The organism is Cupriavidus nantongensis, from assembly GCF_041726985.1.
In the GTDB taxonomy this organism is placed as follows: domain Bacteria; phylum Pseudomonadota; class Gammaproteobacteria; order Burkholderiales; family Burkholderiaceae; genus Cupriavidus; species Cupriavidus nantongensis_A.
The window spans coordinates 2105001-2330870 of sequence record NZ_CP168302.1 but is presented as its reverse complement, the minus strand read 5'-3'; the positions used below and the strand labels follow the sequence as shown (position 1 = coordinate 2330870).

198 protein-coding genes, 2 tRNA genes, 3 rRNA genes and 2 pseudogenes (2 of these 205 running past the window's edge) are annotated in these 225870 nt (G+C 68.8%); 102 read left to right on the top strand and 103 right to left on the bottom strand.

Annotated features, from left to right (window positions below):
• Together ACEI37_RS10240 and imuA are read right to left on the bottom strand one after the other, a co-directional pair.
• Nucleotides 1-1011 carry the 5' portion of a DNA polymerase Y family protein gene (locus tag ACEI37_RS10240; protein ID WP_373376601.1) on the bottom strand. The gene continues 558 nt to the left of window position 1, outside the view, so 1011 of the gene's 1569 nt are visible here — the first part of the coding sequence; the start codon lies at nt 1009-1011; its stop codon lies off the left edge, out of view.
• Nucleotides 944-1864 carry a translesion DNA synthesis-associated protein ImuA gene (gene imuA, locus ACEI37_RS10235; protein WP_373376600.1) on the bottom strand — a complete coding sequence of 307 codons (921 nt, stop codon included), beginning with the start codon at nt 1862-1864 and terminating at the stop codon, nt 944-946. The genes ACEI37_RS10240 and imuA overlap by 68 nt, the downstream gene beginning before the upstream one ends.
• A 301-nt stretch (nt 1865-2165) precedes the next feature.
• Between imuA and ACEI37_RS10230 the strand changes: the two genes are divergently transcribed.
• The 3 genes from ACEI37_RS10230 to ACEI37_RS10220 all read left to right on the top strand — a co-directional run bounded on the left by ACEI37_RS10230 (nt 2166) and on the right by ACEI37_RS10220 (nt 4753).
• Nucleotides 2166-2453 carry a helix-turn-helix transcriptional regulator gene (locus ACEI37_RS10230; protein ID WP_174549330.1) on the top strand — a complete coding sequence of 96 codons (288 nt, stop codon included), beginning with the start codon at nt 2166-2168 and terminating at the stop codon, nt 2451-2453.
• On the top strand, nt 2450-3769 hold the full coding sequence (locus tag ACEI37_RS10225) for a type II toxin-antitoxin system HipA family toxin (protein ID WP_373376599.1): 1320 nt from the start codon (nt 2450-2452) through the stop codon (nt 3767-3769). The genes ACEI37_RS10230 and ACEI37_RS10225 overlap by 4 nt, the downstream gene beginning before the upstream one ends.
• Nucleotides 3770-3844: 75 nt before the next feature.
• Entirely contained in the window at nt 3845-4753 is a 909-nt protein-coding gene (locus ACEI37_RS10220) for a DMT family transporter (protein ID WP_373376598.1), read from the top strand.
• A gap of 28 nt (nt 4754-4781) precedes the next feature.
• Here the strand turns inward: ACEI37_RS10220 and ACEI37_RS10215 are convergent, their stop codons facing one another.
• From ACEI37_RS10215 to ACEI37_RS10200, 4 genes are all read right to left on the bottom strand, one after another.
• Nucleotides 4782-7061 carry a xanthine dehydrogenase family protein molybdopterin-binding subunit gene (locus ACEI37_RS10215; protein WP_373376597.1) on the bottom strand — a complete coding sequence of 760 codons (2280 nt, stop codon included), beginning with the start codon at nt 7059-7061 and terminating at the stop codon, nt 4782-4784.
• Nucleotides 7058-8158: a xanthine dehydrogenase family protein subunit M gene (locus tag ACEI37_RS10210; RefSeq protein ID WP_373376596.1), complete on the bottom strand. Its 1101-nt coding sequence runs from the start codon at nt 8156-8158 to the stop codon at nt 7058-7060. The genes ACEI37_RS10215 and ACEI37_RS10210 overlap by 4 nt, the downstream gene beginning before the upstream one ends.
• On the bottom strand, nt 8155-8697 hold the full coding sequence (locus ACEI37_RS10205; RefSeq protein ID WP_373376595.1) for a (2Fe-2S)-binding protein: 543 nt from the start codon (nt 8695-8697) through the stop codon (nt 8155-8157). The genes ACEI37_RS10210 and ACEI37_RS10205 overlap by 4 nt, the downstream gene beginning before the upstream one ends.
• Nucleotides 8698-8873: 176 nt before the next feature.
• The gene (locus ACEI37_RS10200) at nt 8874-9842 is read right to left on the bottom strand and encodes an AraC family transcriptional regulator ligand-binding domain-containing protein (RefSeq protein ID WP_373377754.1); all 969 of its coding nucleotides are present in this window, start codon (nt 9840-9842) and stop codon (nt 8874-8876) included.
• A gap of 199 nt (nt 9843-10041) precedes the next feature.
• Here ACEI37_RS10200 and ACEI37_RS10195 point away from each other — a divergent pair, with 199 nt between their 5' ends.
• The 4 genes from ACEI37_RS10195 to ACEI37_RS10180 are packed head-to-tail and all read left to right on the top strand — an operon-like array spanning nt 10042 to nt 12935.
• Nucleotides 10042-10386 carry a hypothetical protein gene (locus ACEI37_RS10195; RefSeq protein ID WP_373377753.1) on the top strand — a complete coding sequence of 115 codons (345 nt, stop codon included), beginning with the start codon at nt 10042-10044 and terminating at the stop codon, nt 10384-10386.
• Nucleotides 10376-11056: a Dabb family protein gene (locus ACEI37_RS10190; RefSeq protein WP_373376594.1), complete on the top strand. Its 681-nt coding sequence runs from the start codon at nt 10376-10378 to the stop codon at nt 11054-11056. Before ACEI37_RS10195 ends, ACEI37_RS10190 begins: the two co-directional genes overlap by 11 nt.
• Complete coding sequence (locus tag ACEI37_RS10185; RefSeq protein ID WP_373376593.1) at nt 11053-11931, top strand: SDR family NAD(P)-dependent oxidoreductase; 879 nt, start codon at nt 11053-11055, stop codon at nt 11929-11931. The genes ACEI37_RS10190 and ACEI37_RS10185 overlap by 4 nt, the downstream gene beginning before the upstream one ends.
• A gap of 5 nt (nt 11932-11936) precedes the next feature.
• A complete protein-coding gene (locus tag ACEI37_RS10180) occupies nt 11937-12935 on the top strand; it encodes an NADP-dependent oxidoreductase (RefSeq protein ID WP_373376592.1) in 999 nt (332 codons plus the stop codon).
• Nucleotides 12936-12960: 25 nt separating this feature from the next.
• Here ACEI37_RS10180 and ACEI37_RS10175 read toward each other — a convergent pair whose 3' ends face one another.
• From ACEI37_RS10175 to ACEI37_RS10155, 5 genes are all read right to left on the bottom strand, one after another.
• Complete coding sequence (locus tag ACEI37_RS10175) at nt 12961-13584, bottom strand: 2-hydroxychromene-2-carboxylate isomerase (RefSeq protein WP_373376591.1); 624 nt, start codon at nt 13582-13584, stop codon at nt 12961-12963.
• Complete coding sequence (locus ACEI37_RS10170) at nt 13581-14885, bottom strand: MFS transporter (protein ID WP_373376590.1); 1305 nt, start codon at nt 14883-14885, stop codon at nt 13581-13583. The genes ACEI37_RS10175 and ACEI37_RS10170 overlap by 4 nt, the downstream gene beginning before the upstream one ends.
• A 60-nt stretch (nt 14886-14945) precedes the next feature.
• Nucleotides 14946-15725: an aldolase gene (locus tag ACEI37_RS10165; protein WP_373376589.1), complete on the bottom strand. Its 780-nt coding sequence runs from the start codon at nt 15723-15725 to the stop codon at nt 14946-14948.
• Nucleotides 15726-15840: 115 nt separating this feature from the next.
• Complete coding sequence (locus tag ACEI37_RS10160) at nt 15841-16737, bottom strand: LysR family transcriptional regulator (protein WP_373377752.1); 897 nt, start codon at nt 16735-16737, stop codon at nt 15841-15843.
• A gap of 148 nt (nt 16738-16885) precedes the next feature.
• On the bottom strand, nt 16886-20455 hold the full coding sequence (locus ACEI37_RS10155; RefSeq protein ID WP_373376588.1) for an indolepyruvate ferredoxin oxidoreductase family protein: 3570 nt from the start codon (nt 20453-20455) through the stop codon (nt 16886-16888).
• A gap of 131 nt (nt 20456-20586) precedes the next feature.
• Here ACEI37_RS10155 and ACEI37_RS10150 point away from each other — a divergent pair, with 131 nt between their 5' ends.
• On the top strand, nt 20587-21522 hold the full coding sequence (locus ACEI37_RS10150) for a LysR substrate-binding domain-containing protein (protein ID WP_018007449.1): 936 nt from the start codon (nt 20587-20589) through the stop codon (nt 21520-21522).
• 44 nt (nt 21523-21566) lie between these two features.
• Here ACEI37_RS10150 and ACEI37_RS10145 read toward each other — a convergent pair whose 3' ends face one another.
• Nucleotides 21567-22553 carry a Bug family tripartite tricarboxylate transporter substrate binding protein gene (locus ACEI37_RS10145; RefSeq protein ID WP_373376587.1) on the bottom strand — a complete coding sequence of 329 codons (987 nt, stop codon included), beginning with the start codon at nt 22551-22553 and terminating at the stop codon, nt 21567-21569.
• Nucleotides 22554-22657: 104 nt separating this feature from the next.
• The gene (locus ACEI37_RS10140) at nt 22658-23569 is read right to left on the bottom strand and encodes a LysR family transcriptional regulator (RefSeq protein ID WP_373376586.1); all 912 of its coding nucleotides are present in this window, start codon (nt 23567-23569) and stop codon (nt 22658-22660) included.
• A 331-nt stretch (nt 23570-23900) separates the two neighbouring features.
• Between ACEI37_RS10140 and ACEI37_RS10135 the strand changes: the two genes are divergently transcribed.
• Nucleotides 23901-25883 (top strand): aconitase family protein, encoded by a 1983-nt coding sequence (locus tag ACEI37_RS10135; protein WP_373376585.1) that lies wholly within the window; start codon nt 23901-23903, stop codon nt 25881-25883.
• Nucleotide 25884: 1 nt separating this feature from the next.
• On the opposite strand, the gene ACEI37_RS10130 is transcribed toward ACEI37_RS10135, so the two are convergent.
• The 10 genes from ACEI37_RS10130 to hisD all read right to left on the bottom strand — a co-directional run bounded on the left by ACEI37_RS10130 (nt 25885) and on the right by hisD (nt 36124).
• Entirely contained in the window at nt 25885-26625 is a 741-nt protein-coding gene (locus tag ACEI37_RS10130) for a GntR family transcriptional regulator (RefSeq protein ID WP_373376584.1), read from the bottom strand.
• 122 nt (nt 26626-26747) lie between these two features.
• Nucleotides 26748-27770 carry a Bug family tripartite tricarboxylate transporter substrate binding protein gene (locus ACEI37_RS10125; protein WP_373376583.1) on the bottom strand — a complete coding sequence of 341 codons (1023 nt, stop codon included), beginning with the start codon at nt 27768-27770 and terminating at the stop codon, nt 26748-26750.
• A gap of 57 nt (nt 27771-27827) precedes the next feature.
• Nucleotides 27828-28850: an Ldh family oxidoreductase gene (locus ACEI37_RS10120; protein WP_373376582.1), complete on the bottom strand. Its 1023-nt coding sequence runs from the start codon at nt 28848-28850 to the stop codon at nt 27828-27830.
• Entirely contained in the window at nt 28847-29782 is a 936-nt protein-coding gene (locus ACEI37_RS10115) for a hydroxyacid dehydrogenase (RefSeq protein ID WP_373377751.1), read from the bottom strand. Before ACEI37_RS10115 ends, ACEI37_RS10120 begins: the two co-directional genes overlap by 4 nt.
• Entirely contained in the window at nt 29782-30957 is a 1176-nt protein-coding gene (locus ACEI37_RS10110) for a UxaA family hydrolase (protein ID WP_227315921.1), read from the bottom strand. The genes ACEI37_RS10115 and ACEI37_RS10110 overlap by 1 nt, the downstream gene beginning before the upstream one ends.
• A 93-nt stretch (nt 30958-31050) precedes the next feature.
• A complete protein-coding gene (locus ACEI37_RS10105; RefSeq protein ID WP_373376581.1) occupies nt 31051-31332 on the bottom strand; it encodes a UxaA family hydrolase in 282 nt (93 codons plus the stop codon).
• 132 nt (nt 31333-31464) lie between these two features.
• Complete coding sequence (locus ACEI37_RS10100; protein WP_373376580.1) at nt 31465-32478, bottom strand: galactitol-1-phosphate 5-dehydrogenase; 1014 nt, start codon at nt 32476-32478, stop codon at nt 31465-31467.
• Nucleotides 32479-32550: 72 nt separating this feature from the next.
• The gene (locus ACEI37_RS10095) at nt 32551-33927 is read right to left on the bottom strand and encodes an MFS transporter (protein ID WP_373376579.1); all 1377 of its coding nucleotides are present in this window, start codon (nt 33925-33927) and stop codon (nt 32551-32553) included.
• Nucleotides 33928-34025: 98 nt separating this feature from the next.
• Nucleotides 34026-34802 carry a (S)-sulfopropanediol 2-dehydrogenase HpsO gene (gene hpsO, locus ACEI37_RS10090; protein ID WP_373377750.1) on the bottom strand — a complete coding sequence of 259 codons (777 nt, stop codon included), beginning with the start codon at nt 34800-34802 and terminating at the stop codon, nt 34026-34028.
• A gap of 11 nt (nt 34803-34813) precedes the next feature.
• Nucleotides 34814-36124 carry a histidinol dehydrogenase gene (gene hisD / locus ACEI37_RS10085; RefSeq protein ID WP_373376578.1) on the bottom strand — a complete coding sequence of 437 codons (1311 nt, stop codon included), beginning with the start codon at nt 36122-36124 and terminating at the stop codon, nt 34814-34816.
• A gap of 269 nt (nt 36125-36393) precedes the next feature.
• On the opposite strand from hisD, the gene ACEI37_RS10080 reads away from it, so the two are divergent.
• Entirely contained in the window at nt 36394-37380 is a 987-nt protein-coding gene (locus ACEI37_RS10080) for a LacI family DNA-binding transcriptional regulator (RefSeq protein ID WP_373376577.1), read from the top strand.
• Between the two features lie 52 nt (nt 37381-37432).
• Here the strand turns inward: ACEI37_RS10080 and ACEI37_RS10075 are convergent, their stop codons facing one another.
• Entirely contained in the window at nt 37433-38380 is a 948-nt protein-coding gene (locus ACEI37_RS10075; RefSeq protein ID WP_373376576.1) for a LysR family transcriptional regulator, read from the bottom strand.
• A gap of 90 nt (nt 38381-38470) precedes the next feature.
• Here ACEI37_RS10075 and ACEI37_RS10070 point away from each other — a divergent pair, with 90 nt between their 5' ends.
• From ACEI37_RS10070 to ACEI37_RS10060, 3 genes are read left to right on the top strand one after another with little or no spacing between them, the layout of a single operon-like run.
• On the top strand, nt 38471-39694 hold the full coding sequence (locus tag ACEI37_RS10070; protein WP_373376575.1) for a CaiB/BaiF CoA transferase family protein: 1224 nt from the start codon (nt 38471-38473) through the stop codon (nt 39692-39694).
• Nucleotides 39691-40701, top strand: coding sequence for an NADPH:quinone oxidoreductase family protein (locus tag ACEI37_RS10065; protein ID WP_373376574.1), 1011 nt, complete (start codon nt 39691-39693; stop codon nt 40699-40701). Before ACEI37_RS10070 ends, ACEI37_RS10065 begins: the two co-directional genes overlap by 4 nt.
• Nucleotides 40698-41702 (top strand): tripartite tricarboxylate transporter substrate binding protein, encoded by a 1005-nt coding sequence (locus ACEI37_RS10060; protein ID WP_373376573.1) that lies wholly within the window; start codon nt 40698-40700, stop codon nt 41700-41702. The genes ACEI37_RS10065 and ACEI37_RS10060 overlap by 4 nt, the downstream gene beginning before the upstream one ends.
• Nucleotides 41703-41754: 52 nt before the next feature.
• Here the strand turns inward: ACEI37_RS10060 and ACEI37_RS10055 are convergent, their stop codons facing one another.
• Nucleotides 41755-42816: a VWA domain-containing protein gene (locus tag ACEI37_RS10055; RefSeq protein ID WP_373376572.1), complete on the bottom strand. Its 1062-nt coding sequence runs from the start codon at nt 42814-42816 to the stop codon at nt 41755-41757.
• A gap of 74 nt (nt 42817-42890) precedes the next feature.
• Here ACEI37_RS10055 and ACEI37_RS10050 point away from each other — a divergent pair, with 74 nt between their 5' ends.
• Genes ACEI37_RS10050 through ACEI37_RS10035 form a run of 4 tightly spaced genes read left to right on the top strand, consistent with a single transcriptional unit; the run spans nt 42891 to nt 46894 of the window.
• Complete coding sequence (locus tag ACEI37_RS10050) at nt 42891-43811, top strand: S1C family serine protease (RefSeq protein ID WP_373376571.1); 921 nt, start codon at nt 42891-42893, stop codon at nt 43809-43811.
• A gap of 11 nt (nt 43812-43822) precedes the next feature.
• A complete protein-coding gene (locus ACEI37_RS10045; protein WP_111520438.1) occupies nt 43823-44833 on the top strand; it encodes a MoxR family ATPase in 1011 nt (336 codons plus the stop codon).
• Nucleotides 44814-45827, top strand: coding sequence for a DUF58 domain-containing protein (locus tag ACEI37_RS10040; protein ID WP_373376570.1), 1014 nt, complete (start codon nt 44814-44816; stop codon nt 45825-45827). The genes ACEI37_RS10045 and ACEI37_RS10040 overlap by 20 nt, the downstream gene beginning before the upstream one ends.
• Nucleotides 45824-46894, top strand: coding sequence for a VWA domain-containing protein (locus tag ACEI37_RS10035; protein ID WP_373376569.1), 1071 nt, complete (start codon nt 45824-45826; stop codon nt 46892-46894). Before ACEI37_RS10040 ends, ACEI37_RS10035 begins: the two co-directional genes overlap by 4 nt.
• 18 nt (nt 46895-46912) lie before the next feature.
• On the opposite strand, the gene ACEI37_RS10030 is transcribed toward ACEI37_RS10035, so the two are convergent.
• From ACEI37_RS10030 to ACEI37_RS10015, 4 genes and pseudogenes are all read right to left on the bottom strand, one after another.
• Entirely contained in the window at nt 46913-47509 is a 597-nt protein-coding gene (locus ACEI37_RS10030) for a hypothetical protein (RefSeq protein ID WP_373376568.1), read from the bottom strand.
• 141 nt (nt 47510-47650) lie between these two features.
• Nucleotides 47651-47974 (bottom strand): hypothetical protein, encoded by a 324-nt coding sequence (locus ACEI37_RS10025; RefSeq protein ID WP_373376567.1) that lies wholly within the window; start codon nt 47972-47974, stop codon nt 47651-47653.
• A gap of 190 nt (nt 47975-48164) precedes the next feature.
• Nucleotides 48165-49087 (bottom strand): annotated as a pseudogene (locus tag ACEI37_RS10020) (tripartite tricarboxylate transporter substrate binding protein).
• A gap of 232 nt (nt 49088-49319) precedes the next feature.
• Nucleotides 49320-50801, bottom strand: a complete 1482-nt coding sequence (locus ACEI37_RS10015; RefSeq protein WP_373376566.1) for a PLP-dependent aminotransferase family protein — start codon at nt 50799-50801, stop codon at nt 49320-49322.
• A gap of 82 nt (nt 50802-50883) precedes the next feature.
• Between ACEI37_RS10015 and ACEI37_RS10010 the strand changes: the two genes are divergently transcribed.
• Both ACEI37_RS10010 and ACEI37_RS10005 read left to right on the top strand, forming a co-directional pair.
• Nucleotides 50884-51507, top strand: a complete 624-nt coding sequence (locus ACEI37_RS10010) for an FMN-binding negative transcriptional regulator (RefSeq protein WP_373376565.1) — start codon at nt 50884-50886, stop codon at nt 51505-51507.
• A gap of 67 nt (nt 51508-51574) precedes the next feature.
• Nucleotides 51575-52192 (top strand): LysE family translocator, encoded by a 618-nt coding sequence (locus ACEI37_RS10005; protein WP_373376564.1) that lies wholly within the window; start codon nt 51575-51577, stop codon nt 52190-52192.
• A gap of 23 nt (nt 52193-52215) precedes the next feature.
• Here ACEI37_RS10005 and ACEI37_RS10000 read toward each other — a convergent pair whose 3' ends face one another.
• The gene (locus tag ACEI37_RS10000) at nt 52216-53715 is read right to left on the bottom strand and encodes a M81 family metallopeptidase (RefSeq protein WP_373376563.1); all 1500 of its coding nucleotides are present in this window, start codon (nt 53713-53715) and stop codon (nt 52216-52218) included.
• A 30-nt stretch (nt 53716-53745) separates the two neighbouring features.
• The gene (locus tag ACEI37_RS09995) at nt 53746-55065 is read right to left on the bottom strand and encodes an MFS transporter (protein ID WP_373376562.1); all 1320 of its coding nucleotides are present in this window, start codon (nt 55063-55065) and stop codon (nt 53746-53748) included.
• Nucleotides 55066-55238: 173 nt separating this feature from the next.
• Here ACEI37_RS09995 and ACEI37_RS09990 point away from each other — a divergent pair, with 173 nt between their 5' ends.
• Nucleotides 55239-56171 (top strand): LysR family transcriptional regulator, encoded by a 933-nt coding sequence (locus ACEI37_RS09990; RefSeq protein ID WP_373376561.1) that lies wholly within the window; start codon nt 55239-55241, stop codon nt 56169-56171.
• A 4-nt stretch (nt 56172-56175) separates the two neighbouring features.
• Here the strand turns inward: ACEI37_RS09990 and ACEI37_RS09985 are convergent, their stop codons facing one another.
• Nucleotides 56176-56592 (bottom strand): PaaI family thioesterase, encoded by a 417-nt coding sequence (locus ACEI37_RS09985; protein ID WP_373376560.1) that lies wholly within the window; start codon nt 56590-56592, stop codon nt 56176-56178.
• A 243-nt stretch (nt 56593-56835) separates the two neighbouring features.
• Between ACEI37_RS09985 and ACEI37_RS09980 the strand changes: the two genes are divergently transcribed.
• Nucleotides 56836-58242 (top strand): selenium-binding protein SBP56-related protein, encoded by a 1407-nt coding sequence (locus tag ACEI37_RS09980; protein ID WP_373376559.1) that lies wholly within the window; start codon nt 56836-56838, stop codon nt 58240-58242.
• Nucleotides 58239-58904: a hypothetical protein gene (locus ACEI37_RS09975; RefSeq protein ID WP_373376558.1), complete on the top strand. Its 666-nt coding sequence runs from the start codon at nt 58239-58241 to the stop codon at nt 58902-58904. The genes ACEI37_RS09980 and ACEI37_RS09975 overlap by 4 nt, the downstream gene beginning before the upstream one ends.
• Before the next feature lie 9 nt (nt 58905-58913).
• On the opposite strand, the gene uraD is transcribed toward ACEI37_RS09975, so the two are convergent.
• Together uraD and ACEI37_RS09965 are read right to left on the bottom strand one after the other, a co-directional pair.
• The gene (gene uraD / locus ACEI37_RS09970) at nt 58914-59432 is read right to left on the bottom strand and encodes a 2-oxo-4-hydroxy-4-carboxy-5-ureidoimidazoline decarboxylase (RefSeq protein ID WP_373376557.1); all 519 of its coding nucleotides are present in this window, start codon (nt 59430-59432) and stop codon (nt 58914-58916) included.
• A gap of 281 nt (nt 59433-59713) precedes the next feature.
• Nucleotides 59714-60658 (bottom strand): LysR family transcriptional regulator, encoded by a 945-nt coding sequence (locus ACEI37_RS09965; RefSeq protein ID WP_373376556.1) that lies wholly within the window; start codon nt 60656-60658, stop codon nt 59714-59716.
• Between the two features lie 394 nt (nt 60659-61052).
• Between ACEI37_RS09965 and ACEI37_RS09960 the strand changes: the two genes are divergently transcribed.
• Genes ACEI37_RS09960 through uraH form a run of 3 tightly spaced genes read left to right on the top strand, consistent with a single transcriptional unit; the run spans nt 61053 to nt 63279 of the window.
• Nucleotides 61053-62402: an MFS transporter gene (locus tag ACEI37_RS09960; protein ID WP_373376555.1), complete on the top strand. Its 1350-nt coding sequence runs from the start codon at nt 61053-61055 to the stop codon at nt 62400-62402.
• Between the two features lies 1 nt (nt 62403).
• Nucleotides 62404-62913, top strand: coding sequence for a hydroxyisourate hydrolase (locus ACEI37_RS09955; protein ID WP_373376554.1), 510 nt, complete (start codon nt 62404-62406; stop codon nt 62911-62913).
• Nucleotides 62914-62943: 30 nt separating this feature from the next.
• Complete coding sequence (gene uraH / locus ACEI37_RS09950; protein ID WP_373376553.1) at nt 62944-63279, top strand: hydroxyisourate hydrolase; 336 nt, start codon at nt 62944-62946, stop codon at nt 63277-63279.
• A 115-nt stretch (nt 63280-63394) separates the two neighbouring features.
• Here uraH and ACEI37_RS09945 read toward each other — a convergent pair whose 3' ends face one another.
• Nucleotides 63395-63841, bottom strand: a complete 447-nt coding sequence (locus tag ACEI37_RS09945) for a winged helix-turn-helix transcriptional regulator (RefSeq protein ID WP_373376552.1) — start codon at nt 63839-63841, stop codon at nt 63395-63397.
• A 106-nt stretch (nt 63842-63947) separates the two neighbouring features.
• On the opposite strand from ACEI37_RS09945, the gene ACEI37_RS09940 reads away from it, so the two are divergent.
• From ACEI37_RS09940 to ACEI37_RS09900, 9 genes are all read left to right on the top strand, one after another.
• A complete protein-coding gene (locus ACEI37_RS09940) occupies nt 63948-65192 on the top strand; it encodes an MFS transporter (RefSeq protein ID WP_373376551.1) in 1245 nt (414 codons plus the stop codon).
• A gap of 119 nt (nt 65193-65311) precedes the next feature.
• Nucleotides 65312-65881 carry a hypothetical protein gene (locus ACEI37_RS09935; RefSeq protein WP_373376550.1) on the top strand — a complete coding sequence of 190 codons (570 nt, stop codon included), beginning with the start codon at nt 65312-65314 and terminating at the stop codon, nt 65879-65881.
• A 340-nt stretch (nt 65882-66221) separates the two neighbouring features.
• The gene (locus tag ACEI37_RS09930) at nt 66222-67622 is read left to right on the top strand and encodes a hypothetical protein (protein WP_373376549.1); all 1401 of its coding nucleotides are present in this window, start codon (nt 66222-66224) and stop codon (nt 67620-67622) included.
• Nucleotides 67623-67743: 121 nt separating this feature from the next.
• On the top strand, nt 67744-68724 hold the full coding sequence (locus ACEI37_RS09925; RefSeq protein WP_373376548.1) for an ABC transporter substrate-binding protein: 981 nt from the start codon (nt 67744-67746) through the stop codon (nt 68722-68724).
• Between the two features lie 226 nt (nt 68725-68950).
• Nucleotides 68951-69958, top strand: a complete 1008-nt coding sequence (gene tauA / locus ACEI37_RS09920) for a taurine ABC transporter substrate-binding protein (RefSeq protein WP_373376547.1) — start codon at nt 68951-68953, stop codon at nt 69956-69958.
• An 80-nt stretch (nt 69959-70038) separates the two neighbouring features.
• On the top strand, nt 70039-70815 hold the full coding sequence (locus tag ACEI37_RS09915; RefSeq protein ID WP_373376546.1) for a taurine ABC transporter ATP-binding protein: 777 nt from the start codon (nt 70039-70041) through the stop codon (nt 70813-70815).
• Between the two features lie 10 nt (nt 70816-70825).
• The gene (locus ACEI37_RS09910; protein WP_373376545.1) at nt 70826-71701 is read left to right on the top strand and encodes an ABC transporter permease subunit; all 876 of its coding nucleotides are present in this window, start codon (nt 70826-70828) and stop codon (nt 71699-71701) included.
• Between the two features lie 95 nt (nt 71702-71796).
• Nucleotides 71797-72141, top strand: coding sequence for a hypothetical protein (locus tag ACEI37_RS09905; protein WP_373376544.1), 345 nt, complete (start codon nt 71797-71799; stop codon nt 72139-72141).
• Nucleotides 72142-72239: 98 nt separating this feature from the next.
• On the top strand, nt 72240-72980 hold the full coding sequence (locus tag ACEI37_RS09900; RefSeq protein ID WP_373376543.1) for a ProQ/FinO family protein: 741 nt from the start codon (nt 72240-72242) through the stop codon (nt 72978-72980).
• Nucleotides 72981-73007: 27 nt separating this feature from the next.
• On the opposite strand, the gene ACEI37_RS09895 is transcribed toward ACEI37_RS09900, so the two are convergent.
• Complete coding sequence (locus tag ACEI37_RS09895) at nt 73008-74147, bottom strand: acyl-CoA dehydrogenase family protein (RefSeq protein WP_373377749.1); 1140 nt, start codon at nt 74145-74147, stop codon at nt 73008-73010.
• Nucleotide 74148: 1 nt separating this feature from the next.
• Nucleotides 74149-75336 carry a CaiB/BaiF CoA transferase family protein gene (locus ACEI37_RS09890; protein ID WP_373376542.1) on the bottom strand — a complete coding sequence of 396 codons (1188 nt, stop codon included), beginning with the start codon at nt 75334-75336 and terminating at the stop codon, nt 74149-74151.
• A gap of 116 nt (nt 75337-75452) precedes the next feature.
• Between ACEI37_RS09890 and ACEI37_RS09885 the strand changes: the two genes are divergently transcribed.
• Both ACEI37_RS09885 and ACEI37_RS09880 read left to right on the top strand, forming a co-directional pair.
• Nucleotides 75453-76388 (top strand): LysR family transcriptional regulator, encoded by a 936-nt coding sequence (locus tag ACEI37_RS09885; protein WP_373376541.1) that lies wholly within the window; start codon nt 75453-75455, stop codon nt 76386-76388.
• A 58-nt stretch (nt 76389-76446) separates the two neighbouring features.
• Nucleotides 76447-76680, top strand: a complete 234-nt coding sequence (locus ACEI37_RS09880; protein WP_112775044.1) for a DUF3820 family protein — start codon at nt 76447-76449, stop codon at nt 76678-76680.
• A gap of 9 nt (nt 76681-76689) precedes the next feature.
• Here the strand turns inward: ACEI37_RS09880 and garD are convergent, their stop codons facing one another.
• On the bottom strand, nt 76690-78255 hold the full coding sequence (gene garD / locus ACEI37_RS09875) for a galactarate dehydratase (RefSeq protein WP_373376540.1): 1566 nt from the start codon (nt 78253-78255) through the stop codon (nt 76690-76692).
• A 374-nt stretch (nt 78256-78629) separates the two neighbouring features.
• On the opposite strand from garD, the gene ACEI37_RS09870 reads away from it, so the two are divergent.
• The gene (locus ACEI37_RS09870; protein WP_373376539.1) at nt 78630-79685 is read left to right on the top strand and encodes a cyclase family protein; all 1056 of its coding nucleotides are present in this window, start codon (nt 78630-78632) and stop codon (nt 79683-79685) included.
• 594 nt (nt 79686-80279) lie between these two features.
• Here the strand turns inward: ACEI37_RS09870 and ACEI37_RS09865 are convergent.
• The 4 genes from ACEI37_RS09865 to ACEI37_RS09850 all read right to left on the bottom strand — a co-directional run bounded on the left by ACEI37_RS09865 (nt 80280) and on the right by ACEI37_RS09850 (nt 82988).
• On the bottom strand, nt 80280-80468 hold the full coding sequence (locus ACEI37_RS09865; protein ID WP_373376538.1) for a hypothetical protein: 189 nt from the start codon (nt 80466-80468) through the stop codon (nt 80280-80282).
• An 869-nt stretch (nt 80469-81337) separates the two neighbouring features.
• Complete coding sequence (locus ACEI37_RS09860; protein WP_373376537.1) at nt 81338-82039, bottom strand: DUF899 family protein; 702 nt, start codon at nt 82037-82039, stop codon at nt 81338-81340.
• A gap of 205 nt (nt 82040-82244) precedes the next feature.
• Nucleotides 82245-82685 (bottom strand): YciI family protein, encoded by a 441-nt coding sequence (locus tag ACEI37_RS09855; protein ID WP_373376536.1) that lies wholly within the window; start codon nt 82683-82685, stop codon nt 82245-82247.
• A 114-nt stretch (nt 82686-82799) separates the two neighbouring features.
• Nucleotides 82800-82988 (bottom strand): hypothetical protein, encoded by a 189-nt coding sequence (locus ACEI37_RS09850; RefSeq protein WP_373376535.1) that lies wholly within the window; start codon nt 82986-82988, stop codon nt 82800-82802.
• A gap of 328 nt (nt 82989-83316) precedes the next feature.
• Here ACEI37_RS09850 and ACEI37_RS09845 point away from each other — a divergent pair, with 328 nt between their 5' ends.
• Nucleotides 83317-83775 carry a YqjD family protein gene (locus ACEI37_RS09845; protein ID WP_373376534.1) on the top strand — a complete coding sequence of 153 codons (459 nt, stop codon included), beginning with the start codon at nt 83317-83319 and terminating at the stop codon, nt 83773-83775.
• 42 nt (nt 83776-83817) lie between these two features.
• On the opposite strand, the gene ACEI37_RS09840 is transcribed toward ACEI37_RS09845, so the two are convergent.
• A complete protein-coding gene (locus ACEI37_RS09840; protein ID WP_373376533.1) occupies nt 83818-84789 on the bottom strand; it encodes a GlxA family transcriptional regulator in 972 nt (323 codons plus the stop codon).
• Nucleotides 84790-85008: 219 nt separating this feature from the next.
• On the opposite strand from ACEI37_RS09840, the gene ACEI37_RS09835 reads away from it, so the two are divergent.
• Entirely contained in the window at nt 85009-85617 is a 609-nt protein-coding gene (locus ACEI37_RS09835; protein ID WP_373376532.1) for a cysteine hydrolase family protein, read from the top strand.
• Nucleotides 85618-85664: 47 nt separating this feature from the next.
• Here the strand turns inward: ACEI37_RS09835 and ACEI37_RS09830 are convergent, their stop codons facing one another.
• From ACEI37_RS09830 to gtdA, 7 genes are all read right to left on the bottom strand, one after another.
• Nucleotides 85665-86765: a porin gene (locus ACEI37_RS09830; protein ID WP_373377748.1), complete on the bottom strand. Its 1101-nt coding sequence runs from the start codon at nt 86763-86765 to the stop codon at nt 85665-85667.
• A 198-nt stretch (nt 86766-86963) separates the two neighbouring features.
• Nucleotides 86964-88340, bottom strand: coding sequence for a serine hydrolase domain-containing protein (locus ACEI37_RS09825; RefSeq protein WP_373376531.1), 1377 nt, complete (start codon nt 88338-88340; stop codon nt 86964-86966).
• Between the two features lie 187 nt (nt 88341-88527).
• Nucleotides 88528-89868, bottom strand: coding sequence for an MFS transporter (locus ACEI37_RS09820; protein WP_373376530.1), 1341 nt, complete (start codon nt 89866-89868; stop codon nt 88528-88530).
• 110 nt (nt 89869-89978) lie between these two features.
• Complete coding sequence (locus ACEI37_RS09815) at nt 89979-91193, bottom strand: 3-hydroxybenzoate 6-monooxygenase (protein WP_373376529.1); 1215 nt, start codon at nt 91191-91193, stop codon at nt 89979-89981.
• Between the two features lie 39 nt (nt 91194-91232).
• A complete protein-coding gene (maiA, locus tag ACEI37_RS09810; protein ID WP_373376528.1) occupies nt 91233-91874 on the bottom strand; it encodes a maleylacetoacetate isomerase in 642 nt (213 codons plus the stop codon).
• 18 nt (nt 91875-91892) lie between these two features.
• On the bottom strand, nt 91893-92591 hold the full coding sequence (locus ACEI37_RS09805) for a fumarylacetoacetate hydrolase family protein (RefSeq protein ID WP_373376527.1): 699 nt from the start codon (nt 92589-92591) through the stop codon (nt 91893-91895).
• Between the two features lie 89 nt (nt 92592-92680).
• Nucleotides 92681-93727 (bottom strand): gentisate 1,2-dioxygenase, encoded by a 1047-nt coding sequence (gene gtdA, locus ACEI37_RS09800; protein ID WP_373376526.1) that lies wholly within the window; start codon nt 93725-93727, stop codon nt 92681-92683.
• Between the two features lie 157 nt (nt 93728-93884).
• Here gtdA and ACEI37_RS09795 point away from each other — a divergent pair, with 157 nt between their 5' ends.
• From ACEI37_RS09795 to ACEI37_RS09785, 3 genes are all read left to right on the top strand, one after another.
• On the top strand, nt 93885-94823 hold the full coding sequence (locus ACEI37_RS09795; protein WP_373376525.1) for a LysR family transcriptional regulator: 939 nt from the start codon (nt 93885-93887) through the stop codon (nt 94821-94823).
• Nucleotides 94824-94865: 42 nt separating this feature from the next.
• The gene (locus ACEI37_RS09790) at nt 94866-95771 is read left to right on the top strand and encodes a YihY/virulence factor BrkB family protein (protein ID WP_373376524.1); all 906 of its coding nucleotides are present in this window, start codon (nt 94866-94868) and stop codon (nt 95769-95771) included.
• A gap of 70 nt (nt 95772-95841) precedes the next feature.
• Entirely contained in the window at nt 95842-96879 is a 1038-nt protein-coding gene (locus ACEI37_RS09785; RefSeq protein ID WP_373376523.1) for a substrate-binding domain-containing protein, read from the top strand.
• A gap of 607 nt (nt 96880-97486) precedes the next feature.
• Here ACEI37_RS09785 and ACEI37_RS09780 read toward each other — a convergent pair.
• Genes ACEI37_RS09780 through ACEI37_RS09770 form a run of 3 tightly spaced genes read right to left on the bottom strand, consistent with a single transcriptional unit; the run spans nt 97487 to nt 101019 of the window.
• Entirely contained in the window at nt 97487-98194 is a 708-nt protein-coding gene (locus ACEI37_RS09780) for a sulfite exporter TauE/SafE family protein (RefSeq protein ID WP_373377747.1), read from the bottom strand.
• 2 nt (nt 98195-98196) lie between these two features.
• Entirely contained in the window at nt 98197-99645 is a 1449-nt protein-coding gene (locus ACEI37_RS09775; protein ID WP_373376522.1) for an amidohydrolase family protein, read from the bottom strand.
• A gap of 18 nt (nt 99646-99663) precedes the next feature.
• Nucleotides 99664-101019: a uracil-xanthine permease family protein gene (locus ACEI37_RS09770; protein ID WP_373376521.1), complete on the bottom strand. Its 1356-nt coding sequence runs from the start codon at nt 101017-101019 to the stop codon at nt 99664-99666.
• A gap of 303 nt (nt 101020-101322) precedes the next feature.
• Here ACEI37_RS09770 and ACEI37_RS09765 point away from each other — a divergent pair, with 303 nt between their 5' ends.
• From ACEI37_RS09765 to ACEI37_RS09750, 4 genes are all read left to right on the top strand, one after another.
• The gene (locus tag ACEI37_RS09765; protein WP_373376520.1) at nt 101323-102585 is read left to right on the top strand and encodes a molybdopterin-dependent oxidoreductase; all 1263 of its coding nucleotides are present in this window, start codon (nt 101323-101325) and stop codon (nt 102583-102585) included.
• A 10-nt stretch (nt 102586-102595) separates the two neighbouring features.
• Complete coding sequence (locus ACEI37_RS09760) at nt 102596-103252, top strand: c-type cytochrome (RefSeq protein ID WP_373376519.1); 657 nt, start codon at nt 102596-102598, stop codon at nt 103250-103252.
• Between the two features lie 99 nt (nt 103253-103351).
• The gene (locus ACEI37_RS09755) at nt 103352-103738 is read left to right on the top strand and encodes a helix-turn-helix transcriptional regulator (RefSeq protein ID WP_018004867.1); all 387 of its coding nucleotides are present in this window, start codon (nt 103352-103354) and stop codon (nt 103736-103738) included.
• On the top strand, nt 103728-104213 hold the full coding sequence (locus ACEI37_RS09750) for an SRPBCC family protein (RefSeq protein WP_373376518.1): 486 nt from the start codon (nt 103728-103730) through the stop codon (nt 104211-104213). Before ACEI37_RS09755 ends, ACEI37_RS09750 begins: the two co-directional genes overlap by 11 nt.
• 193 nt (nt 104214-104406) lie before the next feature.
• Here ACEI37_RS09750 and ACEI37_RS09745 read toward each other — a convergent pair whose 3' ends face one another.
• The 6 genes from ACEI37_RS09745 to ACEI37_RS09720 all read right to left on the bottom strand — a co-directional run bounded on the left by ACEI37_RS09745 (nt 104407) and on the right by ACEI37_RS09720 (nt 110913).
• The gene (locus ACEI37_RS09745) at nt 104407-105432 is read right to left on the bottom strand and encodes a porin (protein ID WP_373377746.1); all 1026 of its coding nucleotides are present in this window, start codon (nt 105430-105432) and stop codon (nt 104407-104409) included.
• Nucleotides 105433-105487: 55 nt separating this feature from the next.
• Nucleotides 105488-106492 (bottom strand): Bug family tripartite tricarboxylate transporter substrate binding protein, encoded by a 1005-nt coding sequence (locus tag ACEI37_RS09740; RefSeq protein WP_373376517.1) that lies wholly within the window; start codon nt 106490-106492, stop codon nt 105488-105490.
• A 102-nt stretch (nt 106493-106594) separates the two neighbouring features.
• Complete coding sequence (locus ACEI37_RS09735) at nt 106595-107740, bottom strand: acyl-CoA dehydrogenase family protein (protein WP_373376516.1); 1146 nt, start codon at nt 107738-107740, stop codon at nt 106595-106597.
• Between the two features lie 43 nt (nt 107741-107783).
• Nucleotides 107784-109007 (bottom strand): acyl-CoA dehydrogenase family protein, encoded by a 1224-nt coding sequence (locus ACEI37_RS09730; protein ID WP_373376515.1) that lies wholly within the window; start codon nt 109005-109007, stop codon nt 107784-107786.
• 11 nt (nt 109008-109018) lie between these two features.
• A complete protein-coding gene (locus ACEI37_RS09725; RefSeq protein WP_373376514.1) occupies nt 109019-109693 on the bottom strand; it encodes an enoyl-CoA hydratase/isomerase family protein in 675 nt (224 codons plus the stop codon).
• Nucleotides 109690-110913, bottom strand: coding sequence for a CaiB/BaiF CoA transferase family protein (locus ACEI37_RS09720; protein WP_373376513.1), 1224 nt, complete (start codon nt 110911-110913; stop codon nt 109690-109692). Before ACEI37_RS09720 ends, ACEI37_RS09725 begins: the two co-directional genes overlap by 4 nt.
• A gap of 197 nt (nt 110914-111110) precedes the next feature.
• Between ACEI37_RS09720 and ACEI37_RS09715 the strand changes: the two genes are divergently transcribed.
• The 4 genes from ACEI37_RS09715 to ACEI37_RS09700 all read left to right on the top strand — a co-directional run bounded on the left by ACEI37_RS09715 (nt 111111) and on the right by ACEI37_RS09700 (nt 117158).
• On the top strand, nt 111111-112043 hold the full coding sequence (locus tag ACEI37_RS09715; protein ID WP_252682099.1) for a LysR family transcriptional regulator: 933 nt from the start codon (nt 111111-111113) through the stop codon (nt 112041-112043).
• Between the two features lie 347 nt (nt 112044-112390).
• On the top strand, nt 112391-113644 hold the full coding sequence (locus tag ACEI37_RS09710) for an alkyl sulfatase dimerization domain-containing protein (RefSeq protein ID WP_373376512.1): 1254 nt from the start codon (nt 112391-112393) through the stop codon (nt 113642-113644).
• A gap of 51 nt (nt 113645-113695) precedes the next feature.
• Nucleotides 113696-114688 carry a Bug family tripartite tricarboxylate transporter substrate binding protein gene (locus tag ACEI37_RS09705; RefSeq protein WP_373376511.1) on the top strand — a complete coding sequence of 331 codons (993 nt, stop codon included), beginning with the start codon at nt 113696-113698 and terminating at the stop codon, nt 114686-114688.
• A gap of 451 nt (nt 114689-115139) precedes the next feature.
• Nucleotides 115140-117158, top strand: a complete 2019-nt coding sequence (locus ACEI37_RS09700; RefSeq protein WP_373376510.1) for an alkaline phosphatase — start codon at nt 115140-115142, stop codon at nt 117156-117158.
• Nucleotides 117159-117168: 10 nt separating this feature from the next.
• Here the strand turns inward: ACEI37_RS09700 and ACEI37_RS09695 are convergent, their stop codons facing one another.
• Nucleotides 117169-118098 (bottom strand): 2-hydroxyacid dehydrogenase, encoded by a 930-nt coding sequence (locus tag ACEI37_RS09695; RefSeq protein ID WP_373376509.1) that lies wholly within the window; start codon nt 118096-118098, stop codon nt 117169-117171.
• A gap of 2 nt (nt 118099-118100) precedes the next feature.
• Nucleotides 118101-118883, bottom strand: a complete 783-nt coding sequence (locus ACEI37_RS09690; protein ID WP_111521160.1) for a class II aldolase/adducin family protein — start codon at nt 118881-118883, stop codon at nt 118101-118103.
• Nucleotides 118884-119032: 149 nt separating this feature from the next.
• Between ACEI37_RS09690 and ACEI37_RS09685 the strand changes: the two genes are divergently transcribed.
• Both ACEI37_RS09685 and ACEI37_RS09680 read left to right on the top strand, forming a co-directional pair.
• Nucleotides 119033-119713 (top strand): Crp/Fnr family transcriptional regulator, encoded by a 681-nt coding sequence (locus tag ACEI37_RS09685; protein WP_373376508.1) that lies wholly within the window; start codon nt 119033-119035, stop codon nt 119711-119713.
• Nucleotides 119714-119866: 153 nt separating this feature from the next.
• Complete coding sequence (locus ACEI37_RS09680) at nt 119867-120268, top strand: hypothetical protein (RefSeq protein ID WP_373376507.1); 402 nt, start codon at nt 119867-119869, stop codon at nt 120266-120268.
• An 88-nt stretch (nt 120269-120356) separates the two neighbouring features.
• Here the strand turns inward: ACEI37_RS09680 and ACEI37_RS09675 are convergent, their stop codons facing one another.
• On the bottom strand, nt 120357-121253 hold the full coding sequence (locus tag ACEI37_RS09675; protein ID WP_373376506.1) for a LysR substrate-binding domain-containing protein: 897 nt from the start codon (nt 121251-121253) through the stop codon (nt 120357-120359).
• Nucleotides 121254-121364: 111 nt separating this feature from the next.
• Here ACEI37_RS09675 and phnA point away from each other — a divergent pair, with 111 nt between their 5' ends.
• Genes phnA through ald form a run of 3 tightly spaced genes read left to right on the top strand, consistent with a single transcriptional unit; the run spans nt 121365 to nt 125483 of the window.
• Nucleotides 121365-122585 (top strand): phosphonoacetate hydrolase, encoded by a 1221-nt coding sequence (gene phnA, locus ACEI37_RS09670; RefSeq protein ID WP_373376505.1) that lies wholly within the window; start codon nt 121365-121367, stop codon nt 122583-122585.
• 44 nt (nt 122586-122629) lie between these two features.
• Nucleotides 122630-124321: a Na/Pi cotransporter family protein gene (locus ACEI37_RS09665; protein WP_373376504.1), complete on the top strand. Its 1692-nt coding sequence runs from the start codon at nt 122630-122632 to the stop codon at nt 124319-124321.
• A 43-nt stretch (nt 124322-124364) separates the two neighbouring features.
• Nucleotides 124365-125483: an alanine dehydrogenase gene (gene ald / locus ACEI37_RS09660; RefSeq protein WP_373376503.1), complete on the top strand. Its 1119-nt coding sequence runs from the start codon at nt 124365-124367 to the stop codon at nt 125481-125483.
• A gap of 171 nt (nt 125484-125654) precedes the next feature.
• Here ald and phnY read toward each other — a convergent pair whose 3' ends face one another.
• The 3 genes from phnY to psrA form a co-directional block, all read right to left on the bottom strand.
• Nucleotides 125655-127100, bottom strand: coding sequence for a phosphonoacetaldehyde dehydrogenase (phnY, locus tag ACEI37_RS09655; RefSeq protein WP_373376502.1), 1446 nt, complete (start codon nt 127098-127100; stop codon nt 125655-125657).
• 83 nt (nt 127101-127183) lie between these two features.
• The gene (locus ACEI37_RS09650) at nt 127184-128500 is read right to left on the bottom strand and encodes an MFS transporter (RefSeq protein ID WP_373376501.1); all 1317 of its coding nucleotides are present in this window, start codon (nt 128498-128500) and stop codon (nt 127184-127186) included.
• A gap of 74 nt (nt 128501-128574) precedes the next feature.
• Nucleotides 128575-129666: an iron-containing alcohol dehydrogenase PsrA gene (psrA, locus tag ACEI37_RS09645; protein ID WP_373376500.1), complete on the bottom strand. Its 1092-nt coding sequence runs from the start codon at nt 129664-129666 to the stop codon at nt 128575-128577.
• Nucleotides 129667-129912: 246 nt separating this feature from the next.
• Between psrA and ACEI37_RS09640 the strand changes: the two genes are divergently transcribed.
• A complete protein-coding gene (locus ACEI37_RS09640; RefSeq protein ID WP_373376499.1) occupies nt 129913-130785 on the top strand; it encodes a LysR substrate-binding domain-containing protein in 873 nt (290 codons plus the stop codon).
• Here ACEI37_RS09640 and ACEI37_RS09635 read toward each other — a convergent pair.
• The 3 genes from ACEI37_RS09635 to pedF form a co-directional block, all read right to left on the bottom strand.
• A complete protein-coding gene (locus ACEI37_RS09635; protein ID WP_373376498.1) occupies nt 130704-131711 on the bottom strand; it encodes a YihY/virulence factor BrkB family protein in 1008 nt (335 codons plus the stop codon). The two genes, ACEI37_RS09640 and ACEI37_RS09635, sit on opposite strands and share 82 nt — an antisense overlap.
• Nucleotides 131712-131893: 182 nt before the next feature.
• Complete coding sequence (locus tag ACEI37_RS09630) at nt 131894-132802, bottom strand: substrate-binding periplasmic protein (RefSeq protein ID WP_373376497.1); 909 nt, start codon at nt 132800-132802, stop codon at nt 131894-131896.
• 57 nt (nt 132803-132859) lie between these two features.
• On the bottom strand, nt 132860-133339 hold the full coding sequence (gene pedF / locus ACEI37_RS09625; RefSeq protein ID WP_025581905.1) for a cytochrome c-550 PedF: 480 nt from the start codon (nt 133337-133339) through the stop codon (nt 132860-132862).
• Nucleotides 133340-133614: 275 nt separating this feature from the next.
• On the opposite strand from pedF, the gene ACEI37_RS09620 reads away from it, so the two are divergent.
• Entirely contained in the window at nt 133615-135609 is a 1995-nt protein-coding gene (locus ACEI37_RS09620; RefSeq protein WP_373376496.1) for a sigma-54-dependent Fis family transcriptional regulator, read from the top strand.
• Nucleotides 135610-135782: 173 nt separating this feature from the next.
• On the opposite strand, the gene ACEI37_RS09615 is transcribed toward ACEI37_RS09620, so the two are convergent.
• Together ACEI37_RS09615 and ACEI37_RS09610 are read right to left on the bottom strand one after the other, a co-directional pair.
• Complete coding sequence (locus ACEI37_RS09615) at nt 135783-136742, bottom strand: MBL fold metallo-hydrolase (protein ID WP_373376495.1); 960 nt, start codon at nt 136740-136742, stop codon at nt 135783-135785.
• Nucleotides 136742-137677, bottom strand: coding sequence for an alpha/beta fold hydrolase (locus tag ACEI37_RS09610; protein ID WP_373376494.1), 936 nt, complete (start codon nt 137675-137677; stop codon nt 136742-136744). The genes ACEI37_RS09615 and ACEI37_RS09610 overlap by 1 nt, the downstream gene beginning before the upstream one ends.
• Nucleotides 137678-137758: 81 nt before the next feature.
• On the opposite strand from ACEI37_RS09610, the gene pqqA reads away from it, so the two are divergent.
• The 5 genes from pqqA (at nt 137759) to pqqE (ending at nt 140945) form a co-directional block, all read left to right on the top strand.
• Complete coding sequence (gene pqqA / locus ACEI37_RS09605) at nt 137759-137833, top strand: pyrroloquinoline quinone precursor peptide PqqA (protein ID WP_012355514.1); 75 nt, start codon at nt 137759-137761, stop codon at nt 137831-137833.
• A gap of 92 nt (nt 137834-137925) precedes the next feature.
• Nucleotides 137926-138843: a pyrroloquinoline quinone biosynthesis protein PqqB gene (pqqB, locus tag ACEI37_RS09600; RefSeq protein ID WP_373376493.1), complete on the top strand. Its 918-nt coding sequence runs from the start codon at nt 137926-137928 to the stop codon at nt 138841-138843.
• Nucleotides 138840-139532 carry a pyrroloquinoline-quinone synthase PqqC gene (gene pqqC / locus ACEI37_RS09595; RefSeq protein ID WP_373376492.1) on the top strand — a complete coding sequence of 231 codons (693 nt, stop codon included), beginning with the start codon at nt 138840-138842 and terminating at the stop codon, nt 139530-139532. The genes pqqB and pqqC overlap by 4 nt, the downstream gene beginning before the upstream one ends.
• Nucleotides 139529-139801 carry a pyrroloquinoline quinone biosynthesis peptide chaperone PqqD gene (gene pqqD, locus ACEI37_RS09590; protein ID WP_373376491.1) on the top strand — a complete coding sequence of 91 codons (273 nt, stop codon included), beginning with the start codon at nt 139529-139531 and terminating at the stop codon, nt 139799-139801. The genes pqqC and pqqD overlap by 4 nt, the downstream gene beginning before the upstream one ends.
• Nucleotides 139773-140945: a pyrroloquinoline quinone biosynthesis protein PqqE gene (pqqE, locus tag ACEI37_RS09585; RefSeq protein WP_373377745.1), complete on the top strand. Its 1173-nt coding sequence runs from the start codon at nt 139773-139775 to the stop codon at nt 140943-140945. Before pqqD ends, pqqE begins: the two co-directional genes overlap by 29 nt.
• A gap of 779 nt (nt 140946-141724) precedes the next feature.
• Here the strand turns inward: pqqE and ACEI37_RS09580 are convergent.
• The 9 genes from ACEI37_RS09580 to ACEI37_RS09540 all read right to left on the bottom strand — a co-directional run bounded on the left by ACEI37_RS09580 (nt 141725) and on the right by ACEI37_RS09540 (nt 150718).
• Nucleotides 141725-142048: a c-type cytochrome gene (locus tag ACEI37_RS09580; protein ID WP_373376490.1), complete on the bottom strand. Its 324-nt coding sequence runs from the start codon at nt 142046-142048 to the stop codon at nt 141725-141727.
• A gap of 70 nt (nt 142049-142118) precedes the next feature.
• The gene (locus ACEI37_RS09575) at nt 142119-143870 is read right to left on the bottom strand and encodes a PQQ-dependent methanol/ethanol family dehydrogenase (RefSeq protein ID WP_373376489.1); all 1752 of its coding nucleotides are present in this window, start codon (nt 143868-143870) and stop codon (nt 142119-142121) included.
• Between the two features lie 307 nt (nt 143871-144177).
• Nucleotides 144178-145122 carry a quinoprotein relay system zinc metallohydrolase 1 gene (locus tag ACEI37_RS09570; protein WP_373376488.1) on the bottom strand — a complete coding sequence of 315 codons (945 nt, stop codon included), beginning with the start codon at nt 145120-145122 and terminating at the stop codon, nt 144178-144180.
• Nucleotides 145119-145931 (bottom strand): quinoprotein dehydrogenase-associated SoxYZ-like carrier, encoded by an 813-nt coding sequence (locus ACEI37_RS09565; protein ID WP_373376487.1) that lies wholly within the window; start codon nt 145929-145931, stop codon nt 145119-145121. The genes ACEI37_RS09570 and ACEI37_RS09565 overlap by 4 nt, the downstream gene beginning before the upstream one ends.
• On the bottom strand, nt 145928-146758 hold the full coding sequence (locus ACEI37_RS09560) for an ABC transporter permease (RefSeq protein ID WP_373376486.1): 831 nt from the start codon (nt 146756-146758) through the stop codon (nt 145928-145930). The genes ACEI37_RS09565 and ACEI37_RS09560 overlap by 4 nt, the downstream gene beginning before the upstream one ends.
• 4 nt (nt 146759-146762) lie before the next feature.
• A complete protein-coding gene (locus ACEI37_RS09555; RefSeq protein WP_373376485.1) occupies nt 146763-147941 on the bottom strand; it encodes an ABC transporter substrate-binding protein in 1179 nt (392 codons plus the stop codon).
• On the bottom strand, nt 147934-148962 hold the full coding sequence (locus ACEI37_RS09550) for a PQQ-dependent catabolism-associated beta-propeller protein (RefSeq protein ID WP_373376484.1): 1029 nt from the start codon (nt 148960-148962) through the stop codon (nt 147934-147936). The genes ACEI37_RS09555 and ACEI37_RS09550 overlap by 8 nt, the downstream gene beginning before the upstream one ends.
• The gene (locus ACEI37_RS09545) at nt 148959-149738 is read right to left on the bottom strand and encodes an ABC transporter ATP-binding protein (RefSeq protein ID WP_373376483.1); all 780 of its coding nucleotides are present in this window, start codon (nt 149736-149738) and stop codon (nt 148959-148961) included. Before ACEI37_RS09545 ends, ACEI37_RS09550 begins: the two co-directional genes overlap by 4 nt.
• Nucleotides 149735-150718, bottom strand: coding sequence for a tripartite tricarboxylate transporter substrate binding protein (locus ACEI37_RS09540; RefSeq protein ID WP_373376482.1), 984 nt, complete (start codon nt 150716-150718; stop codon nt 149735-149737). The genes ACEI37_RS09545 and ACEI37_RS09540 overlap by 4 nt, the downstream gene beginning before the upstream one ends.
• 326 nt (nt 150719-151044) lie before the next feature.
• Between ACEI37_RS09540 and ACEI37_RS09535 the strand changes: the two genes are divergently transcribed.
• The 5 genes from ACEI37_RS09535 to ACEI37_RS09515 all read left to right on the top strand — a co-directional run bounded on the left by ACEI37_RS09535 (nt 151045) and on the right by ACEI37_RS09515 (nt 156294).
• On the top strand, nt 151045-153486 hold the full coding sequence (locus ACEI37_RS09535) for a TonB-dependent receptor (protein WP_373376481.1): 2442 nt from the start codon (nt 151045-151047) through the stop codon (nt 153484-153486).
• A 115-nt stretch (nt 153487-153601) separates the two neighbouring features.
• On the top strand, nt 153602-153796 hold the full coding sequence (locus tag ACEI37_RS09530) for a hypothetical protein (RefSeq protein WP_062802722.1): 195 nt from the start codon (nt 153602-153604) through the stop codon (nt 153794-153796).
• A gap of 108 nt (nt 153797-153904) precedes the next feature.
• Nucleotides 153905-154429: a hypothetical protein gene (locus ACEI37_RS09525; protein ID WP_373377744.1), complete on the top strand. Its 525-nt coding sequence runs from the start codon at nt 153905-153907 to the stop codon at nt 154427-154429.
• Nucleotides 154430-154540: 111 nt separating this feature from the next.
• Entirely contained in the window at nt 154541-155767 is a 1227-nt protein-coding gene (gene serA / locus ACEI37_RS09520) for a phosphoglycerate dehydrogenase (protein ID WP_373376480.1), read from the top strand.
• Between the two features lie 182 nt (nt 155768-155949).
• The gene (locus ACEI37_RS09515) at nt 155950-156294 is read left to right on the top strand and encodes a hypothetical protein (protein WP_373376479.1); all 345 of its coding nucleotides are present in this window, start codon (nt 155950-155952) and stop codon (nt 156292-156294) included.
• 36 nt (nt 156295-156330) lie between these two features.
• Here ACEI37_RS09515 and ACEI37_RS09510 read toward each other — a convergent pair whose 3' ends face one another.
• Together ACEI37_RS09510 and kbl are read right to left on the bottom strand one after the other, a co-directional pair.
• Entirely contained in the window at nt 156331-157287 is a 957-nt protein-coding gene (locus ACEI37_RS09510) for an L-threonine 3-dehydrogenase (protein ID WP_373376478.1), read from the bottom strand.
• Entirely contained in the window at nt 157287-158486 is a 1200-nt protein-coding gene (gene kbl, locus ACEI37_RS09505; RefSeq protein ID WP_373376477.1) for a glycine C-acetyltransferase, read from the bottom strand. The genes ACEI37_RS09510 and kbl overlap by 1 nt, the downstream gene beginning before the upstream one ends.
• A 109-nt stretch (nt 158487-158595) precedes the next feature.
• Between kbl and ACEI37_RS09500 the strand changes: the two genes are divergently transcribed.
• Complete coding sequence (locus ACEI37_RS09500) at nt 158596-159192, top strand: helix-turn-helix domain-containing protein (protein WP_373376476.1); 597 nt, start codon at nt 158596-158598, stop codon at nt 159190-159192.
• A gap of 46 nt (nt 159193-159238) precedes the next feature.
• Here the strand turns inward: ACEI37_RS09500 and ACEI37_RS09495 are convergent, their stop codons facing one another.
• Entirely contained in the window at nt 159239-159910 is a 672-nt protein-coding gene (locus ACEI37_RS09495; protein WP_373376475.1) for an ankyrin repeat domain-containing protein, read from the bottom strand.
• A gap of 219 nt (nt 159911-160129) precedes the next feature.
• Between ACEI37_RS09495 and ACEI37_RS09490 the strand changes: the two genes are divergently transcribed.
• The 11 genes from ACEI37_RS09490 to ACEI37_RS09440 all read left to right on the top strand — a co-directional run bounded on the left by ACEI37_RS09490 (nt 160130) and on the right by ACEI37_RS09440 (nt 174565).
• On the top strand, nt 160130-160597 hold the full coding sequence (locus ACEI37_RS09490) for a nucleoside deaminase (protein WP_373376474.1): 468 nt from the start codon (nt 160130-160132) through the stop codon (nt 160595-160597).
• 355 nt (nt 160598-160952) lie between these two features.
• Nucleotides 160953-161162: a hypothetical protein gene (locus ACEI37_RS09485; RefSeq protein ID WP_373376473.1), complete on the top strand. Its 210-nt coding sequence runs from the start codon at nt 160953-160955 to the stop codon at nt 161160-161162.
• Between the two features lie 66 nt (nt 161163-161228).
• Nucleotides 161229-161924 (top strand): intradiol ring-cleavage dioxygenase, encoded by a 696-nt coding sequence (locus ACEI37_RS09480; protein ID WP_373376472.1) that lies wholly within the window; start codon nt 161229-161231, stop codon nt 161922-161924.
• Between the two features lie 259 nt (nt 161925-162183).
• Nucleotides 162184-163350, top strand: coding sequence for a TRAP transporter substrate-binding protein (locus ACEI37_RS09475; RefSeq protein ID WP_373376471.1), 1167 nt, complete (start codon nt 162184-162186; stop codon nt 163348-163350).
• An 18-nt stretch (nt 163351-163368) separates the two neighbouring features.
• Nucleotides 163369-163998: a TRAP transporter small permease subunit gene (locus ACEI37_RS09470; RefSeq protein ID WP_373376470.1), complete on the top strand. Its 630-nt coding sequence runs from the start codon at nt 163369-163371 to the stop codon at nt 163996-163998.
• Nucleotides 163995-165923, top strand: coding sequence for a TRAP transporter large permease subunit (locus ACEI37_RS09465; protein ID WP_373376469.1), 1929 nt, complete (start codon nt 163995-163997; stop codon nt 165921-165923). Before ACEI37_RS09470 ends, ACEI37_RS09465 begins: the two co-directional genes overlap by 4 nt.
• Nucleotides 165924-165957: 34 nt before the next feature.
• Nucleotides 165958-167424 (top strand): MFS transporter, encoded by a 1467-nt coding sequence (locus ACEI37_RS09460; protein ID WP_373376468.1) that lies wholly within the window; start codon nt 165958-165960, stop codon nt 167422-167424.
• Between the two features lie 482 nt (nt 167425-167906).
• A complete protein-coding gene (locus ACEI37_RS09455; RefSeq protein ID WP_373376467.1) occupies nt 167907-169307 on the top strand; it encodes an HlyD family secretion protein in 1401 nt (466 codons plus the stop codon).
• A 23-nt stretch (nt 169308-169330) separates the two neighbouring features.
• The gene (locus ACEI37_RS09450) at nt 169331-170665 is read left to right on the top strand and encodes a hypothetical protein (protein ID WP_373376466.1); all 1335 of its coding nucleotides are present in this window, start codon (nt 169331-169333) and stop codon (nt 170663-170665) included.
• A 2-nt stretch (nt 170666-170667) separates the two neighbouring features.
• Nucleotides 170668-172629, top strand: a complete 1962-nt coding sequence (locus ACEI37_RS09445) for a glycosyltransferase family 2 protein (RefSeq protein ID WP_373376465.1) — start codon at nt 170668-170670, stop codon at nt 172627-172629.
• Nucleotides 172630-172669: 40 nt separating this feature from the next.
• Nucleotides 172670-174565 carry an efflux transporter outer membrane subunit gene (locus tag ACEI37_RS09440; protein ID WP_373376464.1) on the top strand — a complete coding sequence of 632 codons (1896 nt, stop codon included), beginning with the start codon at nt 172670-172672 and terminating at the stop codon, nt 174563-174565.
• Between the two features lie 28 nt (nt 174566-174593).
• On the opposite strand, the gene ACEI37_RS09435 is transcribed toward ACEI37_RS09440, so the two are convergent.
• Complete coding sequence (locus ACEI37_RS09435; protein ID WP_373376463.1) at nt 174594-175769, bottom strand: DUF1624 domain-containing protein; 1176 nt, start codon at nt 175767-175769, stop codon at nt 174594-174596.
• Nucleotides 175770-175779: 10 nt separating this feature from the next.
• Entirely contained in the window at nt 175780-177951 is a 2172-nt protein-coding gene (locus ACEI37_RS09430) for a TonB-dependent siderophore receptor (RefSeq protein WP_373376462.1), read from the bottom strand.
• 98 nt (nt 177952-178049) lie between these two features.
• Between ACEI37_RS09430 and ACEI37_RS09425 the strand changes: the two genes are divergently transcribed.
• A complete protein-coding gene (locus ACEI37_RS09425) occupies nt 178050-178472 on the top strand; it encodes a Fur family transcriptional regulator (RefSeq protein ID WP_373376461.1) in 423 nt (140 codons plus the stop codon).
• A 207-nt stretch (nt 178473-178679) separates the two neighbouring features.
• Nucleotides 178680-179489 carry an EamA family transporter gene (locus ACEI37_RS09420; protein ID WP_373377743.1) on the top strand — a complete coding sequence of 270 codons (810 nt, stop codon included), beginning with the start codon at nt 178680-178682 and terminating at the stop codon, nt 179487-179489.
• A 20-nt stretch (nt 179490-179509) separates the two neighbouring features.
• Here the strand turns inward: ACEI37_RS09420 and ACEI37_RS09415 are convergent, their stop codons facing one another.
• Entirely contained in the window at nt 179510-180091 is a 582-nt protein-coding gene (locus ACEI37_RS09415) for an N-acetyltransferase family protein (RefSeq protein WP_373376460.1), read from the bottom strand.
• Nucleotides 180092-180169: 78 nt separating this feature from the next.
• On the opposite strand from ACEI37_RS09415, the gene ACEI37_RS09410 reads away from it, so the two are divergent.
• The 8 genes from ACEI37_RS09410 to ACEI37_RS09375 all read left to right on the top strand — a co-directional run bounded on the left by ACEI37_RS09410 (nt 180170) and on the right by ACEI37_RS09375 (nt 191935).
• Complete coding sequence (locus ACEI37_RS09410; protein WP_373376459.1) at nt 180170-180643, top strand: winged helix-turn-helix transcriptional regulator; 474 nt, start codon at nt 180170-180172, stop codon at nt 180641-180643.
• A 329-nt stretch (nt 180644-180972) separates the two neighbouring features.
• Entirely contained in the window at nt 180973-182295 is a 1323-nt protein-coding gene (locus ACEI37_RS09405; RefSeq protein WP_373376458.1) for an MFS transporter, read from the top strand.
• 71 nt (nt 182296-182366) lie between these two features.
• The gene (nirB, locus tag ACEI37_RS09400; RefSeq protein WP_373376457.1) at nt 182367-184928 is read left to right on the top strand and encodes a nitrite reductase large subunit NirB; all 2562 of its coding nucleotides are present in this window, start codon (nt 182367-182369) and stop codon (nt 184926-184928) included.
• 26 nt (nt 184929-184954) lie between these two features.
• On the top strand, nt 184955-185338 hold the full coding sequence (gene nirD / locus ACEI37_RS09395; RefSeq protein ID WP_373376456.1) for a nitrite reductase small subunit NirD: 384 nt from the start codon (nt 184955-184957) through the stop codon (nt 185336-185338).
• Between the two features lie 65 nt (nt 185339-185403).
• Nucleotides 185404-186645, top strand: coding sequence for an NAD(P)/FAD-dependent oxidoreductase (locus ACEI37_RS09390; protein ID WP_373376455.1), 1242 nt, complete (start codon nt 185404-185406; stop codon nt 186643-186645).
• 38 nt (nt 186646-186683) lie between these two features.
• On the top strand, nt 186684-189407 hold the full coding sequence (locus ACEI37_RS09385; RefSeq protein ID WP_373376454.1) for a molybdopterin-dependent oxidoreductase: 2724 nt from the start codon (nt 186684-186686) through the stop codon (nt 189405-189407).
• Between the two features lie 145 nt (nt 189408-189552).
• Nucleotides 189553-190560: a tripartite tricarboxylate transporter substrate-binding protein gene (locus ACEI37_RS09380; RefSeq protein ID WP_373376453.1), complete on the top strand. Its 1008-nt coding sequence runs from the start codon at nt 189553-189555 to the stop codon at nt 190558-190560.
• 226 nt (nt 190561-190786) lie between these two features.
• Nucleotides 190787-191935 carry an MFS transporter gene (locus ACEI37_RS09375; RefSeq protein ID WP_373376452.1) on the top strand — a complete coding sequence of 383 codons (1149 nt, stop codon included), beginning with the start codon at nt 190787-190789 and terminating at the stop codon, nt 191933-191935.
• Nucleotides 191936-192021: 86 nt separating this feature from the next.
• On the opposite strand, the gene rrf is transcribed toward ACEI37_RS09375, so the two are convergent.
• The 5 genes from rrf to ACEI37_RS09350 form a co-directional block, all read right to left on the bottom strand.
• Nucleotides 192022-192134, bottom strand: a 5S ribosomal RNA gene (gene rrf, locus ACEI37_RS09370).
• 115 nt (nt 192135-192249) lie between these two features.
• Nucleotides 192250-195131: ribosomal RNA gene (locus tag ACEI37_RS09365) — 23S ribosomal RNA — on the bottom strand.
• A gap of 299 nt (nt 195132-195430) precedes the next feature.
• Nucleotides 195431-195506: transfer RNA gene (locus ACEI37_RS09360), tRNA-Ala, on the bottom strand.
• A 10-nt stretch (nt 195507-195516) separates the two neighbouring features.
• Nucleotides 195517-195593: transfer RNA gene (locus ACEI37_RS09355), tRNA-Ile, on the bottom strand.
• Between the two features lie 62 nt (nt 195594-195655).
• Nucleotides 195656-197185, bottom strand: a 16S ribosomal RNA gene (locus ACEI37_RS09350).
• The 16S, 23S and 5S rRNA genes sit together here with 2 tRNA genes alongside, the layout of an rRNA operon.
• 486 nt (nt 197186-197671) lie before the next feature.
• Here ACEI37_RS09350 and ACEI37_RS09345 point away from each other — a divergent pair.
• Together ACEI37_RS09345 and ACEI37_RS09340 are read left to right on the top strand one after the other, a co-directional pair.
• The gene (locus tag ACEI37_RS09345; protein WP_373376451.1) at nt 197672-199267 is read left to right on the top strand and encodes an exonuclease domain-containing protein; all 1596 of its coding nucleotides are present in this window, start codon (nt 197672-197674) and stop codon (nt 199265-199267) included.
• 127 nt (nt 199268-199394) lie between these two features.
• Nucleotides 199395-199847 carry a hypothetical protein gene (locus ACEI37_RS09340; protein WP_373376450.1) on the top strand — a complete coding sequence of 151 codons (453 nt, stop codon included), beginning with the start codon at nt 199395-199397 and terminating at the stop codon, nt 199845-199847.
• A 34-nt stretch (nt 199848-199881) separates the two neighbouring features.
• Here ACEI37_RS09340 and ACEI37_RS09335 read toward each other — a convergent pair whose 3' ends face one another.
• Both ACEI37_RS09335 and ACEI37_RS09330 read right to left on the bottom strand, forming a co-directional pair.
• Nucleotides 199882-200856 carry a pyridoxamine 5'-phosphate oxidase family protein gene (locus tag ACEI37_RS09335; RefSeq protein WP_373376449.1) on the bottom strand — a complete coding sequence of 325 codons (975 nt, stop codon included), beginning with the start codon at nt 200854-200856 and terminating at the stop codon, nt 199882-199884.
• Between the two features lie 50 nt (nt 200857-200906).
• Nucleotides 200907-201557 carry a glutathione S-transferase family protein gene (locus ACEI37_RS09330; protein WP_373376448.1) on the bottom strand — a complete coding sequence of 217 codons (651 nt, stop codon included), beginning with the start codon at nt 201555-201557 and terminating at the stop codon, nt 200907-200909.
• Nucleotides 201558-201655: 98 nt separating this feature from the next.
• Here ACEI37_RS09330 and ACEI37_RS09325 point away from each other — a divergent pair, with 98 nt between their 5' ends.
• The 3 genes from ACEI37_RS09325 (at nt 201656) to ACEI37_RS09315 (ending at nt 204265) form a co-directional block, all read left to right on the top strand.
• A complete protein-coding gene (locus tag ACEI37_RS09325; protein WP_373376447.1) occupies nt 201656-202558 on the top strand; it encodes a LysR family transcriptional regulator in 903 nt (300 codons plus the stop codon).
• A gap of 198 nt (nt 202559-202756) precedes the next feature.
• The gene (locus tag ACEI37_RS09320) at nt 202757-203443 is read left to right on the top strand and encodes a TetR/AcrR family transcriptional regulator (protein ID WP_373376446.1); all 687 of its coding nucleotides are present in this window, start codon (nt 202757-202759) and stop codon (nt 203441-203443) included.
• Between the two features lie 147 nt (nt 203444-203590).
• A complete protein-coding gene (locus tag ACEI37_RS09315; RefSeq protein WP_373376445.1) occupies nt 203591-204265 on the top strand; it encodes a histidine phosphatase family protein in 675 nt (224 codons plus the stop codon).
• Nucleotides 204266-204448: 183 nt separating this feature from the next.
• Here the strand turns inward: ACEI37_RS09315 and ACEI37_RS09310 are convergent, their stop codons facing one another.
• From ACEI37_RS09310 to ACEI37_RS09300, 3 genes are all read right to left on the bottom strand, one after another.
• Entirely contained in the window at nt 204449-205624 is a 1176-nt protein-coding gene (locus ACEI37_RS09310) for an acetyl-CoA C-acetyltransferase (RefSeq protein ID WP_115712659.1), read from the bottom strand.
• A gap of 144 nt (nt 205625-205768) precedes the next feature.
• Nucleotides 205769-206236 (bottom strand): PaaI family thioesterase, encoded by a 468-nt coding sequence (locus ACEI37_RS09305; protein WP_373376444.1) that lies wholly within the window; start codon nt 206234-206236, stop codon nt 205769-205771.
• Nucleotides 206237-206240: 4 nt separating this feature from the next.
• On the bottom strand, nt 206241-207212 hold the full coding sequence (locus tag ACEI37_RS09300) for a nitronate monooxygenase family protein (protein ID WP_115712655.1): 972 nt from the start codon (nt 207210-207212) through the stop codon (nt 206241-206243).
• A 228-nt stretch (nt 207213-207440) separates the two neighbouring features.
• On the opposite strand from ACEI37_RS09300, the gene ACEI37_RS09295 reads away from it, so the two are divergent.
• Together ACEI37_RS09295 and ACEI37_RS09290 are read left to right on the top strand one after the other, a co-directional pair.
• Nucleotides 207441-208316: a crotonase/enoyl-CoA hydratase family protein gene (locus ACEI37_RS09295; protein ID WP_373376443.1), complete on the top strand. Its 876-nt coding sequence runs from the start codon at nt 207441-207443 to the stop codon at nt 208314-208316.
• Between the two features lie 34 nt (nt 208317-208350).
• Entirely contained in the window at nt 208351-209022 is a 672-nt protein-coding gene (locus ACEI37_RS09290; RefSeq protein ID WP_373376442.1) for a nitroreductase, read from the top strand.
• 21 nt (nt 209023-209043) lie between these two features.
• On the opposite strand, the gene ACEI37_RS09285 is transcribed toward ACEI37_RS09290, so the two are convergent.
• Both ACEI37_RS09285 and ACEI37_RS09280 read right to left on the bottom strand, forming a co-directional pair.
• Entirely contained in the window at nt 209044-211803 is a 2760-nt protein-coding gene (locus tag ACEI37_RS09285) for a LuxR C-terminal-related transcriptional regulator (RefSeq protein ID WP_373376441.1), read from the bottom strand.
• A 170-nt stretch (nt 211804-211973) separates the two neighbouring features.
• Nucleotides 211974-213521 (bottom strand): AMP-binding protein, encoded by a 1548-nt coding sequence (locus ACEI37_RS09280; protein WP_373376440.1) that lies wholly within the window; start codon nt 213519-213521, stop codon nt 211974-211976.
• Between the two features lie 280 nt (nt 213522-213801).
• Here ACEI37_RS09280 and ACEI37_RS09275 point away from each other — a divergent pair, with 280 nt between their 5' ends.
• The 4 genes from ACEI37_RS09275 (at nt 213802) to ACEI37_RS09260 (ending at nt 218508) form a co-directional block, all read left to right on the top strand.
• The gene (locus tag ACEI37_RS09275; RefSeq protein ID WP_373376439.1) at nt 213802-214953 is read left to right on the top strand and encodes an acyl-CoA dehydrogenase family protein; all 1152 of its coding nucleotides are present in this window, start codon (nt 213802-213804) and stop codon (nt 214951-214953) included.
• A 42-nt stretch (nt 214954-214995) separates the two neighbouring features.
• Complete coding sequence (locus ACEI37_RS09270) at nt 214996-216231, top strand: acyl-CoA dehydrogenase family protein (protein WP_373376438.1); 1236 nt, start codon at nt 214996-214998, stop codon at nt 216229-216231.
• 223 nt (nt 216232-216454) lie between these two features.
• Nucleotides 216455-217591 carry an FAD-dependent monooxygenase gene (locus tag ACEI37_RS09265; protein WP_373376437.1) on the top strand — a complete coding sequence of 379 codons (1137 nt, stop codon included), beginning with the start codon at nt 216455-216457 and terminating at the stop codon, nt 217589-217591.
• Nucleotides 217592-217662: 71 nt separating this feature from the next.
• Nucleotides 217663-218508, top strand: a complete 846-nt coding sequence (locus ACEI37_RS09260; protein WP_373376436.1) for an IclR family transcriptional regulator — start codon at nt 217663-217665, stop codon at nt 218506-218508.
• 21 nt (nt 218509-218529) lie between these two features.
• On the opposite strand, the gene ACEI37_RS09255 is transcribed toward ACEI37_RS09260, so the two are convergent.
• From ACEI37_RS09255 to ACEI37_RS09230, 6 genes are all read right to left on the bottom strand, one after another.
• Nucleotides 218530-219393 carry an IclR family transcriptional regulator gene (locus ACEI37_RS09255; RefSeq protein ID WP_373376435.1) on the bottom strand — a complete coding sequence of 288 codons (864 nt, stop codon included), beginning with the start codon at nt 219391-219393 and terminating at the stop codon, nt 218530-218532.
• Between the two features lie 112 nt (nt 219394-219505).
• Nucleotides 219506-220252 carry a CoxG family protein gene (locus ACEI37_RS09250; protein ID WP_373376434.1) on the bottom strand — a complete coding sequence of 249 codons (747 nt, stop codon included), beginning with the start codon at nt 220250-220252 and terminating at the stop codon, nt 219506-219508.
• On the bottom strand, nt 220242-220718 hold the full coding sequence (locus ACEI37_RS09245) for a (2Fe-2S)-binding protein (RefSeq protein WP_373376433.1): 477 nt from the start codon (nt 220716-220718) through the stop codon (nt 220242-220244). The genes ACEI37_RS09250 and ACEI37_RS09245 overlap by 11 nt, the downstream gene beginning before the upstream one ends.
• An 11-nt stretch (nt 220719-220729) precedes the next feature.
• Complete coding sequence (locus ACEI37_RS09240; protein ID WP_373376432.1) at nt 220730-221596, bottom strand: xanthine dehydrogenase family protein subunit M; 867 nt, start codon at nt 221594-221596, stop codon at nt 220730-220732.
• Nucleotides 221589-223880: a xanthine dehydrogenase family protein molybdopterin-binding subunit gene (locus ACEI37_RS09235; RefSeq protein ID WP_373376431.1), complete on the bottom strand. Its 2292-nt coding sequence runs from the start codon at nt 223878-223880 to the stop codon at nt 221589-221591. Before ACEI37_RS09235 ends, ACEI37_RS09240 begins: the two co-directional genes overlap by 8 nt.
• 73 nt (nt 223881-223953) lie before the next feature.
• Nucleotides 223954-224946, bottom strand: coding sequence for a Bug family tripartite tricarboxylate transporter substrate binding protein (locus tag ACEI37_RS09230; RefSeq protein WP_373376430.1), 993 nt, complete (start codon nt 224944-224946; stop codon nt 223954-223956).
• 322 nt (nt 224947-225268) lie between these two features.
• Between ACEI37_RS09230 and ACEI37_RS09225 the strand changes: the two genes are divergently transcribed.
• Together ACEI37_RS09225 and ACEI37_RS09220 are read left to right on the top strand one after the other, a co-directional pair.
• On the top strand, nt 225269-225796 hold the full coding sequence (locus tag ACEI37_RS09225) for a MarR family winged helix-turn-helix transcriptional regulator (protein WP_111521831.1): 528 nt from the start codon (nt 225269-225271) through the stop codon (nt 225794-225796).
• 15 nt (nt 225797-225811) lie between these two features.
• Nucleotides 225812-225870 (top strand): annotated as a pseudogene (locus ACEI37_RS09220) (ABC transporter substrate-binding protein) (its annotated part continues 411 nt past the right edge of the window); the annotation flags it as partial.

Genomic DNA, 225870 nt, shown 5'->3' with positions numbered 1-225870 from the left:
CGACAGGTGCGCGGGATCGCGGCTGGGCTGGGCCAGGCCCAGTGGCACCGGGGTGCCTTCGGTCGCCGCGCCGCGCCGGTAGCGCTCATGCTCCAGCACCAGCACGCAGCGCGTGACGCCGGCCTGCTGCACCGCCAGCCAGCCCGCCAGCGCCAGCAGCAGCCCCTGCGCGCCGGCCAGCACGGCTTCGGCGGATTCGATCCGGCCCGGCAGGTCCATGCGCTGCGCAAACGCGGGCGGCGCCACAAACCAGACAAAGCGCGCCGGCGCCTCGCCATAGGCCTGGTCCAGCCGCGCCAGCAGCGCCGGGCCCAGCCGGCGCGTCAGGCCCGCGCGCGGCAGGCGCCGCACCTCGCCCAGCGTGCGGCAGCCGACGCCATCCAGCCAGGCCGGATCGGCCAGCGTGTGCAGCGCCTCCACCGGCAGGCGGTCGAGCAGCCGGTGCAGGCGCGCCATGCCCACCGCCCGGCGGCCAGGCCGCACCACGCCGCGCCGCGTGCGCCGCAGCGGCTGGCGTGCCAGCCATGCGGCGCCGTGCGCGGTCGGGCCGCACCCCACCTGGGCCACGGTGCCCAGCTGGCGCACGCAGGCACGCACCGCGCGGCACAGCGCGCGATGGCCGCCGAACAGGCGCAGGCTGGCGCTGACATCGAGCATCAGCGTGGCCGACTCCGGCTCCTCGTCGACGGTCACGCCCGGTGTGAAACGCAGCAGCGCCAGCGCCACCGCTTCCATCAGCGCGGCTTCGGCGGCCGGGTCGCGCTCCAGCTGCACGATATCGGCCGACAGGGCCTGCACGCCGCCGCGGCGCATGCCATAGCGCACGCCCAGCTGCATCGCCGGGCCATTGGCCAGCACCACCTGCTCGCGCGCCATCACCGCCACCGGCAACGCATGGTGCAGGGTGGCGGCGGCGGCAGGCGGGCTCGCGGCGGGCGCCAGCTCAGGCCAGTTGGGCTGCAGGGCGTCCAGGGGCAGACGCGGCAGGTGCACCGCGATCCAGTACGGCATCGGAAGAAAGCTGAGAAGACTGCGCCAGCGGTTCGGGCCCGGCGGGCACCGCCGCAGTGGCCCCTGCCGGGACCGGCCAGGCGGCCGCGCGGGTGGCCGCCGCCATGCCGTCCAGGCGCAGCAGCAGCGGCGTGTCCCGCACCGGCCCGCGGCGCTTGTGGAAGGTGATCGACAGCATGTTGCCGGGCAGCGGGGCCAGCAGCAGCCGCAACACCGCGGGCGACGACTCGCGCAGCGCCGCGGCCGGGCGCAATGCCCAGGCCACCGCGTCGCCGGCCTGCGCCAGCACCTGCAGCCGCCGCAGCGCCTCCGGGCGCGCCGCCGGCAGCCACACCAGCACGCCGCCAAAGGCCTGGCTGCGCAGCACCTGTTCGGCGGCCCACAGCATGTCGGCCTGCTGCGCGGCCCTGGTCGCTTCGGCCGGAGCACGCACCCAGTAGCACTGCCGCGCCGGCAGCCCGGCCGCGGCCAGTCCCATCGCATTGGGCAGGTAAGGCGGCGCCACCAGCGCAATGCGCCGCCCCGCCCCGGCCAGCGTGCGCAGGGCCGGCAGCAGCAGGCGCATTTCCCCCGCGCCGCCCTGCGTGGTCAGCAGTTCGGTCAGGCCGCCGGTCGGCCAGCCGCCGCCGGGCAGTTCCGCCGACAGCGCGTCATACCCGGTCGGGCACACCGCGGCCCCGCCGGCGCGGCCCAGCTGGCCGGCCCGCCACAGCCCGGGATAGCGCTGCTCGAGCGCCGACAGCGCCTGCTGGCGCTCGGCCGCGGCCGGCCAGGCGGACCCTGAGGCCGCCGGCACAGGGCAAAGCAGACCCTCCGCCGCCCTTGGCGGGGCTGCGTGCAATAGCGCAGTCATGTGAAGTTAGCGTCGCTCGTCGGCAGGACGAGGATTAGGATATTTACGATGACTGTATATTTATACAGTATCGATGACAAGGCAAGAGGTAACGGCAGGAGGTAGAGGCAGCGGCACTGGCGAACGTCTCGCCGAGACGCCAGCCCTCTCGCGCACCCAGATCTTTTGGCCATCGAAGCCGCCATGCACTATCATTCGATAGAATGATTTCTCGTTAAAAAAGCTTCTATCAAATGATACGCGCGATAGCTGATAAGACAGGTATCATTCCAAAGAATGATTTTTATCATCGACTAATGCTATGTCATTAATCTCGCAATGCCGCCAGCTGCGCGAAGCCAGGGGCAAGAGTCTTGGCGAACTCGGCCGGATCCTCGGCATGGCGGCGCAAAACCTGTCGGCCATCCTGCTCGGCAAGAAGGACAGCCGCGCTTCCACGCTGGAAGCGCTGGCCGCCGCGCTCGACGCGCAATGGGTGCTGGTGCCCAACGAACGCCTCGCCGAAGTCCGCCAGGTGCTGGAAGGCAAGGGCAGCGGCCCTGACCGCGGCGCTCGTGCCGCGCTCGACATCTTCCTGGACCAGGAATGAGCTACGACCTGCATCCCCGCTTTCTGGAGGTCCAGCTATATGACCGGCTCTGCGGCTACTTGTGCGAGGCCGGCGGCAATGTCCGCTTCGTGCCCGCCGATGAATTCCGCGGCGACAACGACCGCCCCACGCTGAGCCTGTCGATCACCGTGCCGACCGAAGCCGGCCGCCGCGCCACCGCCGAGGTGCTGGACAACCCCTTCCATCCCGCGGTCTATAACACCGGCCATGAGTTGCCGCCCTACTTTGCCGGCCTGCTGCCCGAGGGCGAGCTGCGCAAGCGGCTGGAAGCCACCCGCAGCCACCCAGAAGACAAGGACGACTTCGGCATCCTGGCCTCGGCCGGCAACGACCTGCCCGGAGCCGTGGTAGTGCGGCCGGCGGACATCGGCGCCCTGCCCGCCTATGCCCGCGCCTATGGCGTGACCGGCGGCGCCGACAACCTGGAGATCGCCGTGGTCGAGGGCGCCACGCAAGGGGCCGCGTCGGTGTCCGGGGTGCAGAACAAGCTGGCGCTGTCGACGGTGCAGGACGGCAAGCGCTACACGCTGCCAAGCCACGGCAAGCTGTCCGACATCATCGCCAAGCTGCCGGCCAGGAACGACGACGCGCAGGTGTTCAACGAATCGGTCTCGATGCAGCTCGCGGCCGCCGCCGGCGTGCATGTCGCGGCCACGCGCGTGCTGCCCATGTCGACCATCGCGGTGGAGGGACTGGCCGAGGCCCTGGGCGAGGACCTGCACTACCTTGCCGTCGACCGCTTCGACCGCACCCCGGCCGGGCGCGTCCATGCCGAGGACGGCTGCCAGATGCTGGGCCGGATGCCGGCCCGCAAGTACGCCAGCATCGACGGCTACGTGCAGCTGGTCGCCACGCTGTACCGCCTGAGCCCGAGCGGGGTCGAGCATGTGCGGCAGTTCTTCCTGCGCCAGGCGGTCAATACGCTGATCGGCAACAGCGACGCGCACCTGAAGAATTTCTCGGTGATCTATCCCAACGGCGTGCTGCCGGTGCTGTCGCCGGCGTACGACATCGTCTGCGTGGCCGCGCTGCCCGGCTTTGCCTCGTACGGTCAGAACGTCGCCATCGACCGGCTGCAGCGCGAGGAAACCCTGGCCATGTACGAGGCCATCGCCGAGAAAGCCGGCGTGCCGCGCCGCATCGCCACCGCCGCGGTCAGGGAAGCGGTGGCGCTGGCGCAGGCCCGCTGGCCGCGCCTGCTGGACGAGCTCGACGCCCCGCCGGCCATCCGCGAGGTCGTCACCGGGCGCCTGGCGACGCTGCCGCTGGCGCGCGCCGCGCGCTCGGGCCGCTGACTGCCCGCGCCGCGTAGCGGCACCGAGAGTATCGCCATCGCGGATAATGCGCCATCCACCCATCGACCTCGCCCCATGTCCGCCAGCAGCCCCAGCCCCCGACGCATCGACTGGACCACCGTGTTCCTGCTGACCTTTCCCCCGCTGAGCTGGGCCGGCAACGCCATCGTGGGCCGGCTTGCCGCCGGCACGGTGCCGCCGGTCACGCTGAACTGGGCGCGCTGGGTGCTGGCCGGCATGCTGCTGGCACCGTTTGCCTGGCGCGGCGTGGTCGAGCACCGCGCGGTGCTGCGCCGGCACGCGGGCGTGATCACCGCCATGGGCATCCTGTCGATTGCCAGCTATAACGCGCTGCAGTACCTGGCGCTGACCAGCTCGACGCCGATCAACGTGACGCTGATCGGCGCCTCCACGCCGCTGTTTCTGATCGTGATCGGCGCGCTGTGCTTCGGCGAGCGGGTCCGGCCCTGGCATGTCGCCGGCGCGCTGCTGTGCATGGTCGGCGTGACCTTCGTGCTGGTGCGCGGCGAACTGGCGCGGCTGGCGCAACTCGACCTGGTGCCCGGCGACCTGTTCATGCTGGCGGCTACCATCGCCTGGAGCGCCTACACCTGGCTGCTGCGCAAGCAGCGTCCCGCGCTGCCCCTGCCAGTGCTGCTGTTCGCGCAGATCGTCACCGGCGTGCTGGCCAGCGCGCCGGTGACGGCATGGGAACTGCTGACGCTGGAGCAGCCGCTGCAATGGAGCGGCAAGGTCGCGGGCATCCTGCTCTATGTCGCGACCATCCCGTCGCTGCTGGCCTACTTTGCCTGGGACCGCGCCATCGCGCGCGCCGGCGCGCAGCTGCCAGTGTTCTTCATCACGCTGACGCCGGTCTTCGCCGCGCTGCTATCGACGGTGCTGCTGGGCGACTGGCCGCGCTGGTACCACGGCGTCGGGCTGGCCGCGATCGCGGCCGGCATCTGGCTGGCGCAGCGGCGCTGACGGCGGTCCGCCCGCTCGGCGCGCCCCCTCAGCGCGCCATGACCTTGTCCGGCGTCATCGGCGTGCTGCGCAGCCGCCTGCCGGTGGCGTGATAGATCGCATTGCTGATCGCGGCGGCGACCCCCACCAGCCCGATTTCACCCACGCCCTTGGCGCCCAGGCTGCTGACCACGCGGTCGTCCTCGTCGACGAAGATCACGTCGAGGTCCTGGATATCGGCATGCGAGGCGATGTGGTACTCGGCGATATTGCGGTTCATGAAGCGGCCGAGCGCATGGTCGCTGTGCGTTTCCTCGTGCAGCGCCTGGCCGATGCCCCACACCATGCCGCCCAGGATCTGGCTGCGCGCGGTCCTGGGGTTGATGATGCGGCCCGCCGCCACCGCGCTGACCACGCGGGTCACGCGCACAGTGCCCAGCGCCTCGTCGACGCGCACCTCGCAGAACACGGCCGAGTGCGCGGCGCGCGTGTACTGCTTCTGCTTGAACAGATTGGGCAATTGCAGGAACGATGCCTCGATCTGCTCGCGCCGGGCCGCGGCCAGGATGCCGGTCAGGGGCAACGACACGCCGGGGCTGGCGCGCAGGCTGACCCGGCCATCCTCGAACACCAGGTCCTCGTAGCGCGCCTGCTCGAAGCCTGAACCCTGCATGCGCCGCGCCATGTGCCACAGCATCCGGCGCAGCTTGTCGCACACGCCGTCGACCGCCGTGCCGACCGTGGCCACATGCGACGAGCCGCCTTCCACGGGCGCCACCGGCAGCTCCGAATCGCCCAGCACGAATGTCACCTGCTCAAGCGGCAGGCCCAGCGCCCCGGCGGCGATCTGGCTCATCACCGTCAGCGTGCCGGTGCCGATGTCGGTGGCGGCGCTGGCTACCTCGAGCCGGCCGTCGGCGCGGAACACCGCGCGAGCGCGGCTGAACATCTGCAGCGCGTCCCAGGTGCCGCTGGCCATGCCCCAGCCAATCAGCTCGTGGCCATCGCGCATCGAACGCGGCTGCGGCGGCCGGTCGGCCCAGCCGAATCGTTGCGCGCCCTGCGCGTAGCATTCCCGCAGTGCCTTGCTCGAGAACGGCAGGCCGCTGGCGCCGTCGCGCTCGGCGTAGTTTTTCAGCCGCAACGCCAGCGGATCCATCCCTACTGCATAGGACAACTCATCCATCGCCACCTCGATCGCATGCACGCCGTGCGCGGCGCCCGGCGCGCGCATGTCGGCCGGGGTTGGCTGGTCCAGGTCGACGAGTTGATAGTCCTGCCGGCTGGTCTCGGACGCATAGAGCTGCGTGGACCAGTTGACCACCACTTCGACGTAGTGCTCCATGCGCGAGGTCTCGGCCACGGCTTCATGGATCAGGCTCACCAGCCTGCCATCGGCGTCGGCACCCAGCCGCACGCGCTGCCAGGTCTCGGGCCGGTGGCAGAAGGTGAACATCTGCGGCCGCGTCAGCACCACGCGCACCGAGCGCTCCAGCGCCAGCGCCGCCATCACCGCCAGGATCAGCTGGTACTGCGGCCGCAGCCCCGAGCCGAAGGCGCCGCCCACGTATTCATTGCGTACCGTGACCTTGCGCTTGGGCAGCCCGAACACGCGCGACACCATCCAGCGCGAATTCTGCGAGCCCTGGGTCTTGTCGTAGATGGTCAGGTGGCCGTCGCCGCCGCGGATCACCGTGGTGGCGTGCATCTCCATCGGGTTGTGGTGTTCCACGCCGCTGTAGAACTCCGCATCGACTTGAAAAAGCGCGCGCGCGAAGGCGGCGTCGGCATCGCCGCGCGCCCTGGGCGGGCCGGAATAGCCCGCCTTGAAGCGCATCGGCTTGCCGGCGCGGCCCAGGTGGTCCAGCAGGCTGGTCTCGTGCTGCCACGCCTGGTAGCGCACGCGCACCAGCGTGGCGGCATGGCGCGCCGCCTCGAAGGTCTCGGCCACCACCAGCGCGACCGGCTGGCCGCTGTACCAGATGCGCGCGTCGTGCAGCGGCTTGAACGGCGAACCGGCGGGCGCCACCATGTCCTTGTAGAACAGGTCGAGCGAACGCACGCGCGGGCGGCGCTCATGGGTCAGCACCTCGAGCACGCCCGGCACCGCCAGCGCCGCGCTGCAATCGATCGACACGATGCGGCCGCGCGCAATGGTGCTGTTCACCACCACCCCGTGCGCAAGGTCGAAGGCCGGATGCTCGGCGGCATAGCGCGCGGTGCCGGTGACCTTGGCCACGCCATCGAGGCGCGGGACCGGCGTGCCGATGCCGACCGGGCCCGTGCCGGGCCGTGCGTGCGGCGTGCATTGCGGGATCGGATCGTTCATGGCTGCTCCTCCTCGCTGAAAGCGTCTTCGCCGGTATTGCTCAGCACGCCGGCGACCGCCATTTCCAGCGCTCGCACGATCGCGCGTTCAGCCAGCGCGATCTTGAAGCTGTTGCCGGGCAGGCTCTCGGGCACGGCCGGGCCGCCCCAGGCGCGCGCATCGCGCAGCAGGAAGCGGGCCGCGGAGGCAAAGAGCTCGGCCGTGGCGGGCCGGCCCTGCAGCTGCGCCTCGGCCTCCGGATCGCGCCATGGCTTGTGGGCCACGCCGCCCAGCGCCAGCCGCGCTGCGCGCACGGTGCCGTCGTCGGCGAGGTCCAGCGCGGCGGCCACCGACACCAGCGCGAACGCAAACGACGCGCGCTCGCGGATCTTCAGGTAGCAGGCATGGCGCGCGAACTCGGCGGCGGGCGGCAGCTCGATATGGGTGATCAGTTCGTCTGGGCGCAGCGTGGTGTCGATGTGCGGCCTGTCCTCCGGCAGCCGATGGAATTCATGAAACGGAATCTCGCGGCGGCCGCTGGCCGATGCCACGTGCACCACCGCGCCCAGCGCGGCCAGTGCCACGCACATATCCGACGGGTGCGTGGCGACGCAATGCTCGCTCGCGCCCAGGATGGCATGCTGGCGCGCCAGCCCGGTCGCCGCCGGGCAGCCGCTGCCGGGCTCGCGCTTGTTGCAGGGCACGCCTGGGTCGTAGAAGTAATAGCAGCGCGTGCGCTGCAGCAGGTTGCCGCCGTTGGTGGCCATATTGCGGATCTGCGCAGAGGCCCCGGCCAGGATTGCCGCGCGCAGCAGCGGATACTGCGCGCGCACCAGCGGGTGCTGCGCGGTATCGGCGTTGCTGGCCAGCGCACCGAGCCTGAGCCCGCCCTCCGCCGTGGCCTCGATCATCCGCAGCGGCAGTTGCCTGACATCGACCAGCGCGGCCGGATGCATCATGCCGCCCTTCACCAGGTCGATCAGGTTGGTACCGGAAGCCAGGAAGTGCGGCGCGTGGTCGTCGCCAAGGCTTTGCACGCCGGCGTCCCGCTGCGCGGCGGCGATCGACTGCAGCGCCGCTTCCACCGTGGCCGCGCGCTCATAGCGGAACGGGTTCATGATGGCTCCTGGTCGCGGTCAGTCAGCCCGGCGACTTCGGCGATCGCCTCGACGATCTGCGCATACGCGCCGCAGCGGCACAGGTTGCCGCTCATGCGCTCGCGGATCTCTTGCCGGCTTGCCGGCGGGTGCTCGTTCAGCAGGCCCAGCGCCGAGCACAGCTGTCCCGGCGTGCAATAGCCGCACTGGAACGCGTCGTGGTCGATAAAGGCCTGCTGCAGCGGATGCAGCGCGCCCGTGTCGCGATCGGCCAGCCCCTCCACGGTGGTGATGTCGGCGCCGTCATAGGACACGGCCAGGCACAGGCACGACTTGATGCGCCTGCCGCCGACCAGCACCGTGCAGGCGCCGCATTGGCCGTGGTCGCAGCCCTTCTTGGTGCCGGTGAGCTGCAGTTGCTCGCGCAGCAGGTCCAGCAGGATGACCCACGGGGCCAGCAGCAGTTCGTGCGTGATGCCGTTGATATGCAGCGTGGTGGGGATCTGTTGCAGTGTGCCGGCCTCGGATGCCGGGGGAGCAAGCGGGTCTTCCAGTGCCATGGGCGCCTCCGCTGGGTCATGTTCCTGGGGGAATGGAACGGAGGCAGCAAGCGTCATGCCATCGGCTTCGCCGGCTTCACCACGTTGCATCCGGCGAGCGGCGCGTGCCGCCGTGCCGGCCGGCTTTGCATATATTGCCGCCGGCGCCGTGCATGAATTACCGCAGTGCCGTGGGCTTACCCTGTTGGCATACCCTGGCTGGCGCGCCTGTACTGCGTTGGCGCGTGCCCGGTCCAGCGCTGGAAGGCGCGGCGAAAGGCTTCCTCGCTGGCAAAGCCAAGCTGCTCGGCGATCCTGCCAATGGTCCAGCGGGTGGTCCGCAGGCATTGCTCGGCGTATTCCTGCAGGCTGTGCTCGCGCAATTGCCGGTAGCTGCTGCCGTCCGCCGCGAGCCGGCGGCGCAGCGTCGGTTCGCTGACATCGAAGCGCACTGCCAGCTCGGCCAGCGTCGGCAGCCGCGCGCCATGCACCAGCGCCGCGTGCAGCGTGCCGCGCACTTGCTGGCTCAGCGACACGACCTCGACCGGCGCCCCGACCAGCCGGTACGGCAGGTCCTTCAGGAAAGCCTGAAGCTCCGCGGCCTGGCGCACCACCGGCCGGTCGAGCAAGGCCTGGTCGAACTCGAAGCCGTAGGCTGCGTTGCCCGACGTCACCGGCGCATGGAACAAGCCGAGGAATGGCAAGGCGTCCTCGCGCCGCGGATGCGCCAGGCTGACCCGGGTCGGGCGTATCGGCTGGCCCACCAGCCAGCCGAACAGCAGCAGATAGAAGAAGAGTCCCGTCAGGTCCACCAGGCAGGCGGCCGAAGATTTAACCCGCCGCAGCGAATCCATCCGAAAGACCGCCTGGCCCGCGCGCTCGCCCAGGCTGAGCGCGCCGGCGCGCGGATACAGCATCGCGCAGAAATCGGCCGCGCAGTGGATCGCCTCGCGCAGCGTCTGGCAACTCAACACGCAGCGGCACAGCAGATCCACTTCCTGCTTGCACATGGGCGGGTGGCCGTCGCCTTTGGCGACCAGCGCTTCCAGCCGCTCGATCGCGGCGCGATAGAGCGCGGTGAACTGTGCCGGCCGCGGCGGTTCCGTGCCGGCGCCCGGCACCTCGACGCCCTGCCGCTTCAGCTCATCCAGCAAGCGCTGCACCATGCCGTGCGGAACAGGGACGGGACCCGGGATGTGGGCGTTCATGGGCGCTGGTCGTGATTGCTTCGGTAGCGGTGATTGATCGTCCGGGTAGGGGTGCGTCGCCAACGGGCCTTCCATAATCGTCCCGGCGGCCATGGAGGTTGCCATGCGCGCAACGCCATGCCTATACGGGACAACCCATGAGAGGACCCACTCAGCCATGATCCACATACTCGATGAAATCGTGCTCGCGCCCGGCCAGCTGCCCGCCGTGCTGGACCTGCTGGAATCCCGCTACCTGCCCGGCAGCGCCGCCAGGGGCCTGACGCTGCTGCATCGCTGGGTGTCGCCGCCCGTGGCGCTGCAAGATGCGCCCAATACGTTGTGGTTGCTCTGGCAAGTGCCGGATGCGCCAGCCTATTACGCCATGCGCGCCGGCATTGACGGTCCCGCCCTCGCCTTCTGGTCGACGGTCGGCTCCCTGTGCCAATCCCGCCGCCGCCATGTGATGGCCGCCGCGACAAACGTGCTGCCGCAGCCGAAGGAGCATTGCGATGCGCCTTGAGACTGCGCAACTGCGCCTGCACACCGGAATTTGCGACGGGATGCCCGACCCCGAGCCAGCCCTGCTCGACCGCATTGAAAGGCTGCCGGGCCTGCAGCGGGTCGCGCTCGGCCGCAACCTGACCGGAAGCTGGGGCGCCGGCGACTACACGCTCGACCTGCAATTCAAAACTGACTCGTCCGGCGCGCAGGCCGATGCCGGCGGCCTCGCCGCGGCGCTGGACGGCATCGCAACGGCCGATCACGCCGCCTACCGCGCGATCGCGGGCGGCATGCGTGCGCCGCAACTGCACGACGGCGTCTGGCGCACGCTGATGTTCCGGGTCCGCCCTGAAGCGCAGCCCTGGCAGGTACACGCACTGGAGCAGGACCTGCTGCGGATGCCGGCGTACATGCCCAGCATCCGCAACTGGCGGCTGGCCCGCGTGTTGTCGCCGTTATCGCCGAATACATGGACCCATGTCTGGCAGCAGGAATTCGCCGGCGCGGACGACCTGCTGGGCGAATACCTGATGCACCCGTTCCATTGGGGACGGGTCGACCGCTGGTTCGACCCGGAGTTTCCGGAATGGACGGTCGAGGCGATCTCCCATGCCTTCTGCCCGCTCGCGACCAGCCTGATTGCCAGCCAGATTGCCAGCCACAGCCATAGGGAGGAAACCGCATCATGACCGCATACGGAACACTGACAGGAAAGATCGCACTGGTGACCGGCGCCAGCCGCGGCATCGGCCGTGCCATCGCGCAGCGCTTCGCGGCGGAAGGCGCGCTGGTAGTGGCCAGCGCACGGCGCGCCGGCAACTCCGGGGAAGATCCTGGCACGCTGGCCGAGACCGTGGCGCTGATCAGGCGGCAAGGCGGCCGCGCCATGGCGCTGGCGGCGGATCTGGAGGATCCCGCGCAGCGCGACCGTCTTGTGTTGCAGGCCGCCGAGGCCGCGGGTGGCCTGGACATCCTGGTCAACAATGCCGGCCTGGCCGAATACAGCCCCATCGACGCGATGCCGCTGGACACCTTCGACCGGACCGTCGACCACTACCTGCGCATCCCGTTCGTGCTGAGCCGCGCCGCGATCCCGCTGATGCGCGCCCGCGGCGCAGGCTGGATCCTGAACCTGGGCTCGGTCACGGCGCTGTCGCCGGCGCGTCCCTACCAGGACTTTGACCGCGCCGGCGGCGTCACCGCCTACGCTGCCGTCAAGGCGGCCATCAACCGGTTCACCGAAGGCCTGGCCGCGGAACTGGAGGGCGACGGCATCGCCGTCAACTCCGTGGCGCCAAGCACCGCGATCCTCACGCCGGGCAGCGAGCGCTACATCCCCGACGGCTATCCCACCGAGCCCGTGGAATACCTGGTGGAAACCGCGCTGGCGCTCTGCAGCGTGCCGGCACGACGGCACACCGGCCAGATCGCCCATAGCCTGCATTTTCCGCTTGCGCACGGACTGCAGGTTCGCACGCTCGACGGCCAAGGCGTGCTGCCGTCGCCCGTCATCCCGGCCTGGGCCCATCCGGCGCTGGCCCAGTCCGAACTGTCGACGAGGTAAGCCTTATGGAACAGAACATGCGCGCGGTCCTGATCGACCGTCACGGCGGGTCCGAGGTGATCCGGCTTGGCGAGGTCGCAAGGCCGGGGCCGGCTGCCGGCGAAGTGCTGATCCGCGTCGCCTGCGCCGGCGTGAATCCCGCCGACTGGAAATGCCGCGAGGGCTATCTGAGCGCCTTCATGCAAGCCAGCTTTCCCTTCGTGCTCGGCTTCGATGCCAGCGGCGTGGTGGCCGCGGTCGGCGCCGGCGTCACGGGCTTCGTGCGCGGACAGCGGGTGTTTGCGCAAACCGGGGTCGGCGCCGGCCAATGGGGATCGTATGCGGAATACGTAGCCGTCGGCCAGGATTGCGTGGTGCCGATTCCGGACAACGTCGGATTCGCCGAAGCCGCGGCGGTGCCGACCCCGGCGCTGGCCGCCTGGACCGGACTGTTCGACGAAGGCGGACTACGCCCGGGCCAGACCGTGCTGGTGCACGGCGGCGCGGGCGCGGTCGGCACGTTCGCCGTGCAACTGGCCAGGGCCGCCGGCGCCACCGTCGCCGTCACCTGCAGCGCGCCCCGCCGCGACGCGCTACTGGCGCTCGGCTGCGAGCTGGCCATCGACTACCGCGCAAGCGATATCGGTGGCGCCGTGCGGGCGTGGGCGCCGGCCGGCGTCGACCTGGTCCTCGACACGGTGGGATGCGGCACCTTGCCGATGGGGCTGGACCTGCTCAGGCCCGGCGGCATCCTCGTCGCCATCCTGACGCTGGTCAGCGGCGACCACGGCCCCGATCCCGCCGAGGCGGCTCGGCGCGGCGTGCGCAGCGCCGTCGCGTTCAGCAAGATGCCAAGCGGCGTGCGGCTCGCGGAAATCGCCGCGCTGATGAACGACGGGCGTTTGCGGCCGCCTCGCATCGAATGCCTGCCGCTGGAACAGGCCGGGCACGCGCTCGAGCTGGTACGGTCGGGCCAGGCGGCGAGCAAACTGGTGCTGCATGTCGCCGGGCCGTGGAACGCGTAAAGGATCGAGCGGGCGCGTGCTGCCGCTATCCGGTCCGGGCGGGGCTTCGCGCCCGGATTGCGTCCTCGAGCATGTCGAGCCGGTCCTGGCCCCAGAACAATTCGCCTTCGAACACATAGGTGGGCGATCCGAACACGCCGGCGCCGACGGCCTCATCGGTGTAGCGCCGGTACCGCATTCCCGCTTCGCTGGCGCGCGCCAGCTCCATGACACCGCTGCCGTCCAGGCCGAGGCGTTCGAGGATGGCTTGCAGCGTCGGCTCGGCCGAGATGTCCAGGTCCTCGCACCATTCGGCGCGAAGAATTGCCTTGTACAACGGAAGGACGGGCAAACCCAGCCCATCGGCAGCGATCACTATACGAGAGGCGAGCTCCGCGTCCGGACACATGTACCTGGGCGTGGGGTTCACGTGGATCCCCAGCTTCCTGCACCATCGCTCCAGCTCGACGATCCGATAGCGCTGTCGCTCCGCTGAACGCTGCCCCAGCAGCACCCCTCCCGTCCGTGCATACACCTCGGGAAGATCGACCGGCTTGTGCCGGATTTCCACCCCCGTGCGGCGTGCCAGGGCATCGAGCCTGTCTGCGCCCAGGTACGCCCAGTCGGAATTGAGCCAGAAGTAGTAGTCGATATGCCCACCGGCGTTCATACCCGCTCTCCCTTTGCCAGCGGGACCGCGTGCCTGGCCCCGTTCACATCCCGCATCAGTGCCGTACTGGCAAAGGCGATCACGCTGAGCGCACCCAGGTACCAGACGATGTATGAGGGGTCGCCGCCGCCATGATTCAACAGCGACGTGGCCACGATGGGCGCCAGGCCGCCGCCGATCGCACCTGACACCTGCACCGCGATCGAGATGCCGCTATAACGGACCTCCGGGGGAAACTGGGCAGAGAACAGGCTGCCTTCGGGTCCATAGAGGCATGCGTAGACGAGGCCGATCGCAATCGCCATGGCGATCGTGACGTTGCCCGCATCGAGCGTTTGCAGCAGCGCGAAGAACTGCGGCGCAAAGACCAGGATCCCGACGGTGCCGGCCATGAATACCCACTTGAAGCTGAAGCGGTCGCCCAGGATGCCGAACAGCGGCATGGTGAACATCGCGACCGCAGCGCCCCAGACCGTGGCATCCAGCATCACGGTCTTGGGTATGCCGAGCGTTCCCGTGGCGTAGGCCAGTGCAAACGTCACCACGGTGTAGAACCACGTAACTTCCGCCAGGCGGCCACCGACCACGGTCAGGACCTGGCGTGGATAGCGGCGCAGCACCACCAGGGCCGGCATCTCGACCTTGTCGCCAGACTTTTTCATCTGCTCGAAGTCCGGGGATTCGCTCACTTTCGCCCGGATGAACCAGCCTACCGCCAGCAGGACCACGCTCGCCAGGAACGGCACGCGCCACCCCCACGTCAGCATGTCCTGCTCCGGCAGGGTCGCGACCATGCCCATCGCCAGAGAGGACAAGATCAGGCCCGGTGCCACCCCGGCCTGCGGCAGGCTGCCAAAAAAGCCCTTCTTGCCTTCGGGTGCGTGCTCGACGGCCATCAGCACCGCACCGCCCCACTCGCCGCCGACCGCGACGCCCTGCAGGAAGCGCAGCAGCACGAGCGCGACCGCCGCCCAGTAGCCGATGCTGTCATAGGACGGGATCAGCCCGATGAGGATGGTCGGGATACCCATCATGAACAGCGTGATCAGCAGCATGGACTTGCGTCCGACCCGGTCGCCGAAATGGCCGAAGACGATGCCACCCAGCGGGCGCGCGAAGAAGCCGACCGAGTAGGTGGCGAAGGCCGCCAGGGTCCCGGTCAGCGGATCGAACGCGGGAAAGAAAATCTTGTTGAAGATCAGGGCCGCGGCGGTGCCGTAGAGGAAGAAGTCATACCATTCGATGGTCGTGCCCATCATGCTGGCGAGGCCCGCCGTGATGTAGTGGCGGCGCGAGCGCATGCCTTGTTGCGTAGTCATCGTCTTGTCTCCTTGTCTGTTCTGGTGCGTGCTGCCGGCCCGTCACGGCTTGACGTACGGCGCGATGCCGTGCGTCTGGCGCGCCCAGTACGCGAAGGTGGAGTTGACGATGGACGGCTTCAGCAGGTAGTCGTGAGCCTCCCTGGCCAGCTCGTCATCGACCGGCGTGAGCGGACCGAAAGCCTGGGCGCGGATCTGCATGCGGGCAGCGCGCTCGAGATAAACGGACAGGTAGGTCGCCTCTTCACAGCTCTTGCCTGCGGTCAGATAGCCGTGGTGCGCGAGGATGATCGCGCGCTTGTCTCCCAGCGCTTCCGAGATGATCACGCCCTCCTGGTCTGCGATCGGAACTCCCGGCCAGTCGCCGAGGAACGCGCAGTCGTTGTGCAGGGGGGTCATGTCCATCTGCGCGATGACCAGAGGCTGGCGCGCGGCAGCCAGCGCGCTGGCCCACGGCGAATGGGTATGGATGATGGCGTTGACGTCCGGCCGGGCGTCGTAGACCCACAGGTGGAAACGCGTCGCCGGGTTGGCCATGCCGCCGCCGCTCACCGTGTTGAGATCGCGATCGACCTCGATAAAGTCCGCCGGCGTCGCTTCGTCGAAGCCGAGCCCGAAACGCAGCGTCCAGTAAGCGCCCGGTCGTTCGGAGCGGACACTGATCTGGCCCGCCAGGCCGGCCTCCTGCTCCGTCATCGCCAGGATCCGGCAGGCATAGGCCATGGTTTCCTGCGTGCTGCGCGACTGGCTCGGCAGATGCTTCGCCATGTCGCTGGACGCACGCTGGTCGAAATACGACTTGTCTCTGAGGGGGGCGTTCATACTGGTTTTCTCCGGGTTTTCCCTGCGACAAGAGGTCGGAAGGATCGGGAACCAGTATCGGATCGGGGGTGCCGGCGAGCTACGGAGCCGGCTTCATAGCAGCTATGTCACGGCTTCACGTGTCCAGCGCCTTGGCAACCTGGAGCGCACAGGAGAGCAAGGCTGCTGCCAGCGGAAAGGGCTGGCGCTCGGGATGCGCCACCGCCACCATGCGCCGTTTCAACAGCGGTGTATGGATCTTCACCTTGCACAGGCCATACTCGGCCAGCAGCTTGTCAGGCACGCGGCTCGGCAGGATGCATGACCCTACCCCGGCGGAAACCAGCTTGAGCATGGCGTCCACCGTTTCCGCCTCCGCGACATAAGTGCCCTTCAGGCCGGCACTATCGAGCATCCGTCGCAATGCATAGCCATGCGGGAAGGCAACCAGGCGCAGGTCGCGCCCGGCCAGGTCGACGCCGGCGTCGTCCGCAGCAGCCGGGGCCATCGTACCCTGTTCCACCAGGCACATCGTATCGTCGAAGAGCGGATAAACCGCCAGTGAGGCAGTGTCCACCGCGGTATCGTAAGCCACGCCCAGGTCGGCCTTGCCGCTTTCCACCAGCGCCACCACTTCCGGCGAGCTACGCCCCATCATCGACAGGTTGACCCCGGGATGCGCACTGACGAAACTCGCCACCACATCGCCGATGAAGTAGTAGCTGACGGTGTGGACCAGGGCCAGCCTGACCGTCCCTTCGGTGCTGCCATGCGCGTCGCGGATCATGTCCACGGCATGATCGATGGCGCGATAGGGCCCTTCGATCGCTTGCTGCAGTTTTTGCCCGGCTTCCGTCAGGGCAACGCCGCGCCCCGTTCGCGTAAACAACGCCTTGCCAAGATGGGCTTCGAGCGCGGCCAGTTGCTTGCTGACACCGGACTGCGTCTGGTTCAGGTCATCCGCAGCCTTCGACAGCGACTTCAGCGAGGCAATGCGCAAAAAGCTGCGCAGCAGGCGGTCTGGCGTTTCCATGTCGGGGGCAGGTAGTTTTGCTGCCATTCTGCATGGGGCGTGGCCCTGGCCGCAACCACGCCGCGGCGGCAGTTGTGCGGCGCCCATGCAGGATTCCTGCCCCCGTTGACCTCACGTCGCGGCGAGGATCTCCGCGGGCGCTACCGCGTCAGGCCGCATCCCGCCGCGCCGCGCCACGATATTGCGCCAGCAGCGCCTCGCGCCGCGCCGCCGCCGCGGCCATGCTGGCCTCCTTCACATGACCGTAGCCACGGATATCGTCCGGCAGCGCGGCCAGGGCCAGTGCGGTGTCGAGGTTGTCCGCGCTCAGTGAACCCGCGAACTCTTCGACCATAGCCAGGTAGTCGCTCACCAGCGCGCGCTCGGCGCGGCGCTCGGCGGTCTTGCCGAACACGTCGAGCGCGGTGCCGCGCAGACCCTTCAGGCGCGCCAGCAGGCGGAATGCCGTCAGGGTGCGCGGACCGAAGCGACGCTTGACCAGATGGCCCTTGTCGTCGGTCTTGGCCAGCAACGGCGGCGCCAGCCAGAAATTGAGCTGGTAGTCGCGGCCGGGCTCGCCCTCGAACTGCGCGCGCAGCTTGTCGAGGAAGGCGGGGTCGGTGTACAGGCGCGCCACCTCGTACTCGTCCTTGTACGCCATCAGCTTGGCCAGGTTACGGGCCACGGCCTCGGTCAGCGGCAGTTTGCGGTCGATGCCCAGTTGCTGTTCGGCGGCACGGATGCGTTCGACGGCGCTGCGATAGCGCGCGGCGTAGGCGGCGTTCTGGTACTCGGTCAGCATCGCCTCGCGCTTGCGGATCAGCGAGTCGAGCGTCTGCGGCATCGACACGACCTGCGCGCTGGCGGCGGTCGGCGCAGCCGGCAGCAGCGCCCTGACCGCGGCCTCGCCGTGGTGGGCGAGATAACGGCCCCATTCGAAGGCGAGACGGTTCTTCTCGACCGAAACCCCATTGAGTTCGATCGCGCGCGCCAGGCTGGCGTGCTGCAGCGGGATCCAGCCCTTCTGCCAGGCATAGCCCAGCAGCAGCGGGTTGGAGTAGATCGCGTCGGCCAGCAGGGTCACCGCCCAGGCGCTGGCGTCGAAGAAGGCGCAGGCCTCGCCCACGCTGGCGCGCAGGTCCTGCTCGGCGCTGGCGCCCGGGAACTTCCACTTGGGGTTCTTGATGAACTCCGCGGTGGGGGTGTTGGCGCTGTTGACCACGGCGGCGGTCAGGCCGTGCCGGACCTTGGACAGCACTTCGGCCGAGGCCGAGACGATGGCGTCGCCGCCGATCACCAGGCGCGCCTCGCCGGTGGCGATGCGGGTCGCATGCAGGTGCTCGGGAGCGGACGCGATCTGCACGTGGCTGATCACCGCCCCGCCCTTCTGCGCCAGGCCGGCCATGTCGAGCACGGTCACGCCCTTGCGCTCCAGGTGCGAAGCCATGCCCAGCAGCCCGCCGATGGTGACCACGCCGGTGCCGCCGACGCCGGTGACCAGCACGCCGTAAGGCCGCTCCAGCGCGGGCAGTCGCGGCTGCGGCAGCGCCGCGAAGTCGGCGCCGCTGCCCTTGCCAGCCGCAGCTGCAGGCTTGCGCACCTGAGCGCCCTCGGCGGTGACAAAGCTCGGGCAGAAGCCGTTGACGCAGGAGAAGTCCTTGTTGCACGACGACTGGTTGATCCTGCGCTTGGTGCCAAGCTCGGTCTCGAGCGGCTCCACCGACAGGCAGTTGGACTTGGCCGAGCAATCGCCACAGCCTTCGCACACCGCGTCGTTGATAAAGGCGCGCCTGGCCGGATCCGGATAGGTGCCGCGCTTGCGGCGGCGGCGCTTCTCGGTGGCGCAGGTCTGGTCGTAGATCAGGATGGTGACGCCTTCGGTGTCGCGCAGCTCCAGCTGCACGGCATCGAGCTGGTCGCGATGGAGCACCGCCACGCCGGACGGCAGCATCGCGCCATCGCCATACTTGGCAGGCTCGTCGGTGACCACCACCAGCTTCTTCGCGCCTTCGGCCAGCACCTGGTGCGCGATCTGCGGCACCGTCAGCACGCCGTCGATGGGCTGACCGCCGGTCATCGCCACCGCATCGTTGAACAGGATTTTGTAGGTGATATTGGCCCGGGCCGCGATCGACGCGCGGATCGCCAGCAGCCCCGAATGGAAGTACGTGCCGTCGCCCAGGTTGGCGAACACGTGCTTGTCGTCGGTGAAGTGCATCTGGCCGGTCCACGCCACGCCCTCGCCGCCCATCTGGCTGAAGGTCTCGGTATTGCGGTCCATCCACAAGGTCATGTAGTGGCAGCCGATGCCGGCCAGCGCGCGCGAGCCTTCCGGCACGCGCGTCGAGGTGTTGTGCGGGCAGCCGGAGCAGAACCACGGCTTGCGCTCCACCGCGATGCGCGGCTGCGCCGCTTCGCGCTCCTTGGCCTCGATCAGCGCCACGCGCGCGGCAATGCGCGCGCGCACCTCGGCCGGCAGGTCGAAGCGTTCCAGCCTGCGCGCGATGGCCTTGGCGATCAGCGCCGGCGACAGCTCGTAGTGCGCCGGCAGCAGCCAGTCGCCGCGCGGCACCGACCATTCGCCGCCGTCGTTGCCGCGTTGGTCGAACTTGCCGAAGACCTTGGGCCGCACATCCTCGCGCCAGTTGTACAGCTCTTCCTTCAGCGCGTATTCGAGGATCTGGCGTTTTTCTTCGACCACCAGGATCTCTTCCAGGCCGGTGGCGAACTCGCGCGCGCCGTGCGCTTCCAGCGGCCACACGCAGCCGACCTTGTAGACGCGGATGCCGATGCGCGCGCAGGTGTCGTCATCCAGGCCCAGGTCCACCAGCGCCTGGCGCACATCCAGGTAGGCCTTGCCGGCGGTCATGATGCCGAAGCGCGCGTTGGGCGAATCGAGCACCACGCGGTTCAGGCGGTTGGCGCGCACGTAGGCCAGCGCCGCATACCACTTGTGGTCGAGCAGCCGCGCTTCCTGCTCCAGCGGGGAATCGGGCCAGCGGATATTGAGGCCGCCCGCCGGCATGGCAAAGTCCTGCGGCAGCGCGACCTGCACGCGGTTCGGGTCGATCTCGACCGAGGCGGTCGACTCGACCACGTCGGTGACGCACTTCATCGCCACCCACAGCCCCGAATAGCGGCTCATGGCCCAGCCGTGCAGGCCGTAGTCCAGGTATTCCTGCACGTTGGCGGGGTACAGCACCGGGATGCCGGCCGCCTGCAGCACGTGCTCGGACTGGTGCGCCACGGTGGAGGATTTGGCGGCATGGTCGTCGCCGGCCAGCAGCAGCACGCCGCCATGGCGCGACGAGCCGGCCGAGTTGGCGTGCTTGAGCACGTCGATGGAGCGGTCGACGCCGGGCCCCTTGCCATACCACATTGAGAACACGCCATCGCGCTTCGCGCCGGGGAACAGGTTGACCTGCTGGCTGCCCCACACCGCGGTGGCGGCCAGGTCTTCGTTGACGCCCGGCTGGAACACCACGTCGCTGGCCGCGAGATGCTGCTTGGCCTTCCACAGCGCCTGGTCGACGCCGCCCAGCGGCGAGCCGCGGTAGCCCGAGATAAAGCCGGCGGTATTGAGCCCGGCGGCGCGGTCGCGCGCCTTCTGCAGCATCGGCAGGCGCACCAGCGCCTGCACGCCGCTCATGTAGACGCGGCCTTTCTCCAAGGTGTATTTGTCGTCCAGGCTGGCGCTGGACAGGGCTTCCAGCAAGGCGGGGTTCAGCGGGGCATTCACGATGTGGGTCTCCGGGCTTTGTTCTGGCTGCTTTTATTTGCTGTCCGAAGGAGTGTAGAAACCGGCGCGCTCATCGTAAAATCATCAATTCCAACACCTGATATCCGCAAAACGGATACCTCGGAGACACCATGTTTAAAGCGCGCGAAGGCTCGGAAAGACTGGCCAAGGAAGTCACGCTGCGGCAGTTCCGCTATTTCGTCGCGGCGGCGGAAACCGGGCAGTTCTCGATGGCGGCGACCGCCGAGCACGTGTCGCAGTCGGCCGTGACCAATGCCGTGCTGGCGCTGGAGCAGCGCCTGGGCGTGCGCCTGTTCGAGCGCCGGCCGCACGGCGTGACGCTGACGGCCGAAGGCCACCTGTTTTTCCAGCATGCGCGCCAGATCCTGGATTCGGTCGAAGACGCGCTGCGCGAGCCGCGCTTCCAGGTGCACGGGCTGCAGGGCAGCGTGCGGCTGGCGGCGTCATATACGGTATTGGGATACTTCCTGCCGGGATTGCTGGCGCGCTTCCGCACCAACTATCCGGATATCGAACTGGACCTGCTCGACATGGACCGCCCCGACATCGAGCGCGCCGTGCTGGCGGGCGAGATCGAGTTCGGCATCGCGCTGCTGTCCAACCTGGAAAAGCCGCAGCGCTTCCAGCGCCATACGCTGATGCGGTCGCGGCGCCAGTTGTGGACCTCGGCCAGTCATCCGCTGCTGGAGGTGGAGCGGCCTTCGCTGCGCGATATCGCGGCGTATCCGTACCTGCTGATTACCGTCGACGAGGCCGAGGACTCGACGCTGCGCTACTGGCGCAGCCACCGGCTTGCGCCCAACATCGCCTTCCGCACCGGCTCGATGGAAGCGCTGCGCGGGCTGGTGGCGCATGGCTTCGGCGTCACCGTGCTGTCCGACATGGTGTATCGGCCCTGGTCGCTGGAAGGCAAGCAGATCGAAGCCCGGCCGATTGCCAATGCGGTGCCCGACATGGAGGTCGGCATGCTGTGGCAGCCCGGCCGCAAGCTGGGCAAGCCCGCCGATGCGCTGCGCGAATTCCTGATCCACGCCTGCGGCAGCTGACGCACACAAGCGTGTGGCGGACCGGCTTGCCCGGCCCGGAGCCCTTAGTTCAGCGTAGCGCCGGCCTGCTTGACGATGCGCGCATGCTTGTCCAGCTCGTTCCTGAAGAACGGCACCGCCGCGTCGGCGCCGGTGCCCGTCACCACCAGCCCTTGCGCCGACAGTTGCTCCTGCACTTCGCGCTCGCGCAGCGTGGCCTGGATCTTCGCCTGCAGGTCCTGCACGCCCGGCTTCGGCATGCCCGCGGGGCCGACGATCGCCAGCCACGCATCGAAGCTGTAGCGCGGCACACCCGATTCCGCCAGGGTTGGCACCTCGGGCAGCGCCGGCACCCGCTGCGCGGTGGACACGGCGATCGCCCGAAGCTTGCCCGCCTTGATCAGCGGCAGCACCGCCTGCACGGTCAGAAAGCCCATCTGCACCTGGCCGCCGACCAGGTCGGTGGTGTAGTTGCCGGCGCCTTTGTACGGCACGTGGCGGATATCCACCTTGGCCTCGCTGGCCAGCAGCTGGCCGGCCAGGTGCAGCACCGTGCCGTTGCCCGACGAGCCGTAGTTCAGTTCGCCCGGTTTCGACTTCAGCAGCGTGAGCAGTTCCCGGGTGTTGTGCGCGCTCACCGCGGGATTGACCACCAGCACCAGCGGCAGCGTGCCGATCACGGTGATCGGCGTGATGTCCTGCAGCGCGTCATACGGCAGGCTCTTGTAGATAAACGGGTTGATGACGTGGTTCGACGAGATCAGGCCCAGCGTCGAGCCGTCTTTCGGCGCGCGCACGATCTGCTGGGTGCCCGGCACGCCGCCGGCGCCGGCGATATTCTCGACCACCACCGACTGGCCCAGCTGCTTGCCCAGCGGCTGGCTCAGCGCGCGGGCCACGGCATCGGCCTGCGAGCCGGGCTGGGTCGGCACGATCAGCCTGAGCGGCTTGCCATCCTGCGCATGGGCTGGAACGGCCTGGCCGCCAAGCATTGCCAGCGTGGTCAGGGCCGCAAGCGCCTTGCACGCCTGTCGAAACAGCGAGGTCTGCATGGTTTGTCTCCGTGGGTCGAATCGCACCGTGGACGGTGGCTTTGGCACGGAGTGTAGGGTTGCGACGCCGCGTGGCCGAGTGCTAATCCGCTGGACCGGGTATCTCAGCCTGGCATAGCGTCGGCTCCCGCCTTTGGCTGCAGCGCCTCGATCATGGCGGCGATCGCACGCAGCCGCGGCTGCTTGTACGGGGCATAGATGCGCAACTGGCGCTGGCGCCACGGTTCATCCAGCGGCACGCGCACAAAGCGCCGCGTGCCCGCATAGGCCGCGCCGGCACTGGCCGGCAGCACGGCGATGCCGAGCCCCGCCTCCACCATACGGCAGGCGGCCTCGAAGCTGGAGACAGTCACGCCCTGGTTGAACGGCAGGCGCAGGTTGGCCGCCTGCTCGCGCAGGTCCTGGTCGAGCGCGCCGCCCGGCTGCACCACCACCAGCGGATGTTCCAGCACCTCGGCATAGCGCATGCGCTTGCGCCGGGCCAGCGCGTGCGACGACGGCACCACCACATTGAGCGGATCGCTGCCAAAGGCCCACGATTCCAGCCCGCCCGGCGTCTTGGCCGCGACGCCGATGCCGACGTCGGCCCGGTCATCGAGGCAGGCACGTAGCGTTTCCGCAGTGGAGCGCTCGTACAGCGCGATCTCGACTAGCGGATGCGCCGCCTTGAACGCATGCAGGCGCTCCGGCAGGAAGCCGATGATCGCCGACGGGCTGGCCGACACGCGCACCACACCGGCGACCCGGTCGCCAAGGTCCTGCACCTCGCGCGCAAAGCTGGCGATGTCCTCGTTCAGCTTGCGCCCCAATTCCAGCGCGCGGGCGCCGGCATCGGTCAGCACCACGCCGGCAGGAGAGCGCACGAACAGCACCACCCCCAGGCTGCGTTCCAGCTCCGCGATGCGCCGGCTCAGCGCCGACTGGGCGATATGCTCGGTTTCGGCCGCGCGCTTGATCGAGCCTTCGCGGGCCGCGGCCAGGAACAGCTGGATGTTGACGGGATCGATGCGGTGCATGGGTCAGAGCGCCCGGGTGGGCAAGCCGGAATGTCGCCCGATACTAACCTTGCGGCAAGCGTTGCGCATGACTCCTAATGCGTTCAGTTGAGGTATCAACCACTAATGTCATTCCCGCGAAGGCGGGAATCCAGTGTCTTTCACTCGCCTCGAGAAAAAGTCACTGGGTTCCCGCCTTCGGGGGAACGACGGTGTTGCCGAACGGCAGCTGCGGACGATTACCGGGTTTACCCTGATATGTCTGGCGCAGATAGCCGCGATGCCGCATCAGCGCTTCGTGCGCGCGCGCCAGGGCCGGTAGAGTTGCACCGAAATGCCTTCGGAGACCTGCATGAGCGCCATCGGGGCCACGGCCCGCATCCTGTTCCTAGCCGACTCGGCATCGGCCATGACGGCACAGCTGCAGGGGCAGCCGATGACGCTGGCCGGCGCCGGCGCGCTGCGCGACGACGTTTCGACCGACGAGATCACGCCGGTGCCGATCCTGACGCACTATGACGACGCGCTCGGCCGCTATCCCTATACCGGTTACAAGGTCGAAGGCGTGTGCCCGGTCCCGGCCGGCGCGATCCGCGAAGGCGGCTTCACCGTGACCGTTGCCGGCAACCGCTACGGCAAGGGCTCGTCGCGCGAGCATAGTCCGGCGGCGGAGAAGCTGGCCGGCATCCGCCTCGTCATCGCCCGCAGCTTCGAGCGCATCTACCGACAGAATGCCGACAACATCGGCCTGTTCACCTCGACCGACTTCAGTCTGCTCACCCGGCTGGAGCAAGGCGAGCCCATCGACGCGGACACGCTGGTAGCCGGGCGCGACGCCCTCGCCGCAGCCATCCTGCGGCATGGCGGCCTGCTCAGGTTCGGGCAGGCGTACCTGAGCGACGTGGAACCCGCGCCGTCCGGCCACCTCACCGGCCCGCAGACCCTGTTCGAGAAAATCGTGCAGCGGCATCTGCTGGCAACGCCGGTGACGCCGGAGCGCCCGGTTGCAGGGGACGGTATTTTCGTGCGGGCCGACTGGCGCTTTATCCACGAGTACTACACCGGCATGTGCGCCCACATGCTGCACGCGGCGTTCGGCAAGCCGCTGCAGCTCAGGGATGCGGACCGTATCGTGGTGTTCGAGGACCACACCTCCTATGTCGGTGAAAGCCCTGCCCACGTGCGCGGCGGGCTGGTCGACAACGTCGCCCGCATGTGCGCGGCGCAGCGTGACTTCGTGCGCGACTACCAGCTCCGGTGCCATCGCACGCTGACCGAGGACGAGTCGCGCGGCGCCGCGGTCGCGCGTGCGGCGGGCATCTCGCACGCCATGATGGCCGAGCGCTATGCCCTGCCCGGGCAGGTCGTGGTCGGCACCGATTCCCACACCCCGCACAGCGGCGCGCTGGGCTGCGTGGCGTTTGGCGTCGGCACCACCGACATGGCCAATGCCTTCGTGACCGGCGCGGTGCGCATGACGCTGCCGCAATGCATCCAGGTGCGCCTGCACGGCGTGCTAGCGCCGGGCGTCACGGCCAAGGACGTGGTGCTGCACCTGCTGGCCCGAGCCGACATAAAGGCCGGCGCCGGCGTCGGCAAGGTGTTCGAGTTCACCGGACCGGTGGTCAGCGCGATGTCGATCGACGAGCGCGCCACGCTGACCAATATGTGCGCCGAGCTGGGCGGCTTCACCGGCATCGTCGCGCCGGACGCCGAGACCGTGCGCTTCCTCAGGGAACGGCGCGGCATCGATTTCGAGATCGAGCCCTGGATGCGCAGCGATGACGGCGCCGCGTTCGCCGCCACCCTCGACATCGACTGCGGCACGCTCGAACCCATGGTGGCCCGCCCCGGCGATCCGGGCAACGGCATGCCGCTGGCCGCGTTGACGCAGCGAGTGCCCGTCGACATTGCCTACGGCGGCTCCTGCACGGCGGGCAAGCGCGAGGACTTCGACCGGTACCACGAGGTACTGCACTGGGCCGTGCAGCGCGGCTTGCGCCTTGCGCCGCAGGTCACGCTCTACTTGCAGTTCGGCACCACCGATGTGCGCGACTATTGCATCCGCCAGGGCTACATGGAAACGTTCCAGGCCATCGGCGCGCGCATTCTCCAGCCGTCCTGCGGCGCCTGCGCCAACTGCGGCCCGGGCTCGTCGGAGCGGCCGGAGCAGGTGACGGTCAGCTCGATCAACCGCAACTTTCCCGGGCGCTCCGGTCCGGGACAGGTCTGGCTGGCCAGCCCGCCAACGGTGGCCGCCAGTGCGATCTGCGGGGAACTGGTGTCGTTCGAGGAATTGCAGCGGCGCTACAGCGCAGGCGCCAGCGCCGCGTAATTCACGGCTGCGACAGCGCGAACTCGTAATCCGAAGTATCCAGCCTGGAGACGCGGTACTCGATGCGCTCGTTCTGGTACGACGACGCCACCCGCAGGATCTTCAGCATCGCAGTGCCGACGGGGATGCCCAGCAGTTCATGGTCTTCCTCGTCGGCCAGCGCGGCGCGCAGGCGCTCTTCGGTGCGGATGATGTTGATGCCGAAGACGTCCTGGTAGAAGTTGTAGAGCGTATTCGGCCGCTCGCGCAGCAGCTTCTCGGTGAGCGTCCGGAAGCGTTCCGCCGGGACGGTGATGGCGTCGATCATGACCGCGCGACCTTCCAGCGACAGCACGTTGGTGAAGCGGAACACGGCTTCGCCGAGCGGTAGCCCGAGCGCCGCGGCTTCTTCCTTGTCGGCTTTGGCGCGGCGGAACTTTGCCAGCTTTACCGTGGGGAACTCGCGGTACCCGTCCTGGCGCACGATGCGGAAGAAGCGGAAGAAGTGGTCTTCCTGCCGGTGCGTCGCCACGAAGGTTCCCCGTCCCTGGTGGCGGATCATGATGTTCTCGGCCACCAGTTCATCGATGGCCTTGCGCAGTGTGCCGATCGAGACGCCGAAGCGCTCGATCAGCTTGCGCTCCGACGGAATCGCCTCGCCCGGCTTCCACTCGCCCTCGGCCAGGGCCGCCAGGATGGCGTGCTTGACGTCCTTGTACAGCACGCCGCCGATGGCTGCGCCGGCATCGAATCTGGAACCCACGTTAGTGTCCTTTGCAATGCCGCCTGCGGGGCGGCCGGCCGATCCATGACTGACTCATATCGATATGGCGAATCATACTAAAGCCGGCCGCCCAAACTTTCCGCCCCCTGCCCGACGCGCCGCTATTCGACCCGTATTTGCTTCTCTTCGATCAGCCGGGCCCAGCGCGTCACCTCGCCGCTGAAGTAATCGGCGAACGGCGTGCCGCCGGCCGCGGGGGTAAAGCCCGCGGTGACGATGCGTCCGCGCACCGACTCGGCGGCCAGCATGCGTGCGACCGAGGCGGCCACCTTGTCGACGATCGGCCTGGGCGTGCCCGCCGGCATCATCAGGCCGGTCCAGTTCTCGACGATCAGCTCCGGATAGCCGGCCTCGGCCACCGTAGGCACCTCGGGCAGCAGCGGATGGCGCTCGCGCGTGGTCACGGCCAGCGCGCGCAGCTTGCCGCCTTTCACATAGGCGAGCGACTCGGGGAAGTTGGAGAAGACCACGTCGATCTGGCCGCCGATCAGGTCGGTCATCGACGGCGCGCCGCCCTTGTACGGCACATGGGTGAAGCTGGTCCGGGTCTGGCTTTCGAACAGCGCCAGCGTCAGGTGCGGCGGCGTGCCATTGCCGCTGGAGCCCGCGTTCAGCTTGGATTTCTGGGCCGCCGCGGCCAGGTCTTTCATCGACTTGATCGGCGAACTGGCAGGCACCACCACCATCATCGGCGACGAGGCGATCCGCGCCACCGGCACCAGGTCTTTCTGCATGCTGAACGGCAGCTTGGGAAACAAGGTCACGTTGGACGCATGCGTCAGCGTGACCGCCAGCCAGGTGTAGCCGTCCGGTGGCGCCTTGGCGACCTGCTCGGCGCCGATGTTGGCATTGCCGCCCGGCCGGTTGTCCACCACGATGGGCTTCTTCCACTCTTCGGAGAGCTGGTGGCCGACCATGCGCGCCATGATGTCGGTCAGGCCGCCGGCCGCAAACGGCACCACGTAGCGGATCGGCTTGCTCGGATAGTCCGCGGCGGCGGCATCGCTGCCGCCCTGCGCCACGGCGGTCCGAGGCGCCAGCGCAGCGAGGGCCGATACAACTGACAAGGCAAGCAGCACGCGGTTCAGTTGCCTGCGCGCGCCGCACATCAAGCGTCGATCCATGGTTTGTCTCCGGTAGTTATGGCCGGCCCATCTAAGCGTGGGTCCGTTGTGAGGAAATCAATGCGGCGCGCCAGCCTCCTCGCCCGCAAGCGATTGCAATTCGCGCCAGAGCGCGTCGGGCACGTCGACGCCGTCCGCTGCCGCCTGCGCCTGCGCGGTTTCGCGGCGGGCGCCCGGCACGCGCGTGCCTTCGTCGTCCAGCATCGCCGCCAGCAGCGCTTCCACGCGCGCGGCGTAGACCTGCGAGCCGGCGAAGGCGCCAGGGTCCAGCACGAAGAACAACTGGCCGATGCGCGGACGGTTGCCGGCATCGCTGAAGAAGGAATCGGCCTCGGCGCCGAACTGCGCCCCGGCCAGCGACGTCACCAGCAGCTCCACCAGCAACGCCAGCATCGCGCCCTTGACGCCACCCGCCGGCAACATCGAGCCGCGCAGCGCGGCCTGGGCGTCGGTGGTCGGCTGGCCGGCCTCATCCAGCGCCCATCCGAGCGGAATCGGCTTGCCCTGCTTGGCCGCCACCATGATCTTGCCGCGCGCGACTTCCGACAGCGACAGGTCGATTACCACCGGCGCATGGCCCTGCCGCGGGAATACCGCCGCAATCGGGTTGGTGCCGAACAGCGGCCGCTTGCCGCCCCACGCCGGCATGGCCGCGGGCGAATTGCCCATGGCGATGCCGACCATGCCGGCGCGCGCCACCGCCTCCAGCGGCAGCGCGGCGGCGCCGAAGTGGTGGCTGTTGGTAACCGCGGCCACGCCGACGCCGGTTGTGCGCGCGCGTGCCACGGCCTCGGCGATGGCCAGGTCGCACGCCGCGAAGGCAAAGCCGCAGCGCGCGTCGACCAGCACCGCGCTGGCGCGCGTGCCCTGTACCGTCGGCTCGGCATTGCCGTCGACCCGGTCATGGCGCAGGTGCGCCACGTACATCGGCACGCGCGAGACCCCGTGCGACGGCAGCCCCGCGGCATCGGCCCGCACCAGCGCCGCTGCCGTCGCCCGCGCCTGCAGGGCGCTGGCGCCGGCCCGGCGCAAGCCCGCGGCGGCCATGCGCTCCAGTTCCTGCAATGCGATCCGGCTCATGGCATCTGCTCCAGCGACTGCCGCACCTCGCGGGCAATCATCATCGATACGCGCGCATTGGCTTCACGCGTCACGCCGCCCACATGCGGTGTCAGGATCAGGTTAGGGACGCCCCGCAGCGCGCTGCCTGCGGGCAACGGCTCGCTGTCGAACACGTCCAGCGCCGCGCCGGCCAGGTGGCCGGCGCGCAGCGCGTCGGCAAGCGCCGACTCGTCGACCACGCCACCGCGCGCCGTATTGATCAGCACCGCGCCCGACTTCATCGCCGCCAGCCGGCCGACATCGATCAGGTTGCGCGTGGCCGCCACCAGCGGCACATGAAGGCTGACCGCGTCGGCCTGCGCCAGCAGCGCGTCGAGCTCCACGCAGGCCACACCGGTGGCGGCCCACACCGGATCGTCTGCGGGCAGCATCGGATCGCAGGCGATGACTTCCATGCCGAAGGCGCGTGCCAGCGCCGCGGTCTGCCGGCCGATGTCGCCAAAGCCGATCAGGCCCAGGGTCTTGCCCAGCGCCTCGCGCCCCTCCGACAGCCTGGGCCGCGGCCACTGGCCGTCCGCCACCTCGGCGCTGGACAGGTATGCGCCGCGCAGCAGCACGGCGGCCGTGGTCACCACGTACTCCGCCACCGAACGCGCATTGGCGCCCGCCGCGGGGATCACGCGGATGCCGCGCTCGCGGCAGGCGGCGACGTCGATATTGTCCAGCCCCACGCCGAGCCGTCCCACCACCCGCAAGGCCGGCGCGCTGGCGAGCAGCGCCGCGTCCACCTGGGTGCGGTTGCGCACCACCAGCGCGTGCGCCCCGTCCAGGACCTCGAGCAGCTCGCCGCGGCGATCGACCCAGCCCGGCTCGTAGCGCAGGTCGAAGCCGGCGCTCAGCGCCTGCACCGCGGCCGGGTCCATGAACTCGCTGATGCAGATGCGCTTCATCATGCCGACTCGTGGATGCGGGTCAGCACGAACTCGCGATGCCCGAGCGCCTCGGCCGCGGTCCAGCGGCCGTTGATGGTGGCCAGCATGCATTCCAGCAGCTTGTCGCCGGTCTGGTCCAGCGTCTGTTCGCGCTGCAGCAGGCCCGAGCAGTCGACGTCCATGTGCTCGCTCATCAGCCGCACGGTGCGCGGGTTGGCGCACAGCTTGATCACCGGCACGATCGGGTTGCCGATCACGTTGCCCTGCCCGGTCGGGAAGAAATGGACCACATAGCCGGCCGCCGCGCACAGCGTGACCATCTCGGCCGCGGCCGAAGACGAGTCCATGAACCACAGCCCCGGATGCGTCGGCGCCTCGGCCTTGTCGAGCACGCCGTCGACGGTGCACTTCTTGCCGATCTTCTGGATATTGCCCAGCGCCTTCTCTTCGATGGTGGTCAGGCCACCGGCGATATTGCCCTTGGTCGGCTGCGACTCGGACAGGTCGGAGGTCTTCCAGCGGTCGATCATGCCCTGGTAGCGCTCGAACATCGCCATGAACTGGTGGCGCACCTCGTCGTTGGCGCAGCGCGCCGCGACGATATGCTCGCCGCCGGTCAGCTCGGAGGTCTCGCCGAACACCAGCGTGGTGCCCAGTGGATGCAGCTTGTCGAAGGCGTTGCCGACGGTCGGGTTGGCGCCGCAGCCCGAGGTGGTATCCGATTCGCCGCACTTGGTCGACACCCACAGCTCGTTGATCGGGCACTCCACGCGGTGCAGCGCGGTGGCGTATTGCACGAATTCGCGGGCGGCCTTGGAGGCGCGCATGATGGTGTCATGGTCGCCGTGGCCCTCGATGCCGAAGCCGACCACCGGCTTGCCGGTCTGGGCGATGCCGTCGACCACTTTCTTGGTCCAGCCCTCCTCGATGCCGATTACCACCACGGCGGCGACGTTCGGGTTGCTGCCCGCGCCGATCAGCGTGCGGAAATGCAGGTCCAGGTCCGGCCCGAACTGCAGGCGGCCATACGGATGGGGAATCGCCATGGTGCCCTTGATCGCGGCGGCGACGGCCTCGGCGGCGGCGTTGGACAGGTCGTCCAGCGGCAGGATGATGACGTGGTTGCGCACGCCGACGCGGCCGTTGTCGCGGCGGTAGCCCCAGAAGGTGGTGTTTTGGTCGATCACGGACATGACGTGGATCCTTTGGATGCGCGATGGAAGCGGAATAGAAGCGGAATAGAAGCGGAATGAAGGCGAATGGAACGCAGGCGCGGCGCGCGCGGCTCACCAGCGCTTGGTCTTGATGTTGTGGACGTGGGCGTGCTCGCCGGCCTTGATCGGCGCCACCACCTTGCCGATGTCGATGCCGTACTTGTAGACCGTCTCGTTCACATCCATGTCGCGCAGCGCCACCTTGTGGCCGATGGGAATCGGCTGCAGCGCGGTCACCGTCACGATCTTGTCTTCATCCATGATCCAGGCATTGAGCTGGGTGCCGGGCTGGATCCCCTCTACCACGGCCACCGCGACGGTGTCCTTGGCGTCATGAAGCACTACGTGAATCATCGTTGTCTCCTCTCTGTGGGTCGTGCGTGAAAATCATGGTAGGCGCTACACTCATCCATGTCAACCAACTCATATATATGAATTTTGATTGAGATCGTGTTCAGCGTGCCCGGTCGCGCCCCCGCGGCGCATTCAGACGGTTTCGGGGATCAGCACCACCTTGCCGGCCGCCACGCGGCCCGCCGCCAAGTCGGCAAAGGCCGCCGGACCATCGCTCAGCGCGCGCGTCTCGACCCACTCCAGCGTGCCGAAGCTGCCGCGCTCCAGCGCCGCCACGGTGGCACGCAGGTCGGCCATGGTGTAGGTATAGGTGCCCAGCAGGGTCAGCTCGGCCAGCGTCAGCTTGCGCATGTCGATCTCGCTGGCCCAGTCCTGCAGGCCGATATGCATGACCACGCCGCCGGGCCGCGCGGCGGCGATGGCGAGCTTGCGCGTCGCGCCCGCGCCCACCGCATCGATCACCACGTCGAAGGCCGACTCCGGCAGCGGGGCCGCCAAAGGGTCGACCGCCTCGCAGCCGAGATGCCGCGTCACCGAAGCCCGGCGCAGCGCATTGGTCTCTGCCACCTGGACCTCGCCGCAGCCATATGACCGCACCAGCGCGGCGGCCAGCATGCCGATCGCGCCGCCGCCGATGACCAGCACGCGGGACTCGGGCAGCGGCCTGGCCAGCGCACGCATGGTCAGGTTCACCGCGTGCAGCGCGGTAGCCGCGGGCTCGGTCAGTGCCGCGCTGACGCTGGAGAGTGCGTCCGGAAGCGGGATCGCGCAGCGGATCGGAATCGCCAGGAACTCGGACAACGCGCCGGGCCGGCTCATGCCGACCATGCCCCGGTGCGCGCACAGGTTGTCGCGCCCTTGCAGGCAATAGTCGCAATGCCCGCAGGTCACCAGCGGGTTGGCGGTCACGCGCTGCCCGACGGCCAGCCGGGCCGGGTCGGAGGAGGCCACCACCGTGCCCGCGAACTCGTGGCCAAGCACCAGTCCTGGCTTGCGGCGCGGATCGTGGCCGTGGTACGCATGCAGGTCGGAGCCGCAGATGCCGCTGGCATCGATGCGCAGCAGGGCTTCGCCGGGGGCCAGGGCCGGCATGTCGCGATCGAGGACCGCGACGGCGTTGGGTTCGGTATAGACGATCGCTTTCATGGCCTTGCCAGTAGTCAACATGGGAGGGAAACGACATGGACGGGCGACGCAATTGCCGCCCGAAGGAAGGAATCAGGCGCCGGCTTCGGACGGTGCCAGCGCACGCGCGCCGGCCGGGCCCTGGCGCCGGCCGATCCACAGCGTGCAGGCCGCGCTGAGCACGCCGATCGCCAGCACGTAGCCGCACAGGTACCAGGGCTCGCCGCCGCCCTGTGCATTCAGCCAGGTGGCGATGATCGGCGTCAGGCCGCCGGCGAACACGCCCGCGAACTGGTAGACGAAGGAAATCCCGGTATAGCGCACGCGCGCGTCGAAGACCTCGGAGAACATCGACGACATGGTGCCGAACACGGCGGCATGGAAGATGCCGAAGGGAATGATGATCGCCGCCCATACCAGCAGCACGTTGCCGCCCGAATGCTGCATCAGCCAGAACGCCGGAAACGCCGACAGGCCCGCCAGCAGCGCCCCGGTGCCATAGACTAGCGGCCGGCCGAGGCGGTCGGACACGGCGCCCCAGAGCGGGATGAACAGCGTCATCACGCCGGCGCCGAGCAGCACGCCCAGCAACGCCTCGTTGCGCGACAGCTTCAGGGTCTGGGTCAGGTAGGCAAGCGAGAACACCCCGAACACGTTAAAGAAGACGCCGTCGATAAAGCGCGCGCCCATGCATGCCAGCACCACGCGGGGGTACTGGCGCAGCATGGCCAGGAACGGCAAGGCGCTGTCCTCCGGCTGCTGGCGTGGCGTGTGGCGCGGCGGCTGGCGTTGCGCCGCGGCAAACTCCGGCGACTCTTCGACATGCGTGCGCATGTACGAGCCGATGAACACCATCACCGCACTCAGCAGGAAGGCGATGCGCCAGCCCCATGCCAGGAAGTCCCGGTCCGACAGCAGCGCCGACAGCAACGCAATCACGCCGCTGGCCAGCACCAGGCCCAGCGACATGCCGGTCTGCGGCAGGCTGGCGAAGAAGCCGCGGCGGCCCGGCGGCGCGCTCTCGAACGTCATCAGCACGGCGCCGCCCCATTCGCCGCCGAGGCCGATGCCCTGCGCGATGCGGCACAACAGCAGCAGCACCGGTGCCCAGATGCCGATCTGGTCATAGGTCGGGATCAGGCCGATGGCCGTGGTGGCGATGCCCATGATCATCAGCGTCAGCACCAGCATGCGCTTGCGTCCCAGCGTATCGCCGAAATGGCCAAAGATCACGCCGCCCAGCGGGCGCGCGACAAACCCGGCGGCGAAGGTGGCGTAGGCCAGCAGCGTGCCGACCACCGGGTCGGTCGACGGGAAGTACAGCTTGTTGAACACCAGCCCGGCGACCACGCCGTACAGGAAAAAGTCGTACCACTCCACCATCGCGCCGATCGTGCTCGAGGTCACGATCTTCCTCAGCTTGCGTCCGGGGTCTTGTGCCGGCGGCTGCGCCGCTGCCTGTCTCGTCATGCTTGTCTCCTGTCGGGTCTGGTCCCGGGGCGGCGCGTATGGCGCTCTGGATATCGGTCAACGCGCGGGGGCGAATCGAAGCGCCCCGCGGCGGGGAATCATCTTGCCGTGTAGCCACCGTCGACCATGAAGGTCTGCCCGGTGATATACGCGGCCATGTCGCTGACCAGGAACGCGGCCAGCCCATGCAGGTCCGGCAACGCGCCGTTGCGGCCGATGCAGGTGCGCCCGGCATGGTGATCGGCCAGCGCGGCATCGGCGAACACGGGCCCGGTCAGCGCGGTGGGGAAAAAGCCCGGGCCGATCGCATTGCAGGTGATGCCGTGCCGCGACCACGCCTCGGCGATGGCGCGCGTCAGTTGCACGATGCCGCCCTTCGCCGCGCCGTAGGGCGCGCTGTTGGCGAAGGCGCGGTAAGACTGCAGCGACGCGAGGTTGAGCACCCTCCCCCATGCTTGCGCCTGCATCGCGGGCGCCAGCGCCTGCGTCAGGAAGAACGGCGCGCCCAGATGCGTGTCCAGCTGCAACCGCCATGACGCCGGCGTGACGCTGTCAAAGGGCTCGCGCAGGTTCATGCCCGCGGCATTCACCAGGATATCGATGGTGCCGCAGCGACGCTGCAAGGCCGCTGCGGCGGCGGGAATCGCATTGAGATCGGACAAGTCCAGCGCCTGCGTGTCGACCGCGATGCCCATCGCATCGAGCCGCGACGCTGCCGCATCGAGTTGCGGCTGGCGGCGCGCCGCCAGCACCACCCTGGCGCCGGCCCGGCCCAGGGCCTCGGCAAGGCTTTCGCCGATACCGGAACTGCCGCCCGTCACCAGCGCCTGCCTGCCGCGCAGGTCCGGTCCGGCAATGCCGGCCGCGTTGTGCATGGGCGCCATCGTCACACCTCCACCGGAGCGCCCATCTCGACGCGGGCGTTCGGAAAGTACTTTGCCATGCGGTCGTCCGCGGTGCGCGCGTGCGCCTCCATGCCCTCCAGGCGCGAAATGCGCGCGGTCACCTGCCCGATCTGCCGCGTCGCCTCGCGCGTCATCTTCTGCCAGGTCAGGGTCTTCATGAACTTGTGCACCGAGAGCCCGCCGGAATAGCGCGCCGCGCCCTTGGTCGGCAGCACATGGTTGGGGCCGCTGGTCTTGTCGCCAAAGGCCACCGTGGTCTCTTCGCCAAGGAACAGCGAGCCGTAGCAGGTCAGGTGGGCCAGCCACCAGTCGAGGTCGCGCGCATGCACCTCCAGGTGCTCGGAGGCATAGCGGTCCGACACCGCGGCCACTTCCTCGCGGCTGTCGCAGACGATGACCTCGCCATAGTCGCGCCATGCCGCCGTGGCCGCGTCGCGCGCGGTCGGCGGCAACGCGGCGATCAGTGCCGGCACCAACGCCATTACCTGTTCCGCCAGCGCGCGCGAAGTGGTGAAGAGCCAGGCCGGCGACTCGTGGCCGTGCTCGGCCTGCCCCACCAGGTCGCTGGCCACGATGGCCGGGTCGGCGCTGTCGTCGGCGATCACGGCGACTTCGGACGGCCCCGCGAACACGTCGATGCCCACCTGGCCGTACAGCGACCGCTTGGCCTCGGCGACAAACTTGTTGCCGGGCCCGACCACCACGTCGGCGGGCTTGCCGCTGAACAGGCCATAGGCCATCGCAGCGATCGCCTGCACGCCGCCGAGCGTCATGATCACGTCCGCGCCGGCCGCCTGGAAGGCATAGAGCACGTGCGGGTGGATGCCCTGGCCGCGGAACGGGCTGGAACACGCCACCACGGTGCCCACGCCCGCCGCCTTCGCCGTCGCCACCCCCATGTAGGCCGAGGCGATATGTGCATAGCGCCCGGCCGGTGCGTAGCAACCCACCACGTTGACCGGGATCACGCGCTGCCCCGCCGTCACGCCGGGGTGCAGTTCGACAGAGAACTCGCGCAGCGATTCACGCTGCGCCAGCGCGAACTCCCGCACCTGGCGGATCGCGAAATCGATATCGGCGCGCACCGACGCGGGCACGTCGCGGGTCTGCTGCCGGACCTGGTCCGGGGTCAGCACGATCTCGCCGCTCCAGCCGTCGAGCTTGCTGGCGTACTGGCGCACGGCGGCCTCGCCATGCGCCTGGATCTCGGCCAGCATGTCGGTCACCACTTTCTGCGCGGTGGCGGTCTCCGTCTGCGGGGTTTTCTCGGCTTGCTTCAGGTACGTGATCATCGGGGGTCCTCGGCTTGAACTCAAATGTAAGCGCTATCATTTTTATCGAAAACATAATTGGCAGGCTCGTTCTTCCTGCCAATCGATGAATGAAAGCGCTTTCATACAAGACTAGTCGGAGAACTGCGAAGTGCAAGCGAGGGTTTTCCCTCGGCCACCATGCAAGGCAACGCGCCGTTGTCGTTGTTGTCGTGTGTCGCGCACAGATCGGTGACAATGGCGCAACGGCAACCAGGACAGAAGACGTGCGGCGGACCAGACTTGAAGACGTGGCGAAGCTAGCGGGGGTATCGATGGCGACGGTGTCGCGCGCCCTGTCATCGCCCGCGCTGGTGCGGGAAGACACCCTGCAGCGGGTGCGCCAGGCGATCGACGCGCTCGGCTATGTCCCGGATGCGTCGGCGCGCACGCTGGCGTCCGGCCGCTCGCGCACCGTCGCCGCGGTGGTGCCTACGCTGGACAACGCCATCTTTTCCCATGCGATCCAGGGCATGCAGCAGGTACTGGCGGCCGGCGGCTACCAGTTGCTGCTGGGCTCGCACAACTACGACCCGGACACCGAGACCGATGTGGTGCGGGCCCTGTCCGAGCGCGCGGTCGATGCCATGGTCCTGGTCGGCGCCGACCATGCGCCGGAAACGCTGGCGCTGCTGCGGCAATCCGGCACGCGCACGATCCTCACCTGGTCCCTGTCCAGCCAGTACCCCTGCATTGGCTTCGACAATTTCGAGATTGGCGCGCAGGCCGCCCGCCATCTGTACGACCTGGGCCACCGCCGCTTCGGCATGATTTCCGGCATCGGCGCCCATAACGACCGCGCGCGGCTTCGAACCGAAGGCTTCCTCGGCACGCTGCGTGCGCTGCGCGCGCCGCTGCCACCCGGCGCCGTCTGCGAGCAACCCTACACCTTCGCCGGCGGCCGCGCCGGCCTGCGCGCGGTGCTCGCCCGTGCCCCGGCAACGCCGACGGCGATCTTCTGCGGCAACGACGTGCTCGCACTCGGCTGCCTGTTCGAGGCCACGGCCATGGGCCTGGAGGTGCCGCGGCAGTTGTCCATCGTCGGCTGCGACGACCTGCCGATCTCCGCCGAAGTCACGCCCGCGTTGACGACCATTGCGCTGGAAAGCAGCGAACTGGGTCGGCAGACCGCGCTCGCGCTGCTGCGCTGGCTGCAGGACGGGATCGAGCCGGGCCGGATGGAAATGCCGGTGGCACTGGTACAGCGCGGCACCACCGCGCCGCCGGCGCAGACGTAGGCGCTTGCCGTCCTGCGGCGCCCATCGGTAAAAAGCCCGGAGCGGCTTCGGCTCAACTGGCGGTCGCGGCAACTGCCTTGCGGCCCCAGGTCTCGGCCTGCCGCTCCAGGTGCTGGCGGATGAAGTCCATCAGCGTGCGCGTGGCCAGGGTCGGAAAGCGGTTGGGCGCGGTCAGCATGTAGACGCTGTCGCCCACGCCTTCGGCTTCGCATTCGGCCAGCACCTCGCGCATCTCCCCCGATTGCAGTTGCCGCCAGACCGCATAGCGCGGCAGCAGCGCCACGCCGAGTCCGCCCATCACCGATTCGAACAGGAACGGATAATCGCCTGACTGGATCCGCGGCGACACCCGCAAGGTCATCGGCGTGCCGGCCAGCCATACCTTCAACGTAAAGCGGCGCCCCAGCGAGGCCGGCGCAATCATGTCGCATCGTTCGAGGTCGGCCACGGTGCGCACGGGCCCGTGGCGGTCCAGAAACGATGCCGATGCGCACAGGCACCAGCCCACCTCGCAGATGCGCCGCGCCACATGGTCGTCGGGCGGCTGCGAGGTGATCTTCAGCGCCACGTCGACCTCGGCTGGAATCAGGTCGCCAATGTTGTCGTTGATCACCACGCGCAGCGAAATCTGCGGATAGCTGCGCGCGAATTCCAGCAGCAGCGGCGTCAGGTAGAGGTGGCCCAGTCCGGTCGGCAGGCGGATCCGCACATCGCCGCGGACCACCTTGCCAAGGCTGTCGATGGCGGTGTTGGCGGACTGCAGTTCATCCAGCATGCGCAAGCCATGCGCATACAGCAGCTGTCCCGCTTCGGTCAGTTCGACATGGCGCGTGGTGCGGCGCATCAGCTGCGCGCCGAGATGCTGCTCCAGCAGCTTCAGGCGCCGCGACACGTTCGAGCGCGTCATGCCGCTGCGCTGCGCGGCCGCCGTCAGCGTGCGCGACTCGACCATGGTGACGAAGAGCCGCACCAGGTTGAGATCGAAATCATTGTCAATCATCAGTCAACACCATTGGCACAAGTCGAGGGATTGTTTCGGCGGGAGGCCAACCCTAGCATAAAGCTCCTGTTTATCCCTGTCGACGAGCTCATGTCCCCACCCTCCACCACCAGCCCGGACGACGCCGACCTGCCCTTTGCCGGCCTGCGCGTGCTGGACATCAGCCAGGGCATTGCCGGCCCGTATTGCGCCCACATCCTGTGGCAGCAAGGCGCGGAAGTCATCAAGATCGAGCCGCCCGCGGGCGACTGGGGCCGCAAGGTCGGTGTCGTGCGCGGCGATACCAGCGCGCTGACGCTGGCCTATAACGGCGGCAAGCGCAGCGCCTGCATCGATGCCACCACCGACACCGGCAAGGCAGTGCTGCGGGACCTGGCGCTGCAGGCCGACGTGCTGGTGCAGAACTTCCGCCCGCAGGTGGCGGAACGGCTGGGCGTGGGCTATGCGACGCTGGCCGCGCAACGTCCCGAGCTGGTCTATGTGTCGATCAGCGGCTATGGCCCGGACGGTCCGTATGCCGACTATCCGGCTTCGGACTCTGTCATGCAGGCCGATTCCGGATTGATGTTCGCCAACCGGGACACCGATGGCAGCGCGCGCCGCATCGGCATGCTGCTGGCCGATGCCGCCACCGGCCTTTATGCCGCGCAGGCGTGCGCCGCGGCACTGTGCCGGCGCTATCGCAGCGGGCGCGGCGGCCATGTCGAGCTGAACCTGTTCGAGGCCTGCTGCGCGCTGCAGGCCAACAACCTGCTCGAGCATGCCATCGGCGGCCCGTCCGCCGCAGGTCCGGTCAGCGCGCCCAACGGCGTCTATGCCAGCCGCGACGGCAGCCTGACGCTGCTGGCGCTGAACGACGCGCAGTTTGGCAAGCTGTGCCGGGCGCTGGACCATGCCGACTGGCTCGAAGACCCGCGCTTTGCCGACAACGCCGCGCGCTTGGCCCATGCCGCGCTGCTCAACCAGTTGGTGGCGCGCTGCATCGCCACGCGAACCACCGCGCAATGGCAGGACATCCTCAGCCGGCATGACGTGCTGCATGCCCCGGTGCGCACCTATGACGAAGTGATAGCGCATCCGCAGGCCGTGCATCGGCAGACCTTCCAGGCCATTGCGCAGCCCGGGCTGGGGCCGCTGCCCTTTGCCGGCATCCCGGCGCACGGCTTGCGCCGGGATGCCGGCCCGGCGCCGGCCAACGGCGAACATACGGTCGAGATCCTGCGCGAGGCGGGATTCAGCCAGCTGGCCATCGACGACTGGCTGCGCCAGGGCGTGGCGCTGCAGGCCCCAGCGGCCAGGGCAGGTGTCCAATGAAGGCGCTGGTGTGCGAACAATTTGGCAGTGTGCACGACGTCGCCGTGCAATCCATTCCCGAGCCGGCGCTGGCTGACCCGCATGCGGTCACGATCGCGGTCGAGTATGCCAGCGTAAGCCACGCCACCGGCCTGATGATTGCCGGGCAGTACCAAAGGCGGCCCCCGCTGCCTTTCGTGCCGGGGACCGAGGCCATCGGCCGCGTGGTCGCCTGCGGCGATGCCGTCACGCGGCTGCGGCCGGGCGACCGCGTGGTGGCGATCGCGGACTGGGGCTGCTTTGCCGAACAGGTCACGGTGCCCGAATACACGGTCTATCGCGTGCCGGACGCGCTGCCCTCGACGGTCGCGCTGCCGGTTCCGATTTCGTACGGCACGGCGTATTGCGGGCTGGTGTGGCGCTGCGCACTGCGCGCCGGCGACACCGTGCTGGTGCTGGGCGCCGGCGCGGGCGTGGGGCTGGCCGCGGTGGAGATTGCGCGCGAGCTCGGCGCCACCGTGATCGCCTGCGCCAGCACCGAGGCCAAGCGTGCCGACGCACTGCGGCGCGGCGCGACGCACGCAGTGGCGCCGGCGGACCTGGCCGGCACGGTCAAGGCCCTGACCGGTGGCCGCGGTGCGGACGTGGTGGTGGACCCCGTCGGTGGCGAGCTGTTCCAGCAGGCGCTGCGCGCAGCGGCGGCCAACGCCCGCATCCTCAGCATCGGCTTTGCCAGCGGCACCATCCCGCAGGCACCGGTGAACCTGCTGCTGGTCAAGAACCTGACGCTGCACGGCTTCTTCTTTGGCCGCTATATCGGCTGGACGCCCGCCAACGAGCGCGCACAGCACGCCGCGGCGCTGCAGGACGTCATGACAACGCTGTTCGACTGGGCCGCGCAGGGCAAGCTGGCGCCGACCGTGTCCGCAACGTATCCGATCACCGGCCTGGGCGATGCCCTGGCCGCGCTGGAATCCCGCCAGGTGGTGGGCAAGGTAGCGATAAAAATCAAGGAGACAGAGACGTGAACACCCGATATCCGAAACCACATGCGATATGGACGCGGCTACGCGCGGCGCTGGTACTGTCGGCCGCCAGCGCGCTGCTGCCCGCTGCCGCCGGCGCGGAGGAATTTCCGCGACATCCTGTACGCATGGTGCTGCCCTACCCGGCCGGCGGGCCCACCGACCTGCTGGCGCGCGTAGTCGCGGTCAAGATGGGCGAAAGCCTGGGCCAGGGCGTGGTGGTCGACAACAAGCCCGGCGCCAGCGGCATGATCGGCGCCGAAGCCGTGGCGCGCGCGGCCCCGGACGGCTACACCATCCTCGCCAATGCCTCGCTGCACGTGATCAACCCCAGCATCCAGCCGAAGATGCGCTATGACGCGTTCAAGGATTTCGTGCCCATCACGCAGTTGGCTGACGTACCGCTGGTGCTGGTGGTCAACAACGCCTCGCCGGTGAAGACCGTGCAGGACCTGATTGCCTATGCCAGGCGCGAGGGCGGCGCGCTCAACTTCGGCTCTGCCGGCAATGCCTCGGCCCAGCACCTGGCCGGTGAATCGTTCAAGCTGGCGGCCAGGGTGCCGATGCAGCACGTTCCATACAAGGGCAGTGCGCCGGCACTGACTGATCTGATGGGCGGCCAGATCCAGCTGATGTTCGATTCCATGCCGTCGGCCATGCCCTTCATCAAGTCCGGCAAGCTGCGCGCCGTGGCCGTTACCACGCCGCGCCGTGCGAGTGCGCTCCCGGACATTCCGACTGTCGCCGAATCCGGCCTGCCTGGCTTCGACATCAGTACATGGTATGGGCTGTGGGCACCGCGCGGCACCCCGACGGCAGTGGTGGAAAAGCTCGCCTCGCACGCGGCGGCCGCGCTGAAACGCCCGGATGTGCGGCAGCAATATGCCGACATGGGCGCGGAGCCGGTCGGCTCTTCCCCGGCGGACTTTGCCCGCTACAACGCCGCCGAAGGCCGGAAATGGGCGGAAATCGTGCGTCGGTCGGGGGCAAAGGCGGACCAGTAGGGACACGGCATCCGCGCTCATCGCGGCGCGTCATGCCGCCATCAGCCCACCCTCACCGCCTGAACCACAACATCGACAACCCGCACGCCAAGGCCAGCAATACCACCGCCCCTGCGGCGAACAAGGCACCCAATTCGGTTTCCCTGCGCTCCAGCGCAAAGCGCGCGCTGAGCTGGCGGTAGACCTGGCTCAGGTCGGCCGCCGTGCCGGCGTGGAAGTACTCGCCGCCGGTGATGGCGGCGACCGCGCGCAGCGCCGGTTCATCCAGTTGCATGAAGTAGGCCAGGCTGGACTCCGGCGCGGACATGACCTGCTGCGAGCCGAAGCCGACGGTGTAGACGCGCACGCCACGCTGGGCGGCCATGCGCGCGGCGTCGAGCGGATCCGGGCCGGTGGTGCGCCGGCCGTCGCTGAGCAGGATCACCGCGCCGTGGGGGTACGAGCCGGGCTGCGCCGCCTGCTGGTTTTGTTCGCGCCGGCGCGCGGCGTCGGCCGCGGCGGCCTCGTCGAGCGAGGTGCCGCGCCCGGCGCGGTCCGAACGGCTGCCGAACAGGATCACTTCGAGGTCGATGCCGTCTTCGGGAAACAGCACCGCCAGCGCCTGGAACAGGCCGCTGCCGGTGGCGGTGCCGCGCTGCAACTGGAAGCGATCGATCGCGTCGAGCATGTCTTGCCGGTTGTCGGTGGGCGGCAGCACCACCGCCGCGGTGCCGGCGAAGGAGACGATGCCCAGCCGCACGCTGGCCGGCAGCCCCACCACGAGATCGCGGGCGGCCTGCTGGGCGGCGCTGATGCGGTTGGGCGGCACGTCGGCGGCCTCCATGCTGCGCGAGGTGTCCATCGCCAGCACCAGGGTCACGGTGTCGGCCGGCAGCGTGATGGTGGCGCTGGGGCGCGCGCAGGCCAGCAGCGCCACGGCCAGCGCGAAGAAGAACAGCAGCGGAGGAATGTGGCGGCGCAGGCGTTGGCGCGGGCCGAGCGCGGCGCGCGGCAATGCAAGGCTTGCATACAGCAGCGCGGCCTTCTTGCGCCGCGCGAGCAGGTACAGGTAAGCGGCTGCCAGCACCGGCAGCGCAAGCAGCAACCAGAGCATCTGCGGCCAGAGAAACTGCATGCCCTGCTCCTTGGCGCGTGGGTAAGAGGATGGTACTGTATTTTTTAAGGCGGGACGGGACCTCGGGGGCTGCGATGAAACGGGTGACGATCTACGGATGGGTCTCGGCGGCCGTCGCGCTGGTTCTTGCCGCCGGCGTGGGCTCGGCGTGGCTGTTGCAGCCCAAGCCGCGCGCGCTGACGCAGAAGGATATCGACGCGGCGGTGCTGCACACGCTCGAGACCAAGCCCCTGCCATCGCGTACCGCCATGGCGGCCGAGGCGGTGCGTGAATCGGTGGTCGAGATCCGCAACTTCCCCGCGCCCGCGAAAACCGCCGAAGCGGCTTCCGCGCCGCAGGCGGGGCGTGACGCCCCGGCCACGCCGCCCGAAGCCTCGCCCTCGACGCCCCCCGCCCCGACCGCCCCGCCCCTGCCCAACGAACGCCCGCCCGGCAACAGCGCGGAGAACAAGCCGGAATCCCGCCACATCGGCTCGGGCGTGGTGGTGACCGAGCGCGGCGTGATCCTTACCAGCCTCCACGTGATTGCCGGCGCCCGGCGCCTGGAGCTGACCTTCCACGACGGGCACACGTCCGAGGCCACCGTGCTGCAGACGATTCCCGAGAAGGACCTGGCGGTGATCCAGGCCAAGTCGATACCCGACGACCTGCCGGCGGCGACACTGGGTTCCAGCCGGGACCTGATGCCCGGATCCGAAGTGGTCGCGGTGGGCTTTCCGTTCGGCATCGGGCCGTCGGTATCCGCCGGCGTGGTGTCCGGGCTCGACCGCGAGTTCGTCGCGTCGGACAGCAAGCGGAACCTGGACAAGCTGATCCAGTTCGACGCCGCGGTCAATCCGGGCAACTCGGGCGGCCCGCTGGTGAACATGAATGGCGAGGTGGTGGGCATCGTCACCGCCATCCTCAACCCGGGCAACAGCGGCACCTTCATCGGCATCGGCTTCGCCACCACGATCGAAAGCGCCGGCGTATCCATCGGAACTTCTCCTTTCTGACGCGGGGACCTATGAACGACCAAGCCAGGGGCGCTGCTGACAGTGCCAACTTGATGGAACGCCTGCTGTACGAGGTGAAACGCGTGGTGGTCGGGCAGGACCACTTTCTCGAACGGGTGCTGGTGGCCATCCTGTCCGGCGGCCACCTGCTGGTGGAGGGCGTGCCGGGGCTGGCCAAGACCCTGACCGTCAACACGCTGGCGCGGACCATGAGCGGCACCTTCAAGCGCATCCAGTTCACGCCGGACCTGCTGCCGGCCGACCTGGTCGGCACGCGCATGTACAACCAGGGCACGGGCGAGTTCTCCACGGTGCGCGGCCCGGTCTTTGCCAACCTGCTGCTGGCCGACGAGATCAACCGCGCGCCGGCCAAGGTGCAGAGCGCGCTGCTGGAAGTGATGCAGGAAAAGCAGGTCACCATCGCCGGCGAGACCCATCGCGTGCCCGCCCCGTTCCTGGTCATGGCGACGCAGAACCCGATCGAGACCGAGGGCACCTACCCGCTGCCCGAGGCGCAGGTCGACCGCTTCATGATGAAGGTGCTGGTGGGCTATCCGTCGGAAGAGGAAGAAGTCGTCATCGTCAACCGCGTCACCGGCCCGCGCATCAGCGTCAGCCCGGTGGCCACGCCCGAGCACCTGACCGCGCTGCAGGAGGCCTGCCGCAAGGTGTATGTCGATCCCAGCCTGGTCCAGTACGCGGTGCGGGTGGTCGCGGCCACGCGCAAGCCGGGCGACTACGGCCTGGCCGACCTGGACCGCTACGTGTCGTTCGGCGCCAGCCCGCGTGCCACCATCGGCCTGGTCGAAGGCGCACGCGCGCTGGCCTACCTGCGCGGCCGCCACTACGCCCTGCCCGAGGATGTGGCCGACCTGGTTCCGGACGTGTTGCGCCATCGCCTGTCGCTCTCGTATGAGGCCATGTCCGACGGCGTGACCGCCGACCAGCTCATCTCCCGCATCACGCAGGCGCTGCCGGTTCCCGAGCGGCCCATGGAATCCCATGTTCGGGCGGCGGACTAGGCGGCGCGAGCCAGACAGCGGGCCCGGCGCCACACCTGGCGCTCCCGCTGTCGCGCTTGCCGGCGTCGGCGCAAACCAGACCGACGCCCTGCTGCGGCGCCTGGAATGGACCGTGGTGCGCCGCCTCGACGGGCTGCTGCAAGGCGACTACCGCACGCTGTTCCGCGGCTTCGGCCTGGACCTGGCCGACCTGCGCGAATACCACCCAGGCGATGACGTGCGCCATATCGACTGGAACGTGACCGCGCGGCTGCAGACGCCGCATGTGCGCGAGTACCAGGAAGACCGCGAGGTCGCGGCCTGGTTTTTGCTCGACCTGAGCGGATCGATCGACTTCGGCTCGGGCAGCGTGCGCAAGCGCGACCTGCTCAGCGACTTCACCACGGTGATGGCGCTGCTGCTGACGCGCTATGGCAACCGGGTGGGTGCCGTGCTCTATGGCGGGGCAGCAAGCGCGGACGCCACGGTGGTGCCGGCGCGCGCCGGGCGCCGCCAGCTGCTGCACCTGCTGCACCGCATGCGCGCCACGCCCGCCGCATCGCCGGGCGACACCCGCCTGCGCGACCTGCTCGAACGCGCCCGCGGGGTGGCAAGGCGGCGCTCCGTGGTGTTCGTGGTGTCGGATTTCATCAGCGCGCCGGGCTGGCAGGCGTCGCTGGGCATGCTGGCGCGGCGGCATGAAGTGGTCGCGGTGCGGCTGGTCGATCCGCTGGAAACCGCGTTGCCGGACCTGGGACTGGTAGTGCTGCAGGATGCGGAGACCGGGGAGCAGTTGTTCGTCGATACGCATGACCCGTCCTTCCGCAAGCGCTTCGCCGCCGCCGCCGAGGCGCGCGAGGCGGAACTGCGCCAGGCCTTCGCGCGCGCCGGGGTGGCGTGCCTGACGCTGTCGACCTACGCCCGGCTCGACCTGGCGCTGCTGAGCTTCGCGCGCCAGCGCCGGCGCCAGCAGGGCAGCGCCAGGGCCGCGAACATCGCCAGGGGGGCTGCATGATCGACGCGCTCAGCCGCCTGCCCGTATTCAGCTTCCTGTGGCCAGGCATGCTGTGGCTGTTCGCGCTGGTCGGGGGGCTGGCGGCGGGCTATGTCTGGCTCGACCGGCGCAGGCGGCACGCGGCCATGCATTACCCGGCGCTGAAGACAGCGGGCATTGCCACCCGTGGCGGCAGTGGCTGGCGCCGCCACGTGGCGCCGGTGCTGGTCCTGCTGGCGCTGGTCGCGCTGATCGCGGCGATCGCGCGGCCCCAGGCCGTGATGATGCTGCCTTCGCGCATCGAGACTGTGGTGCTGGTGATGGACCTGTCAGGCAGCATGCGGGCCCAGGATGTCAAGCCCAGCCGCCTGGGCGCCGCCCAGCAGGCCGCCACCACCCTGCTGGAGGCGCAACCCGCGGGCGTCAGCGTCGGCGTGGTTGCGATGGCCGGCACCGCCGCCGTGGCGCAGGCACCGACCCGCGCCAGGGAGGCCGTCGCCACCGCGATCGAGCGCCTGCAGCCGCAGGGCGGCACCGCGCTGGGCAACGGCATGCTGATCGCGCTGACCACGCTGCTACCGCAGCTCACGCCCGATGCCGAACGCCTGATGAACGACGACACTCCGCCGCCAAGACGACCGCGGGCCCTGGCCAATCCGCCCGGCGACAGCGAGCCGGTGCAGCCCGGCTCCTATACCGCGGGGGCAATCGTGCTGTTCTCCGATGGCGAAAGCAACGCCGGCCCGGCGGCGATGCGCGCCGCCCAGCTTGCCGCCGAGCACGGCGTGCGCATCTATACCGTGGGTGTGGGCACCCCCGAAGGCGTGGTGCTCTCGGTCGACGGCTGGTCCGCCCGCGTCAGGCTGGACGAGAAGGTGCTGAAGGAAGTCGCCGACGCCACCGGGGCCGAATACTTCCGGCTGGAGGATGCCACCGAACTGAAGCGGGTGTACCGGGCGCTCAACGCGCGGCTGGCGTTCGACAAGCGCAGCCAGGTCGAGATCACCGCGCTGTTCGCCGCGCTGGGCGCGCTGCTGGCGGCGTGCGCGGCGCTGTTGTCGCTGTGGTGGTTCGGGCGCGTGATGTAGCGGGCGGCCGCCGGCAAATCACCGCGCATTGCGCGGCGTGACCGAGATCGCGATCGCCTCGGTGTAGACCGCCTGCACCTGCTCGCCGGCGCGCACCGCCTTCAGCTGCTTGGGATCCGCGACATGCACATCCACCATCCGGCCCTGCGGGCCCTTCAGTGTCACCATGCCGGTCTTCGCGTCGACCGCCACCACGTCCGCGGTGACCGTGACCTCGCGCCCGACCATGCCGCCCGGCTTGGCGCCCGGCGCGGCGCGCTGCGTGATCTCGCGCTCGCTGCTGGAGCGGATGCCGCTCTGGCGGTTCAGGCTCACCGACAACGCTTGCGAGTATTCCGCCGTGACCGCATCGCCCACGCGCAGCTGCCCGAAGTTGCGCACATCGTCGCCGACCTGCACGTCGGTGAGCTTGCCCTGCTCGTCCTTGAGGGTAATGGTGCGTGTGGCCGCATCAATGGCTGCCACCGTGGCCGTGGCCTTGACCGTGCCGGTGGTGCGCGACGCGCCCACGCCGGAAACCGAGTCGACGCGGGTCTCGGGTTGCGCCATCGCCATGGCGGGCGCGAGGGACGCGGCGGCAAGCGCCGCCGCCACCATGAGCTTGCCGGGTTTCATGCCGTTCTCCCTGGTTCCAAGGTTGCCGTAGGTCGCCATGCCAGATGCCGGCCAGGGGCCGGCGCGCGTGACGGACAGGCCAGTTAACCATAGCAGAGGGAGAAGGAAGCCGTTGGCGGCGTGCAGGACGCCTCCCTATGTTCACAGCGGCCCGGGCAGCGTCTTCAGGCCCACCCACAGCACCCCGATGACAACATTGACCGGCACGCACAGCGCGCCGGGCACGTAGAACAGCGCCGACAGTGCGGGCGCGGACAACATCAGCTCCACAGCGCCGCCCAGCGCGTAGAAGAACACGCCGCACCAGAGCCAGCGCCGCATGTAGGTCAGCAGCCAATGCGCGCGCGCCTGGTTGAAGTGCCAGGCGCGCGTGCGTTCGGCGCGGTTGCCGCGGCTCGCGTCCCGGAACAGCCAGCCGAAGAAGAAATAGCGGTACAGCAGGGCGCTAAAAGTCAGCTCTTGCATGATCACTCCTTTGGCCGCTGCCAGCCGGGGGAGTGCAGAAATCAGGCGCACTTGGCGCGCAAGCAGCGATGGCAGCGGCAGGCATACCACCAGCGTATCAAAGAAGTTGCGCTAACCCGAGCCACGGATGTCCCGGCATGGCCGGCTGCACTGAGACAGTGCAGCGGGTCGCGCGATGATCGCACGCCGATCACTGCAGGCTGATATCGAGCTGCTGCACCACGCGCTTCTCGCGCTCGAACTGTTCCGCTGCGAACCTGGTGTAGTCCGCGCTGTTGAGGTGGACCGGCTCCAGGTCGATGGCCTCGAGCGAGCGCAGGTAGGCCGGGTCCTGCGCTGCGCGGAAGAACGCATCGTGCAGCTTCCTGACCACCGCCGGGTCCATGCCGCGCGGGCCGACGATGCCCACCAGCGAGCTGGCGGTGATGTCGTAGCCCGCTCCTTCAGGGTCGGCACATCCTTGAAGCGCGCAAAGCGCGTGTCGCCGACGATGGCCAGCGGCCGCACCTTGCCGGCGACGGCGTATTGTCCCCAGCCCGGGTCCAGCACCGCATCGATGTCGCCGCCCATCAGCGCCATCATTTCCTCGGCGCCGCCCTTGTAAGGCACGAAGGTGAATTTCGCACCGGCAGCCCTGCCGAGCTTTTCCATCGAGATATGCCCCGAGCTGCCGATGCCGACCGCACCGTAGGTCACTTTGCCCGGGTTCGCCTTCGCGTAGGCGAGGAATTCTTCCAGCGTCTTCCAGCGCGCGTCGGCGCGGACCACCAGGCCATAGCGGTAGTTGGTCAGGCCGATGATGTAGGTAAAGTCCTTGAGCGGGTCGTATGGCGTCTTTTGCAGGTGCGGCATGCGGAAGATATTGGCCGCGACCATCGACAGCGTGTACCCGTTCGGCGCCGCCGTCTGGGACATCACCTGTGCCGCCAGCGTGGCGCCCGCACCGGGCTTGTTGATCGGCACCACGCGCTGGTCCAGTTCCTTGCCGGCGGCTGCCAGCAGCGTGCGCAGCGAGCCGTCGGTGGGACCGCCGGGCGGGAACGGAATCCAGAACTCGATGGGCTTGGCCGGGAAATCGCCAGCGGCCGTCACGGCCGGCGCTGCCGCGCACATCGCCAGTGCCGCCATGGCCCTTACCACGACCGATAGCAAACGCCTGCCCCTTCCACACTTTGCGATAGCCATGCGCTGTCTCCTGGTTGTCGTTCTGGTGTTGCCGCCCGGTGTGCCGGCCGCGGTCGTTTTGGACAGACGTTAGAGCGTTGCGCCAGGCGGGCCAATTGCCGTTCTGCTCAATGTCATTGGCCGAAACGCCCGGCATGCGAGGCCGGAGGCGCCGGCCGCTTCACGGGCCCATCGCCGCGACCACCGTGCCCAGCACGCGCACGCCCTGCTCGATCTGTGCCGTTGTCAGGCTGGCATAGCCCAGCACCAGGCCCGCCGCGCGAGGCCGGCCTGCCCCGTGCGGCCGGGCATACAGCGCCGAGACCGGGTAGACGCCCACGCCGGCGCCGCGCGCGGCGGCCACCAGTGCCGGCTCGTCCCGCGGCCGCAGCGACGGCAGCCACAGCACCACGTGCAGCCCGGCGGCGGTGCCGCTGACCTCGGCATCGCCAGGCAGGTGGCGCGCAATGCCATCGAGCAGGGCCGCGCGGCGGCGCTCGTTCTCGCGGCGCATGCGGCGCACGTGGCGCTCGTAGGCGCCGCTGTCGATCAGCGCGGCCAGCACGCGCTGCTCCAGCACGGGCGCATGGCGGTCGGCCAGCCGCTTGGCCTGCCGGAACACCGGCACCAGCTCCGGCGGCAGCACCAGGTAGCCGAGCCGCAGCTGTGGCGACAGCGCCTTGGAGAAGGTGCCGACATAGATCACGCGGCCATCGGTGTCGATCGCGCGCAGGGTGTCGATCGGTCGCTGGCCGTAGCGGAATTCGCCGTCGTAGTCGTCCTCGACGATCCACGCGTCATGGCGCCGCGCCCATTGCAGCAACGCCTGCCGGCGCCCGATCGGCAGCACCCCGCCCAACGGGAACTGGTGCGACGGCGTCACGTAGGCCAGCCGGACCCGGTCTGCCGCGGGCAGGCTGGCGGTATCCATGCCATGCCCGTCCACCGGGACTGGCAGGCACGTCGCGCCGGTGGCCTCGAAGCAGCGCCTGGCCATCAGGTAGCCGGGGTCTTCGAAGGCAAAGGTATCGCCGTCGTCCAGCAACAGCCGCGCGCACAGGTCGATGGCCTGCTGCGAGCCATGCACCACCACGATCTGCCCGGCATCGCAGGCCAGCCCGCGCGCGCGGCGCAGGTAGCCCTGCAGCGCGCGCCGCAGCGATGCCTCGCCTTCGGGGGCGGCATAGGACAGGCTGTCGTGCTGGCGCAGCAGTTCGGCCTGCCAGGCGCGACGCCACGCCAGCGCCGGGAAGTCGCGCCAGGCCACCGCGCCGTACAGGAAATCGAAGCGCACCGGCTCGGCCGGCGGCGGTGCCGGCAGCCCCAGTGCCGCCACGCGGCGGCCGAACTGCGACAGCGCCGGTACCCTGGCGCGCCGCGCGGCATTCGGCCGCGCCGGCGGGGATGCCGCCAGCGGGCTGGCAATGCGGGCCGCCCGTCCCCTCGCCGTGACCAGGAAGCCCTCGGCCGCCAGCTGTTCATAGGCAGCGGTCACGGTGGTGCGCGATACCCCCAGCTCGGCCGCCAGGCCGCGCGTGGACGGCGCCGGCGCGCCCGGCGGCAGCGTGCCGTCGGCGATCTGGGCGCGCAGCAGGTCATAGATGCGGCGTCCCGCGCCCGTGGCGCCGGCCCGGGTGCCGGCGGACTGGTCGAACTGGCCCATTCAAATTCCTGGAAACTGGACCTTCCGATTGTGCCAGTTGTCGGCGACAGTATCGAGCATCCGATCGTCCCGAGCCCCAACGATGTACCTCCCCGACCATTTCGCCGAGACCCGCCCCGACGCCCTTGCCCGCATCATCCATGCGCATCCGCTGGGCATGCTGGTCACGCACGGCCAGCACGGCCTGGATGCCGACCATCTGCCCTTCGAATTCGACCCCGGCGCCGGCGTACACGGCGTGCTCACCGCGCACGTGGCGCGGGCCAACCCGGTCTGGCAGCGGTGCCCGACCGGCACGCCGGTGATGGTGGTGTTCCGCGGCGCCGAGGCCTATGTCTCGCCGAACTGGTACCCGAGCAAGCATGAGGCGCATCGCCAAGTACCGACCTGGAACTACGAGGTAGTGCACGCGCACGGCATCCTCACCGTGCGCGACGACGAGCGCTTCGTGCGCGGCCTGGTCGCGCGGCTGACGCGGCGGCACGAGGCCGCCGAGGCCCGGCCGTGGAAGATGGGCGACGCCCCGCCCGACTACCTCGACGCCATGCTGCGCGGCATCGTCGGCATCGAGATCGCCGTGACGTCGCTGGTGAGCAAGCGCAAGCTCAGCCAGAACAAGGAGGCTCGCGACCGCCTTGGCGTGGTCGACGCGCTGGAGGCGCGCGGCTGCACGGAACTAGCGCAGTCGATGCGCAACGCGGTCTGATCCGGCATCGCCGCAATCCACGCGGGCGCAGCCGCAACCCTGCCTCATCAACAAGGAACCCCGAACCATGTCGCTGATCCCCTTCCTGATCGCCGCAGTCGTGCTCGCCATCACCCCCGGCCCGGCCATCGCCTATGTCGTCGCGCGAACGGTGTCCGGCGGACGGTCGGAGGGCCTCGCCTCATGCCTGGGCACCGGCCTTGGCGGATTGCTGCACGTGCTGGCCGCGGCCGCGGGCCTGTCGCTGGTCATCGCCCAGTCCGCGGTGGCGTTCAGCGTGCTCAAGTACCTTGGGGCGGCCTACCTGGTGTACCTGGGCGTACGCATGCTGGTGCGCAAGGACCCGCCCGCCACGGTCGCGGCCGTGCCGTCGCGCGGCGCGCGCCGCGCGCTGATGGAAGGCGTGGTGGTCGAGGTGCTGAACGTCAAGACCGCGCTGTTCTTCCTGGCGTTCCTGCCGCAGTTCGTCGCGCCCGGCGCAGCGGCCGTGTCGCAGCTGGTGCTGCTGGGCTGCATCTGCGTCGCGCTCAACACGCTGGTCGACGTGGTCGTGGTCTTTGCCGCGCATCGCCTGCTCAGGTCCGGGGCCGCCAGCGCGGCTCGCGCGCGGCTGATGACCCGTGCCTCGGGTGTCACGATGGTGGGCCTGGGTACCTTCCTGGCGCTGGCGCGGCGCGAGGCATAGCGGACCTCGCGCCCCTGCCGCCCTCATCCGGGCTGGAAAGGCCTGCCCATCGGCTTGAGCCGGATGCCCGGGGCCAGCCTGGTCCAGGGCAAGTCCGCGGGATCGGCCGTCATCGGGCCCGGTGCCTTGGCCACCAGCACGGCATGCGCGATGCCCTGGAAATCGGCGCGGAAGTGCACCGAGCTCTTGTTGACCAGGATCTTCATCGCCTCGGGCTCGACCCCGCCCACGCGGAACAGGTTGCGGTCGAGCATCTGGGCCTTGCCGGCACTGACCACCACCTGCACATCGTCGATGCGCAACAGTGCGACCGGGCCGACATCGGCCAGCATGCCGTGCATCATCGGCCCGCCGTAGCGGCATACGCCATCGGACAGCTTCAGCACCTCGAAGCGGCCCTGCAGCGGCGCATCGCCGGGCACCCCCGATACGCCGCCGAGCGCCACCTCGATGGTCGCGCCCACGCCCGCACGGTGCGCCTCGGCCGCCGCGGCCGGGTCCCAGATCAACCCGATCGCCGCCTGCCGTGCGCCATGGCGCAACAGCGCGCGCAGCATGCCCATGGTGTTCGAATCGCCGCCCGCGCCGGGGTTGTCCTGCGTGTCGGCGATGACCACCGGGCGCGTGGCCCCCGCGGCCAGCCGCATGGCTTCGAGCACGGCCTCGTCGGGCGAGAGGAACGGCACCTCCCAGGCGGGCTCGTCGGCCAGCATCCGGTCGTACAGCGCCTGCACCGCCGCGTCGGCCGCGCCGGCATCCTCGCCATAGCCCCAGATCACCGGCCCGCACTCCGGGAAATCCGCGGCCGGAAAGCCCGGCGCGAACGACAGCGACACCACCTCGCCGCGCTCGCGCTGCTGCAACAGCGCGTACATGGCGCGCGCCGGCTCCAGCAGCGTGCACATGCCGTTGATCGGGATCAGGAACGGCAGCCGGCGCACCGCGCGGTGCAGTGTTCCCTTGCGCTCCAGCAGGCGCTGCAGCAGCGCCGCGGCGCGCGCGCCGGTCTCCGCCATGTCGACATGCGGGTAGGTGCGGTAGGCCACCAGCGCGTCGGCCGACTGCAGCATGGCCTGCGTGACGTTGGCATGCAGGTCGAGCGAGGCGACCACCGGCACGCCCGGGCCCACCGCCGCGCGGATGCGCGCGAGCAGCGTGCCCTCGCCGTCATCGGTGTGCTCGGCCACCATGGCGCCGTGCAGGTCGAGATAAACCGCGTCGAAGCCGCCCGCGCGGGCAGCGCCGACGATCTCGCCGGCGATGCGCTCGTACGCGTCCTCGGTCACGTGCGCGGACGGGCTGGCGCCGGCCCAGACCACCGGCAGCAGCGTCCAGCCGTGCCGCTCGGCGGCGGCCATGAAACCGCCGGCCGGGATATTGACGTCGCGCAGCGCGCGCATGTCATCGCCGCGCACCATCGCGGGAAAGCCTTCGCCGCGCTCGAAGCTGGCGTAAGTCGCCTTTGACGGGGCAAAGGTATTGGTCTCGTGCTGGAAGCCGGCGACCAGGATCCGTGTTGCCAAGGTTCTTCTCCGTGAAACAAAAATCCGGCGTCAGGCCGGCGATACCGCGCCCTGCGGCGACGGCATCCGGTTGGCCACCAGCACCGCCGCGCCGGCCATCAGCAGTACCACCATCACCAGCAGCCCGGCCTGCATGCTGCCGGTGGCAGTGCGCACCGCGCCGATGATGGTCGGGCTGAGGAAGCCGCCGATCAGGCCGATGGTATTGATCAGCGCAATGCCGCCGGCCGCGGCATCGCCCTTCAGGTATTGCGACGGAATCGCCCAGAACACGGTATAGGCAGCCCACATCATCGCCGTGGCGATGGTCATGCACAACAGCGACACCGGCAGGTTGCCGCTGGACTGCGTGGCCACCGCCAGCGCCACCGCGCCGGTAAAGGCCGGCACCGCGCTATGCCAGCGGCGCTCGCCGCGGCGGTCCGAGCTGCGGCCGATCACCAGCATGGCAATCGCCGCGGCAATATAGGGAATCATCGAATACAGGCCGATCTGCATGGTGTCGGTGACGCCGTCCGCCTTCAGGATCGACGGCAGCCAGAAGCTGACCGCGTAGATGCCGCAGATCATGGTGAAGTAGGCAAAGGCCAACAGGTACACGCGCGGATCGCGCGCGACCTGGCCGAACGAGTGATGCCCGCCGGCCGGTGCATTCAACTCGGCGGCCAGCATGCGCTTTTCCGCGTCGCTGAGCCAGCTTGCCTCGGCCGGCCGGTCCGCCAGCACGCGCAGCGCCAGCGCGCCGAGCAGCACGCATGGCAGCCCTTCCACCAGGAACATCCATTGCCATCCCGCCAGCCCGTGCGCGCCGGACAGCGCCGTCATCAGCCAGGTCGACAGCGGCGAGCCGAAGATGCCGCCGATCGGCCCGGCCAGCATCACCACCGCCATCACCCGGGCCATGCGTTGCTGCCCGTACCAGTAGGTCAGGTAGAAGATCATCCCGGGCGCGAAGCCGGCCTCGAACACGCCAAGCAGGAAACGCAGCACGTAGAACGTGGTTTCGTCGCGCACGAACATCATGCCCGCCGAGGTCAGGCCCCACAGCACCAGGATGCGGCTGATGGTCTTGCGTGCACCGATCCGGGGCAGCAGCAGGTTGCTCGGGATCTCGAACAGCACGTAGCCGAAGAAAAAGATGCCGGCGCCGAGCCCATACACCGCGTCGGAAAAACCCAGGTCGCTCTGCATCTGCAGCTTGGCGAAGCCGATGTTGACGCGATCCAGGTAGGCGAAGGTGTAGCACAGCAGCAGGAACGGCAACAGGCGCCAGTTCAGCTTGCGGTACAGCGCCTGCTGCGCAGCGCGGGCGGCTTCCGTGAGATGGGGTGGGGGCAGGGTTGCTGACATGTCGATCTCTCCCGTGGTGGTCGGCTCTTGTGGACGCGATGTCTTTTGGTGGCAGGCGTTGATCGTCTGGCATCTGAAAAAACAGAGCAAGAGCAACTTAAGTCGGCTATCGTTGCCCTGCCGGCAACACCACGACACGCCGGCGCCTTCCACGCCAGACAACGAGGTCCGACATGCGCGAACTGAACCAGCGCAGGCTGCGCTATTTCCATGAAGTCCTGACCCACGGCTCGATCCGCGGCGCGGCCGACAGCATCAACACCTCGCCGTCGGTGATCACGCGCCAGATCCGCCTGCTGGAAGAAGAAGTGGGTGCGCCGCTGTTCGACCGCCATGCGCGCGGCGTGCAGCCGACCGAAGCGGCGGTGCACCTGCTGGAATACTGGCGCGGCTGCCGCGCCCAACAGGAACTGTTCGAAGACCGCCTGCAGGCCTTGCGCGGGCTGCAGCATGGCCAGGTGCGCATCGCCACCAGCGAAGGCTATGTCGACGGCCTGATGGATGAAGTGCTGACGGATTTCTGCGCGCGCTATCCGCGGCTCGACGTGACCGTCGACATCCTGCCGGTCAACAACGTGCTGCAGGAGGTGGCCGAAAGCCGTGCCCATATCGGCCTGGCCTACAACCCGCCGGGCCATGCCGACATCGCCTGGGTGGCCACGTCGTCGCAGCCGGTGGTGCTGCTGGTGCATGCCGGGCATCCGCTGGCGCGCCGCGGCGGCAAGGTGCAGGTGCAGGAACTGGCGGACTATCCGCTGGCCATGATGCCGCCGGCATTCGGCCTGGGCCAGGTGGTGCAGATGCTGGCCTACGCCGAGAACATCCAGATCCGCCCGACGCTGACCACCAACTCGCTGGCGGTGCTGCGGCACTTCGTCAAGCGCCATGACGGCATCACGCTGATCGGCGGCTTCGCGGCCTACCGGGAATTGCAGTCGGGCGAACTGGTGACATTGCCGATCGCCCATCCGCTGTTCGAAGCCGCCAAGGCGCGCCTGCTGGTCAAGGCGGGCCGGCCCATGGGGGTGGCCGCCAATACGCTGCTGGACTGCATCCTGCGCGACATGTCGATGTTTGCGGCGCCGCGCCGGCGCCGCCGCAAGTAGCGCGCTACTTCAGGTATTTCATGGTGGCCACGCCGGTTGCCACCAGCAGTTCCCCATCCAGCCACACCTCGGCGCGCGAAAAGAAGATCGAGCGGCCGCGGCGGTCCACCATGCCCCTGGCCGTCAGCAGCTTGCCGGTCCCGTTGCTGAGGAAGTTGGACGTCAGCGACAGCGTGACCGCGTGCCGCGGGGTCTCGCCCGGCGCCGAGTAGAGGCCGGCATAGCCGGTGGCGGCATCGAGCAAGGTGCAGAGGGTGCCGCCATGCACGACGCGGCTGCGGTTGAGCATATTGGGCGCGAGCGGCAGTTCCAGCTCGACGTAGTCATCGCGCCAATGGGTGATCCTGACCCCGATGCTTTCCAGTGCCGGATTGTCGAGGCTGTATGCCTCGCCCTTGCCTTCAACGATTGCCGCGTCCATCGCCCGGATGTTCCTTTGCTTGATCAAGCCTCCTTTGTGCGCGATCCACGTGTTTCCGACAATCTGTATTTCGCAAACCGGACCTTCCGCCTGCATGAATCCGCGCAAGCCCCGCGGCGCGCGCGGCTTTGACTCGGCATGCAGAACGACCTAGGCTAGGTAGGCTTACCGCGCACTCGGCCACGCGCCAGGTGACGTACCGGCGATGTCGCAAGGTCCGCCAGGACCAGGGAGGGGCTCACCATGAACATGCGGCCAGATCCGACGTTTCACGCCTCGCCGGAGCTTGCGATCCACGCGCCAGCGGAATCCTTTGCCTACACGGTATTGCTGAGCCCCGACGGCGCGCAGCCCGATGCGCTCGCGGTGATCGACGTCAAGCCCGGATCGCCGACCTACAGCCAGGTGGTGCATACCGTGCCGATGACGCACAAGGGCGACGAGCTCCATCACTTCGGCTGGAATGCCTGTTCGTCGGCGCTGTCGCCGCTGACCGGCCATGCGTTCCTGGAGCGGCGCTACCTGATCATTCCGGGGATGCGCTCGTCGCGCCTGTATATCGTCGATACCAGGCCGCATCCGACCCAGGCTCGCATCCACAAGATCGTCGAGCCGGACGAGATCTTCCGCAAGACCGGCTATTCGCGGCCGCATACCGTGCACTGCGGCCCCGAGGGCATCTATGTCAGCACGCTGGGCGGCAGCGGGCCGGATGGCACCGACGGCACGCCTGGCATCTTCATCATGGACTGCGAGACCTTCGAGGTGCTGGGCCGCTGGGAGATCGACCGCGGCGAGCAGCAGAAGCACTACGACTTCTGGTGGAACCTGCCGCGCGACTACATGGTGTCGAGCGAATGGGCCCTGCCGCCGCAGTTCGAGAACGGGCTGGTACCCGAGGATCTGCTCGGCAACCGCTACGGCCACAAGCTGCATTTCTGGGACCTGCGCGCACGGCGCAACGTGCAGACCATCGACCTCGGCGCCAATCACCAGATGGCGCTGGAAGTCCGGCCCGCGCATGATCCGGTGCGCGAGTACGGCTTCGTCGGCGTGGTGGTCGACACCACCAACCTGGAAGGCTCGATCTGGACCTGGTGGCGCGAAGACGGCAAGTTCCACGCCGAAAAGACCGCAACCATCCCGCCGGAAGCCGCCGACGCGAGCCAGTTGCCGCCGCTGCTGCAAGGCTTCGGCGCGGTGCCGCCGCTGGTGACCGATATCGACCTGTCGCTGGACGACAAATTCCTCTATGTGTCGTGCTGGGGCACGGGCGAGATGCGCCAGTACGACGTCACCGATCCGCGCAAGCCCCGGCTGGCGGGCTCGGTCCATCTCGGCGGCATTGTCCGCCGCACCGCGCATCCCAACGGCAAGGCCTTCGCCGGCGGCCCGCAGATGGTGGAAATCAGCCGCGACGGCGAGCGCGTCTACTGGACCAACTCGCTGTATTCCACCTGGGACCAGCAGTTCTACCCCGACGGCATTCCCGGCGCGCAGGTCATGGCGCGGGCCGGAGCGGACGGCGGCCTGACGCTGGCCGACGATTACTGGGTCGAGTTTCCCGAAGGCTACCGCGCGCACCAGATCCGGCTGGAAGGCGGCGACTGCTCGACCGATTCGTTTTGCTATCCCTCGGCCAGGGCTTGAGCGGGCACGACTGGGAACAGCTTGGCCTGTGGTCGGCGGTGCTGGCCAGCGGGCTCTATCACGGCGTCAACCCGGCGATGGGATGGCCGCTGGCGGTCTCGAACGGTCTGCTGGCGCACAGCGGCCGCGCGCTCGTTGCCGCGCTGGGGTATCTGGCGGCCGGGCACGCGCTGGCGGTCCTGGCGGTGACGCTGCCATTCGGCATGCTGGCCGCGCTGGTCGCCTGGCAGGCGCAGATCCGCATCGGCGCCAGCGTGCTGCTGATCGCCGGGGGCATCGCGCTGCTGTTCAGGCGCGGCCATCCGCGCGCACTGGTGCGCATCGCGCCGTCGCGCCTCGCCCTGTGGTCGTTCGCGGTGGCGATCGCGCATGGCGCCGGGCTGATGCTGGTGCCGATCTATCTTGGCCTGTGCCGCACCGATAGCGAGCCGGGGCACCAGGCGGCCGCCACGCTCGCCGGCGCCAACCTGGGGATGGCGCTGGCGGTCGCGCTGCTGCATACGCTGGCCATGTTTGCCATGGGCGGCGGCATGGCATGGCTGGTCTACCGCTACCTGGGGCTGCAGTTCGTCTCGCGCAGCTGGTTCAACCTGGAGGCGGTCTGGGCCCTCAGCCTGATGCTGGTGGGGATGCTGGCGCTGGGGCTTGAAGCCTTTGGCTAGGCGCCAGGCTCAGCCGGCCAGCCGCGCCGCCAGCCGCCCGCGCGTGATGGCCGCGATCTGGGCCAGCGCCTCGTCCAGTTCCTGCTGCGTGCTGCGCCCGATGCGGCGCTCGAACGCGGCAAAGATGCCTTCGCGGGTGTAGTGGCGCACGCAGATGATGAAGGGGAAGCCGTGGCGCGCCTGGTAGTCGGCGTTTAGCTGGTCCAGCGTGGCCTCCTGCTGCACCGACATCGCATCCAGTCCGGCGCTCTTCTGCTCGGCATTGGAATCCGCCGTCATGGTGCCCGCGCGGATATTGCGCGCCGACAGCTGCGGGTGCAGGTTCAGGAAATCGCACTGGCGCGGCGCATCGAGCTTGCGCACCACGTCCATCATCGCGCCATGCAGCGCCGCCACCGAGGCGAACGGCCGCTGCGCCCAGGCGCCTGCCGCTGCCTGCGGAAAGTGCTCGAACACGCTGCCGAAGGCCTCGGCAAAGGCCGCTTCGTCCAGGGCGTTGACCGACGCCAGGTCGAGGGGGTGAGACATGGAAGCTTCTCCCGTAGGGATTCCCGCAAGGGCAATCGTTGAATACGGGGCCGAGTATAGGAACGCCCCGCCGCAGCGGCGAGAGCCCGCGCCCTATAGATCGCATAACAGAAACCGATACCATGCCGGCGCCACCGCGACCGCTAGCGGCAATGCGATTTAGTTATGGCATCAAACACTACTGTCATTCCCGCGCAGGCGGGAATCCAGCGTCGTTTAAAGTCGCTGGGTTCCCGCCTGCGCGGGAACGACAGTGGATTTAACTAAACCGCATTACGCCTCTAACGGTGCATGTCGCGCAGGTCGCGCAGTTCCTGCGAGGCCGTGCTCAGCATGCCGCGCAGCCAGACATGGGCGGCCGAGCGGTGGCGCGACGGGTGCCACAGCTGGTAGAAGCGCATGAAGGGGAACTCGATCGGCGGCTCCAGCACCGCCAGCGGCACATGCTGCGCGTGGTAGTTGGCGAAGTGGCGCGCGGTGGTCAGGATCAGGTCGGTGCCCGGGATCAGGCTGGGCGCGAGGTTGAAGTAAGGACAGCTGACCCGGTTGTCGCGGTGCACGCGCATGGTGCTCAGGCCCGCATCCACCAGCCCGCGCTGGTCGCGCGAATACGGCGTCGGCACGATATGCGATGCACCCAGGTAGGCCTGCGCCGTGAACTTGCCAGGCTGCGCGTGCACGCTGTCCTGCGCCACCACGCACACCACCTCGTCCTCCAGCAGCACCGACAGGTGCAGGTGCTCGGGCGGATTGGGCCAGTTGCCGATCACGATATCGACCGCGCCCGCCGACAGCGCCTGCTCATAGTCGAAGCTGGTCCCCAGCGGCAGCGCCGACAGCCGCGCATGCGGCGCGGCGCGGCGCACGGCGCGCACCACATGCGCAAAGAACGGCGGCGCCAGGTAGTCCGGCATCGCCACCACGAAACTCTGCTCGGTGGTGGCCGGGTCGAAGCGGTCGTCCGAGACCAGCAGGTTGTCGAGCGCGCTGAGCGCGGCCTGCGCGTTACGCGCCAGCTGCAGCGCGCGCTCGGTCGGCACCATCACGTTTTTCTCGCGCGTCAGCAGCGGGTCATTGAAGATCGCGCGCAGGCGCTTGAGCGCGGCGCTGATGGCCGGCTGCGACTGGTTCAGGCGGATCGCCGTGCGCGACACGCTCTGCTCGGCGATCAGGATGCACAGCACGCGCAGCAGGTAGGTGTCGAACGGGTCGTCGGCGCGAATCATGGTGGGTCCGTGGCAGGGGTCATAAAGGAAGCATGGCGGGTGCGGCTGCCGCCGCTCGCGGCGGGTGCCGGTATGCCAGGCCATGGCGACTTTGTAGCGTGTCGCGCACCGCACGGCAACCGGTGGAACCCGGACAGGCGCCGCCGCGCCGCGCGCGCGGCATCCCCGCAGCGGGCCGATCAGGGTAATCCATAGGTCCGCAGGCGGCTGCCGAGGATGCCCGCAAACCCACGCCAGGCAAGGGATAGCGGCCCATATCGACGCTGCTATGGGGCCTATACCAGCCCCCTCGTTTCGCATCGGCGGGCCATTCATATACTTGCTCCCAACCCGGCGGACCGCATCCACCGCCACCAGGCCCGGCCTGGCAGAACACCACAAGACAGGAGACATCATGTCGATCACGAAACAAGGCGTACCGGTCTTCGCCGGCACCGCCGAAGACGCCGAGGACAGCGTCTACCGCAAGGTAACCTGGCGCCTGCTGCCCTTCCTCGGGGTGCTGTGGGTGCTGGCGTGGCTGGACCGCGTCAACATCGGCTTCGCCAAGCTGCAGATGCTGGACGCGCTGCGCTTCAGCGAAGCCGTGTACGGGCTGGGCGCCGGCATCTTCTTCCTGGGCTACTTCTTCTTTGAAGTGCCGTCCAACATGTTGCTGCAGAAGATCGGCGCCAAGAAGACGATCATGCGCATCACCATCTGCTGGGGCGTGATCTGCATGCTGCAGAGCTACGTCACCACGCCCACGCAGTTCTACATCCTGCGCTTCCTGCTGGGCGCGTTCGAGGCCGGCTTCTACCCCGGCGTGATCCTGTACCTGACCTACTGGTACCCGTCGCAGCGGCGCGCGCGCGCCTTCGGCACCTTCATGTCGGCGTCGGCCATTGCCGGCGTGCTGGGCGGCCCGCTGGCCGGCTGGATCATGACCGGCATGGCCGGCGTCAACGGCATGCACGGCTGGCAGTGGTTGTTCATCCTGGAGGGCATCCCGTCGGTGCTGGCCGGCATCTTTGCCTGGTTCTACATGACCGACAAGCCCGAGCAGGCGCGCTGGCTGTCCGACGCCGAGAAGCGCGTGGTGCAGGACGCGCTCAAGCGCGACCACGCTGCGATGGGCGAGCGCGGCCACGACTGGCGCACGCTCTTCACCAACCCCAAGGTCTGGCTGCTGATCGCGATCTTCTTCTGCCTGCTGTGTGCCAACTCGACGCTGACCTTCTGGATCCCGACCATCATCAAGGACGTGGGCTTCACCACGCCGATGGCGGTGGGCTGGATCGCCGCGGTCGCCTATCTGTGCGGCGCCGCCGGCATGATCCTCAACGGCGCGCATTCCGACCGCCGCAACGAAGTGCGCTGGCACTTCAGCGGCGCGGCGCTGGTAGGCGGCGGTGCCATGGCCGTGCTGGCGGTGCTGCTGGGCGCGCAGGTGCTGTCGCCGGTGATCGCGCTGCTGGCGATGACCGCAGCGCTGGTCGGCACCATGAGCGCGATCCCGGTGTTCTGGCAGCTGCCCAACCGCTACCTGGCCGGCAGCGCCGCCGCGGTGGGCGTGGCGCTGATCAACTCGGTGGCCAACCTGGCGGGCTTCGGCGCCCCGTATGTGATGGGCCTGGTCAAGAACACCACCGGCAAGCTCACTTCCGGCCTGTACCTGGTGGCGGTGATCGAAGTGCTGGCCGCGGTGCTGGTGCTGGTGGGCATCCGCCAGCTGCGCGGCAAGACCGCACATCAAGGAGCCTGAGATGGACAACCACAGCTTCGATCCCGCGCGCCGGCGCTTCGCGCTGCAATCGATGACGCTGGGCGGCGGCGCGCTGCTGGCCGGCGCCAGTTGGGGCGCCACGCCGGACGCATCCGCGCCCAACCAGACCGCCGCGCCGGTGCAGCAAGGCGGCGTGAGCCCGCGCCTGACGCTGCATGCGCTGGACACCTACCACGGCACCCCGGCGGCCGGCATGCGCGTGGAGATGTTCCGCATCGACAATGGCCAGCGCGTGCCGCTGCAGACCGTCACCCTGGCCGCCAACGGCCGCAGTGAGCCGCCGCTGCTGATCGGCGACAGCTACCGCACCGGCACCTACGAGCTGATCCTGCACGCCGACGAGTACTTCGCCGCGCGCAAGGCGAGCCTGCCGCAACCGTCGTTCCTGTCGAAGATCCCGCTGCGCGTGCGCGTCACCGACGCTGGCCAGCGCATCCATCTGCCCGTGCTGTTCGGGCCGTGGAGCTACAACTACTACCGCGGCAGCTGAGCGCGCGGCCCAACCCGGAGAGATCGCATCATGGCAGGTATCAGCACGCACGTGCTCGACGTATCGCTGGGCCGCCCGGTGGCCGGCATGCAGGTCGAGCTGTTCGACGTCGCGGTGCAGCCGCCCCGGCTGCTCGCGCGCACCCGCACCAACCACGACGGCCGCACCGCTGCGCCGATGCTGCCGCCGGCGCAGGCGCGCACCGGCGAGTTCGAGCTGCGCTTCTGGGTGGCGGATTATTTCCGCACCCCAGACGTGTTCGCCGACATCGTGCCGGTGCGCTTCACCATCGCGGATGCCGCGCAGCACTACCATGTGCCGCTGCTGTGTTCGCCGTGGAGCTTCGGCACGTATCGGGGCAGTTGAACGCGAGGGCGCAAGATCTTCGCTACCGGTAGTTCCGTTCAGTTAACCACCGTCGTTCCCGCCTTCGCGGGAATGACAGTAGTGGTTGATAGCTTAACTGCACGTCATTGCCCCACTACCGCGGCTTGCGCACCTCCGCCTGGCCGTGCGACAGCACCTTGCCGTCGCCGGCGCGCGGCATCATCGGCGGCACCGGCTTGCCGGTGCGCTTTTCCACCAGTTGCGAGCGGCGCTCGCCGCGCGCGAACAGGTGGTGCTCTCCCCACTGGCGCAACGCCACCACGATGGGGAACAGGCTCTCCCCCATTTCCGTCAGCACGTATTCCTGGTAGGCACTGCCGTCCGAGGCCGGCCGCGTCGCCAGGATGCCGGCTTCCACCAGCCGGCGCAGGCGATCGGCCAGGATATTGCGTGCCACCGACAGGCTGCGCTGGAAGTCGCTGAAGCGGTGCATGCCGTCGAAGGCATCGCGCACGATCATCAGCGACCAGCGGTCGCCGACCAGCGCCAGCGCGCGCGCCACGGGGCAGGTGTCTTCGCTCGGGTCCTTGCGGGTGACCATGTCTGGCTTGCCTTGGGCGCATCGCCCGCTGTCAAAGTAGTTGCATTTTAAAACTAGCCGGCTTAGGCTTCAACTGGTTTTGATTTGCAACTACCATGGAAGCGATATGGAAACCTGCTCGCGCGCGCCGGACCCGGCATCGCCCACACCTCGCCCCGCGGCCTTGCCCGCAACGCTGCCGCGCGCCGCGGTGCTGCTGTTCGCCGGCGCCAGCGGGCTGAGCGTGGCCAACGTCTATTACGCGCAGCCGCTGCTGGACGCGCTGATGGCGGACTTCGACATCGGCGCCGCCGCCATCGGCGGCGTGGTCACCGCCACCCAGGCCGGCTGCGCGCTGGCGCTGCTGTTGCTGGTGCCGCTCGGCGACCTGCTGCCGCGCCGCCGCCTGATGCTGGCCCAGGTGCTGGCGCTGGCCGGCGCGCTGGCCGTGGTGGCGCTGGCGCCATCGGTGACGATGCTGCTGGCGGGGATGCTGCTGACCGGCCTGCTCGGCACCGCCATGACGCAGGGACTGATCGCGTATGCGGCCGCCGCAGCGGCGCCACGGGAACGCGGGCACGTGGTCGGCACCGCGCAGGGCGGCGTGTTTGCCGGCTTGCTGCTGGCGCGTGTGGTGGCCGGCGGCGTCAGCGACCTGGCCGGATGGCGCAGCGTCTATGTCTGCGCCGCCGTGATCATGCTGGTGCTGGCCCTGCTGCTGTGGCGCTCGCTGCCGGCAGTGCCCGGCCCCGCGCAGCGGATGCGCTATGCCAGCCTGGTGTGGTCGATGTTCGCGCTGCTGCGCAGCGACCGGGTCCTGCAGATCCGCGGCATGATCGCGCTGCTGATGTTCGCCGCGTTCAATGTCTTCTGGAGCGCGCTGGTGCTGCCGCTGAGCGCCCCGCCCTACCAGCTGTCGCACACGGCCATCGGCGCCTTCGGGCTGGTCGGCGCGGCCGGTGCCCTGGCCGCCGCGCGCGCGGGACGCTGGGCGGACCAGGGCTTCGGCCAGCGCACCACGTTCGCGGCGCTGGTGCTGCTGGTGGCCGCCTGGTTGCCGCTGTCATGGCTGGGCAGCTCGCTGTGGCCGCTCGCGCTCGGCATCGTGCTGCTCGACCTGGGCGGGCAGGCCATCCACGTCACCAACCAGAGCATGATCTTCCGGGCGGACGCCACCGCGCACAGCCGGCTGGTCGGTGCCTACATGCTGTTCTACGCGACCGGCAGCGGCCTGGGCGCGCTTGCCACCACGGCGACCTATGACGCCGCCGGCTGGCGCGGTGTGTGCATGCTTGGCGCGGGCGTCAGCCTGCTGGCGCTGGCGTTCTGGGCCGGCACGCGTCGGTGGATGCCGGCGCAGGCTGCGTCATAGCCTGGTCTCACCCGTTCAGGCGAAAACCGTGCGAAAGCGCAGGAAAATCCGGGCAAGGAAGCTTTAGAATCTCGCATCCAACCTGATTCGATCACGTGAAAGCCCTTACCCGCCTCAACATGAAGCAGTTCTCCCTGCTCTGCGCCGCACTGCTGGCCTCCGTTTCCGTCCACGCCGCAAGCAGCGCGGCCCAGCCTGAGCCTGCCGGCAACACTGCGGCACCGCTGGGACTCGAACTTGGCAAAGCCAAATGCTCGCGCCTGTCACCGCCGCAGAACCATGCCAGAACCGGCACCTCCGAATGGGCCGGGGGCGATACGGTCGAGCTGAAGCACCTGGATCGCTTCCATCTGCCCGGCCTGTCGCGCGTGGTACTGAACTGCGATGCGCAGGACGCGGTGGCGCTGGTCACCATGACCTTCGAGCGCCCCGCCATGGAGGAGGTGCGCAGGAAGCTGGACGAGCACTATGCCACCGTGCGCAAGACCGAAGGCGGGGCCGAGAACGGCTATGCCGAATGGAGCGCCGCCAATGGCAGCCTGGAACTGCTCTACGGGCGCGACAGCAAGCACTTCACCGTGGCCTACTGGGCCAGGGGTGCCAAGGCCAGGTACTTCTCCTACAGCGGCGGCGGCAAGAAGCCCGCCGCGACCGCCACCGCGGCACCGCCCCAACCTGCGCCACTATAGGCGGCGTGCCGGCGACGCCGACTTGCGCGGCCGTGTCGCCAGCGGCTTCCGGGCGCCGAGATCATCACTGCAAGCGCTGGATCCGTAGCGCGGAGCATTGCGCAATGCTTCTCGATTCCCCTGTATCGAAGCCGCCGTGTCGCCTATGCTTTCCAAGGCGACGGATAAAAATCCGCGCAGCATTCGCATGAACTGAATAACAAGAAGGGGCAAGTCCCCCAAACGCGGGGAAGCGCTGCCGGCTGGGGCCTTCCGCGCAATGTCTTGGCCTGGTCACGGGGTGAGTCGATCGCACATGAGCACGTGAGGCTCGTGGGCGCGATACGCCGTTGACGACAACATGACAGACCAATTCCTGTTCAGTAAGCCGTTCACGTTTCTCGCCTGCGCCGGCATGACAGAAGTCAGGGACGGCATCGAGGCACTGGAAGCGCTTCCGGGCCACCTGTTCTGGCTGGAGAACGAGGACTACATCCGCCGGGTCTACGTGCCCGATTTCCTTGAGCAAAGCCGCGCCGCGCTCGAGGCTGCGATGCCGGGCGGGCCGGAGCTGGTCGACACCCTCGCCCCCGAGATCCGCCGCAGCCAGGCCGTGCTGCCGGCACTGCGGCAGCTGTCCGCGGACCAGGCTGCGCTGGCCCACTCGTACTGCTACTGGGGCTATTGCGCCGATGTGGTCGGTCGCGCCCAGGGCATCCCGCGCAGCGCGATCGCGCGCCAGTTCGAGCGCGCCGTCGCCGCGCGCGACGGCGCGCACAAGCTGCAATGGCTGTGCCCTTGCTGCGGTGGCCGGGCGCAATATCAGGTCGATGGCTTGCTGGCATCGCAGCGGCCGGTGCGCCAGGGCGGCTTTACGCTCGAATGCGCGCATTGCGGACACCAGGAGCGGCTCTATGCCGGCTTCCTGCATGCGGGCCGGCTCGAATGCCGCTGCGCGCTGTGCACCGGTTTTGTCCAGTCGCTGGCCGGCCAGCTGGCGCGGGCCGCGCGCAAGCTGTGCGCCAGCCTGGAAGACTATGCGTGGATGCACGCGGTGGACACCGCCGCGGAAATCGGCGAGCTCAAGGATGCCTCGCTGCAACGGATTGCACACGGGGACAAGCCTTCCGCCAACGCGATGGCGTTCGCGGCAGCGGTCCAGTCCGGCGAGGCGCGCACCATGCCGGAACTGCTCGCGCGCATCGACCCCACGCTGGAAAGCCGGCTCGACAAGAACCCCAGGGCGTGGGCGCTGCTGTGCGAGCTGCTGAGCGAAGGCGTGGTCGACAGCGAATGCACCATCTACGACCACGACGGCCGCAAGCACGTGGCGCTTGAGATTACCTTGCTCGACGACGAGCCGGCGCTCGACGGCGGCACGGCGCAGGACGATCTATCGACCCTGCTGCGCGGCTACCAGCCGGCCGAGCCCGAGGCCTTCGTCGGCTGGCTGAAAGCGCTGAAGCGGCTGCGCCTTTGCAGCGGCCGCTTCAATGCGGCCGTCGACGTGTCGTGGAAGCCCAACCTGGAGCACTGCCGCATCCTGACCACGCGCTGGCTGCAGGAGTCGGCGCCACGGGACGCGCATGGCAGTGCCCCGTGGCCGCTGCCAGCGCAGCGCGCGCGCAGCCCGGAACGGCCGGTGTATCTCGACGCCGAGCTGGAGGCCGTGCAGCTGCTCAAGTCGCTCGGCTATATCCTGCTCAGTCCTGAAGACATCCGTTCGCAACGGGATCCCGCCGAGTCCGCCGGACCCGACTGAGCGCATCCGCGGCGGCCCCTGCCCGCCGCGTACCACGCATATCGAAGCGCGGATTTATTCGTTGGTGCGCGGGCGCGGCCCGCGTACGTTCGGGGATTCCGATACTGAACACCCGAACGCCATGACCGCTTCCCGACGCCAGTTCCTGCGCCGCGGCGCCGCCGCCACGGCCGCGCTTGCCTCCGGCCCCCTCCTCACCTTCACCACCTTCGCCCCCGGCGATGCGCAGGCACAGGGCCGCCCGGTGCTGAAGGCCGGCGACCAGAAGGGCGGCCTGCGCGCGCTGCTCGAATCCGCCAACGCGCTCGAGGGCCTGGCCTATGACATCCAGTGGACCGAGTTCCCGGCCGCGGCACCGCTGGCCGAGGCGCTCAACGCGGGCGCGGTCGACAGCGGTCCGATCGGCGATGCGCCGGCCATCTTCGCGCTGGCCGCCGGCACGCGCATCCGCCTGATCGGCGCAAACCGCTCTGACCCCTACGGTACCGCGGTGCTGGTGCGGCCCGACTCGCCGCTGCGGCAGGCAGTCGACCTGAAAGGCAAAAGCATTGGCACCAACCGCGGCTCGATCGGGCACCTGATCGCGCTCAAGGCGCTGGAATCGGCCGGGATGAAGCCGGACGATGCCAACCTGCGCTTCCTGCCGCCCGCGGATGCCAAGCTGGCGCTGAGCAGCGGCTCGATCGATGCCTGGGCCACGTGGGAGCCCTATACCGCGATGGCGGAGACCAGCCAGCACGCGCGCGTGCTGGTCAATGGCCGCGGGCTGTGGTCCGGCCTCAGTTACCTGGCCGCGACCGACGCCGCACTGGCAAGCAAGCGCGCGGTGCTGCAGGACTTCCTGCACCGCGTGGTGCGTGCGCAGCAGTGGTCCTACCAGCATGTGCCGGAGTTCTCGGCGACGCTGGCCCGCATCATCGGCATCTCGCCGCAGGCGGCGCGGCTGCAGTTCGAGCGGCGCCGCACACAGTGGCGCAGCATCGACGCGGCGCTGATCGCCGAGCAGCAGCGCACCGCGGACTTTTACCTGAAATCCGGGCTGCTCAGGCAGCGGCTCGATGTGCGGCAGACCTTCGACTCCGGGTTCTCCCTGAGCGCCTGAGCGCCCGAGCGCCTCTGGCGAGACTCTCGCCCCCGCCGCGGCCGGTACAGGAATTCCATGATTGACGCAGCCCCGCGCCACCGCTCCCCGCGGCCCGGCGCGGCCTGCGCGCGCGCGGCCGGTTCTGGCCCTACCGAATCCCGGCAACTGGTCCTATAGGCCGGGAATCGGGCTCACCTATAAAGCCGTGACCCCCAAACCCATTTCTCATCCGAGGAGCACAACCATGCGGTGGATCAAGCAGATCGCGATGTATTTCGCCCTGGCGGCGGCGCTGGTGCCGGCCGCACAGACCGTGCACGCGCAAGGCAAGAATGTAGTGATTGCTTACCAGGACATGGTCGTGCCCTGGCGCTACGCGCAGGACATGAAGGAACTGGAAAAGCAGACCGGCTACACGGTCTCGTTCCGGCAGTTCGGCGGCGGCGGCGATGTGATCCGCGCCATGGCCTCGGGCCAGATTGCCATCGGCGAAGCCGGCACCTCGCCGATCGCCTCGGCGCTGTCGCAAGGACTGGATGTCGAGCTGTTCTGGATCCTGGACGACATCAACGCGGCCGAAGCCATGGTCGCGCGCAACGGCAGCAAGATCGCCAGCGTTGCCGACCTGAAGGGCAAGCGCATCGGCGTGCCGTTCGTATCGACCACGCACTACCACACGCTGGTCGCACTGGAACGCGCGAAGATCAGTCCGAAGGACGTGCGCATCGTCAATATGCGCCCGCCTGAGGTGGCCGCGGCATGGGAGCGCGGCGATATCGACGCCACCTTTATCTGGGATCCGGTGCTGGCCAAGCTCAAGCAGTCGGGCACGGTGCTGACCACGTCGGGACAGATCGCCGCCGACACCGGCAAGGCGACCTTCGACGGGATGATCGCCAACAAGAAGTTCGCGCGCGAGAACCCGGAATTCATGGTCAAGCTGGTGCGCGTGCTGGCCGCGGCGGACGAGAACTACCGCAAGAACAAGGCGTCGTGGACCGCGGATTCGCCCATGGTGAAGGCCGTGGCCAAGGTCTCCGGCGCCAAGCCCGAGACCGTTCCCGCCAGCATGGCGCTGTACAGCTTCCCCACGCTGCAGGAGCAGGTCTCCGAGCGCTGGCTCGGCGGCGGCGCGGCGCGCGCGCTGCAGTCGGCGGCGCAGTTCCTCAAGGAGCAGGGCACCATCCAGACCGTGCTGCCGGACTATGGCCCGGGCGTCAACGCGGAATGGGCGAAACGGGCGCTGCACTGAGCGCGCACCCCAGTCGCTGAAGCTGGCCGCCGCTCCCCCTTCATGCGGCGGTCCCGGAGATCCTGTTGCGGAAGCCCATCATGTACCAACTCGAAATCGATAATGTCAGTGTCAACTACGGCACGGCCGGCGGCGCGAAGACGCTGGCACTGTCGCAGGTCAACCTCACCATGGAGCGCGGCGATTTCGTGGTCGCGCTGGGTGCCTCGGGCTGCGGCAAGACCACCCTGCTGTCATGCATTGCAGGCTTCATGGAGCCGTCGGAAGGCGAGATCCGGCTGAGCGGCAAGCCCGTGCACGGCCCCGGCGCCGAGCGCGGCGTGGTGTTCCAGAAGCATGCGCTGATGCCGTGGCTCAGCGTCGAGGACAACGTTGCGCTGGGCCTGCGCCTGCGCGGCATCAACCGCGCCGAGCGGCTGCGCATCGCCCATGAAAAGCTGGCCGCGGTCGGGCTGGAAAGCGTCGCCGCCAAGCCGGTCTACCAGCTCTCGGGCGGCATGCAGCAGCGCGTGGGGATTGCCCGCGCGCTCGCCTGCGATCCGGCGGTGATGCTGATGGACGAGCCGCTGGGCGCGCTCGACGCGCTCACGCGCGAGTCGATCCAGGCGCTGATCCTGAAGCTGTGGGCGCGCGAGCAGAAGATCGTCTTCTTCATTACGCACAGCGTGGAAGAGGCGCTGTTCCTGGCCACGCGCCTGATCGTGATGACGCCCTCGCCCGGGCGCATCGCGCACACCTATGAACTGCCGTTCGCGCGCCGCTTCATCGAATGCGGCGACGCCCGCGCGGTCAAGTCCGACCCGGAGTTCATCCGCTACCGCGAAGAGATCGTCGACCTGATCCATGCCACCGCCTGAGGAGACGCAGATGTCCGCTACCGTCCAACGCATCGAGCCGCCGCCGCATGCCGGCGCGGCGCCCGCGGCCGCGCCCAGCCGCCCCATGAAGACCGTGTCGGGCTACCGCCTGCCCGGCGAAGGGTCCAGCTCGCGCATTTCCACCATCACCGTGGTGCTGCTGCTGGCGCTATGGTGGCTGGCCAGCCACCTGCGCTGGCTGCCGCCGCTGTTCCTGCCCACGCCCGAGTCGATCTTCACCGCCTTTATCGATGCCTGGCAGGGCAACTTGCAAGGCGGCCAGCCGCTGACCGAGCATTTCGCCGCCAGCATGCTGCGCGTCTTCGGCGCCTTCGCGCTGGCGGTGGCCACCGCGGTGCCGATCGGCGTGATGATGGGCGTGTCGCGCATCGCCCGCGGCATCTTCGATCCGCCGATCGAGTTCTACCGCCCGCTGCCGCCGCTGGCCTACCTGCCGCTGATCGTGATCTGGTTCGGCATCGACGAGACCTCGAAGGTGCTGCTGATCTTCCTGGCCTGCTTCGCGCCGCTGGCGATGTCGGCGCAGGCGGGGGTGCGCTCGGTCACCATCGAGCAGATCAACGCCGCCTATTCGATGGGCGCAAGCCCGTGGCAGGTGGTGCGCCACGTGGTGATCCCGGCCGCGCTGCCCGATATCCTGACCGGCATGCGCATCGCCATCGGCTTCGGCTGGACCACGCTGGTCGCCGCGGAGATGGTGGCGGCCACGGCCGGGCTGGGCCAGATGGTGCTCAACGCGTCCAACTTCCTGCGCACCGACGTGGTGATCATGGGCATCGTGCTGATCGGGCTGATCGCCTATGTGTTCGACCTGCTGATGCGCAAGCTGGCCAAGTGGCTGGTGCCCTGGAAGGGCAGGATGTGATCCCGGCGGCCCCGCGGCGAGCCTGCGGGGCCGGTTGCGCTGTAACATGGCGGGCACCTCGCCGGGCCGGACCCGGCGACTCCTGCAAGCCCGCCATGAACCGCCGCCTTTCCCTCTCTCCCCTCGCCCGCCTTTGCCTGGCCGCGGCCGGCCTGCTCTGCCTGTCCACCGCCCGCGCCACCGATATCGACTGCGACCCGTCGGCCAGACCGGCCGTCGCCACCCAGGCGCAGCGGCTGGTCTGCGAATCCGCGCTGTTTTCCATGGGTTACCAGCGCATTTACGCCGACCAGCAACGGCTGCTCAAGGCGGGCGCCATCACCGAGGCAGACATCGCCGCGTTCCGGAACAAGCGTGACCGTTGCGACACGGCCGCCTGCCTGGACGCCGTGTTCCGGGAGTGGCGGACCTTCGCGGCCCAGGGCCGTGCCAGACCGTAGGCGCCGTGTGCTGCGCCCGCCGCGGAAGCCCCCCATGCCGCCGGGTATGCCCGCCGCCCGGCCTTGATACAATCCCGGTTCACACAACGGCAGACATCATGGGCTTCGAACAACTGGCAGCACTCAGGGACCAACTCGCCAAGAAGGCGGCCGCCGAATCCAGCAAGGGCGAGCGCAAGGGCCCGCGCCAAGGCGCGACCGGCGGCGCCACCGGCGACGCATCGAAGGGCACGTCCAAGGGCGCATCCAAGGGCGCGCCGAAGCGCCCCCGTGACGGCGAGCGTACCGGCGCGGGGGCAGACACGCCCGCCGGCGCCAAGGGCCGCCGCGCGGCGCCCGCCGCGGCGCCGGGCAAGCAGGTCGATCCGGTGGTGCATTCCATTGCCCGGCTGCAGAAGCACTTTCCCAAGGCCTTCCCCAAGAACCCGGCCCCCAAGGTGCCGCTGAAGATCGGCACCTTCGAAGACCTGACCCAGCATGCGGCAAAGCTCGGCCTGGACGAAGCCGAGCTGCGCGAAGCGATCCGCACCTGGTGCAGCGGCGCGCGCTACTGGTCATGCATGGTGGAAGGCGCCAAGCGGCTGGACCTGGACGGCAACGAGGCCGGCGTGGTCACGCTGGCGGATGCCAAGCGTGCCCAGCAACTAAAGGCGCGCCGCGCCGGCGCCGCGCGCCAGAAGGCCAAGGCTGCAGCGCCTGCAGCCGCTGCAGCACCCGCCGCTGCGGCCGCGGCAGAGCCGGCCGAGGCGCCTGCCGAAGCACAGACACAGGCACAGGCACAGGCTCAGGCACAGGAACCGGCAACGCCGGCGACGCCTGACACCCCGCAAACGCCCTGACCCGCGCCGCCGGCCGTCCGGCGGCGCCTATCCCAGCACCGCGCGCGCGATCACCGTCCGCTGGATTTCCGACGAGCCCTCGTAGATGCGCAGGATCCGCGCATCGCGCACCAGCCGCTCCAGCGGCATGTCGCGCGTGAAGCCGTAGCCGCCGTGGATCTGCAGCGCGGCATCGGTGACAAAGCCCACCATCTCCGACGCATAGAGCTTGGCCATCGATGCCTGCTCGGTAAAGGGCTCGCCGTCCCGGCGCCGCGCCGCGGCCTGCAGCGTCAGCAGCCACGCCGCTTCCAGCCGCGTGCGCATATCCGCGAACATCCATTGCAGGCCCTGCTTGCGCGCCAGCGGCTCGCCGCCCACCTGGCGCTGCCGGGCCCAGTCCACCGCGCAGGCCAGCGCCGCCTCGGCAATGCCAAGGCTGGTGGCGGCGACGTCGAGCCGGCTGTTGTCGAGCACCTTCATCGCGGTGCGGAATCCCGTGCCCTCCGGCCCGAGCCGGTTGGCCGCGGGCACGAAGCAGTCGAGCGCCACCTCATGGGCCGGCGCGCCGTGGATGCCCATCAGCTTCTCCGCCGGCGCCACCTGCACGCCGTCGCTGCGGCGGTCGACCACGAAGGCGCTGATGCCGCGCGTGCCCGCAGCCGGGTCGGTCTTGGCATAGACCACGATAAAGTCCGCCGCCTCGGCGTTGGAGATGAAGTGCTTGACCCCGCGCAGCCGGTAGCCGTCGCGTTCCGGCGTGGCGCGCGTGGCCATGTCGGCCGGGTTGGAACCGGCGCGCGGCTCGGTCAGCGCGAACGCGCCCAGCCGCGTGCCGGCCGCCGCGTCGGGCAGGTAGCGCGCGCGCTGGCTGTCATCGCCGCCGATCAGGATGGAATCGGTGGCCAGGTAATGCGCGCCGAGCATCGATGAAGTCGATGCGCAGGCTTTGGCGACCTCCACCAAAGACAGGATCAGGGCCACCGGCGAAGTCTCCGTGCCGCCCCAGCGTTCCGGCAGGTTCATCCCCATCAGGCCAAGTTCGGCCAGTGGCGGCACATAGCGCGTGGTGGATGTTTCCGCGCGGTCCACTTCGGCTGCCTTCGGCGCCAGCTCGCCCTGCGCGAAGCGGCCGATGGCATCGGCGATTTCGAGGTCGCCCGGCTCGACGCCCAGTCGCTTGAGCATATTAGGCATGTTGTGTCTCCTTGCTGAAATCGTGCGCGGCCAGGATGGCCGCGGTGTGCTGCCCCAACTCAGGCGCTGACGTGACACGGTTGGGGCCATACCCCGAGAACTTCACCGGCTGCGACGGCAGCCGCAGCGTGCTTCCATCCGGCCCGGCCACTTCGGTCAGCAGGCCGCGATGGACGGCATGTTCGCTCTCCAGCGCCTGCCTGACATTGCGGATCGGCGCTACCGGGATGCCCGCCGCGCCCAGCAGGCGGTTCACCTCGGCGACGGTCAGGCCTGACGACCACGCTTCCAGCCCGGCGCGCAGCGCGGGCTCGAAGCGGCAGCGCGATTCGTCGTCGGCAAAGCGCGGGTCGTGCGCCATCTCCGGACAGCCGATGGTCTGAGCCAGCGCGTGGAACAGCTTGTTGTTGAGCACCGCCACCACGTAGAACCCGTCCGCGGCGCGGTACACGCCGAACGGCGCGGACGACGGATGGCGGTTGCCGACCCGTTGCGGCGCCCGCCCGGTGGCGGCATAGCGCGCCACCAGCGTCGCGCTCAGGCTCAGCGTGGCGTCGAACATCGACACATCAACATGCGTGCCGCGCCCGTTCTTCTCGCGCGCCAGCAGCGCGGCCAGCACGCCCCATGAGGCGAAGAGCCCGCTGACCGCATCGGAGACCGCCTCGCCGAGCATGGTCGGCGCGCCGTCGGGCGCGCCGGTGGCGTCCATCAGCCCGCACATCGCCTGCAGGATGATGTCGTAGGCGGGCCGGTGCGATTCCGGCCCGGTCTGGCCGAAGCCCGACACGCTCGCATAGACCAGCGACGGATTCAGCGCCCGCAGCGCCTCATAACCGATGCCGAGCTTGTCGGCCACGCCCGGGCGGAAGTTCTCCACCACCACGTCGGCGCGCGCACACATCGCGCGGGCCAGCTCCAGCCCCGCCGCCGTCTTCAGATCGATGACGATGCTCTGCTTGTTGCGGTTCATCGCCGCAAAGAGCCCGCTCCTCCCGTCGACGAAGGGGCCGACGGCACGGTAGTCGTCGCCGCCCGGCGGCTCGACCTTGATCACCTCGGCGCCCAGGTCGCCCAGCAGCGCCGTGCAATAGGGGCCTGCCAGCACCCGGGAAAAATCGATCACGCGGATGCCGGCCAGCGGCAGGTCGGATTGGCTGGAATCGGCGGAATGGTCCAAGGCTTGCTCCTCGATGGCTTGCAAGCGCACGGGCTTGCGTTTCAGTGGCTCGATTCTGCGCAGCGCAAGCTATCAAGTAAAATATGGAATTCGACTAGCACCTATAGGTTTTCCTGATGCCTGTCTCGCGTATCTCGCTGCGGCTATTGCGCTACTTCGCCGCGACCGCGGAAACCGGCAGCACCACGGCGGCGGCGCGGCTGCTGAACGTGTCGCAGCCGTCGATCTCCGTCGCCATCCGCGAGCTGGAGACGCTGTTCGAGGAAGCCCTGTTTGCCCGCGACGCCGGCGCGCGCATGACCCTGACCCGCTTCGGCGTGCGCAAGCTGGCCGAAGCCCGCCACATCCTGGGCGCGGCGACGGCGTTCGAAGTCGACAAGAGCGGCGACGGCGCGGCCGGCGAAGTGCAGATCGGGGTGTTCCGCACGCTCGCGCCGGTCTACCTGCCGGTGCTGCTGCGCCTGGCGCGCGAGCGCTATCCGAACCTGGCGGTGCGTTTTGTCGAGGGTGACCTGGCCCAGCTGGAAGACTGGCTGCATGGCGGGCAGATCGAGCTGGCGCTGAGCTACGACGTCGGCATGCCCGACGACCTCGAGCGCGAATTGCTTGCCGAACTGCGGCCCTACGGCCTGGTGCCCGCCGGCTCGCGGCTGGCCCGGCGCCGTGGCAGCATCTCGCTGCACGACCTGGCGCAGGAACCGCTGATCCTGATCGACCTGCCGCACAGCCGCGAATTCCTGATGGCGCCGTTCTGGCAATACGGGCTGCAGCCCGAGGTGCGCTACCGTGCCACCTCGCTGGAGCTGGCGCGCGGCATGGTGGCCAACGGCCTGGGGGTGGCGCTGCTGATCACGCAGGCGCCGGCATCGTCGCAGATCACCGCCGTGGTCGAGAAACCGATACGGGAAGACACCGTGTGCCAGCCGCTGGTGATCGCCCGCGCGGCGCGCGCCACGCGGTCCCGTGCCTCGGAATTGCTGGCCGAATGCGTGCGCGCCGCCGTGGCGGAGGCAACCCCCGCCTCAGCCCGTGCGCGCCCGCGCGCTTCGTGAGCCCAGCTATTGCCAGCGCCACTGTGGTAGCGTGGCGCTTTCCGACTGGCTTGCTTCCATGACCGATTTCGATGCCGACGCCCTGAAACGCCTGGTCACCGTGACCATGCCCTTTGGCAAGCACAAGGGCACGCTGATCGCCGACCTGCCGGGCAACTACCTGAACTGGTTTGCGCGCGAAGGCTTTCCGCCGGGACAGATCGGCGCGCTGCTGGCGCTGATGCATGAACTGGATCACAACGGGCTGGCGTATTTGCTGAAGCCGTTGCGTGGCCACGCATCGCCTCAATAAGCCCGCCCCTCAGGTCACCGGCGCCGGATTGAACAACACCAGCGCATTGCGGATCTTCCAATGCTCCGCCCATGACTTCTTGCCGCTGGCCACGGCCAGCAGCGTGTGGAACAGCTCCCAGCCCACTTCCTCGATGGTGGCTTCGCCGGTGGCGATGCGGCCGGCGTTGACGTCCATCAGGTCGTGCCAGCGCCGCGCCAGGTCATTGCGAGTGGAGACCTTGACCACCGGCACTTCTGCCAGCCCGTACGGCGTGCCGCGCCCGGTGGTAAATACGTGCAGGTTCATGCCGGCGGCGAGTTGCAGCGTGCCGCAGACAAAGTCGCCGGCGGGCGTGGCGGCGTAGATCAGGCCTTTCTGCGTGACCTTTTCTCCCGGGCCGCTGACGCCGTGGATCGGGCCGGTGCCGGACTTGACGATCGAGCCCATCGCCTTTTCGACGATATTGGACAAGCCGCCCTTCTTGTTGCCCGGCGTGGTGTTGGCGCTGCGGTCGACCTGGCCCTGCTCCAGGTAGCGGTCATACCAGGCCATCTGGCGCACCAGCGCCTCTGCCACCTCGCGCGTGGCGGCGCGTGCGGTGAGCTGGTCGATGCCGTCGCGCACCTCGGTCACCTCGGAGAACATCACCGTGGCGCCGGCGCGCACCAGCAGGTCCGTGGCAAAGCCCACCGCCGGGTTGGCGGTAACGCCGGAGAACGCATCGCTGCCGCCGCACTGGACGCCCACCACCAGGTCCGACGCGGGGCAGGTCTCGCGCCGGCGCGCATTCAGGCGCGCGAGATGTTTGTCCGCAGTGGTCATGATCGATTCGATCATCGAGGCAAAGCCTACGTGCTGCTCGTCCTGCAGGCACACCACATCGGGCTCGCCCGCCTTCTGGATCGGGATGGTGCCGGCGCCGATCAGGCGCGCCGGCTGCAGCTTCTCGCAGCCCAGGCTGACGATCATCACCTCGCCGCCGAAGTTGGGGTTAAGCGCGATATTGCGGATGGTGCGGATCGGGATGCCGGCATCGGGCGCGTCGATGGCCACGCCGCAGCCATAGGTGTGCTCAAGCCCAACCACGTCGTCGACGTTGGGGTACTTCGGCAGCAGTTCTTCCTTGATGCGGCGCACCGCGAACTCGACCACGCCCTCGACGCATTGCACCGTGGTGGTAATGCCCAGGATGTTGCGCGTGCCGACCGAGCCGTCGGCATTGCGATAGCCCTCGAAGGTATAGCCGTCCAGCGGCGGCAGCGGCGTCACGCGCGTGCCGACCGGCAGGTTGTCCAGCCCCGGTGCGGCCGGCATGCGGATCACGCGCTCGTTGACCCAGCTGCCGCGCGGCAGGTCCTTGAGCGCGTAGCCGATCACGACGTTGTAGCGGATCACCGCGTCGCCTTCGCGCAGGTCGGCCAGCGCAACCTTGTGGCCTTGCGGGACGGCTTCGGCCAGCACCAGGCCGCACGGGAAAATGGTGCCTGCGGGCAGCCCACCGTCATTGGCCACGATGGCGACGCTGTCGTCCGCGTGCATCGTGATGTAGAGGGGGCGCACTGCCTGCGCGGCCGCTGTAGGGGTCACTGCCATGTCTTCTCCAGCCCGGACAGCCAATCGAGCATGTGTTACGTTGTCTGACAACATTTTACCGACTTCGTCGCTTCTGGGGCTGCGGGTAATCCCTCAGATCGGGTAAATTCGGGAGGTTTACGTCGCACATTCCTCTCTTGTTGTACGACAACATATAAAACCGACGCAGCACCACGATCAAATAAAAGCGACCTTTGCTGCGCCGCAAAATGACCGTTCCCTGCGACATGGCCTATAAGAGTGCAACCGGTTTCATGCCAGATGGCACCGGCCGATCTATGCGCCGGCCCTGCGCAACACCCTGCCCGGCTTCGAATTCCATTCCGCATCGCTGGCCGTTCTCGCGGCCAGCCACACGACAGGAGGCATGACTCATGCGCTGGAAGCAACGTCCGCAAGGTTCCAACTGGGGCGACTTCGGCCCCGACGACCAGCTCGGCCGCGTCAACCTGATCGGGCCCGAACAGGTCGTCAAGGGCGCGCGCGAGGTGCAGGCCGGGCTCAGCTTCTGCCTGTCGCTGCCGCTGGACTACCCCGGCGGCAACAAGCTCAATCCGCGCCGCCATCCGCCGGTGCTGCGGCCGACCTTCCGCGACGACTCGCCGTACACCAACTTCCCGCTGGCGAAGGTGGATCCTGCGGCGACCGATGTCATCAGCGACGACCAGGTGCTGATGTGCCTGCAGTACAGCACGCAATGGGACGCGCTGGCGCATGTGGGCGCGCTCTTCGATGCCGACGGCGATGGCCGCGCCAAGCGGGTCTACTACAACGGCTATCGCGCCAACGAGCATATCGTCGGCCCGGTCGACTATGCCGACGACGACAACTTCGCGGCGCACCCGTGCGGCCACGACCACAGCGCGGCGCACGCGCTCGGTATCGAGAACTTCGCGGTCAAGGGGATGCAGGGACGCGGCGTGCTGGTGGACCTGGCGCATGTCTTCGGCATGGACTTCCGCAACGTCGGCTACGACGACCTGATGCGCGCGATGGAAGCCGGCAAGGCGGAAGTCGAACGCGGCGACATGCTGCTGCTGCGCACCGGCTTTGCCGAAGTGGTGCTGTCGATGCAGCGCGAGCCCGATGAGGGCGTGCTGCATCACAGTTGCTGCGCGCTCGACGGGCGTGATGACAAGCTGCTGAACTGGATCACCGATGCGGGGATTGCGGCGCTGATCGCGGACAACTATGCGGTGGAGCGCTACCCTGCCCGCCCGGCGCCCGATGGCGATTCAAGCCATCCTTTGCTGCCGCTGCATCACCATTGCTTGTTCAAGCTGGGGTTGCCGCTGGGGGAGCTGTGGTATTTGCGGGAGCTGGCGGATTGGCTGCGGGGGAATGGGCGGACGCGGTTTCAGTTGACGGCGCCGCCGTTGAGGTTGCCTGGCGCCGTGGGGTCGCCGGTTACGCCGGTTGCAACGGTTTGAGGGTTCGCCATCTTCGGCATTTTGGTCGGGGATCGTGCTTGACTGGCGTGGCTGTTTCGCCGGCGTAGCCGGCGACCTCCTTTCTGTCCGAGCGACAGAAAGGAGGCAAAGAGCGCGTCGCCTGGGCGGCTGGCCAAGGCGGTGTTAGTGGTTCGAACGGTGGTGACTTACGGTGAGGCGGTTGGTGGTTCCACCCTGCTGACGCTACCTGGAGGTGCCTGGCGTTCGGGGTCGGATGGACGAACCCGACTTTAGGTCGGTGGCCGCCTACTAACTGCGTTGTCGGTGGGACGCCTTCGGCTGCGCTGCGCGCGCTCACTATCTCAGGCCTTGGGCTCAGGCACGGAGTGCGTCGCTGCGCTCGCACGCGCTATCGCGGGCGATCCTTCCGGCTTTTCTTGTCCGCTTGTTTTCTCCCCTCTCCCGCTTGCGGGAGAGGGGCGGGGGAGAGGGCCGGAGCATCGACGAAGTCGGGCGTCCAAATCCGGGCAGGTCTTTCAACGTTTGCTGTCCGCATTTTTGTGTGCAAGGCGTTTTGAATTCAAAGCACAGCACTCCCGCCATGCCAATGCCAACAAGTGAGAACGGCCAGCCTCAGGAAACAGGCAACTCTTCTTCCAACACCCGTTCCAACTGCGCCTTCACCAACCCCAATAGGCAAAACGCCCCAAAAGCCTCCTCCGACCATTCACTCTGCTGCTCTAGCAGTGCAAGCACGGCGTCTATTCCCGCTGCCACTGCCAAAAGACTGTACCGCGCCGTTGATAGATCGATTTCCGACATAGGACCCTCCAATCGTTACCTGAAGGTCCACCGCACAACGCTAGCGGAGGGCGGCGGGCCTGACGACGAGGGTGGAAGACCGATGCAAACACCAAGCCGGCCAGCCTTGCGGCTGCCTCGTGTCGGCCCGCCATGGATGACAAGCGCGTATGCGGAGACAGGCGGCGTCGAAGACGCCGACCTGTGGTGCTTGCAGTTCGGGCTTCCACGCCCGGCCACCGTTGTGTGCGATGACCGTGTCAGTCTCCCGCATCAGAGTCAGGAACTCGATAAGACAGTTCCCATTCCTGAGCGAACGCAGCATCGTGCCGTCGCTGCGCCCGTTCGCAAATAGCCGATCTCCGAAACGAATCCTCAAGACATGCCTTGGCCGGTGAAGTGGCAGATTTGCGGTCGTGACTTCGTTGAAGCTCCGGCCCTCTCCCCCGCCCCTCTCCCGCAAGCGGGAGAGGGGAGCAAACAAGAGAGAGAGAAAGACCCTTGGGCTCGCACGCGACAACGCCATGCGAGCGCAGCGATGCACTCCGTGCCCGAGCAGCAGACCTAAGATTGGGCGTGCGCGCAGCGCAGCCGAAGGCGTCCCACCAATAACGTGCTTAGTAGGCGGCCACCGACCTAAAGTCGGGTTCGTCCATCCGACCTCGAACGCCAGGCACATCCAGGTAGCGTCAGCAGGGTCGAACCACCAACCGCCTCACCGTAAGTCACCACCGTTCGAACCACTAACACCGCCTTGGCCAGCCGCCCAGGCGACGCGCTCTTTGCCTCCTTTCTGTCGCTCGGACAGAAAGGAGGTCGCCGGCTACGCCGGCGAAACAGCCACGCCAGTCAAGCACGACAGCCAACCGCCCACCACAATCACAATCGACCTACCTCCCATACTCCAACTCCGGATACCAATCCCCCCTCCCCTCCGGCGTCGTATCCAGCAGCGTCCACAACGCATCCAGATCCGGCGCCCCGCGCGGATCCTGTCCCGGATCGCACGTCAACGCATACATCTCGCTACTCCAGAAATGCCGGACCTTGCCATCGCGCCGCGAAAAGACGGTATATCCGGGCACGTCCGCATCCTCCGCACTCACGTAGTCGCGAGTGAAATCGCCGTCCACATCCGCATACACCTTTAGCTGTGTCCACCCCCGGGCCCGCTTGGCCGCGACCAGTCGATCGATCGGCGAGCGCGCCACCATCGCCAGTGCCGTGCGCTGCTCGATATCCGCAACCTTGTGGTCCCAGCCGGCCATGATGGACGTGCACATCGGACAAGGCCGCTCCCGCTGCGGCCCGAACATGTAGCTGTAGACCACCAGCGTATCCTTGCCCGCGAACAGGTCTTCGAGCGTCACCGGCCCGTGCTCGCCCTGGAACGTATAGCGCTTCGTCACTTCGCCGCCGGGCGGCAACGCGCGGCGCTGTGCGGCCACGCGTTCGATGTGCCGCCGCAATTCGATTTCTTCCGCCAGCAAGGCGTTGCGCGCCTCGCGATACGCCGCGCTTTCATTCGGAAAGTGGACGGGATTCTGCCGCGCCAGTTCGGTCGACGGAACCAGCTTTGCCGTGGTGTTCATGTCAGTCCTCCTGGAAGATCGCGTGCCGGGCGCGGCTTTCGCCATGCGGCGATGGCCGCTTCACACGCCTGTCCTGTTTCGGTCCCGCGCGGCGCGAATCGTTCCGGCGGATGGCTGCATGTTCGCCTCGCTCCGCGCCCCATCCAGCACAAACGGCGGTTCACACACAGGTGTGAACCGCCGTCTCTCGCTGCGTTACGCCGACTTAGCCTTGCTGGGACCTGGCCGTGCGCGCGGCCTGCTCGCGTAGCCGTTCCTCTTGCTCGCGGAGTTCCGGCGTCAGCTCCGCGCCAAAGTCCTCGAGCTCGAACAATGGCCGGATCTCGATGTCGGATTCGCCTTCCATGGGATTAGGACAGCGCTTAACCCATTCCACTGCCTCATCCATGGACTTGACCTGCCACAGCCAGAAGCCGGCGACGAGTTCTTCCGGCCGCTCAAAGGGTCCATCGGTCACGGTGCGCTGGGTACCCGCGAAGCGCACGCGCTTGCCCTTGGCGCTGGGCTGCAGGCCCTCGCCCGCCAGCATGATGCCGGCCTTGACCAGTTCTTCGTTGAAGTTGCCCATCGCTGCCAGCAGCTCCGTGCCGGGCATCTTGCCGGCTTCCGAGTCGCTGGTTGCCTTGACGATCACCATGACACGCATCGATATGCCTCCTCAGGTACGTGTGTGGCGATTTGCGCGCCGGGTGGCGCGCTCCACGCACCCGCGATGGGGCGTGTCGCACACCGGTCCAGCATAGACGTTATTGCGTGGAAGCTATTGCCATTGCTGCATCGACCAGGTCGAGCGCCGGCGCAGGTCTTCCTGTCCCGGCTGCCGCGGCGGCTTGCCCAGGTCATCGTCGTGCCGGGGCGGAAGCTGCTCTTCGCTCTTGCGCGAAGGATCGGCGGGCGGCACCTCGGGTACGTGCGGCCCTTCCTCTGGCCGTGGAATTTGATGTGCCATGATGCCCTCCTGCTTGCAGAGTACGACACCCTTGACGATGCAACCGCCATGCCAAGCCGGGCAGCGCGGTTTTGTGCGCCCCGACGATCCCGTGCGCGGCGCCGTGCGGCGCTGGCGGGTCCGCCGCGCAATCTCGGCACGCAAATCTGGCTGACTTTGTAATGCGGCATGCGGGTGTGCTGTCGATGCGCCGCGGTATCGCCACGTCCGGCATGGCGCAGAGGCGTTCACGCCGACAGCCATCGCCCGGCACGAAAGGTGCACTGCCCTCCCGTGGCGCGCCGGGTTCGCCCGGTGCGCCATGGATACTTCAATGCGGAGGCGCACTATGGAACAGACGGAAACGACAAGCACGCCCACCAGCACATCGGGCCTGCGCCAGCAGGAGACGCGCATGTCTTCGGTATCGGGTTCGGAGACGCGCAGCGGCGCGCCGTGGAGAGATACATCGGCACGATCGTCGGCATCGCAGGACCTCTCGCGCGAGCTCGACCGGCTGATCGATCGCTTGCCGACCTTGTCCGGCGATAGCCTCGAACAGGCCAAGGCGGAGTTCGTCGAACTTGCGGCCAGGTCGGGCAGCGCGGCGACGGAGATCGCGGCGAAATCGGCCGACGTGGCCCGGCGCGTGAAAGGACGCGTCCGCAGCGAGTGGGAAACCGGCCTCGAGCGGACCGAATCGTTCGTCCATGCCAACCCCGTGCGCGCGCTCGGAATGGCGCTGGGGATCGGCGTGGTGCTGGGCGCGCGGCTGTTCGGCTCGCACCGGCATCACCGCGACATGTGAGCCGGCGTTGGCCGGCACCGGCGCGCCGGCGAGCGCAACGGCTCAGCCGGCGCGCTCGCGCGGCAGCGCGGTGCCGAACTGCTTGCGGTAGGCCGACGGTGACACCGCCAGCGCCTGGGTGAAGTGCTGGCGCAGCGAAACGGCCGAGCCGAAGCCGACCAGCTCGGCCACCAGGTCGACGCCCTTGTCGGTGGTCTCCAGCAGGCGCCGCGCCGCGGTCAGCCGGTGGTTCAGCAGCCACTGCGTCACGGTGGTACCGGTCTTCTCCTTGAAGCGCCGCGTGAAATTGCGCCGGCTCATGCCGGCCTTCTCGGCCAGCGTATCGAGCGTCAGCGGCTCGGCCAGGTGCGCGATGGCCCAGTCCAGCGTCAGGCTGAGCCGGTCGGCGCCGTCCGCCTGCGGCAGCGGGTGCTCGATGTATTGCGCCTGGCCGCCGTGCCGGTGCGGCGCCACCACCATGCGGCGCGCCACCCGGTTGGCTACCTCGGCGCCATGGTCGCGCCGCACCAGATGCAGGCAGCAGTCCAGCGCGGCGGCGGTGCCGGCCGAGGTCAGGATCGCGCCATCGTCGATATAGAGCGAATCGCGGTCGAGCCGCACCCGCGGATAGCGCTGCGCGAAGTCGTCGGCCCAGGCCCAGTGCGTGGCCGCGGTGCGGCCGTCCAGCAGGCCAGCCTCGGCCACCACGAAGGTGCCCAGGCACAGGCCGGCGATGCGCGCGCCGCGTGCCTTGGCGGCCCGCAGCGCATCGAGCAGCGCTTGCGGCGCGCGCTCGCCCGGATCCCGCCACGCCGGCATGATCACGGTATCGGCCTGCTCCAGCACCGACAGGTCGTGCTCCACCTCGATGCGGAAGCCTGACATGGTGGCAATCAAACCCGGCGTCTCCCCGCAGATCAGCAAGCGGTAGCGCGGCACGCCGAGGCGGTCGAGGTCGTCGCCAAAGACGATGCAGGGCACGGACAGGTGGAAGGGGCTGATGCCTTCGAAGGCAATCACCGCGACGGTGTGCATCGCAATCTCGCTGGGTTGGGGGCTTGGTTAGGGCGGCTCGGAAGAAGGAACCGCATGGCCACGGCGGCATGGTTTGGCCCGATTCTATCGGATGTTGTCCATCGGGCCACTTCCGGTGCCCCCGGCGCCGCCGGAAACTACGTTCCATGCCGCGCCTGCGGCGAACGCAGCGGCCGCCACTGGCGCCGCCCACCTACTTCCCTGTCGACGAGGACCATCATGCAACACCCGACCCTACGCACCATCGCCGGCGCACCGGCCCGCACGGCCATCGACGCAGCCAGCACCGCCGTGCTGGTCATCGATTTCCAGAACGAGTATTTCAGCGGCAAGCTGCCGATCCCCGACGGCCCGGCCGCCCTTGGCAACGCGCGGCGCCTGGTCGACCACGCCGATGCCGCCGGCATGCCCGTGTTCCACATCCAGCATGTCACGCCGGCGGGCAGCCCGGTCTTCGCCGAACACGGCGCCACCGTGGCGTTCCACGGCGACCTGCAGCCGGCGCCGCACCATACCGTGGTGCAGAAGACCTCGGTCAGCGCCTTCCCGACCACTGACCTGGACCAACGCCTCAAGGCGGCCGGCATCAAGACCCTGATCATCACCGGGCTGATGACCCACGCCTGCGTCACCGGCGCGGCGCGCGACGCGGTGCCGCTGGGATACGGCGTGATCGTGGCGGCCGATGCCTGCGCCACGCGCGACCTGGATACCGCGGCCGGCACGATCGCGCACCAGGACCTGCACCGCGCCGCGCTGGCCGCGCTCGACGACACCTTCGGCGATATCCTGACCACTGAGCAGGTGCTGAAGCTGCCGCTGGCCTGAACGACCGCGGCCGGCCCGGCGATACCGGCCGGCCGCGCAGTCCCCGTTCAGAACCGGTGCCGCATTCCTACCGCCACCGCAGTCATGCTGCGATGGCCGCTGCCAAGGAAATAGCCGTTGGCAAAGCTCACCGCGGAGGTATCGAAGTTGATGCCGGCATGCTGCACATAGGCGGTGGTCAGGTAGACGTCGGTGCGCCGGGACAGGCTGTAGTCGGCGATAAGGCTGACCTGCCAGGGGTTCTTCACATTGCGGCCGGCAAGCGCCTTGACGTCGTCGTAGTAGAACGCCAGCGTCAGGTCCAGCGCCGACGTGGCGCGGTAGTTAACGCCGGCCCAGTAGTAATCGTCCCGCACGATGGTCGCGCCGTTGGCCGCCTTGTTGAGGCCCCAGCGATAACCGCCCATCAGCTTGACCGGCCCGGCGCGATAGCTGAGCGCGGCGCCGGCCTTGCGGAAGTTGCCGACCGCGCCGCCGGTCCCCAGCGTGGGGTTGAAGCGGTTGAACGCCAGCGCCGCGCCGAAGCCGCCGGCGAAGTAGTTCAGGCCGGCACCATAGCCGGTATCCCGGCGAGATTGCCCGGCGTTCTCGCCGGCGCCGAGCACGCCATTACCGAACGAATAATTGCCGACGGCGGTCACCGCGCCGAAGGTGCCCGTGTACTTGACGGTGTTGTCCGAGCGGAAGTCCAGGCCCAGTTGTGCCGCGATCGGCTCGTACTGGGTCGAATAGCCGCTGGGCGAGAAGTTGGAAAACGCGTCGAAGATGGCCGTGTACTGGCGCCCGAAGGTAAGCCGGCCGGCGCGCTCGCTCAGCAGTCCGACAAAGGCCTGGCGCCCGAACAACCGGCCGGATTGCGTCTGCCGGCCGTCGTCGATACCGAAGCCGTTCTCCAGCACGAACACCGCCTTCAGCGCGCCGCCCAGGTCCTCGGTACCGCGCAAGCCCCAGCGCGAGCCCGACAGGCCGCCGGAGCCCAGCGCCACGCGGCTCTGGCCTGGCCCGGGAAAGCCCGCCTGCGTCGGCAACGTGGCCGACAGGTGGTTGACGTACTCGATATTGGCATCGGCCACGCCGTACAGCGTGACGCTGGCATGCGCGCCCGCCCATGGCATGGCCAGCATCGCCAGCGCCGTGGGCAGCCTCATCCGGTGAAGCCTCGTCTTCATGTCTCGCTCCTTGGTTCTGTTTGGTCATCGCCGCGGCAGAGGCGCCGCGGCTGGATTGCGGACGGCAACCAGCGTGCGTAGCCGGCCGCGCCGCGAGCGCGCAGGTCCCCGCGCACGGCCTGGCGGCGTGCGGGAGAACTTGGTGCGGGGGGATTGGCCGGGCGCGCCCGGCGTGGTTCAGCGGCTGGCCGCGCCGACGATGGCGTGCGCCGCGGCCACCATGGCCTCTGACGATTCCAGCGCGCGTGCCGGGTCGTCGCGCTTGCGCACGGCGGCGGCGCTGGTCGCCCGCGCGGCGCCGTCGGGGCTGGCGGAGAACTTCACCACGGTCAGGCCCCTGGCGGGATTGATGTAGATCTTCTGGCCGAAGCGGCCGCTGGCCTCGATGCTGCCGTCGCCGTCGTTACGCTGGAACCAGTAGTTGCGGTAGCCGTAGCCGTCGCGGCCCGCGGTAGTGTTGCCGCGCGCGAAGCGGGCCTGGTTGCTGGCGGGCTGCAGCGCGATCCGCACCGCCTTCGGTGAAATGCCGAGCGTGGTATCGCCGGCCGCGGCGCGGCGCACGGTCTCGGCAAAGCGGGCGGCATCGCGCAGCGTCGAGTTCATGCCGCCGCTGGCCATTTCGGTGCCCTGGCGGTCGACCTGGGTGTAGGCGTCGTCATCGGCGAAGCGCGACCACAGCCGCTCGGTGACGAGGTCCGCCCAGCGCTTGCCGGTGATGCGGCGCAGTGCCCACGCCACCGCTTCGGGCGAGCCATTCTGGTAGTACCAGACGCCGCCGTCCGGGCCCTCGCCGGCGGTGCCGGTGGCGTGCACGACCTTGAGGAAGTCATAGATGGTATCGGGCGCGTCGGCCTTGCGCGGCACGATCCCGACGGCGCCGAACAGCCCCAGGTCAGGCGGCAGCGCCTGCGGATAGCCGACCGGCACCTCCATGTCCAGGTTCTGCTGTACCGTCGCCTCGCCGAACGGATTGCCGGCCAGCTCGGGCACGTACTGCGCCAGCCGCGCCTGCGGATCGAGCTTGCCCTCTTCGACCAGCATCGCCGCCAGCAGCCCGGTCACCGACTTGGTCATCGAGGCCCAGATGTGCGGCTGGTGCGGGCCAAAGCCGGCAAGGTAGCGCTCGTACACGATCCGGCCCTGATGCAGCACGATAAAGCCATCGGTGTGCGTGTCGCGCAGGTAGTCCCCCACCTGCACCTTCTGGCCGGCAACGCTAAAACTGACCGCGTCCAGCTCAGCCGCCGACTGGCCCGGCAGCGGCAGCGGCTGGCTCGCATGGCGGATGCCCACGGTGGGCGACATCTCGCGCGCATGCCGGAACGCCCAACGCATATAAGGCGGGCGCAGGCCGGTGCCGCGACTGACCTGCTTGTCCGGCGGTGGCGGAAAACCCTGCATGACTTCGCTCTCGGCCACCGCCGCGGGCTGGCCCGCGCCCTGCGCCAGCGCCACGCCGGCCGGCGCCGCCATCGATGCCACCAGCGGCACCACCGTCCACCACGCCCGACTGCGCCGGAACCCCGTCCCGCACGACTTCGCTTGCGCCTGCATACTGTCTCCATGGCTGTCGAGGCGGCTGCACGCGCGGTGCGCCGCCTTCTGTGATCAGATGCCAGCCTGCCGGGGGCAGGCCGCGGGCGCCATGTTGCAGGCCCGCGGCCATGGCCACAATCCTCTGTTCGGAATAGAGCCATAACCCTTGGGAATGTCGGCGGGAGCGTCGGCGCAGGCGCCGCCTTCAGACCGCCAGGCGCGCTTGCGGCCGCTCCCGCCTGACCACGCCCAGCGAGAACATCGACAGCCCTGCAATCAGTGCCGGCACGCCGATCCACGCGAACAACGCGGGCATGCCCAGGCCCATCGACAGCATGGTGGCGCCGCCGACCGAGCCCACCACCGAGCCCATCCGGCCCACGCCGTTGGCCCAGCTGACGCCGGTGGCGCGGCAGTCGGTCGGATAGAAGCTGGCCGACAGCGCATTGGCGCCGACCTGCGAGCCCGAGATGCAGAAGCCCGCGACAAAAACCGCCACGCCCGCGGCCACCGGCTCGGCGGCAACGCTGCCCACCGCGGCGATGCCCAGCGCCGCCAGCGCATAGCTGGTAGCCAGCACATGGTGCGGGTTGAACCGGTCCATCAGCCATCCCAGCGCGATCGCGCCGACCGTGCCGCCCACCTGGAACATGGTCGTCACCAGCGCCGCGGTGCGCAGCGAATGGCCGGTGCCGCGCAGCAGCGTCGGCAGCCAGCTCGACAGCAGGTAGATCACCAGCAGGCTCATGAAGAACGTCAGCCAGAACAGCAGCGTGCCGCGCAGCAGCGCCGGCCGGAACAGGTGCCGCACCGGCGAGCTGGTGTCGCGCTGCTCGCTGACGGCGAAGGTCGCGCCGCGCAGGTCTTCCTGCGGCGCGATCTTGCGCAGCGTGGCGACGATGCGCTCGCGCGACTTGCCCGTCATCACCAGGTAGCGCACCGATTCCGGCAGCAGCCACACCAGCGCCACCGCCAGCACCAGCGGCAGCACGCCGCCGGCGACCAGCACCGAGCGCCAGCCGAAGGCATCGATCAGCCCGGCCGACGCCAGTCCGCCCAGCGCGGAGCCCAGCGTGAAGCCGCAGAACATGGTGGTGACCAGGAACGAGCGCCGCTTCTCCGGGCAGAACTCCGAGGTCAGCGTGATCGCGTTGGGCATGGCCCCGCCCAGCCCGAGGCCGGTGATAAAGCGCAGCAGCACCAGCGTCCACAGGTCCGGCGACCACGCCGACGCCAGGCTGGCGGCGCCGAAGCACAGCACCGACAGCACCAGCACCACCTTGCGGCCGAACCGGTCCGCCAGCGGGCCGAACAGGAAGGCGCCGGCCATCAGGCCGCCCAGCCCGGCGCCGAACAGCGGCGCCAGCTGGGCCGGCGTCAGTTGCCATTCGGCGCGGATGGCGGGCGCGATAAAGCCGATCGCGGCGGTATCGAAGCCGTCGACGGCGACGATCAGGAAGCACAGTACGACGATGGTCACCTGGAACGCCGACAGCGGCTGGCGGTCGATGAACGCGGTGACGTTGAGCGGTTGGCTGGCAGGCATGGTGTCTCCTCCTGGTTGCCAGGTTTAGGGCGAGAGCGGACCGGCGGCTTCGTCGGCCGCCAGCTCGATGCAAGGGTTTTCAGCGCGGAAAGAACACCGCGCTCAGCGGCTTACAGCCAGGGCGTGGCGCTCAGGCACTTGTCGGCGCGCCAGCCGTGCAGCCATTGCAGCGCGTCGTAGAACTGCGCCTGTGTGCGGCCGGTCCACAGGCTGTTGCGCACCAGACGGTCGACGCCCTTGGCGTGGTAGACGCGGCCCATGTCGCGCGCGGCATAGAGCACGCGCGCGGTGCGCGGGATGCGGGCCTGCTCGTACAGCCTGAAGGCCGCGGCGTAGTCCCCATCGGCGGCCTGCACCGCCGCGCCCAGCGTGACCGCATCCTCCAGCGCCTGGCAGGCGCCCTGCGCCACGTACTGCGTCATCGGATGCGCGGCATCGCCGAGGATGGTGGCGCGGCCGAAGCTCCAGCGCTCGACCGGGTCGCGGTCGGCGGTGGCCCAGCGCTTCCATGAGGTCGGACGGTCCAGCATCTGGTGCGGCAGCGGGTGGATGCCCTCGAAGTACGACAGCACTTCTTCCTTGCTGCCCTCGCGCACGCCCCAGGTTTCGGTCTCGCGGCTGTGGAAGGTCACCACCAGGTTGTACTGCTGGCCGCCGCGCAGCGGGTAGTGCACCAGGTGGCAATGCGGGCCGGCCCAGACCACCGGCGCGTTGACCTGCAGGTCCTGCGGCATGTCGGCCACGTCGACCACGGCGCGGTAGACCACGTGCCCGGTCACGCGCGCTTCATCGCCGATCAGCGCCTGGCGGATCGCGGACTTGACGCCGTCGCAGCCAATCACTGCATCGCCGCGGTGGTGCTCGCCGTGCTGGTCGATCACGGTCACGCCGTGCTCGTCCTGCAGCAGCTGCTCCACGCGCGTGCTGGTGCGCATCGTGATCAGCGGATGGTCCTGCACCGCCTCGAGGATCGACAGGTGGATATCGGCGCGATGGATCACCGCATACGGATTGCCGAAGCGCTCACGGTATGCCTGCCCGACATCGACCTGCGCGATTACGCTGGTGTCGATGGCGTCGCGCAGGCTCAGGTAGTCGGTAAAGACCGCGCGGCCACGCGCGGCCTCGCCCACGCCCAGCGCGTCGAGCGCGGCGAAGGCATTGGCGGCCAGCTGGATGCCGGCGCCGATCTCGCCGATCTGCTCGGCCTGCTCCAGCAGTTCGATGCGGATGCCCTGGCGTGCCAGCGCCAGCGCCGCGGCCAGGCCGCCGATGCCACCGCCGATGATCAGGACCTTGCCGGTCGCGTTATGGGTATTGCTCATTTCTGTCTCCTGGCCTGCGCCGCTGGCGTCAGGCAGTGCTTAGGCGGTGTAATCCGGCTGGCGCGCGGGCGCGGCCTCGGCGAAGGCGGGATGGGCGCTGGCGTGGGCGAAGACGGCCATCGCGCGCTGGTAGCGATCCAGCTCGCAACCCATGCGCAGCGCGTTGGCGACCTGCGGCACCAGTGCCACATCGGCCAGCGTGGGCGCATTGCCGAAGCACCATTTGCCGTGGCCGTGGCGCGCCAGCAATCGCTCGACGCCGGCCATGCCTTCGTCGATCCAGTGGCGGTACCAGGCGTCCTTCTGCTCGGGCGTGACCTTGAGCGTGTCCTGCAGGTAGCGCAGCACGCGCAGGTTGTTGACCGGATGGATGTCGCAGCCGACCAGCATCGACAGCTCCAGCACGCGCGCGCGCTGCTCGGGATCCTGCGGCAGCAGGCGCGGCTCGGGATGGCGCGCGTCCAGGTAGTCGATGATTGCGAACGACTGGCCCAGCGTGAAATCGCCATCGACCAGCGCGGGCACGGAAGCGGACGGGTTGATGCCATCGACATACTCCGCGTGGCGATGCTGGCCGGTGCGGATATTGACGGCCAGGTAGTCGTACGGCAGGCCTTTGAGGGCCAGCGCGATGCGCACACGGTACGAGGTCGAGCTGTTGAAGAAGCTGTAGAGCTGCATGATTCGGCTTGCCTGGGTTCAGACCACGCGCACGGTCAGTTCGCCCAGCCCGTCGACACCAGTGACCATGGTGTCACCGGCCTTGACCGGGCCCACGCCTTCGGGCGTGCCGGTGAAGATGACATCGCCCGGCTCCAGCCGGAAGAACTGCGACAGGTACGCCACGGTCTCGGCCACCGACCAGATCAGGTGCGACACATCGCTGCGCTGCTTCGTTTCGCCATTGACCGTCAGCCAGATGCCGGCCTGCTGCGGATGGCCGATTTCACTGGCGCGGTGGATCGGGCCGACCGGCGCCGAGGCGTCGAAGGCCTTGCCGATTTCCCACGGGCGGCCCATCTCGCGCATCTTCATCTGCAGGTCGCGGCGGGTCATGTCGAGGCCGACGGCGTAGCCCCACACGTGCTCGAGCGCCTGCCCGACGGGGATATCCGAGCCGGCCTTGCCGATCACGGCGACCAGCTCGGCCTCGTAGTGGTAGTTCTGCGTCTGCGCGGGATAGGGCAGGTCGAGCGTGGTGCCGGCCTGCACCGGGACGATGGCGTCGGCCGGCTTGCAGAAGAAGAACGGCGGCTCGCGCTCGGGATCGAAGCCCATTTCGCGGGCGTGGGCGGCGTAGTTGCGGCCGACGCAGTAGACGCGGCGCACGGCGAACCGGTCATCGCTGCCGACAACAGGGATGGCAACGGTGGCGGGAGGCGTGAAGACGTAGGACATGGTGAGGCTTCCGGTGATGGGGTCAGGTAAGCGTGGCCCGACGGTGCCGGCTGGCATCGCCGGGCCGCGGCCTTGGTCGGGTTGCCGGCTCAGGTGCGCGCTTCGCGCAGCAGGTTCAGCGCGGACAGCACCGGCCGGTCGGAATAGCTGAACAGCACGGCGTCTTCGAGCGCGCCGAGCTGCACCGGCGCCCACGACGGCGCCACGAACACGTCGCGCGGCTCGAACTGGAACTGCGCATCGCCGATGCGCACGGTGCCGCGCCCTTCCACCACGCTGTACACGGTGGCGTCGGTGCTGCGGTAGGTCTTGCCCTGGAACCCCGCCGGCAGGTACTGCATGAACGTGGCGATGGTCGGCATCGGCCAGCCGCCGGTGGCCGGGTTGACGTAGCGCAGCTTGACACCGTCCCAGGGATCGAGCTCGCCGTTGCGGTAGAGCTGGTCCAGCGCCTCGCGCGAGCGCGCATACGGGTAGCTGAAGATCGGCGAGGTGGGATCGGTCACGCGGTGCCGCACCGGCACCATGTTGTGGCCGAAGCGGGCAAAGCTGTCGCCTTCGGCGCGGGTCACCGGCTGCTGCGACTCGGGGTAGTTCTCGGCAAAGCCGGCGTCGAACTGCTGCACCAGCGGAATGTCGAGGCCGTCCAGCCACACTACCGGCTCGCCGCCGTCCTCGACCGACGGATTGCCATGGTCATGCCAGGTCCACGACGGCGTGATGATGAAATCGCCGGGGTGCATGGTGGTGCGTTCGCCATTGACCGCGGTCCACGCGCCCTGGCCTTCGACGATAAAGCGCAGCGCCGACTGCGTATGGCGGTGGCTGGGCGCGATCTCGCCCGGCAGGATCAGCTGCAGGCCGGCGTACAGCGTGGAGGTGATGCTGGACTTGCCGGGGATGCCGGGGTTCTCCAGCACCAGCACGCGGCGCACCGCTTCCTCGGCGCTGATAACGCCGCCGGCCTGCATCACGAGCGGGCGGATTTGCGCGTATTTCCAGATGGCGGGAACGATCTGCGGCCGCGGCTGCGGCGGCACCAGGGCGTGCAGCGACTCCCACAACGGGGTCATGTGGCTGCGGCCGATTTCTTCGTAGTAGGCCACGCGGGCCGGGTCTGGGGTGTGCTCGGACATGCTGTCTCCGTAACTTCGTAGCGGGCGTTGCGAGAGCGCTTTGGGTGGGTGCCTGTGTCACTGCGCACCGTCTGTGTTGTCGTTATACGCCCCGCCCTATAAGATCTGAAATGAAGTTTTCATCTTATCGATACGATTTACCGTATAGGTCACCCCCATGGATTGGACCCAGAGACTACGCCTGCGCAACCTGCAGATGCTGCTGAGCCTGGCCGAGACCGGCAACATGAGCCAGTCCGCCGCCATGCTGAACACCACCCAGCCCGGGCTTTCCAAGTGGCTGAAGGACCTCGAGGACGATATCGGCCTGCCGCTGTTCGAGCGCCAGGCGCGCGGGCTGCGGCCCACGCCCTACGGCGAGTCGCTCATCGAGCACGCGCGCCGGATCGAGGCCCAGCTCGATACCGCCCGCGACGACCTCCAGGCCATGCGCGATGGCGGCAGCGGCATCGTGGTGGTGGGCACCTCGGGCGCATCGGCGGCGGACACCGTGCCGCTGGCCGCGCTGCAACTGATGCAGCGCATGCCCCGCGCCAGTGTGCGGCTGCTGGAAACCACCATGGACCGGCTCATGACCCAGCTCGCGCGCAGCGAGCTGGATATCGTGGTGGGCCGCTCGGCGCCGGAGCTGCAGGACGCGCAGCTGCACACCGAATCGCTGTACATGGAGCCGATCCACTTCGTCGCGCGGCCGCGGCACCCGCTGCTGCAGGGCGGCAAGGTGGCGTGGGACGACCTGTACCGCCACCGCTGGGTGGTATGGCCGCGCGGCACGCCGATCCGCAATGCGCTGGAAGGCGCGCTCGCCAGCGCCGGGCGCGCGCTGCCCGCGGATTGCGTGGAAAGCAATTCCACGGTGCTCAACCTGACCCTGTTCAACAACAGCGACATGGTCGGGCTGGCCTCGCACCGCACCGCGCGCCGGCTGGAGGAGCTGGGCGCGCTGCGCATCGTGCCGCTGCGGCTGGCGGGGTTCGGCTCGGTGTCGATGTACTGGCGCGCCGACGGCGAGTCGCGCGCGGCGGTGGCGGCGATGCTCGATTGCCTGCGCCAGGCGGCCGGCGTGGCCCAGGCGCCCGCTGCCAACCACGCCTAGCGCACCGCATAATCTCGTCAACCGCCACTTCCGGTGCCTGCCATGCACCTTGCCCACGCCCGCCTCAGCGACCTGCTGCGCCATCCGCTGCGCTTTGCCTGGCACACGCTGCGCCAGTTCCGCGCCAACCAGGGCCTGCTGCTGGCCGGCGCGGTGGCCTATTACGCGCTGCTGTCGATCGTGCCGCTGCTGATCCTGATGGTGATCGCGCTGTCGCACGTGATCGAACCCGAACTGCTGCTGTCGACGCTGGCGCGCTATCTCGAGTGGATCGTGCCCGGGCAATCGCGCGCCCTGGTCACCGAGCTGGCCGGCTTCCTGCGCAACCGCGGCACCCTCGGCTGGGTGCTGCTGGGCACCATGCTGTTCTTCAGCTCGCTCGCCTTCACCGTGCTGGAAAACGCCATGTCGGTGATCTTCGAGCACCGCGTGGCGATCCGGCGCCGCCATTACCTGGTCTCGGCGCTGCTGCCCTATTGCTATATCGCCGTGCTCAGCATCGGCCTGTTGCTGGTCACCGTGGTCTCGGGCGCGCTGCTGGCGATCGGCGAACGGCACGTCGAGGTACTGGGCCGCGACTGGTCGCTGGACCGCCTCTCCACCGGCCTGCTCTACCTGCTCGGCTTTATCGGCGAGGTGCTGATGCTGACCTCGATCTACCTGGTGATGCCGGTCGGCCGGCTATCCCTGCGCCACGCGCTTACCGGCGCGGTGATCGCCGCGGTGCTGTGGGAGATCTCGCGCCACGTGCTGGTGTGGTACTTCACCACGCTGTCGCAGGTCGGGCGGGTCTATGGCTCGCTGACCACCGCGATCGTGGTGCTGCTCAGCCTGGAAATCGCCGCGACGCTGCTGCTGCTCGGCGCACAGGTGATCGCGGAATTCGAGCGCGGCGCCTGGCACAAGCTGCCGGGGGGTGGTGGCCGGGCGGAGGAATTTCATACCTGAGGGCCGCAGCCGCTGCGGTATGCTCCCCCTGATCCATCGCCAGCCATCGCCCCCATAGCCCTTGCCCCGCATGACCGAAGCCACGCCCGACCGCCCCCGCCGCATCACCATCCACGACGTCGCCCGCGCCGCCGGGGTCTCGCTGACCACGGTGTCGCACGCGCTCAATGACCGCGGCGTGCTGGACCCGGCCACGCGCGCGCGCGTCAAGCGCGTGGCCGCGGAACTGGGCTACCGGCCCAGCGTGCGGGCGCAGCGGCTGCAGTCGGGCCGCGCCAACTGCATCGCGCTGCTGTCGTCGATGCCGTTCGCGGTGGCGGGCGGCACCTCGCGGCTGGGCTTCATGATGGAGGTGGCGGCGATCGCGGCCGAGGCGGCAATGGGGCGGGGGCTGGGCGTGGTGCTGGTGCCGCCGCTGGAAGGCGCCGGCGGGCTGCTCGATACGCTCGATATCGACGGCGCCATCGTGATCGAGCCGATCGCCGGCGACCCGCATATCGCGCGGCTGCGCGAGCGCGGCGTCAGCATCGTCTCGATCGGGCGCGAGCCGCTGACCGAAACCCCGGTGCCTTGCGTCGACCTGCAATCGGCCGAGACCGCGCGGCTGCTGCTGGCGCACCTGCACGGTCACGGGCGCCGGCAGATCGGCCTGATGATCGGCGCCGCGCCGCGGCATTCGTATGGGGAAACGGAACGCGCCTACCGCGAATTCACGCAGGCGCTGGGGCTGCCCTGCCATGTCGTCAAGGCGGCGGAGGAACACGGCGAGGCCGCCGGCGCGGACGCCTGCGCGCGGCTGCTGGAGATGGTGCCGGGACTGGATGCGCTGTGCGCGCCGGTCGATGCCTTCGCGGTCGGCGCGATGGCGCACCTGCAAGGGCTGGGCAGGCGCGTGCCCGACGACGTGCTGGTGGTGACGCGCTACGACGGCATCCGCGCGCGCAGCGCGCAGCCGCCGCTGACCGCGGTCAACCTGCACCTGGAGCGAGTGGCGTCGCTGGCGGTGGAACTGCTGTTCGCGCACCTGTCGGGCGAGCGCAGCCGCACGGTCATCACCGGGCCAAAGCCCGAACTGGTGGTGAGGGCGTCGTCGATGCCGGGGGCTTGACGGACTCTCGGGAAGCGATGTGCCGGACTTCGTAGATGCGCCGGCCCTCTCCCCCGCCCCTCTCCCGCAAGCGGGAGAGGGGAGCAAACAAGCGAGAGAGAAAGACCCTTGGGCTCGCACGTGACAACTTCGTTGACGCGCCGGCCCTCACCCCCGCCCCTCTCCCGCACGCGGGAGAGGGGAGCAAACAAGCGGGATGCGAGAATCCTTTGGGCTCGCCCGCGGTAGCGCGTGCGAGCGCAGCGACGCACTCCGTGCCCGAGCCCAAGACCTGAGATAGGAAGCGCGCGCAGCGCAGCCGAAGGCGTCCCACCGATAGCGCGAGCAGCAGGCTGCCTACACCCTGTTGGGATCGTTCAAAAGTGGGTGATCGAAGGCACCGCCCCTGACTCACATAGCGTTAGCAGGTTCGAACGGGCACCCACGCCAAACGGAAATCACCCCCCCCGAACCACTAACGCCGCGGAATTGATTGCCAGCCGCATAGGCGACGCGTTTCTTGCCTACTTCTTGGCGCTCGGCCAAGAAGTAGGTCGCCGGCTGCGCCGGCGAAACAGCCACGCCCGCCAAGCACGACACCTCACTCAACACCCCCACCCCTCAACCCTCACCCCCTAACCAACACCACCACCCCCGACACCAACGCAAACCCCAACACCCCCACCCTCAACATCCTTTGATTAATCCGCCGATGCACCAGATGGCTGGCCAGCATGCCGACGCCCAGCACCGGCAGCAACCCCGCGGCATAGAACACCTGCTCCATGCCGAGCTTGCCGCTCAACGCCAGCACCACCAGCGAGATCACCTCCCCTACCAGGAAGCACAGCGCCACGGTCGCGCGCAGCGTTGCCACCGGCGCGTGCTGGTAGGCCAGCGCCAGCGGCGGGCCGCCGACGCCGGTGGCGGTCTCCGTCACGCCGGTGATCAGGCCGGTGGAGGCAAAGGTCAGCCGCCCCGGCGTGAACGCCGGCGCCAGCAGCGACACCACCGCCGCGGCGATGGTGCTGCCGCCAACCAGCGCGTTGAGCCACGCCATCGGCATCGCCACCAGCACCCACAGGCCGCCGAAGGTGCCGGCCACGCGTCCGGCGCTGATCCAGCCGGCTCCGCGCATGTCGATGGCGTGGCGCTCGCGCCAGGCCACGTAGGCATTGAGCGGCAGCATCGCCAGCAACAGCGCGCCCGGCAGCATCGCCGGCGCGGCCAGCGCCAGCACCGGCACCACGATCAGGGCGAAGCCCATGCCGGTAGCGCCCTGGATCAGCGCGCCGGTAAAGACCGCCACGCCGACGCTGAACAAGGTCATGTCCATGCTCATGCCGCCTCCGTGCCGGCATGGCGCGCGCGGTGCACGTCGGCGGCGTCATGCAGCTTGCGGATCGGCGCCCCGGCAACGGTGTGCTCGGCCATCGCATGGATGTCGCGCATCAGCGCGCGCGCGTCCCAGTCGGTGGGCCAGCCCTGCCACAGGCGCAGGCTGCCGTCGACAAAGACCGCGCGGATCTGGTCGCGGTTGGCCAGGCGCACCAGCTCCCAGGTCAGGTCCCACGACGGCGTCAGCTCCGGCACGTCCAGGTCGACCAGCAGGAAGTCGGCGCGCTTGCCGGCCGCGATCTCGCCGGTGAGCGCGCCCAACCCGGCCACGTCGGCCGCATCGTGCGTGGCCATGTCGACCCAGCGCCAGCCCGCGCCGCAAGACGAATCGCCCACGCCGATGCCGAAGGCGAAGCGCTGCGCGGCCTCGGCATAGTCGAGCAGGCGGAAGCCGTCGCTGCGGGTGCCGTCGGTGCCCAGGCCCAGGCGCACACCGAAGGTAGCCATGGTCTCGGCCGGCGCCACCGCATTGCCCTTCCAGGCGCTGGCCACGGGGTTGTAGGCGACGGCGGCGCCGCTGTCGGCCAGCAGCCGGATCTCCTGCGGCGTCACCAGCGTGGCATGCGCCAGCAAGGCCGCCGGGCCGAGTGCGCCGATCGCGGCGAGGTGCTCGATCGGCCGGCGCCCGCACGCGTTGAGCGAGCGCTCCACCGCCACCAGGTGCTCGTTGGCATGGGTCTGGAAGATGCGGCCGGACTCGGCGCACAGCTGGTAGACGTGATGCAGCATCGCGTCCGAGGCCACCTCGGGGATCGAGATCGCCAGCGACGGTGCCACCAGCGCATCGCCGGCATAGCGGTCCAGGTGCGCGGCGGCGCGGCGCAGGATGGGCGCGGCATCGAGCGTTTCGGCGCCGGGCTTGTCGTTGCAGATCAGGCCCAGCACGCAGCGCACGCCGGCATCGGTGACCGCGCGCGCCACCGCGTCCAGCCCGGCCTCGCTGCGCGTGCCGGCATCGACCACGGTGGTAAAGCCGCCACGCAGCGCTTCCAGCGCCGCCAGCTTGGACGACAGGTACAGGTGCTCCGCCTTCAGGCTGCCCTCCAGCGGCACCCACACGCGCCGGAAGATCTCCGACGGCTCGCCGAAGACCAGCGACTTGCCGAACGACTGCGTCAGATGGTGGTGGGTGTCGATCATGCCCGGCATCAGCAGCATGCGCGGCAGCGGCAGGGTCTCCAGTTCCGGGAAGCGCGCGGCGACGTCTTCGGCGGTGCCGACCGCGGTGAATCGGCCGCCCTCCACCACCACCGCGTGGCCGCGTACCGCGCCCTGGCGCAGCAGGGTCCATTCCGGCAGCAGGATGCGCGGGCGCTGGAAGCTGTCCGGCGCCAGCGGGGGGTTGATATCGCCGGGCCAGGCCGGCGTCGAGGCATAAGCTTGAGTCATTGCAATGCAGGTTCGGGGTCAGTGCGTGGCGGCGGCATCGTCGCGCGCGACCGCGCCCGTGTCAGCCGTCGCGGTCCGCAGACCCGTATGGAAAAACAGGAAGTTGAGCAGCGCCGCGGTGATGGCGCCCATCGCCACGCCATTGCCCACCAGGATGCGCAGGTTTGCCGGCAGGCCGCCATAGATGCCCGGCACCAGGATCGGCAGCAGGCCCACGGCCAGCGCCACCGCCACCACGTACATGTTGGCGTGGTCGCGCAGGTCCACCTTGCGCAGCATGTCGATGCCCATGGTGCCGACGATGCAGAACACCACCAGCCCGGTGCCGCCGACCACCGCTTCGGGAATCGCGCTGATCAGCGCCGACACCGGCACCAGCAGCCCGAACGCCACCAGGATCACGCCAGACATCGCCGTGACAAAGCGCGAGCGCACGCCGGTGGCACGCACGATGCCGATGTTCTCGCCGCTGGTGATGATCAGCGAGGTGCCGAACATCCCGCCCAGCAGCGAGGTCAGCGCGTCGGCGCGGATGGTGCGCGGCACGTCGCGCTGCTGGTCCACCGGCCGGCCCACGGCATCGCTGATCGCCAGGGTCTGGCCGGTGGCTTCCACCATCGAGATCACGGCGAACACCATCAGCGGAATCGCGGCCACCACGTCGAAGGTGGGCCAGCCGAACGGGAACGGCGTCGGCAACGCCAGCACCGGCGACATCGACACCTGGCCGAAGTGGAACGCACCGGCGAGCCCGGCCACCAGCGCACCGCCCAGCAGCCCGAGCAGGATCGCCAGCTGTGCCAGCATGCCGCTGAGCCAGCGCGACGCCGCCACGGTGCAGGCGATGGTGGCGAAGGCCAGCAGCAGGTTGAGCGGGTCGACCGCGCTGCCTGCGGCCGGATGGCCGGCGACCAGCTTGCCCGACACCTGCGCCAGGTTGATCGCCACCAGCAGCAGCATGGTGCCCACCACCACCGGCGGGAAATACCGCAGGCAGCGGCGGAACACCGGCAGCACCAGGAAGTAGAACACCCCGGTCAGGATCACCGCGCCGGCCGCGGTCTGCACGTCGGTCTGCTGGGCGATCAGGATAAACAGCACGATCGGCGCGCCGCCGGGCAGCATCACGAACGGCAGGCGCGCGCCGATGCCGCGCTTGCCCAGCGACTGCAGCAGTGTGCCCAGGCCGCAGATGACGAAGGTGGCGCTGAGCAGCTGCACCGCCAGCGCGGGCGGGAAGTTCAGCGCCTTGCTCATCAGGAAGACCGACGCGATCGGCGACGCCGCCATGACCAGTACGTGTTGAAGGCCGAAGACGAACAGGCGCCGCCATGGCAGCCGTTCATCCACCGGCGCGGGGGCGGGGTGGGACATTGCTTTGCTCCTCGTTTGGTGTGTCGGGCGTTGTGCCGGTGGCGCATCGGCCACTGGCTGCGTCTGTGCGCAATTCGCCGCAGATATTATCGGTTTCCGCTAACAAAAACGTTTTGGTAAGTGTAGGGAAACCCAATTTGCGATGCAAGCGGTTTTGTCGGCGAGGCAGCCGTGGTCTTCCCCTATATCGAATAAATCGATAACGATTAGCAGCAAAACCCGTTTCACAAGTTGATGAGGCGGCGTCAAAGTACCCGCCACAGCGCCTTGCGCGCCACAACACGCCCCCGAAGGAGACGCCCCATGCAGGCCAAGAACCGTCCGCCGCAATCTGCCGACCACGACCGGCCGCTATCCAGAAGACGCCGTTTGGTGCAGGGCGCAGGCCTGCTGGCGCTGGGCGCGTCGCCGCTGGGCGCGCTGGCCGCGCGCGCCACCGATGGCGTGACGCTGGCCGACGGACCGCGCCCGCTGGTGCGCTATCCGGGCAAGCGCGCGCTGGTGCGCGTCAGCACCCGGCCGCCGCACCTGGAGACGCCCTTCTCCGCCTTCAACGAGGGGCCGATCACCGCCAACGACGCCTTTTTCGTGCGCTACCACCTGGCCAACCTGCCGCTGTCGGTGGATCTGGCTACCTACCGCCTCAGCATCAGGGGCCACGTCGGCAAGCCACTGCAGCTGTCGCTCGAAGAACTGAAGCGGCTGGCGGAGCCGGTGCATGTCGTCGCCGTGAACCAGTGCTCGGGCAACAGCCGCGGCTTCTCCGAGCCGCGCGTGTTCGGCGCGCAACTGGCCAACGGCGCGATGGGCAATGCGCGCTGGACCGGCGTGCCGCTGCGCAAGGTGCTGGAGCATGCGGGCGTCAAGGCCGGCGCCAGGGTGGTGACCTTCAACGGCATGGACACGCCGGTGTTGCCGGGCACGCCGGACTTCCGCAAGTCGCTCGATATCGCCCATGCGATGAACGGCGAGCCGCTGCTGGCGTGGGGCATGAATGGCGAAGACCTGCCGCTGCTCAACGGCTATCCGCTCAAGCTGGTGGTGCCGGGCTACTTCGGCACCTACTGGATCAAGCACCTGCACGAGATCGAGGTGCTGGACCACCCGTTCGAAGGCCATGATGCGTTCTTCATGACCAAGGGCTACCGCGTGCCGGACAACGATTGCCAGTGCGTGGCCCCCGGCACGCCGGCGGCCAAGACGCGGCCGATCTCGACGCTGGCCGTGCGCAGCTTCATCACCAGTGTCGAAAGTGGCGGCAGGCTGCCGGCCGGCCGCGCCGTCGAACTGAAGGGCATTGCCTTCGACGGCGGCTCCGGCATTCGCACGGTCGAGGTTTCGGTCGATGGCGGGCAGAACTGGCAGGCCGCGAAGCTGGGCGAAGACCTGGGCCGGTTCTCGTTCCGCGCCTGGCACTTGCCGGTCCGGTTCGCGCGCAAGGGCCCGGCGGTGCTGATGGTGCGCGCCACCAGCAACAACGGCGAAACCCAGCCGGCCAAGGCCAACTGGAACCCCGCCGGCTATCGCCGCAATGTCATCGAAGCCACGCCGGTCACCATCGCCTGAGGAACGCGCCATGAAAGCAACCATCGCCCCCGCGCTGCTGGCGCTCGCCCTGCTCGGTGCCGGCCATGCCGGTGCCGCGCCGCAGGACATCAAGCTGCCGGCGGAGAACGTCAAGCTCAAGCCGGCAAAACTCCCCGGCTATGGCATCGCCACGCAGAAATGCGCGATCTGCCATTCGGCCGACTACGTCTCGTACCAGCCGCCCGGGCTGACGCTGGCGCAGTGGACCGCCGAGATGAAGAAGATGCAGCAGGCCTACGGCGCGCCGATCGACGACGCCGAGGTCGAGCAGCTCGGCGCTTATCTGGCGGTGGCCTACGGCTCCGCAAAAATCAAGGATCCGGAGATCGTGGCGATCGCGCAGAAAGCCGGCAAGCCGGCGGCTTCGGAGGCCCCGCCCGTGGCGACCGCCACGGCCGTGGACGTGCAGGGCCTGCTGGCGAAAAACGCCTGCCTGAGCTGCCACGGCGTGACGCAGAAAATCGTCGGCCCCGCCTATCATGAGGTCGCGGTCCGCTACAAGGGCGACACGCAGGCCCAGGCCAAGCTGGAAGCCAGCATCCGCGGCGGCAGCAGCGGCAAGTGGGGCGCGGTGCCGATGCCGCCGTTCGCCAGCCTGAAGCCGGAGGAAGTGAAGGCCCTGGCGGCCTACGTCCGCCAGCAATAGCCTCAACCGCGCCGCCCTGGCTGCAAGGCGCCCCGGCTGGTCCGGGGCGCCTTGCATTTTGGCCTTGCAAGTTCCGGCTGCCTCCTTATACTTAGCCGCATGGCTAACCATTGTGCCGAGTTTGCAGACGTGTCCCAGGCTGTCGATCTTTCTCCGCTGTCCGGCGTGTTCTACGCGCTGGCGGACCCGACCCGCCGCGCCATCGTCAGCACCCTCGGGCGCGGGCCCGAAACGGTGTCCGCGCTGGCGGCACCGTTCGCGATGGCGCTGCCCTCGTTCATGAAGCACCTGCAGGTGCTGGAGCGAAGCGGCCTGATCCGCTCGCGCAAGACGGGGCGCGTGCGCACCTGCGAACTGGTGCCGCAACCGCTGTCCGACGCGCAGCAATGGCTGGCCGACCAGCGCGCCTTATGGGAGGCCCGTACCGACCGCCTGGCGGCTTTTGTCGAAGCCCTTCACCAAGAGGAACAGTCCCATGACGAATGAAAACGCCGCCGGCCCGGAAAGCCATGACCTGGTCATCTCACGCCTGCTCAAGGCCCCGCGCGCCAAGGTCTGGCGCGCGTGGAGCGATCCGCAGCTGCTCAAGCAATGGTGGTGCCCGAAGCCGTGGACCACCGAGGTCCGGGCCTTCGACATGCGCCCCGGCGGCGCCTTCCATACCTTCATGCAAGGCCCCGATGGCGGCACCAGCGACAACCCCGGCTGCTTCCTCGAGATCGTGCCGATGGAGAAGATCGTTTCGACCTCGGCACTGGTCGCCGGGTACCGGCCCGGCACGCCATGGCTGTCGATGACCGCGGTCATCACCATGGCCGACGAGGGCGACGGCACCCGCTATATCGCGCGCGTGATGCATCCCGATGAGGCCACCCGCAAGCAGCATGAGGAGCTGGGGTTTTATGAGGGGTGGGGGATTTGCATTACGCAGCTGGAGGAGTTTGCGCAGCAGTTGAAGTAACTCGCGGTTTGCTCCCCTCTCCCGCTTGCGGGAGAGGGGCCGGGGGAGAGGGCAGGCGCTGGCATACCGACGGGCTCCACTTCGTTGATGCTCCGGCCCTCTCCCCCACCCCTCTCCCACTTCGCGGGAGAGGGGAGCGTATGCAAGCGGCGGCGCCTTTCGCTGACTCTCCCGGTTGCTACGCGCCCGCCCTTCAAAACCGGTGCCGCAACCCCACGCTCACCGATTTCGCATCATCCCCACTCCCCGGATCGATCACGATGCTGTTGTTGCTGACGCTGCCGCCGGCGCTGTTGTGCACCAGCACTGCGCGCACATAGGCCGTGGTGCGCTTGCTCAGGTCGTGGTCCCAGCCCAGCGTCACTGCCAGCGGCCGCTGGCCGCCGCCGAGGATCTGGCGCTTGAGCGCGGCGGCCTTGAAGGTGTCGCGCTGGGTCACGGCCCAACTGAAGGTCACGCCGTAGTGGCGCGCCGAGCGGGTCTCGGGCCGGTCGCTGCTGGCCGCGCTGAACAGCAGGCCGATCTCCACCGGCTTGAAGCGGTACGAGCCGCCCACAAAATGGTTCGACGTCAGCGTCGGCTCCGCCGGCACGCTGGCGCCCGAATACATCCCCTGGTAGCTGTAGAACGCATAGGCGTTGCCGGCCTCCCAGGTCGCGTTCATGCCGAAGTTCAGGCCGGAGCGCGCCGACCCCGGCACCTCGCCCGGCGCCACCGCGGCGCCGAAGCCAAAGCCGCCCCACTTGGGCGAGAAGTACTGCACCGCGTTGTCGAAGCGCGCGCCGTAGGCCACGTGCCCGGTGCCTTGCGATGCTGTCGCGCTGAGCAGGTTGAACGGCGATACCGCGCCATTCAGCAGGAACGGGTCCAGCCGCAGCAGCGCATAGAACGACGGCGTGTACTGCCGCCCCAGCCGGACTTCGCCCCAGCCGCCTGACAGGCCCAGGTAGGCCTGCCGCCCGAACAGCCGGTTGTTGCCGAAGAACTCCGTGCCGGTGTCGATATTGAAGCCCGACTCGACCAGGAAGTTGGCCTTGAGCCCGCCGCCGAGGTCTTCGATGCCGCGGATGCCCCAGCGCGATGCGGCCTGCTGGCCTTCGCGCATGCGCACCACGCTGTCCGAGCCCTTGGCGTATTCGATCGACGCGTCGACCACGCCAAACAACTGCATGGTGCCGGCCGCGGCATTGCCCGCGGCCAGGGCCACGCCCATCGCCATCCACTGTGTTGCCTTCACGCTCTCTGTCTCCCGTCCTCGTTGTTGTGTGTCTGCCCTACTTCGCCTGCAGCCCCGCCACCTTCACCACTTCGCCCCAGGCGGCCAGGTCGGCGCTGAGCAGCTTGCCGAGGTCGGCCGGGCTCGACGGCGCGGCCGGCTGCAGGTTCATCGCGGCAAACTTGGCGCGGTCGGCCGGGGTCTGCAGGATGCGGTTGACCTCGGCGTTGAGCCGCTCGACGATCGGCGCGGGCAGGCCCTTCGGTCCGAAGATGGCGACCCAGCTTGCCTGCTGGAATGGCACGCCCTGCTGCGACATGGTCGGCACGTCGGGCGCGGTCAGCAGGCGCTCCGGGCCGGACACCGCAATGCCACGGATGCGGCCGGACTTCAGGTGCGGCACCGAAGAGATGGCATCGGTAATGCCGATGGTGACGTGGCCCGCGGCCAGGTCGTTGCTGCACTGGGTCGCGGTCTTGTACGGGATGTGGCGCAGGTGGATGCCGGCCTTGGCCTTCAGGTATTCCATCGCCAGGTGGCCGCCGGAGCCGACGCCCCATGAGCAATAGGCCAGTTCCGTCTTGCTGCCTTTGGCATAGGCGATCAGCTCCTGCAGGTTGCGCACCGGCACCTCGGCGCTGACCGCCAGCAGGTTGCCGCCGGGCTGGCTGGGCCGCGCGATCGGCGTGAAATCCCTGACCGGGTCGTACGGCAGCGACGGCGTGGTCCACGGGTTCACCGTCATGGTCGCGGCATAGGTGAACAGCAGCGTGTAGCCATCGGGCGCGGCGCGCGCCACGGTCTCGCTGGCGATGATGCCGTTGGCGCCGGGGCGGTTGTCGACCACCACCGGCTGCTTCAGCCCCGCGGTCAGGCGCTCGGCCACCAGCCGCGCGGTCTGGTCGGTCACGGTGCCCGCGCCCGAAGGCAGCACCATGCGGATCGGCTTGCTGGGGTAGCTGGCCTCGGCGTGCGCGCTGGCGGCGCCCGCCAGGCTCAGCGCCGCGGCCAGGGCCGCGCGCGTGGCGCGCGCCCGGCGGGCGCCATTGTGCTGGCTGCTCATATTGCTGTCTCCGTTGCGGCGCATTGGCCGCGCATGCCGGTACGTTGCCGGCGTGTCGTTTGCGGGCGCGCCGGCTGGCCCGGGCGCCCGCGCTGAACCGGCTCAGGCCTGCGCCTGCGCCGCGTGATCGAGTGCCGCCAGCCGCTCGTAGTGCCAGTCGGCATCGCCGAACAGGTTGGCGTGTGCCGCCAGGCGCTTGTAGCAATGGCCGACTTCCACCTCGTCGGTCATGCCGACGGCGCCGTGCAGCTGCACCGCGTCCTCGCCCAGCGCGCGCCCGGCCTCCGAGACAAAGGCCTTGGCATGCGAGACCGCGCGCATGCGCGCCAGCGCATCGCCCTGCAGCGCGTCGGCCGCGGCCTCGGTGATGGCGCGCGCCTGCTCGACGCTGACGTACAGGTCCACCAGCCGGTGCCGGATCACCTGGCTCGCTGTCAACGGCCGGCCGAACTGCTCGCGCGTCGCCAGGTAGTCGCGGGTCAGCTCGAAGGCGCGCGACATGGTGCCGACGGCCTCGGCGCAGGCCATCACGGTGGCGCGGTCGATGGCGGCCTCCACCAGCGGCCAGGCGCCGTCGCGCGCGCCGATGCGCGCGCTGTCGGGCACCACGGTGCGGCGCAGCGTCACGCTGGCGGTCTGGCGGCCGTCGTAGGTGGGCAGCGCCTCGACGCTGACGCCGCGCGTATCCGCCGGCACGGCGAACAGGGTCAGGCCATGGCGCTCGCGGCGCTGGCCGCCGGTGCGCGCCAGCACCAGCAGCAGGCTGGCGCTGCCGCCGCCCAGCACGAGCGTCTTGCGGCCGTCCAGCGTCCATTGCCCGGGGGCGTGGGCGTGCGCGGTGGTGCTGATATCGAAGGCGTCATAACGCCCCTGCGTTTCCCAGGCGGCCAGCGCCAGCATCGCGCCGCCCTCTGCCATTGCCGCCGCGGCGGCAGCATGCGCGGGATCGCCGCAGGCGGCCAGCAGCGGCGCGCACAGCGCGGCATTGGCCAGCCACGGCTCCGCGGGCTGGGCCCGGCCCAGTTCTTCCGCCAGCAGCGCCTGGTCGGTGGCGTCGCCCAGGCCGCCGCAGGCTTCCGGCAAACCCAGCGCCAGCCAGCCCATGTCGGCAAACGCCCGCCAATGCGTGCGCGAAAAGCCATCAGGCTCGGCCAGCGCGGCGCGGCGCTGCTCGAAGCCGTAGCCGCGTTCGACATAGCGCCGCACGCTGTCGCGCAGCATGCGGCGATCGTCCGTTGCATCGCTCATCTGTTCGTTTCCTTGTGCAGAGATTGCAGCCACCGTGGCCGCGCTACAGGCCCAGCACCTGCTTGGCCAGCAGCTCGTGCTGGATCTCGCTGGAGCCGCCGGCGATGGTGTAGCCGCGCGTGACAAAGCGGCGCGCCGAGGCTGCCGCGGCGTAGGCGGACTGGCCCGGTGGCGGCACCGCCGGCTCGAAATGCGCGGCACGGTCATAGGCCAGCGTGTCCGGACCGAGCGCGTCGACCGCCAGGTTCTCGATGTCCTGGATCAGCCGGCTGCCCAGCAGCTTGAGCATGCCGGTCTCGGGCCCCAGCGCCTGGCCTGCGCGCGCCTGCCGGCGAAAGCGCAGCACGGTGGCCGCCAACGCTTCCAGACGCACCTCCAGCGCGCGCAGCCGGCGCGCAAACCACGGCCGCTGCAGCAGCGGCTGGCCGCCCTCCTCCAGCTCCGCGCCGATGGCGCGCACCTTGGCCAGGCGGCGGCGGTTCTCGGCCACGCGCGCCAGGTTCAGCCGCTCGTGCTCGAGCAGCGACTTGGCGATGGACCAGCCGGCGTTCTCGTCGCCGACGCGGTTTTCCACCGGCACCTCCACCTCGTCGAAGAACACCTGGTTGAACAGGTGCCAGCCATGGATGCCGACCAGCGGCCGCACGCTCACGCCGGGGCTGCGCATGTCGATCAGCAGGAAGCTGATGCCCTGCTGCGCGCGCGCCTCGGTATCGGTGCGCACCAGGCAGAAGATCCAGTCGGCGTACTGCGCGTACGAGGTCCAGATCTTGCTGCCGCTGACCACGTAGACCTCGCTGCCGTCGGGCCGGGTCTTGCGCACCGCGCGCGTCTTCAGCGAAGCCAGGTCCGAGCCGGCGTTGGGCTCGGAATAGCCCTGGCACCACCAGTGCTCCTGGTTCAGCATGCGCGGCAGGAAATACTGCTGCTGCGCCGGCGTGCCGTAGCGGATCAGGATCGGCCCGATCATCTCGAGGGTGATGCCGCCGCTCTCCGGCGCGTGCGCCAGCACCAGTTCTTCCTGGAACACGGCGCGGCGCTCGGCGCTCCAGTCGCAGCCCTGCCAGGCCGCCGGCCAGTGCGGCACCAGCCAGCCGCGCTCGGCCAGCCGGTGCTGCCAGTCGACCAGCTCCTGCTTGCTGACTTCCAGCCCGAGGCGGACCTTCTCGCGCACGGCATGCGGCAGCGCGCGCGCGACGAACGCGCGCACCTCGCCGCGGAAGGCCTGCAGCGAGGCCTCGTCGTCGTGGATAAGGGAATCGGTCATGGTGTCTGCCTTCATGCGTTACTGGCGCGCGCAACGGAGGCCGCGCGCATGCCGCCCTTGATCGCCGCCACGCCTTCGGCCGGAAAGCCGCCGATAGTGGCAGCCAGCCCGCGCGCGCGGTCCAGCACCTGCGCGTCGTCGACCATCTCGGTGGCGATGCCCAGGCGCAGCAGCTCGGGCGCGGGCACGCGGTCGCCCAGCAGGCACAGGCGCGCGGCCACGGCTTCCGCATGGCGCAGCGCCAGCCACTCGGCATTTCGCGGCGCGGCCATGCCCAGGCGGATCTCGCCGATCTGCAGGAACGCGCCGGCGCCGCACACCAGCAAGTCGCCGGCCAGCGCCAGCGCCGCGCCGCCGTTGATGGCATGGCGCTCGAGCGCCACCACCCAGGCCTTGCGGCTGTGCCGCAGGCCCTGGTGCACGCGCTCCCACACCGGCGCGAACGCCGCCAGCCCGCCCGCTTCGGCCTGCAGCGCCTGCAGGTCCAGGCCGGAACAGAAGCCGCCGTCGGCGCCGCGCAGCAGCACCGCGCGCACGCTGTCGTCGGCGGCCAGGGTCTCGATCGCGTCGCCGAGCGCGCGCGCCAGCGCCATGTCGATGGCGTTGCGGCGCTCGGGGCGGTTCAGCACCAACTCGGCCCAGCCGGCGTGGCGCTGCAGCAGGACGGCAGGTTGCGGTGCGTTCATGCCGCCTCCTGCGCGACGTGTTCCATGCCGATGTGGCCGGCACGCGCCATGGCGTCGATCTCCGCGACGCCGTAGCCCAGTTCTGCCAGCACCTCGGCGGTATGCTGGCCCAGCCGCGGCACCGCGGGCACGCCGCCGGCGGGCAGGCCGGCCATGGTGAACGGCAGTCCGGGCAATTCCAGCCGGCCGCCCTCGCCGTCGTCGACAGGCCGCAGGATGCCGCTGGCGCGCACATCGGCGCTGGCGCTGACCTGGTGGTAGTCGCGCACCACGCCCACCACCACCTGGTGGCGTTCGAGCAGCGCGCGTGCGGCATCGCCGCTCAGGTGGCGCATGGCGTCGTGCAAGATCGACAGCAGCGCCGCACGGTTCTGCACCCGCAGTGCGTTGCTGGCAAAGCGCGCGTCGTGCGCCAGCGCCGGCTGGCCGATGGCTTCGCACAGGCGCGCCCAGTGTTCGTCGAGATAGGCCGATAGCACGATATGCCCGTCGGCCACCGCGATCACGTCGGCTGCGGGCGCCGCCTTGGGCTGACTGTTGCCGCTGCGCACCGGCAGCGCGCCGGAGCACTGGTACTCGGCCCACAGCTGCGCCTGCAGCTGCACGCCCACCGACAGCAGCGAGGTCTCGATGGTCTCGCCGGCGCCGGTGCGCTCGCGCCGGAACAGCGCCGCCAGGATGGCGTTTCCGGCGGCCAACGCCGTGGCCGCGTCGATCAGCGCAAAGCCAGCCTTGAGCGGCTGCCCGCCGGCCTCGCCGGTGACCGACATCATGCCGCTCTCCGCCTGCGCGGCGATATCCAGCCCGGGACGCGTGCGCGACGGCCCGCGCGTGCCGAAGCCGCTGATCGAGGCGTGGATCAGGCCGGGACGCGCGGCGCGCAGCGTGGCGGCGTCCAGCCCCAGCGCTTCCATCACGCCAGCGCGGGTGTTGTGCAGCACCACGTCGCTGGCCAGCGCCAGCCGCCGCGCCGCATCCAGCCCGCCGGGCGTGCGCAGGTCCAGCGCGATGCCGCGCTTGCCGCGGTTGTAGGCCAGGAACATCGGGCTTTGCGGGCTGGTGCCGTCAAAGCGCCGCGCACTGTCGCCGCGCAGCGCTTCCACCTTGACCACGTCCGCGCCCAGGTCGGCCAGCATCATGGCCGCGCCCGGCGCCGCGATGAACTGCCCGAACTCCGCTACGCGTATGCCTGCCAGCGGCAGGTCTTGCCGGATTGCCATGCGGTTTCACTCCCCGAAGAAGCCGGCGCGGCCGGCGGTTGGCGTCGATGTGCAGCGATCATGCGTTAGCACCGCGCCTCACGGCAGATGCCAAAACGGCTGCGGTGCAAACCATGGGTTAGCACCCCGGGTTATCCCGAACGCGGCGGATTGCCGCTATGCTGGGCGCCCTGGCCATCGCCTGAACGGGACCCTCCATGCGCCTGAACCAACTGCAGGACTTCATCGCCGTGGCCGAGCACGGCAGCATCCGCGCCGGCGCGCGCGCCCGCGACGTGTCGGCGCCGGCACTCACCAAAAGCATCCGCCAGCTCGAGGAAGAGCTGCATGTGCCGCTGCTGACCCGCACCACCCGCGGCGTGGTGCTGTCGCGCTATGGCGAGGCCTTCCTGCGGCGTGCGCGCCTGATCGCCACTGAGGCGCGCAAGGCCAGCGACGAGATGCGCCAGATGCTGGGCGCGCGCAACGGCGTGGTGCGCGTGGGCGCCACCGGCGGCCCGGCGCACCTGCTGCTGCCGGCGGTGCTGACGCGCTTCCGGGCCCAGCATCCGGACGTGCTGGTCTGCATCGACAGCGGCGTCTACCCGATGCACCTGGACGACCTGCGCGCGGGCGTGATGGACATGGCGGTCAGCCCGGTGCCGGACGAGGGCATCGAGCGCGAGTTCACCTGCGAGCCGCTCTACAACAACGATTCGGTGGTGGTGGCGCACCGCGAGCACCCGCTTAGGCATGCGCGCCGCCTGCACGAGCTGGTGGGCTCGGACTGGGTGCTGACCGGCCAGCGCATGCAGGGCCCGGGCGCGGCCATCCTCGATGCCTTTCGCGAGCACGACCTGCCGCTGCCGCGCGTGGCGGTGCGCTGCGACACCATCGGCATGATCCAGTCGCTGCTGCAGGACCGCCACCTGCTGTGCATGCTGCCGCGCCAGCTGGTGCCGGGCCAGCTCGCCGCCGCCGGGCTGGTGCCCTTGCCGATCGAAGACCGGCTGCCCAGCCACCGCGTCAGCCTGATCTACCGCGCCGATTCGCCGATGACGCCGGTCGCCGCGCAATTTGCCACGCAGCTGCGGCGCGAAGTGCACTACCTGACTCATCTGCCCGACAGCCCGCTGCGCCGTCCCGCCTGAGCGCTAATGCTTAACGACCGTCGTTCCCGCGCAGGCGGGAACCCGGTGACTTTCAAAGACGCTGGATTCCCGCCTGCGCGGGAATGACGGTAGTGATTGGTCCCTTAACTGAACGGCATTTCCCGCCTGGCGCGCGTTACCGCAGCGCGCGGCTGCCGGGAACTGCCAGTAGCGGCGTGGTGCTAACCAGCGGTTTACACCTGAAATTCCCGAACCGCCTGCGCGCCGCGCCGGCGTTGGCTTTGCGGCCGGTGCGCCGGGGCGCGGCGGGATTTTCCCCAATCCCTGCGCGGCGCCTTCTTGCCCGACAGTGGCGCTGGAGAACAACGGACCGCAGGGAGGCAAGCATGCAGGACATCGAAGACCGGCCGTCGGCGCTGGTCACGGGCACGGGGATCGACAGCGCCGGCGACGGCGTCTGGCTGCTGCACGGGCAGGGCCAGAGCTTCGTTGCCGATATCGGCGACGGCCTGCTGGTGGTCGACAGCGGCCCCGGCGGGCGCGTCACGCGGGGCATGATCGAGGCGCTGCGCACGCAGACCAGCCTGCCGGTGCTGGCGATCTGCTACAGCCACGGCCACCTGGGCTACAACGCCGGCCTGCAGCAATGGCTGGACCACGCCGCCGCGCGCGGCGAGCCCGCGCCGCGCGTTTTGGCCCACGTCAACGTGCTGGCGCGCCAGGCGCGCTACCGCGAGACCGAGCGCATGCAGCAGCGCATGGCCGAGATCCAGTTCCGCCAGCCGGCCGGCGCGCTGGCGGGCAAGCTGGCCCACTTCGCCCCCACGGAGACCTTTGCCGATGGCCTGACGCTGGGCTACGGCGAGCGCCGCGCGGAAATCCTGTGGGCGCCGTCCGAGACCGACGACGCCGTGGCGGTCTGGCTGCCCGGTCGGCGCGTGCTCTACGGCGGCCCGGCAGTAATCGACTCGATCCCCAACATCGGCACGCCGTTCCGCACCATGCGCGACACCGTGCGCTGGGCCGATACGCTGGAACGCCTGGCGGCGCTGCAGCCGCTGGCAGTCGTGCGCGAGTTCGGCGCCACCGTGCAGGGCGAGGCGGAATGCCAGCGCGTGCTGGGCGAAACCGCGCGCGCCCTGCGCTGGCTGCGCGCCGAGGTGGTGCGGCTGATGAACGCGGGCTGCAACGAGCGCCAGATGCTGGCCGCGCTGCAGCCGCCGGATGCGTTGTTCGACCAGCCCTGGATGCGGCCCACGTACGGCGACCCCAGCTATATCGCGCGCGACATCTACCGCTCCGAGAACGGCTGGTGGGACCGCAACGCGACCACGCTGCACCCGGCGCCGCCGCAGCAGGCCGCAGCGGAGATCGCCGCCGCCGTGGCCGACCACGGCGCGCTGCTGCGCCACGCGCAGGCGCTGGCCGAGCGTGGCGAGACGCAACTGGCCCTGCATGTGGTCGACGTGCTGGCGCTGGCGCCGGACGAAACCCCGAGCGTGCGCGAGGCGCGCCGGCTCAAGGCGGCGTGGCTGCGCCAGCGCGCCACGCAGGTGCGCAGCTATGTGTCGCGCAGCCTGTACGGCGCGGCCGCCGACGCGCTGGAGAGCGAGGCGGCGGACAACTTCGGCCTGCACTAGGGAGACATCATGAAGGACACCGTGCCTCGCACAAGCCTTGCAGCCCCGGCCATGCTGCAGCCCGATCCACGCCGGCGCGCGCTGCTGCGCGGGGTCGCAGCCCTCGGCCTGGGCGCCACGGCAGGCCCCCTTTACGCCGGCAACGGCTGGCCGGCGCGGCCGATCCGGCTGGTGGTGCCGACACCGCCGGGCGGCGGCACCGACCTGTTCGCGCGCACGCTGGCGGCATCGCTGGGCCAGGCGCTGGGCCAGACCATCGTGGTCGACAACAAGCCGGGCGCGAACGGCATCATCGGCAACGATGCCGTGGCCAAGGCCAGCCCCGACGGCTACACGCTGCTGTTCACCTACGCCGCCACCGTGGTGATCAACCAGACCTTGCAGCCCAAATTGCCGTATGACGGCCTGCGCGACCTGGTGCCGGTGGCCCAGATCGGCGCGGGCGGCAATTTCCTGGTGGTGACGCCGGATGTCCCCGCGCGCACGCTCAAGGAATTCGTCGCCTATGTGCTCAAGCGCGCGGATGGCTGCGACTACGGCTCATGGGGCATCGGTTCGGGCGGGCATCTGACCATGGAAGCGCTGCGGATGCAGACTGGCATGAAGCTGCGCCACGTGCCGTACAAGGGCGTGGCGCCGATCCTGGCCGACCTGCAGGGCGGCGTGATCAAGGCGGCCTTCGTCGATACCTCGTCGTCGCTGCCGCTGATCCGCGCCGGCAAGCTGCGCGCGCTGGCGGTCAGCGGCACGCGCCGCGCCCCGGCGACGCCGGAGGTGCCGACCATGACCGAGCAGGGCTATCCGTTCGACACCGACAGCTGGTATGGCCTGTTCGCGCCCGCCGGCACCAGCGCCGCGATCGTGCAGCGGCTCAATGCCGAGGTAAGCCGGCTGCTGGCGAACGCGGCCATGCGGGAGCGCTTCCTGCAGCTGAACATGGGCATGGCCCCGCCGAAAACTCCGGAACAGTTCGCGCAGACCGTGCGCGCGGATGTGGGGGTGTGGGGCAAGGTGATACGGGCCAACAATATCAGCGTCGACTGAAGCCGGGGACAAGCACGAAGGCCGGCGCGCTGTGGAAGCGCGTGCCCTCTCCCCCAGCCCCTCTCCCGCAAGCGGGCGAGGGGAGCAAACCCGCAGCGTCATCAACTGCCTCGGGCTTTTCAACTCCTGCTTGTGTACTCCCTCTCCCGCTTGCGGGAGAGGGTTGGGGAGAGGGCCGGAGTCTCGACGAAGTCCCAGGCCTGCGGTATGCCACCGCCTGCCCCCTCACCCGTCCCCGCTGGCGCGCCGCGCTGCCGTGAGGCGCCGCCGCCGCCAGCCAGTCGACTTCTTCCTATACCCATGTCGGAACTTCACCGACAGCGCGCGCCCTACCCAGCCACTAGTATCGATTCAGAAAAACAGCACGCCCCACGAAGACCCGGTGCCGCAAGCGGCATCCGGGCATGGCTGCGCGCTGCATGGAGACCGCAACAACAGAAGGAGGAGCGCCATGGACCGCCGCCAGTTTCTCAAGTGGGGGAGTTTCCTGACCGTTACCGTTGCCACCGGCGGGCTCAGCGCCTGCGGCGGTGGCGATGACGACCCGGCGCCGGAACCGGATGCCGGCAATCCCGAGAACTTCAACTTCGTGCACGGCGTGGCCTCGGGCGACCCGCGTCCCGACAGCGTGATCGTGTGGACGCGCGTGGAAGGCAGCAACGGCAGGCGCCCGGTGGTGGTGCGGCTGCAGGTGTCGACCCAGCAGGATTTCGCGCCGCCTACGCTGCTGGTCAACCAGCCGCTGATGGCGCTGCCGGACTGGGACTACACCATCCGCAACAAGGTCACGGGCCTGAGCCCGGGCACGCGCTACTTCTACCGCTTCCTGCTGGGCAACCGCCCCAGCACCACCGGCCGCACGCGCACTGCGGCCGCGGCGGGCACCCCGCTGGCGCAGCTGCGCTTCGCCTTTGTCAGCTGCCAGGACTGGAATGCCAACCACTGGGCCGGCATGGAAGAGCTGGTGCAGCAGGATCTGGACTTTATCGTCCATGTCGGCGACTACATCTACGAGGCCGTGCCGGGCGGCTCGCGCACCGGCAACGTCGAGGACCGCCACACCGTGCTGCAGCTGCCCAACGGTACCGTGCTGCCGGATGGCAGCGTCTACGCCACCACGCTCGACGACTACCGCTACCTGTACCGCAGCTACCGCAGCGACGCGCGCCTGCAGGCGCTGCATGCGGCCTTCCCGATGATCGCGATCTGGGACGACCACGAGTTCTCGGACAACTGCTGGCAGGACCGCCAGACCTACAACATCACCGACGACCAGACCCCGCGCACCGCGCGCCGGCGCGCGGCCAGCCAGGCCTGGTTCGAGTTCATGCCGGCCGACGTGACGCTGGACCAGAACAACCCGTCGTTCCAGAACATACAGATCTACCGCGCCTTCACCTTCGGCAATCTCGCCACGCTGCTGATGACCGACGAGCGCCTGTACCGCGCGGACCATATCATTCCCGAGGCCTCGGTCGGCCGCTCGATCGGCAGCCTGTATTTCGTGCCGACGGCAACGCTGGCCGCGGCCGAGGCGCAGAAGATCGCGGCCGCCGGCAACGCGCTGACACCGGTGTCGATGCTGGGCGACACCCAGCGCGCCTGGTGGCAGGACCGCATCGGCGCCGACGCCACCACCTGGAAGCTGTGGGGCAACCAGCTGTCGCTTCTGCGCATGCAGATCGACGTGCCGCTGGCGGTGGCGCGGCTGATCGCGCGGGCGCTGGTGGCGGCCAACAACGCACTGGCTGCGCTCGAGACCGCGATCGCCAACGCGCTCGCCGACGACCTGCGCGCCGCGCGCACCGCGGGAACCTATGTCAACCTGGCCTATACCGCGCTGCGCAACGTGCTGGTGCAGGCCGGCATCGACAGCGCCGCGTTCGACGCCAACATCAAGCCGGTGATCGAAGCGCGGCTGCCGGCGGTGACGCTGCTCGAGCGCTTTATCCTCAATGCCGACCAGTGGGACGGCTTCAATGCCGAACGCAAGAACCTGATGGCGTTCCTGAAGACCAACGGCATCCGCAACGTGGTGGCGCTGAGCGGCGATATCCACGCCTTCTTCGGCGGACAGGTGATGGACGACTACGATGCCGCGGCCCCGGCGCCGGTGATGGTGGACCTGGTCACGGCCGGGCTGTCAAGCAACACGCTGCTCAGCTCCTTCCGCACCGTGGTCGATACCGACGCGGCCTTTGCCGCGCTGCGCGAGCTGATCTACAGCAACGTCGGCGGCACGATCGTCAATACCTTCGATGCCACGCTGCGCGCCTTCAACCCGTGGCTGCGCCATGCCGACACCAATGCCGAGGGCTATGCGCTGGTCACGCTGACGCCGCAGAAGCTGAGCTGCACCTTCCACACCATGAAGCCGCTCGCGGGCGGCACGGCGCCGGCGCAGCCGGCAACCGCCGGCACGCGCTTGCTTGAAGTAGCGGCAGGCACGGCCGACGTGACTGTGACCTAGGGACCGTGACCTAGTACCCGGCCTGCCGGTCCACCAGGTTCCGCAGCGCGCGCCCCTCGCGCGCGCGCCGCAGGTTGTCGAGGCATTGGCGGGCCACCAGCGGGTACGACGGATCGGCCGCGATATGCGGCGTGGCCTCGATGCGCGGATGGTTCCAGACCGGGTCGTCAGCTGCCGGCGGTTCCTTGGCGAACACGTCCAGCGCGGCGCCCGCCAGGTGGCCTTCGTCAATCAGCGCGACCAGGTCGGGCTCGACCACGTGTTCGCCGCGGCCGACGTTGATCAGGTAGGCGCCCCGTGGCAGCCGCGACAAGGTGCGCCGGTCGAGCAGCCCCTCGGTGCGCGGCGTCAGCGGCAGCGTGCAGACCAGGATATCGCTCTGCGCCAGCATGGCGTCGAGGCCGTCGTCGCCGGTGAAATCCGTGACGCCCGGCAGGTGCTTGGCGGCACGGCTCCAGCCGCTGACGGGGTAACCGATGGCGGCGAACATGCGCGCCACTTCGCTGCCGATTTCGCCCAGCCCCAGCACGCCGACGCGGCACTGCGCCGCATCGCGCCCCGCGTGGCGCTTCCATTCGCCGCGGCGCTGCTGCTCGGCGTAGAGGCCCAGCGCGCGGGTATGGCGCAGCGCCATCGCCAGCACGAAGCGGGCGATGCCGGCCTGCTGGCCGGGATCGACGATGCGCGTCACCGGGATGTGCGCGGGCAGGTCGGGCGCGGCCAGCAGCTTGTCGACGCCGGCGGTGGCGGCGCATACCAGCCGCAGGTTGGGATAGGCCGGCACCACGCCGGGCTTCAGGCCCCACGCGATGATAGCCTCGACCTGTTCCGCGACGGCGGCCTCGCGGCCGTTCCACACGGTGATGTCGGGCGCCGCCTCGCGCAGCAGCGCGGTGATGGGAACCGCCATGAACGACGGCAGGTGGACGAGGATGGCCATGGTCAGTTGCGGTAGTCGGGGTTGATGCGGTCGAGGCGGCGCAGCAGCCCCGGCCAGGCCAGGTTGGAGCCCTTGCCCTTGGTGGCCTGGCGCGCCTGCTGGCCCATGTTGGCGCTGGCGGCCTCCGGCACCCGCGTCAGCGCCGTGCCGCCGCTTTGCGCCAGGATCTGGATGCGGCACGCCGACTCCAGCGTGTACATCGTCAGGAACGCATCCGCCACCGTGCGCCCGCACGTGAGCAGGCCGTGGTTGCGCAGGATCATCTGCTTGCAGCGGCCCAGGTCGGCCACCAGCCGCGCCTTCTCGTCCTCGCGCAGCGCTACGCCTTCATAGTCGTGGTAGGCCAGTCCGGTCAGCGCGAACATCGCTTGCTGCGAGATCGGCAGCAGCCCGTCCTGCTGCGCGGACACGGCGACGCCGTGCGCGGTATGCGTGTGCATCACGCAGCCGACTTCGGGGCGCGCCTCGTGCACGGCGCTGTGAATGATGAAGCCGGCCGGGTTGACGTCATACGGCGTGTCCAGCACGGGCTCGCCGTGGTGGTCCACCTTGACCAGGCTGGAGGCCGTGATCTCGTCGAACATCATGCCGTACGGGTTGATCAGGAACTGGTCCGGCGCATCCGGCACGCGCGCCGAGATATGGGTGAAGATCAGGTCGTCCCAGCCGAAGTGGGCCACCAGCCGGTACGCGGCCGCCAGATCGACGCGCATCTGCCATTCGGCGTCGGAGACGCGTTCTTTTACGGATTCGTTTGCGGCTTCGACGAGCTGGACTTGCGCCATGTGCGGCCTCCCGGGGGCATGTGAGTGAGTCATTGAACCGCTGCATTGTCCCGGCGCCCCGGGCTAAAGTCTGTTAAGTGTTAGACAATCTCGGCTCAGGCATGGAGGGCGATGTGGGACGTCAGGTGAAGGCCAGGGTGAAGCATCCGTTGAAAGCGGATGAACCGGTGCGCGCGCTGCCGCGCAGCGTGCTGGCCAGCGGCTGGCTGCGCAACGCACCGCCGCGCGTGCTGGATGCCGTGGCGCATGCCGCACGCCGCCAGCGCTTCGGCGACGGCGCGATGATCTTTGCGCGCGGCGACCCGCCCACGTATTTCTGCATGGTGGTGTCCGGGCGCGTGCGCATGAGCCGGGTCAGCAGCGGCGGGCGCGAGTCGGTGTACTCGGTGATCGGGCGCGGACGCTGGTTCGGCGAGATCTCGCTGCTCGACGGCAAGCCGCGCACGCATGACGCCTTCGCCGTCGGCAGCACCGAGCTGCTGGTGCTGGGCCAGCGCGATTTCCACCGCATCCTGGCCACGCATCCGGAAGGCATGCACCTGATCGTGCAGCAGATCTGCGCGCGCCTGCGGGTGGCCTTCGACCATGCGCAAAGCGCGGCGCAGGCCCCGGTCGACGCGCGCATGGCGGCGCGCCTGCTGGAGCTGGCCGACCGCACCGACCACGTCGTGCGCATCAGCGCGGAAGACCTGGGCGACATGGTCAGCCGCTCGCGCCAGACCGTCGCCAAGACGCTGCAGGCGTGGCAGGACGCCGGGCTGATCCGCCGCGCCTACCGCCAGATCGAACTGCTGGACCCGGCCGCGCTGAAGCGGCTTGCCCGGCGATGACGTTGCGCACGGCCAGCCCCGCGTGCGAATAACCTGCCTAGGCCGCGATAGCAAGACTGGTTAACGACCGTTGCAAAAACAAACAGAATGTCAGGTGCCCCGGCGCTACAGTGGCCATTCCCTTGCCTGTAGGCGTTTCTAGGAGGTACACGAATGAAGCAACATCTGGCGAAATCCCTGGTCATGGCCGGCGCGATGATCGCGTCCTATCCGCTGTTCGCGCAGCAGGCCCAGCCGCTGCAGCCAGGCCAGCCGATGCCGATGACCCAGCCGATGCAGCCGATGCCGTCCACCCCGCCGACGCAATCCGCGCAGGCGATGCCTGCGGCCCCGTCGGCACAGATGGCTCCAGTTGGCCAGGCTGCCCCGGCCACCGCTGGCAGCTATGCGCAGGCGCCCATGCCGCCGGCCCAGCCCGGCATGGCACCGGCGCCCGTCGATCCGTCGCTGCCAGGCGGCACGGTGTCGGCAGTGGACCCCGCCAGCATGAGCCTGGCTCCCGATGCGCTCGGCACGCGCCTGGGCCAGCGCAGCATGTTCCTCGACGGCGCCTGAGCGCCGGCCGGCGTGGGCCCGCAGCGCGCGGGCCGCGCGCCACGCATCCTCTCATCACGACACACGTAACACGCGGGCGCGCCCCGCCTCACCCTTCCCCGGCAGCCGCGCCCTGCTGCTGCAGCCATTCCAGGAAGGCGCGCAGGTGCAGCGGCTTGTCGGCATCGCGCGGCACCAGCGCATGGTAGGTGTTGCCAGGCGCGCGGATCGCGCCGAACGGCGTGGCGATGCGCCCGCCGGCGCGGTCCGCCTCCAGCGTGGGAAAGGTGCCGATGGCAAAGCCCAGGCTGTCCGCCACGGCCTGCAGCGTGACAAAGAAATGGTCGAAGCGCAGCGTGCGCACCGGCAGCAGCGACGCATGTCCGGCCTGCTGCAGCCATGACTCCCAACTGCCCGGCCGCGTTTCCGTATAGAGGAACACGCCCTCCACCAGGTCTTCCACCCCTTGCAGCGGCAACTGCCGCAGCAGCGCCGGACTGGCGATCACGGTCTGGTATTCGGCAAACACCGGCACCGATTCGAACTGCTCGCCGCGCTCCAGCGTGCGCCGTATCGCCACGTCGAAGGTGCCGTTGAAGCCCGCTTCATTGCTGAAGGCGGTAGAGACCCGCACGTCGACCTCCGGCTGCAGGCGCCGGAAATCATCCAGCCGCGGAATCAGCCAGCGCATGGCAAAGGTGGCCGGCGCGTTGACGCGCACCACCTTGCGCGTGGCGATGCGGCCATAGCGCTCGGACGCGGCGCTGATCTGGTCGAACGCCGTGCTGATCTCGCGCGCGAACGCCTGCGCGTGCACGGTCGGCACCATGCGCTGGCCCTGGCGGATAAACAGCGGCTGCCCCAGCCATTGCTCCAGGATCTCGATCTGCCGGCTGACTGCGCCATGGGTCAGGTGCAGCTCGCGCGCAGCAGCGGAATAGCTGCCGGCGCGGGCGGCTACCTCGAAGATGCGCAAGGCGTTGAGCGGGGGCAGCTTGTGCGGCATTGTGAGGTTTCCTGACGGAACCTGGAAAATAAACTCGATTGTGAGAGTTTATCGCTTAACTTAGCATCGGTCTCAGGCAAATCCCTTCACAAAACTGCGTCAAGAGATCCCATGAGCACCCAGATCCAGGCCAACGGCCATACCTACCAGCTTCCCGCCCGTCCCACCGTCATCGTCTGCATCGACGGCTGCGAGCAGGAATACATCAACCTTGCCGTGCAGGCGGGCGTCACGCCGTTCTTCGCCAGCCTGGCCAAACGAGGCACCGTACTGACCGGCGACTGCGTGGTGCCGTCCTTCACCAATCCCAATAACCTGTCCATCGTGACCGGCGTGCCGCCGTCGGTGCATGGCATCTGCGGCAACTTCTTCTACGACACCGAAGCCGGCGCAGAGGTGCTGATGAACGATGCCCGCTACCTGCGCGCGCCCACCGTGCTGGCCGCGGCGGCACAAGCCGGCGCAAAGGTCGCCGTGGTCACCGCCAAGGACAAGCTGCGCGCGTTGCTGGGCCACGGCCTCAAGGGCATCTGCTTCTCGGCGGAGAAGGCCGACCAGGCCACCCTCGAGGAAAACGGCATCGACGACGTGCTGCGCAAGGTCGGCATGCCCTTGCCGTCGGTCTACAGCGCGGACCTGTCCGAGTTCGTGTTTGCCGCCGGGGTTGGGCTGCTCGAAACCGAGCGGCCGGACCTGATGTACCTGTCCACCACCGACTACATCCAGCACAAGCATGCCCCCGGCACGGCCGGCGCCAATGCCTTCTACGCGATGATGGACAGCTACCTGCAGCGCCTCGACGCGTTGGGCGCGGTCATCGGCGTGACCGCCGACCATGGCATGAACGCCAAGACCGATTCGCTCGGCAAGGCCAACATCCTGTTCCTGCAGCAGGTGCTGGACCAGCGCTTCGGCATCGATGCCACCCGCGTGCTGCTGCCGATCACCGATCCCTATGTCGCCCACCACGGCGCACTGGGTTCCTATGCGACTGTGTACCTGCCTGCCGGCACCGACCAGCGCGCCGTGCATGAGGCCATCGCCGCACTGCCCGGCATCGAACTCGTGCTGGACAAGCGCGCCGCCAGCGAGCGCTTCGAGCTGCCGCCCGACCGCATCGGCGACCTGGTGGTGGTCAGCGAGCGGCTGACCGTGCTGGGCACCACGCCGGCGCGCCACGACCTGAGCGGCCTCGATGCACCGCTGCGCTCGCACGGCGGCCTGTCCGAGCAGAAGGTGCCGCTGCTGTTCAACCGCAAGGTCAGCGTGCCGGCCGGGCAGCGCCTGCGCAACTTCGACATCCTGCGGCTGGCGCTGAACCACGCCGACTGAAGCACAGCCAGGCCGGCCGCGGCCGGCCACACAGGCGAGGCGCCATGCAGATCCTGCTATCCCTGATGTCCGGTGTCGCCCTGCTGATCTGGGGCACGCACGTCACCCGCCACGGCATGCTCGAGGTGCTGGGCCCGCGCCTGCGTCTGGTGCTGGCCGCCGGCACCGCCAGCCCGCTGCGCGGCTTTATGGCGGGCCTGGGCGTGACCGCGCTGATCCAGAGCAGCAGCGCCACCGCGCTGATGACCAGCGCCTTCGTCGCCGGAGGGCTGGTATCGCTGCCGGCGGCGCTGCCGATCGTGCTGGGCGCCGATGTCGGCACCAGCGTGATGGCGCGCCTGCTGGCGGTCGATATCGCATGGCTGTCGCCGCTGCTGCTGGTCGTCGGCATCGCGCTGCGCCTGTCGGGAAAGGCCAGCGTGCGCGGGCAGGCCGGCGAGGTCGTGGTCGGACTCGGGCTGATCACGCTGGCGCTGCAGTTGATCCGGCTCTATACCGCGCCGCTGCTGCATGCCGAGATCGTCCGGGCCATGTTCAGCGCCCTCGGCAGCGACACCTTGCTGGCGGTGGTGGTCGGCGCGCTGGTGACACTGCTCGCCTACTCCAGCCTGGCAGCGGTGCTGCTGACCGCCACCCTCGCCATGGCCGGCGTGATCGCCCCCGCCACCGCGCTGCCGCTGGTACTCGGCGCCAATCTCGGCAGTGGCCTGATTGCGTGCCTGGCCAATGCCGGCGGCGCACCGGCCGCGCGACGCGTGTCGCTGGCCAACCTGCTGTTCCGCATTATCGGCATGCTGGCCTGCCTGCCGCTGCTCGACGCCGTGCCACCGTTGCTGGCGCGTCTCGGCAGCCAGGCCGGCACCATGGCAATCGATTTCCACATGGCCTTCAACCTGACGCTGGCCGCCACGCTGATCTGGTTCGTCAAGCCGGTGGCGGCGCTGTGCACGCGCTGGCTGCCCGATGCCCAGCGCGAGGCCGCCAGCGGTGGGGCCCGTTACCTGAGCCAGGGCGACCTGCAGCACCCGTCGGTGGCGCTCGGCAATGCCGCGCGCGAGGTCGTGCGCATCGGCGACGTGATCGAAGAGATGATCAGTGGCATGAAGCTCTCGGTGGTCGGCAACGACCGCGCCATGAATGCCCGCTGCCGTGCGTTGGATGACCGTATCGATGACCTGTATTCGTCGGTCAAGATGTACCTGACCGACGTCGACGCCAGCCGCCTCGACCATGACGATACCGCGCGCTGGGACGAGATCATGCTGGTCAATATCAACCTGGAGTATGTGGGGGATATTGTGGAGCGGATCCTGGCTGACCTGGACCAGCGCAAGCTGAGCCGCAGCTACCGGTTCTCGGACGAGGGCAGCGCGGAACTGCTCGAGTTGTGCGACATGCTGGTCGGGAACTTGCGGACCAGGCTGTCGCTGTTCGTCGCTGGCGACCGTACCGCTCCGGCATTGCTGCACGACTGTGCCGCCGTATTCCAGGCCCGTGCCGAGCGCTTCACCGCGCGCCACATCGCGCGTGTGGCACAGCGGCGCACGGCAAGCGTGGAGACCAGTGCCTTGCACCTGGATATCTTGCGCGAGCTTTCGCAGATGAACTCGCTACTGTGCGCGGCGCCCGCAGGCATGCCCAGCGCCCAGCGCAGTGCCCTCGCCGAGGACCCTCCGTTCCTGCCTGCCGAACACCCCGGCGCGCTGCACGCACCGGAACGCCTGCTTAGTCCGTGACGCCGCCTCCAAAGGAGACTTTCATGCAAGCAAAGGAGACAACATGAAAATCGGAGTACCCAAGGAAATCAAGAACCACGAATACCGGGTGGGCCTGACACCCTCTTCAGTTCGAGAAATCGCGGCACACGGCCACATGGTGTTGGTGGAAAGCGGCGCCGGGGCCGGCATCGGTGCCGGCGACGCCGATTACCGCAAGGCGGGCGCGACCATCGTGGGGTCGGCGGCAGACGTGTTTGCCAAGGCGGACATGATCGTCAAGGTCAAGGAGCCGCAGGCAGCAGAACGCGCCATGCTGCGCGAGGGCCAGATCCTCTTCACCTACCTGCACCTCGCGCCCGACCCCGACCAATGCGCCGGGCTGGTCAACAGCGGCGCCATCTGCATCGCCTACGAGACCGTGACGCAGGCTGGCGGCGGACTGCCACTGCTGGCGCCGATGTCGGAGGTGGCGGGCCGCATGTCGGTGCAGGCTGGTGCGCATTGCCTCGAGAAGGCACGCGGAGGCATGGGCATCCTGCTCGGTGGCGTGGCGGGCGTGGAGCCGGCCAGGATCGTGATCCTGGGTGGCGGCGTGGTCGGCTCCAACGCCGCCCAGATCGCAGTGGGCACGGCCGCGCAAGTGGTGGTCATCGACCGAAACCTGGACGTGCTGCGCCGCGTGGACCGGCTGCTGGGTGCGCGGGCTATGACGGTGTATTCCAACCAGGACAATGTGGAGCGCCATGTGCTGTCCGCTGACCTGGTGATCGGCGCGGTGTTGATCCCGGGCGCTGCCGCGCCCAGGCTGGTAACCAGTACCATGGTCGACGCCATGAAGCCGGGCGCCGTCATCGTCGACGTCGCCATCGACCAGGGCGGCTGTTGTGAAACCGCGCACGCCACCACGCACGCGGACCCGACCTACACCGTTGGCAATGTGTTGCACTACTGCGTGGCCAACATGCCCGGCGCCGTGCCCCGCACGTCTACCTATGCCTTGAACAATGCCACGCTTCCCTTTGCGTTGCAGCTCGCCGACAAGGGATGGAAAGCGGCGCTGTCGGAGAACACCCACCTGGCGAACGGACTGAACGTGGCATACGGCAAAGTGACTTGCCGGGAAGTCGCGCAGGATCTTGGCTACGAGTACGTGGATCCTGCCACCGTACTGGCCGCCTGAAACCGCTGGCGGCGCAATAGCAGGGCAGCGGCGCAGCACGGATGGTGCCCGCCGCAGCTTCCGCGTGCCTGGACAGTTGCTCCAGGATCGCCGGGTCAAGCGACTGCGCGCCGGGGCCGGCAGTGCAGGGACGAACTGGCCTGCCGGCCCCGGCGCGCAGGCCATCGCTGCTTACCACGGCAGCGAGTAGGTCTTGGTATTGCAGAAGCTCTTCATCGCCTCCAGCACGCCCTCTTTGTAGCCCAGGCCAGAGTCCTTGATCCCCCCGAACGGCGTCAGCTCAAGCCGGTACCCCGGCACCTCCCGCACATTGACACTACCAACCTTAAGCTCACGCACGAAGCGCGTGATGTAGTCGAGCCGGTTGGTGCAGACCGACGACGACAGCCCGTAGGCGGTGCCGTTGGAGATGCGGATCGCATCGTCAATGTCCTTGAAGCGAATTACCGGCGACACCGGCCCGAAGGTCTCATGCTTTGCCACCGTCATCTCGGGATCGACGTGATCGAGCACCGTTGGCGAGTACAGCGCCCCGCGACGGATATTGCCGTAGCGCAGCGTGGCCCCGGCGGCAATTGCATCATTGACCACCGCCTCGAACTGGATCGCCGCGGCTTCGTCGATGACAGTGCCCATGTCGACCTTCGGATCCATCGGGTCGCCATAGTTGACGGCTTCGGTCTTCTGCACCAGCAGTTGGACAAAGCGCTCCGCCACCGACTCATGCACCAGCATGCGCTTGATCGCCGTGCAGCGCTGGCCGGAGTTCTTGTAGGATCCGCTGGCTGCCAGCGTGGCGGCTTCTTCCAGGTCGGCGTCTTCCATCACGATGATGGGATCGTTGCCGCCCAGCTCCAGCACCTGGCGCTTGTAGGTGGCGGTAGCGGCAATGTACTTGCCGATCGGCACGCCGCCGGTAAAGGTCACCAGGTCGACGTCGGGGTGCGTCAGCATCTCGTCGGCGATCACGCGCGGGTCGCCGGTGATGACCGACAGCATCTGCGGCGGCAGTCCCGCTTCATACAGGATATCGGCCAGCAGATAGGCAGCCAGCGGCGTCTTCTCGCTGGGCTTGAGCACCATGCGGTTGTTGGTGGCCACCGACGGCGCGACCTTGTGGATCACCTGGTTGAGCGGGTGGTTGAACGGCGTGATCGCGGTGATCACGCCCAGCAGCGGCTCGCGCAGGGTATAGACCTTGCGGCTCTTGCCGTGATGGGTCAGGTCGCACGAGAACACCTGGCCGTCGTCGACCAGCGCCTGGTTGGCGGCAAACAGCAGCACGTCCGAGGCGCGGCCGACTTCGTACAGCGAATCCTTGCGGCACAGGCCGGATTCCAGCGTGATGGTGCGCGAGATTTCATCCAGGCGCGAGGCGATAATCTCGCCCGCGCGCATCAGGATCTTGTAGCGCTCGTAGCGTGTCAGCGTGGGCTGGTAGTCGCGCGCGATGCGGTAGGCACGGCGAACGTCGTCGAGCGTGGCCTTGGGCACGGTGGCGATGACTTCGCCGGTGTAGGGATAGGTCACCTCGATCACGTCTTCGCGGTAGATCTTCTCGCCGACGATGCGCAGCGCTTCGTGGCGGATCTCGGTGGTGGCGTGCAATGCGGTCATGGTCATGCCCTGGCGGGCCTCATTTAATAAAGGGAAATCGATGCGGATGCGCGTGCGGGCCGGCGCCGGGCCGGCCCGCGTGCTCAACGGCGGATGAAGGCCGCGATTACGGCGCTGATCATGCAGCTGGCTGCCACGATCGGGAACACCAGCGAAGTATTGCCGGACTGGTCCAGGATGCGGCCGATCAGCGGCTCGCCCAGTCCGGCGAGCAGATAGGAGAAGAAATTGAGGATGCCGGTGGCGGTGCCCGCCCGCTTCGCGCCGACCAGGTCCGGACACAGCGCCCAGAACGACGAGGCCGGACCATAGACGAAGAAGCCAGCCAGGAACAGCGCGACGATCGCGCCCATGCCGGTCGGCAGCTGGTACATGACCATCGACGCGATCGCGCCCAGCACCATGTAGAGCATGATCGCCTTGCTGCGGCTGGAGCCGAACAGCCGGTCCGAAATCCAGCCGTTGGACAGCGCGCCGAACGCCATGCCCACCGGCAGCGCGACCGAGATCCAGGCCGGGTCGATCAGCGTCTCGGCGGTCTTCCAGTTCTTGCCCAGGAAGTGCACCGGCACCCACACGATCAGGCCATAGCGCGCCGCGTTCTGGAAGCCGATCGACAGCCCCGCGATGATCAGGCGCGGATTGCGCAGCACCGCCTTGTAGCGCGACCAGGAGCTTTCCTCGGCATCGCTTTCGGCCGTTGTGCGGGCCGGCGCGTGCGGGTCGGCATCCTCGCCCTTGGCTACACCGGTATCGGGCGACCTGTAGCCCAGGTCTTCCGGCCGCTCGCGCACGATCAGGTAGAAGGTGATGCCGCCCAGCAGCATCAGCAGCACCGGCAGGCGGAAGATCCAGCGCCAGTCCAGGTGCAGGATGTTCACCACCACGATCGAGGTCACGAACGACAGCACCGAGGCGCAGCCGGCCGCGAACACATAGAAGCCGTAGACTTTGCCGCGTTCTTCGGCGCCCCACCAGTTCGACAGCAAGCGGCTGCCGGGGGCCCACCCCAGTGCCTGGAAATAGCCGTTGATGCCCCACGGAATCGCCAGGCTCTTGAAGCCGACCGCGAAGCTCACCACCCAGTTGGCCGCGCACGACAGGATCGCACCGGCGGTCATCACGCGGCGCCCGCCGAACTTGTCGCCGAGGTTGCCGTTGATGGCCTGGCCGATGGCGTAGCACCACAGCAGGCAGGTCGAGGCCCAGCCCAGCGCCGCCTTGGACAGGCCGAACTCTTCCTGGATGCCGGGAATGGCAAAGCCAAAGGTCTGCCGCCCGGTGTAGAAAAAGAAATAGCAGAACATCGCCGCCAGCAGCATGCGCCACTGTGCGCGCCGGAACGATTGCTCGGCCGGGGCGACGTATGCCCCCACCTGGATGCGATCGGCAGTTTCCATGGTTGTCTCCTTTTGTATTGTCGGCCCGTATGCCGGGCTCGTGTGGCCGGGTAAACACCGGCCGGTGGGAACGGCTAGGCAGGCACGGCGCCGATGAAGTTCTTGCCGCGGGCGCCGTCCAGCGCACGCGCGATCATGGCGCCGGCCTCGTCGTCGCTGACGCCGTAGTCGGCAAATTCGGTCTTCACGCCCAGTCCTTGCAGCAAGGCGCGCAGGCGCTGCTGCCCGCCGGCGAGCGACGGCCCGAACAGCCGCTGCAGCGTGCGGTCGCGGTCAGGGCGGCGCGCCCAGGCTTTTTCCAGCACCAGCGGCAGCGTGAACGAGCAGGCAATGCCGTGCGGCAGGCCGTGGCGCAGCGTCATCTCGTAGGAAATCGAATGCGCCAGCGCGGTCTTGGTGTTGGAGAACGCCAGTCCGGCCTTGAGTGCGGCCAGGGCCATGCGCTCGCGCAGCGGCAGGTCGTCCAGTTGCTGGACCAGTTGCGGCAGGGTCTCGAAGATGTCCTCGACCGCCGACACCGCAAAGGTGTCGGAGACCGGGTTGGCATTGACGTTCCAGATCGATTCGAGCGCATGCGACAGCGCATCGAGGCCGGTGGCAATGGTGGTGCCGCGCGGCACCGACAGCATCAGTTGCGCATCGACGATGGCGGCCTCGGGCCAGGTCTGCGGCAGGTGCAGCGAGTATTTCTTCTGGTTCGCCGCGTCCCAGATGGTGGCCCACGGCGTGACTTCGCTGCCGGTGCCAGCGGTGGTCGGCACCGCGATCAGCGGCTTGACCTGCGCCGGCGTGAACGACTTGCCGGTCGCCAGCAGGCTGATCAGCGAGTCGAAGCGGCCCGATCGGGTGCCGACCATCAGCGCCTTGGCGGTATCGATGGCGCTGCCGCCGCCGACTGCGACGATGGCGTCGCAGCGATCGGCGTGTTCCCAGAAGCGGTTGTACAGGCCGGACAGCTGCGCGACATCGGGGTTGGGCTGCACGTCTTCGATCAGCCCGGCCAGGTCCGCGCCCAGCAATGCTTCCAGCCGCGCCACCAGGCCCAGCGCGCGCGCTTCCGGGAAGGTCACGACCACGGCGCGCCGGCCGTGCAGCAAGGCCGGCAACTGGTCGAGCGCGCCGGGCCCGCAATGGATCGACACGGGGTTGTGGTAGGCATGGGTCATGGGGAGTCTCCTCGGTTCTGGCTCTGGGTTGCGTTGGCCGCGGTCGGCACCGCGCGCCTGGTTGCCAGAAGTGTGGGAGACGCCAAAACCCCGGTCCAATCGCATCTTTGACGCGCGGGTGCGCCAAAACCGATGGATCGCCGCTGCGCCCTGCCGGCCTCGGGGAAACCCTGTACGCATCGGCGCGCGGCTGTGGGAGACTCGCCGGACACGCCGCCGCAGCGGCGGCCAGCCCCCATCCATCCCATGTTCCACCAGTACTACAAGTCGATCCGCTGCTTCCACGCGGTGGCGCGCACCGGCGGCTTCACCGCCGCGGCGCATTACCTGCATATCGGGCAACCTACCGTGACCGACCAGGTCAAGGCGCTGGAGACGCGCTTCGGCGTCGAGCTGTTCCTGCGCAGCGGGCGCAGCGTGCGCCTGACCGAGACCGGCGAGCGGCTCTATGCAATCACGCAGGGGCTGTTCGGGCAGGAAGAGGAGGCCATGCAGTTCCTGCACAGCGCGCACAAGCTCAAGACCGGGCTGGTGCGGGTGGGCGCGGTGTCACCGCCGATCGCGCTCGGGCTGGCGCGCAGCTTCCGCAGCGCGCACCCGGCGCTGGAGCTGACCGTCACCATCGGCTCGGAGGCCTCGGTGCTGCGCGGCCTGCAGGACTTCGACATCGACGCCGGCATCCTTGCCGAGCCCGACCCGGTGGCGGGGCTGCATGTCGTGCCCTATCGCAAGGAACGCATCGTCGCGGTAATGCCGGCGGGCCACGCGCTGGCCGCGCGCACGGCGGTCACGCTGCAGGATCTCGCCGGCGAACCCGTGATCCTGCGCGAAGCGGGCTCGAAGACGCGTGACCGCGTCGAGCGCGCCTGCGCGCAGCATGGCGTGGCATTGCACTGCGCGATGGAGATCAACAGCCGCGAGGCCATCCTGCATGCGGTGGCCAGCGGCATGGGGCTGAGCTTCGTTACCGAGATCGAATGCATCCCGCTGCCGGGGCTGCAGGTGGTGCCGGTGGACGAGCCGCTGCTGTCGATCGACTATTCCCTATGCTGCCTGGGGGTGCGCAAGGAGCGGCCGTTGATCTCGACGCTGTTCGCGGTAGCGCTCGGCGGCGGCTGAGGCTGAGCGAGCTCGCGCTCACGCTCACGCTCGGCCTCGGCCGCGGCCTCGTGCCGGCGCGAGCCGTAGCGGCGCGCGTACTGCCAGGTGAACTCCGCGCCCAGCAGGAAGATCTGCGCGGAGTAGTACACCCACAGCAGCAACACCACCAGCGAGCCGGCCGCGCCATAGCCGTTGGCCACGCCGCTCTTGCCGATATACAGGCCGATCAGGAACTTGCCCAGCGTGAACAGCAGCGCCGTCACCGCCGCGCCCAGCCAGACGTCGGGCCAGCGCACCTTGGCGCGCGGCATGATCTTGTAGATCATGGCGAAGACCACCGTGATCAGCACCAGGCTGACCACGGTGTCGAGCACATGGGCGATCAGTTCCTCGGCCCCGAACAGCGGCCCCCACAGGCGGTTGAGCGCGGAGATGGCCGCGCTCAGCAGCAGCGACACCACCAGCAAAAAGCCGATCCCCAGGATCATGCCGAACGACAGCAGCCGCGCGCGCAGCAGCGAGAACAGGCCGGAGCTCTTGTGCCGCTCGGGCACCTCCCAGATCCGGTCCAGCGCCGACTGCAGCTCGGCAAAGACCGTGGTCGCGCCGATCAGCAGCACCACCACGCCGACCACCGCCGTCAGCGCGCTGGCCGCGGGCTTGCTGACCGCCAGCAGCATGGCCTCGACGGTCTTGGCGCCTTCCGGGCCGAGCAGCCCCTGCAGCTGCGCCACCACTTCGCCGCGCGCAGCCTCGTGGCCGAACACCACGCCCGCCACCGAGATCACGATCAGCAGCAGGGGCGCGATCGAGAACACGGTGTAGTAGGCCAGCGCCGCGCCCATGCTGGGGTCGTAGTCTTCCACCCAGGCGTTGACGGTATCCCGCAGCAGCCCGTAGAGCGCGCGGGGCGAGGACAGCAGAACCGACGAGATGGAAGGCATCGCCCGATCCCCAGTCACGATACTGCCCTGCCCCCGCAATTCCCGTTCCTGCCCGCGGCCATGTGCTGCGGCGATGGCAGGCGTGGCGCCAGGGCGCTACCGGCGCGGCACCGGGCTGCCGCGGGTGTACCAGTTGCCCGACCTGGGATGCCAGATCGCATGCATTCTTTACAACGCCTGACTCACGGCGCCTGCATCGACACCCCGTAGCCGCCAAAGATGCGCGCCAGCTCGCCGTTGCCGCGCAGCGTATCCAGAGCCGACTGCAGCGCCTCGGCCAGCTCGCGTTCGCCGGCCTTGACCGCCATGCCGACGGCCCAGCCGCGCGCCGGCAGCAGCGGCGCGCTGATGTCGCTGGCGACATAGCGGCTGGCGGCGTGGCCGCCGGCCTTGAGCGCGCTTTCATACTGGGCGCGCGTCACCAGCGCCGCGGCGATCTCGCCGGCGAACAGCGCGTGCAGTGCCAGGGCGGGCTCGGGGTAGATCCTGACCCGGTCGCGCAGCGTGCCGCCGCCGGCGGACAATAGCGCGTTGGCCCCGGCCGAGCCCGCGGCCGCGCCGGTGGGCTGGCCGGCCAGGTCTTCCAGGCCGCGCACGTCCGGCACGCGCTCGCGGTCCCGCACCAGCACGAAGGTCTCGCGATAGTAGGGGGCGACGATCAGCGCCTTGTCGTTGGCGCGCATGAAGGCGCGGTCGACCGGCACGTGCAGCATCACGTCGGCCGGTCCGTAGCCCAGGTAATGGCCGCGCCAGACCATCGCGCGCAGGTCGTCGGCCATGTTCTCGTCGGCATCGAACGGCAACAGCGCCACTGACAGGCCCAGCGCCTTGCCAAGCGCCTGCGCCAGCGCCACGTCGATGCCGGCGTACTGGCTGCCGGCCAGCGACGAGAACGGCGGCAGGCCCTTGTACACCGCCACCTTCAGCGTGCCGGCCTGGCGGATGCGGGCCAGGTCGGCATGCGCCGGCGACACGCCGAGCAAGGCGGCGGCAGAGAGCAGCATGCAGCCGAGCCAGCGCAGCATCCGGGCCGGCGGTGCGGGCAGGACGGAAATGGTAAGCCGTGGGCCGCGGACGGGGCTGTCAGGCATGGCATTGCTCCAGTTGGATGAAGGGGACCGGCGGCATCGATAGCGTTGGCGCGGCGCTTACTCGTGGCGCGATTCCAGGTAGGTCTTGATGGCCCAGACCGCCTCCTGGCTCAGCACGCCGTCGAACGGCGGCATGTAGACGCGGCCGTCGCGGGTGCGGCCCTTGCGCACGGTGGTGGCGTAGAACTGCGAGATCTCGCTCTGGCAGGCCTGCTTCTTTTTGGCGTCGGCCAGGGCGACGCAGTCGCCGTCCAGCTTGCGCAGGTCGGGGGCAATGCCGCCCGACACGGCTTCGAGCCCGTGGCAGCGCGCGCAGTTCTGGTTGTACGCCGACGAGCCGATGCGCAGCGCCTCTTTGTGCGCATCGCCGCTGCGGTAGGGATTGTCCGGACGCCATTCGTCGCCCAGCTGTGGTAACGCTTTGGTATCGACTGCCTGGGGCGTGACATCGCCGTGGGCCAGCACCGGGCCGGCGGAAAAAGCGGTCAGGGACGCGCAAAGCGAAAGCAAGGCGAGCAGGCGGCGCTGCGTTTTCATGGATGTCTCCTACAGTGATGGGGCTGGCTTTGTTTGATGCTTGTGTTTGCCCCGTTTCCGCAAGAGCCATACCAACGCGGCGACGCGCTGAAAATGCCGGATTTGCCGGGAAAAAGCGCCCGGGCAACGCCGCGGCGCCGCAGCGGTGTCCCGGAATGCCACACCCTGGCAAGTGTTTTGCTTCACCACGCAACACTGTCGAGCCCGCGCCTGGCGCGACCGGCAGCGACCCGCGCAAAGATCGCGGGCGGAATTTTCCACAAGGAGACCGAGACATGACCATCCAGCCGGATCCGCATCCGCGCGCGGACGCCCCCGGTGATACCGGGCAGCACGAGCGTGCCGAGCTGATTGCCCAGGCCCACCAGCGCTCGGAGTCTTACGGCCTGCGCCCCTACGAGTCGCCCGACTTCTGCCCGGTGCTGCAAAGCGAGCTGAAGACCCGCATCGAACGCAGCCAGTCGCTGTTCACCTATGCCCTGCCGGTGATGGAGACGCTGCACGACCAGATCGTCGACACCCAAAGCATGATCGTGCTGACCGACGCCGACGGGCTGATCCTGCACGCCATAGGCGATGACGACTTCCTCGCCCGCGCCGACAAGATCTCGCTGCGCCCCGGCTCGGAGTGGTCGGAGGCGCGCCGCGGCACCAACGCCATCGGCACGGCGCTGGCCGAGAACCGCGCCACGCTGGTCCACGGCGCCGACCATTACCTGGAGGCCAACCAGTTCCTGACCTGCTCGTGCATGCCGATCCTGGACCCTTACGGCAAGACCGTGGGCGCGCTCGACGTGACCGGCGACCAGCGCGGCTTCCACAAGCACACCATGGCGCTGGTGCGGATGTCGGCGCAGATGATCGAGAACCAGCTGTTCGGCAACGCCTTCCGCGACATGGTGTGCATCCGCTTCCATTCGCGCGCCGAGTTCCTGGGCACGCTGGTGGAGGGCATCGTCTCGTTCACGCCCGGCGGGCGCTTCCTGTCGGCCAACCGCAGCGGGCAGTTCCAGCTGGGCCTGTCCATCGGCGCGCTGCAGGCGCATACCTTCTCGTCGCTGTTCGGGTTGTCGATGTCGCAGCTGTTCGACGCGGCACGCGCGGCGCATGCGGGCATCGTCCCGTTGCACCTGCCCAGCGGCGTCAAGGTCAGCGCGCGCGTGGAATGGAAAACCCCGGCCGCGGCGCTGCCCGGCGGCACCGAGGCGCGCCAGGCCGGCACGAGCGGCGCCACCGGCGTGCCGCGCAGCCTGGCGCTGGGCCCGGCACCCTCGCCGGGGCTCGAGGAGCTGGACACCGGCGACGCGCAGATCCGCGCCGTGATCGGAAAGCTGCGCAAGGTCATCGGCAAGGACATCCCGGTGATGGTGCTGGGCGAGACCGGCACCGGCAAGGAGCTGATGGCGCGCGCCATCCATGCCGACAGCGCGCGCCGCGCCGGCCCCTTCATCGCCGTCAACTGCGCCTCGATCCCGGAAAACCTGATCGAGTCGGAGCTGTTCGGCTACGAGGAAGGCGCCTTCACCGGCGCGCGCAAGAAGGGCGGCATCGGCAAGATGCTGCTGGCCAACGGCGGCACGCTGTTTCTGGACGAGATCGGCGACATGCCGCTGCACCTGCAGGGCCGCCTGCTGCGCGCGCTGCAGGAGCGCGCGGTGTCGCCGCTGGGCAGCAGCAAGGTGATCCACATCGACGTCTCGGTGGTGTGCGCGACCAACCGCAACCTGCGCGACCTGGTCGCCAGCGGCCAGTTCCGCGAAGACCTGTACTACCGCCTGAACGGGCTGGTGGTGCGGCTGCCGGCGCTGCGCGAGCGCAGCGACCTCGACGTGGTGGCCGGCAAGCTGCTGCGCCAGGACCACGGCGGGGGCGCGGCCGGTGCGGACAACAACGCGCCCCGCATCAGCGAAGCGGTGATGGCGCTGTTCCGCCGCTACCACTGGCCGGGCAATATCCGCCAGCTCGGCAACCTGCTGCGCACCGCGCGGCTGATGGCCGAAGGCGAAGCCGAGATCACCGAGGAGCACCTGCCCGACGACTTCCTCGACGACCTGCGCGAGGCGCCCGCGCCCATGGCCGCGCCGGCCGTGGCGATGGCGCAGGGCATGCAGCCCACGCGGCTGGCCGAGGTCGAGGCGATGGCGATCGTGGCCACGGTCAAGGCGCACAACGGCAATATCTCGGCGGCGGCCAAGGCGCTGGGAATCTCGCGCAACACCGTCTACCGCAAGATGGAGGAAGCGCGCGGGCTGCCGCAGCAGGGCGGCTGACATCGGGCGCGCATGCCGGCTTCGGCCGTCAATGCAGTTCAGTTGACCACCGTCGTTCCCGCGCAGGCGGGAACCCAGTGACTTTTCCCCGAAGGGGACGTGAAAGACGCTGGATTCCCGCCTGCGCGGGAATGACAGTAGTGTTTGATGCCTTAACTGAACGGCATTCGGCTTCAAGCCGGCAGTTCTCCCTGCATCCACGCGTCTTCCAGCTGGCGCCAGGCGCGCTGCAGGTTCAGCGGATGGCGCGTCTGGAAATGGCGCCAGTGGCGGAACGGCGCCGCCGCCACGGCATCGACCGCCTGGGTCGCATCGCGGCCAGCGCCCAGCGCGGCGCCGATGCCGTCGGCGAGCGCATCGAGATAGGCCAGCGTCGGCACCAGCGTCTGCGCAGGCGTGCCGGTCGCGGTGGCGACGACGGTGTCCGCCGGCAACGCGATCAGTTGCCGCAGCGCCTGGCGCCACCGCTGCAGCGACGCTTCCTGCATCTCCGGCACACGTTGGCGATACGCCAGGCCGCCGGCGCACAGCAGCCGCAGCTGCGGCGCGTACAGCACGGTATCCGACGCGCTGTGGGCCGGCGCATGCACCTGCACCTGCCACGCCGTATCGCCGGTGTGCAGCCAGGCGCCATCCTGCAGCGCCAGCTCCGGCAACACGATCTCGGTGCCGCGCATGGCCGCGCGCCCGAGCTGCGCGGTCAGGCTGGCCAGACAGGCCTCGCATCGTTGCCGCATCAACGCGGCGGTGGCGACCGACGCCAGGAACCGCGGCCGCGGCCGCAGCCCGGCAAACGCGGCATTGGCCAGCACGTTCTCCGGATGGGCGTGAGTGTTGACCACCCAGCGCACCGGCCGCGTCGTCAGCGCACGGATCGCGCCGAGCAGCGCCCTGCCCCACGCCGCGTGCGGCCCGGGATCGACCACCAGCACGCCCGCGCGCGTGACATGAACCAGGCTGGGCACCACCGCGCCGGCGTTGGCGCGCATGGCTTCGGCGTTGGCGGCGCGGGCGACGCAGACGCCCGGCTGCAGCGGGTCCAGCGCGACCCGCGTGCCGGCCGCCGTGGCGGGCCCCCAGGCGTCGAACGCCAGCGCCAGCGTGGTTCCGAGAAAGGCGCGACGCGTAGCCATCAGCGCTGCCACGCGCTGGCGCGGATCGCGTCCGCGAGTGCGTCGCGCATGGCGCCGTCGGCCAGGTGCCCGCCGTCCACCCAGGCCAGCCGCGCGGCCGGCATGGCGTGTCGCAGCCGCAGGGCATTGGCGGGCCGGCATACCGCGTCGGCGCGGCCATGCAGCAGCGTCACCGGCAGGCCCTGCGCGGTAATGTCCCGCGCCGCGCGCAGCAAGGCGGGCTTGCCCAGGCCGGCGCGGTGGCGCAGGTAATGCGCCTGGATGCGGTACTTGCGTATCGTGGCGAACCGCTTGCGCGCGGACTGCCGGCGTTCTTGCGCAAGGCCCCGCAGCGCGAGACGGTCCAGCTCGAGCCGGCGCCACGCGGCCGCGGTGTCTCGTTTTTGAACAGCTGTCCCACTTTGCAACAGTCGAGACACCGTCAGCAGCCGGGCGCGCGCCTCGGGCAGCCGCTCGCCCGCCGGCGCGACGCGGCGGAGCAGGCCGTCGCCGGCACGCGGCGCAAACAGGCCCAGCACGTCGTCGCGCCCGGTCAGGAAGGCGCCGCGCAATACCAGCGCTGCGACCGCATGCGGATAGCGCGCGGCGTAGGCCAGTGCCAGCGCCGCGCCCCACGATCCCCCGACCACGCCCCAGCGCGCGATGCCGAGCGCCGCGCGCAGCTGCTCCAGGTCGGCCAGCAGCGCGCCGACGTTGTTGCGCCGCATGCCGCCGGCCGGGGTCGAGCGGCCGGCGCCGCGCTGGTCGGGCATCACCACGCGGTGCCGTTGCGGGTCGAACCATGCCGCCATCGACGCGGCGCAGCCGCTGCCCGGCCCGCCATGCAAGACCAGCCAGGGCTCGCCGTGCGGCGGGCCGCCCAGCCGCACGTGCAGGCGCTGCGCGTCGGGCGTGCGCAGGTGGAAAACGGTGTGGTCCAAGGTGGTGTCGGGCATGGTTGTTGCCTTTCCGGGCATTGCGGCAGCCACGCTGCCATGCCGCAACGCTAATCACTAACCATGCCAAAGGAGACCGACATGACCTGGACCACGCCCGCCTACACCGAGCTGCGGCTCGGCTTTGAAATCACGATGTATATCGCCAACCGCTGAGCGGCCTCGGCGTTCCGCAGCCAGGCGCCGCCGGTGGTTACCGGTATGGCGCCTGCGCGGCGACGCCGCGATCCACATCGAGCGCTCGCGCCATGACCACCATCCGGGTACTGGGATCGGCCGCCGGTGGCGGCTTCCCGCAATGGAACTGCAATTGCCGCAACTGCGACGGCGTGCGCCGCGGCACCGTGCGCGCCACGCCGCGCACGCAATCGTCGATCGCGCTGTGCGGCGACGGCCCGGAAGCCGTCCTGGTCAACGCCTCGCCCGACATCCTGCAGCAGCTGCGCCAGACCCCCGCGCTGCAACCCGCCCGCGCCGGGCGCGACACCGCGATTGCCGCGGTGCTGCTGATGGACGCGCAGATCGACCACGTCACCGGCCTGTTGATGCTGCGCGAACACCGCCAGGCGCTGCCGCTCTACGCCACCGCCAGCGTGCTCGACGACCTGGCGGGGGCGTTCCCGCTGACCCGCATCCTGTCGCACTACTGCGGGCTGCGGCAACATGCGTTGCCCTGCGATGGCACGGCGTTCTCGGTGCCGCCGCTGGATAACGTAGCGCTGACCGCGGTCCCGCTGCAAAGCAAGGCGCCGCCCTACTCGCCCAGGCGCCACGCGCCGCAACCCGGCGACAACATCGGCCTGCGCATCGAAGACCGCCGCAGTGGGCGCAGCGCCTTCTATGCGCCCGGGCTGGGCCAGGTTGACGACCACGTGTTCGCGCAGCTGCGCCGCGCCGACGTGGTGCTGGTCGACGGCACCTTCTGGCGCGACGACGAAATGCAGGCGCTGGGCTACTCCACGCGCAGCGCCGCCGACATGGGCCACCTGGCCCTGTCCGGGCCGGGCGGGATGATCGAGGTGCTGGACCGCCTGCCCGCCCGCCGCAAGATCCTTATCCACATCAACAACACCAATCCGGTGCTGGCGGAAGACTCGCCCGAGCGTGCCGAGCTGGCCCGGCACGGCATCGAGCTCGCCTGCGACGGCATGGAAATCGCGCTATGACAGCCACCGTTGCCTGGACCCCTGCCGAATTCGAGGCGCGCCTGCGCGCCCGCGAAAGCGGCTACCACATCCACCATCCGTTCAACCAGCGCATGGCGGCAGGCCAATGCACGCCAGCGCAGATCCGCACCTGGGTGGCCAACCGCTTCTACTACCAGGCCAGCATCCCGCTCAAGGATGCCGCGATCCTGTCCAACTGCCCCGACCGCGCCACGCGCCGCGAGTGGGTGGTGCGCATCCTCGACCATGACGGCACCGACGCCGAGCCCGGCGGCATCGAGGCCTGGCTGCGGCTGGGCCAGGCCGTCGGCCTGGAGCGCGACGCGCTGCTGGATCACCGGCAGGTGCTGCCCGGGGTGCGCTTCGCCGTCGACGCCTATGTCAACTTCGCGCGCCGCGCGCCGTGGCAGGAGGCGGTGTGCTCGTCGCTGACCGAGATGTTCGCGCCGAAGATCCACCAGGAGCGGCTGGCGGGATGGCCCACGCACTATCCTTGGATCGAGGCCGGCGGCCTCGACTACTTCCGCTCGCGCATCCCGCTGGCGCAACGCGACGTCGACCACGGCCTGCGCGTGACGCTGGACCATTTCCGCAGCGCCGCGCAACAGCAGCGCGCCCTTGACATCCTGCAGTTCAAGCTCGACGTGCTGTGGTCGATGCTCGACGCCATCCAGCAGGCCCACGCATGACCTCCGGCACGCAAGACCTCGCCACCCCGACCCTGCACCGCACCTTCCGGCTGCAGTGGGAGGACTCGCAGCAAAGCTGGGTGCTGCTGTATCCCGAAGGGATGGTCACGCTCAACGACAGCGCCGCCGCGATCCTGCAGCGCTGCGATGGCAACCATACGCTCGACATGCTGATCGACGACCTGCAGGCCGCTTTCGGCGTGCAGGGCATCGCGCCGGAGGTCCATGCCTTTGTCAAACATGCCACCGAACGCGGCTGGCTGGTCTGAGCCGGCGCCGCCCGGCCCGCCGTTGTGGCTGCTGGCCGAGCTGACCTACCGCTGCCCGCTGCACTGCGCGTTCTGCTCCAATCCGGTCGACTATGCCCGCCATGCAGAGGAACTGGATACCGCGCAGTGGTGCGAGGTGTTCACCCAGGCGCGCGCGCTGGGCGCGGTGCAGCTGGGCCTGTCCGGCGGCGAGCCGCTGCTGCGCAAGGACCTGGAGACGCTGGTGCGCCATGCGCGCGGCCTCGGTTTCTACACCAACCTGATCACCTCCGGCGTGGGCCTGACCGACGCCCGCCTGGCGGCGCTGCACGAGGCGGGCCTGGACCATATCCAGCTGTCATTCCAGGACTCCACGCGCGAGCTCAATGACTTCCTCTCGAGCACCCGCACGTTCGAGCTAAAGCAGCGCGTTGCCAGGCTGATCAAGGCGCACGGCTATCCGATGGTGATGAACTGCGTGCTGCACCGTCACAACCTGCCGCACGTCGGCACCATCATCGAGCTGGCCTTGCAGCTGGGCGCCGAATACCTGGAGCTGGCCAATACGCAGTACTACGGCTGGGCCTGGGAGAACCGGCTGGCACTGATGCCGACGCGGGAACAGCTGCGCGAGGCCGAGGCCGTAGTGCGGCAGTACCGCGCGCGCATCGGCCGGCAATGCCAGATCCTGTTCGTGGTGCCGGACTATTTCGAGGAACGGCCGAAGAAGTGCATGAACGGCTGGGGCACCACCTTCCTGGGCGTGGCGCCGGACGGCACCGCGCTGCCGTGCCACGCGGCCCGCATGCTGCCGGACCTGGCCCTGCCCAACGTCAGGACCGACACGCTGCGCGAGATCTGGCAGCACAGCGACGCCTTCCGCCGCTTTCGCGGCACGCAGTGGATGCCGCAACCGTGCCGCTCGTGCGAGCACAGCGAAGCGGATCTTGGCGGCTGCCGCTGCCAGGCCTTCCTGGTCACCGGCGATGCCGCAGCAACCGACCCCGCCTGCGCGCAGGCCCCCGGGCACGGGCGTCTGCGCGAGATCGTGTTGGAGGGCCGGCTTGCGGCGGCGCAAACGGCGGCGCAAACGCGCGAGTATCCGATGGTGTTTCGCAGCGATGCCAACTCGTTGAGATTGGGTTCGCGGAATTCCGGGGGATAAGGTCGGGCCGCGCGGACAGATGCGGTTGACTTCGTGGATGCGCCGGCCCTCACCCCCGGCCCCTCTCCCGCAAGCGGGAGAGGGGAGCAAACCCGCAGCGTCATAAACGGACTCGAGCTTTCCAAATCCCGATTGTGTACTCCCTCTCCCGCTTGCGGGAGAGGGTTGGGGTGAGGGCAGGAGCATCAACGAAGTGAAGGCCATCGCTATTGCCACCGCCGGCCCTCACCCCCGGCCCCTCTCCCGCAAGCGGGAGAGGGGAGAAAACAAGCGGACAAGAAAAGCCCGAAGGATCGCCCACGATAACGCGTGCGAGCGCAGCGACGCACTCCGTGCCCGAGCAGCAGACCTGAGATTGGGAGCGCGCGCAGCGCAGCCGAAGGCGTCCCACCAATAACGCCGTTAGCAGGCGGCCACCGACCTAAAGTCGGGTTCGTCCATCCGACCTCGAACGCCAGGCACCTCCAGGTAGCGTCAGCAGGGTCGAACCACCAACCGCCTCACCGCAAGTCACCACCGTTCGAACCACCAACGCCGCCTTAGCCAGCCGCTCAGGCGACGCGCTCTTTGCCTCCTTTCTGTCGCTCGGACAGAAAGGAGGTCGCCGGCTACGCCGGCGAAACAGCCACGCCCGCCAAGCACGACAAACCAAGAACCGACGGATGCGGCGAGCGCTGAATCAACGCCGGCGCCGGCGCCGCCGCAAGTAGGTCTTGCGCCGGCCGCCCACGACGGCCCCGCGTCCGACGCAGCGCGCGCCGCCCACGCACCGCCCCGGCTCAACCAACCCCCAGCACCCACTCCGCCAGCTTCTTCGCATCGTCTTCTCCCAGGTTGCCATGCGGCGGCATGGGAATCCTGCCCCAGGCCCCCTTGCCGCCCTCCCGTATCTTCTTCGCCAGCGACGCGGCGGCCTGGCTGTCGCCCTTGTAGCGCGCCGCCACCTCGGCAAACCCAGGGCCCACCACCTTCGACTGCATGCCGTGGCAGGAAAAGCAGCCGCTCTTGTCGGCCAGCGCCTGCATCTCCGCCGTCGTGGCGGCCAGCGCCGCGCCCGGCAACATCGCGCCAACCGCCGCCAGCGCCATCCATTCTTTCTTCATACCTGTATCCCGATCCGATGCTGTGGCGATCGTGCCCCGCGCGCGCGGGGCCGTGCCGCCGTTGTTTCGCTCAGCTCTTATGCAGCTTGAACACCCACACTGAGCCGCCCTGCTCCAGGAAATTCACGCGCTTGGCGACCTCGCCGCCCCACAGCGGCACCGCGCCGCCCCAGCCCGAGACCACCGCGACGAACTGCTCGCCGTTCTCTTCCCACGTGACCGGCGGCGCGACCACGCCGCTGCCGGTCTGGAACTGCCACAGTTCCTTGCCGGTCCTGGCGTCGGCGGCCTTCAGATAGCCTTCCGGCGTGCCCCAGAACACCAGCCCGCCGGCGGTGGTCATGGCGCCGCCCCACAGCGGCGCGCCGTTCTTGACCTCCCAGACGATCTTGCCGGTCTTGGGATTGATCGCGCGCAACGAGCCGATGTAGTCCTCGTTGAGCGGCTGGATGGTGAAGCCCGCGCCCAGGAACGCGGCGCCCTTCTTGTAGCTGATGGGCTCGTTCCAGATGTCCATGCCCCACTCGTTGGCGGGCACGTAGAACAGGCCAGTCTGCGGGCTGTAGGCCATCGGCTGCTGGTTCTTACCGCCCAGGAAACCGGGCGCCGCAAACACCGACTTACCCTTCTTCTCGCCGTTGGCGGCGGCCGGGTCGCCGGGGCGGCCCTCGGCGACGTAGTTCGGGCGGCCACTCTTCAGGTCGATGCCGGTGGCCCAGGTGATCTTCCTGACGAAGGGGAAGGCGTTGACCAGCTTGCCGCTGCTGGCATCGTTGACGTAGAAGAAGCCGTTGCGGTCGGCCTTGCCGCCCATGCGTTTGCCGTCCAGGTCGAAGGTGACGAACTCGTTCACGCCGTCGAAGTCCCAGCCGTCGTTCGGCGTGTTCTGGTAGTGCCAGACGATCTTGCCGGTGGCGGGATCGAGCGCGACGGTCGACGCGGAGTAGAGATTGTCGCCCTTGCGGATATGGCTGTTCCACGGGCCGGGATTGCCGGTGCCGAAGTAGGCCAGGCCGGTCGCCGGGTCATAGGTGCCGCCCAGCCACGTGGCCGCGCCGCCGGTCTTCCACGTCTCGCCGGGCCAGCTGGCGTTCTGGGTGCCGGTCATGCCGATCTCGGTCTTGTTGCCGTCCTTGTCGTACTTGTAGCCCATATGGCCTTCGACCACCGGCCGCGACCACACCAGCTGCCCGGTCCTGGCATCGCGCGCGTCGACGCGGCCGACCACGCCGAACTCGCCACCCGAGATGCCGGTCAGCACCAGGCCCTTTACGACCAGCGGCGCAGCCGTGTACGAATAGCCGGCCGCGTAGTCCTCCAGCTTTTCCTTCCACACCACCTTGCCGCTGTTCTGGTCCAGCGCTACCAATTGCGCGTCGAGCGTGCCGAAGATCACCAGGTTGTCGTACAGCGCCGCGCCGCGGTTGACCACGTCGCAGCACGGCATGATGCCTTCGGGCAGGCGGTGCTCGTACTTCCACAGCTTGCGCCCGGTCTTCACATCGAGCGCATAGATGCGCGAATACGAGGCGGTGACGAACATCTTGCCGTCGTGGATCAGCGGCTGCGATTCCTGCCCACGCTGCTTCTCGCCGCCGAACGAGAACGACCACGCCGGCACCAGCCGGCCCACGTTCTTCGTATTGATGCGCGCCAGCGTGGAATAGCGCTGGCCCTGCGGGCCCATGCCCCACGACAGCACGTCGCCGGGGCTCTTCGCATCGTTCTCGATCATGGCGTCGCTGACCGCCGCCTGCGCGGCAACGCTCGCCGCGGCGGCCGCGATTGCCACGACCGCCAGCCCTACTCGTAACGTCCTCATTGCCATCTCCTCTCTTGTTTTCGATTTCGCTGGTGCGCCACTGCGCCACACACCAGCACGCAAATGGCAAATCCCATGCCAGTGGGACGGGGCCCGATCACGCGGCCTGCAGGCCCGCCGCACGCTAGCGGCCCGCGCCAGCGTGCAACACTGCGTTGCAGCTGCGCCAGAATTGAACAGAGCCATCGTCGTTCCCGCGCAGGCGGGAACCCAGTGACTTTTAAAGACGCTGGATTCCCGCCTGCGCGGGAATGACAGTAGTGTTTGATACCTTAGCTGGAAGGCATTGCAGCCGATGCCGGCGCCTTCACCGCGCCAGCGCGGCTTCCTCGTGCGCCGGGTAGAGATGGATCACGTTGCGCAGATATTCGGCGGGCATCGCGCCCCAGCGCGCATAGGGCTCGGGCACCGGCATGGCCATCACCTCGGCCAGGTCGCGCCCCTGCGCCGCGGCCTCGCGCAGGCGCGTGTCGAGCCATTGCAGGTAGGCGCGCGTCTGCGCGATGGCCTCCGTACCGCCCAGCGCGGGGCCGTGGCTCGGCACCAGCAGGCGCGCCCCGCTCTGCGCCATCAGCGCCTCAAGCCGCGCCAGGCTGTCCAGCCAGCGACCGATATGCGCGTGCGGCGTGGTCGGGATGCGCTCGCGGAACACAAGCCCACCGGCGAAGACAATGCCGGCGTCGCGGTCCAGCAGCACCAGGTCGGCATCGGTATGGCCTTCCAGGCGGATCAGTTCCAGCGTGCGGCGGCCAATCGTGCGGACGCCGGGTGCCAGCGTGTGGACAGGCGGCGCGGGCTCGGTGCCGCGCATCCAGTCGCCGCACAGGCGGTAGAGGTTGTCGGCATAGGCGGCGCCCTCGCGGCGTGCGCCGTCGATGGTGGCGGGCAGCGCGCTGGCGCCCACGTCGGCATAGGCCTGGTTGCCGAAGAAGTAATCGGGATGCAGGTTCAGGTTCAGCACCAGCCGTACCGGCGCGCCGGTCAGCGCGGCGATGGCGCGGCGCTGCTGCTCGCCGTACTCGCGCGACGGGCCGGTATTGATCACCACCACGCCGTCGCCGGTGTCGATGAAGGAGGTATTGATGATGTTGCAGCCATTGGCCGGCGCGAAGTCGGCATTGGCGCCTTCCAGCAGCCACACGCCGGCGGCGATCTCGCGCGGGGCCAGGCGGTAGTCGGGCGGCTGCGGGGGCGCCGCGAAGACCGCAGCAGTAGCCAGCCAAAGCAACAACGACGGCAATACGCGCTTCATGGCGACACCCGCGCCGCGATGCGGTTACCGTTGTTGTCGTGGCCGGCCACGGTCATGCCCGGCATCACCGCCTCGCGCAGGTCGAACGAGAAAATCGGATTCTCGGCGACGGGCTCGTGCGGGGTCAGCCGCAACAGCGGCTGCCGCGCCGCGTCGGCCAGCACCAGGGTCTCGAGATGGAACGCCGGGATGCCGGCGACCAGGCCGGTGTCCATCGGGTGCATCACGCGCAGCCGCACGCGCGCGCCGGCCTGGCCGGGGCCCTGACCCAGGCCAGGGAACACGCGCGCCTCGACCCGGTTGAGGGTGCGGCTCCAGCTGCCGTCGCGGCGGGTCGCACCCGGCACGGTGCAGCCACCGCCGCCGGCGTCGACCCACGTGCTGCCGACATGCCAGATGCCGTCGCGCGTGCGCGCCGCCACCCGCACCGGCGAGGCCTGCTCCAGCTTGAAGCGGAACGACAGCGACGGCCGCACCCGCAGCGGCTCGAACGCCAGCACCGGGCGGATCGGGTTGCGGTCCACCGCCACCACGATGCGCTCGACCTCGCCCAGCGCCGACGCGTCGAAGGCGATCGGCACGCGCATCGGGTCCTCCGCAAAGGCCGGCCCGGTGACGCGCACGCGGCTGTCGAACACCACCGGGCCCTGCTGCAGCAGCTCCTTGTGGATCCAGGCCCATTGCGGCGACTGCATCGGATCGCTGTGCGCGATCGCGGCACCGGTGCCGGGCGCGGCTGACACCGTGGCGCCGGCCAGCCCCAGCCATGCCAGCGCCAGCAGCGCCATGCCCTGCCGGCGGCCGGTCATGCCGGCGCCCCGCGGCGCGCCATGCCGCGCTGCGGGTCGTAGCCGCGCAGCGCCAGCGCGAAGCACACCACCGCGCTGGCCGCGACGATGGCCAGGCTTTGCGGCGCCAGCTGCCCGTACAGCGCGAAGCGGATCGCCTCGACCGCATGCGTGAACGGGTTCAGCCGCGCCAGCTGGTACACCGCCTCGGCGCCCGACTCCTGCAGGCGCCACAGCGGATACAGCGCCGAGCTGATGAAGAACATCGGGAAGATGACGAAGTTCATGGTGCCGGCAAAGTTCTCCAGCTGGCGCACATGGACCGACAGCAGCAGGCCAAGCGCGCCCAGCATCAGCGCCGCCAGCGTCATCGCGCCCAGGCCGGCCAGCAAGTGCAGCGGCGCGAAGCGGATGCCGAAGCCCGCCGCCACCAGCAGGAACGCCGCCATCTGCAGCAGCGACAGCAGCGTGCCCGCCGCCAGCTTGCAGCCCAGCAGCCAGCCGCGCGGCAGCGGCGCGGTCAGCAGCAGCCGCATCACGCCCATCTCGCGGTCGTACACCATCGCCAGCGACGACTGCATGCCGTTGAACAGCGCGATCATGCCCAGCAGCCCGGGCGCGACATAGACCTGGTATTCGATGTAGCTGTCGTACGGCGGCGCGATCGCGACGCCCAGCGCATTCTGGAAGCCCGCGGCGAACACCAGCAGCCACAGCAGCGGGCGCACCAGCGACGACAGCAGCCGCCCGGGCTGGCCCAGGTACTTGCGCAGCTCGCGGCCGCAGACCGCGCGCAGCGCGCGCCAGCGATGGCGCATCAACGGTGGCAGGGAGGCGGGCGTGGTCATGGAGTCAGGTCGGGGCGCGGCACGCGGTGTCGGCTTCGTCGGCGCCCAGCGTGTCGAGGTTGTTCTTCGGATGCAGCACGCCTTCGACCGGCGCGGTGCCGATCACGCCGTCGGGGTGCGCCAGCATCAGCGGCTGGCGCAGCTGGCGGTCCCAGCGCCGGAACGACAGCGGCGGGCCCTTGAAGCCGTCCACCACCACTTGCCCCGCGGCCAGCGCCTGCGCCTGCGCGGAAAAGCCAGCGGGCTGCCTCACCACGCTCTCGGCAATGGCCTTGACCGCGACCCACGCGGCCCAGTCGTAACCGGTCATCGGCCGGCCCGCGGCGCGCGCGAAGCGCCGGTTGAGCTGCGGCCCGCCGTTGCGCTCCCAGGCCCAGTGCCAGGCCTGCGCGCCCAGCCCGCTGGCGCCCACCACCGGGCGCGGCAACTGCGTGGCGTAGGGCAGGCCGCGCGCGAATTCGCCGTCGGCGTCGGCCACCACCACCACGTCGTAGTCCGCGCCACTGGTGAGCAGCCTGACATTGGCCTGGTCGCGCTCGCGCGGATCGTTGGACAGCCGGAACGCGCGCTGCGCCGTCCACGCGATGCCGAAGCGCCGCGCGGCGCCCAGCAACGCCTCGCGCTGCGCGGCGTCGGCCGCGGACTGGCCGCTCAGCAGCAGCGCGCGGCGCCACTTGCGCGCGGCCAGGTACTGCATCAGCGCGTCGGCGCGCATGCGCTGGCTGGGCAGCGTATGCAGCAGCACCGGCGCGCAGCCGGCGCCGCGCAGCGCATCGTCGTCGGCGGAGACATTGAACAGCAGCGCCTCGCCCGGCCTGACCGCGCCCGCGGCGGCCCTGACCGAAGCCGGCGGCAGGTCGAGCAGGATAAAGCGCGTGCCCTGGCGCGCCAGCGCCGCGACCAGCGTGGCCACCTCGGCTTCGTTGCGGGCCTGCTGCGCCTCGACCCGGAGCGACTGGCCCGCGGCCTCCAGCGCAAAGCGCGCTTCCGCCGCCGCCACCTGCGCGCCGTCGAGCGCGCTGCCCTGCGGCTGGTCGGGATAGCGCTGCGCCAGGCGCCGCGGCGCGTGGCGGGCATCGTCGGCCAGCGACACCACCGCCACGCGCACCTCGGCGGCGTGCAGCGGGCCCGACAGCGCTACCGCAAGCGTGAAGGCCAGCACCGCCAGCGCCCGCTCAGTCATCGATCGCCACCGAATGCGGTACGCGGCCCGCCTTGAGCGTGGCCACCGCCTTGCGGCTGGCGGTGTCGACCACGCTGACATCGTCGGACAGCCCGTTGGCGACGTAGAGCCGGGCGTTGTCGCGGCTCAGCGCCAGCCCCCAGGCGCGCCGCCCCACCAGCACGTAGTCCTGCACGCGGCGCGACGCCACCTCCACCACTGCGACATGGTTGGCGCGGCCCAGCCCGATATAGGCGTGGCTGCCGTCGCTGCGCACCGCCATCCCGACCGGCGTCACGTCCTCGGCGCGCATGCCGCGCGGCGCGAAGGCGATGGTCTGGACCACCTCCAGCGTATCGGTGCGGATCACGCTGACGCTGGCCGACAATTCGTTTGAGACCCAGAGCTCCTTGCCGCCGCGCACCAGCAGCAGCCGGCGCGGCCGGTTGCCGACGCGGATATTGCGCACCACCTTGCGCGTGGCGACGTCGACCACATGGACCAGGTTGGCCACTTCGGAAGCCACGTACACCTGCCGTCCGTCCGCGCTGACCCTGACGCCCTCCGGTTCTTCGCCCACGCCGACCGCGAACACGCGCTTGCCGGAGCCGGTGTCGTAGGCCGACAGCAGCGCGTCCTCTTCATTCGACACGTAGAGCGTGCGGCCGTCCTGGCTGAGGTCGAACAATTCGGGGTCGTCTCCGACCGGCAGCGACGCCACGGTCTTGCGCGTGCCGACGTCGACCACGTCGACGCGGTGGTCGTCGCTGCAGGCCACGTACAGCCGCGCGCGGTCCGGCGACAGCTGCAGGTGGCGCGGCCGCCGGCACTGGCGCCACGACGCCAGCTGCTGGCCGCTGCCGGAGGCGTAGGCGGTCAGCGCGTCGTCCTTTTCGCTGGAGACAAAGACCTGGCCGGTGGCGACGCGCGCGGGGCTGCCCTGGCTACCCTGCGCGCCTTCGGCCAGGCCGGCGGCAACCAGCAACGCGGTGGCGATCAGCCAGGCGCCGGCGAGCCAGGCGGGGGATGGCATCGGCTTCATGCGGTGAGCTCCGTTTGCGCCGCGCGGATGACCGACGGCGTCATGGCAAGAAATGCGTCTTCCAGCGTCGCGGCCGCGGTGACGCCCAGCAGCGCGGCCGGGGTGCCGTCGAAACGCACCGCGCCGCGGTCGAGCACGATCACGCGGTCGGCCTGCTCCACCTCCTGCACCAGGTGGGTGGCCCACAGCACGCCGGCGCCGGCGTGCCGCGCCAGCCGCCGGGTCTCCGCCAGCAGCTGCACGCGCGAGGCCGGGTCCAGCCCCACCGTCGGCTCGTCCAGCAGCAGCATGGCCGGTTCATGCAGCAGCGCGCGCGCCAGCTCGACCTTGCGCCGGCTGCCGCCCGACAGCTCGCGCACCGGCGCTTGCGCGCGCGGCGCCAGGCCGAAGGCCTGCAGCAGGCGCGCGATCCGCTGCGCCGCCTCGCGCCGCGGCAGGCCATGCAGGTCGGCATGGAAGCGCAGGTTGGCCAGCACCGGCAGGTCCAGGTCGATGGCGGGCTGCTGGAACACGATGCCCAGCTGCGCCAGCGCGCGCACGGGCTCGCGCCGCATGTCGCAGCCCATCACCATGACCTGTCCGGCATCGGCGACGAACAGGCCGCTGAGGATCTGGAACATCGTGGTCTTGCCCGCGCCGTTAGGCCCCAGCAGCGCCACGAACTCGCCGCGCCGCACGCACAGCGAGACCCCGTCGAGCGCGACGCGCCCGCCGAACGCCTTGCGCACGGCGTCGCAAGCGAGCACCGGCGCTTCCTGCATTGGCAGCGCGTTCATAGCTGCTCCTTCGCCCGTGCCGTGCCCGCACGCCGGGCAAAGCTGCGTTCCGTGTCCCAGGCCTGGCGCAGGAAGGCTTCGTATTGCGCGGTGCCGAGGTAGGTCAGCTCCTGGTCGTAGCGGGCCAGCTCGGCAAGATGGCGCGGCTGATGCATGGCGACGCGGAACGCGTCGTGCAGCCGCCGGACGATGGCCGCATCGGTGCCGCGCGGCACGCCGATGCCGTAGGGCGAGTTGTGGACCGCGTCAGCGAAGCCCAGCTCGGCCACGGTCGGCACTTCGGGCCAGCGCGCCGAACGCTGCGCGCTGAACACCGCCAAGAGGCGCAGCTTGCCGGCCTCGACGAAGGGCGCGAAGCCGGTGGAATTGACCCCCGCCATCAGCGAGCCGTTGGCCACCGCCAGCATCTGGTCGGCGGTGCCGTGGTACGGCACGTGCAGGTAGCGCACGCCGCTGCGGCCCAGCACATCCTCCATCGCCAGGTGCGCGGTGGTGCCGATGCCGGTCGAGCCCACGGTCAGCTGGCCCGGATGCGCGCGGCCCCAGGCGATCAGCTCGCGCAGCGAGCGCCACGGACTGTCGGCGGGCACCACGATGCCGAAGGTATAGCCCGAGATCATCAGCACCGGCTGGATATCGCGCAGCGGCTGCCACGCGGTCTTCTGCTGGTGCGGGAACCGGTACACCGTCAGCGGCAGCTGGCCGATGGTGTAGCCGTCCGGGCGCGCTGCGGCGAGCAGCCCGCCCACCAGCGTGCCGCCGGCGCCGGGCCGGTTCTCCACCACGATCGGCTGCCCCAGCTCACGCCCGGCGAGCTCGGCCAGGATGCGCATCGAGATATCGGTGGCGCCGCCGGCCGGCCACGGCACCACCAGCGTGACCGGACGCGACGGATAAGCGGCTGCGCCCTCGGCCCGCGCGCAGCCAGCCGGCAACAGGCCGAGGCATATCGACAGCAGGCAGGCAAGGCAACGGAACATGGCAAAGCACCGGACCGGATTGGGATGCGGTGTGACAGAGCAAGGCCGATACCATGTGCGATGCAACACGGCATGCCGCATCCCCGCGCACCTTGCCGGGCCGGCGCTGCACGACTGCCGGCCGCCGCCTCGCAGCGACGCGTGCTGCGAGGCGGCGCGCGGCATTGTGCCGTGATGGAACACTGGCCCGCAGGCGGCAACGCCCCATTGTCCTGTTTTGTGACAGGGCGCAGGCCCACGCTGCTGCCCGGTACGAAAACTGCTGAAGCCCCGCCCACAGGCGCGGTCCGATGCAGGCATGCGCCGCTATCCCGAGGAGACCGACCATGCCAGCCATCCCGCGCCCTGCACCGCCAGGCCAGCGGCCATCCCGACTTCCACGCGCCGTCGCAGCCCGCCCGTGCCGCCGCGCCGCGGTGCTGTCCGCGCTGATCACGCTGCTGTGCCAGCGCGCCGCTGTGGCGCAACAGGACACTATTGCGCCAAACCAGGACAGTACGCTGTTGCCCGAAGTGCTGGTGGTGGCCGCCGCGCCGCTGCCCGGCATCGGCGTCGCCAGCGACCTGGTGCCCTACACCGTGCAGACCGTGCGCGGCAGCGAGCTCGGCGGCGCGCGCGCCGGCAACCTGGCCGACTACCTGAACCGTCATCTCGCCGGCGTCAACGTCAACGACATCCAGGGCAGCCCGTTCCAGACCGACATCACCTACCGCGGCTTCCGCGCGTCGTCGATCCCTGGCGTGCCGCAGGGGCTGTCGGTGTACCTGGACGGCATCCGCGTCAACGAGCCCTTTGGCGACGTGGTGAGCTGGGACATGATCCCGGAGGCGGCGCTGGCGAGCGCGTCGCTGATATCCAGCGCCAACCCCGCCTACGGCCTCAACACGCTCGGCGGGGCGCTCGCCATGACCACGCGTTCCGGGCTGGACTCGCCCGGCTTCACCGCCGACCTGTCCTACGGCAGCCAGGCGCGCAAGCGCGCCGACCTGTCCGGCGGCGTGCGCAGCGACAGCGGCTGGCATGCGTTCGCCGCCGGCACGCTGTTCCAGGAGCATGGCTGGCGTGACCATTCCGACGGTCGGCTCGGCAACATCTTTGCCAAGGGGGGCTACGCCGGTGACAGCAGCAGCTGGGACGTCTCGCTGCTGCATGGACGCAGCACGCTGACCGGTAATGGTCTGGTGCCCAGCTATAGCGCCGGCGACGGTGGCACGGTGCCCGAGCTGTACCAGTCCAACCGGCGCGCGGTCTACACCTATCCCGACCAGACCCGCAACCTGGTCACGCAGGCCGCGCTCAACGGCCGCCACTGGTTCGACGACAAGACCAGCGCCGCAGCGCTGGTTTATGTGCGCAACAGCCGCCGCGACACCGCCAACGGCGACGTCAACCCGGACTACGAGGCCTATGCCGAAAACTGCGAGGACGGTTTCGACGCCGACGGCAGCCCGCGCGGCGACGACTGCCGCATGACCCGCGCCGAAGGCGCGGCGCTGCACCCGGCGGTCCTCAACACCAGCCATATGCGGCAGCAGACCGTCGGCATGGCGCTGAGCCTGGCGCGCGAGACCGAACGCCACGTCATCAATGCCGGCGTGACGCTCGACCGCAGCCGCCTCACCTATTCGCAATACGCACAGCCCGGCAGCTTCACCGGCGACCGCGGCGTGGTTGCCGATCCCGCCGCGGCCAACGCCCTGTTCTCCGGCGTCAGCGGCAACGCGCGCACGCTGGGGCTGTACCTGTCCGATACCTGGTCGCTGACGCCCACCACCTTCCTGACCGCGTCGGCGCGCTGGAACCACGTCTCCGTCAGCAATACGCTGCGCAACAGCGACGGCAGCGAGCAGCCGCGCGAGAGTTTTACCTATCGCCGCCTGAACCCGGCGCTGGGGCTGGCGCAGAAGCTGGGCGGCGGGGTTACGGTGTTCGGCGGCTATGCGCAGAACAACCGCGTACCGACCGTGCTCGAGCTCGGCTGCGCCGACCCGGAGCGGCCCTGCCGGCTGCCAGCGGGCCTGCAGGCCGATCCCTACCTGAAGCAGGTGGTGTCGCATTCGTTCGAGGCCGGCCTGCGCTGGCAGCCGCGCCAGCACACCGAGGTCACGGCGTCGCTCTATCGCATCGACAACCACGACGACATCCTGTTCGTGCGCGCACCGAATACGCAGCTCGGCTACTTCGCCAACTTCGACCGCACCCGCAACCAGGGGCTCGACCTCGCCGCGCGCCATCGCCTCGGCCCCGTCACGCTGCGGCTGGCCTACAGCTACCTGCAGGCCACCTACCAGTCCGCCGGCGCGCTGGCCGCCGGCGAACGCACTATCGACATCCGCCCGGGCATGCGCATGGCAGGACTGCCGCGCCATACGCTCAAGCTGGGCGCGGACTGGCAGGCGCTGGCCGGGCTGGTGCTGGGCGCCGACCTGGTGGCGGTGTCGGGCTCGGTCTCCAGCGGCAACGAGGACGGGCTGCGCAGCGACCCGCAGGCAGGGGAAGCGCCGCAGGCCGCCGACTGGCGCACGCCCGGCTACGCCACCATCAACCTGCGCGCGGCGTATCAGGTCAGCAAGCGCGTCGAAATCTATGCGCGCGTGGCCAACCTGCTGGACCGGCGCTACGAGACCTACGGTCAGATTGCCAACGACGTGTTTCCCGGCGGCAGCCTGGTGCGCCCCCACGTCGCCCCGGGCGATGCCGCCAGCGCGCTGTTCGTGGCGCCGGGAGCGCCGCGCAGTGTCTGGCTGGGTGTGGTGTTCCGGATGTAGCGCCCGTAGCTTGCCATCCCGGCGCCGCCGTCCTCACGATTCCTTACAGACAACGGCGCTGGCACAATCTATTCTCCTGTCGCAAACGGAATCCCCCACAACAAGGAGAATTGCAATGAAATCCGTCCTGGCCCTTCTGGTTGCGTGCAGCGCGCTGCTCGGCGGCTGCGTGGTCGCCCCCTATGACACCTACGGCGGCGGCCCGCAGGGCTGCCCGCCGGGGCAGGCCAAGAAAGGCAACTGCCGCGTCGACGCGTACGGCAACGAGTCGTTCTGCCCGCCGGGCCAGGCCAAGAAGGGCCGCTGCTAAGCCGGTGCGGGGCCGGCGCCGGCGTGCCGGCATCCCGACCGGTTGCGCCGGGCGGGCTGGCAGCCGGACAATGGCGGCTGCGGACATTCCCTCTTGCAGGAGCGCGCCATGCCATCCCGGTCCCTGCCCCGCCGTCACCTCGTCCTCTTTTGCATAGCCGCCCTGCTCGGCGCCTGTGCCATGCTGCAGCCGGAGCAGACCGGCCAGCAGATGATAGGCAGCCCTGAAAGTGCAGTGCGCCAGACTTTCGGGCCACCCACCGAAACCCACCGCCTGGCCGACGGTACCACCCGCTGGCTGTGGTCGACGCAGCCCTTCGGCCATGCGGTTTACGCCGCCGATTTCGATACCGCGGGCAGGCTGACCCGCTACCGCCAGATGCTGACCGAGGCCGAGATCTATCGCGCCCGGATCGGGGTCTGGACCAAGCAGGACGTGCAGCAGCATTTCGGCTTGCCGCGCGAGCCGGTGCAGTATTACCCGCTGATGCAGCGCGAAGCCTGGTCCTGGCGCATGTACAAGGACGGCCTGCAGACGGCGCACTTCAGCTGCTACTTCGACAACGCCGGCGTGCTGCGCCAGACCATGATCATCGTCGATCCGCTCGGCGGCGACGCGCGCCGCGCGCGCTGACGCTGGCGCCGAGCGCGCCGCCGGTGCCAATGCCGGCAGCAGGGGCTCCCCGGCCCGTTCACCGTTTTGCGCGCAGAATGGAGGCGATGCGGCAATGCCCGCCAACCCTCCATGCGGAAAACCAACGTGACCACAGCCATCCTGCTCGAGAACATCCACCAGAGCGCCAACGCCCGGCTGGCCGAAGCCGGCCTGCAGGTCGAGCGCCGCACCGGTGCGCTGGCCGGTGCCGAACTGCGCCAGGTGCTGGCCGATCATGACGTGATCGGCATCCGCTCCGCCACCCACCTGCGCGCGGACGATATCCGTAGCGCGCCGGGGCTGCTTTCGATCGGCTGCTTCTGCATCGGCACCTCGCAGGTCGACCTCGATGCCGCCACCGCCGCCGGCATCCCGGTCTTCAATGCGCCCTTTTCCAACACCCGTTCGGTGGCCGAGCTGGTGGTCGCCGAGGCGGTGATGCTGCTGCGCCGGATCCCCGAGAAGAACACGCTGGCGCATGCCGGCAAATGGGCCAAGGGCGCCGCCGGCGCGTTCGAGACGCGCGGCAAGACCATCGCCATCGTCGGCTACGGCAATATCGGTTCGCAGGTGGGCGTGCTGGCCGAATCGATGGGCATGCGCGTGGTCTACTACGATGTGCTCGCGCGGCTCTCGCACGGTTCGGCCCGCGCCGCCGGCTCGCTCGAAGAAGCGGTATCGCAGGCCGAGGTGGTGACGCTGCACGTGCCCGCCACGCCGCGCACGCGCAACATGATCGATGCCAACATCCTGGCGGCGTTCAAGCCCGGCGCGATCCTGATCAATGCCTCGCGCGGCAGCGTGGTCGACATCGCCGCGCTGGCCGCGGCGCTGCGCGAGAAGCGGCTGGGCGGCGCGGCCATCGACGTGTTCCCGGAAGAGCCCAAGACCAACCAGGACCCGTTCACCAGCGAACTGCAGAACCTGCCCAACGTGCTGCTGACCCCGCACGTCGGCGGCAGCACCGAAGAAGCCCAGGAGAACATCGGCACCGAGGTCGCGGCCAAGCTCGCGCACTTCCTCGCGACCGGCGGCACCATCGGCGCGGTCAACTTCCCCGAGGTCGACCCCGGCCCGCTGCATGCGCCGGCACGGCTGCTCAACGTGCACGGCAACGCCCCCGGCGCGCTGGCGGCGCTGAACACGCTGCTGGCGCAAGAAGGCGTGAACATCACCGGCCAGCATCTGCAGACGCGCGGCCACACCGGCTACGTAGTGACTGACCTGGATCGCACGCCGTCCGAGCAGCTGATGCAGGCGCTGCAGACCCATGCCGGCTTCGCGCGCTCGCGGCTGATCCTGCGCGGCGCGGCGTAGCCACGCGTCCATCGTTGCCGGATCCCTTCCGGCAATGTCCGCCGAACTGTCTTAAATGCTAAGAATGCTCTGAATGAGAGCCTATGCTGAAGGCAGCCCACACGCGCATTGGTGGGCCTGCACGCTAGCGATGACAATGGCGGCCCGCGTCGGCGCCGCACTAACTATCGTGAGGTTCAGATATGTCGCTTGAACGGAGCAGGAAGGCCGCCGCCCTGGTCGCGCGGCTGGCCGCAGCCACGCTGCTGGCAACCGCTGCAATCGGCAGCGCGGCAGCACAGACCGGCACCATTACGTTCCTCGGTGCGATCACCAACCCCTCATGCGGATTCCGCCCGTCCGCGGGCCTGGTACAGGCCAGTTGCCAGCAACCCTCGGGCCACATCGTCTCGGCGCCCTTCGCCGTGGCCCCGCACCAGCTGGCAGGCACCACCCGCATCGGCACGGCCAGGCTGGAAGTACAACCCGCCCTCGCCGGCAAGCGCAGTAGGGCACCCGCCTACCTGGTCGTGGTGACCTATCACTAGATGACAGTCTGACCGGTCGCGCGACGCCGTAGCGGCTCAGGCCGGCAGCGTCGCGCGCAGGTTGGCCAGCATGTCGGCGACCATCTCGCGCAGCCCGTACTGCGCCCGCCAGCCCCAGTCGGCGCGCGCGACCGCGTCGTCGATCGAATCGGGCCAGCCCTGCGCGATCGCCTGGCGATAGTCCGGTTCGTAGCGGATCTGGAAGCCCGGCACCTGCTCGCGGATGGCCGCGGCGATCTGCGCCGGCGTAAAGCTCATGCCGGCGATGTTGTAGCTGCCGCGCTCGCTGAGCCCGGCCGCTGGCGCTTCCATCAGTTCGATGGTGGCGCGGATGGCATCGGGCATATACATCATCGGCAGGGCCTCGTCCTCGCGCAGGAAGCAGGTGTAGGGCTCGCCCTTCACCGCCGCATGGAAGATGTCGACGGCATAGTCGGTGGTGCCGCCGCCGGGCGGGGTCTTGTGCGAGATCAGGCCGGGATAGCGCACGCTGCGCACATCGACGCCATGGTTGGCGTGGTACCAGCGGCACCAGCCCTCGCCCGCCTGCTTGGAGATGCCGTAGACCGTGGTCGGCTCCATCACGGTCTGCTGCGGCGTGTTCGCGGCCGGCGTGGTCGGGCCGAAGGCGGCGATCGAGCTGGGCCAGAACACCCGTTCCAGCCCGGTCTGCCGCGCCAGCTCCAGCACGTTGAGCAGGCTGGTCATGTTGAGGTTCCAGGCCCACTGCGGCGCCTTCTCGCCGGTGGCGGACAGCGCCGCGGCCAGCAGGTAGACCTGGGTGATGCCATGGCGCTCGACCACCGTGGCCAGCTCGCCGCGGTCCGTGGCGTTGAGCATTTCGTGGGTCAGGTGCACGTGGCGGCCGGTGGGCACCACGTCGGAGGTGACCACATTGGCGCGACCGTAGCGCTCGGCCAGTGCCAGCGCCAGCTCGGACCCGATCTGGCCATTGGCGCCGACGATCAGGATTTTCGGTTTGGCATCAGCCATCAGATCAGCCCCAGTTCGCGGCCGGCTTCATCGAAGGCGTCCAGCGCGGCCTGCAGCGTGGCCTCGTCATGCAGCGCGCTCATCTGCACGCGGATGCGCGCCTGGCCCCTGGGCACCACCGGATAGAAGAACCCCACCACGTACACGCCCAGTTCCAGCAGCCGCTGCGCCAGCCGCTGCGCCTTGTCGGCGTCGTAGACCATGATCGGGATGATGGGGTGGTCGCCGGCCTTGACGTCGAAGCCGAGCCGGTCCAGGCCGGCGCGGAAGAACTTCGTGTTGCGCTCGAGCCGGTCGCGCAGCTCGGTGCTGCCTTCAAGGATATCGAGCACCGCGATCGACGCACCCACGATCGCCGGCGCCACCGTGTTCGAGAACAGATACGGCCGCGAGCGCTGGCGCAGCAGCGCCACCACTTCCTTGCGCGCGCTGGTGAAGCCGCCCGACGCGCCGCCCAGCGCCTTGCCGAGCGTGCCGGTGATGATGTCGATCTTGCCGAACACCCCGCGCGCCTCGTGCGTGCCGCGGCCGCGCTGGCCCATGAAGCCGGTGGCATGACATTCGTCGATGCCCAGCAGCGCACCGTACTCGTCGCACAGCGCGCGCATCTGGTCCAGGCGCGCCACGGTGCCGTCCATCGAGAACACGCCGTCGGAGAACACCAGCGTGTAGCGCGCGCCGTCGGCCCGCGCCTGTTCCAGCTGCGCGCGCAGGTCGTCCATGTCGTTGTGCTGGTAGCGGTAGCGCCGCGCCCTGGACAGGCGGATGCCGTCGATGATCGAGGCGTGGTTGAGCGCATCGCTGATGACCGCGTCTTCCGCCCCCAGCAGTGTTTCGAACAACCCGCCGTTGGCGTCGAAGGCCGAGCCGTAGAGGATGGTGTCCTCGGTGCCGAGGAAGGCCGACAGCCGCGCCTCGAGCGTCTTGTGCAGGTCCTGCGTGCCGCAGATGAAGCGCACCGAGCTCAGGCCGAAGCCGTGCGTGCGCAGCGCCTCGTGCGCGGCCTCGATCACGCGCGGATGCGACGACAGGCCCAGGTAGTTGTTGGCGCACAGGTTGATGACCTCGCGGCCGTCGCTGGTGCGCACGCGCGCGCCCTGCGGCGTGGCGATCACGCGCTCGTTCTTGTACAGCCCGGCGTCGCGGATGGACTGCAGCTCGTCGCGGATGGACGCATAGAACGCCTGGGCATTCGGCATGACTTGGCTCCGTTGGATTCGAGGGTGGACAGGTGTGCTACGATCCGATCGATAAATCGAACGCGTTCTGTATATCGAACATTTTGCGCAATATAACGAACATCATTCCATGACGCAAGCCCTGCTCCAGACCTCGCCGGCCGACGGGCCGCCCGCCGTCGGCATGGCGCTGCAAGCGCTGCGCCAGCAGCAGCGGCTGTCGCTCGACGAACTGTCGCGCCGCGCCGGCGTATCCAAATCGATGCTGTCGCAGATCGAACGCAACCTCGCCAACCCCACCGTGGCGGTGCTGTGGCGTCTGGCCAATGCGCTCGGCGTAAGCCTGACCGACTTCCTCGCCGGCGGCGCCGCGGAGCGTACCGGGGGCGGCATCACCGTGGTGCAGCCGCACGCGATCCCGTCGCTGAAGAGCCCGGACACGCGCTGCGACCTGCGCATCCTGGGCCCGATCGACCTGGCCGGGCGCTTCGAGTGGTATGAGCTGACGATCCAGGCCGGCGGCGTGCTGTCCTCCGAGCCGCACGAGGCCGGCACCCAGGAACACCTGTCGGTGCTGAGCGGATCGATGACGGTGCGCGCGGGCGCCGATGAAAAGAAGCTGCGGCACGGCGAGACCGCGCGCTATGCGGCCGATGTCGCACATGCGATCTCCAATGGTGGCAAGACCACGGCCACCGCACTACTGGTTGTAGTGCATCCAGGCTGACACGCAAAGGCAGGCGGCCGCGCGCCCGCGCTGCGGCCCGGGCCGCTCAGCGTGCGCCGGCGGCGACGAGGATCTGCTCGATCTGGCGGTAGCCGCGCTGGCGCGCGTGCTGCAGCGGCGTGACGCCGTCGCCGTCGGCCAGGCTCACGTTGGCCCCGGCCTGGACCAGCAGGCGCACGATCTCGGTATGGGCGGCACCGCCGTTGCCGAGGATGATGGCCTCGAGCAAGGCCGTCCACTTGAGCCGGTTCACATGGTCCACCGCCACGCCGGCGCCGATCAGCATACGCACGGTCTCGACATGCCCGCGCTCGGCAGCAGGGATCAGTGCGGTGCCGCCGTAGCGGTTGGTGCTGCGCAGGTCAGCGCCGTGCGCCAGCGTCAGGCGCAGGATCTCGTTGTGGCCGCGCGCGCCGGCATACAGGTAGGGACTGTCGTGGATCGCATCCTGCGCGTTCACATCGGCGCCGGCATCGATCAGCACCCGCGCCGCCTGCACGCGGTTGTGGTGCGTGGCCAGCAGCAGCGCGGTGCGTCCCTGCGCATCGCGCGCGTCGATGCTGGCGCCCTGGGCCAGCAGCGCGCTGACCTGCGCGGCGTCGCCGCGCGCCGCGGCTTCGCGCAGTTGTTGCTCGGGCGTTGCGCTCGCGGCGGCGGGAACGGATGTCAGCATGGCAATGAACAGGGACAGGGAAATGAACAGGCGTGCCACCAGCATGTGGAATCCTTCAGGGAGACATCGGCCGCATTCTGGCACGCCGCCCGCGGCACGCGAAGTTAAGGATTCGAATGCGCGCCAGTGCCAACCGCAATAGTCGGCGGGCGCCCGAATACGCTCTATAACAACCCGCGCCACCCTGCCCGCGCACGCTGTCCTATAGTCGCGAGGCCCGCATCATGTCCGCCTGCGCGGGCCAGGCCTGACCGGAGACAACGCGTGTCGACAACCGAAGCCTATCTGCTGGATTCCATCCGCCTCGCCATGGAGAACGTGCGCGAGCGCAATACCTGGCCCTTCGGTGCCGTGGTGGTCAGAGACGGCACGGTGCTGGCGCGTGCGGTCAACGAGGTTGATGCCACCTGCGATCCCAGCGCGCATGCCGAGATGCAGGCGGTGCGCGCCGCCAGCCGTGCGCTGGGCAAGCCCGACTTGAGCGGCTGCACCGTGTACGCCAGCGGCTATCCCTGCCCGATGTGCCTGACCGCGATGTACCTGGCCGGGGTCGAGGCGGTCTACTACGCGTATTCCAACGAGGACGGCGCCCCTTACGACCTGTCCGCCGAGCGCGGCTACGTCGAGCTGGCCCGTCCGCTGGAGCAGCGCGAGATGAAGCTGGCCTACGTGCCGGCCCGCGACCAGGGCGTGGACCTGTACGAGGCCTGGCGCGCGCGGCAGCGCCAGTAACGGCGGCGGCATCACCGGGAGCGGATGGCTGCCGCTCCCTTTGCCCACGATGCCGGCATGGCCATCGCCTTGTCACCTGGGCCGGCTAGTATGGGGATGACGGCGCTGCGACAGTGGGTCACATGTAACGGCCGGCGGCAGCACGGAACCGCGCGCGGGGCCTTTCGTCAAACCAGTGGATTGCGCGAGACACCGGCTGGTCCGGTGGCCGCGTTGCGCATTGCGACGCAACATGCGCAGCGCCTGGCGCGTCGTCTTCGCGATCCGTGTTACGCCCGTATGGCCCCTTTCCCGCCGGCGCGATGTCGCCGCGCAGACTCCCAGCAAACGCCCCCCTCTAGCCAAGGAGACGAACGTGCTGAGCCCGCATGAACTTGCCACGCTGCTGTTGCTGAGCGACGGCCCCGATTCCCTCGATTCCACCGATTCCCGCCAGATCGACCCCACCGACCTCAAGGCCCTGGTCGACAAGCAATTCGTTCACCTGGAAGTCCTGCACGGCCGCCGCCAGGCACCGCGCATCACCAGCCACGGCTATTCCATGCTCAAGGCCATGGGACGCTGAGGCCGAGGCCCGGGCCGACTCACGGCAAGCGCCGTCCGGCCCACTCGCAACACCACGGAGGCCACCATGACCACGGGCCCGGCGCCTGATGCCGGCGTCCCCGCAGACCCCGACGCGGCGCGCCGCCGCTTCCTGCGTGACCTCGGCCTGCTGGCCGCGGCCGGCATTGCGCCGGGCACGGCCGCGGCGGCAACGCCCGCGGCGTGCCTGCTGACCCCGGCCGCCACCGAAGGCCCGTTCTACCTGGACGACGCCCTGGTGCGCGCCGATATCCGCGATGGCCGCCCCGGCCAGCCTCTGCGTTTGCGCATCCGGGTGGTCGACGCCGGACGCGGCTGCGCGCCGGTGCCGGGCGCCCTGGTCAGCATCTGGCACTGCGATGCGCAAGGCCACTACAGCGGCGAAGGCCGCACCGACCGGCAGGCGCGCTTCCTGCGCGGGGTCCAGCCGGCGGACAGCGACGGCGTCGCCAGCTTCACCTCGATCTATCCCGGCTGGTACGCGCCGCGCGCCATCCATATCCACTTCAAGGTGCTGCTCGGGCGCGCCGAGGCCCTGACCAGCCAGCTGTATTTCAGCGACGCGCTCAACCGCGAAGTGCTGGGCAGCCACCCGGCCTACCGTGCGCACGGCGTGCCGGCGCGCGCCACCGTGCAGGATCCCATCGCCGGTGCGCGCCCAAACCTGATGGAAGTGCGCCAGGCCGCCGATGCAGCAGGGATGCTCGAAGGCCGCTTCACGGTCGGCATCGCGCGCGCCTGAACCCGCTGCAAAGTGCGCCGGCGCACACCGCGCGGGTAATCCCTAGATTGTGGTTGCCTGTGCCTTTCCTACCATGAAGGGAATCACGGGCCACCTGCCCGGCACCCCTGCCTGTCCGCAGGCGTGCCGCGCGTCCGCTGGCCTTGCATGCTCCAGTTTTTCCCGACTTTTCCGGTGTTCGCGTCAGTGGCGAGCGGCCTCGGTCCTCCATGGCCGGCACGCTCGCGGGTAGTCCCACACTCATCAGAGGGAGACGGTCATGGCATCCAGGGCGAGGAAATCAGAGGGGCGGAGCGGCGGTCAGGTTAGCGGCCAGGGCAGCAGCGTGTCCCGGCGCGGCTTCCTGGGCGGCGCCGCCGGCGCTGCCGCGGGGGCGGCTGCCATGGGCTTCCCGGCCATCGTCAAGGCGCAGGGGCCGGTCACGATGCGCTGGCAGAGCACCTGGCCGACCAAGGATATTTTCCACGAGTTCGCCGGCGACTTCGTCACCAAGGTGAACGACATGTCGGGCGGCGACCTCAAGATCGAGCTGCTGCCGGCGGGCGCGGTGGTCAAGGCCTTCGACCTGATCGACGCGGTCAGCAAGGGTACGCTCGACGGCGGCCATGGCGTGATCGCGTACTGGTACGGCAAGAACTCGGCGCTGGCGCTGTGGGGCTCGGGCCCGGCCTGGGGCATGGACCCGAACATGCTGCTGGCCTGGCACAAGTACGGCGGCGGCAAGGAACTGCAGCAGGAGATCTACCGCAGCCTGAACCTGGACGTGGTGTCGTTCCTGTACGGGCCGATGCCGACGCAGCCGCTGGGCTGGTTCAAGAAGCCCATCACCAAGCCGGAAGACTTCAAGGGGCTGAAGTTCCGCACCGTCGGGCTGTCGATCGATATCTTCACCGGCCTGGGCGCCGCGGTGAACGCGCTGCCGGGCGCCGAGATCGTGCCGGCGCTGGACCGCGGCCTGCTCGACGCGGCGGAGTTCAACAATGCCAGCTCGGACCGTGCGCTGGGCTTCCAGGACGTGTCCAAGGTCTGCATGCTGCGCAGCTTCCACCAGTGCTCGGAGCAGTTCGAGATCCTGTTCAACAAGAAACGCTACGACGCGTTGCCGGCCAAGCTCAAGGCGCTGATCGCCAACGCGGTGGACGCGGCCTCGGCTGACATGTCGATGAAGGCGATCGACCGCTATTCCAAGGACTACCAGGCGCTGCAGCAGCAGGGCGTGAAGTTCTACGCCACCCCCAACTCGGTGCTGCAGGCGCAGCTGAAGATCTGGGACGAGATCGTGGCGCGCAAGGAAAAAGAGAATCCCATGTTCAAGAAGGTCAATGACTCGATGAAGGCCTTCGCGCAGCGCTCCACGCGCTGGCAGAACGATACCAACGTCGACTACCGGCTGGCCTCCAGCCATTACTTCTCCAAGCGCGGCTGAGCCCCCGGGACGCGCGCCGTGCAACGCCTGCTGCTGCGGATCGACTGGCTCAGCACCTTCGTCGGCCAGGCCGCCTCGTGGCTGATCATCGCGCTCACGCTGATGATCAGCTACGAGGTGTTCTCGCGCTATGCGCTGGGCGCCCCGCACGCCTGGGTATTCGATGCCAGCAACATGTTGTACGGCACACTGTTCATGCTGGCGGGCGCCTACACGCTGGCCAAGCGCGGCCACGTGCGCGGCGATATCCTCTACGGCTTCCTGTCGCCGCGGATGCAGGCCGGCATCGACCTGGTGCTGTACCTGGCGTTCTTCTTTCCCGGCGTGATCGCGCTGGCCTGGGCCGGCATCGACTTCTTCGAGGTCTCGCTGGCGCAGAACGAACACTCCTCCATCGCCGCCGACGGCCCGCCGATCTATCCGTTCAAGGCGGTGATCCCGGTGGCCGGCGCGCTGCTGCTGCTGCAGGGCGTGGCCGAGACCATCCGCTGCGTCATGTGCCTGCGCACGGGCAACTGGCCGCTGCGCGAAGGCGATGTCGAAGAGGTCGACGTCGACAAGCTCAAGGAGATGGTGCAGGGCACGCCCACGGCCGAGCTGGTCGAGGCCCCGCCACCGCGCGACAACCCGCCGGGAGCCGGCCGATGAGGAAGGAACTGTGGTTCGGCGTGGCCCTGATGGCGCTGATCATCGGCGGCGTGGTGTGGTTCATGCCCGCTCCGGGAGACTGGACCAACGGCCACCTGGGCCTGCTGATGCTTGCGCTGATCGTGGTGGCGATCATGCTGGGCTTTCCCACCGCGTTCACGCTGATGGGCATGGGCGTGCTGTTTGCCTGGCTGGCTTACCGCCACGCCAACCCGGAGATCGCGGTGCAGCAGACGCTGGACCTGATGGTGCAGCGGGCCTATGCGGTAATGACCAACGATGTGCTGATCTCGGTCCCGCTGTTCGTGTTCATGGGCTACCTGGTCGAGCGCTCGAACCTGATCGAGAAGCTGTTCCGCAGCCTGCACCTGGCGCTGGCGTGGATACCGGGCTCGCTGGCGGTGGCGACGCTGGTAACGTGCGCGATCTTCGCCACCGCCACCGGCATCGTCGGCGCGGTGGTCACGCTGATGGGCCTGCTGGCCTTCCCCGCCATGCTGCGCGCGGGCTACAGCACCTCGCTGTCGGCCGGCGCGGTGACCGCCGGCGGCTGCCTGGGCATCCTGATCCCGCCTTCCGTGCTGCTGATCGTCTACGGTGCCACCGCGGGCGTCTCGGTGGTGCAGCTCTATGCCGGCGCCTTCTTTCCCGGGCTGATGCTGACCGGGCTCTATGTGCTCTACATCGTGCTGCTGGCCAAGCTCAAGCCCAGGCTGGCGCCGCCGCTGCCGGAAGCCGAACGCGTGGTGCCGCTGCCACCGGTGGCGCGCACGCTGCAGGCGCGCGGTGCCACCCATGCACTGCCGGCGCTGGGCGCGGGCCTGATGCGCGCGCTCAAGGGCCCGCGCAACGCCGAGGTGCCGAGTGCCGTGTTCGCGCGCCAGCTCGGCATCGTGCTGCTGCCGGCGCTGGCAACGGCGCTGGTGATGGGAACGATCTACAGCGTGGTCACGGCGCCGGCCGCGAGCATCGCGGTCGAATCGCCATTGTCGCTGGGCGGCGCGGAGGAAAGCAGCGCGTCGGTGGACGACCTGGCCGCGCCGCCGTCGGAAGAACCGGCAGCGCCGGCCGCCGCGGCACCGGCCACGCCTGCCGCACCGGCCACGTCCGCCACGCCCTCAGCCACCGAGGCGGAGGCACGGCCGCCCTCGATGCCTGCCGCCGCGGCCGTCGCGGCGCCGCGCTGGTTCTGGATCACGCTGGCGGTGGTGGGGCTGCTGCTGGTGTACTTCTACTGGCGCTTCAGCTTTGCGCGGGTCGAAATCTTCAAGATGCTGCTGACGTCGTTCTTCCCGCTGGCGCTGCTGATCCTGGCGGTGCTGGGCTCGATCGTGTTCGGGCTGGCCACGCCCACCGAGGCCGCCGCGGTCGGCTCGCTCGGCGGCGCGCTGCTGGCCGCCGCCTACCGCCAGCTTAACTTCCGCGTGCTCAAGGAATCGGTGCTGCTGACCGCCAAGACCAGCGCCATGGTGTGCTGGCTGTTCGTGGGCTCGTCGATCTTCTCGGCCGCGTTCGCGCTGCTGGGCGGGCAGGCGCTGGTCGAACAGTGGGTGCTGTCGATGAACCTGTCGCCGGTGCAGTTCATGATCCTGGCGCAGCTGATCATCTTCCTGCTGGGCTGGCCGCTGGAGTGGACCGAGATCATCATCATCTTCATGCCGATCTTTATCCCGCTGCTGAACAACTTCGGCATCGATCCGCTGTTCTTCGGGCTGCTGGTGGCGCTGAACCTGCAGACCGCGTTCCTGTCGCCGCCGGTGGCCATGGCCGCGTTCTACCTGAAGGGCGTGGCGCCGCCCCATGTCACGCTGAACCAGATCTTCCTCGGCATGCTGCCGTTCATGGGCATCCAGCTGATTGCGCTGGTGCTGCTCTACGTCTTCCCTGAAATCGGCCTCTGGCTGCCGACCGTGCTGTACCGCTGAGCAGCGCTGCGCTCGTTTCCTATACTGGTTGGCAATGCCAACCGATACCGCCCTCGCCAGCCCGCCTGCCGACACCAGCTTCCGCACCGACATTCCCGGGCGGCTCGACCGCCTGCCGTGGTCGCGCTGGCACTGGCGCGTGGCGATCGCGCTGGGCGTCGCGTGGGTGCTCGATGGCCTGGAGGTGACGCTGGTCGGCTCGGTCGGCGCGGTGCTGGAGCGGCCCGATACGCTGGGGCTGAGCGCGACCGAGGTGGGCTGGTCGGGCTCGCTCTACATCGCCGGCGCGGTGCTGGGGGCGCTGGTGTTCGGGCGCATGGCCGACCGGCTCGGGCGCAAGCGGCTGTTCCTGGCCACGCTCGCGGTCTACATGGTGGCCACGCTGGCGACCGCGTTCGCGCCCGACTTTGCCTTCTTTGCCGCCTGCCGCTTCTGCACCGGCCTGGGCATCGGCGGCGAGTATGCCGCCATCAATTCGGCCATCGACGAACTGATTCCCGCGCGCGTGCGCGGCCGCGTGAACCTGGCCATCAACGGCAGCTTCTGGCTCGGCGCGGCGCTGGGCGCCGGGCTCAGCCTGGTGCTGCTGGATGCGCGCGTCTTCGGTCCGGTGTGGGGCTGGCGCGCCTGCTTCGCGCTCGGCGCGGTGCTGGCGGTGGCGATCGTGCTGGTGCGCCGGCATGTGCCGGAGAGTCCGCGCTGGCTTGCCACGCATGGGCGGCTGGACGAGGCCGAGCGCATCATCGCCGCGATCGAGGCCGAAGTGCGCGCCAGCCATGGGCCGCTGCCGCCGGTGTCGCCCGATTGCGCGGCGGTGGCGATGCGCCGGCGCGCCGCCCCGGGCGTGGGCGAGGTCATGCGCCTGCTGCTGCGGCGCTTTCGCCAGCGCAGCCTGATCACGCTGGCGCTGATGGTGGCGCAGGCCTTCTTCTACAACGCGATCTTCTTCACCTATGCGCTGGTGCTGTCGCGCTTCTACGGCGTGCCCGAAGCGCGCGTGGCGCTGTATATCTTTCCGTTCGCGCTCGGCAACGCGCTGGGCCCGCTGCTGCTGGGCCCGCTGTTCGACCACGTCGGGCGCCGGCGCATGATCGCCGCCACCTACGTGCTGTCCGGCATCGGCCTCGCGCTGACCGGCTGGGCCTTCGTGCAGGGCTGGCTCGACGCGCGCACGCAGGCGCTGTGCTGGTCCGCGGTGTTCTTCCTTGCCTCCGCCGCGGCCAGCTCCGCCTACCTGACCGCGAGCGAGGTGTTTCCGCTGGAAATGCGCGCGCTGGCGATCTCGGTGTTCTACGCCGTGGGCACCGGCACCGGCGGCTTTATCGCGCCGCTGCTGCTGGGCGCATTGATCGAGAGCGGCAGCCGCGAAGCGGTGGCGGCGGGCTACGGCTTCGGCGCGGCCCTGGTGATCGTGGCCGGGCTGCTGGCCTTGCGCTTCGGCATCGATGCCGAACGCCGTCCGCTGGAGCATATCGCACCGCCGCTCGGCAGCGACGACTAGCGACGACTAGCGACGCTGCGCGGTTCCTTCTGCGGCCCCTCCTGCGGCGCCTCCTCCTCCATGCCGTGTTAAGCAGTGCTACAGCCTCCTCTTACACATTCTTACAGCAAGCGAAGGGGCAACTGACTACCTTTAACTCACCTGCGGCGGCCTGAGTGCGTGAATCTTTGCTTCAGCGGGCCGCCATGTCTTGGCCAATCTACTGGCCATTGTTCAACTCTGCCTGGATGAAGCCGGGCAACTCTACGGGCTGCACGCCGCTGCATGCGGTATGTCGGTCCGATTGCAAGGTGCGCCGATACGGCCCAGCCACATCGCGCGTGCTGCAGACAACAAGCTGAATTGGGGACTTGCAAGCCGGGCCACGCGCGACAGCCCTTGCGCGACGCCACACGCTTGCCTGACGGATACGCTCGCCCGGCATCCATGCGCCGGATGCCGGCGGGGATGCTTTTTGACTTTGCTTGCCGGAGAACAACACCATGGCCGACCAGCGCAACAACCCGCCGCCGCGCCCCCACTCACTGACCCCGGCCCCGCTGCGCCAACCCCAGGGCGACGGGCTGGTGCAGCGCCCGCAACCGGTCGCCGTGCCACTCTGGCATATCGTGCCGCGCATGGCGGGCTACGGCGTGGTGCTGTTCATCATCTGGGCCGTGCTGACGATCATGTTTCCAAATGTGTTTACGCGCTCGTCGGAACGCGCGGTGGTGAACAGCCCGGTCAGCCTGGTGACATCGCCGGTAGAAGGCGTGGTGATGAAGCAGATGGTGGCCGCGGGCCAGCCGTTCACGGCTAACCAGGCGCTGATGGTGGTGCAGAACCCCAACATCGACCGTTCGCTGCTGGTCGACCTGACCGGCAAGAAGCTCGACAACCAGCAGCGCTATGACTCGGCCAAGGCGCGGCTGGAAAGCAACCGCCGGCTGATGGCCGCCACCGATCAGGACCTGCAGCGCTACAACAGCGCCGCGCAACGCGAGCATGCCGCACGCGTGCGCGCGCTGGAAGCGCGGCTGGCCTCGGCCAAGGCCCAGGAAGACCAGCAGCAGGAAGTGGTCAACCGCAACCAGAGCATGCAGTGGGCCGGCGCGGTCAGCGAGGCCTATACCAATGCCTCGCGCTACCAGCTGTCGATGCTGTCCAACGCCAAGGCCGCGGCCAAGGCCGAGCTCGACAATGCCATCGGCGAAAGCCAGGCGTCGCGCAACAAGGTCTATGCGTCGTCCACCGACGGCCCCAGCGCCACGCTCGCGCAGCGCCGCCAGGTGCTGGGCGCGGAAGCGGCGCAGCTGACGGCGGAGCTGGAACAGCTGGAAGCCTACGGCAAGTCCGTCGACGAAATGATCGCGACCGAGCAGGAACGCATCGACCGCCTCTCCAACCTTGAGATCCGCTCGCCCGAGCCCGGCACCATTGAAGACCTGATCGCGCAGCCGGGCATGCGCGTCGCCGCCGGCGCCACGCTGGCGCGCGCCAGCAACTGCGCGCAGACGCGCGTGGTGGCGGTCTTCCCGCGCAGCCTCAGCGACAACCTGCTGCCCGGTGCGCGCCTGAACGTGCAGGTCGACGGCGTGCCCACCGCGCTGCCGGCCTCCGTGGCCGAGGTGCTGCCGCGCGCGCCGGACGGCGACCAGGCGCGCTACTTCGTGCCGTTCCCGCCGATCGAGAAGAACGAGATCTACGTCATCGCCAAGCTCGACCGCCCGCTGGGCAACCTGCCGGCAAAGGCCGGCGCGGCGTCGGGCAGCGCGGCCGCGCCCGCTACCGCAGGCACCGCTGCAGCGGCGGCGCCGGCGCAGTCCGGGCACTGCGGCATGGGCCGCTGGGCCCGCGTCACGCTGAACCAGAGCTGGCTCGGCCAGTTGCGGGCCTCGCTGTAAGCGCCCGCGCCAAGGAGAGCCGGATGCGATCGCCGATCCCGACCGCGCGCCTGCCCCGCATGATCGCCGGCGCGCTGCTTCCTGCCCTGCTGGTACTGGCACCGGCTGCGGCCCGCGCCGCCGATCCGGCACAGCAGGCGCTGCTGTCAGAAGGCTGCAAGGCGCTGGGCGACCAGGTCGTCCGCGCCGGCGGCAATGGCCCGCTGTTCCTGGCCAGCTACGAGCCCGCGCCCGGCGGCGAACCGCTGTCGCCGGCGCTGCGCAATGCCGCCTTCGTCTACGACAACGCGCTGGCCGGCATCGCGCTGGTCGCCTGCAAGCGGCCCGCGGAAGCGCGCCGCATTGCCGACGCGGTGCTGCAGGCCACGCGCCAGGACCGCCACTTCCGCGACGCGCGCCTGCGCAACGCCTACCGCGCGGGGCCGCTGCCGGCAGGCCCGGCGCCGCTGCCGGGCTGGTGGGACGAACCCAGCAAGCGCTGGTTCGAAGACGCCTACCAGGCCGGCACCGCGACCGGCAACGTGGCCTGGGCCGCGCTGTTGCTGCTGGCGGTGCATGACGCCACGCGCGATGCGCGCTATCTCGACGGCGCCGCGGCGCTGATGGGCTGGGTACATGCCACCGTGCCGGACCCGGCCGCGCCGGCCGGCTATATCGGCGGCTTCTTCGGCCATGAGCCCAAGCAGATCCGGCAGGGCTGGAAATCGACCGAGCACAACGTCGACACCTATGCGGCCTTCAGCTGGCTGGCCAGCCTGCGCAACGACCCGCGCTGGCGCGACGGCGCGGCGCGCTCGCGCGGCTTTGTCAGCGCCATGTGGCAGCCGCGCGAGGGCCGCTTCATCATCGGCACGCACGACGACGGGCGCGCGCCCAATGCCGGCCCGTCGGCGCTGGACGCGGTGCTGTGGCCGCTGATCGCCTTCCCCGACCCACCGCAGGACTGGCGCCGCAACCTGGCCTGGGTCGAGGCCAAACACCGGTCCGGCGCCGGCTACGGCTTCAAGGGCAGCCCCGACGGCATCTGGACCGAGGGCACCGGTCAGGCCGCGCTGGTGCTGCAGGCCGCCGGCCAGGCGCAGCAGGCCGCGCCGCTGTGGCCGCTGCTGCGCGCGCAGCGCGCGCCCTCAGGGATGCTCTACGCCACGCCACAGGCGCGCGTCAGCACCGGGCTGTCGATCGGCCCCACCTCCACTACCGAGGACTTCCACTACTTCCACCTGCCGCACCTGGGCGCCACCGCGTGGGCGGTGCTGGCCGCCGCGCGCTGGAACCCGTTCCGCCCGGGCGGCTGCCTGGAGCCGTCCTGCCCGCCACCGGCGATTGCCGCCGCCAGCCCCACCCCCGACAAGGACTGACGATGTTCGCCCTCTTCCTGGAAAACCAGACGCTGCTGGTCATCAACGGCGGCGTGCTGCTGGCCACGGTGCTGCTGTCGCTGCTGTGCCGGCACGAGCGGCCGGCGGACCGCATCCTGTTCGGCGGCGTCACCGCGCTGCTGCTGGGCGTGTACCTGACCTGGCGCGTGCGCGAAACCCTGCCCGACTGGCAGATGACCTTCGCCAGCGTATGGGCCCATGTGTTCTTTATCTTCGAATGCATGACGCTGGCCTACACGCTGCTGTCGATCGTGGTGCTGTCGCGCACCAGCAACCACACGCCCGATGCGGATGCGGGCGAAGCCGCGCTGCGCCGCGCGCAGCGGGTGCCGCCGGTAGACATCTTCATCGCCACCTACAACGAAGGCCTGGAGATCCTGGAGAAGACCATCGTCTCCGCGCTGGCGATCGACTATCCGGACTTCCGCGTCTGGGTGCTCGACGACACCCGCCGCAACTGGCTGCGCGAGTTCTGCGAGCGCGTCGGCGCCAACTACGTGACGCGCCCCGATAACGCCCATGCCAAGGCGGGCAACCTCAACAACGGCCTGCGCCACAGCGCCGCCGCCGGCGGCGCGCCCTACATCCTGGTGCTCGACGCCGACTTCGCGCCCCATCGCAACATCCTGCTGCGCACCGTGGGCCTGTTCGACGACCCGCGCGTGGGCGTGGTGCAGACGCCCCAGTTCTACTACAACGCCGATCCGATCCAGTACAACCTGCGCGCCACCGAATGCTGGGTCGACGAGCAGCGCGCCTTCTTCGACGTGATGCAGCCGGCCAAGGACGCGTGGGGCGCGGCGTTCTGCATCGGCACCTCGTTCGTGGTGCGGCGCGACCTGATCGAGCTGATCGGCGGCTTCCCGACCGGCACCGTGACCGAGGACATCCACCTGACCTACCGGCTGCTGCCGCATGGCTATATCACGCGCTGGCTCAACGAGCGCCTGAGCGTGGGCCTGTCGGCCGAGGGCCTGCCCGAGTACATCAGCCAGCGCAGCCGCTGGGGGCTGGGCACGATCCAGGTGGCGCTGACCGCCGACGGACCGCTGCGCGGGCGCGGCTACACCTTCATGCAGCGCCTGCACTATGTGCACGGGTTGCTGCACTGGCTGTCGCGCCCGTTCACGCTGATGCTGCTGGCGGGGCCGCTGCTGTACTGGTATTTCGGCGTCTCCACGCTGTACGGCGAGCCGCTGCAGTTCCTGGCCTATGGCCTGCCAGCGCTGGTGGCGTACTGGGCGTACAGCATCTGGATCACCGGGCAGCGCGCGCTGCCGATCTTTACCGAGGTGACGCAGATCGTCGCGGCGCTGGCGGTGACCGCGTCGCTAGTCAGCGCCATGTTCAAGCCGTTCGGACGGCCGTTCAAGGTCACCAACAAGGGGCTGGACCGCTCCAAACTGGTGATCCACGGCAAGTTCACCGCGCTGTACGCCGGCCTGCTGGGGTTCTCCGCGCTGGGCCTCGGCCGCGCGCTGGTGGTCGACCCCGATGCGCAGGGCCTGGCCTTCAACACGATCTGGACCGGCGTCGCGCTGATGCTGTACCTGGCCTCGCTGCTGGTGTGCGTGGAACTCCCGCGGCCGCGCAAGGAAGAGCGCTTTCCGCACCATGCCGCCGCGCTGCTGCGCGTCGACGGGCGCGAGTACCGCGTCGCCACCAAGGACCTGTCCTGCAACGGCGTAGCCGTGATCACGCCGCTGGCGCCGGCCTTCCGCCCCGGCATGGAAGGCGCGCTGTGGCTGGCGCAGACCGGCTGGATCCCGTGCCGCGTGGTACGCCGCGACGGCCAGCTGCTGGGAATCGCGCTGCATACCAGCATGGCCGCGCGCCATGCGCTGATCCGGCTGCTGTTCACCGATCCCGCCCACAACATTGCCCGACAGGGGCAGCCCAAGCTGGCGATCTCGCGCTTCATGCGGCGCGCGCTGATGGGCTGACCTCTTGCTGCTCCCAGTCTTTCTCTCTCCGGAACCATCCATGCGAAGCCTGCCCCGCCCCCGCCGCCATGCCACCCTGCCACCACGCCTGCTGCTGCCCGGCGCGCTGGTACTGGCGCTTGCCGCATGCACGCTGGAGCCGCAATACCAGCGCCCCGAAGCCCCGATCCCGTCGGCGTGGCCCGACGGCGCGGCCTACCGCACCTCGCAGGCCAAGCCGGCCAATGGCACCGCGCAGCCGGGCCAGCCGGCGCAGCGCCCCGGCCCCTCCGCCGCCGACCTGGGCTGGCGCGATGTCTTCGTCGACCCGCAGCTGCGCCAGCTGATCGAGCTGGCGCTGGCCAACAACCGCGACCTGCGCATGGCCACGCTGGCCATCGACGAAGCGCGCGCGCTGTACCAGATCCAGCGCGCGGCGCAGTTCCCCACCGTGGAAGGCAGCGCCGGCGTGGTGTCGCAGCGGCTGCCGCAACGGCTGCGCGCGGCGGGACAGTCGCCGCAGATCACCACCTACAACGCCGGCATCGGCCTGACCGCGTTCGAGCTGGACTTCTTCGGCCGCGTGCGCAGCCTCAAGCATGCCGCGCTGGAGGAATACATGGCCACCGAAGAGGCGCGCCGCAGCGCGCAGATCAGCCTGGTGGCGGAAGTGGCCAGCGCCTACCTGACACTGCGCGCCGACCGCGCGCTGCTGCGGCTGTCGCAGGACACGCTCAAGACCCAGCAGGACGCGGCGGAAATGGTCCGGCGCGGGCACCAGGTGGGCGCGATGGCGCAGCTGGACCAGCATCGCGCGCAAACCCAGGTGCAAACCGCGCAGGTGGGGGTGGAGCAGTACACCCGCCAGGTCGCGCAGGACGAGAACGCGCTGGCGCTGCTGATCGGCGGGCCGCTGCCCAAGTCGGTGCTGGATGCCGGTGCCGCGCCGGCGAATCCGAATGCCCCCGCGCCGGATCCGCTCGACGCGCGCATGCTGATGCGCGAGTTCCCCGAAGGCCTGCCCTCCAGCGTGCTGGTGCGCCGGCCCGACATCCTCGACGCCGAGCACCGGCTCAAGGCCGCCAACGCCAATATCGGCGCGGCGCGCGCGGCGTTCTTCCCGCGCATCTCGCTGACCGGCGCGCTCGGCGTCGCCAGTAGCAGCCTGGCCGGGCTGTTCTCGGGCGGCATGGCCTGGGTCTTTGCGCCGCAGCTGACGGTGCCGATCTTCGACGCCGGCCGCAACCGCGCCGGCCTGGACGCGGCCAACGTGCGCAAGGACATCAACATCGCCAACTACGAGAAGACCATCCAGACCGCGTTCCGCGAAGTGGCCGACAGCATGGCGGCACGCGCCACCTACGAGCGCCAGGTGCAGGCGCAGGAAGCACTGGTGCGCGAAGGCAGCGAAACCCGGCGGCTGTCGGAGATGCGCTTCAAGAACGGCGTGGACGACTACTTCGGCGTGTTCGATGCGCAGCGCCAGCTCTACACCGCGCAGCAGGCGCTGATCACCTACAAGCTGGCCGGGCTGACCAGCCGCGTGTCGCTGTACAAGGCGCTGGGCGGCGGCTGGCGTGAAGTGACCGAGGCCGCGCCGGTCGCCAGCGGCGGGGCCAGTTCGGCGCCAGCCGCCCGCCCGCAAGCCGCGGTGCGGCCGCAGGCGGTGGCGCAGCCTCAAGCCGTTGCGCAGCCTCAAGCCGTCGCACAGCCTCAAGTCGTTGCACAGCCTCAAGCCGTCGCACAGCCTCAAGCCGTCGCACAGCCTCAAGCCGTCGCGCAGCCTCAAGCCGTCGCGCAACCTCAAGCCGTCGCACAGCCTCAAGCCGTCGCACAGCAGCAGCCCGGTGCACAGCAACAGCCTGTCGCGCAGCCGCAACCCGTGGCGCAACAGCAGGCGCCGGCACCTGCTCCGGCGGCGGTCCAGCCAGCCCCTGTCGCCACCGCGCCACGCTGAGGGTGCGCGCGGCGGCGCGAGGCGGTAGTCAGAAGTACTTCAGCCAAGGCAAGTCCCGCCGCGTCGCCTTCAGCGCCGCGAACCAGCGTACCGCCGGCCACAGCAGCAGCGCCAGCACTGCTGCCGCCAGCCACAGCTGCCAGATATGGTCCAGGCCGAACACGCGGCCCTGGTTCAGGCCCCAGCGGTACACGCAAAGCTGGTACAGGCCCTGCAGCACATACAGGTGCAGCAGGTAGAAGAACATCGGCACCGCGCCGAACACGGCCAGGCAACGCGCCGCCCGGCCGCCCTGCACTCGCTCCAGCCACAGCAGCAACAGGCAGCCGGTGCCCAGCGTCAGCAGCAGGAACAACAGCGACGGCGGGTACTTGGTCACGTTGAGGAAGCTCATCGCGGTATGCAGGGCATCCGCGCCGGGCATCCATTGCTGTTCCTGGCCGTAGCCGTTGAGCGCGCGCAGCCACGCAAACCCAGCCAGCCCCGCCAGGCCGCAGGCGGCCAGCCTCAGCCGGCGCGCGCGGGCGGGCATGGCCGCGGCAAACCACGGCCCCGCCGCATAGCCCAGCGCGATCACGCCGATCCAGGGCAGCACCGGGTATGAGGTGCGCACGCGCAGGCCATCGGCCACCTCGATCCAGTTGCGGTCGTGCAGGATCGCCCAGGGCACGTGCCAGGCACTGTCAGCCGCGAAATGCAGCGGATCCAGCAGGTTGTGTCCCGCCACCAGGGCAACGCCTATTGCGACCAGCGCCGCGCGCGGCAGCCATACCAGCGCCGCCAGCGCCATCATGCTCAGGCCGATGGCCCAGATCACCTGCAGGTAGATCACCTGCGGCGGCAGGCGCCAGGTCCACGCAAAGCCCACCAGGGTCAGCTCCAGCAACACCAGGAACAAGCCGCGCCTGAGCAGGAAGCCGCTGACCGCGCGCCGGTCGTGCCCGGCGTTGCCGTAGAGCCAGGCCGAGACGCCAGCCAGCGCGATGAACACCGGCGCGCACAGGTGGGCCAGCAGGCGCGAAAAGAACAGCGCCGGCGAGGTGGCGGCGACATCCATCGGATCGGCGACCGGCACGTGCAGGAAGAACATGTCGCGCACATGGTCCAGCAGCATGATCAGCATCACCAGCCCGCGCAACGCATCGATGGACAGCAACCGGTGGGTCGGGCCGGGGGCAATTCGCGCCAGGGCTGACGGCATCATCGTTTCCCGCTTAGTAGCTCAGCTGCACGCCCAGCCGCACGCTGCGGCCGGCGCCCGGCGCGACCCACAGGCTGCTGTACGAGCTGGCGTAATAGGTCTTGTCGAACAGGTTGCCGACGTTGAGCGACACGCGCACGTTCCGGTTGTATTGCCAGTAGCCGTGCAGGTCCACCAGCACGTAGGCGGGCAAGGAGAAACTGTCCTGCACGTCGCCCGGGCGCCGTCCGACATAGCGCAGGCCGGCGCCGGCGCCATAGCGCTGCCCCACCGGCGCCGCGTCTTCATACATCGCCAGCAGGCTGGCGCTGGTGCGCGGCACGTTGGACAACGGCGTGCCGGGAGCCAGGCGGGTGTCCTGCGTGATCTCGGCATCAGTCAGCGCGAGGCTGCCCGAGACGCGCCAGTGCGTGCCGAGCTGCCCGGCCACGTCGAGCTCCACGCCGCGGCTGCGGGCCTCACCGGCGGCGAGATAGAACGACGGATCGGCCGGGTCGGCGGCCAGCACATTGCGCTTGCGGATCTCGAACACCGCCAGCGTGGCGCCGGTGCGGCGGTCGTCGCTATCGAACTTGATGCCGGCCTCGAGCGCGCGGCCACGCTCGGGATCGAACGGCTGGCCGGCGGCGTCGGTGCCGGCATTGGGTCGGAACGACTGGCTGGCATTGGCGAACAGCGACAGGTTGTTGCTGGCCAGGTAGCTCACGCCCACGCGCGGCGACACCGCGTTGTGGTGCTGCGTGGTGCGGGTGCCGCGCAGATGGTCGTCGAGCGACTGGCTGAAGCTGTCGAAGCGCACGCCGGCCAGCACGCGCCAGCGCTCGCCCAGGCTCAGCTGGTCCTGGGCGTACGCGCCGACATTGTGCTGGCGCTCGTAGGTGTCCATGTTCCACGCCAGCGGCGGCGCCGGCTGGCCATAGACCGGGTCGTAGATGTCGATCGCGTAGGGTGCCGCAGCGCTGGGGTTCCTGCGCAGGATCGCCATGGTGTTGCCGAAGCGGTAGGCGTCCACGCCCAGCAGCAGTTCATGCCCGACCGGGCCGGAGCTGAACTTGCCGGTCACGCTGGCCTGCAGCGAGATATCGTCGGACTGGAAGTCGCGGTAGCGGTGCTGGCGCCAAAGCGTGCGGCCATCGGCGGCGAGCGCGGCCGCCTCGCTCGAATATCCTGCCAGCGCGCCGCCGCGGTATGACAGGCCGAGCCTGCCCTTCCACTGCGGCGAGAACTGGTGCTCCACGCTGAGCTGGTGCGACTGGCTGTCCAGGCGCAGGCTGCCGTCGCCGGGCTCGCCCAGGAAGCGCGAGCGCGGGATGCGGCCCAGTTCGCCGTTGACGGCGACCACGCCGCGGTCCATCGGCGTGGTGTAGCGCTGGAATTCCGCCGCGTACTGCAGGATGGTGTCGTTGCCGAGCATCCACGTGATCGATGGCGCGACCAGGTAGCGCTGGCTGTGGATGAAGTCACGCGTGCTGCCCTGGTGGTCGGCCACCGCGATCAGCCGGCCGGCGATGTCCTCCCCCAGCGGGCCAGTGACGTCGACGGTGGCGCGGTAGCCGTCGCGCGTGCCCAGCTCGAAGCCGTAGCGCTGCGCGGACCGGAACTGCGGCTGGCGCGTGACCACGTTGAAGGTGCCGCCGGGCTCGCTGCTGCCGTACAGCGATGAGGTCGGGCCCTTGAGCACCTCGACGCGGTCGATGGTGGCCGCGTCCATCGGTGCGGTATAGCCGCGGTTGGCGGCGAAGCCGTTGACGAGGTAGCCGGCGCCGGTGTTCTCGTTGCCGGTGAAGCCGCGCATGGCAAAGTTGTCCCACAGCCCGCCGAAGTTGTTCTGGCGCGCGACGCCGCTGACGTAATCGAAGGTCTGGTCGAAGCGGGTCGCGGCCAGGTCGTCGAGCATGGCACGCGGCACCACGCGCACCGACTGCGGGATCTCGCGCAGCGGCGTGTCGGTGCGGGTCGCGCCCGAGGCGTCGGGCGGGTTGTATGATGCGGTGGCCGTGCCGGTCACCGAAACGGCTGGCAGCGTAATATCGGGAGCCTGCGCGGGTTCCGCCGCGTCGGCCAGGCCGGACATCGCCAGCATCAGCGCGGCCATGGGTCGCAGGGCTGGCACAGGGCGAAATACAGCAAGCAGGAAGGAAGGCGACACCGATTGACGGGCACGGCTGGGCTGCGCAAGCAGCATAAGGAACACCCCGAAAAAACGAGTCGCCGCGGCGGCCATCCGACTGGCAAACCGCGGCGACTCACTAATGATAATAGATTCTCACTAAGATTCTAGGCATGGAACGCATGACCCGTCAACGTGGCGCCGTGATCGACGCGCTGCGCGAAGCCGGCCGGCCGCTGAGCCCGGCCGAGATCCTGGCCGCGGCCCAGCGCCAGGTGCCGTCCCTGGGCCTGGCCACGGTCTATCGCAATCTCCGTGCCCTGCTCGACGATGCGCAGGTGCATGCGGTGGAATTGCCCGGCCAGGCGGACCGTTATGAGTTGGCGGAGGAACCTGGCGCGGTGACGCATCGCCACTATTTCCAGTGCCTGACCTGCGACCGCGTGTTCCCGCTGGAAGGATGCCCCGGCCACCTGGAAGAGATCACGCCGCCCGGCTTCGTGGTAGAGCACCACGAACTGACGCTGCTGGGGCGCTGCCCGGATTGCGCCGGCAAGCCCGGCAAGCGGCGCAAGGCCGTGGCGCGCCAGCACTGAGCCGCAGCCCGGCCCTCACCGCGGCCGCACGCGGCGCAACTGTACTGAGCCGCCTGCGCGCGCCTGTATATGGCGCCCGCGCCGCGCTTGCCGCATGATGCGGCAGCATTCGCACCGGCCCAACCTCGATACAGGACCCCGACCTTGCAGCACGCCACCGCCCACCGCCGCTCGACCCTGATTGCCGTACTGGCCCTGACCGGCTCGATGGCCTCGCTGTGCATCGGCACCCCGTTTGCCAAGAGCCTGTTCTCGGCGCTGGGCGCGCAGGGCACCACGGCGCTGCGGGTCAGCTTTTCCGCGCTGATCCTGCTGTGCGTCTGGCGCCCGTGGCGCATGCCGCTGACGCGCGCCAACGCGCGCGCGATCGCGTTGTACGGTGCGGCGCTGGGCGCCACCAACCTGCTGTTCTACATGTCGCTGCGCACCATTCCGCTGGGGCTGGCGATCGCGATCGAGTTCACCGGGCCGCTGGCGGTGGCGGTGCTGTCGTCGCGGCGCGCGATCGATTTCCTGTGGATTGCCTTTGCCGTGACCGGGCTGCTGCTGTTGCTGCCGGTCGGCGATGCCGCCGGCACGCTGGATCCGGTCGGTATCGGCTATGCGCTCGCCGCGGGCGTGGGCTGGGCGCTGTATATCGTGTTCGGGCAGATGGCGGGCAACGCCCACGGCGGGCAGGCGACCTCGCTGGGGCTGACCATGGCGGCGCTGGTGGTACTGCCGTTCGGCCTCGCGCATGCCGGCACGGCGATGTTCAGTCCGACGCTGCTGCTGTTCGGGCTGGCGGTCGGCATCCTGTCGAGCGCGATCCCGTATTCGCTGGAGATGGTCGCACTCAAGCGCCTGCACCGGCGTACCTTCGGCATCCTGCTGAGCATGGAGCCGGCCATGGGCGCGCTGGCCGGGCTGGTGTTCCTGCATGAGCAGCTGAGCACGGTGCAGTGGCTGGCGATCGCCAGCATCATCACGGCCTCGGTCGGCTGCACCATGACCGCGCGCGGCAAGCGCGAAGCCTGAGGCAAAAGGGTTGCGGCGGCTCAGCGCGCGCTGAACCAGTCCGCCGGCAGCCGTTGCGCGCTGCGCGCCGGCTGGACTAGCGCCAGCGAGACTTCATGCAGGAAGCTGTCCTGCGGATTGCGGCGGCTGGCAAAGCCCAGCCCTTGCAGGATCGCGAGCATGCGCCGGTTCTCGCTGAGCACGTCGCCGCGCAGGCCCTGCAGCCCGGCCGCGCGCGCCAGCTCGCACAGCCTGGCGATCAGGCGCCGACCCAGCCCCTGCCCCTGCCAGGCGTCGGCCACCACCACCGCGAATTCGGCAACCTGGCCAGACACGACATATTCGGCGCTGGCGACAATGGTCTGGCTGCCGTCCTCTCCAGGAGCGACCACCACCAGCGCCACGCCGCTGTCCCCGGGCGCGGCCAGGCCGGCGACGATTTCGTCCACCACGCGCCCACCGGTCAGGAAGCGGAAGTAGCGGCTCTCCCGCGACAGCGCGTCCACCATCGCCCGCAGTGCCGCGCCATCCTGAACCCGGGTGCGGCGCAGCGTCATCTGCGTGCCTCGTCCCGCCGTCCAGCTTTCCGTCACGCCGCCGCGCGCCAAGCCCTGGAGATCCATGCTGCCACCCTCTGGATTCATAATTTGTAGCCAGAGTATAGGAGATAACCTGACTTTTGCAAATGAAGTCAGCGTGCTATGCTTCACGGCATCATGACCACCACTGCGTCCGATCTCCGTCATTGCTCGATCGCCTCCACGCTGTCGCTGATCGGCGAAAAGTGGACGATTCTTATCCTGCGCGACGTCTTCCACGGGGTGACGCGCTTTGACGACTTTCTGCGACGGCTGGAATGCTCGCCGGCAGTACTGTCGGCGCGGCTCAAGACCCTGACCGATGCCGGCCTGCTGCGCAAGGTCGGCTACCGCGAACCCGGCGAACGCGAGCGCTTCGAGTACCGCCCCACCCGCGCCGCGGTCGAGCTGCTGCCGGTGCTGGTCGGCCTGATGCAATGGGGCGACTGCCACATGGCGCCCGACGGCGGCCCGGTCGAAATCCGCTCGCGCGCCAATGGCAAGCTGGTGCGAGCGGCGCTGGTCGACGAAGACGGCGCCGAGGTGTCGCCACGCGACATGCAGATCATCCCGGTGCAAAAGCTCGCCGGCGGCTGACGCCACGGTCTTCCTTGCCGCGGGTGCCGCACCGCACCAGCGCAGTCCACCGCACTGCACCATGAGCGTGCCGCGCGCTCCCAGCCCGCCCCACCACAGCGCATGCACCCCGCCTGCGCCCCCGTCGCCCCGCCTTTAGCCTCCATTGCCCGTCACATAACGGGCTGGCACACCCCTTGCGTAACAGGGTCCGGGCCCGTCAACGGCGACCGGCCCGCCCCCACATACACAGTCCCTATCCCATGTAGCGGCTGTCAGGACAACGGCGTCCCCTGAACCGGCTTCACGGCCGGTTTGCGGGACGCCATTTGTTTTTGGAGCAAGTGACGATGACCGGCAAAGCCACCCGCATCGAGCTGCTGAGCTTGAGCACCCCGCAGATGCGCGCCTTCCACCTGACCTGGATGGCGTTCTTCGTGTGTTTCTTCGCGTGGTTTGCCTGCGCGCCGCTGATGCCGGTGCTCAAGGGCGAGTTCGGCCTGAGTGCCGGCCAGATCGCCAACATCAATATCGCCGCGGTGGCGGTGACGATCCTGGTGCGCCTGGTGATCGGCCCGATGTGCGACCGCTTCGGCCCGCGCAAGACCTATACCGGGCTGCTGGCGCTGGGCGCACTGCCGGTGCTGGGCGTGGCGCTGGCGCAGAACTACGAAACCTTCCTGGTGTTCCGGCTGCTGATCGGCGCGGTCGGCGCCAGCTTTGTGATCACGCAGTACCACACCTCGGTGATGTTCGCGCCCAACGTGGTCGGCACCGCCAACGCGGCCTCGGCCGGCTGGGGCAATGCCGGCGGCGGCGCCGCGCAGGCGCTGATGCCGCTGGTGCTGGCCGCGGTGCTGATGATGGGCGCGGACCACGCTTTCGGCTGGCGCATCGCGCTGCTGGTGCCGGGCGTGCTGATGCTGGTGATGGCGGTGGTCTATTACCGCTTCACCCAGGATTGCCCGGAAGGCAACTACTCGGACCTGCGCGCGCGCGGCATCGGGATCAGCGGCAAGGATGGTGGCAAGGGTGGCGGTGGCTGGGCCAGCTTCCGCGCCGCCAGCGCCAACTACCGCGTGTGGCTGCTGTTCATCACTTACGGCGCCTGCTTCGGCGTGGAAATCTTCATCCACAACATCGCCGCGATGTACTACGTCGACCAGTTTGGCCTGAGCCTGAAGGCCGCGGGCATGGCCGCCGCCAGCTTCGGCCTGCTCGCGCTGTTCGCCCGCGCGCTGGGCGGCTGGCTGTCGGACAAGGCGGCGCGCCGGCGCGGCCTGGATGCGCGCGCCACGCTGCTGTTCGCGCTGATCCTGGGCGAAGGCCTGGGCCTACTGTGGTTCGCGCAGGCCGGCAACGTCGCCATGGCGGTGGTGGCGATGCTGCTGTTCGGCCTGTTCACGCACATGGCCTGCGGCGCCACTTATGCGCTGGTGCCCTTCATCGACCGCAAGGCACTGGGCGGCGTGGCCGGGATCATCGGTGCGGGCGGCAACGTCGGCGCGGTGGCCGCGGGCTTCCTGCTCAAGGGCCTGGGCAACGTGCAGCAGACCCTGACGGTGCTGGGCGTGCTGGCCACCATCGCCGCGCTGTGCGCGATTGCCATCCGCTTCAGCGCCGAGCACAAGGCGCGCGAGCAGGCGCTGTACGACAGCGCGCTGGCCAACTGAATTCCATCTCGCCCCACAGCACGACAAGCACCACAAGCAGCAAAGACTGACTACCGGACAAGGAAAGCATCATGAAACTGATCATCGTCGGCCACGGCATGGTAGGTCACAAGTTCCTGGAATCGCTGGCGGAAGCCGGCGCGGACAACCTGGAAGTGACCGTGCTGTGCGAAGAACCGCGTCCCGCCTACGATCGCGTGCACCTGTCCGAGTTCTTCGCCGGCAAGTCGGCGGAGGACCTGTCGCTGGTGCCGGCGGGCTTCTTCGAGCAGCACGACAACATGCTGCTGCGCCTGAACGCGCGTGCCGTCGAGATCGACCGCGTCGCGCGCTCGGTCAAGGTCTCTACCGGCGAGACCCTGTCTTATGACAAGCTGATCCTTGCCACCGGTTCTTACCCGTTCGTGCCGCCGGTGCCGGGCAAGGATCGCAAGGACTGCTTCGTCTATCGCACCATCGAAGACCTGGAGGCGATGCAGGAATGCGGCGCGCGCTCGAAGAGCGGCGTAGTGGTCGGCGGCGGCCTGCTCGGGCTGGAATGCGCCAAGGCGCTGCGCGACATGGGGCTGGTCACGCACGTGGTGGAGTTCGCGCCGCGCCTGATGGCGGTGCAGGTCGACGAAGGCGGCGGCCGCATGCTGCGCCAGAAGATCGCTGGCCTGGGCGTGACCGCGCACACCGGCAAGAACACCGTCGAGATCGTCGACGGCGAGGACGGCACCCATCGCATGGTGTTCGCCGACGGCACCCACCTCGACACCGACATGATCGTGTTCTCCGCCGGCATCCGCCCGCGCGACGAACTGGCGCGCGCGTGCGGCCTGGAAGTCGGTGCGCGCGGCGGCATCGTGGTAGACAACAACTGCCGCACTTCGGATCCGGACATCTACGCGATCGGCGAATGCGCGCTGTGGGACGGCAAGATCTACGGCCTGGTGGCCCCGGGCTACGACATGGCCCGCGTGGCCGCGCGCCACCTGCGCGGCGAGGCGGCCGAGTTCGGCGGCGCCGACATGAGCACCAAGCTCAAGCTGATGGGCGTGGACGTGGCCAGCATCGGCGACCCGCACGGCACCGTGCCGGGCGCGCGCATCTACCAGTTCAGCGACGACCGCAAGGAGGTCTACAAGAAGCTGGTGGTGTCCGACTGCGGCAAGTACCTGCTGGGTGGCGTGCTGATCGGCGACGCCAGCGAGTACGGCACGCTGCTGCAGATGATGCTGAACAAGATCGAGCTGCCCGAGTCGCCCGAGTTCCTGATCCTGCCGGACAGCAGCGGCAAGGCCAGGCCGGCGCTGGGTGCCGACGCGCTGCCCGACACCGCGCAGATCTGCTCGTGCAACAACGTCTCGAAGGGCGAGATCTGCGCGGCCGTCTGCGACGGCTCGACCAGCATCGGCGCACTCAAGAGCTGTACCAAGGCCGGCACCGCCTGCGGCGGCTGCGTGCCGCTGGTGACGCAGATCATGAAGGCCGAGATGAAGAAGCAAGGGATGGCGGTCAACAACCATCTCTGCGAGCACTTCCCGTTCTCGCGCCAGGAGCTCTACCACCTGGTGCGCGTAGGCAAGTTCAAGACCTTCGACGCGCTTCTGGAAGCGCACGGCAGCGGCATGGGTTGCGACATCTGCAAGCCCACCGTGGGCAGCATCCTGGCCTCGTGCTGGAACGAGTTCGTGCTGAAGGAAGAGCACGCCAGCCTGCAGGACTCCAACGACTACTACCTGGCCAACATCCAGAAGGACGGCACCTACTCGGTGGTGCCGCGCATGCCGGGCGGCGAGGTTACGCCCGAAGGCCTGATCGCCGTCGGCCAGGTCGCGAAGAAGTATGGCCTCTACACCAAGATCACCGGCGGCCAGCGCGTGGACCTGTTCGGTGCGCGTGCCGAGGAACTGCCCTATATCTGGGAAGAGCTGATCGCGGCGGGCTTTGAATCGGGGCATGCCTACGGCAAGGCGCTGCGCACGGTGAAGTCGTGCGTGGGTTCGACCTGGTGCCGCTATGGCGTGGGCGATTCGGTCGGCCTCGCGATCGAACTGGAAAACCGCTACAAGGGCCTGCGCGCGCCGCACAAGATCAAGTTCGGCGTGTCCGGCTGCACCCGCGAATGCGCCGAGGCGCAGGGCAAGGATGTCGGCGTGATCGCCACCGACAAGGGCTGGAACCTGTACGTCTGCGGCAACGGCGGCATGAAGCCGCGTCATGCCGAACTGCTGGCGAGCGACCTCGACCACGACACGCTGGTGCGCTACATCGACCGCTTCCTGATGTTCTACGTGCGCACCGCCGACCGGCTGCAGCGCACCAGCGTCTGGCGCGACAACCTCGAAGGCGGCCTGGACTACCTGAAGGCCGTGGTGCTCGACGACAAGCTGGCCATCGCCGCCGAGCTGGAAGCCGAGATGCAGCACGTGGTCGACACCTATGAAGACGAGTGGAAGAAGGCCGTGAGCGACCCCGAGACGCGCAAGCGCTTTCGCCATTTCGTCAACAGCGACCGCCGCGACGACAACTTGATCTTTATCGAAGAGCGCGGGCAGATCCGGCCGGCCACGCCGGAGGAACGGAACTTGCAGCGCTCCCGGCTGAGCCACATTCCCGTGGTATCCATGCCCGCGAAAGCCGCCTGACCGTGCCCGCAAACAAGGAGAACGTGATGAGCCATCCCCACCATCCCGAAACCTGGACCGCCGTCTGCACCGTACGCGATATCGTGCCCAATACTGGTGTGTGCGCCCTGGTAGGCGACCGGCAGGTCGCGGTCTTCCGCATCGGCCGCGGCGACGAAGTCTACGCCATCGACAACTTCGATCCCAACGCGCAGGCCGCGGTGCTGTCGCGCGGGCTGGTCGGCAACCTGGGCGAGCGCCTGGTGGTGGCCTCGCCGATCTACAAGCACCACTTCGACCTGCGCACCGGCGAATGCCTGGAGGCGCCCGATCAGTCGGTCAACGCCTACGCCGCGCGCGTCTATGACGGCAAGGTGTGGATCGCCGCCGGCGTGGAAGTGCGGGAGGCCGAGGAAGAACTCGCCGCCTGACTCTGCCTCCCTGCCCCAGATCGATGCTGCCCCTGCCCACCTGCCCTGCCAACGGAGATGCCGGCATGACGCCTTCCGCCAACCCTCAAGCCCGGCCGCGCCTGGTCGTCGTCGGCAACGGCATGGCCGGCATGCGCACCGTCGAGGAACTGCTGCGCCTGGCGCCGGATCTGTACGACATCACGGTGTTCGGCGCCGAGCCGCACGGCAACTACAACCGCATCCTGCTGTCGCCCGTGCTGGCCGGCGAAAAGACGGTGGCGGACATCATGCTGAACACGCGCGAGTGGTACGAAGAGAACGGCATCGAGCTGCTCGCCGGCGATCCCGTGGTCTCGATCGACCGGCCGCGCCGCGTGGTGCGTTCCGCCTCGGGACGCGAGGTGCGCTATGACCGCCTGCTGCTGGCCACCGGCTCGAAGCCGTTCATCATTCCGGTGCCGGGCCACCAGCTCGACGGCGTGATCGCGTTTCGCGACATCCAGGACGTCGAGACCATGCTGCAGGCCGCGCGCAACCATCGCCACGCGGTGGTGATCGGCGGCGGCCTGCTGGGACTGGAGGCGGCCAACGGCTTGCTGCGCCAGGGCATGGACGTGACCGTGGTGCACCTGGCCGACTGCCTGATGGAGCGCCAGCTCGACAAGCCCGCCGCCACGCTGCTCAAGGGCGCGCTGGAACGCAAAGGCCTGCGCTTCCTGCTGAGCGCGCAAACCGCAGAGATCCTCGGCAGCGAACGCGTCACCGGGGTGCGCTTCAAGGACGGCAGCGAGATCCCTGCCGACCTGGTGGTGATGACCGCCGGCGTGCGCCCCAATATCGAACTGGCCGCCGGCGCCGGGCTGCACTGCGAGCGCGCCATCGTCGTCGACGACACGCTGCAGACCTACGATCCGCGCATCTATGCCGTCGGCGAGTGCGTGCAGCATCGTCAGGCCACCTTCGGGCTGGTCGCGCCGATCTGGGACCAGGCGCGCGTCTGTGCCGCACACCTGGCCGGTGCCGGCCATCGCCGCTACGTGCAGCAGGCCACCGCCACCAAGCTGAAAGTGACCGGTGTCGACCTGTACTCCGCCGGCGACTTCATCGGCGGCGAAGGCAGCGAAGACCTGGTGCTGCGGGACGCGCGCCGCGGCGTCTACAAGCGCCTGGTGCTGCAGGACGGGCGCCTGGTCGGCGCGGTGCTGTACGGCGACGTGCAGGACGGCGCCTGGTACTTCGAGCTGATCCAGCAACGCACGCCGGTGGCGGCGCTGCGCCAGCGCCTGCTGTTCGGCAAGGCGCAGTGCGAAGCGCTGGCTGCCTAGCGTCACCCAAGCATATAACGCCCCCGCACGGAGAACGCGTGAACCTGTCCGACATCCCGGTTGTATCCGCAACCCTGACCACTACCACCGCCACCACGTGCCCGTACTGCGGCGTCGGCTGCGGCGTGCGTGCCTCGGTGCGCGCCGACGGCCAGGTCGAGATCGCGGGCGACGCGCAGCATCCGTCCAACCAGGGCCGGCTCTGCGTCAAGGGCTCGGCGCTGGGCGAAACGGTCGACCTGGAGGGCCGCCTGCTCCATCCCAAGCTGCGCGATGCCGAGGGCCGCTTGCAGCAGGTGTCATGGGACCGTGCGCTCGACACCGTGGCGCAGGGCTTCACCGACATCATCCGCCGCCATGGCCCGGATTCGGTCGCGCTCTACGTCTCGGGCCAGCTGCTGACCGAGGACTACTACGTCGCCAACAAGCTGATGAAGGGCTTTATCGGCAGCGCCAATATCGACACCAACTCGCGCTTGTGCATGTCGTCGGCCGTCGCCGGCCACAAGCGCGCGTTCGGCGAAGACCTGGTGCCGGGCAACTACGAAGACCTGGAACTGGCCGACCTGGTGGTGCTGGTGGGCTCCAACACCGCGTGGTGCCATCCGATCCTGTTCCAGCGTCTGTCCCGCGCCAAGGAAGCGCGCCCTGAGATGAAGATCGTGGCGATCGACCCGCGCCGCACCGCCACCTGCGAACTGGCCGACCTGCACCTGGCGATCCGGCCGGGCACCGACGTGTGGCTGTTCAACGGGCTGCTGAGTTACCTGGCGCGTGAAGGACATGCCAACGCCGCCTTCGTCGCCGCCAGCACCGCGGGGCTGGATGAAGCCCTGCAGGCCGCTGACGCCGCCTGCGCCGATCCGGCTGCCGTGGCCCGCGCCTGCAAGTTGAATCTGCAGGACGTGCTGGACTTCTACGCATTGTTCGCGCAGACCGGAAAGACCGTGACCGCCTTCTCGCAGGGCGTCAACCAGTCGTCGGCCGGCACCGACAAGGTCAACAGCATCATCAATTGCCACCTGCTCACCGGCCGGATCGGCCAGCCGGGCATGGGCCCGTTCTCGCTGACCGGCCAGCCCAACGCGATGGGCGGGCGCGAGGTCGGCGGCCTGGCCAACATGCTGGCCGCGCATATGGAGCTGGCCAACCCGCTGCATCGCGACGTGGTGCAGGGCTTCTGGCAATCGCCGGCGATCGCCGACCGCCCTGGCCTGAAGGCGGTGGAGCTGTTCGAGGCCATCGAAGCCGGCCGCGTCAAGGCGGTCTGGGTGATCGCCACCAACCCGGTGGTGAGCCTGCCCGACGCCGACCAGGTGCGCCGCGCGCTGGCCAGGTGCGAACTGGTGGTCAGCAGCGACATCATCGAGCGCACCGACACCAACGCCGCCGCGCATGTGCTGCTGCCCGCGCTGGGCTGGGGCGAGAAGGACGGCACCGTCACCAACTCGGAGCGGCGCATTTCGCGCCAGCGCGCCTTCCTGCCGGCGCCGGGCGAAGCGCGCGCCGACTGGGACATCCTGTGCGAAGTGGCACGCCGCATGGGCTTCAGCGGCTTCGACTATGCCGGGCCGCACCAGATCTTCGACGAACACGCGCGCCTGAGTGCATGGCGCAATGATGACGCGCCGCGCGCGTTCGATATCGGCGGGCTGGCCGGCCTGGATCCCGTGCGCTATGACGCGCTGGAACCGGTGCAGTGGCCCGTGCCCGCGCAAGGCGCGCAAGATGCGCGGCGCTTGTTCGGCGATGGCCGCTACGCCCACACCGACGGCCGCGCCCGCTTTGTCGCCACGCCGCCGCGCGCGCCGGCCCATGCGCCCGACGACGACTTCCCGCTGATCCTGAACACCGGCCGCGTGCGCGACCAGTGGCACACCATGACGCGCACCGGCAAGTCGGCCAAGCTCGCCGACCACCTGCCCGAGCCCTTTGTCGACATGCACCCGCAGGACGCGCTGTTGTGCGGCGTGGGCGAAGGCAAGCTCGCGCGCGTCAGCACCCGCTGGGGCGCGATGGTCGCTCGCGTGCGGCATGGCGGCGGCATTCCGCGCGGCAGCGTGTTCGTGCCGATCCACTGGAACGGACAGTTCAGTTCCGACGCGCGCGTCGGCGCGCTGGTCAATCCGGTGGTCGATCCCGTTTCCGGCGAGCCCGAGTTCAAGCACACGCCGGTGCGGATCGAGCCGTTCGGCGTGCACTGGCATGGCTTCATGCTGAGCCGCCGCGCGCTGCCGGCCGAAGCGCTGACCTACTGGACGCGCGTGCAGGGCCGCCAGTTCCAGCGCTATGAATTTGCCGGCCGCGACACCGTCGCCGACCGCACCGCCTGGGCCCGCGCGCTGCTCGGCGTGACCGATCCGGACGCCGACTGGCTGGAATACGAGGACCGCGCCGCGGGCGTGTACCACGCGGGCCACGTGGTCGACGACCGGCTCGAGGCCTGCGTCTATGTGTCGACGCGCCCTGAGCTGCCGTCGCGCGCCTGGCTTGCCGGCCTGTTCGGTCGCGAGCGCCTGGAAGACGCCGACCGCATCGGGCTGCTGCTTGGGCAGCCGATGGAGAAAGGCGCCGACACCGGCCCGACGGTGTGCTCCTGCTTCGGCGTGGGGCGCAATACCATCTGCGATGCCGTGCGCAAGCATGACCTGAAGACGCCTGCGGAGATCACGGCCTGCGTCAAGGCCGGCGGCAACTGCGGCTCATGCGTGCCGGAACTGAAAAAACTGCTGGTAGAGGTGCGCGTGGCCGAAGCGGCCTGAGCTTTTGCCAGGCTGATCTTTCGCCATGCATTAGGCATCCTTCACGAGAACCAGATTGCTGTCGCCGCGGCTTGCCGCCATGCTAGCCGCGCAACCCTGACAAGCCGCCCCGGACCCACGGCGCGGCACCTATCTGGAGACAGCAATGAAGGATGCGAAGTATCGGCTCGCCGGGCCACGATGGCTGGCGGGCATGCTGGTAATGGCTTCGGCGATGGCAGGCGCCTCAGGCGCGGCAGCGGCCGATGCCTATCCGGCCAAGCCGATCACCCTGGTCGTGCCCTACTCCGCCGGCGGCCCGACCGATGTCGTCGCGCGCACGCTGGCGCAAGCCATGTCGCAAGACCTTGGCCAGAGCATCGTGGTGGAAAACCGCACCGGAGCCGGCGGCACAGTCGCCGCCGCCTTCGTCGCCCGCGCGCAGCCCGACGGTTATACGCTGCTGATCCACCACAACGGCATGGCGACCGCGCCGGCGCTGTACAAGAAGCTGTCGTATGCGCCGCTGAAGGACTTCGACTACGTCGGCCAGGTGGCGGACGTGCCGATGACGCTGATGGGTCGCAAGGATCTGCCGGCGAAGACGGTGCCGGAACTGATCCGGTACGTGACACAGAACAAGGACAAGGTGTCGCTGGCCAATGCCGGCCTGGGCGCCGTGTCCCAGCTTTGCGGGCTGCTGTTCGAACAATCGGTGCACGTAAAGCTGAACGCCATCCCCTACCAGGGCGCGGGCCCTGCGCTGACCGCGCTGCTGGGCGGCCAGGTCGACCTGCTGTGCGATCAGACCACGGCCACCCTGCCGCATATCCAGGCCGATCGGGTGCGCCTGTTCGGCGTTACCACGCCGGCACGCATCAAGGCGCTGCCGCAGGCCCCGACGTTGCAGGAAGGCGGCCTGAAAGGCTTTGACGTCAAGGTATGGCATGGCATCTACGCGCCCAGGGGCACACCGCGGGCCGCCGTCGATCGCCTGACCAAGGCATTGCAGAAGGGGCTGAAGGATCCGGCCGTGATCAAAAAGCTGGACGGACTCGGCGCGGAAATCGTTCCGGTCGACAAGCAGACGCCGGATGGCCTGCGCACGCTGCTGAAGGCGGAAAGCGACAAGTGGCAGCCGCTGCTGAAGTCGATGAAGGTCGAGGCCGACTAAGCCCGCACTCCTTTCCTGGCAATACGTTAAAATCTTCCATCTTCCGGGCGGACCTTCCTGGTCCGCCCAGTCCGCCTGACTGGTGCCCCCGCGCACCGCTTCTGTCTGCGCCCGGCTCTGCGGCGCCGCTCAATTCCCCGATTTAGCTGGTTTTAGCCATCGATGCCGTCGCGTTGCCGTCTCGGCGCGCGCTTCGGCGGTCCGTCATCTCACCCGGAGTTCCCGTATGCCATCGCCGTTTCTTCTGCCCGTCCTGGCCCTTGCCGTCTGCATGGTTGGGGCCGCGGAGTTCATGCTCGCACCGATGCTGGCCCCGCTCGCCTCGGCCTTCAACACGTCCCCGGCGCATGTGTCGGGACTGGTCTCGGCCTACGCCTTCTCCTACGCCGCGGCGGCGCCGCTGATGGGCTGGCTCTCGGATCGGGCCGGACGCCGCAGGGTGCTGCTCGCTGCCATGCTGCTGTTCGCGATGGATAGCATTGCGCTGACGCTGGTGCCGACACTGCAGGCGGCAATGGCGCTGCGAATCCTTGGCGGCCTGGCCGCCGCCGCGACGATCCCGACCGTGTTCGCCCTGATTGCCGACCGGATTCCGCCGGCGAGACAAGCCGGCGCCATGGGTGGCGTCATGCTTGGCATGACGGCGGGGATTGCGGCTGGTCCCGCGGTGGCCGGTTTGCTGGCGGAGGCCTGGGGGTGGCGCGCGCCGTTTCTGGTAATCGCCGTCAGTTGCCTGGCGGTCTTCGCAACAGGCTGGCATGTGATTCCCCGCGCTTTGCCGTACGCCCGCGCGGCTGAGTCATTGCCTTCCAACGAGAAGGCATACGCTGGCATCTTCCTCCTTCTATTCGCAAAAGGGGCATGGAACGGCAGCGCAGTAGCGGGCTATGTCTTTGCGGGCGAAGTGTTGCGGATGCGATATCAACTGGAGGTTGGAGCCGTCGGCATTGCCGTTTCCGTATTCGGTGTGGGGCTGGGAATCGGCAATATGCTGGCGGGATATTGCAGCCGGCGTTACCAGCGCCAAGAGAACACCTTGGTTGCAGCCACCATGGTTGTGGCCGCGTCCATGACATTGTTCCTGACGACTGCCGTCGGGCTGCCCGCGGCGCTGGGATGTCTGCTGGCCTGGGGAACTGCGCTGGGGATCGCGGCACCTGCGAGCACCGCCATCCTCGCGCAAAGGGCCGGCGCAAACAAAGGAAAGGTGCTGGCGGTGTCGGAAAGCCTCAATAACGTGGCCGTATTGATGCTGTTGCCGGTCGCTGCAAGCGCGTCGGCAACCGACGGTGTCACGCCTGCCGCGGCGTTACTCGGTGGAATCTGCCTGGCTGGTGCCATCGGCAGTGCCACGGCACGGCGTCGGGAGGTGTAGCAAGAAAATGCGAGCGCAACGTTTTGGCCGCGCCAAAGACAAAACCCCTCGCAGCACACGCTGTCGAGGGGTTTTGCACAATAAGAGCCTGGCGATGACCTACTTTCACACGGGAATCCGCACTATCATCGGCGCGGAGCTGTTTCACGGTCCTGTTCGGGATGGGAAGGGGTGGTTCCAGCTCGCTATGGTCACCAGGCATGAGGGGTTGTGGCGCTGTCTGTGGACAGCGTCACGAATCGGGATGTAGTGTTGGTTGTGCGTGTATCGAGGCACAAGGCGATCGCTCTACCCGTGTGAAACACACTGGTTATAGGATCAAGCCTTACGGGCAATTAGTACTGGTTAGCTTAACGCATTACTGCGCTTCCACACCCAGCCTATCAACGTCCTGGTCTCGAACGACCCTTCAAGGAGGTCAAGCCTCCAGGGAATCCTCATCTTCAGGCGAGTTTCCCGCTTAGATGCTTTCAGCGGTTATCTCTTCCGTACATAGCTACCCTGCGATGCCTCTGGCGAGACAACAGGTACACCAGCGGTACGTCCACTCCGGTCCTCTCGTACTAGGAGCAGCCCCCGTCAAGATTCCAACGCCCACGGCAGATAGGGACCAAACTGTCTCACGACGTTTTAAACCCAGCTCACGTACCTCTTTAAATGGCGAACAGCCATACCCTTGGGACCGGCTACAGCCCCAGGATGAGATGAGCCGACATCGAGGTGCCAAACACCGCCGTCGATATGAACTCTTGGGCGGTATCAGCCTGTTATCCCCAGAGTACCTTTTATCCGTTGAGCGATGGCCCTTCCATTCAGAACCACCGGATCACTATGTCCTGCTTTCGCACCTGCTCGACTTGTCGGTCTCGCAGTTAAGCACGCTTTTGCCATTGCACTTTAGGTACGATGTCCGACCGTACCAAGCGTACCTTCGAACTCCTCCGTTACACTTTGGGAGGAGACCGCCCCAGTCAAACTGCCTACCATGCACTGTCCCCGACCCGGATTCACGGGCCAAGGTTAGAACCTCAAACAAACCAGGGTGGTATTTCAAGGACGGCTCCACGTGAACTGGCGTCCACGCTTCAAAGCCTCCCACCTATCCTACACAGATCGGTTCAAAGTCCAATGCAAAGCTACAGTAAAGGTTCATGGGGTCTTTCCGTCTAGCCGCGGGGAGATTGCATCATCACAAACACTTCAACTTCGCTGAGTCTCGGGAGGAGACAGTGTGGCCATCGTTACGCCATTCGTGCAGGTCGGAACTTACCCGACAAGGAATTTCGCTACCTTAGGACCGTTATAGTTACGGCCGCCGTTTACCGGGACTTCAATCAAGAGCTTGCACCCCATCATTTAATCTTCCGGCACCGGGCAGGCGTCACACCCTATACGTCCACTTTCGTGTTTGCAGAGTGCTGTGTTTTTATTAAACAGTCGCAGCCACCATTTTATTGCAACCCCTTCACCCTTCTGGCGCAGGCCAGTCAAGCTACCAGGGCGTACCTTATCCCGAAGTTACGGTACCAATTTGCCGAGTTCCTTCTCCCGAGTTCTCTCAAGCGCCTTAGAATACTCATCTCGCCCACCTGTGTCGGTTTGCGGTACGGTCTCGTATGACTGAAGCTTAGAGGCTTTTCTTGGAACCACTTCCAATTGCTTCGCAGCACTAGGCCGCTCGCCCCGTAGCCTTGAATTACGCGCCCGGATTTGCCTAAGCGCCTTCTCCACTACAGGGACCGGGACTTCCAACACCCGGACAACTTTCCGCGATCCGTCCCCCCATCGCATCATACGACGGTGCAGGAATATTAACCTGCTTCCCATCAGCTACGCATCTCTGCCTCGCCTTAGGGGCCGACTCACCCTACGCCGATGAACGTTGCGTAGGAAACCTTGGGCTTACGGCGAGGGGGCCTTTCACCCCCTTTATCGCTACTCATGTCAGCATTCGCACTTCTGATACCTCCAGCATCCTTTACAAGACACCTTCACAGGCTTACAGAACGCTCTCCTACCACGCACTTGCGTGCGTCCGCAGCTTCGGTATATAGCTTAGCCCCGTTACATCTTCCGCGCAGGACGACTCGATCAGTGAGCTATTACGCTTTCTTTAAAGGGTGGCTGCTTCTAAGCCAACCTCCTGACTGTTTTAGCCTTCCCACTTCGTTTCCCACTTAGCTATATTTGGGGACCTTAGCTGGCGGTCTGGGTTGTTTCCCTCTTGACACCGGACGTTAGCACCCGATGTCTGTCTCCCGTGATTGCACTCTTCGGTATTCGGAGTTTGCTATGGCGGGGTAATCAGCAATAGACCCCCCAACCATGACAGTGCTCTACCCCCGAAGGTGAGACACGAGGCACTACCTAAATAGTTTTCGGAGAGAACCAGCTATTTCCAGATTTGTTTAGCCTTTCACCCCTATCCACAGCTCATCCCCTAACTTTTCAACGTTAGTGGGTTCGGTCCTCCAGTACGTGTTACCGCACCTTCAACCTGGCCATGGATAGATCATCTGGTTTCGGGTCTACACCCAGCGACTCAACGCCCTGTTCGGACTCGCTTTCGCTACGCCTTCCCTAACCGGTTAAGCTTGCCACTGAATGTAAGTCGCTGACCCATTATACAAAAGGTACGCCGTCACCCCCGAAAGGGCTCCGACTGTTTGTATGCATGCGGTTTCAGGATCTATTTCACTCCCCTCCCGGGGTTCTTTTCGCCTTTCCCTCACGGTACTGGTTCACTATCGGTCGATCACGAGTATTTAGCCTTGGAGGATGGTCCCCCCATCTTCAGACAGGATTTCACGTGTCCCGCCCTACTTGTCGTACACCTAGTTCCACAATCGTGTTTTCGCATACAGGGCTATCACCTGCTATGGCCGGGCTTTCCATCCCGTTCTGCTAACACCACTGCTAAAGAGTACAAGGCTCTTCCCATTTCGTTCGCCACTACTTTGGGAATCTCGGTTGATTTCTGTTCCTGCAGCTACTTAGATGTTTCAGTTCGCCGCGTTCGCTTCCCACACCTATGAATTCAGTGTGGGATGATGACCCATTCGGGCCGGGTTTCCCCATTCGGACATCTCCGGATCAAAGCTCGTTTGCCAGCTCCCCGAAGCTTTTCGCAGGCTACCGCGTCCTTCATCGCCTGTGATCGCCAAGGCATCCACCACATGCACTTGTTCGCTTGACCCTATAACGAGTGTGTCTCGATCGCTCGAAACAGTCGCTACAGGTTGAGTTCTCGCATTTGTGCCGTATTCCAAGTCATCTTTCGATCACTTTAAAATACATTTGGTTGATACAATCACAACCCGGTATCGCGTTTGTACTGCAGCGTCTCATCAACGCTCGCGACACCTTTACTACATCCCATATTGTTAAAGAACAGCCGATCTTGCGATCGCTTGGCAATGCCAAAGGAAAGCACTCAGCAAGCGCTTTCCTTTGACAACCAACTCCAGGTATCCGTACTCACTCAATTAGAGGTAGTGGTGGAGGATGACGGGATCGAACCGACGACCCCCTGCTTGCAAAGCAGGTGCTCTCCCAGCTGAGCTAATCCCCCTCGGATAACTTGGTGGGTCTGGTAGGACTTGAACCTACGACCCCCGCCTTATCAAGACGGTGCTCTAACCACCTGAGCTACAGACCCTTGGCTGTAACAGCAAACAAACCGATAAGTGTGAACGCTAGGCTTGAGACACAAGCCTCTGGAAAGGAGGTGATCCAGCCGCACCTTCCGATACGGCTACCTTGTTACGACTTCACCCCAGTCATGAACCCTGCCGTGGTAATCGCCCTCCTTGCGGTTAGGCTAACTACTTCTGGCAAAACCCACTCCCATGGTGTGACGGGCGGTGTGTACAAGACCCGGGAACGTATTCACCGCGGCATGCTGATCCGCGATTACTAGCGATTCCAGCTTCACGTAGTCGAGTTGCAGACTACGATCCGGACTACGATGCGTTTTCTGGGATTAGCTCCCCCTCGCGGGTTGGCAACCCTCTGTACGCACCATTGTATGACGTGTGAAGCCCTACCCATAAGGGCCATGAGGACTTGACGTCATCCCCACCTTCCTCCGGTTTGTCACCGGCAGTCTCTCTAGAGTGCCCTTTCGTAGCAACTAGAGACAAGGGTTGCGCTCGTTGCGGGACTTAACCCAACATCTCACGACACGAGCTGACGACAGCCATGCAGCACCTGTGTCCACTTTCCCTTTCGGGCACCTAATGCATCTCTGCTTCGTTAGTGGCATGTCAAGGGTAGGTAAGGTTTTTCGCGTTGCATCGAATTAATCCACATCATCCACCGCTTGTGCGGGTCCCCGTCAATTCCTTTGAGTTTTAATCTTGCGACCGTACTCCCCAGGCGGTCAACTTCACGCGTTAGCTACGTTACTGAAGAAATGAATCCCCAACAACTAGTTGACATCGTTTAGGGCGTGGACTACCAGGGTATCTAATCCTGTTTGCTCCCCACGCTTTCGTGCATGAGCGTCAGTGACGTCCCAGGGGGCTGCCTTCGCCATCGGTATTCCCACATCTCTACGCATTTCACTGCTACACGTGGAATTCTACCCCCCTCTGACATACTCTAGCCTGACAGTCACAAGCGCCATTCCCAAGTTGAGCTCGGGGATTTCACGCCTGTCTTATCAAACCGCCTGCGCACGCTTTACGCCCAGTAATTCCGATTAACGCTCGCACCCTACGTATTACCGCGGCTGCTGGCACGTAGTTAGCCGGTGCTTATTCTTCCGGTACCGTCATCGACCCGGGGTATTAGCCCAGGCCATTTCTTTCCGGACAAAAGTGCTTTACAACCCGAAGGCCTTCTTCACACACGCGGCATTGCTGGATCAGGGTTGCCCCCATTGTCCAAAATTCCCCACTGCTGCCTCCCGTAGGAGTCTGGGCCGTGTCTCAGTCCCAGTGTGGCTGATCGTCCTCTCAGACCAGCTACTGATCGTCGCCTTGGTAGGCCTTTACCCCACCAACTAGCTAATCAGACATCGGCCGCTCCTATCGCGCGAGGCCTTACGGTCCCCCGCTTTCACCCTCAGGTCGTATGCGGTATTAGCTAATCTTTCGACTAGTTATCCCCCACGACAGGGCACGTTCCGATGTATTACTCACCCGTTCGCCACTCGCCGCCAGGCCGAAGCCCGCGCTGCCGTTCGACTTGCATGTGTAAGGCATGCCGCCAGCGTTCAATCTGAGCCAGGATCAAACTCTTCAGTTCAATCTCTGTGTGGACCCGAAGGTCCTCGCTCTTTCGAGCGGTCGCTCACTCTCAGAAAACTGACTGACCAGATCCGAAGACCCAGTCACGTTTTGCTGTGCGAGCACTGTATAACTTGAAGCAGCACTGTCCGGAGACAGCGGCGTCCGCTACCCAGCGCCCACACTTATCGGTTGTTTGCTTGTTAAAGAACTTCGCCACCCGGCTTTGCCGTTCAGCGCGCTGCGTTGTCTGCAGCAGAGAAACGAGATTATGCAGAGCTTTCTTCGTTTCGTCAACCGTTTGCAGCAATCTTTTTTGCTGCCGTCAGCGCTGCAAACCTCGCTGCGCCAACCTTCCGGCCAACCCCGCAACCCTTGCTGCGCCTGCCTTGCAGGGACCGCGTCGTGTTGCGAGGGGGCGAATAGTAAGCGAGCGCGGCGGGGTTGGCAAGGGGTATTTGAAAACTTCTTCGTGCCGCCATCGGCGGCCCCTTAAAATCGGCAAATGCCTGACCTGCCTACCTATCAACCGTCGCGCCTGCCAGCGGACGGTACCCGCCTGCTAGACGCCCAGTCGCTGGCCGCCGCACTGTCGCGTCCTATTGTCTTTGTCGATCTGGAGACCACCGGCGCCGACGCCCAGCGTGACCGCATCACCGAGATCGGCGTGGTCGAAGTGGGCCCCGACGGTATTGTCGAATGGGAGACCCTGCTCGACCCCGGCATGTCGATCCCGCCGTTTATCCAGCGCATGACCGGCATCAGCGACGACATGGTGCGCGGCCAGCCCACCTTCGAATCCCTGGCCGAGTCGCTCGCCGAGCGCCTGCAGGGCCGCCTGTTCGTGGCCCATAACGCACGCTTCGACTACGGCTTCCTGAAGAATGCGTTCCGGCGTGCCGGTGTGACGTTCCGGGCCGACGTGCTGTGCACCGTCAGGCTCTCGCGCTCGCTGTATCCATCGGTCGAGCGCCATGGCCTGGACGCGCTGATCGCCCGCTTCGGCCTGACGCCCAAGGGCCGGCACCGCGCGCTGGCCGATGCCGAACTGCTGTGGCAGTTCTGGCAGAAGATCCATGCCACCTATTCGGTCGACCTGGTCGAAGCGGCGGTGCGCACGCTGGTGCGGCGCGCGAGCCTGCCGGCCGGCCTGGAAGAGACCGCGCTCGAAGACGTGCCCGCGGCACCGGGCGTCTATATCTTCTATGGCGACCAGGACGTGCCGCTCTATATCGGCAAGAGCGTCCACCTGCGCCAGCGCATCGGCGCGCATTTTTCCGGCGACTACCGCTACGGCAAGGATATGCGGCTGGCACGGCTGGTGCGCCGGGTCGAATGGCGCGAAACCGGCGGCGAAACCGGCGCGCTGCTGCTGGAAGCCCGCCTCGTCAAGGCCATGCAACCGGTGCACAACCAGTTGCTGCGCCGGAATACCCGCCTGTACGCCTGGGAGCTGCCGCAGCAGTTGCCGGTGCCGCGCCTGCGCTCGGATCGCAACACGGACTTCTGCCGGCCTCGCGACCTGTTCGGCGTCTTCGGCAGCCGTGGCGCGGCCGAGGCACGGTTGCGCGCGCTGGCCGAGGAGCACGGCCTGTGCATGGCCACGCTGTCGCTCGAAAAGACCACCCGACGTGGCAGCCCCTGTTTTGCGCGCCAGGTCCACCGCTGCGCCGGCGCCTGCGTCGGCGTGGAATCGTCGCGCGAACATCGTGCCCGTGTGGCCGCCGCGCTGGGGCCGATCGCGCTGGTGCCATGGCCGTTCGACGGCCCGGTGGCCTGGCGCGAGCAACACGGCGCGCGCGCCTGGTGGCATGTGGTGGACGAGTGGTGCTACCTGGGCTGCGCGGACACGCTGGAAGACGCCGGCGCACTGGCCGCCGCGCCCGCGCATTTCGACCTGGACACCTACCAGATCCTGGCGCCGCGCCGGGAGCAATGGATGCCGGACGCGGTGCCCCTGTCCGTGCGGCGGGATTTCACGCTGACCGCGCCGGAGACCGCCGCTGAAGCCCCGCGTCCTGCACGCACGGTGTCGACGCCTGCTGCACGAAAGTCCTTTGCCACAGCAGGGCAGCAAACCCTGGGCTTGTTTGCCGAGTAGGTCCGCCTTACCGCAGGCCCCGGCAATCTGTACGCCAAGCCCCAAAAGCCCCTTGCAATCGATGTGACGGCTCCACTAGTCTCCACAGACCGGCCCTTGCCGACGGCCGCGCCGATGTGGAGTCCCCATGCCCGCCGATCCAGCCCCAGTAGCGTATGCCGCCCGAACCGTGGCGCGCAGGCATGCCCGCGTCTCGGTCCTGTGCGCGGCGACCTTGGGGGCAAGTTTGGCGGCGGCCTGCGCCGGAATCGGGACGGGCGCGATGCAAGACGTCATCGATTCCTGGAAGAGCGTTCCGGTCGATGAGGCGAAGCGCCAGTGGGGCCCACCTCAGGCCGTACAGGCCCTTCCCGCCGGCACCGCCTACGTCTGGACCGATTCCGTGCCGGCCGCGCGGCCGCCAGGCAGCGGCCCGCGCGATGCCGGCATGGAGCGCACGCCTGTGCCGGGGCAATGCCAGCGCAAGCTGGTGGCCGATCCCAATGGCATCGTGACCGGCGGTGAATGGCGCGGCGACGCCTGTTGCATCACCGCGCTGGCCGGGCGCTGCGCCGCGCTCAAATACCGGGCGCGCGGCTGAAGCCGGCCATCGCCCGGCTCTGCTCCAGCCGTGTTCAGCGTTCCGGCCACGCGCCGGTATCGGCCAGCACCGGCGAGAATTCCCGGAACGCGAAGCGCAGCGGCAGCACGCGCTCGCGCCGCACCACGCGCTCGACATGCAGCCGCACCAGCCGCTCGGCGCCGGCGTAGGCGGCCAGTTCCTCGCCCTCCCAGATAACCTCGGCGCGACCGCCCACATGCAGCAGCGAACCGTCGGCAAAATCCGGCACGACGATGCCCGCACGCGGATCGGCCAGCAAGTTGCCGATCGTGTTGAAGAAGTTATTGCCGTTGAAATCCGGGAACGTCAGGGTATGGGCGTCGTCCACGCGGATAAAGCCAGGCTTGCCGCCGCGGTGCGAGACGTCGACACCCCCTGCGTGCTCGCCCTCGTCTTGCGGCGACGCGATATGGCTGGACGCGATGAACAGTGTATCGGCGCCGCGCAGCCAGGCACTGGCATGCGCGTCGAGCGCGTCGCCGTGCCATGTCGCGGGCGCGGCGGCAGGCTCGGCAGCGGCTACGTCGCGCAGCTGGATGTAGCGCGGGCAGTTGCCGAAGCTCTGCTCGACCTCGACCGTCAGCCCCACCTGATCGCGCGCCACGATGATCCCGTTCATGCGGTTGCGCCGGCGCGTGGGCAGCTCGATGCCCAGCAGCCCGATGCGGGCGCCCTGCTCCAGCGCCGCGGCCAGCGGATCGCCGGGCAATGGCACTGCGTCGATGCGCAGGTGCGTGGCGTCCGGCGTCTGCGCAAACCCGGGCGGTCCGACCAGCAGCGTGGCCCACGGCATGCCGTCGGCATCGACCGCGCCGGCCAGCAGGAACGGCAGTTGCGCAAAGAACGTGCGGTGCTGTTCCGGCATCTCGCCGCGGATCACGCGCGGACCCGCCGCGGCCATGCGCTCGCGCTTGCCGGCGCGCTGCTGTGCCGCGAGTTCGCCGGCGTGGAATGGCAGGCCGGCATGCGGCCAGGTGGGCAGGTCCATGGTTTGCTCCTTCGCAACGGAAATGGCTTGGCGCTCGCCGGATGCAAGGGCTAGGCGGCCAGGCTGGGCTTCGATACCACCATCGGCACGAAGCCGGGCAATGCCTCGACGCGGCGCAGCCAGGCACCGAGCGCCGGGTACGGCGCCAGCGGCACGTTGCCTTCCTCGGCGCGGGCGATGTAGCTGTAGGCGGCCACGTCGGCAATGGTGGCGTGATCGGCGGCGAGGAAGGAGCCCCCGGCCTGCACGGACTCCATCAGCGTGAACAGCCGCTGCGCGCGGGCGACGGCGTCTTCCATCGGCACCGGGCGCCCGAACAGCACGCCCAGGCGCGCGGCGGCCGGGCCGAACGCAATCTCGCCGGCCGCCACCGACAGCCAGCGCTGCACGCGGGCGGCACCGACCGGATCGCGCGGCAGCCAGCGGCCGTCGTCATAGCGCGTGGCCAGGTAGACCAGGATCGCGTTGGAATCGCCCAGCACCACGCCGTCGTCGTCCAGCACCGGCACCTGGCCGAACGGGTTCAGGCGCAGGAAGGCCTCGCTGCGCTGCTCGCCGCCGCGCAGGTCGACGTCCACCAGCCGGTAAGGCAGGCCCAGCAGCCCCAGCATCAGTTCGGCGCGATGTGCGTGGCCGGACAGCGGCGAACGGTACAACACCAGCGGCCTGGCGGGCACGGCGGGGGAATTGGTCTGTTGCATGGCACTCTCCTGAGCGGTTGGTATGGACGGATTCTCGGGGCCGGCGACACTGGAATAAATGGGGCCATTGATATTTAACTACTCCAGAAAATGGAGTAATGTTTGGCGCCATGGACAAGCTACGTGCGATGCAGACCTTTGTGCGGATCGTCGACGAAGGCAGCCTGACGGCCGCCGCGGCGTCGCTGCATACCTCGCTGCCGGCGGTGGTACGCACGCTGGCGGCGCTCGAATCCGAACTGCAGGTGCGGCTGCTCAACCGCACCACGCGGCGGCTGTCGCTGACCGCCGAGGGGCGCAGCTACCTGGATGGCTGCCGGCGCATCCTGGCCAATATCGACGAAGTCGAAGCCGGCCTGACCGAGAGCCATGTGGAGCCCAGCGGCCAGCTCACGCTGACCGCCTCGGTGCTGTTCGGCCAGATGTACGTGGCGCCGGCGGTGACGCGCTTCGTGCAGCGCTATCCGCGCGTGCGCTGCCGCATGGAATTCACCGACCGCGTGGTGAACCTGCTCGAGGAAGACCTGGACGTGGGCGTGCGCATCGGCCCGCTGGCCGACTCCACGCTGGTGGCGCAATCCGTCGGCCGCATCCGCCGCGTGGTGGTCGCCACGCCCGCCTATCTGCGCAAGCACGGCGTGCCGCGCCACCCGGACGAGCTGGCCGGCGCCAACTGCTTGCGCTTCACCGGCAACCATGCGCACTGGTGGTCGTTCCGCGACGGCGAACGCGAGTTCCATGTGCCGGTGTCGGGCAACCTGGAGTTCAACCAGACCGCGCCCGCCGTGGCCGCCTGTGCCGCCGGTGCCGGCTTCGGTCATTTCCTGTCGTACCAGGTCGCGCAACTGGTCGAAGAGCGCAAGCTGCGCATCGTGCTGGAAGACTTCGAGCTGCCGGCATGGCCGCTGTCGCTGATCTATCCCCACGCGCGGCTGCTGCCGGCGCGCACCCGCGCCTTTATCGACTGGATGCGCGACGAGCTGAGCCCGCGGTTCAGCTAAGCCCTGACCTCACGCACGCATTCAGAATGTTCTGATGGATGGCCCCGCAAAGCGCAAGGCACGCGGCTCGCGCCGTCGTGCGCCACACGGCATCCGTGCGGGGCATTTGCAGGGCCAACCGACAAAACCCCTTGACGCATTGCGGTGCGCACCGGTATTTTCAAATTCGAATCCGAATTCGAATACGGAAATACGACCATGTCAGCGACGCCGTCCAGCTTCCCCGCCAACGCTTCCTTCCCCCGTATCGACACCCCCTCGATCCTGCAACCGCCCCGGCAGCGCCGGGCGCGCGAGACCGAACAGGCCTTGCTCGGCGCAGGCCGCGAACTGCTCGCGACGCGCGACTTCGCCGCGGTCTCCGTGGCGCAGATCGCAGCGGCGTGCCAGGTCTCGGTGGGCGCCTTCTACGGGCGCTTCCGCGACAAGATGGCCTATTTCGAGGCGCTGCGCGCGCTGGTGATGGAAGAGACCTCGGCCTCGATCGACCGCTACCTGGCGCAGGAACGCTGGGAAGATGTCGCCACCCCGGTGCTGCTGGAAAAGACCGCCAGGTTCATGGTGCTCGGCACGCTGGCCAACCGTGGCGTGATGCGCGCGTCGCTGCGCCATGCCTCCACGCGTCCCGAGGAATGGCTGCCCCACCGCCAGAACGGTGAAGCGATCGTGGAGCGGATGGTGCAGCTGCTGGTGCCGCGCCTGCCGCTGCCCGCCGACACCGCCGAACTGCGCGTGCGCTTTGCCATGCAGGCCGTCTTCAGCGTGCTGGTCAATGCCGTGCTCAACGAGTCCGGCCCGCTGCACCTTGACGACGAGCGGCTGATCACCGAGCTGAGCCGCCTGATGGCTGGCTATCTCGACGTCAGGCCGGCCGGGACCGCCTGAGCCTGCCGGGTAATGCAGCCGGGCCATGGCTGCTATGAATTTGGGCGGCGCTTGCTTGGCGGTGGCGCCGGCGCTCCCTACAATCTGCCCACGCCCGGCCCCGCGCCGAGGCAGCCCTATCCGCCTCACTGCTTATCGGGACCGCTCATGGCCACGCTTTTCCTCGTCCGCCACGGACAAGCCTCGTTTGGCGCCGCCAACTACGACTGCCTGTCGCCCACCGGCCGGCAGCAGGCGCGCTGGCTTGGCGAATATTTCGCTGAGCGCGGCGTCAGCTTCAGCCGGGTCGTGGCCGGCACGCTGGTGCGCCAGCAGGACACCGCCACGGAAATCCTGGCCGGCATGGGGCAGCCGCAGGCCGCGGTGATCTCGCATCCCGGCCTGAACGAATACGACGGCGAGGCGCTGTACCGCTGCCACACCGGCGGCGCCGACCACCGCGCCCACCAGAACTCCGATTACAACGACTACTGGCGCACCTTCCGCGCGGCCTACGCGGCCTGGACGCAGGACGGGCTGGCCGACATGCCCGAGAGCTGGGCCGACTTCGGCGCGCGCATTGCCGGCGCGCTGGCGCAGGCCAGCGAGGGCACCACGCGCGAGGACGCCATCCTGGTGGTCAGCTCGGGCGGCGCCATCGGCCGCGCCACCGCCGACCTGCTCGGCGCGCCGGCGCAGGCCGCGATCGAGATGAACCTGCAGTTCCGCAACACCGCGTTCTGCGAGATCATCGTCGGCCGCGGCGTGCAGCGTCTGCTGAGCTTTAACAACGTGCCCCACCTCGAGCGTGCCGACCGGCGCAGCGCCGTGACCTTCGCCTGACGCGCATGGCGCGCATTGCGCGCTCGGCGCTATCCGCCGCTCCAATGACAATGGCCGCGATTGCGCGGCCATTTTTTTATCTTTCTCCGGCTGCTGGCGCGGGCACTTTGACATGCCCGCGCCGCCGGTCCTTCTCCCTTTACTGCCTTTTCTCGTGCTCGGTGTCGTCGCTGCGCCTCTGCTTTACAGGCGCTCGACAATGGTCACATTGGCCAGCCCGCCGCCTTCGCACATGGTCTGCAGGCCGTAGCGCTTGCCATGCGTATGCAGCGCATGCACCAGCGTGGTCATCAGCTTGGCGCCGGAGCCGCCGAGCGGATGGCCCAGCGCGATCGCGCCGCCATGCACGTTCAGGCGCTCCGGGTCGGCGCCGGTGGCCTTGAGCCAGGCCAGCGGCACCGGCGCGAAGGCTTCGTTGACTTCGAACAGGTCGATATCGCCGATGCGCAGGCCGGCGCGCTTGAGCGCCACTTCGGTGGCCGGCAGCGGCGCTTCCAGCATCACCACCGGGTCATGGCCGATCACGGTCATGCTGTGCACGCGCGCCAGCGGCTTGACGCCCAGCTTCTTCAGGCCGGCCTCGTTGACCACCATCAGGCCCGCGGCGCCGTCGCAGATCTGGCTTGCGGTAGCGGCGGTGACACGGCCGCCTTCCGCGATCAGCTTGACGCTGCCGATGCTTTCCAGCGTGGCGTCGTAGCGGATGCCTTCGTCGGTGGTGTGCATCTCGCCATTGGCGCCATCGGCGGTGCGCACTTCCACTGGCAGGATCTCGGCGCTGAAGCGGCCGGCCTTGGTGGCGGCGATGGCGCGCTGGTGGCTTTGCAGCGCGTAGGCGTCGAGCTGTTCGCGCGACAGCTCGTACTTGCGCGCGATCATCTCGGCGCCGGTGAACTGGCTGAACTGCACGCCGGGGTAGCGCGCCTCGACGCCCGGGCTCTTGGGCACGCCGAAGCCGTTCTTCGCCGGCAGCTGCGAGGACAGGCCCATCGGCACGCGCGTCATGCTTTCGACGCCGGCGGCGATGACGATGTCCATCGCGCCCGACATCACCGCCTGCGCGGCAAAGTGCAGGGCCTGCTGCGACGAACCGCACTGGCGGTCGACCGAGGTGCCTGGCACGCTTTCGGGCAGGCGCGAGGCCAGGATGGCATTGCGCGCCACGTTGCCGGCCTGCTCGCCGACCTGGCTCACGCAGCCCATGATGACGTCTTCGACCAGCGCAGGGTCAGCGCCGGTGCGTTCCACCAGTGCGTCGAGCACCTGGGCGGCCAGGTCGGCCGGATGCCAGCCCGACAGCTTGCCGCCCTTGCGGCCGCCGGCGGTACGGACCGCCGCGACGATGTATGCCTCTGCCATGTGATCTCCTTGGTTCGGTGCAGGCCGCCCGGGCAGCCCTTGTGTTGTGCGGCATGCCGGCGCGGGTGCCGGCAGCATCGATGGTTATTGTTGCGCCGCGGGTGGCGGCGAGCGTCGTCGAAAGCGACGAAGTTGCCGCAACGCTCAGGCGCGCGGCGCCAGCACCGCGAAGATCGCCGTGGCGCGCAGCAGGCAGCGCTCGCCGCTGAACAGCCGGCAGGTACCGTAGCGCAGCCGCGAGCCGAGCTTGTCGAACTCCACGCGGGCCTCGACCCAGTCGCCCGGGCGCGCCGAGTCGAGGTAGTCGAGGCTCAGGTTGACCGTGACCGCGCTTTTGGCGCGGCCGGTTTCCAGCGACATCATCATGCCGATGGCGGTATCGGCCAGTGTCGCCAGCATGCCGCCGTGCGGAATGCCCAGGTTGTTCAGGTGGCTCTCGTCGATGCGCACTGCCAGCGTGCGGCGTTCGGCGTGCAGGTAGAGCTGGCCGAAGCCCGCCATGTAGCCGCTCATCCGGCGCAGGGGGACAAAACCCTCGGGCACGTCAGCGCCGGGTTCGGCCGGCGCGACGATGGCGCGGGTCATTGCCGCCTCGATTTCCGCCTCGGCCATGGCGTCAGGCAAAGTAGCGCGAGGCCACGCTGAGGTGTTCGCGGCAATCGGCCACCATGCGCGCGATCAGTTCTTCGCAGCTGGGCACGTCATCGATCAGGCCCACGCACTGGCCGGCGCTGATGATGCCGCCGTCGGTCTCGCCGGCCTTGAGCGCGGCCTTGCCGCGCACGCCGGCGACCAGGTGCTTGACGTCCTCGAACTGCGCACCGCCGGGACGGCGCTCGATGCTCACCACTTCGTCCGACACGGCGTTCTTGAGCACCCGCGCGGTGTTGTGCAGGGTGCGGAAGATCAGGTTGGTGTCGCGCTCGCTGGCCTGCACCAGCGCCTGCTTGACGTTGTCGTGGATCGGCGCCTCGCGCGTGGCGCAGAAGCGCGTGCCCATGTTGACGCCCTCGGCGCCCAGCACCAGCGCCGCCGCCATGCCGCGTCCGTCGGCGATGCCGCCCGAGGCGATCACCGGGATCGACAGCTTGCGCACCGCCTGCGGAATCAGCACCATGCCGGGCACATCGTCCTCGCCCGGATGGCCGGCGCACTCGAAACCGTCGATCGAGACCGCATCCACGCCCAGCCGCTCGGCCGACAGCGCATGGCGCACCGCCACGCACTTGTGGATCACCTTGATGCCCGCGGCCTTGGCCCGAGCGATATGTTCCCTGGGGTTGTTGCCGGCGGTCTCCAGCACCTTGACGCCGCTCTCGATGATGACGTCGAGGTAGCGCGCGTACGGCGGCGGGTTGATCGACGGCAGCAGGGTCAGGTTCACGCCGAACGGCTTGTCGGTCATCTCGCGGCAGCGGCGGATCTCGGCGGCCAGGTCCTCGGGCGTGGGCTGCGTCAGCGCCGTCAGGATGCCCAGGCCGCCGGCGTTGGAAACGGCGGATGCCATTTCGGCGTAGCCAACCCATTGCATGCCACCCTGGATGATCGGGTAGCGGATGCCAAGCAGTTCGGTGATGCGTGTCTTCATGGTGGTCCTTTTGCTGTCTGCGGGCAGCGGCAACGGCGCAATGTCGCGATGTGCCGGCCCTGCCGCCTGATCGGCATCAGTCTACGGTGGTGGGCGCCGTTACAGCCTCGTCGGAAGCGACGATTGCGGGCGGCGCAATCTGCACTAGTGTTGGGCGAGCCCCGCCCCGCTGCCGGCACGTGTTCCGGCACCCTTCGGCATCCTTCCCATCTCCAGCAGGAGTCCCGCATGACGCCAGCCACGCCTTCGTTCGAAACCTTGCGCTATGCCGTTGAAGACGGCGTCGCCACCATCACCCTGCACCGCCCGGACCAGCTCAATGCCTTCACCGCGCAGATGATGCACGAGCTGATCGCCGCGTTCGACGCCACCGATGCCGACGACAACGTGCGCGCGGTGATCGTCACCGGCTCCGGGCGAGCGTTCTGCGCCGGCGCCGACCTGTCCGGCGGCAGCTCCACCTTCGATTTCGAGAAGCGCTATGGCGCCAGCCCGGACACCGCGCATCGCGATGGCGGCGGGCGCGTGTCGCTGCGCATCTTTCGCAGCCTCAAGCCGGTGATTGCCGCGGTCAACGGCGCCGCCGTCGGCGTCGGGGTGACCATGCAGCTGCCGATGGATATCCGGCTGGCCTCGACCGATGCCAAGTTCGGCTTTGTCTTTGCACGCCGCGGCATCACGCCGGAAGCGGCGTCGTCGTGGTTCCTGTCGCGCGTGGTCGGGATCTCGACCGCGCTGGAGTGGTGCTATACCGGCCGCGTGTTCTCGGCCCAGGAGGCGCACGAACGCGGTCTGGTGCGCTCGCTGCACGCGCCCGAAGACCTGCTGCCGGCAGCGCAGACGATTGCCCGCGAGATCGCCGCCAATGCCGCGCCGGTGTCGGTGGCGATCTCGCGCCAACTGATCTGGCGCATGGCCGGCGCCAGCCACCCGATGGAAGCGCACAAGATCGACAGCCGCGCGATCCAGTCGCGGGGACGCTCCGCCGACGTGAAGGAAGGCGTCAGCGCATTCCTGGAAAAGCGCCCCGCCGCGTTCCCGGAAACCGTGTCGCACGACATGCCGGACTTCTTCGACTGGACCAGCGAGCCGCCCTTCGCCTGATCCGCCCACGTCGATCCCTGTTTCCGGAGTCACCATGAAAGTCAGCCAGGCCGTCGCCAGCCGCAAGTCCGTCCGCGGCTTCCTGCCCCGGGCCGTTGCGCCCGACACCATCCGCCGCGTGCTCGACGCCGCGGCGCGCGCGCCGTCCGGCGGCAACCTGCAGCCGTGGCACATCCATGTGGTCGGCGGCGAGGCGCTGGAGCGGCTGCGCGGCATCATGCGCGCGCGCATCGCCGAAGCCCCGACCGGTGAAGCGCGCGAGTACGACATCTATCCGCGCGAGCTGGCCTCGCCCTACCGCGAACGCCGCTTCCAGGTGGGCGAGGCGCTCTACCACCACCTCGGCATCCCGCGCGAGGACAAGGCCCGGCGGCTGGCGCAGTTCGCCAGCAACTTCACCTTCTTCGGCGCGCCGCTGGCGCTGTTCTGCACGGTGGACCGGCGCATGGGCCCGCCGCAATGGTCGGACCTGGGCATGTACCTGCAGACGGTGATGCTGCTGCTGCGCGAAGAAGGCCTGGACAGCTGCGCGCAGGAGTGCTGGGCAATGTATCCGCAGACCATCGCCGAATTTTTGTCGCTGCCGGCCGAACGGATGCTGTTCAGCGGCATGGCGATCGGCTACGAGGACCCCGAGGCGCCCGCCAACCGGCTGCGCGCCGGGCGCGCGCCGCTGGCGGAATTCACCGAGTTCATCGGTATCTGAATCGGTATCTGAGCCGGAGGTTCAGAGCAGGCCGAGCTGGCGCGCGATCGCAACCGCCTGGGTGCGGTTGCTGGCGTGCAGCTTGGCGCTGATATTGCGGAGGTGCGTGCGCACCGTGGTCTCTGAAACGAACAGGCGCTCGGCCATGGCGACGTTGGAATAGCCCTCGGCCAGCAGGTGCAGCACCTTCTGCTCCTTGGGCGTCAGCGGCTCGACCAGCGTCGCCGGTGCGGGCCGGCCGGCGCTGCCGGCCTGCTCCGCGGCGGCCTGGCCGCAAGCCTGCAGCAGCTTTTCGACGTAAGGGGCTGGCAGGCTCGCCGCCTGGCGCGTGCAGGCGTCGGCCACCAGCCGGCGCACATCGTCACCCTCGTCGGCAAAGATGCGCACGAAGCCTTCGGCCGCGCCGAAGCGCAACGCCTCGCCCATCACCACCAGCGCATGCGCGCCGTCGCCGCAACGCTGCCACGCCTGCGCCAGCAGGATGCGCAGCTTGAGCGCGCGGCGCATCAGCTGGTTGCCCGCGGCGGCCGCCAGCTCGCGCTCGATGGCCTCGCGCACCGGCGTGCCCGGGCGCGCGTACAGGTCCAGCCGCAGCCGGCCCAGCGTGATGTCTTCGACATCGCTGGCAAAGGAGCTGACGCCAGGGCGCGTGCGCCACAGCGCCGGATCGGCGGCGCGCTCGATCGCCTCCTGCGCGGCATGCACATTGCCCTGGCGCAGCGCCAGGCGGGCGCGCTCCAGCATCGCCGCCATCACCAGCCGCGTCAGGCCGCGATGGTGGCCCAGCGCTTCGAGCTGGGCCAGCCATTCGTGGGCCTGGTCGGTCTCGCGGCGCTCGAAGGCGATACGGGCCAGCACCGCGTGGCCGGTGATGATCTGGTCGGGCAGGCCGAGGTCGCGCGACAGCGGCAGGTAGACGTTGAGCAGCCGGCTGGCGCGCTCGGAATCGCCGCTCTCGTACAAGCCCTCGGCCAGCAGGATGCCGGCCATGGCGTTGCCGTTGGTGGGCCCGAAGCGGTTCGGCAGCATCGTGCTGGCGGCGATGCGGAAGCGCGCCAGCGCCTGCTGCAGCCGGCCCTGGCGCAGGTCGATCAGCCCTTCGACCGATTCCGAGAAGATCTTGTTGAAGTTGCTGTCGGACCCGCGCACCGCGTGGCGCGCCACCTGCAGCAGCCGCCGCGCCTCGGGGTAGTCCCCGGCCACCGCGGCCAGCCGCGCCATCGAGGTGGCCAGGATCGCGTCGGGGAAGGCATAGCCCATCGGCAACGGCGGCAGCTCGTTGCGGGCAAAGGCGCGCGCGTCGTCGAAGCGGTCCATCATGTTCAGCAGCATGTGGCGCAGTGCGCGGATATGTGCCAGCAGGTCGCCGGCCGCGCCCTCGGTGGGGATCTGCTGCAGCAGCGCGATGGCTTCGGCCGGCCCGCGCGTGAACGATACCGCCCATACCCGCGCGATCTGCAGCTTGGGCAACCGCGCCAGTTCGTCGGCGGGCACCGACTCCAGCCAGCGCGTCAGCAGCCGCATGCGCCCCTGTGCCAGCAGGTCGTCGGCAGCGCTGTCGAGCAACTGCAGCGCATGCGTCAGCGCACCGGCGGCGAAGGCATGCTCGATGGCCGGCACCAGGCGCCCCTGCGACTCATACCAGCGCGACGCCGACAGGTGCAGCTGCGGCACGGACTCGGGCATGGCCTGCGCCAGCTGCGCGCGCAGGAAACCGGAAAACAGGCTGTGATAGCGATACCACTGCTCGGGCGCGGCGCCCGAGCCGCGTTCGCCATAGCGTTCGCTCTCCAGCGGCAGCAGGAACAGGTTGGCGCGCTCCAGCCAGGCGAGGATCTCCTCGCTGCTGCCGGCGGCGGGCTGGCACACCGCGTCGCACAGCGGCCCGCACAGCTGGTCCAGGATCGAGGTGCGCAGCAGGAAGTCGCGCACCGCTTCGGGCAGGTGCAGGAAGACGTCTTCGACCAGGTAATCGGCAATCGCCGCGTTCGAGCCCGAGAAGCCGGCGATAAAGCCCTCCGGATGGGTGCGCCGCTCCAGCGCCACCGACGCCAGCCACAGCGCCGTGGCCCAGCCCTCGGTGCGCCGGTGCAACACGCTGATGGCGGACTGTTCCAGCTTCAGCCCGCGCGCCTGGCGCAGGAAGGAAGCGGTCTCGTCGGCGGAAAAGCGCAGCTGCGCGGGCTCGATCTCGAGCAGCTCGCCGCGCGCGCGCAAGCGGCCCAGGCCGGTTTCGGGCACCCAGCGCGTGCCGATCACCACGCGGCAGCCCGGCGGCAGGCTTTCCACCAGCTGCCAGACCAGTCCGGCCACGGCAGCGTTCTGCACGGCTTCGAAATCGTCGAGGAACAGCGTGAAGTCGCCGTGATGGCTGGCGAGGCGGTCGATCAGCGCCAGCGCCTGCTCGCCCGGATCCTGCGCCAGCGCCTGGCGCGCGGACCGGTCCGGCCCGCCGCTGCCCAGGCCCTGTGCGATGGCGGCCTCGATCGAGCCGAGGAAGCGCGAGGGGTCATTGTCGGAGCGGTCCAGCGTCAGCCATGCGGTGCGGCCGCCGGCGGCCTCGAGCCGCGCGCGGCACTGGAGCATGGCAGTGGTCTTGCCGAAGCCGGCGGGTGCGCGCACCAGCACCAGCTTGACGAAGCCCGCCGCGCACACGGCATCGCAGATTGCCGCGCGCTGGACCTGGAACGGGGTCAGCAGCGGCGGGCGCAGCTTGGCGGCCAGCGACGCCGCGCCGGCGGGTGGCGGCGTGCGCCGTCCGGTCTCCTCGATACTTGCCATTGGCTGTCAGTGGTCTCCCGCACATCGCGGCCCCTGGCGGGCGCGCCATGCGCCCCCGGCGCTGCAGGATGCAGGCGGGTGGCCGTGGCTGTGTTGTAGCGAGGCATTATGACGTAAACCGCCGCGCTGGCGAAAACGCGGGCAGCGGCCAGGCACCGTTTGCCGCTGCCTCACACCAGCTTGCTGGCGTGTCCGGCCCAGTAGCGGTCGCGCAGCAGCCGCTTGAGCAGCTTGCCGGTGGGCAGGCGCGGCAACTCGGGCTCGAAGTCGACCGAGCGCGGGCACTTGATGGCGGACAGGTTGGCGCGGCAGAACGCAATCAGCTCGGCGGCCAGTTCGGGCCCGGCCTGGCCCATGTCGGCGGGCTGCACCACGGCCTTGACCTCTTCGCCGAAATCCTCGTTGGGCACGCCGATCACGGCGACATCCATCACCTTCGGGTGCGTCATCAGCAGGTTCTCGGCCTCTTGCGGATAGATGTTGACGCCGCCGGAGATGATCATGTTGGCCTTGCGGTCGGTCAGGTACAGATAGCCATCCGCATCCACGTAGCCGACATCGCCGATGGTGCTCCAGTCCGGATGCTGCGGATGTCGCGTCTCCGCGGTCTTGGCCTCGTCGTTGTGGTACGTGAACGGGCGGCCCTCGGCAAAGTAGATGGTGCCCGGCTCGCCCGGTGGCAGCAGCGCGCCATCCGGTCCGCAGATGCGCAGCTTGCCCACCATGGCGCGCCCGACCGTGCCCTTGCGTTCCAGCCATTGCGGCGTGTCGACCACGGTCACGCCGTTGCCCTCGGTGCCGGCGTAGTACTCCCAGATCACCGGCCCCCACCACGCGATCATCGCTTCCTTCACCTGCACCGGGCACGGCGCGGCCGCGTGGATCGCCACGCGCAGCGACGACACGTCATAGCCCTGCCGCTGCGCCTCGGGCAGCTTGAGCATGCGCGAGAACATCGTCGGCACCAGTTGCGTATGCGTGATGCGGTGTTGCTGCACCAGCCGCAGGAACTGCTCGGCATCGAAATGCTCCATCACCACCGCGGTGCCGCCCAGCGCCTGCACCGACATGGTGTAGCGCAGCGGCGCCGCGTGGTACAGCGGCGCGGGCGACAGGTAGCGCGAGTCGGCATCGAAGCCATAGAGCCGCTGGCACAGCGCGGTCAGCGTCGTCGGCGCGTCGATGTCGGGACTGGACGGGGGCGCGTACACGCCTTTGGGCCGTCCCGTGGTGCCTGAGGAATACAGCATGTCGCCGCCGGTCACCTCGTCGGCGATGCGCGTGGCCGGACAATCGGCCAGCGCGGTCTCATAGGCCTCATAGCCGGGCACCGTGCCGTCCAGCATCAGGCGCGCCTGCAGCGCCGGCGTCTGCCCGGTCAGCGCCGCGGCGATCTCCGCCTGCGCGTGCGTGGTGACCAGCACGCGCGCGCCGCTGTCATTGACGATATAGGCCGCGTCGGCCGCGTTCAGGCGCGTGCTCAGGCAGATATAGACGATGCCGCTGCGCTGCGCGCCCCAGCACAGCTCGAACAGCCGCGGATGGTTCTCCACCATGAAGGCCACGCGGTCGCCGGGGCGCAGGCCGAGCTTGCGGAACAGGTGGGCGACCTGGTTCGAGCGCTGGTCCAGCTCGCGGTAGGTGACGACGACGCCGCTGCCGCCCATGATGACGGCGGGCTTGTCGTGCGTGCGCTGCGCGTGGATGTGCGGATGCATGGCGTTGGAGCTCCTCGACTGGGACGGTGGGTGGACGGATGCCGATCCCGCATTCTCGGAACCCTGGCCGGTTCGACCATCGTCGGAAGCGACGAAGCGGCACGGCCGCGTTTTGCCGCAGCGCCGCAAAAAGAAGGCCGCCGCCGGCCCGCCACAGGCACCGCCTTCCGGCCCGCATCTGAGCTTCGTCCGATGCGACGATGCGCCGCCCGCCGGCCTGGCCGGAAGATGCCCGCCAGACTACCGCCCTCACGCCTCACCCTTATCCGAAGGAGCCAAGGTGGATTTCCAGTTCAGCGAAGAACAGTCGATGCTGCGCGACACGCTCGCGCGTTACCTGGCCGATCACTACGATTTCGAAGCCCGCCGCGCGGCGGCGCAGTCCGCGGCGGGTTGGCGCCCGGACTGCTGGCGCGCGTTTGCGCGCGACCTGGGCATCCTGGGCGCCGCGTTTCCCGAGCACCTCGGCGGCCTGGGCGGCGGCGCCGTCGAGCATATGGTGGTGATGGAACAGCTGGGCCGGCACCTGGTGCTGGAACCCTACCTGGGCACCGTGGTGCTGGGCGGCGGCGCGCTGCTGCACGGCAGCCCCGAGCTGGCCGCGCAGTGGATCCCGGCCATCATCGGCGGCGAGGCTACGGTGGGTTGGGCCCATGCCGAGCCCGCCAACCGCTACTGCCGGCACGACGTGCAGGCCAGCGCCACGCGCCAGGGCGACGGCTACCGGCTCAGCGGCCACAAGCACGCGGTGGCCGGCGCACCGTTCGCCTCGCATCTGCTGGTCAGCGCCCGCAGCAGCGGCGCACGCCGGGACCAGTGCGGCATCAGCCTGTTCTGGATCGCGCGCGACACGCCGGGCGTGACGCTGCGCGAATATCCCACCTTCGACGGGCAGCGCGCCGCCGAGGTGCTGCTCGACAACGTGCAGGTGCCGGCCAGCCAGCGCATCGGCGCAGAAGGCGAAGCGCTGCCGCTGATCGAGCAGCTGTGCGACCACGCCATGATCGCGCTGGCCGCCGAGGCCAATGGCGCGATGGCGCGCATGCTGGCCGACACCATCGACTACGCGCGCCAGCGCAAGCAGTTCGGCGTGCCGATCGGCACCTTCCAGGTGCTGCAGCACCGCATGGCCGACATGTACATGCAGCTGGAGCAATCGGTGGCGCTGACGCAGGTGGCAGCCATGCAGGCCGCCGCCGCGCCGCAGACGCGCGCGCAGGCCGCGTGCGCGGCGAAGATCCAGGCCGGTCAGGCGGGCACCTTCGTCGGCCAGGGCGCGGTGCAGATCCACGGCGGCATGGGCGTGACCGAGGAGCTGGCCGTGGGCCACTACTTCAAGCGCGTCACGGCGATCGACCTGCAGTTCGGCTCGGCCGAGCACCACCTGCGCCGCTATGCCGACCTGCTCTATCCCGCCCGGGACGCGGCCTGAAGCCGCCCCGATCCCACGATCGATTACCAGCGAGGCCCGTCGATGCATCTCGATTTCTCCCCGCAAGACCAGCAGTTCCGCGAAGAAGTGCGCGCCTGGATTGCCCAGGCCTATGACGCCGACCTGCGCGCGATGATGGCGCAGTCCAAGAACGGCTACCTCGACAAGGCCGGACAGGTGCGCTGGCAGAAGGCGCTGCACGCGCGCGGCTGGGCCGCGCCGAACTGGCCGAAGGAATACGGCGGCCCGGGCTGGAGCGCGACCGAGCGCTTTATCTTCCAGTCCGAACTTGCTGCCGCGGGATGCCCGCCGGTGTCGCCGATGGGCCTGAAGATGGTGGCGCCGGTGATCATGAAGTACGGCACGCCCGAGCAGAAGCAACGCTTCCTGCCGCCCATCCTGAGCTCCGACGTGTGGTGGTGCCAGGGCTATTCCGAGCCCAATTCCGGCTCCGACCTGGCGTCGCTGCAGCTGCGCGCCGACCACGGCAGCGACGGCGACGGCGAGCACTACATCCTGAACGGCTCCAAGATCTGGACCACGCATGCGCAATGGGCCGACTGGATGTTCTGCCTGGTGCGCACCAGTCGCGAATCGAAGCGCCAGGAAGGGATTTCGTTCCTGCTGCTCGACATGCACACGCCTGGCATTACGGTATCGCCGCTGCCGACGCTGGATGGCCCCGTGCCCGGGCAACAGGAGGTGAACCAGGTCTTCTTCGAGAACGTGCGGGTGCCGGTGGCGAACCGCATCGGCGAGGAAGGCAAGGGCTGGACCTACGCCAAGTACCTGCTGGAATTCGAGCGCGGCGGCACGTATAGCCCGATGCTGCGCAAGCAGCTGTCGAAGATCGCGGAGATTGCGGCGGAGCAGCCTGGCGACGACGGCGGGCGGCTGCTTGACGATGCGGTGTTCCGGCGCAAGCTGGCCGCGCTGCACTTGCGTACAGCGGCGCTGGAAGCGGTGGAGCTGCGCGTGTTTTCCGGGGTGGAATCCGGCACCTCGATCGGCGCCGCGTCGAGCATGCTCAAGCTCACGGGCACCGAGACGCTGCAGGCGGCAAGCGAGCTGGCGGTCGAGGCGGCGGGTCCGGCGGCGCTGCCGTTTGTGCGGGACACGTGGGCAGAGTTGCAAGGACGCGAGGCGTCGCCGCGGGTCGGCCCGGACTATGCGGCTGTGCTGGCGCCGCGCTACTTCAACTATCGCAAGGCGTCGATCTACGGCGGGTCTAATGAGATCCAGCGCAACATCATCGCCAAGCTGGTGTTGGGCCTTTGAGCGTCCGGGACATGCGCCGTTGACCGCATCCGGTCGATGTGAACAGCCGCTACGTGCGGCTGTTTTTTTTGCCTGAACGCCAAGCAAGGCCCCGAGGCGCTCCTAGGGGTTCTCCCCTGGTTGACGCCGCCCCAATCGCTCAATAACCTTTTATGAACGATTCGTTCATTTATGAACATAACCATAGGGCAGCGCATTCCTGCCCGCTTCACAAGGCAGCCCCATGCCCCTCAAAATCGGAATCAACGGCGCCGGCATCGGCGGCCTGGCCGCAGCCATTGCACTGAGCAAGCTAGGCATGGAAGCCGTGGTCTACGAGCAGGCGCCCCGCTTTGCCCGCGTCGGCGCCGACATCAACCTGACCCCCAATGCCGTGCGCGCCCTCGACGGCCTGGGCGTCGGCGAAGCCCTGCGCGAGACTGCCGCGCGTCCCAGCCACCGCATCAGCCGCATGTGGGACACCGGCGCCGAAACCTCGCGCCTGCCGATGCAGGAAGAGGCCGAGCGGCGATACGGCGCGCCCCAGTTGACCATGCACCGCGCCGACCTGATGACGGCACTGGAGGCCGCGGTGCCGGCCGCTTGTGTGCGGCTCGCCCACAAGGCCGTAGCGATCGAGACCCGCGCTGATGGGGCGACGCTGCGCTTTGCCAACGGCGCGCAGGAAGATGTCGACGTGCTGGTGGGTGCCGACGGCATCCATTCCACCGTGCGCACCGCGCTGTTCGGCCAGGAAAGCCCGATCTTCACCGGCGTGGTGGCCTATCGCGCCGTGGTGCCCGCCGAGCGCCTGGCCGGGGTGCCCAACCTGGAGGCCTTCACCAAGTGGTGGGGTCCGGACGCGTCCACGCAGATCGTCACCTTCCCGCTCAACCGCGGCCGCGACATCTTTGTCTTCGCCACCGTCGCGCAGGACGCGTGGCGCCATGAGTCGTGGACCACGCCGGGCCGCGTGGAAGACCTGCGCAGCGCCTATGCCGGCTTCCATGCCGAGGCCCGCGCACTGCTCGACGCCTGCGACGACGTGCTGATCTCCGCGCTGTACGTGCGCGATCCGCTGCCGGCCTGGTCGGCGGGCCCGGTCACGCTGCTGGGCGACGCCTGCCATCCGATGATGCCGTTCATGGCGCAGGGCGCGGGTATGGCGATCGAGGATGGCGTGGTGCTGGCGCGCTGCCTGGCCGATGCCGCAACTGACGGCGCCGCCGGCGTGCCGGCCGCGCTGGCGCGCTACCAGGCCGCGCGCCACGCGCGCACCAGTCGCATCCAGGTGGGCTCGCGCAGCAATGCCTGGCTCAAGGAAGGCGGCAATGCCGACTGGGTGTACGATTACGACGCCTGGAACGTGGCCCTCGGCTGAAGCCGCCGGCCTGCGTTCCACGCCAGCACGGCCGCCTGCGCGGCCGTTTTCCATGGACAGTCCAAGCCAACATGCCCAAGTCCCACCTGCCGACCGAACCTGAGCTCGACGATGGCGCAGCACCGGAGGATGCCCGCGAGGCCCAGCTGGTGTCGCCAGTCATCCGCGGCCTGCGCTTGCTGCGCTTTATCGCCGAAGGCGGCGCCACCGCCAACCTGAGCGAAGTCGGCCGCCGCATCGACGTGAACCGGGTCACGGTGATGCGCCTGCTCGATACCCTCGAGCATGAAGGCATGGTCGAACGGCTGCCCCAGGGCGGCCACCAGGTCGGCTTCAATTTCCTGAAGCTGGCGTCGCGCGTGCTGGCCTCCAATGACCTGACCAGCTTTGCCGGGCGCGTGCTGGCGCGGCTCAGTGCGTCGCTGCAGCTGTCGGCCTACCTGGCGGTGCGCGATGGCGGCGATGCGCTCTACCTGCTGCGGCAGATGCCAGCCGCAGCGCTGGTCAGCAATATCCAGGTGGGCAGCCGCGTTGCCGCGCACCTGACCACGCCGGGCCGGATGCTGATCGCAGAGCTGCCGCCCGAGACGCTGCGCGAGTTGCTGGGGCCCGATCCGCTGCCGGCGGTCACGGGGCAGAGCCCGGCCACCCATGCGCGGCTGGCCGAGATCCTGGCCGCTGACCGCGAGCGCGGCTGTGCCTGGAGCTTCTCCGCCTACGAACCCGGCATCGATGCCTGCGCGGCACCGGTGCGCGGCGCCGACGGCGCGGTGATCGCCGCCATCAGCGTGGCCGGCCCGCAGCAGCGCTTCGACGCCGACGGCACGCTGCGCGAGCGCGTGCAGAAGGAAGTCCGGCAGGCAGCGCGCGACCTGTCTGCGCTGATGGGCTACCGGAGCGACGCTGCGCCGCGGTGACGCCGTACCGGCGGCCCCGGTTCAGGCGAACGGCCTGGGCACCTCCGGCCGGTAATCGAGCAGCCGCGACAGCTCCGCCGCGGCCCGCCGCACCTGTTCCACCATGTTGTCGAGCTGGTCCGGGTCGATGCGCGCGGCCGGGATGGTGGCGCCCAGCGCCGCCGTGACCTTGCCGCTGCGGTCGCGCACCGGCGCGGCGATGGTGGAGATGCTGGCCTCGAAGAAGCCTTCATGCAGCACATAGCCGCGCTGGCGGTCGCGCTGGACCATTTCGTACAACTCTTCGACCGTGCGCGGCGTGCTTTCGGAATAGACTTCCAGCCGCTCTTCCGGATAGAGCGCGCGCAGCTCGGCCAGCGACAGGTCTTCCAGCAGCACGCGCCCCAGCACCGTGGCATGCGCGGGCAGCCGCGTGCCGACATTGACGGTACTGGCAAACGGACGCGACGCCACCGACTTGGCCACATAGACGATGGAGCGCCCGTCGCGCACCACCAGGTTGCATGGGTAGTGGATTTCGTCGCGCAGCCGGTCCAGCAGCGGGCGCCCAAGCTCGGTCAGCTCCAGCGAGGCCAGGTAGTCGAACCCGAGGCGCAGCACCGCCATGCCCAGCCGGAACTCGCGCCCGCCGTCGGTGCGCTCGACGAAGCCCATCATTTCCAGCGTGGCCAGCAGCCGGAACACGGTCGAGCGCGGCACCTTGAGCCGGCGCGCCAGCTCGGCGGCCGACAGGGTGCGCTCGCGGTTGCTGAATTCGCCCAGCAGGCGCAGGCCGCGCTCCAGCCCCGGCACGATGTACTTGTCCTGCGCGCTTTCTGGTGCACCCTCCTGCGCACCCTCCTGGCCGCCTTCCTGCGTGTCTTCCTGCGGCGAATCGGTCGTCATGGTCTGTCTCTGCAATAGTCGGTCTTGGCGCAACGCTCTCATATATCACGCCCGCACCCGATAGGGTACCCGTATTGCGGACAGTTCCCCGCCGGCAAGGCCGCCGACGCCGCTACGTGCCCGCGCGCAGGTAGTCGCGCAGCCACGCCGCGCACTGCTCGCCTTGCGCCACGGGCCAGCGCACCACGATAGTCTCGTCGGGGCGGCGCAGCTCGATGCAGATCTCGGCATGCGGCCCGCGCGCGGCGTCGGCGCGCCCGAACAGCCGCGCCAACAGCCCGGCCGGAACGGCTCGCGGCGCCTCCGGGCGGGCCCGCAGCACTGCGTGGCCGTTGGCGACCGAACTCGGCGCGACGGCGGCCGCCTGCGCCGCGGGCGCTTGCTGCGCCGCCTCGGGCGCGGGCTGCCCGTCCTGTGGCGACAGCCGCGCCAGCAGGTTGGCTCCGAACTCGTCCCACATGCGGTCGGCCTTGGTTTTCATCACGCTCAGGCCGAAGGTGCCCAGCCGGCCCAGCACATCGACCTGCACCTTGATGCGCAGCTGCGTGCCGCCATGGTCCAGCGGCGTCAGGAACAACTCGCTCGACTGCCGCAGCGAGCTGGCCACCGAAGCGTCCTCGCCGGTACCCTCGGTGCGCAGGTAATGGGGCGCGCGGGTCTCGACGATCTTCGTATGCAGGCGGAAGCGCGCGTTGATGAAGGCGATCTTTGCCGCCATGTGCGCGACGTACTCGACCTCGCTGAGCACTTCGATCGATTCCATGCCGGGCACGCAGGCGCCCATCACGTTGGGGTCGAGCAGCAGTTCCCACACGCGCGCCGGCGGCGCCGCGGTAACCAGGGTCTTTTCAATTTCCACGCATTGCCTCCGCGGCGGACAGGACTGATTCGACGATGCCGACATAGCCGGTGCAACGGCACAGGTTGCCGTTCAGGCCATGGCGGACTTCGTCTTCGGTCGGATTGGGATTGTTGGCGAGCAGCGCGCACGCCGCCATCAGGAAACCGGGCGTGCAATAGCCGCACTGCAGGCCGCCGTGCTCCATGAAGCTTTGCTGCAGCGGATGCAGCTGGCCGTCGGCGGCCAGGCCCTCCACCGTCATCACATGGCGGCCGCGCGCCTGCACCGCGAGCATCAGGCAGGACTTGACCACCTCGCCGTCGACCAGCACGGAGCAGGCGCCGCAGATGCCGGTCTCGCAACCGCGCTTGGTGCCGGTCAGGTTCAGGTCGTCGCGCAGCAGGTCGGCAAGCAGGCGCCGCGCCGGCACCTGCACCTGGTGTTCTTCACCGTTGACGGTGACTTCGATGCTGACTGGATTCATGAGTAGGCTCCTTACTCCGATGCCACGCCGAACAATGCGGCAATGGCGCGGCGCGCGACCACGCGCACCATCTCGCGGCGGTAGTCCTCGGCCCCGCGCGCGTCCGACACGGCGTTGATGTCCTCGGCGACGATGGCCGCGGCTTGGGCGGCCAGTTCCGTCGTCACCGCCTGGCCCGCCAGCAGCGCCTCGGCGCGCCGGAGCCGGCATGGCACCGGCGTCGACGCGCCCACCGCCAGGCGGGCCTCGACGCAGAACGCCCCCTCGCGCCGCACCGCCAGCGCCACGCTGGCCAGCGGCCGGTGCTCGGCGGCCGTGCGCAGGAAGCGCGCATAGTGGCCATCGGCGCCGGCACCCGGGGCCGGCACGCGGATCTGCGTGACGATTTCATCCGGCGCCAGCGCCGTGACGTAGTAGTCGACCAGGAAGTCTTCGATGTCGATCACGCGCTCGCCGCCGCGGCCACTGACCACGATCTGCGCGCCCAGCGCCATCAGGCAACCGGGCGGATCAGTGGCCGGATCGGCATAGCAGAGGTTGCCGCCAAGGGTGCCCTGGTTGCGCACCTGCGGATTGGCGACGCGCGCGGCCATGCTGGCCAGCATCGGATAGTGCGCCTGCACCAGCGGCGAACGCGCGAGCTCGGCATGCAAGGTCAGCGCGCCGATGCGCAGGCCCTCGCGCGCATCGAAGCTGATGCCGCGCAGCGCATCGAGCCGGCCCAGCGAAACCAGGTGGCTGGGCGCCAGCATGCGCTGGCGCATGCCCAGCATCAGCGCGGTGCCGCCGGCAAAGAGGCGGCAGCTGTCGCCCAGGTCGGCCAGCATGTGGCTGGCCTCGGCCACGGTAGCCGGTTCCAGGAAATCAAAGTCACGCACGGGCAGCCTCCTTTTCGTTCAGCGCGCGCAGGGCCGCCAGCACCTTCTCGGGCGTGATCGGCAGCGACTGGATGCGCACGCCGACCGCGTCGAACACGGCATTGGCGATCGCCGCCGCGCCCGGCAGGATCGCGGTCTCGCTGGCGCCCTTGGCGCCGTAGGGGCCGTTGGGGTCGTTCGATTCGACCACGTCGGTGCGCAGCATCGGCACGGCGTCGGCGGTAGGCATGGTGTAGTCGGCGAAGTTGCCGTTCATCAGGCGGCCGTCCTCGTATTGCAGGTGCTCGTACAGGGTCCAGCCGATCGCCTGCACGGTGGCGCCGTGGGTCTGGCCATGCACGGCGAGCGGGTTGATGGCCTTGCCGCAGTCGTCGGCGACAAAGCTGTCGATCACGGTGACCTGGCCGGTGCAGGTATCGACCTCCACTTCCACCGCCTGCGCCGCAAACGAATGTGCGGGCGCGACGTTGCCGTAGTAGTCGGCGTCGTGCATCACCGTGGGCGCGTCGTAGCTGGCGCGCACGTGGATACCCTCGCCGCCGTGGCGAAAGATATGCAGGCGCGCGATCTCGGCCAGCGTGGCGGACTTGTCGGGCTGGTCCGGTACCAGGATGCGGCCATCGGCGATCACCAGTTGCCGCGCCTCCACGCGGAGCTTCTCCGCCGCCAGCGCCAGCAGCTTCTGCCGCGCCTCGCGCGCCGCGCGCAGCACCGCGTTGCCGGAGATGATGGTCACGCGCGATGCCAGCGAGCCCAGGCAGAACGGCGCGGTATCGGTATCCGGCGCCATCACGGTAACGTGCGACAGCGGAATGCCCAGCTCCTGCGCGCAGATCTGGCTGAGCATGGTGTTGGCGCCCTGCCCCATGTCGCACTCGCTGGTCTGCAGCATCACGCGCCCGTCCTCGTTCATCTTGAGCAGGATGGTCGAGCCGTCCCAGTTGCCCAGCGTGCGGTTGCCGCTGACGTGCATCGCCGCGGCAATGCCGACACCGCGCCGGCGCGTGCCGGTGCCGCGCGGCGCCGCGCGCTTGCCGTCCCAGCCGATGGCGCGGCGCGTCATGTCGAGGCATTCGGCCATGCCGGTGCTGCTGATCTTCCAGCCATGCACGCTGGTCTCGCCGGCGCCGATGGCATTGCGCTTGTGCACTTCGATCGGATCGATGCCGAGCATGCCGGCCAGCACCGTCAGGTGGCAGTTCAGCGGAAACTGCATCTGCTGCCCGCCGAAGCCGCGGAAGGCGCCGCGCGGCGGGTTGTTGGTATAGGCCATCACCGCGTGCGAGCGCACGTTGTGCAAGCGGTGCATGTTGTCGCTGCGCATGGCGGTGACGTGCATTACATCGCCTGCCAGTCCGGAATAGGCGCCGCACTCGGCCGTGATGCGCACGTCCTTGGCCCGGATCACGCCGTCGGCTGACACGCCCAGGCGCAGCCACACCTGCATCGGCACGCTGGCGCGCGCGCCCTGGAAGTCCTCGAGCCGGTTGTTGACCAGCCGCACCGGGCGCTCCAGCCGGCTCGCCAGGAAGGCGCAGATCAGGCTGTTGTTCTCCTCGACGATCTTGGCGCCGAAGCCGCCGCCAGTGGTGGCCTGCACCACGCGGATGGTCGAGACCGGCCGGTCCAGCGCCTCGGCCAGCCGCGCGCGCGCCAGGAACACCGACTGCGTCGACGCCCACACCGTCAGCCGCCCGTTGCCGTCCTGCGCCGCGACCGAGGCCATCGGCTCGAGGTAGCCGGGATACTGCGAGTGCATCTCGTAGGTGGCTTCATACACCGCGGCGCAAGCCGCGAACGCGGCCTCTACATCGCCGCGCTCGATGCGCATTTCATGGCCGATATTGCGCGTGCCGGCATGGATCTCCGGCGCGCCCTCGGCCAGCGCCGCGGCCGGCGTCAGCAGCGCGGGCAGCGGCTCGTACTCGACCCGGATCAGGTCCAGCGCATCGCGGGCGACCTCCTCGCTGAGCGCCACCACCGCGGCCACTTCCTCGCCGACGTGTCGCACTACGCCGCAAGCCAGGATGCGCTGCTCCTTGCGGTGCGGGCCCCAGTGACGGGCGGGCACGTCGTGGCCGGTCACCACCAGCTTCACGCCGGGCAGCGCCCTGGCGGCGGCGGTGTCGATGCGCACGATGCGCGCGTGCGGGTGCGGGCTGCGCAGCACCTTGGCGTGCAGCATGCCGGGCAGCTTGATGTCGCCGGCATACTGTGCGCGCCCCATGACCTTTTCCCGCGCGGTCACCTGCGGCGTGGACGTTCCCACGATGGCCCTGCTCATGCCGGCCTCCTGTCTGTCTTTGTTGTTTCCGTTGCCGATGGCGTGGTGCTGGAAGGCGATGCGCCGGCGCGGCTCATTCCGCGGTGATCGCCAGCTCGCGGACCACCTTGCCCAGGCGCTCGTAGTCGCCCGCGTTGACCTTCTCCAGCGCCGCCGGCGCGCCGCCGACGGGGATGGCGCCGAAGGTGGCCATCTTGTCGGCCACGTCGTGCAGGCGCAGCACCTCGTTGAGCTGCTGGTTCAGTGTCCTGACCACCTCGGGCGGTGTGCCTTTGGGCGCCATCACGCCGTGCCACGCGCCGACCACCACGTCCTTGTAGCCCAGCTCGGCCAGCGTCGGCACGTTGGGCAGCAGCGGCGAGCGCCGCGCATCGGTGATCGCCAGCGGGATCAGCCGGCCCGTATTGAGGTACTGCGCCACCGGCCCCAGCGTGACGTAGGCAAACGGCACGTGCCCCGCCACCACGTCGTTGACCGCGGGCGCCACGCCCTTGTACGGCACGTGCTGGATCTTCACGCCGGCGGCGCGGTTCAGCATCTCGCCGGCGATATGCATCGGCGATCCGGCGCCAGGGCTGCCATAGGTCAGCGCCTTGCCGGCCCTGGCCGCCGCCACCATCTCGCCCACGGTCTTTACGCCCGCCTGCGGATTGGCCACCAGCAGCACCGCCTGCACCGCGGTCTGGATTACCGGCGTAAAACCGTGCAGCGGGTCATAGCTGGCCGACGGCGCCAGCTTCAGCACCGTCGGCGCCAGCGTGAAGGGGTTCGGCGTGTACAGCAGCGTGTAGCCGTCCGCCGGCGCGCGGCTGACGAATGCGGCACCCACCACGCCGCCGGCGCCGGGACGGTTCTCGACGATGACCGGCTGCTTCAGGCGCGCCGATAGCTTGTCGGCGTAGAGCCGCGCCATGGCATCGGTATCGCCGCCTGGCGGGTAGGCCACCACCATGGTCACGGATTTGGCCGGATACGTGGCAGCAGCCAGTACGCTGCCCGTGCTCAGTCCGAGCACGGCCATGGCAGCAATGGCGACGGCGGCGCGTCGGGAACGTTGTTGTCTCATCTACAGCTCCTGTGGGGGCGCATTCGCGACGCGGGAGTTAGCGGTTGTGCACATCGCGAAAACAGGGGTGGCTTGGGTACAACTCTCTTTTGGTTGTTTTATTAATGAAACGTAAGTCCACAAAAGGAACAAACCTATCGTAGGCTCTGTAAGTTGACAACTCAACTTACGTTAACCACTAATTGACTATCTCGTTTCTTGCCGATTTATTTCCGATCATCCGGATCGCCACACAGTGGCGGCAATGGCAAGCGCCTGTGAGACAATCTGCCCCGCCAACCGGCCACGCATCCTGGCCGGCAGACCAGACCAAGAGGAACGCATGCCCCGTGATGCCGCGCCCGCCCATGGCACGCCCGCGCCCACCCCTGCCCCCGCCGCCAACGCCAGCCCGTGGACCGACCTCGACGAGGCCGGCAGCGGCCTGACCGTCGATAACTTCCTGACCACGATGCTGAGCCAACTGGTGACGGCGCTGCGCAGCACGGTCACCAAGCCCTACGCGGAGCAGTTCGGCCTGACCGTGCCGGAATGGCGCATCCTGGCGCTGCTGGCCCATGCGCGCGCATTGCCGTTTGCCGAACTGGTGACCCAGTCCACCTCGGACAAGGCGCTGGTCAGCCGCACCCTGCGGCTGCTGGAAGACCGCGGACTGGTGCAGCTGACCTCTGCCGGCAATACCCCGCGCAAGAAGCTGCTGTGCGCCATCACCGAAGCCGGCATCGCGCTGCACGACCAGGTGATGCCGTTGGCGCGGCGCGGACAGGCCGAGGTGATCCGGCAGCTGTCGCCGCAGGAGCGCGAAGCGGTGTACCAGGGACTGCGCAAGCTGTTGCGCGCGCAGGCATAAGAAGAAGGGGCCGCAGCGCAGATCGTCGGACTGGCCAACGCCGGCGGCGACGCCATCAACGCGATCAAGGCGGC

What these genes read in the sequence shown, in the direction of transcription:
- imuA (WP_373376600.1), bottom strand. Translation starts at nt 1,864, where the DNA reads ATGACTGCGCTATTGCACGCAGCCCCGCCAAGGGCGGCGGAGGGTCTG.
- ACEI37_RS10230 (WP_174549330.1), top strand. Translation starts at nt 2,166, where the DNA reads ATGTCATTAATCTCGCAATGCCGCCAGCTGCGCGAAGCCAGGGGCAAG.
- ACEI37_RS10225 (WP_373376599.1), top strand. Translation starts at nt 2,450, where the DNA reads ATGAGCTACGACCTGCATCCCCGCTTTCTGGAGGTCCAGCTATATGAC.
- ACEI37_RS10220 (WP_373376598.1), top strand. Translation starts at nt 3,845, where the DNA reads ATGTCCGCCAGCAGCCCCAGCCCCCGACGCATCGACTGGACCACCGTG.
- ACEI37_RS10215 (WP_373376597.1), bottom strand. Translation starts at nt 7,061, where the DNA reads ATGAACGATCCGATCCCGCAATGCACGCCGCACGCACGGCCCGGCACG.
- ACEI37_RS10210 (WP_373376596.1), bottom strand. Translation starts at nt 8,158, where the DNA reads ATGAACCCGTTCCGCTATGAGCGCGCGGCCACGGTGGAAGCGGCGCTG.
- ACEI37_RS10205 (WP_373376595.1), bottom strand. Translation starts at nt 8,697, where the DNA reads ATGGCACTGGAAGACCCGCTTGCTCCCCCGGCATCCGAGGCCGGCACA.
- ACEI37_RS10200 (WP_373377754.1), bottom strand. Translation starts at nt 9,842, where the DNA reads ATGGTGCAGCGCTTGCTGGATGAGCTGAAGCGGCAGGGCGTCGAGGTG.
- ACEI37_RS10195 (WP_373377753.1), top strand. Translation starts at nt 10,042, where the DNA reads ATGATCCACATACTCGATGAAATCGTGCTCGCGCCCGGCCAGCTGCCC.
- ACEI37_RS10190 (WP_373376594.1), top strand. Translation starts at nt 10,376, where the DNA reads ATGCGCCTTGAGACTGCGCAACTGCGCCTGCACACCGGAATTTGCGAC.
- ACEI37_RS10185 (WP_373376593.1), top strand. Translation starts at nt 11,053, where the DNA reads ATGACCGCATACGGAACACTGACAGGAAAGATCGCACTGGTGACCGGC.
- ACEI37_RS10180 (WP_373376592.1), top strand. Translation starts at nt 11,937, where the DNA reads ATGGAACAGAACATGCGCGCGGTCCTGATCGACCGTCACGGCGGGTCC.
- ACEI37_RS10175 (WP_373376591.1), bottom strand. Translation starts at nt 13,584, where the DNA reads ATGAACGCCGGTGGGCATATCGACTACTACTTCTGGCTCAATTCCGAC.
- ACEI37_RS10170 (WP_373376590.1), bottom strand. Translation starts at nt 14,885, where the DNA reads ATGCGCTCGCGCCGCCACTACATCACGGCGGGCCTCGCCAGCATGATG.
- ACEI37_RS10165 (WP_373376589.1), bottom strand. Translation starts at nt 15,725, where the DNA reads ATGAACGCCCCCCTCAGAGACAAGTCGTATTTCGACCAGCGTGCGTCC.
- ACEI37_RS10160 (WP_373377752.1), bottom strand. Translation starts at nt 16,737, where the DNA reads ATGGAAACGCCAGACCGCCTGCTGCGCAGCTTTTTGCGCATTGCCTCG.
- ACEI37_RS10150 (WP_018007449.1), top strand. Translation starts at nt 20,587, where the DNA reads ATGTTTAAAGCGCGCGAAGGCTCGGAAAGACTGGCCAAGGAAGTCACG.
- ACEI37_RS10145 (WP_373376587.1), bottom strand. Translation starts at nt 22,553, where the DNA reads ATGCAGACCTCGCTGTTTCGACAGGCGTGCAAGGCGCTTGCGGCCCTG.
- ACEI37_RS10140 (WP_373376586.1), bottom strand. Translation starts at nt 23,569, where the DNA reads ATGCACCGCATCGATCCCGTCAACATCCAGCTGTTCCTGGCCGCGGCC.
- ACEI37_RS10135 (WP_373376585.1), top strand. Translation starts at nt 23,901, where the DNA reads ATGAGCGCCATCGGGGCCACGGCCCGCATCCTGTTCCTAGCCGACTCG.
- ACEI37_RS10125 (WP_373376583.1), bottom strand. Translation starts at nt 27,770, where the DNA reads ATGGATCGACGCTTGATGTGCGGCGCGCGCAGGCAACTGAACCGCGTG.
- ACEI37_RS10120 (WP_373376582.1), bottom strand. Translation starts at nt 28,850, where the DNA reads ATGAGCCGGATCGCATTGCAGGAACTGGAGCGCATGGCCGCCGCGGGC.
- ACEI37_RS10115 (WP_373377751.1), bottom strand. Translation starts at nt 29,782, where the DNA reads ATGAAGCGCATCTGCATCAGCGAGTTCATGGACCCGGCCGCGGTGCAG.
- ACEI37_RS10110 (WP_227315921.1), bottom strand. Translation starts at nt 30,957, where the DNA reads ATGTCCGTGATCGACCAAAACACCACCTTCTGGGGCTACCGCCGCGAC.
- ACEI37_RS10105 (WP_373376581.1), bottom strand. Translation starts at nt 31,332, where the DNA reads ATGATTCACGTAGTGCTTCATGACGCCAAGGACACCGTCGCGGTGGCC.
- ACEI37_RS10100 (WP_373376580.1), bottom strand. Translation starts at nt 32,478, where the DNA reads ATGAAAGCGATCGTCTATACCGAACCCAACGCCGTCGCGGTCCTCGAT.
- ACEI37_RS10095 (WP_373376579.1), bottom strand. Translation starts at nt 33,927, where the DNA reads ATGACGAGACAGGCAGCGGCGCAGCCGCCGGCACAAGACCCCGGACGC.
- hpsO (WP_373377750.1), bottom strand. Translation starts at nt 34,802, where the DNA reads ATGCACAACGCGGCCGGCATTGCCGGACCGGACCTGCGCGGCAGGCAG.
- hisD (WP_373376578.1), bottom strand. Translation starts at nt 36,124, where the DNA reads ATGATCACGTACCTGAAGCAAGCCGAGAAAACCCCGCAGACGGAGACC.
- ACEI37_RS10075 (WP_373376576.1), bottom strand. Translation starts at nt 38,380, where the DNA reads ATGATTGACAATGATTTCGATCTCAACCTGGTGCGGCTCTTCGTCACC.
- ACEI37_RS10070 (WP_373376575.1), top strand. Translation starts at nt 38,471, where the DNA reads ATGTCCCCACCCTCCACCACCAGCCCGGACGACGCCGACCTGCCCTTT.
- ACEI37_RS10065 (WP_373376574.1), top strand. Translation starts at nt 39,691, where the DNA reads ATGAAGGCGCTGGTGTGCGAACAATTTGGCAGTGTGCACGACGTCGCC.
- ACEI37_RS10055 (WP_373376572.1), bottom strand. Translation starts at nt 42,816, where the DNA reads ATGCAGTTTCTCTGGCCGCAGATGCTCTGGTTGCTGCTTGCGCTGCCG.
- ACEI37_RS10050 (WP_373376571.1), top strand. Translation starts at nt 42,891, where the DNA reads ATGAAACGGGTGACGATCTACGGATGGGTCTCGGCGGCCGTCGCGCTG.
- ACEI37_RS10045 (WP_111520438.1), top strand. Translation starts at nt 43,823, where the DNA reads ATGAACGACCAAGCCAGGGGCGCTGCTGACAGTGCCAACTTGATGGAA.
- ACEI37_RS10040 (WP_373376570.1), top strand. Translation starts at nt 44,814, where the DNA reads ATGTTCGGGCGGCGGACTAGGCGGCGCGAGCCAGACAGCGGGCCCGGC.
- ACEI37_RS10035 (WP_373376569.1), top strand. Translation starts at nt 45,824, where the DNA reads ATGATCGACGCGCTCAGCCGCCTGCCCGTATTCAGCTTCCTGTGGCCA.
- ACEI37_RS10030 (WP_373376568.1), bottom strand. Translation starts at nt 47,509, where the DNA reads ATGAAACCCGGCAAGCTCATGGTGGCGGCGGCGCTTGCCGCCGCGTCC.
- ACEI37_RS10025 (WP_373376567.1), bottom strand. Translation starts at nt 47,974, where the DNA reads ATGCAAGAGCTGACTTTTAGCGCCCTGCTGTACCGCTATTTCTTCTTC.
- ACEI37_RS10015 (WP_373376566.1), bottom strand. Translation starts at nt 50,801, where the DNA reads ATGGGCCAGTTCGACCAGTCCGCCGGCACCCGGGCCGGCGCCACGGGC.
- ACEI37_RS10010 (WP_373376565.1), top strand. Translation starts at nt 50,884, where the DNA reads ATGTACCTCCCCGACCATTTCGCCGAGACCCGCCCCGACGCCCTTGCC.
- ACEI37_RS10005 (WP_373376564.1), top strand. Translation starts at nt 51,575, where the DNA reads ATGTCGCTGATCCCCTTCCTGATCGCCGCAGTCGTGCTCGCCATCACC.
- ACEI37_RS09995 (WP_373376562.1), bottom strand. Translation starts at nt 55,065, where the DNA reads ATGTCAGCAACCCTGCCCCCACCCCATCTCACGGAAGCCGCCCGCGCT.
- ACEI37_RS09990 (WP_373376561.1), top strand. Translation starts at nt 55,239, where the DNA reads ATGCGCGAACTGAACCAGCGCAGGCTGCGCTATTTCCATGAAGTCCTG.
- ACEI37_RS09985 (WP_373376560.1), bottom strand. Translation starts at nt 56,592, where the DNA reads ATGGACGCGGCAATCGTTGAAGGCAAGGGCGAGGCATACAGCCTCGAC.
- ACEI37_RS09980 (WP_373376559.1), top strand. Translation starts at nt 56,836, where the DNA reads ATGAACATGCGGCCAGATCCGACGTTTCACGCCTCGCCGGAGCTTGCG.
- uraD (WP_373376557.1), bottom strand. Translation starts at nt 59,432, where the DNA reads ATGTCTCACCCCCTCGACCTGGCGTCGGTCAACGCCCTGGACGAAGCG.
- ACEI37_RS09965 (WP_373376556.1), bottom strand. Translation starts at nt 60,658, where the DNA reads ATGATTCGCGCCGACGACCCGTTCGACACCTACCTGCTGCGCGTGCTG.
- ACEI37_RS09960 (WP_373376555.1), top strand. Translation starts at nt 61,053, where the DNA reads ATGTCGATCACGAAACAAGGCGTACCGGTCTTCGCCGGCACCGCCGAA.
- ACEI37_RS09955 (WP_373376554.1), top strand. Translation starts at nt 62,404, where the DNA reads ATGGACAACCACAGCTTCGATCCCGCGCGCCGGCGCTTCGCGCTGCAA.
- uraH (WP_373376553.1), top strand. Translation starts at nt 62,944, where the DNA reads ATGGCAGGTATCAGCACGCACGTGCTCGACGTATCGCTGGGCCGCCCG.
- ACEI37_RS09945 (WP_373376552.1), bottom strand. Translation starts at nt 63,841, where the DNA reads ATGGTCACCCGCAAGGACCCGAGCGAAGACACCTGCCCCGTGGCGCGC.
- ACEI37_RS09940 (WP_373376551.1), top strand. Translation starts at nt 63,948, where the DNA reads ATGGAAACCTGCTCGCGCGCGCCGGACCCGGCATCGCCCACACCTCGC.
- ACEI37_RS09935 (WP_373376550.1), top strand. Translation starts at nt 65,312, where the DNA reads ATGAAGCAGTTCTCCCTGCTCTGCGCCGCACTGCTGGCCTCCGTTTCC.
- ACEI37_RS09930 (WP_373376549.1), top strand. Translation starts at nt 66,222, where the DNA reads ATGACAGACCAATTCCTGTTCAGTAAGCCGTTCACGTTTCTCGCCTGC.
- ACEI37_RS09925 (WP_373376548.1), top strand. Translation starts at nt 67,744, where the DNA reads ATGACCGCTTCCCGACGCCAGTTCCTGCGCCGCGGCGCCGCCGCCACG.
- tauA (WP_373376547.1), top strand. Translation starts at nt 68,951, where the DNA reads ATGCGGTGGATCAAGCAGATCGCGATGTATTTCGCCCTGGCGGCGGCG.
- ACEI37_RS09915 (WP_373376546.1), top strand. Translation starts at nt 70,039, where the DNA reads ATGTACCAACTCGAAATCGATAATGTCAGTGTCAACTACGGCACGGCC.
- ACEI37_RS09910 (WP_373376545.1), top strand. Translation starts at nt 70,826, where the DNA reads ATGTCCGCTACCGTCCAACGCATCGAGCCGCCGCCGCATGCCGGCGCG.
- ACEI37_RS09905 (WP_373376544.1), top strand. Translation starts at nt 71,797, where the DNA reads ATGAACCGCCGCCTTTCCCTCTCTCCCCTCGCCCGCCTTTGCCTGGCC.
- ACEI37_RS09900 (WP_373376543.1), top strand. Translation starts at nt 72,240, where the DNA reads ATGGGCTTCGAACAACTGGCAGCACTCAGGGACCAACTCGCCAAGAAG.
- ACEI37_RS09895 (WP_373377749.1), bottom strand. Translation starts at nt 74,147, where the DNA reads ATGCTCAAGCGACTGGGCGTCGAGCCGGGCGACCTCGAAATCGCCGAT.
- ACEI37_RS09885 (WP_373376541.1), top strand. Translation starts at nt 75,453, where the DNA reads ATGCCTGTCTCGCGTATCTCGCTGCGGCTATTGCGCTACTTCGCCGCG.
- ACEI37_RS09880 (WP_112775044.1), top strand. Translation starts at nt 76,447, where the DNA reads ATGACCGATTTCGATGCCGACGCCCTGAAACGCCTGGTCACCGTGACC.
- garD (WP_373376540.1), bottom strand. Translation starts at nt 78,255, where the DNA reads ATGGCAGTGACCCCTACAGCGGCCGCGCAGGCAGTGCGCCCCCTCTAC.
- ACEI37_RS09870 (WP_373376539.1), top strand. Translation starts at nt 78,630, where the DNA reads ATGCGCTGGAAGCAACGTCCGCAAGGTTCCAACTGGGGCGACTTCGGC.
- ACEI37_RS09865 (WP_373376538.1), bottom strand. Translation starts at nt 80,468, where the DNA reads ATGTCGGAAATCGATCTATCAACGGCGCGGTACAGTCTTTTGGCAGTG.
- ACEI37_RS09860 (WP_373376537.1), bottom strand. Translation starts at nt 82,039, where the DNA reads ATGAACACCACGGCAAAGCTGGTTCCGTCGACCGAACTGGCGCGGCAG.
- ACEI37_RS09855 (WP_373376536.1), bottom strand. Translation starts at nt 82,685, where the DNA reads ATGCGTGTCATGGTGATCGTCAAGGCAACCAGCGACTCGGAAGCCGGC.
- ACEI37_RS09850 (WP_373376535.1), bottom strand. Translation starts at nt 82,988, where the DNA reads ATGGCACATCAAATTCCACGGCCAGAGGAAGGGCCGCACGTACCCGAG.
- ACEI37_RS09845 (WP_373376534.1), top strand. Translation starts at nt 83,317, where the DNA reads ATGGAACAGACGGAAACGACAAGCACGCCCACCAGCACATCGGGCCTG.
- ACEI37_RS09840 (WP_373376533.1), bottom strand. Translation starts at nt 84,789, where the DNA reads ATGCACACCGTCGCGGTGATTGCCTTCGAAGGCATCAGCCCCTTCCAC.
- ACEI37_RS09835 (WP_373376532.1), top strand. Translation starts at nt 85,009, where the DNA reads ATGCAACACCCGACCCTACGCACCATCGCCGGCGCACCGGCCCGCACG.
- ACEI37_RS09830 (WP_373377748.1), bottom strand. Translation starts at nt 86,765, where the DNA reads ATGAGGCTGCCCACGGCGCTGGCGATGCTGGCCATGCCATGGGCGGGC.
- ACEI37_RS09825 (WP_373376531.1), bottom strand. Translation starts at nt 88,340, where the DNA reads ATGCAGGCGCAAGCGAAGTCGTGCGGGACGGGGTTCCGGCGCAGTCGG.
- ACEI37_RS09820 (WP_373376530.1), bottom strand. Translation starts at nt 89,868, where the DNA reads ATGCCTGCCAGCCAACCGCTCAACGTCACCGCGTTCATCGACCGCCAG.
- ACEI37_RS09815 (WP_373376529.1), bottom strand. Translation starts at nt 91,193, where the DNA reads ATGAGCAATACCCATAACGCGACCGGCAAGGTCCTGATCATCGGCGGT.
- maiA (WP_373376528.1), bottom strand. Translation starts at nt 91,874, where the DNA reads ATGCAGCTCTACAGCTTCTTCAACAGCTCGACCTCGTACCGTGTGCGC.
- ACEI37_RS09805 (WP_373376527.1), bottom strand. Translation starts at nt 92,591, where the DNA reads ATGTCCTACGTCTTCACGCCTCCCGCCACCGTTGCCATCCCTGTTGTC.
- gtdA (WP_373376526.1), bottom strand. Translation starts at nt 93,727, where the DNA reads ATGTCCGAGCACACCCCAGACCCGGCCCGCGTGGCCTACTACGAAGAA.
- ACEI37_RS09795 (WP_373376525.1), top strand. Translation starts at nt 93,885, where the DNA reads ATGGATTGGACCCAGAGACTACGCCTGCGCAACCTGCAGATGCTGCTG.
- ACEI37_RS09790 (WP_373376524.1), top strand. Translation starts at nt 94,866, where the DNA reads ATGCACCTTGCCCACGCCCGCCTCAGCGACCTGCTGCGCCATCCGCTG.
- ACEI37_RS09785 (WP_373376523.1), top strand. Translation starts at nt 95,842, where the DNA reads ATGACCGAAGCCACGCCCGACCGCCCCCGCCGCATCACCATCCACGAC.
- ACEI37_RS09780 (WP_373377747.1), bottom strand. Translation starts at nt 98,194, where the DNA reads ATGGACATGACCTTGTTCAGCGTCGGCGTGGCGGTCTTTACCGGCGCG.
- ACEI37_RS09775 (WP_373376522.1), bottom strand. Translation starts at nt 99,645, where the DNA reads ATGACTCAAGCTTATGCCTCGACGCCGGCCTGGCCCGGCGATATCAAC.
- ACEI37_RS09770 (WP_373376521.1), bottom strand. Translation starts at nt 101,019, where the DNA reads ATGTCCCACCCCGCCCCCGCGCCGGTGGATGAACGGCTGCCATGGCGG.
- ACEI37_RS09765 (WP_373376520.1), top strand. Translation starts at nt 101,323, where the DNA reads ATGCAGGCCAAGAACCGTCCGCCGCAATCTGCCGACCACGACCGGCCG.
- ACEI37_RS09760 (WP_373376519.1), top strand. Translation starts at nt 102,596, where the DNA reads ATGAAAGCAACCATCGCCCCCGCGCTGCTGGCGCTCGCCCTGCTCGGT.
- ACEI37_RS09755 (WP_018004867.1), top strand. Translation starts at nt 103,352, where the DNA reads ATGGCTAACCATTGTGCCGAGTTTGCAGACGTGTCCCAGGCTGTCGAT.
- ACEI37_RS09750 (WP_373376518.1), top strand. Translation starts at nt 103,728, where the DNA reads ATGACGAATGAAAACGCCGCCGGCCCGGAAAGCCATGACCTGGTCATC.
- ACEI37_RS09745 (WP_373377746.1), bottom strand. Translation starts at nt 105,432, where the DNA reads ATGGCGATGGGCGTGGCCCTGGCCGCGGGCAATGCCGCGGCCGGCACC.
- ACEI37_RS09740 (WP_373376517.1), bottom strand. Translation starts at nt 106,492, where the DNA reads ATGAGCAGCCAGCACAATGGCGCCCGCCGGGCGCGCGCCACGCGCGCG.
- ACEI37_RS09735 (WP_373376516.1), bottom strand. Translation starts at nt 107,740, where the DNA reads ATGAGCGATGCAACGGACGATCGCCGCATGCTGCGCGACAGCGTGCGG.
- ACEI37_RS09730 (WP_373376515.1), bottom strand. Translation starts at nt 109,007, where the DNA reads ATGACCGATTCCCTTATCCACGACGACGAGGCCTCGCTGCAGGCCTTC.
- ACEI37_RS09725 (WP_373376514.1), bottom strand. Translation starts at nt 109,693, where the DNA reads ATGAACGCACCGCAACCTGCCGTCCTGCTGCAGCGCCACGCCGGCTGG.
- ACEI37_RS09720 (WP_373376513.1), bottom strand. Translation starts at nt 110,913, where the DNA reads ATGGCAATCCGGCAAGACCTGCCGCTGGCAGGCATACGCGTAGCGGAG.
- ACEI37_RS09715 (WP_252682099.1), top strand. Translation starts at nt 111,111, where the DNA reads ATGCGCCTGAACCAACTGCAGGACTTCATCGCCGTGGCCGAGCACGGC.
- ACEI37_RS09710 (WP_373376512.1), top strand. Translation starts at nt 112,391, where the DNA reads ATGCAGGACATCGAAGACCGGCCGTCGGCGCTGGTCACGGGCACGGGG.
- ACEI37_RS09705 (WP_373376511.1), top strand. Translation starts at nt 113,696, where the DNA reads ATGCTGCAGCCCGATCCACGCCGGCGCGCGCTGCTGCGCGGGGTCGCA.
- ACEI37_RS09700 (WP_373376510.1), top strand. Translation starts at nt 115,140, where the DNA reads ATGGACCGCCGCCAGTTTCTCAAGTGGGGGAGTTTCCTGACCGTTACC.
- ACEI37_RS09695 (WP_373376509.1), bottom strand. Translation starts at nt 118,098, where the DNA reads ATGGCCATCCTCGTCCACCTGCCGTCGTTCATGGCGGTTCCCATCACC.
- ACEI37_RS09690 (WP_111521160.1), bottom strand. Translation starts at nt 118,883, where the DNA reads ATGGCGCAAGTCCAGCTCGTCGAAGCCGCAAACGAATCCGTAAAAGAA.
- ACEI37_RS09680 (WP_373376507.1), top strand. Translation starts at nt 119,867, where the DNA reads ATGAAGCAACATCTGGCGAAATCCCTGGTCATGGCCGGCGCGATGATC.
- ACEI37_RS09675 (WP_373376506.1), bottom strand. Translation starts at nt 121,253, where the DNA reads ATGCCGCACAAGCTGCCCCCGCTCAACGCCTTGCGCATCTTCGAGGTA.
- phnA (WP_373376505.1), top strand. Translation starts at nt 121,365, where the DNA reads ATGAGCACCCAGATCCAGGCCAACGGCCATACCTACCAGCTTCCCGCC.
- ACEI37_RS09665 (WP_373376504.1), top strand. Translation starts at nt 122,630, where the DNA reads ATGCAGATCCTGCTATCCCTGATGTCCGGTGTCGCCCTGCTGATCTGG.
- ald (WP_373376503.1), top strand. Translation starts at nt 124,365, where the DNA reads ATGAAAATCGGAGTACCCAAGGAAATCAAGAACCACGAATACCGGGTG.
- phnY (WP_373376502.1), bottom strand. Translation starts at nt 127,100, where the DNA reads ATGACCGCATTGCACGCCACCACCGAGATCCGCCACGAAGCGCTGCGC.
- ACEI37_RS09650 (WP_373376501.1), bottom strand. Translation starts at nt 128,500, where the DNA reads ATGGAAACTGCCGATCGCATCCAGGTGGGGGCATACGTCGCCCCGGCC.
- psrA (WP_373376500.1), bottom strand. Translation starts at nt 129,666, where the DNA reads ATGACCCATGCCTACCACAACCCCGTGTCGATCCATTGCGGGCCCGGC.
- ACEI37_RS09640 (WP_373376499.1), top strand. Translation starts at nt 129,913, where the DNA reads ATGTTCCACCAGTACTACAAGTCGATCCGCTGCTTCCACGCGGTGGCG.
- ACEI37_RS09635 (WP_373376498.1), bottom strand. Translation starts at nt 131,711, where the DNA reads ATGCCTTCCATCTCGTCGGTTCTGCTGTCCTCGCCCCGCGCGCTCTAC.
- ACEI37_RS09630 (WP_373376497.1), bottom strand. Translation starts at nt 132,802, where the DNA reads ATGCCTGACAGCCCCGTCCGCGGCCCACGGCTTACCATTTCCGTCCTG.
- pedF (WP_025581905.1), bottom strand. Translation starts at nt 133,339, where the DNA reads ATGAAAACGCAGCGCCGCCTGCTCGCCTTGCTTTCGCTTTGCGCGTCC.
- ACEI37_RS09620 (WP_373376496.1), top strand. Translation starts at nt 133,615, where the DNA reads ATGACCATCCAGCCGGATCCGCATCCGCGCGCGGACGCCCCCGGTGAT.
- ACEI37_RS09615 (WP_373376495.1), bottom strand. Translation starts at nt 136,742, where the DNA reads ATGGCTACGCGTCGCGCCTTTCTCGGAACCACGCTGGCGCTGGCGTTC.
- ACEI37_RS09610 (WP_373376494.1), bottom strand. Translation starts at nt 137,677, where the DNA reads ATGCCCGACACCACCTTGGACCACACCGTTTTCCACCTGCGCACGCCC.
- pqqB (WP_373376493.1), top strand. Translation starts at nt 137,926, where the DNA reads ATGACCACCATCCGGGTACTGGGATCGGCCGCCGGTGGCGGCTTCCCG.
- pqqC (WP_373376492.1), top strand. Translation starts at nt 138,840, where the DNA reads ATGACAGCCACCGTTGCCTGGACCCCTGCCGAATTCGAGGCGCGCCTG.
- pqqD (WP_373376491.1), top strand. Translation starts at nt 139,529, where the DNA reads ATGACCTCCGGCACGCAAGACCTCGCCACCCCGACCCTGCACCGCACC.
- pqqE (WP_373377745.1), top strand. Translation starts at nt 139,773, where the DNA reads ATGCCACCGAACGCGGCTGGCTGGTCTGAGCCGGCGCCGCCCGGCCCG.
- ACEI37_RS09580 (WP_373376490.1), bottom strand. Translation starts at nt 142,048, where the DNA reads ATGAAGAAAGAATGGATGGCGCTGGCGGCGGTTGGCGCGATGTTGCCG.
- ACEI37_RS09575 (WP_373376489.1), bottom strand. Translation starts at nt 143,870, where the DNA reads ATGAGGACGTTACGAGTAGGGCTGGCGGTCGTGGCAATCGCGGCCGCC.
- ACEI37_RS09570 (WP_373376488.1), bottom strand. Translation starts at nt 145,122, where the DNA reads ATGAAGCGCGTATTGCCGTCGTTGTTGCTTTGGCTGGCTACTGCTGCG.
- ACEI37_RS09565 (WP_373376487.1), bottom strand. Translation starts at nt 145,931, where the DNA reads ATGACCGGCCGCCGGCAGGGCATGGCGCTGCTGGCGCTGGCATGGCTG.
- ACEI37_RS09560 (WP_373376486.1), bottom strand. Translation starts at nt 146,758, where the DNA reads ATGACCACGCCCGCCTCCCTGCCACCGTTGATGCGCCATCGCTGGCGC.
- ACEI37_RS09555 (WP_373376485.1), bottom strand. Translation starts at nt 147,941, where the DNA reads ATGACTGAGCGGGCGCTGGCGGTGCTGGCCTTCACGCTTGCGGTAGCG.
- ACEI37_RS09550 (WP_373376484.1), bottom strand. Translation starts at nt 148,962, where the DNA reads ATGAAGCCGATGCCATCCCCCGCCTGGCTCGCCGGCGCCTGGCTGATC.
- ACEI37_RS09545 (WP_373376483.1), bottom strand. Translation starts at nt 149,738, where the DNA reads ATGAACGCGCTGCCAATGCAGGAAGCGCCGGTGCTCGCTTGCGACGCC.
- ACEI37_RS09540 (WP_373376482.1), bottom strand. Translation starts at nt 150,718, where the DNA reads ATGTTCCGTTGCCTTGCCTGCCTGCTGTCGATATGCCTCGGCCTGTTG.
- ACEI37_RS09535 (WP_373376481.1), top strand. Translation starts at nt 151,045, where the DNA reads ATGCCAGCCATCCCGCGCCCTGCACCGCCAGGCCAGCGGCCATCCCGA.
- ACEI37_RS09530 (WP_062802722.1), top strand. Translation starts at nt 153,602, where the DNA reads ATGAAATCCGTCCTGGCCCTTCTGGTTGCGTGCAGCGCGCTGCTCGGC.
- ACEI37_RS09525 (WP_373377744.1), top strand. Translation starts at nt 153,905, where the DNA reads ATGCCATCCCGGTCCCTGCCCCGCCGTCACCTCGTCCTCTTTTGCATA.
- serA (WP_373376480.1), top strand. Translation starts at nt 154,541, where the DNA reads ATGCGGAAAACCAACGTGACCACAGCCATCCTGCTCGAGAACATCCAC.
- ACEI37_RS09515 (WP_373376479.1), top strand. Translation starts at nt 155,950, where the DNA reads ATGTCGCTTGAACGGAGCAGGAAGGCCGCCGCCCTGGTCGCGCGGCTG.
- ACEI37_RS09510 (WP_373376478.1), bottom strand. Translation starts at nt 157,287, where the DNA reads ATGGCTGATGCCAAACCGAAAATCCTGATCGTCGGCGCCAATGGCCAG.
- kbl (WP_373376477.1), bottom strand. Translation starts at nt 158,486, where the DNA reads ATGCCGAATGCCCAGGCGTTCTATGCGTCCATCCGCGACGAGCTGCAG.
- ACEI37_RS09500 (WP_373376476.1), top strand. Translation starts at nt 158,596, where the DNA reads ATGACGCAAGCCCTGCTCCAGACCTCGCCGGCCGACGGGCCGCCCGCC.
- ACEI37_RS09495 (WP_373376475.1), bottom strand. Translation starts at nt 159,910, where the DNA reads ATGCTGGTGGCACGCCTGTTCATTTCCCTGTCCCTGTTCATTGCCATG.
- ACEI37_RS09480 (WP_373376472.1), top strand. Translation starts at nt 161,229, where the DNA reads ATGACCACGGGCCCGGCGCCTGATGCCGGCGTCCCCGCAGACCCCGAC.
- ACEI37_RS09475 (WP_373376471.1), top strand. Translation starts at nt 162,184, where the DNA reads ATGGCATCCAGGGCGAGGAAATCAGAGGGGCGGAGCGGCGGTCAGGTT.
- ACEI37_RS09465 (WP_373376469.1), top strand. Translation starts at nt 163,995, where the DNA reads ATGAGGAAGGAACTGTGGTTCGGCGTGGCCCTGATGGCGCTGATCATC.
- ACEI37_RS09460 (WP_373376468.1), top strand. Translation starts at nt 165,958, where the DNA reads ATGCCAACCGATACCGCCCTCGCCAGCCCGCCTGCCGACACCAGCTTC.
- ACEI37_RS09455 (WP_373376467.1), top strand. Translation starts at nt 167,907, where the DNA reads ATGGCCGACCAGCGCAACAACCCGCCGCCGCGCCCCCACTCACTGACC.
- ACEI37_RS09450 (WP_373376466.1), top strand. Translation starts at nt 169,331, where the DNA reads ATGCGATCGCCGATCCCGACCGCGCGCCTGCCCCGCATGATCGCCGGC.
- ACEI37_RS09445 (WP_373376465.1), top strand. Translation starts at nt 170,668, where the DNA reads ATGTTCGCCCTCTTCCTGGAAAACCAGACGCTGCTGGTCATCAACGGC.
- ACEI37_RS09440 (WP_373376464.1), top strand. Translation starts at nt 172,670, where the DNA reads ATGCGAAGCCTGCCCCGCCCCCGCCGCCATGCCACCCTGCCACCACGC.
- ACEI37_RS09435 (WP_373376463.1), bottom strand. Translation starts at nt 175,769, where the DNA reads ATGATGCCGTCAGCCCTGGCGCGAATTGCCCCCGGCCCGACCCACCGG.
- ACEI37_RS09430 (WP_373376462.1), bottom strand. Translation starts at nt 177,951, where the DNA reads ATGCTGCTTGCGCAGCCCAGCCGTGCCCGTCAATCGGTGTCGCCTTCC.
- ACEI37_RS09425 (WP_373376461.1), top strand. Translation starts at nt 178,050, where the DNA reads ATGGAACGCATGACCCGTCAACGTGGCGCCGTGATCGACGCGCTGCGC.
- ACEI37_RS09420 (WP_373377743.1), top strand. Translation starts at nt 178,680, where the DNA reads ATGGCCTCGCTGTGCATCGGCACCCCGTTTGCCAAGAGCCTGTTCTCG.
- ACEI37_RS09415 (WP_373376460.1), bottom strand. Translation starts at nt 180,091, where the DNA reads ATGGATCTCCAGGGCTTGGCGCGCGGCGGCGTGACGGAAAGCTGGACG.
- ACEI37_RS09410 (WP_373376459.1), top strand. Translation starts at nt 180,170, where the DNA reads ATGCTTCACGGCATCATGACCACCACTGCGTCCGATCTCCGTCATTGC.
- ACEI37_RS09405 (WP_373376458.1), top strand. Translation starts at nt 180,973, where the DNA reads ATGACCGGCAAAGCCACCCGCATCGAGCTGCTGAGCTTGAGCACCCCG.
- nirB (WP_373376457.1), top strand. Translation starts at nt 182,367, where the DNA reads ATGAAACTGATCATCGTCGGCCACGGCATGGTAGGTCACAAGTTCCTG.
- nirD (WP_373376456.1), top strand. Translation starts at nt 184,955, where the DNA reads ATGAGCCATCCCCACCATCCCGAAACCTGGACCGCCGTCTGCACCGTA.
- ACEI37_RS09390 (WP_373376455.1), top strand. Translation starts at nt 185,404, where the DNA reads ATGACGCCTTCCGCCAACCCTCAAGCCCGGCCGCGCCTGGTCGTCGTC.
- ACEI37_RS09380 (WP_373376453.1), top strand. Translation starts at nt 189,553, where the DNA reads ATGAAGGATGCGAAGTATCGGCTCGCCGGGCCACGATGGCTGGCGGGC.
- ACEI37_RS09375 (WP_373376452.1), top strand. Translation starts at nt 190,787, where the DNA reads ATGCCATCGCCGTTTCTTCTGCCCGTCCTGGCCCTTGCCGTCTGCATG.
- ACEI37_RS09345 (WP_373376451.1), top strand. Translation starts at nt 197,672, where the DNA reads ATGCCTGACCTGCCTACCTATCAACCGTCGCGCCTGCCAGCGGACGGT.
- ACEI37_RS09340 (WP_373376450.1), top strand. Translation starts at nt 199,395, where the DNA reads ATGCCCGCCGATCCAGCCCCAGTAGCGTATGCCGCCCGAACCGTGGCG.
- ACEI37_RS09335 (WP_373376449.1), bottom strand. Translation starts at nt 200,856, where the DNA reads ATGGACCTGCCCACCTGGCCGCATGCCGGCCTGCCATTCCACGCCGGC.
- ACEI37_RS09330 (WP_373376448.1), bottom strand. Translation starts at nt 201,557, where the DNA reads ATGCAACAGACCAATTCCCCCGCCGTGCCCGCCAGGCCGCTGGTGTTG.
- ACEI37_RS09325 (WP_373376447.1), top strand. Translation starts at nt 201,656, where the DNA reads ATGTTTGGCGCCATGGACAAGCTACGTGCGATGCAGACCTTTGTGCGG.
- ACEI37_RS09320 (WP_373376446.1), top strand. Translation starts at nt 202,757, where the DNA reads ATGTCAGCGACGCCGTCCAGCTTCCCCGCCAACGCTTCCTTCCCCCGT.
- ACEI37_RS09315 (WP_373376445.1), top strand. Translation starts at nt 203,591, where the DNA reads ATGGCCACGCTTTTCCTCGTCCGCCACGGACAAGCCTCGTTTGGCGCC.
- ACEI37_RS09310 (WP_115712659.1), bottom strand. Translation starts at nt 205,624, where the DNA reads ATGGCAGAGGCATACATCGTCGCGGCGGTCCGTACCGCCGGCGGCCGC.
- ACEI37_RS09305 (WP_373376444.1), bottom strand. Translation starts at nt 206,236, where the DNA reads ATGGCCGAGGCGGAAATCGAGGCGGCAATGACCCGCGCCATCGTCGCG.
- ACEI37_RS09300 (WP_115712655.1), bottom strand. Translation starts at nt 207,212, where the DNA reads ATGAAGACACGCATCACCGAACTGCTTGGCATCCGCTACCCGATCATC.
- ACEI37_RS09295 (WP_373376443.1), top strand. Translation starts at nt 207,441, where the DNA reads ATGACGCCAGCCACGCCTTCGTTCGAAACCTTGCGCTATGCCGTTGAA.
- ACEI37_RS09290 (WP_373376442.1), top strand. Translation starts at nt 208,351, where the DNA reads ATGAAAGTCAGCCAGGCCGTCGCCAGCCGCAAGTCCGTCCGCGGCTTC.
- ACEI37_RS09285 (WP_373376441.1), bottom strand. Translation starts at nt 211,803, where the DNA reads ATGGCAAGTATCGAGGAGACCGGACGGCGCACGCCGCCACCCGCCGGC.
- ACEI37_RS09280 (WP_373376440.1), bottom strand. Translation starts at nt 213,521, where the DNA reads ATGCATCCGCACATCCACGCGCAGCGCACGCACGACAAGCCCGCCGTC.
- ACEI37_RS09270 (WP_373376438.1), top strand. Translation starts at nt 214,996, where the DNA reads ATGCATCTCGATTTCTCCCCGCAAGACCAGCAGTTCCGCGAAGAAGTG.
- ACEI37_RS09265 (WP_373376437.1), top strand. Translation starts at nt 216,455, where the DNA reads ATGCCCCTCAAAATCGGAATCAACGGCGCCGGCATCGGCGGCCTGGCC.
- ACEI37_RS09260 (WP_373376436.1), top strand. Translation starts at nt 217,663, where the DNA reads ATGCCCAAGTCCCACCTGCCGACCGAACCTGAGCTCGACGATGGCGCA.
- ACEI37_RS09255 (WP_373376435.1), bottom strand. Translation starts at nt 219,393, where the DNA reads ATGACGACCGATTCGCCGCAGGAAGACACGCAGGAAGGCGGCCAGGAG.
- ACEI37_RS09245 (WP_373376433.1), bottom strand. Translation starts at nt 220,718, where the DNA reads ATGAATCCAGTCAGCATCGAAGTCACCGTCAACGGTGAAGAACACCAG.
- ACEI37_RS09235 (WP_373376431.1), bottom strand. Translation starts at nt 223,880, where the DNA reads ATGAGCAGGGCCATCGTGGGAACGTCCACGCCGCAGGTGACCGCGCGG.
- ACEI37_RS09230 (WP_373376430.1), bottom strand. Translation starts at nt 224,946, where the DNA reads ATGAGACAACAACGTTCCCGACGCGCCGCCGTCGCCATTGCTGCCATG.
- ACEI37_RS09225 (WP_111521831.1), top strand. Translation starts at nt 225,269, where the DNA reads ATGCCCCGTGATGCCGCGCCCGCCCATGGCACGCCCGCGCCCACCCCT.